Below are 177,426 nucleotides of genomic sequence, written 5' to 3' on the forward strand. Positions count from 1 at the left end.
CTGCATCCCAATCCACGCGCCGAAACTATATCCGGCAATCCAGGTGGTCTGGGCTTCGGGGTGGAAGCTTTGTACCCAGTCCAGCGCTGCGGCTGCATCGGACAATTCGCCGATACCATTGTCGAACGTGCCCTGCGATCGGCCGACACCGCGAAAATTGAATCGCAGGGTTGCAAATCCGCGTTTGACGAACGTCTTGTACATCTCCTGGGTGATCCGGTCGTTCATCGTACCGCCCGCCTGCGGGTGGGGATGCAGGATCATGGCGACCGGTGCGCGTTCGCGGGGTCCAGGGCTGAAGCGGCCTTCGAGGCGGCCTTCGGGTCCGGTAAAAATTACGTCTGGCATGGGTTTTCAATTCTTCGGTCTAGATTATCAATTTCCGTGCGCGAGAAGTCAGAATAGCTTTTGCGCTGGATGCAGCGTCTATATAGGGAGAGTGAACAAATCCGCAACTCAATCCCGCAAGCCAGAGAGTTTTTGCCAATATCGTGACTGAGACAAAACGCATCTATCTTGACTATGCCGCCACTGCGCCGATGCTCGAGGCCGCCAAGAAAGCATGTGCGGAAGGATTTGAGCATTGGGCCAACCCGTCATCTCCCCATGGAGACGGGCGTGCAGCCCAATTGATGCTGGAAAGCGCGCGGAGCCGTTTCAAGACGGCCCTGGACTGGGAGGGCGATGTTATCTTCACCAGCGGTGCCAGTGAAGCCATCCAGATTGCGTTGACCCAATCAAAGCCCGCGATTCAATATGTTTCGCCGGTGGAGCATGATGTGGTCCTGAGATTCGCCCGCGACGCCAGGCCGATTCCGGTCGACATGAACGGCATGGTGGTTCCCGCCAACCTGAATCATCTGCTGAAGGGCGCCGAGGGACCGGCTTTGGTAGCCATCCAGTCGGTCAACAATGAAACCGGTGTGATTCAAAATCTGGACGCGCTGTCGAAAGTCGTCCGTGACCGAGGCAGTTATCTGCTTGCCGACTGTTCCCAGTCAATCGGCAAAATGCCTTTGCCCGATGCCGACCTGATCATAGTCGCCGGGCATAAATTTGGCGGCCCGCCTGGTGTCGGAGCGCTTCTGGTCAAAGATCTCAGGCTGCTCGAAGCTACGGGCGGGCAGGAGCAGGGCTATCGGTCCGGCACGCAGAATCTGCCCTATATCATGGGCATGACCGCAGCGCTGGAAGCGCCCGCGAACTGGGCGGGACGGGCGATGGAACTGCGCCAGCATCTCGACGACGCGATCAAGAAGGAAGGCGGTGCAGTGATTGCGGAGAAGGCACCCCGCATTGCGACAATTGCCAGCTATCATATGCCGGGCGTGGCGGCGAACACGCAGCTGATCAAATTTGATATGGCAGGATTTTCGGTTTCCGCCGGAAGCGCCTGTTCGTCGGGTACGCTCAAGACCAGTCACGTGCTGGAGGCAATGGGCACAGACCCGCAGGTTGCAAGGGAAGTGATCCGTGTCAGTATCGGGCGCGACACCAGCCGGACGCATATCTATGCGTTCATCGACAAATGGAAGTCAATTTTCGCAGAATCCCGGCGGAGCTGAGTTCGGTTGATGAGCGCCATCTATCTTGACAATCAGGCAACCACGCCGCTTGCCCCGGAAGTTTTCGATGCGATGGTACCGTGGTTGCGAGATAAGTTCGGCAATCCGCACAGTGCTCATGTTCCGGGCCGTCAGGCTGCCGCTGCGGTGGAAGCTGCGCGCGAACAGGTTGCCGCTTTGCTGCCATCGGGAGGGCGCGTGATTTTCACCGGCAGCGCTACCGAGGCGATCAATCTGGCATTGGGTGCAGTTCGCAATCTGGTCGGGCAGGGGCGCGAACAGATCGCCGTGCTCGACACCGAACATGCTGCGGTTCGTGACACGGCGCTCTGGTATGGTTCGCAAGGATTTGAAACCCGGCTGCTGCCCGTCCACTCGGATGGACTGGCTGACCTGGAAGAATTGGAAGCATGTCTGGGCCAAAACACCGCGCTGGTCGGAGCGATGCTGGTCAACAACGAGATTGGCGTGATTCAGCCGGTCGAGCGGATCGCGGAAATGGTCCATCGGGCCGGTGCGCTGATGCTCTGCGACGCCGTGCAGGGGTTTGGCCGGATTGATATGCCCGAGCAGGCGGACCTGATCGCATTGTCCGGACACAAGATTTATGGCCCGAAGGGCATTGGTGCGCTTTGGGTCCGGAACGGCATCGATATGCCACCTCTGATCCATGGCGGCGGTCAGGAACAGGGGCTCCGCTCCGGCACGCTTTCTCCTGCCTTATGTGCAGGGCTGGGAACAGCCGCAAAAATTTGTGCTGAACGCCGGGATACGGATATGGCCCATATTACCGCGCTCGCCGAAAAAGCGCATGATTTACTTGGCGACTGGACGGTGAATGGCGCGCGCGATCAGCGCTATCCCGGCAATCTCAATATCCGCCGTGACGGACTGGATGTGGGTCGCCTGATGTCCGATGTCCGAGAAGTGGCTTTTTCGGCTGGATCAGCCTGTGCCAGCGGCTCCGGGCGTCCCAGCCACGTGCTGGCGGCACTCGGGCTGAGTTCGGCACAGATCAAATCCTCTATCCGTCTGGGTTTTGGGCGCTACAACAGCATGGAAGAGGTGGAACAGGCCGCGCACCTGATCAATCAAGCGGCGGAGAAGCAATAGTCATGACGAATATTACGGTCCATTTTGTCAGTCCCGATGGCGAAAAAACGGTCACCGCCGAGGCGTCAGACGGCGATAATCTGCTCACTGTCGCGCAAATTAATGACCAGCCACTTGAAGGAACGTGCGAAGGCCAGATGGCCTGTTCGACCTGTCATGTGATCGTCGAAGCTGCGGATTTTGCCAAATTGCCAGAAGCCACGGAGATGGAGGAAGACATGCTCGATCTTGCGGCAGGAGCGCGCCGAACCAGCCGCCTGGCCTGCCAGATCACGCTCACGCCGGAACTCGACGGACTCACGGTGCATATCCCGGCCGAAAGCCACAATATGCAAGGAATCTAGCAGCAAAACCGGCTTTATCTAACGGCTTGCATTTTTGCCAGACTCCCACCATATGCGCAGCGGGAGTCGGGTGGACGTAGTCGTCGCCAACCCGGTCAGGTCCGGAAGGAAGCAGCCGTAACGATTTTTCTGCGGGTCGCCCGGCTCCTACTCACGCTATATTTTTCATGTTCGGGTGATGATCCGTTGATAAGCCTTCGACAAGAACGCCTGTCTCGCCTAAACTGATTTTTCATGTCCGATTCATCTGATATTTTTGCCGCCAGCGGTGTCGACGCACCCGAGCAACCAGCGCCCGGTACCGCGCAGCCTTATCGTGTGCTGGCGCGCAAATACCGGCCTTCGAAATTTTCGGAGCTGATCGGGCAGGACGCGATGGTCCAGACGCTCGGCAACGCGATCAGGCGGGACCGGCTGGCCCATGCATTTCTGATGACCGGCGTGCGCGGTGTAGGGAAAACTTCCACTGCAAGGCTGATCGCCAAGGCGCTCAATTGTATCGGAGAAGACGGGCAGGGCGGGCCGACGATTGATCCGTGCGGTCAATGCGAACCGTGCCGCAGCATTGCCGAAGGCAGCTTCATCGACGTTATCGAAATGGATGCCGCCAGCCATACCGGTGTCGATGACGTCCGCGAGATTATCGAGGCCGTGCGCTATTCATCGGTTTCGGCCCGCTATAAAATCTACATCATCGACGAAGTGCACATGCTGTCGAAAAATGCCTTTAATGCGCTTTTGAAAACGCTTGAAGAACCGCCGGCGCACGTGAAGTTCATTTTCGCGACCACCGAAGTTCACAAGGTTCCGATCACCGTCCTGTCGCGATGCCAGCGCTTTGATCTGAAACGGATCAGCGCCGAACAATTGTCCCGGCATTTCGGAATGATCGTCGAGAAAGAGGGCGTTTCCGCAGAGCAGGAAGCGCTCGACCTGATCGCGCAAGCGGCAGAAGGTTCGGTCCGTGACGGGCTTTCGATCCTCGATCAGGCGATTGCCCATGCCGACATGGATGGCGATGGTGAAGTCAAGGCAGTCCAGATCCGGGATATGCTTGGTCTGTCAGATCGCAGCGCTGTCCGCCGTCTCTTCGCAAAATTGCTCGAAGGCGATTCTGCGGCGCTTCTGGATGCTATTGCCGACCAGTATAAAATCGGTGTGGAGCCATTGTCGCTGATGAACGGATTGCTTTCGCTTTCGCATCAGGTAACTTTGTTCAAGGTCGGCAGAGCCAGCGACCCGACCTTGTCGGACGATGCCCGGCAGCAATTTTCCGATTGGGCAGAACAGCTTTCCTATCCGGTTTTGCATCGGCTTTGGCAATTGTTGCTCAAGGGCTATCAGGAAGTCCAGCAAGCACATCTACCGCGCGAAGCCTGCGAGATGGCCTTGCTTCGGGTGCTTTGCGCTGCCGATATGCCCGATCCGGGCAAACTCGCCAAGATGCTGGAACAGGGCGTGTCGGCACCCGCCGCCGCTCCCGAAATCCAGCAATCTCCGGTTCCGGTTGCCGAGCCGGTTGCACAGACCACTCCTGCACCGGTTGCTGCGCAAGAGCCGGAAGCCGGCGCGTTGCCAAGCCGGTTTGCTGATGTGGTTACAACCGTCGGAAGGGTTTCACCTGTTTTGGAAAGCATATTGATCGCCGATATGCGGGTGGTGACCTGTGATCCACCCGATATCATCTATCAGCCGGCGCGTCCGATTGCCGATTCCGATATCCGTAAAATCTGCGATGCCCTACAGCAGGAAACCGGCGTGAGCTGGCAAATCAGCGAAGGCCCCGGCGAAGCGCAGCCGAGCCTCGCCGAGCAGGAACAGCAGGCAATAGATGCCGAACGGCAGGCGATACTGGATACTCCCCTGGTGAAGGCGGCTTTTGATGCCTTTCCCGATGCCCAGTTGCTCGACGAGGATGATCCTCTCCCACAAGAATCAAGGAGCGCATAGCGATGAAATCAATGGAAGAAATGATGAAAGCCGCGCAGGATGCTGCGCAGCAAGTGCAAGTCCAGATGGAGGAAGCACAGAAGAAACTGGATAGTCTGGAAGTCGAGGGTCAGGCCGGTGGCGGGCTGGTAAAGGTCAAGGCGACGGCAAAAGGCCGCATCCTTTCCGTAGCCATCGACGACAGCCTGATGAAGGTTGAAGAAAAACAGATGCTCGAAGATCTGGTGGCGGCCGCATTTAACGATGCACGCAATCGTGCCGACGCGGTGAGCAGCGAGGAAATGGGTAAAATGACCAGCGGTATGCAGTTACCCCCAGGTTTTAAACTGCCATTTTAGGTCTGTTTGCGGATCGGACGCATTGCGCTTGAAGTGTCTCGAACAGGCACCATATAGTGAACAGAAGCGCTGTTGCAGCGCAACATGTTGGAGTAAAAATGTCCGAGACCGAATCAAACCCTGCCCCAGGAACCAAAGCACTACCGCTATTGCCATTGCGCGATATTGTAGTGTTTCCGAACATGATCGTGCCGTTGTTTGTCGGTCGCGACAAATCGGTCGTCGCCTTGGAAAAAGCGATGGATTCGGACAAGGAAATTTTCCTTGTTGCGCAGCTTGATCCGACGGAAGATGATCCGTCGCGTGATCAGCTCTATGACCTTGGTGTCGTCGCGACGGTGTTGCAGCTTCTGAAATTGCCCGATGGCACGGTCCGTGTCCTCGTAGAAGGCAAGCAGCGCGCCAGACATCAGTCTCTCGACGAGAAGCCGGACGGCTATGTATTGGCAAATGTCGATCTGATCGACGAGCAGGTCGTCGAAAGCACGGAATCTGCTGCTTTGATGCGGTCGGTCGTCGACCAATTTGAAAATTATTCAAAGCTCAACAAGAAGATGCCGGCCGAAACGGTGGTACAATTGGGCGAAATTGACGACGCTGCCCGGCTTGCCGATGCTGTGGCCGCCAATATCAACGTGAAAGTTGCGGACAAACAGAGTCTGCTGATCGAAAGCGATCCCACCAAACGCCTGGAAATGGTCTTTGCCTTCATGGAAGGCGAACTGGGCGTATTGCAGGTGGAGAAGAAAATCCGCGGCCGCGTCAAGCGCCAGATGGAGAAGACCCAGCGCGAATATTATCTCAACGAACAGATGAAGGCGATCCAGAAAGAACTGGGTGATGGCGAAGAGGGTGAAGGCGACGAGCTGGCTGAACTCGCCAAGAAAATCAAGGAGTTGAAGCTTTCCAAGGAAGCGAAAGCGAAAGCGACCACCGAGCTGAAAAAACTCAAGGGCATGCAACCCATGTCCGCCGAAGCCACGGTAACGCGTAATTATCTGGATGTGCTGCTTGGCTTGCCCTGGGGCAAAAAATCGCGGCTGAAAAAAGACATCAAGCAAGCTGAAAAAGTGTTGGATGATGATCATTTCGCGCTCGAAAAGGTCAAGGAACGCATCCTCGAATATCTTGCGGTCCAGTCCCGTACGAACAAGCTGAAAGGCCCGATCCTGTGCCTCGTGGGCCCTCCCGGCGTCGGCAAGACATCGCTTGGACGCTCGATCGCCCGGGCCACCGGACGCGAGTTTGTCCGGCAATCGCTCGGCGGTGTTCGTGATGAAGCGGAAATCCGTGGTCATCGCCGGACCTATATTGGTTCCCTTCCTGGCAAGATTGTTTCCAATCTTAAAAAGGCCGGCACGTCCAATCCATTGTTCCTGCTCGACGAAATCGACAAATTGGGGCAGGATTTCCGCGGAGATCCGGCGTCGGCGCTGCTCGAGGTTCTGGATCCTGAACAGAATGACAAATTCCAGGATCATTATCTCGAAATCGATATTGACCTTTCGGACGTCATGTTCGTGACAACCGCCAATTCGCTCAACTTGCCCCAGCCTTTGCTCGACCGGATGGAAATCATCCGGCTCGAAGGTTATACCGAAGATGAAAAGGTCGAGATTGCGAAACGGCATCTGCTGGAAAAGCAGATTGAGGCGCATGGTCTGAAAAAGGGCGAGTTTTCGCTGCGTGATGATGCGCTGCGCGACCTGATCCGCTATTATACCCGCGAAGCTGGTGTGCGAACGTTGGAGCGCGAGATTGCCAAGTTGGCGCGCAAGGCACTGCGCCGAATTCTCGAAGGGGAATATAAGAGCGTTGAAATCACCCCCGAAAATCTTGCCGAATATGCCGGAGTTCAAAAATACCGTCACGGTGTAAGTGAGGAAGAGAATCAGGTGGGTGCCGTGACCGGTCTCGCGTGGACGGAGGTTGGCGGCGAATTGCTGACAATTGAATCTGTCACCGTGTCCGGAAAGGGTCAGATCAAGACGACCGGCAAGCTTGGCGAAGTGATGACGGAATCGGTGCAGGCGGCGCTTTCCTTTGTGAAGGCCCGGGCACCGTCATATGGTATCAAGCCGAGCATATTCAGCCGCAAGGATATCCATATTCACCTTCCTGAAGGCGCGGTACCCAAAGATGGTCCGTCAGCCGGTGTTGGAATCGTGACCGCTATCGTCTCGACCCTGACGGGAATTCCGGTGCGCCGCGATGTTGCGATGACCGGTGAGGTCACGCTGCGCGGACGCGTATTGCCGATTGGCGGACTGAAGGAAAAACTGCTTGCTGCGTTGCGTGGCGGGATCACAACGGTCTTGATCCCTGCTGACAATGAAAAGGATCTGGTAGAAATTCCGGAAAACATCACCTCGAAACTGAAAATCATTCCGATGAGCCATGTTGATGAAGTGCTCGCCGAGGCGCTCGCCGAAAAGGTCGAGCCGATCGAGTGGAGCGATGCAGACGAGCTTGCCAGTCATGCCACCGCACCGGTGGTCGATGAGGTGGGTCTAGCTGCGCGGCATTGAACGCTTGCCGCCAGCTATTGTCGGCCTCATATCGGCGGCGTGTCACTATCGAGTCGCACTTTTGCAACGAAGGTGAAATCCGTCTGTATCATAACCGAAATGGTCGGCGGGTTGATTGCTACCACGATATTAACTGTCATTTGACGTAAAAAAAGCGTGTTTGGCGCAGAAAACAGCGATTTCTCTTTGACTCATCGTGATAATTTCGCATTACTGCGGTTAGACAAAGTCGCGATTCAATCAGAATTGCCACCAGAGAAGGGGGGATACCCATAATGAATAAACAGGATCTTATCAGTAACGTTGCGGATCACAGCGGCCTCAGCAAGAGCGATGCCGGTAAAGCGGTAGATGCCGTATTCGATTCGATCACCAGCGCATTGTCCAGCGGCGGCGAAGTTCGTCTCGTTGGCTTTGGCACGTTCTCAACCTCAAAACGCAAAGCATCAACCGGCCGCAACCCGCGTACCGGTGAACCGATGCAGATTCCAGCATCGACCCAAGCAAAATTCAAAGCCGGCAAAGGCTTGAAAGACGCCGTCAACTAAGAATTAAACAGGGGAGCAGAGTATCGCTCCCCATTTTTTTCGCGCTTTGTTCTAGAAATATCGGGCGGGACTTCGAAAAGAAGCCCGCCTTTTTCTATATATATGGCACCTAAGCCCGCATTGACCGCAATGCAGCAGGGGCAGCCCGGCTTTCCGGGCAAATATTTGCCGCCAGGAAGGGTGGCATAGCGGGCTGGCAGGGCTGATTACGGGGCCGATACGGCTGCGTCGGCAACCTTTTTCTATTCTGGCCGTTAACTCCTATATTCAGTCTTTCATCAATAGGTAAAATTAGGAACTTTCTATGGCTGGCGGTTGGGCGCGCGATGGTGCAGTGCAGGATCAGATCGACGACACGATTGCCGACGCGGTGAAGCGCGCGCGGGCCGATATGCCGTCCGGAGAAGCGGCGAAATATTGTGCGGAATGCGGCGAAGAAATCCCTGAAGCGCGCCGCCGCGCTTTGCCCGGCACACGAACTTGTGTTGCGTGCCAGTCGGCGCGCGATGCGAACCGGGCGAGTGCGGGCATCAACCGGCGAGGAAGCAAGGATAGCCAGCTGCGCTAGCGTTGGGCGGCCCTTTTTTTGATGCTTTGGCTTGGAAATATCAGGCGGGATCTCGAAGAGAATCCTGCCTTTTTTAATGGGAGATGATCTAGCGTCGCCTCATCGGTGTTTCCGCGGTCGATGCTGGCTGAAAAACGTTTGTGCGCAAAGAGGAGGGTGCCGGAAACCATCCGCCGGATGGTTTCGTTATCGGTAAAAATGGTAGACGCTGAGGGGTTCGAACCCACGACCCGCTGATTAAGAGTCAGCTGCTCTACCAACTGAGCTAAGCGTCCACTAGAGGGGCTATATAGGGTCGGATTTTATGAAAGCAACATATTGCTTTGCATATTCATCCAAAGACGCTGCCCGGCCGACCGGGATGGCGGTCGATGGACATTAAAATCCCGACGCAAATCATGATGGTCATCATCGATGAGCCACCATGGCTGAGGAAGGGCAGGGGAATGCCGACAACCGGCGCCAGTCCCATGACCATCATCAGATTGATCGCCACGTAAAAGAAGATTGTTACCGTCAATCCCGCTGCGGTGAGCTGGGAGAAACGGGTTTTTGCTTTCATCGCCACGCCGAGCCCCCAGCGGAACAGCAGGAAAAATCCGGAAAGCACCAACAGCCCGCCGAACAGCCCCCATTCCTCGGCCATGGTAGCAAAGACGAAATCGGTGTGACCCTCGGGCAGATAGTCGAGATGGCTCTGGGTTCCGTTGAGAAAGCCTTTGCCGAACAGGCCGCCAGAGCCGATTGCGATCTTTGACTGGCTGATATGATAGCCGGAACCCAGCGGGTCATTTTCCGGGTTCAGAAAGGTGGTCACACGCCGTTGCTGATATTCTTCCAGCGCGAAGAAATAGGCTAATGGGGCAAGTATCGCAATTGCCGCACCGCCCCCGATAAACAGCCGTAGCGGCAATCCGGCCAGAAAGGCTACGGCGAGGGCACCGGTGACGACTGTAATCGTGGTGCCAAGGTCGGGTTGGAGCAATATGAGCGCGCAGGGAAGGGCCAGCAGGGCAAAAAGCGGCCAGATGGCTCCCCAGCTGCGGATACGGCTAGGGGGCAGCAGGTCGTAAAAACGGGCGACCGCCAAAATAATGGCAACCTTCATTAGCTCCGAGGGCTGGAGCCGGATGAATCCGAGGTTGAGCCATCTCTGGCTGCCGCCGCCGACCGCGCCGATCAGCTCCACACCGAGCAGCATGATGACAACGACAATATAGGCCGGGAACGCCATGGTCTTCCAGAAAGATTCCTTGAACCGGGACATCACTACCGCCATCGCCAGGAAGATTACAAAGCGGACCATGTGCAGTCCTGCCCATGGGGTGAGGCTCCCGCCAGCCGCAGAATAAAGAACGATGAAGCCGAAGCTGGCCATCATGAACAGCAGCAGAATTGTTTTCCACGGAAGCTGTGCAATCGGTGCCGGAATGAAATCACTCAATTTCTATTCTCCGGGGCCGGCATCTGCAGCTTCAGTCTGGACCGGAGCGGGATTTTCGGCCATCGCCTTTTCCAGCTCCTGCTTGGCGCGATAGGCGGTCAATTTCTTGTCCATGCGCTCCTTTATCGTTCCGCCCCAGGATGCCTCCAGACCCGTGAGAATATCCATCGCCTTTTGCCGGTCATAGAGGAAGGTCAGGACGTCCCGGGCAACGGGATAGGCCGCGCCAGATCCGCCGCCATGTTCGATGACGACCGCCGCCGCGTACCGGGGATTGTCATAGGGGGCAAAGCAGATGAACAGCCCGTGGTCGCGATATTTCCAGGCGACATCCTGGCCGCCACGTCCGAAATCCAGATTGACGACCTGAGCCGTGCCGGTCTTGCCAGCGAGCTTGACGTTTTCAAGTGGCAGCCGCGCCCGCCCGGCCGTGCCCGGTCCGTTGACCACGTCGCTCATCGCCTTCTGCACATAGATGAGATGCTCCGGATCAAGATTTAAAGTTTCGATTGGAGTCTTTTTCTTGTCCATTATCAGGCGTGGGATCACTTTTTTCCCGGTCGCAATCCGCGCCGCCATGACCGCGAGCTGGGTAGGGTTGACCAGCATATAACCCTGACCAATTGTGGTGTTGACCGTATCATAGGCCTGCCATTCCCGATCATATTTTTTGCGGAGCCAGGCCGGATCGGGGACTGTGCCATAAAATTGGCTTGCGACGGGTAAGGGATATTTTTGCCCGAGCCCCAGCCGGTTGGCCATTAAGGCGATCGGGTTTATTCCGATTTTCTGGGCAAAATAATAGAAATAGACATCGCAGCTCTGGTAGATTCCCTTGGCCATATCGACTCGCCCGTGGCCACCCCGTTTCCAGCAGCGAAAGCGGCGATTGCCGACTTGCAAGCCGCCATTGCAATTGACCGCTTCATCGGGATCCAGTCCGGCTTCGAGAAAGGAAAGGGCAACCATCGGCTTTACCGTCGAGCCTGGCGGGAAAAGGCTTTTCAGGGACTTGTCGAGCAATGGAACGTGATCGTCTTCGCGCAGCATGCCATATTCCGTGACACCGATGCCATCGGAGAAGCTGTTGGGATCAAAGGAGGGCATGGACGTCATGGTCAGAATGTCACCGGTCAGGCAATCAAGGACGACCACCGAACCGGATTCCGGACCCAGCCGGCGAGCGGCATATTCCTGCAGATCAATGTCGAGAGTCAGTTGTAATGGCTTGCCTGGAACATCGGGGCGTGTGTCGAGTTCCCGGACAATCTTGCCGCGCGCCGTAACTTCTACCCGCTTTGCTCCAGGTTCGCCCTGCAAGCGGTCCTCAAACATCTTCTCGACACCGTCTTTGCCGATTTTATATCCCGGGGTGATCAATATCGGATCAGGGTTTTCTTTATAATCTTCTGCTGAAGCTATGCCGACATAACCGACGAGATGCCCGATGGCGGGTCCGGTGGGATAGTTGCGGGAGAAGCCCTGACGCGGAGAAACACCGGGAAGGTCGGGTAGCCTGACGCTGACTGCGGCATAATCTTCCCAATCAAGACCGGTGGCGACCTGGACCGGTTGAAAACTGGTGGCCTGCTCCAGTTCCTTGTTGATCCGCGTCAACTCTTCAGGATCAAGCGCCAGCAATTCTGCCAGCGTCGCAACGGTTTTTTCCTTGTCCTGCAGCCGGTCAGGAATGATATCGATGCGAAAATCGGTCTTGTTGTCGGCAATCGGCTTACCATTACGATCAATCAGCCAGCCACGCCGGGGCGGAACGAGGGTGAGGTTGACACGATTACTTTCCGATAAAAGCTTGTAGCGCTCGTTTTCCGCCACTGAAATATAGGTCATCCGGCCCGCGAGCAGCAAGCCAACGCCGATTTGCAAGCCGCCGATCACCGTCGCCCTGCGCGTGAAGGTGAGCTCCTGCATGGCACTGCTGATTGTCTTGGCTGGTTTCATGAAGCCACCCGCCAGTGGTCTATGGCACCGACGAGGCGGGCAATGAACGGATAGAGCAGGATCGACAGAAGAATCTGGGGCACCAGCAAGTCCAGCCGAAGTATATTGGAATGGAAGTCGACGATCAGCATACCGCTTACTAGCACAGAAATAATAGCAACGGAGGCGATAAGCCAGTCCTGCCAATAGTCCCGCCTTACCGACTTTCGGTCGAACGTATCGAGCAGTATGAAAATTAACGACCACAGGAATGCAGCGCTACCCAAGGGTTGCCCGCTGAATATATCATCGACCAAACCCAGAGGAAAACCTGCCCAGGCCGACCAGAAACCAGGTCGAATCAATCGCCATGCCAGCATCACCAGCAAACCCATGGGCGGTAAAATGGGATAGTCGGTGATGATCGGCAGGGCGGTTATCATGGAACCGATGACAACCGTTAGCGGCGGCAGGACCATGATCCGCAGTTGAGAGGGTTGCCGGCCAATTCTGGAATGATAGGAGTTGGGCACTATTCGCCGGTTTCCTCGTCCAGATCAGCCGCGGAATTCTCTTCGATCTGGCGCACCGTCTCAGCCTGGAAAATCGGCTGAACAATGGCGTGGCTCACTTTTGCCGGGCTGGCCAATACCCGCGCTATGGCGCCGGTTTCGGTTTTCCGGATGACGATCGCGACCGGAATTCCCGGGCTGTACAGGCCCCCACTGCCAGACGTTATCATCAGATCCCCGCCCTTGAACGGGTTGGTGCCGATGTTAATCGGCTGCACGTCGACCGTGCCATCACCGCGACCGGTGGCGAAGGCGGCAAGGCTGTCGCTGGCCCGCTGTACGGGGGTAACATTTTTGCTATCCGATACGAGCAGTACCCGTGCGGTGGTCGGTCCGGTTTCCAATATGCGCCCGACAAGTCCCTCCGGCGAGCGAACAGGCTGCCCGGGCTCCAGACCACTGCTGCTGCCGACACCGAGCGTCGCGATACGGCGCGAACTCGACGCGGTAGAGCTGATCAGCCGGGCCATGGCGATTGAATCGGGCTCTTCCTCATTCAGTTTCAACAGCCGCTTGAGCCGTTCATTTTCCTGTTTGAGGGCGCGGGCTTCCAGGATTTCTATACGATTCTGCTCAAGCTCTCGCTTCATCGCGGCATTTTTGGACGCAGCATTGAAATAGGCAGAAATTTCATTCCCGGCATTGCCTGTGGCACCACCGACGTTTGAAAGTGTCTTGCTGACCGGTGCCATCATTTCTGCGCCAACCGTGCGAAGAGCCGAAAACCCCTGAGGATCGATGAAGGAGACGAGCAATAGAAGCAGACCCAAGATCGCTCCCAATATGCCCAGTAAATAGCTGGCGAAAATACTATATTGCGCCCGCTTGGAAAATCCTGGACGCCGATTGTTTGGCGGCGCCATAACGGTTTATCCTTTCGCTTCCAGTCGTTGTTCCATTAAATCCTCGCTATCAGGCGGTGGTCAAAACGCCTCTGAACATCGGGTCTTCCATTGCACGACCCGTTCCGATGGCGACGCAGGCCAGCGGATCTTCAGCTACCGTTACCGGCAATCCTGTTTCGTCGCTAAGAGCAGAGTCGAGACCGGCAATCAGCGCGCCGCCGCCGGTCAGGACGATGCCCTGATCGACAATATCCGCTGCCAGTTCCGGCGCGGTATTTTCCAGCGCGATGCGAACGCCCTCGATAATTGTCCCGATCGGCTCGCTCAGCGCTTCTGCAATCTGGCCCTGGTTGATCGAAATTTCTTTCGGTACTCCGTTTACAAGGTCGCGGCCTTTGATGTGGATAGTATGTCCCACGCCATCGGCCGGCGCCTGTGCAACGCCGAAATCTTTTTTGATTCGCTCGGCAGTCGTTTCGCCGATCAGCAGATTGTGGTGCCGGCGAACATAAGAGACGATCGCTTCATCCATCTTGTCACCGCCGGTACGTACGGAAGTGGTGTACGCAAGGCCGCGCAGCGAAAGCACCGCGACCTCCGTGGTGCCGCCGCCGACGTCGACAACCATCGATCCGATAGGCTCGGTGACTGGCATGTCGGCACCAATGGCGGCTGCCATCGGCTCTTCGATCAAAAATACCTGACGCGCACCAGCATTTGATGCGGCATCGCGAATGGCGCGCCGTTCAACCGAGGTCGAGCCGCTGGGAACGCAAATCACGATTTCCGGATAGCTGAACAGCTTGCTCTTGCCATTCACCTTCTGGATGAAATGTTTGATCATCTGCTCGGCTACGTCGATGTCGGCGATCACGCCGTCACGCAGCGGACGAATGGCCTCGATGCTGTCCGGCGTTTTGCCCATCATCATCTTGGCGTCATTGCCGACGGCTTTGACTTTCTTGACACCGTTGATTGTCTCGATTGCTACAACCGATGGTTCGTTGAGAACAATCCCCTGACCGCGTACATACACCACTGTATTCGCCGTGCCGAGGTCGATCGCCAAATCTTGCGAGCGGAACTTGAACAGATTTTCAAACATAATTTTGTCCGTAATTTCTTATATTTGCAGGCCTTGCTGCATCGATTGAACCAAGCGATAGTTAAGCTGAACAGGTCATGAAATTAACCATGGGCACCGCCCAGAAAATCAGGGGTCGCTTGGCATGGTCGCTTGGGCTAGGAACGGCGATATGTCAATAAGAAGACTCCCAAATAGCCTGATAAATCGGATAGCTGCCGGCGAGGTTGTCGAGCGACCTGCTAGTGCCCTCAAAGAGCTGGTCGAAAATGCGATCGACGCCGAGGCAAGCCAGATCAACATTCGCCTGGAAGAGGGTGGTCTCGATCTTGTCCAGGTATCCGACAATGGTTGCGGGATGAGCCGCGATGATATTGCGTTGGCCCTTGAGCGTCACGCGACGTCAAAATTGCCCGACGAGGCGATTGAACTGGTGACGACCATGGGGTTTCGCGGAGAGGCTTTGCCGTCGATAGCCAGCGTGGCGCGGATGACCATCGAAAGCCGGATGGCCGGCGAAGATGGCTGGTACCGGATAATCGACCATGGCGAACTGATCGAAGAGGGACCAGCTGCAATTCCGCCCGGAACGAAGGTGCGGGTGGAGCGGCTGTTTGGCCATGTCCCGGCCAGACGAAAATTTTTGCGCACCGCGCGCAGCGAATATGCGGCCTGTACCGATATCGTTCGAAGACTGGCCATGGCGCGTCCCGATATCGGGTTCACGCTCGAACATCAGGGGCGCAAGGCAATCGCGGTCCAGGGCGGAGAAACGGGGCCGGAGCGCGTCGCCGCGCTAACCAGCCGTGATCTGCGCGGGAATAGTGTTGGTGTCGATCTGCAGCGCGAAGAGATTCGCCTGACCGGCGTCGCTGGCCTGCCGACTTATAATCGCGGGGTTGCCGATCACCAGTTTCTGTTTGTCAACGGTCGCCCGGTCAAGGACCGGCTGCTGGTCGGTGCGGTACGGGGCGCTTATGCCGAAATGCTGGCGCGGGACCGTCATCCGGTGGTGGCCTTGTTCATTGATATGCCGCCAGAGCTGGTTGATGTAAATGTCCACCCCGCCAAGACCGAAGTGCGATTCCGGGAACCGGCCATGATCCGGGGGATGATTGTCAGTGGCCTGCGCAAGGCACTGGATGAAAGCGGATTCCGGGCGGTTCAGAGGCCAGCCGAATCGGCGCTGGCAAAATGGCAGAGCGAGCCGGCCGCACCCGACCCCCAGGCCAGCATTTTTACCTCGCAAGGACGAACGAGCGTGGCACAACAACCCTATCCGTCGGCGGTAATGCAAGAAGGGCGTGGCGCTTTTTCATCCTTCCAGTCGAGCGATTCGAGGGAAGAACTTGCGCCTCTGATGGGCAGGGCAGAAGAGGCGTCTGCGCCGGTACCGGACGCCGCGCGCCACCCACTCGGCATAGCCCGCGGACAGGTCGCAAAAACCTATATCGTTGCCGAGGCGGAGGACGGACTGGTGATCGTGGATCAGCACGCTGCTCATGAACGGCTTGTTCTCGAGCGGATGCGCAAGGCAGTCGAGGGCGGTACGGTGCCCTCGCAGGCGCTGCTCATGGCCGAAGTTGTCGAACTGGACGAAAATGCCTGTGACCGGCTTGAAGCGCGCGTCGCGGAACTATTGGAATTCGGGCTGGAACTGGAACGCTTCGGCGCCACGGCCATGCTGGTGCGCGCAACACCCGCGATGCTGGGTTCGGGCGATGTGAAGCAATTGGTCACCGATCTGGCCGATGAACTGGGTGCCTATGATGAAGCGCTCAGTCTCAAGGAACGCGTCGACCATGTTGCCTCCACCATGGCCTGCCACGGCTCGGTGCGGGCAGGGCGGGTGCTCAACGTCGCGGAAATGAATGCGCTGCTCCGGGAAATGGAAGTGACTCCGCATAGCGGTCAGTGCAATCACGGTCGCCCGACCTGGGTGAAACTGGCGCTGGACGATGTCGAAAAGCTGTTCGGGCGAAAATAGGGAATCTCGGTATATTTCGGAAGGGGATTTGACAGGATAGCCCCGAACAATAAATGCGCGGACGCCCTTTGGACATATTCTCGGTCTAAAGAAATCTGCGCCGTCAAAGATATGTCTGCGCCGTCAAAGATATGTCTGCGCCGTCAAAGATATGTCTGCGCCGTCACAGATATGAAAGAAACTAGTCCCCGCGAACCTTGATCAACCCGGTGCTCTCCATTGTCATCACCGGCTCGTTATTCTGGTTGAAAACGGTGAGGCGGCCAATGGTAATCCCCATTTCCGGGCGGCTTTCGGAACGCCTTTTGCTGAGTGTCTCGCTTTCGCAGCGCAGGATGTCGCCGGGAAAAACCGGTTTGATCCAGCGCAAATTGTCAATGCCGGGGGAGCCCAGTCCCGCCTTTTCGTGCTTCTTGAAGTTCTCCACCATCATCCGCATTGCCATGGAACCGGTGTGCCAGCCACTGGCAGATAATTTGCCAAAATGGGTTTTGGCGGCCGCCTCGTCGTCGAGGTGAAAAGGCTGCGGATCATATTTTGTCGCGAATTCTATGACTTCTTCGCGGGTGACTTCATAATGGCCGAATTTCTCGACCACACCGATTTCTATATCTTCATAATAAAGCATGATTGACGCCTATCTTGAGGGACGCAGTGAGGGTTCAAACGGGGTCAGATCACCGTCGCTGGGCTGCGGGACAATACCGGCCAGTCTCGCGACTAGAGAGTAAATGTCGACATTGTCAAAGGCCGGCAATTGACTGCCTTTGACAACAGCCGGGCCGCTTGCCAGGAAAAAGGCCATCATGTCGGGATCGCGGTGATCATAGCCATGGCCACCGCCAATGCCGGTCATCCATTCCGGGACATCCTGATAGACCACCCAGCCGATGTCCGGCAGGCAGAGGATAGACGGCACACGCGGATTTTTGCCATAAGCGAAATGCTCCGGAATATTGTCGCGGTCCCAGCATTGCATATGTTCATGCGGGCGGACAAAGGCCGCGCGTAATGCATCGATATTGCCATCTATCGGCTCGAATCCGGCATAATTGCCATCTTCGACCAGATGATATTGGTCGCGCGCCATGATCCGGTCGAGTTGTATGATCCGTTCGGGCGATGTTTCGGTCATGCCATGGTCCGACGCGATTACGAAATTGACCGGCTGTCCCAGGCTATCCAGTTGCTGTTTCAAACGACCAATTTCACTGTCCACCTCGGTGATCGCAGCGTGCAGTTTTTCGCTCGGCGCAGGACCATGATAGTGACCGGCCATGTCGACCGTATCGAAATAGAGCGTCACCAGCTTGGGCCGGATATTGGCAGGCCGCCGCATCCAGTCGACCACGGCATTGATCCGGCGGTCATTGGACAGATTCTGGTTGAATGGCCACCAGTCCGCCGGACGCAGGCTATTGAAATCCACTTCTGATCCGGGCCAGAACATGGTGGCGGTGCGGATTCCCTGTTTTTCGGCAGTGATCCAGATTGGTTCGGCCTGATTCCACCAGAAGGGATCCTTGGTCGCCATTTTGAAAACTTCACCCGGCCGCGCGGCATCCTCCATCGTGTTGCCGACAATTCCGTGATGATCGGGCGTTTTGCCGGTCACCAGCGTCCAGTGGTTGGGGAAGGTCTTGCTCGGGAAGGACGGGCGCATTGGACCATATATGCCTGCTGACGCCAACGCACTGAGATGGGGCGTGATCCCGCGTTCCAGATAATCAGGGCGGAAGCCATCGATCGAGATTAAAATCGTGACCGGTGCACGCAATTCGCTTTTTTCGCTGGCGACATCGTCCTGTTCGGGCGTCGTCGCGGTAGCAAAGGCAGGAGCACCAGCCAACAGAAAGCTGGCCAGAATCAGCGAGAAAATTGATCGAATCATGCGTTCTGCTCCTTGCGTATTCTGGCCTAGCCAGCCTTTATGACAATTCAGACATTGAACTTGAAATTGAAGATATCGCCATCTTTGGCAACATAATCCTTGCCTTCCTGGCGCAGTTTTCCGGCTTCCCGGGCGGCGCTTTCGCCGCCCAGGGCAACATAGTCATCAAAGGCGATGGTCTCGGCGCGAATGAATCCGCGTTCGAAGTCGCTGTGGATTTCTCCGGCAGCCTCGGGTGCTTTTGCGCCCTTGTGGACGGTCCAAGCCCGCGCTTCCTTGGGGCCGACGGTGAAGAAGGTCTGCAGGTTGAGCAGCTGATAGCCAGCGCGAATGACCCGGGCGAGGCCGGATTCTTCCAGTCCCAGCTCGGCGAGATATTCGTCGCGCTCCTCCGGTTCCATGCCGACCAGTTCGGATTCAATCGCAGCGGAGACGATTACCGCTTCCGCCCCTTCCGCCTTGGCCTTTTCAAACACGGTTGCGCTCATCGCATTGCCATTGGCAGCATCGCCTTCGTTGACATTGCAGACGTAAAGCACAGGCTTGGCGGTCAGCAGTTGGGACTGGTCAAAAATCCGCTGTTCTTCGTCCCCTTCGGGCACGGTAAGGCGGGCCGGCTTGCCTTCCCGCAGCAATTCGAGAGCCTGTCCCAAAACGCTGGCGGCAATCTTGGCTTCCTTGTCGCCGCTTGTCGCTTTTTTCTGGAAGGCGGGCACCCGCTTTTCGAGGCTTTCGAGATCAGAGAGCAAAAGCTCGGTTTCGACGACTTCGGCATCCGAAATCGGATCGACCTTGTTCGAAACATGCTGGATGTCATCATCCTCGAAGCAGCGTAGCACGTGCACGATGGCGTCAACCTCGCGGATATTGCCGAGAAACTGGTTGCCCAGTCCTTCGCCCTGCGAGGCGCCCTTGACCAGGCCGGCAATGTCGACAAAGGCCAGCTGGGTTTCAATGATCTTGGCGCTGTTCGCAATTTTCGCGATCTGCTGCAGCCGCGGATCGGGAACGGCGACCTGGCCGACATTCGGCTCGATCGTGCAAAACGGATAGTTCGCCGCCTGCGCCGCCTGCGTTTCGGTCAGTGCATTGAACAGCGTTGATTTTCCGACGTTGGGAAGGCCAACGATACCGCATTTGAAACCCATTATTTTTTCCTGTTATCAAGATTTTCGACCAGCGGCAAAATCCGGGAGTCCCGGATTGCTGCTGTTCGGTGACCAATACCGGCGAGATAGGCTGTGTTGGAATTCCAGGCCATGAAAGATTCAACACTGGCCTGTCTAATCAGCATTGCTGCGTCCCAACCTTCTCCGGCAGGCCCGATCAACCAGTGTCCGCCGTCCCCGTAAAACAACAATTCTCCACCGCTGTCTTCAAGAAACGGCAATGTATGCGCTATATAGAGATCAAATGCCTCTTTGCCCGTATATTCAGCATCGGGTTTCAACTCCGGTGTCTGTGAATAATCGGCAATCGGTTTAAACCGAAGCAAATTCAGCATGGTGATCGGCCCCGCAATGCCCCGCATTATAAAATCGCGACCATTTTCCTGGCTTACATCAAGATAGACAGCATCATCGGTCATCATCAATCCTGCATCCGCATGGCATATTCGCTTATGAACCGGGCATCGTCACCCTTTGCCAGCCACTCGGCCTCGTCGGCGACCACGCCCAGCATATGGGCCAGATCATCGATTTCCGCCTTGGCATAATTGCCGAGCACATGACCGGTGACCCGCGCCTTGTGGCCGGGATGGCCAATACCGATGCGCACACGGCGGAAGTCCGGGCCGATATGGGCGATCATTGAGCGGATGCCATTATGACCCGCTGCGCCGCCGCCGCGTTTGACCTTGATCTTGAACGGTTCAAGATCAAGCTCGTCATAGAAGACGGTGACGTCCTCGGGTTCCAGTTTGTAAAAATCCATGGCGGCGCGCACGCTGCGGCCACTCTCGTTCATGAAGGTTGCAGGCTTGAGCAGGATCAGTTTCTCGCCGCCCAGCCGGGCCTCCATGGTCCAGCCCTGAAATTTCTGCTTGGGCGCGGGAAAACCATGCACTTCTTCCAGAGCATCGATAACCATGAAACCGACATTGTGCCGGTGCATCGCATATTGCGCGCCCGGATTGCCAAGGCCGACCCATAGTTGCATTTCAAACGCTCTTTCCGCTCGCCTGGAGCTTCCTGCCGGACAAAAAAACCGCCCATGCCCTGATTGGTCGGCATGGACGGTTTTTCGTTACATTGTTTAGTGAGCGAAGGTCTAGTCGTCTGAACCGCCTTCTTCGCCTTCGGCTGATTCGCCTTCGGCACCTTCTTCACCTTCTTCGCCTTCACCTTCTTCGGCTTCGTCGTCAGAAGACTTCAGGGCCGATGGTGCGGCCACGCCGGCGATGGTGAAGTCACGATCGGTGATCGCGCTTTCCGCGCCGTCGGGCAGGGTAACGTGGGAAATATGGATCGAATCACCAATTTCCAGACCGGTTACATCGATTTCAATCTGGTCAGGGATATGGTCCGCATCACACATCAGGTCGAGTTCGTGACGCACAACATTCATCACGCCGCCACGTTTCAGGCCCGGGGATTCTTCTTCGTTGATAAAGACAACAGGAATATTGACCTGAACCTTCGCGCCTTTGGCAAGACGGAAGAAATCAACATGCAGTGGACGGTCGGAGACCGGATCAAAAGCAACATCCTTTGGCAGGGTCCGGGTTTTCTTGCCGTTGACTTCGACCTGAACCAGCGAGTTCATGAAATGGCCGGTGCCGAGAAGCTTGTTCAACTCGCGCGCTTCGACATGGATTGCCACGGCTTCTTTCTTGTCGCCATAGATAACGGCAGGGACACGGCCTTCGCGACGCAGTGCACGGGAGGCTCCCTTGCCAGCCCGTTCGCGTGGCTCGGCTGAAATAGTCAGCTGATCACTCATAATGTTGCTCCAAAATTAGGTTTTGTTAGATTTCCGCCACGCCTCCAGGGTGCTCATGGCCGGAAAGAGGGCGCTATAAGGTCGGATTGTTGCAAAAGCAAGAGATTTGCTCGGGCGAAAGAGGCTAGCGAAAAAAGCCGATCTGCGAACTGGTCGCAAGCAATATACCGTTCTGGGACCAGATCTCGACCCGCCCGTCTGTCGCGCTGTTCCTGACCGTTGCTCCCGTTACTCGCAACAACATGAAATCGCTGCCTGCGGCTGCCAGATCCTCATCGCTGGCATAAATATAAGTTGCCATGGCCACGGTGGATCCGGGACGGAATTGTTCGGTGACAAAAAAGGTCCGCGGCATGGGTGTGTCCAGAATCGAGAAAAGACTGACCCGGTCGACCGGCCGTCCGTCCGCTTCCTTGATCCAGACGATCCCTTCGGGGGACTCGTTGACTGCAAAAGGTATGCCCTTGGCGATGCGCTGATCATATTGGCTGACCCATTTTGGTGCCATGGGATTGACCGATGGCAGGGAAATGGAATCATCCGGTAATTTTGTCGCAGGCATTGCCACCTGATAATCGATGTCGGTCGGGCGGCGGGTGCTGGTGACGATATCGGCTGCGTTGGTCATCGCGCCATTTTGCGAAAGCTCGACCCGCCAGAACTGGGTCGAGGATCCCGCGCGCAGTAATTTGACGGAAATCCTGACCTCGCCGGGACCGATACCGGTCATATAAATAATTTGCTGTGACACCAGCGGGCCGCGACACTCGGGATGCATTTCGACCGCGCGGGCAGCAATGGCCGCAATCCATCCGCCAAAGGCCATGCCGGTCGGGTTCCGATAGACGTCGCTCGCCTCGATCGTAAACTGCCCGTCTTCCTGCGCGACGAGCGCGGTTTCCTGATCAAATATAAATGTCATGCGAAGCCCTGATTATTGAATTTTTTCGATTTTATAGCCGCGTTTTGCAAGCGTTGCCTGAACCGCGTCCGGTCCGGCAAGATGAGCTGCCCCGACGGCGACCAGAGAAGTGCCGGGTCTTTGCAAACGCCTGTCCAGTTGATCGACCCAGTCGAGATTTCGCGCGACCAGCAAATATTGGCGGGTTTGAGGGTCGGTCAATATGCCGCTATCGGTAAGCGTAACAATCTGTTCGATATTGCCGGTCATCCACGCGTTGAACAGATGTTCAAATGCCTCCCGGGCGTCATCCGATTCCTCGACAACGCTGGTCAGCATCTGACGCTGTTTCGCTTCGGGAAGCTTGTCGAAATAACCGAGTTGCAATTCGATGGTTTCGAGTGCCTCGACCGGCTTGCCCGCGCTTTCAAACTGGGCGGTGAGTTTTTTCTCTACGCCGCCGCTGGACTTGAGCCCGAGATTTCTGGTCTGCGCCGATGCCAGGGACAGGGCTGCGGCCCAGGTTTCCATACGGTTGAGTGACCCCTCGGAAATATTGGATGCGTCGACGATGCGGTCGAGCTCGTCCCGCAAAGATGGTTTGATACGCGCATCAAGCTTTTCCTGTCCGGGAGACACCGCCAGACGGGAAAATATTTTTGCCGCATTCCGGGTGTCTTCCAGTCCGAGCACCTCGATCACCAAACGGTCGGAATCCGCAATCGCGGCTTCCAGTACCGGGGTGCGCCATTGCACGTCATCGGGCAAAATATGGATTGTCCCGAACATATAGGCCACGCCCACTTGCCCAGGCTGTGTGCCACTGACTTTCCACAGGGCAGGCGTTCCGGTCTTGACCATATTCAGGGGGGGCGCTGCCGGCGCGTTGCTGCATCCGGAGAGTAGCACGGACGCTATCAGTGTCAGTATAGAGGTGATGATACGCATGATGCCTATTTGGTGTAAGGGCCGGGAAAAGAAAGTCCGGCTTTGTTAAAAATCAATATTTGACGCGTTCCGCAACATGTCCTTTTTTGGCGAGCAATGCCTGCAAACTGCTTTCTCCGGCGAGATGGCCCGCACCGACAGCAAGAAACACCGTACCCGGCTTTTCCATCCGTTGATCGACCCATTCCGCCCAATTGGCGTTGCGGTTGACCAGCAGCGTTTCGTATAAAATCCGGTCTTCCAAGCCAGCATTCATCAATTCACCGAGCGCGTCAACATTGGCATTGGCCCATTCGGCAACCATTATCTCCATGCCGTCCACGGCTTCATCAATTGTGTCGACGGTAAAATTGAGAAAGCGAATCTGGACCTCTTCGGGCAAATTGTCGAAGAAACCGAGTTGCTGCTCGGGCGTTTCGAGACCGGTAATCGGGATCGCCCGGGCAGCCGCCTGGGCAAGCAATTCATCCTCTACACCCTGATCGGCCTGATATCCGGTTCGCGTCAGTGGCAGGATCGACAGGTTGACGCTCGCAAACCATGGATCGAGCGGATCAAAGGCTGCGACGGGAAGGTTCAGCTTGATCAGAGCGGCTTCATAGTCCGCCCGGTCTTCCGGGGTTAATTTGTCGCGCAGCGAAACGCCGGTCTTGTCGATCCCCAGTTCGGTGACGATTTTCACCATGACCGCAGGGTCTGGCTTGATCATTTCGACGACCAGCTCGTCCGAAGCATCAAAACTTTCTTTCACCGCTTCGTCAAACCAGCTCATTCCGGGTTTCAGAATATGGATGGTGCCGAACAGATAAATCGTCGTGTCCCGGTCCCTTATCACCCAAAGAGCGGGATCAGGATCAGCCGGCATGACGGCCGGCTTGTGGGCAGTCTCGGTAACAGCTTTGTCGCTTGCGCTCGCCGCCTCCTGCTGCACCGCCGGGCAAGCGGTCAGGGTTAGATATAACGGGAGCAATAAGGCTTTGGGAAGCCAGTGACGCAGCATGAACAGTTACTCCCACAGAAGATCCGACCGGCTTCATTCAACAAATGACGGCAAATTCCCAGCAAAATATGAGCGACGGTCAGCAGGTACTGGCTACCGTCAGGCGAATCTGTTAATCGAATGGTTAAATCAAGGAGTTTCCCGATGAGTATGATCCACGCCCGGACCTGCCATATCTGCGAAGCCAATTGTGGCCTGTTGATCGAGGTCGAGGGCCGCGAGATTCGCTCGATCAAGGGCAACCCCGATCATGTGCTGAGCCGTGGCCATATCTGTCCCAAGGGTACTGCCATCGCCGATCTGCAGGATGATCCCGACCGCTTGCACAAACCGGTGAAAAAGGTCGATGGGGAGTGGCAGGAGATAGGCTGGGAACAGGCTTTTTCGGAAATTGCGGCAAAAGTGACGGCGCTCAAGGGGGAGGGTGCAAAGCCGGCCATGTATATGGGCAATCCCAGCGCGCATGATTATGGCATTACCACGCAGATTGCCCAGTTGCGCCGCGCCATCGGTCTGAAAAACCTCTATTCCGCCTCGACGCTTGACCAGATTCCCCATCATCTCGTGCAATATCATATGTACGGCCATGTCAGCCTCGCGGCAGTGCCTGATATCGACCGCTGCCAGTATCTGGTGATTATCGGCGGCAATCCGGCGGCTTCCAACGGCAGCATCTGGACCGTGCCCGACTTCAAGAAGCGGGTGAAGGAGATGCACGCGCGTGACGGCAAGCTGGTTGTCGTCGATCCGCGCCGGACCGAGACGGCCAAATTGGCGGACGCGCATCATTTTGTGAAGCCGGGGACGGATACGGCGCTGCTGATCGGAATATTGAAAAGCATTTTTGATGCCGGCCTGTCCGACACTTCCCGTCTCGAAGCGTTGCTGGATGACAGCTGGAGCACCATCGAACCCGCTCTCGCCGGATTTGATATGGCGCAGCTCGCCGCTCATTGCGGCATAGCAGTTGCCACCATGCAGGATATCGCAGCCGCGCTCGCCGCTGACCAGCCTGCTGCGATTTATGGCCGATTGGGGGTCTCGGTCTGCGAATATGGCACGCTCAACCAGTGGCTGGTGCAGGTGATCAATATCGCCGCAGGCAATCTTGACCGGGAAGGTGGCACGATGGTGCCCGAGCCGGCACTGGACACGATCAATCTCGTGAGCAGAGGTTCGGTGCGTACTGCCGATACGGTGCGCGGTCCGATGCCTTCGGTGATGAGCGAATTGCCCATGGTCACCTTTGCCGACGAAATACTGCGTGAAGACAGCGAGCGCATCCGCTCGCTGTTCGTGGTCAGTGGCAATCCGGTGCTGTCCGCACCCGATGGCGCGAAGCTCGACCGGGCGCTGGAACAGCTCGACCTGATGGTCTCCTTCGACATGTATATCACCGCGACCAGCCGCCACGCCGACTATATTCTGCCGCCTTGCGGGCCGTTGGAGAAAGACCATTATCCGTTTTTCTTCGGGCCGCTCGCGATCCGCAACTATGCCAGCTATTCGCCGGCGATCTTTGAGGTTCAGGAGGGTGAGAAGACCGACTGGGAAATTGTCGCGGAGCTGGCGCGCGCAATATTGGCGCAGGACGGGCAGGATGTCCCCAATATCCGCGAACCGCGCGATGTGCTCGACGAAATGCTGCGCAACTCGCCCGCCGGACTGACGCTGGCGGAGGTAGAGGCCGCGCCCAACGGGATCGATCTGGGGCCGATGCGGCCGTGCATGGCCGGTCGCCTGCGCACCGAGGACAAGAAGATACACTGCGCCCACCCCGATTTTCTCGCCGAACTGGAGCGTTTCGCCGCTTCGCTCGGCAAGGAACAGCCCGACACGCTCCGGCTCATCGGTCGCCGTCACGTGCGCCAGAACAACAGCTGGCTGCATAACAGCAAGCGGCTGCTCAAAGGGCCGGATCGCTGCACCCTGATGATCCACCCCGACGATGCAGCCGCGCGCGGCCTGTTCGATGGCGGCATGGCGCGGGTGACCAGCCGGGTGAACAGCGTCGAGATACTGGTCGAGGTGACCGATGAGGTCATGCCCGGTGTGGTATCCATTCCCCATGGCTTCGGACATGGCCGACCCGGTGTGCATCTGTCGGTAGCGCGTGAGAAACCTGGGGTTTCGCTCAATGACCTGACCGATCCGGATAGCTTTGATCCGCTGTCGGGCAATGCCATCCTCAATGCCACGCCGGTGACAGTAGAGAAAACGGAGGCGCTGGTCGCTGCGGAATGAAATTATAAAGGCCCTCGCTTGATAGGGAGGCGGCTTTTTTCCATGCTGGCCTAACCGACCCGATTCCTCCCTTGACCCGTGTGTCCGCCTTCGCCAAAGCAGCGCGTAATTATTGCAGCCGCGAAGAAAGTCTTCATCTTGTCCGAACCGAAGCCGCTCAGCTTCCAGCAGATCATCCTCAAACTCCATCAATATTGGGGCGATCGCGGCTGCGCGATCCTGCAGCCTTATGATATGGAAATGGGAGCCGGAACCTTTCATCCGGCGACCACCTTGCGGGCTCTGGGGCCGGATCCGTGGAATGCCGCCTTTGCGCAGCCCTGCCGCCGCCCGACCGATGGCCGCTACGGCGAAAACCCCAACCGGCTCCAGCATTATTATCAATATCAGGTGGTGCTCAAGCCATCGCCGCCCGACATCCAGCAGCTTTATCTCGACAGCCTGGTCGCGATCGGCATTGATCCGATGCTGCACGATATCCGCTTTGTCGAGGATGACTGGGAAAGCCCGACACTCGGTGCCTGGGGGCTGGGCTGGGAAGTCTGGTGCGACGGCATGGAAGTCACGCAATTTACCTATTTCCAGCAAATGGGCGGTTTTGACTGCAAGCCGGTGGCCGGTGAACTGACCTACGGGCTGGAACGGCTGGCCATGTATATCCAGGGCGTCGATAGCGTTTACGAACTGGATTATAATGGTACCGGAGTCACTTACGGCGATATCTTCCTGGAGAATGAGAAGCAGATGTCGGAGTGGAACTTCGAGATTGCCGATACGGACAGGCTGTTTGACCTGTTCAACAAGGCGGCTGCCGAGTGCGAAAACTGCCTCGAGAAGAATCTGCCCATTCCCGCCTATGAACAGGCGATCAAGGCCAGCCATGTGTTCAACCTGCTGCAGGCGCGCGGCGTGATCAGCGTGCAGGAGCGGGCCAGCTACATGGGCCGCGTCCGCGATCTCGCCAAGGGCAGTTGCGAAGCGCATATGGCGAAGAACGGGTGGGCGGCGTGATGATCCATCAATATCGTCATCCTGAACTTGTTTCAGGACCTCTCGAGATGGCTCGCTTGGCAGGTGGGATCCGGAAACACGTGAAGGATGCCGCGTTTCAGGGAGGAAAATCATGACCGATTTCCTTCTTGAACTGCTCTCCGAAGAAATCCCTGCACGGATGCAGGCCAAGGCGCGTGCCGATCTCGAACGGCTGTTCGCCGAACAACTCTCCGAAGCTGGCCTGAAGGCCGCCGCAATCTCCGTCTGGTCGACGCCAAGACGGCTGGCCCTTGTCGCCAGAGACCTGCCGGCGCAGACCGACGCGGTCAGCGAGGAAGCCAAGGGGCCACCGGAAGGCGCGCCGGATCAGGCCGTGGACGGGTTCTGCCGCAAGAATGGCGTCACCCGCGATCAGCTGGAAGTACGGGAGGTCAAGGGGCGCCCGACCTATTTTGCGGTGATCAACAAACCGGGCCGAGATACCAAAGATGTCCTCGCGGAAGCCATTCCCGCGATCATCAGGGCCTTTCCGTGGCCGAAATCCATGCGCTGGGGTGATGCCAGCCTCTCGACCGAAAGCCTGCGCTGGGTGCGCCCGCTGAGCGGCATCGTCGCGATACTGGGCGACGACCTGGTGTCCTGCGCAATTGACGGCGTGGAGTCAGGCTATGACACGGTCGGCCACCGCTTCCATCATCAGGGCATGATCACCATTGGCAACGCCGCGGATTATGCCGAAAAACTGCGTGCCTGCCACGTGATCGTCGATCATGAGGAGCGCCAGAATATCATCCGTGACGGTGCCGCCAAGGCTGCATCCGAAGCCGGACTGGCGCTGGTCGAGGACGAAGGCCTGGTGATCGAAAATGCCGGCCTCACCGAATGGCCGGTGCCGTTGCTCGGCCGATTTGACTCGGCGTTTCTGGATGTCCCCGAAGAGGTGATCCAGCTGACCGCCCGGGTGAACCAGAAATATTTTATCTGCCGCGACAAACAGGGCGCGCTCGCCCCGAATTTTGTCTGCACGGCAAACATAGTCGCCAAAGACGGTGGCAAGGCAATCGTTGCGGGGAATGAAAAAGTCCTCGCCGCACGGCTCTCCGATGCGAAATTCTTCTGGGAGCTTGACCAGAAGACACCGCTGGAGGATCATGCGAAGAAATTGAGCAACATCGTGTTCCATGAAAAACTGGGCACGGTTGCCGACAAGGTAGAGCGTGTGGCCAAGTTGGCCGAGTGGCTGGTTTCTTTAGAAGGGAATGGTTTTTACCAGCCCAGCCCCGGCGATACATTTCATGGTGAAGTGTCCGAGGCCGCACGTCTCTGCAAAGCCGATCTCGTCACCGAAATGGTCGGCGAGTTCCCCGAGCTGCAAGGCTTGATGGGCGGCTATTATGCAGAGAAAGAAGGAAAATCAGCGGCGGTCGCGGGCGCGATCCGCGATCATTACAAGCCGGTCGGGCAGGGCGACGATGTGCCCACCGATCCGGTTACGGTGGCGGTAAGCCTGGCGGACAAGCTGGATACGCTCGTGGGGTTTTTTGCGATTGATGAGAAGCCTACAGGGTCCAAAGACCCGTTTGCGCTGAGAAGAGCCGCGCTAGGCATCCTTTCACTGCTGGAAACAAACGATATTCGGGTTGAATTTGGTCGAGCGTTTAAAGTTGCTTCGTTGGCTTGGATTGAAGGAGCTGCAAAACGCTGCAAATTTAATTTCGATCACAGGTTTAAAGAGACGGATCTAAAATTTGGAGCCGAAGACCTGCTCAGAGGGGATATTTTAGGTCGTGAATTGGAGTTTGCGCCTGAAACACATCGGTCTGAATTTAATAGATTGTTTGCTAGCTGGGAGTTTGAATCCCGGCATGAATTGATGGCATTCCTCGCCGACCGCCTCAAAGTCCAGCAACGCGAAGCGGGTGTTCGTCATGATCTGATCGACGCGGTATTCGCGCTGGGTGGCGAAGATGATCTGGTGCGCTTGCTCGCCCGGGTGAAGGCATTGCAGGCCTTTGTGGAAACTACGGACGGGGTGAACCTGCTCGCCGGTTACAAGCGGGCTTCGAATATTTTGAAGAAAGAGGGCGGCAGTTCCGTTCGTGTCGAGCGAAGTCGAGACACGGATGATGATACGCAGGGTCTCTCGACTTCGCTCGAGACGAACGGGGAGGGTGATGCAAAACCGCTTTCCTACACGCCCGAAAAAGCCGAAAAGGCGCTGATTGACGCGCTTGATGCGGCGCAGCCGCAAGTGACCGCTGCGATTGAAGCGGAAGAGTTTGAAACGGCAATGACCGCACTCGCCGCACTGCGCGGGCCGATTGACGAGTTTTTCGAGGATGTAACCGTGAACGATGACGTCAAAGAAAGGCGTGAAGCCCGGCTTGCCCTGCTGGCACGCTTCCGCAACGCCGTCCATCAAGTCGCTGATTTCTCACAGATTGAAGGCTAGAAGAGTTTTGATTCATAACAGTGTAAAGTTTGTAAAGTTTGGCAGCGAGGATTTGCGGTAACGAGCCTGAACCAAAAGCCCTCCTCTTCAAAGGAGCGGTTGGGGTGGTGTCTATCCTCACTCGCAAAATTTGGAGACTGGCATCGAGCCAGCCTCCTCATAAACCACCCCTTCCCCTCCTGTAAAAGGGCGGGGTTAGACAGTGATGAGGCAGATAAATGACCCAATATGTATATCGTTTCGGTGGCGGCATGGACGCAGATGGTGCGCCCGGTGACTCCACAGAGGCCCGTAACCTGCTCGGTGGTAAAGGGGCTAATCTTGCCGAAATGGCCAATATCGGACTGCCAGTCCCCCCCGGTTTCACCATCTCGACGGAGATGTGCACAAAATATTACGCCGATGGCGGTATCTATCCCGACAGTCTGACCGCCGAGGTCGCGCAGGGCGTTGCGCATATCGAGACCGTGACGGGCAAGAAATTCGGCGATGCCGCCGATCCGTTGCTGGTGTCGGTGCGTTCCGGCGCCCGCGCCTCGATGCCCGGCATGATGGACACGGTGCTCAATCTGGGCCTCAATGACGAAACGGTGGAAGGCCTTGCCAAAACTTCCGGCGACGAACGCTTCGCCTGGGACAGCTATCGCCGGTTCATCCAGATGTATTCCGATGTCGTGCTCGAGCTGGACCATGATTCCTTTGAAGAGGCATTGGAAATAGCCAAGGAAGACAATGGCTTCTTTACAGATACGGAGATGGAATCAAAGCATTGGAAGGCGCTGGTCGCCGAATATAAGGCCCTGGTCCAGGACCAGTGGGGCAAGCCCTTTCCGCAGGATGTCAACGACCAGCTGTGGGGCGCTGTCAGCGCCGTCTTTGGCAGCTGGCAGGCCGAGCGGGCCAAGGTTTACCGTCGGCTCAACGATATTCCTGGTGAATGGGGCACTGCGGTCAATGTCCAGGCCATGGTTTTCGGCAATATGGGGGAAACCAGCGCGACCGGCGTCGCCTTCACCCGCAATCCGTCGAACGGCGACGGTGTTTATTATGGCGAATGGCTGATCAACGCCCAGGGCGAGGATGTCGTCGCCGGCATCCGCACGCCGCAATATCTCAGCAAGGCCGCGCGTGAAGAGGCCAATGCCAAACCCTTGTCGATGGAAGAGGCAATGCCCGACACCTACAAGGAGCTGACCGATGTCTTCGACCTGCTTGAGCGCCATTATCGCGATATGCAGGATATTGAATTTACCGTCGAGCGCGGCAAATTGTGGATGCTGCAGACCCGCTCGGGCAAACGCACTGCCAAGGCAGCGCTGAAAATTGCCGTCGATATGGCAAATGACGGGCTGATCACCGAAGAAGAAGCGGTCTTGCGCGTCGATCCGATGGCCCTCGACCAGCTGCTCCACCCGACGCTTGACCCCGATGCCAAGCGCGATGTGCTGACTTCCGGATTGCCAGCGTCTCCAGGGGCCGCCAGCGGTCTGATTGTCTTTGACAGCGATACGGCGGAACGGCGCACCGAAATGGGCGATGATGTCATATTGGTCCGGGTCGAAACCTCACCCGAGGATATTCACGGCATGCACGCGGCCAAGGGCATATTGACCGCCCGTGGCGGCATGACGTCACATGCGGCGGTGGTTGCCAGAGGCATGGGCAGGCCTTGTGTTTCCGGTGCAGGCACGATCTCGATCAACAATGAAACCAGAGTCATGAAGGTTGGTGATCGCGAGCTCAGGGAAGGCGATTTGCTGACCATCGACGGCAGCAACGGGCAGGTCATGGCCGGCCGTGTTGCCACCATCCAGCCGGAACTGGTGGGTGATTTCGGTGTGCTGATGACCTGGGCCGACAAGGTGCGCCGTCTGGGCGTCCGTACCAATGCGGAAACACCGCTTGACTGTCAGGTGGCCCGTGATTTCGGCGCCGAGGGCATCGGCCTGTGCCGGACCGAACATATGTTCTTCGATGCCAGCCGGATCACGGCGGTACGCCAGATGATTCTTGCATCCGACGAAGCGGGTCGGCGCTTGGCGCTGGCCAAGCTGCTACCCGAGCAACGCGATGATTTCCGGCAGATATTCGAAGTCATGGTTGGCTTGCCTGTTACCATCCGTCTGCTTGATCCGCCGCTGCACGAATTTCTGCCGCATCAGCAGTCGGAATTCGAGGAAGTCGCGAAAGCAGCCGATGTTGGCGTGGACACGCTGAAACAGCGGGCCAATGAATTGCACGAATTCAACCCGATGCTTGGCCATCGCGGTTGCCGTCTCGGGGTTACTTATCCCGAAATCTACGAAATGCAGGCACGGGCGATCTTCGAAGCGGCCTGTGAAGTGGCCGAAGCCAGCGGCGAAGCGCCGATTCCCGAAATCATGATCCCGCTGGTTGCGACTGCGCGCGAACTGGAATTGATGAAGGATGCGGTCGACCGCATGGCGAAAGAAGTCTTCGCCGAAAAGAGCCGCGAGATTGAATATCTGGTCGGCACGATGATCGAATTGCCGCGCGCCGCACTGATGGCCGACAAGATCGCCGAACATGGCGAGTTTTTCAGCTTCGGCACCAATGATCTGACCCAGACCACCTTGGGCGTCTCCCGTGACGATGCCGGGCGCTTTCTGACCCAATATGTCGACAAGGGCATTTTTCCGCGCGATCCGTTTGTCAGTCTCGATATCGAAGGCGTCGGCCAGCTCATCGAAATCGCGGCGCAGCGGGGCAGGGCAACCCGGCCCGGTATTAAACTGGGCATTTGCGGAGAACATGGCGGCGATCCTGCATCGATCGCTTTCTGCGAAAAAACCGGGCTCGATTATGTCAGTGCATCTCCATATCGCGTGCCAATTGCAAGGCTGGCGGCGGCGCAAGCGGCGCTGTCGGAAAAATAGCAATTATGGGTTGCCAGAGGGCCATTCACCCCCTATCTGCACCGTCTGGTTAGCGCCCATAGCTCAGCTGGATAGAGTGCTTGACTACGAATCAAGAGGTCGGGAGTTCGAATCTTCCTGGGCGCGCCATTTTCCTCTTTTGTCAGACCGTATACTCCGGTGCACTTGCGCAGGGCCGATGGCTCGCGTAGTCCGTCGGCATTGCACCCTATGAACCGAAGGACCTGACTTGGCTGATCAATCCCAATCCATCGAAGATGCGCTTGCCGAGCGCGAAGCCCAGAAGATTACTGTGCCCGACGAGGTGCAGGATGCGGTGAGAACGCTGTTACGCTGGGCCGGTGATGACCCCGAGCGTGAAGGGCTGGTCGATACCCCGAAGCGGGTGGCGCGGGCCTGGAAGGAATATTGCGAGGGCTATGCTGAAAACCCCGCCATGCATCTGGCGCGCACGTTTGAGGAAGTCGGCGGCTATGACGAGCTGGTGCTGCTGAAAGACATTCCGTTCCATTCGCATTGCGAGCACCATATGGCACCGATTATCGGCAAGGCAAGCATCGCCTATATGCCGACTGACAAGGTCGTCGGCATTTCCAAACTGGCCCGCGTCCTTCACGGCTACTCGCGGCGTCTGCAGGTGCAGGAACGGCTGACTGCCGAAGTGGCGGAATGTATCTGGGACAATCTGAAACCCGCCGGCGTGGCAGTGGTAATCGAGGCCAGCCACAGCTGCATGACCGCCCGTGGTGTGCGCACACCCGGGGTGAAGATGACCACCAGTCGCCTGCTCGGCTGTTTTCTGGAAGACGCCCGCAGCCGCGAGGAAGTCATGAGCCTGATGGGCTATTGAGCGGCCTGGATGCTCAGCGCATCCATTTGCGCATCAGATTATACTGGACGGCCTGGAGACGGGCATAATTTTCTTGTGCCATGTTTAGGCCTTCCAGAGCTGCCACTTCGTTGAGTTCATAAAGCAGATGGCGTTTCATCACATCCGGAATCTTGCTCTGGATGAAAGTGATCGCCACCATGCGCTCACCCTGAGTCACCGGCTCGACCTCGTGAAGCGTGTAGGACGGGTAGACAATGGCAGTTCCCGGCAGACCCTTGAACCGCATGCTGGCCTCTCCCTGGGTTACGTGAAGCGCGCCGCCCTTGCTGTCATTCACGTCGCTCAGGAATATGGTACAGCTCAGGTCTGAGCGAATCGGGCCATCGGGCAGGGGAATGATCGCGCTGTCTGCGTGTAGGCCATAGTTCATACCCGGCTTGTAACGTGTGATCAGCGGCGGAGCGACCTTCTCTGGAAAGGCGAAGTCGACAAATTCGCGATTGGCCATTAGCGCGTCGAGCAGAATTTGTGATGATTTCTTATATCCCTCGACATCGTGCAACTGCAGATTATTCTTCACTTTGCTATGTGGATTGCTGATCTTGCCGTCGACAAATTGTGCCGTATCCGCAATTTTTTTCAGTTCGCTGACCTGGCTCTGATCCAGTAAGCTGAGTTGCTTGAACATTATCGTCTCGTTTCCGCTGTTGCCATCGCGGCGGCCACTATTGGAAAGCGGGCCGCCAATTGATCGACCCATAGCAGTGTCTGCCTGATATCGGCAGCATGAATTTGTGCCGCTTCGGCCAGAAGTTCTTCCCGCAGCGATGCGCTATAATCATATTCCGGTGCCTTGGAATAGCTGCTCATGATCGGGCCGGAGATCAAGGCTTGTGACATTTCCGGTGAAAGCTCCCGTTCGAAGTGATTGGCCGCGATCCGCAATTGCTCGGCGGGCTGGCGGAGAAAATCGTCGAAGTCCATCCACACGATACGTGCATCGGGACAACCAGCTTCAGCGTCGTACAACGTCACCATCTCGCACAGCCAGCCAAGCGCGGCAGTCTGGGCAAGCGACAGATTGTCTTTCTGGTCGACAGCGTCGCCACAGTGCCGTTCAAGCCGAAGCAGCCTGAGATCGGCTAGGGCGGCGGCCTCCTGTTTTGAAGCATCACCCGCCAATATGGTTTGCAGATAACGTTCGAGGGAGGCAAACAGGAATAGTGCAGTGCCTTTGTTGGCCAGCAACGGCGTGGCGAGGGGGCTGACAAAACTGCTTGCCTTGATCATCACCTGTTGATGGGCGTGAAATACGCGCGACAACCAGCTTTCCACTTGGCCAAGCCGCTTGGCCTGCTCGTCGCTTGACCAATTGATAGTGTCGGGCTGATTGATCCGCAGTTCTGCGATCTGCCTCAAAATTGCTGGTTCACGGAGCGCGAAAACACCGTCTAGTTCGCCTAGCAATCGTGACATCAGAGTGGATCCGACATGCCCGACATGAAAAATATACTGCGGCTTCGGGCGCACTGGCAGAGATATGGAAGCTATTTCCGCCCATGACACGATCTGGCGCTGTAGATCGGGCGCAAACAGGCGCTGATCGAGAAAGCTCGCTTGCTGATAGGCTGTCTCGCTCATGGTCGACAGCAGTACCTGATCCTTTTGCAGATCCGCCAAATGCGGAAAGAGCGTCGGATCTTGGGCAAAGATGGATTGCCAATCGTTGCTCACCCACAGCTCCCATGAAAAAGCCCGGAACTGGTATGCTGTCTTCCGACAGGCCAGATCCGGGCTTTCGAAATATAGCGCAGAATAGGACTATTCCTTGGTTTCGGTATCGTCCTGCTCTGTTATTTCAGTAGCTTCCGCTTCACCAGCCGCTTCGTCCGTGGCTTCGCCTTCGTCTTCGCTCTCTGGCGATAGCGCTGCGGCAGCAAGCTCAGCCTGTTCTTCTTCGAACATCTGGGCGATCACGTCGATGCCATCTTTCTGCAGGTCGGCTTCATCGTCCGAACGGGCCACATTGGCCTGAATGGTGACATTGACTTCCGGATGCAGGCGAATGCGAACATCGAAAACACCGAGCGTTTTGATCGGTTTTTCCAGAATGACCATGCTTTTTTCGACCTGGGCCCCGTCGGCGTTCAGCGCTTCCACAATATCGCGGACAGAAACCGAACCATAAAGCTGACCGCTGGCAGACGATGCACGGATCAGAACGATCTGCTTGCCATCGACATTGCCGGAAGCGGCTTCCGCTTCCTTGCGCTTTGCTTCATTGTCGGCTTCGATCTGCTGACGATTGGCTTCGAAAACCTTCTTGTTCGCCTCGTTGGCGCGCAGGGCTTTCTTGTTCGGCAGCAGAAAATTGCGGGCATAGCCGTTTTTGACGGTGACAATATCACCAATGCTTCCGAGATTTTCGACTCGTTCGAGCAAAATAATATCCATTGTTTCGCTCCTATTTCACGAGGTAGGGCAGAAGGCCGAGATGGCGGGCGCGTTTGATGGCTCTGGAGAGCTCGCGTTGCTTCTTGGCGGACACTGCGGTGATACGACTTGGTACGATCTTGCCGCGTTCGGAAATAAATCCCTGCAGCGTCTTCACGTCTTTATAGTCGATGGGTTTTGCGTTTTTGCCGGAAAAGGGGCAGCTTTTGCGGCGACGGAAAAATGGACGTCCCATGTTTTAACTCCTTCTCTGGCTTAATTGTCGTCGCGGCGCGGTTTGCGCTCGCGTTCGGGTTTGCGCATCATCACGGACGGGCCTTCTTCATGCTCGTCGACGCGGATGGTCAGGAAACGGATGACATCTTCGTTGATCCTGGTCTGGCGTTCGAGTTCTGAAACCACATTGCCCGGTGCATCGAGACGCAGCATGACATAATGGGCTTTGCGGTTTTTCTGAATCTTGTAGGCGAGCGTCCGCAGGCCCCAGGTTTCGGTCAAAACGACCTTGCCTTCATTGGATTCAACAATTTTGGTGGCTTCCTGCGCGAGGGCATCAACCTGAGACTGGCTCAAATCCTGCCGCGCAAGGAAGACATGCTCATACATTGGCATGTATTCATTCCTTCATTTACCGCCGATCGCTGACGCCGCACCATGCAGACACGCCCCTCCGGCTTTCTTTGTTTTTCCGATGATTCGACGGGTCAAAACACGCGGAAGCGGCGCCTATGGCGGAAACTGGTGGCGATTGCAAGGGGAAGTGGCACCCAAGATTATATCGCGGAGCAAGCGCTACAAAGCAGAAATGTCTCTGATCCGTCCGGTCGGAAGATGCGGTCTGACAGCAAAAAGGGCGCTGGCCTGACAGACAGCGCCCTTCGAACCGATGGACGGCTTGCGATCGGGTCGCAATTACCGCAAGTCTTCCACCGAAACCCATCCCTTGGTGCCGTAATTGTCGCTGACTTCCACAAACAACCCTTCTTTGTTGCCAGTTGGGCTTAACTCTGTCTCTGCGCGCAATGCGCGTACCGTTTCACCTTTGCCATCGGCACTGGCATAAAGGTTCGTATCGACAGCGACCGTGTAAGTTGCGCTTGCCTCGGATGCAGGAGTTGCCGGCGGAACCGCAGACAAGGCCCCCGCTTGGGAAACCACGCTATTATAGGCGATGATGAATGCTTCGGTCAGCATCTTGCCATTCTTGGAGCGAGCGTAACCCGCAGCGTCCGCACCCGCCACCCATGGGGTGCCGCCAGCAAAGGACAGAGTCGATTTTTTCACCTGTCCGGTGCCCGACACCAGAGTCTGGCCGTTGGCGGGGCTGACGATGCGAATGCCGGCCGCAACGATTTTCTTCTTGCCGCCAAGCCCGCCAAACATGCCCATCAGTGCACCGGCACCGGGCACCCGGCCCAGAACCTGTCCGGCAGCACCCGAACGGAGGAAGGCTTCCTGTGCGACGCCTTTTGCCGTCTGGATTCCCTGGTCAACTTCTTCCTTGTCACCGGCAATCACGTTGACGAGGAAATTGGCCGGTTTCCCGCTTGCAGCGCTATGTATCTCAAAACATCCGGATTCCCGCGCGATTGCGGCGACCAGTTCGCGTGGGCTGCCGAGCCCGAACTTGCTCCAGCCCTGGGTGTCCCCGTCGACCACGGCGATCGTGCCGTAGCTGGCATCACATTGCGTTAGCTGCACCGGAGATTTTTTCGCGGCGTGGACAGGCGAGCCCGCTGTGATCAGCGTGGCAAGGATGATCGCAGACGTTGAAACAGTTGTTTTCCTGATCATGATATTCTTGCTCCCTCTGAGGATGAAACAGTTTTTCAAGTTAAGAAACATGGTTCCCCTTTAAGGAACCCTGGGACTGCTTATGCTCGGAGGGAAAAGGTGTTTCATCGTTCAAATGAATGAAAAACGGCAAATATTTTGATCATAGCGAGAGGGTGCTGGCAGCGCACTATACCTTGCTCGCTTCGGAACGGGGGTCAGTCCGCCCGCGTCTCGTCGCTTTGGCCGATTGCGATATTGGCGAGCAATCCGACCAGTTCTGCCTGACGGCTGCATCCTGTTTTTTCCAGAATACTGCTGAATTGTGATCGCACGGTTGTGATGGAAACCTCGCCTTCTTCGGCGAGTTCCTTCAGCGTCCGACCCTTCACTAGACCCTTGGCGATGCGGGTTTCTGCAACCGTCATATCAAACAGGCTTCTCATCAATTCTTTCGAGGGCGCGCGCGTCTGGTCGAGTGGGGTAAAGAATAGCAGCGCATAGCTGTTGGCGAAAACATCATGCGCCGCCAGTTTTATCGGCATGACATGGCCCACAAGTGCGGCATAGCCATCTTCGTTGCGGATCGGAAAGGAAAGGCTGTCAGCGGTGGAAACGCCATCCAGTTTTTCCAGCGCGTCGGTCAGAAAGGCTGCGGCGCGGCGATCCGAAAAGGCGACGGGCCGCCCGGATTCGTTGAATTTTACATGTTCGCTGACGGTCTGTGCGCGATCATTGGCTTCGACAAACTTGCCTTCTGCGTTGAGAACCAGAGCGGGCAGACCAAATCGGGAAAGCGTTTCGCCAGCACCCTGCGCGCGTTGCAGGCCCAGCCTTGCCGATACGAAGGCACTGCGCAACAGATGGGGGCGCAGTTCATTCAGCCGGTTGACGTGATTTCGTTCAATCGGCCCCTGGTCCAGCTGACGTTCGATGCTGAAGACGATATTGTCTCCGGTCGGCATCTGTAAAAGCGTTCCCGCGGACCAGCCCAGACCGCGCGGATGAAAAAAGTCCCGGTAAAAGGGATTGCTGGCGAGCTCCTCTGCGTTCCAGAAATCCTGCTCGACAAAAAATGTTGGCTGGGATTTTTCCATCATGCACATCCGGCGAGGACATTTACCCAGCCAGCCGTCCCGGACATAAGTCTCAAAGGCTTCGAACACATTTTCGGATGCTGTCCAATTCACTGCCTTGCGGGCGGAAAATAGCATGCCGCCAATGGAGTTGGTTATCAGCGCCAGTTCATCCAGCACGTCGGGCCAAAGTTCCGGAACGACGGAACATTCATAAATACGGTCAATTAATTCTGCCTGCATTGTCCGAACTGCCTGTCTGTTCAAAATGATCTGATCGGGAATTCAAGAATCAATCAAATAGTCGACTATCCGCAACCTACTTCCTGCGTCCCAAAAATCCAAACATATCCCCGCCAATTTTCCGCATCTGGATTTCCTCGGCGCCTTCGGTGATCCGGTAGCGCCGGTGATGGCGGTAGATATGCTCGAACGGCTTGTGGCGGGAATAGCCCATGCCGCCATGGACCTGCATCGCGCGGTCGGCGGCATCGCAGCATAGCCGGTTTGCGCGATAGTTGCACATGCTGACCTGGGCGGAGAGATATTTGGCAACATCGGGTTTCGGCATCGTGTCCATTTTTGCGGCCGTGGCGTAAATCAGCTGGCGCAGCATGGCCGCTTCAGTATGTAGTTCGACCAACGGGAACTGGATGCCCTGATTCACCGCCAGCGGCTTGCCGAACGGCTTGCGTTCTCCGGCATATTTCACTGACTCATCGATGCAATATTGGGCCGCGCCCAATGAGGAAGCGGCTTGGCGGATACGGTTTTCATGAACGAAATGCTGGGCGCAGGCGAGACCCATATCGAGATCGCCAAGCACGGCATCCGCCGGAATCCAGACGTTCTTGTAGGAACATTTGGGGTGATCCGTGGGCATGTTGAATGTCCACATATATTCGCCAATCTCGAAGCCTTCGGCATCGACTGGGACGATGAAGCAGCCAATGCCCCGCGCATCACCGTCCTTGCCGCTGTGTCGGGCAAAGGTCATGACGTGCGATGCCTTGTGCAGGCCGGTGGTCCACATCTTGTTGCCGTTGATCAGCCAGCCGTCGACGCCGTCGCGGGTTTCCCGGACCGCGGTCGTGTCCATCCAGGTCGCATCCGAGCCATGGTCTTCCTCGGTCAGGCCAAAGCACCAGCCCATCCGCCCGGCCAGCATCTCGGGAATATAGTCGCGTTTTTGCTGTTCGCTGCCAAAGTCCCGCAGCATGAGCGGTTGTACCAGATTGCCGACGATGGAATTTTCATTCTGCAGATCATTGTGCAGGCCCAGTCCCTTGTGTGCGAGATGTTCCCGGATTCGTGCCATGCCCAGATTGCTGCCATCCTGACCGCCAAATTCCTTGGGCAAAGCGTAGCGATAGTGACCAGCTGCATCCGCCACCTGCCGCATTTCCCCCAGCAAGGCTTCCCATTGCTCGGTCGGGAGGCCCTGATTGTCCCAGTTGGTACGGGCATCTTCCCGCCGGTGATCGAAAAAGCGGATATTGTCGTCGCGCTGTTCGAGGGGCTTGATCTCGGCCTCGATGAAAGCATCGAGCACATCAAGATAATCTTCAATTTCCTGCGGGATTTCGAAACTGGTCATGATGGGCTCCATTTGCTGAGTGCGACCTTCAGGCCGGCATATTTGGGTTGGTCGATTGACAGACGCTCCAGTGCGGAAAATCGCAGATGATCCCATACTCCGGGCATTGAGATCGTGATTTCCCCCTTTGCAAGACCATTGCAGAGCTGGCCATGATCACAACCGATGGCAGCCAGTCGATCCCGAGCGGCATCCCGGAAGCCGGGACCCCATTCTGCCTGTCGCTGCGCAATCCCGAGCGCATTGCCTGCAACGCGCGACTGGAACTTGTCGTGGCCCTTGAGGCCGGGCCTGACCTGCTCGTTATTCCATTCACCCAGAGCGGTCAGGAGTTCACCATAGCTGGTCTCGCCCGCAACCACTGTTTCTTCGGGCACCGACCAATCCAGCGGGGTGCGGAGCTCGTCGGGCAGAATATCCTCGAATAACAAGGCCAGATCAATCTCGACCTCGGAAACGCGCCGGCCTATCACCGTGCGTTCCAGCGAGCGATCGCCATGGCCGCGCCAGATTTGTCCCATTACCATGCAGGCGACGCCCCACCAGAGTGTGGAATAGATCAGCCAGAAAAGAAAACGCTCCCGATCAACATCGGTGCCGCTTGCCTTTGCATAGGCCTGGAGAAAGGATTCTTCATTGTCGAAGCCGCCTGCAACCTTGTCATAATGACCAAATCGCCAGCTTGGCGTGCACATATAGGCAAGATCCTGTACCGGGTCGCCAATCCGGGCCAGTTCCCAGTCGAGCACGGCGGTAAGGCCGGCGGGATCGATCATCAAATTACCCATCCGAAAGTCGCCGTGCACGAGATATTTGTCGCTGGCGTCCGGTGCATTCCGGTTCAACCAGTGGAAAGCATATTCATAAATCGGAATTCGGCCGCCGATCTCGTCATATTTGTTTTTTTGCAGGCGGATCAGTTCGCCGGGCGAAAAATATTCAAGGGAACCGGTCAGGGCGTCTACTGGTATCCGGTGGATGGAAGCCAGTTCGCGGGCACATTGTTTGGTCAGATTATTTTCCGCTTCGGTGAAATCCGGGTTGCCGAGGATTTTATGCGGCAGGGTTTCGCCATCCGCCTTGCTCATGATGAAGCCTTCACCCAGGCCATCCTCGGGGCTCAGCCGCCCCCGAATCTGTGGCGCAGTAACCCCGGACTTGCGCGCGAGTTCGATAATATCCGCCTGAGTCGCCAGCGGTACGCCGCGCAAGCCGTCATCGTCCGCGGAAAGACCGGCGGGCAGACGGCGCAGGACAAATTCTTCGTCCCCGTAAGCAAAGGCCCAGCTCTCCATGCTGGCGCCGCCCGACAGTCTTCGTACATCGGCAAGAGTAGCGTTTGCACCAAAAGTTGCGGCGCAATAGACGGCCAGCTTTTCCAGAAACGCCTCATCCCTCATATTGATGGTTTAATCAGACGATTAAAATTGCGCAAATGATTTTACCGAAAGTGCGCGGTGCTTGCATGACTGCTCAATCGTGCCTAATTCGCTTTCCAGATTAGAGATTTGGGGGTCATCATGCGTGCATTTATTTTTCCGGGACAGGGTAGCCAGGCCGTTGGCATGGGCAAGGCGCTTGCCGAAGCCAGCAGCACTGCACGGGAAGTCTTCGAAGAAGTTGATCACGCGCTGGAGCAGAATCTGTTCCAATTAATGTGCGAGGGCCCCTCGGATGAGTTGACCCTGACCGAAAATGCCCAACCGGCGATCATGGCCAATGCCATAGCAACATTGCGTGTGATGGAAAAAGACGGTGGAAAATCACTCGCCGATCTATGTTCCTATGCCGCAGGCCACAGTCTGGGCGAGTATAGCGCGCTCTGTGCTGCCGGGGCCCTGAACCTGACAACAACCGCAGAATTGCTGAAATTGCGCGGCCAGTCGATGCAGAAAGCAGTGCCGGTGGGCGAGGGCGCTATGGCGGCTTTGCTCGGCGCTGATATCAAAAAGGCGTCTGCGCTGGCAAATGCGTCGGCGCAGGGCGAAATCTGCACAGTCGCCAATGATAATGATCCTACCCAGGTGGTGATCTCCGGTCATACAGGCGCGATTGAGCGCGCCATTGCGTCCGCGAAAGAACATGGCATCAAACGCGGCATTTTGCTGCCGGTATCGGCGCCGTTCCACTGTTCGCTGATGGCACCAGCAGCCGAAGCGATGGAAGAAGCGCTGGCGGAAGCGACGATCCTGTCACCTGTTGTTCCTGTTTTTGCCAATGTCACTGCAGAAGCTGTTTCCGACGTGGATGAAATTCGTGACCTGCTGGTTCGGCAAGTGACCGGAACGGTGCGCTGGCGGGAATCGGTCGGGAATATGGCGGAAGCCGGGGTTGAACAATTTGTCGAGTTTGGCGGCAAGGTTCTGACCGGAATGGTCGGACGGATTGCGCCCGATGCCGAAACCGTCAGCCTTGTCTCGCTGGATGACATTGAGGCATTTTTGAAGAGCGTGTAGCGCCCGAATCATTCGAACGCGACTATCTGTAATTTTGAAGGAATTTGGAATGTTTGACTTAACCGGAATGACCGCTCTGGTAACCGGCGCGTCGGGAGGCATCGGTTCCGCGATTGCCAAGTCGCTTGCCGCACAGGGAGCGACAATCGCGCTTTCCGGAACGCGCAAGCTCAGCCTGACGGAATTGATACCCCAATTGGCCGGGTCTGGTCATATCATCATGCCGTGCGATCTTTCCAACCCCGAGGAAGTCGACGCCCTGGTCCCGGATACGGTAGCGAAACTCGGCAAACTGGACATATTGGTCAATAATGCCGGAATTACCCGCGACGGTTTGATTATGCGTATGTCCGATGACGACTGGTCCAATGTGATTCGTGTCAATCTGGAGTCAGCCTTCCGCCTTGCCCGGGCGGCGGCGCGCCCGATGATGAAGGCCCGTCATGGGCGGATTATCTCCATCACCTCCGTGGTCGGTGCAACCGGTAATCCGGGGCAAGCCAACTATGTTGCGTCCAAGGCCGGTCTCGTTGGCATGTCCAAAGCCTTGGCACAGGAGCTGGCATCACGCGGCATTACCGTTAATTGTGTCGCGCCGGGTTTTATTGAATCACCCATGACCGACGCGCTGACCGACGCTCAGAAGGACGATATTAACCGCAAAATTCCCGCAGGAAAAATGGGCAGCGGTAACGACATTGGTGCCGCTGTGGTCTATCTGGCCAGTCAGGAAGCCTCCTATGTCACCGGCCAGACCCTCCATGTGAATGGCGGAATGGCGATGATTTCCTAGGGCTTTCGCCAAAAACATGATTTACAGTGCGTTTTCGACTTCACGGACACTTGCAAGCCGCGCGACACCGCACTAGGACGAAATGGAAATTCAATCCTAACAAAAAGGGACCTCTCATGAGTGAGACTGCAGACCGCGTAAAAAAGATTGTTGTTGAGCATTTGGGTGTTGAAGCCGACAAAGTAACCGAAGAAGCTGCTTTCATCGATGATCTGGGCGCTGACAGCCTCGACATTGTGGAGCTGGTCATGGCGTTTGAAGAAGAATTCAGCGTCGAAATTCCAGATGATGCAGCCGAAAAAATCGGTACGGTTAAAGACGCGATCGACTTCATCGACAAAAACAAGGGTTAATTGATTTTGGGGTGCGGCCAGGAAAAAGGGCGCGCCTCGGGGCCAATGAACGCTGAAAAACAGCAAAGCGGCTCGCCGGCCCGGGGATTTTTTCCTGAACCGGTGGCCGCTTTTGATTTAGGGCAGGGGAAGTCCGCTAGGAGGAGCATGATATGCGCCGTGTAGTTGTAACGGGAATGGGCCTGGTGACGCCGCTGGGCGGAGATGTGGAAACGACCTGGAGCAATATATTGGCTTCCAAGTCGGGCGCGGGAAAAATCACGCGCTTTGATGCTTCCGATCAAAAATGCCATATCGCCTGCGAGGTCAAGCCAGCAGACCATGAATATGGTTTTGATCCCGATCTGCGCGTTGACCACAAGGTTCAGCGGCAGGTTGATCCGTTCATCATCTATGGCATTGATGCCGCCGGACAGGCATTTGAAGATGCCGGGCTGCTCGACATGTCGGACGAGGACAAGCTCCGTACCGGTTGCTCAATTGGTTCAGGCATTGGCGGACTTCCGGGGATTGAAAAAGAATCGCTGGTTCTCGCAGAACGCGGCCCGAGCCGGGTCAGTCCCCATTTTGTTCACGGTCGTCTGATCAACCTCATCTCCGGTCAGGTTTCAATCAAATATGGCCTGATGGGCCCGAATCACGCCGTGGTAACCGCTTGTTCGACCGGTGCACACAGCATTGGGGATGCCGCCCGGATGATCGCTCTGGACGATGCTGACGTGATGTTGGCGGGTGGCGCAGAGGCGACGATTTGTCCGATTGGCATTGCCGGATTCGCTCAGGCAAAGGCTTTGTCGACCAAGCGCAATGATGATCCCACAGCGGCTTCGCGACCCTATGACAAGGACCGGGATGGTTTTGTCATGGGGGAAGGCGCCGGGGTTGTTGTTCTGGAGGAATATGAAAGGGCCAACGCGCGCGGTGCCAAAATCTATTGTGAAGTGGTCGGCTATGGTCTGTCGGGCGATGCCTATCACGTCACCGCACCTCATCCCGAAGGTGTGGGCGCCTATAATTCGATGGCCATGGCGCTCAAGCGCTCGGGTCTGACGACTGCCGACATTGACTATGTCAACGCACATGGCACGTCGACCATGGCGGATGTGCTCGAACTGGGCGCTGTACGTCGGCTGTTCGGCGATGATATTGCCACTATGTCGATGAGTTCAACCAAATCCGCCATCGGCCATTTGCTTGGGGGAGCGGGAGCCGTCGAGGCCATATTCTGCATTCTCGCGATGCGTGATCAGGTTGTGCCACCCACATTGAATCTCGATGATCCGGAAGAGGCTTGCGCCGGGGTCGATCTGGTGCCGCATTTCGCCAAAAAGCGTAAGGTAAATGCGGTGCTCAGCAACAGCTTCGGTTTTGGTGGTACCAATGCCAGCGTCATTATGAAGGCGATCTAGTATCGTGCGCCGTCTCGGTTGCCTGATAGTGGCAGCAGCGGCCGTCATGATAACGCTGCTGGCCGGCAATTTTCTCTACGGCTGGGTCGCCAGCGGGCCGCTGGAAGAGCAGCAGGCTGTGATCATCAAGTCAGGGTCGACGCTGGCGACGGCAGCGCAGGTCATGGAGTCGGAAGGGGTCATCCGATCCGCTGATATGTTTTTGACGCGGGCCAGGATTCTGGGGGGATCCGAACCGATAAAGGCGGGCGAGTTTGAAATCCCTGCGGGCGCTAGCAACGCACAAATTTTGAATATTCTCCAGGGCGGGAAAACGGTGCAGCGGTTGATCACCGTCCCGGAAGGTACGCCATCAATCATCGTTTACGAAAAGCTGATGGCTGAAAAACTGCTCAAGGGTGAAATTCCGGTTCCTGCGGAAGGCTCGATTTTGCCCGACAGCTATAGTTTCGAACGCGGAGAGCCGCGCGCTGCTGTGGTTCAGCGGATGACCAGGGCGATGGAAGACACGCTCGCCGAGCTGTGGCCGAAACGGACCAAGGCCAGTGTCGTCAAAACCCCCGAGGAAGCTGTCATTTTGGCTTCGATCGTCGAGAAAGAAACGGCATTGGCGAGAGAACGCCGGACAGTCGCCGCTGTCTACAGCAACCGGGTCACCCGCAACATGATGTTGCAAGCCGATCCGACGATCATCTATCCGATCACCAAGGGAAAACCGCTGGGACGCCGGATCCGGCAATCCGAAATTGCGCAGGTCAATGACTATAATACCTATGCCATGGTGGGCTTGCCCAAGGGGCCGATTGCCAATCCGGGCCGGGCGTCGATTGAAGCTGTCCTGAACCCGGCAAAAAGCGACTCGCTCTATTTTGTCGCCGATGGCAAGGGCGGCCATGTTTTCGCCGAGACGTTGAAAGAGCATAATGCAAATGTCGAAAAGTGGTTTGCGATACGGCGCGAGCGAGGTGAGATGTAGGCCGTGAAGCCGCTGCGCCTTTCGATCGCATCGCAGGGGGAAGGGACAAAATATGTCGGCCAGGCTGGTTGAAATAATCGTACCGGACGCGCAGGTGGCCAGTGCGAAATTGATCATTGCCGGGCATTGCAGCCGTTTCTGGCAGGAACCCGTTCCCGACGGACTCGAAAAATTTTCCTGCGTCGTGCCAAGCCGGTCTATCGAGCAGCTGATTGCGGAACTGGACGACAATTTCCAGGGGGCAGAAGGATTTTCTGTCCTGGTGTTGCAGGTCGAGGCCGTCTTGCCGGAAATTCCCGAACTGGAGGAAATTACCCCTTCTCCGTCCGGAAAGCACAAGCCGCCAAGCAGGCTGGAAGTGTTTTTTACGCGCGACCGGATCAGCACCAACGAACTATATGATGATATCGAAGCCAGTCTCGAGCTTCGCCCAAATTATCTGCTGACCGTCATCCTGTCGGCGCTGATTGCTGCACTGGGCATGCGTAGCGGCCAGACCGCCGTGGTCATCGGAGCGATGATCATCGCGCCGTTGCTCGGTCCGACCATGGCGATGGCCATGGCCGCGACGCTGGGAGACAAGGCGCTTGGTCGCCGTTCGATGATCACATTGTCGACCGGCATATTGGCCGCGCTCCTGCTCACTTTCCTGCTTGGCATGGCTATCGATGTTGATCCACTGGTTCCCGAACTCCGGAACCGCACGATTGTCCACCCGGCGGATATCGCACTGGCCCTGGCTTGCGGCGCCGCTGGCGTATTGGCGTTCAGCCAGGGCGCGTCGCTCGCGCTGGTCGGGGTGATGATAGCGGTGGCGCTGGTGCCGCCAATTGCTGCTGCTGGCCTATTTTTTGGCAGCGGTGAAGCGGTTCTGGGCTATAAAGCCCTGTTCTTGCTCGCGACCAATCTGGTCTGCATCAATGTCGCCGGCATCGTCACGTTTCTGGTTCAGGGATTGCCGCCTAGAAACTGGCGGATCACCAGCGGCATTTTCCTGATCTGGCTGGTGATATTGCTGCTGTTTGTCGGCCTGATCGGCGGACGCATAGCGTTCGGCGGGAGCGAGCCAATTTTTGATAACAGCGGAACTTTTTCTATCCGGGCAACAAAGCTTCCGGAATAGTCACCGGTCAATAGTTGAACCGTTCCTTCAGGCTCTCGCGCGCTTCCCGATATTCCCTGGTGAACTGGTCGACCATGTCCTGGACGCTCATCACATCCCTGATCAGGCCGACGCCCTGGCCGCAGCCCCAGATGTCTTTCCAGGCCTTTTTCTCGGTATTACCGCCTGAACCGAAGTTCATCGTCTTATAGTCGCCTTCGGGGAGATTGTCGGGGTCCAGCCCGGCATTTTCGATCGACTGGCGCAGATAATTGCCTTTCACGCCGGTAAACAGGTCGGAATAGACGATGTCGCTGGCTTTGCCTTCGACGATACCTTCCTTATAGGCCTGGTCAGCATTGGCTTCCTTGGTCGCAATGAAAGCCGAACCGGCATAGCCAAGATCCGCACCCATGGCCTGAGCTGCCAATATCGACGCGCCATTGCCGATCGAGCCGGACAATGCAACGGGGCCGTCAAACCATTCGCGGATTTCCTGCATCAATGCGAAGGGCGATAACGTTCCCGCATGGCCGCCAGCGCCCGCCGCAACCGGGATCAGGCCGGTCGCACCCTTTTCGATCGCCTTGTGGGCAAAGCGGTTGTTGATAATATCGTGCAGGGTAATCCCGCCCCAGCCCTTGACCGCAGTATTCAGGTCTTCGATTGCGCCGAGCGAGGTAATCACGATCGGCACTTTCCATTTCGCGCAGGTCGCCATGTCCTGATCGAGCCGGTCGTTGGACTTGTGGACGATCTGGTTGACTGCGAACGGTGCTGCCGGCTTGTCCGGATTGTCGCGGTTCCAGGCGGCCAGTTCCTCGGTAATCTGGTGCAGCCACTCATCGAGCATGCTCTGCGGACGCGCATTGAGGGCAGGGAAGCTGCCGACAATGCCTGCCTTGCACTGGGCAATGACCAGTTCCGGCCCTGATACGATGAACAAGGGAGAACCGATAAGCGGCAGGCGAAGATTGTCGAAAATGGCTGGTAAAGTCATGGAAACCCCGATTTGAAAAACTATGCCGCTGCAATAACCGATGCAGCGGCATTTTCCACTGTTATTTTAATTGCCCGGTTAAATCCGGTTGACGGCGCTCAGCAGCGCTTCGACCGAAGCAGTAGCAACATCGCTGTTAATGCCGACACCGTAAAATTCTTTGCCATCATCGGTCTTGCATTCGATATAGGCGGCGGCCTGCGCATCCTTTCCCGAACCGATCGCATGTTCGCTATAATCGCTGATTTCCAGCGTGACGCCCAGCGCCGAGGAAACGGCGTCAACGACGCTGGAAATCAGGCCATTTCCACGTCCGCTAACCGAAATTTCGCCATCCGGTCCCTTGACCTTGCCGACAAAAATGCGTTCGCCGCCGGTAGACCGCTCATCATAGTCGACCAGGCTATATCGTCCGCTGCCATCAAGATGATAGCGCTTCTGGAAAGCGCTCCAGATATCGTCCGAGGACAGTTCGCGGCTTGTCTCGTCGGCCAGCTCCTGAACGGTGCGGCTGAAATTGGCTTGCAGGCGCTTGGGCAATTTGAGACCGTAATCCTGTTCCAGGATCCAGGCGATACCGCCTTTGCCCGACTGGCTGTTCACCCGGATGACCGCTTCATAATCCCGGCCGATATCGCGCGGATCAATCGGCAGATAGGGTACGTTCCACAGCTCGTCATTGCGTTGTTCCTGTGCGGCAAAGCCCTTTTTAATCGCATCCTGATGCGAGCCGGAAAAAGCGGTAAAAACCAGTTCTCCTGCATAGGGATGCCGCGCCGGAACAGGAAGTTGGTTGCAATGTTCGACGGTCTTGACGATCTCATCCATATTGGAAAAATCCAGTTCCGGGTCAACGCCTTGTGTATAAAGGTTCAGGCCCAGTGTAACCAGATCAACATTGCCGGTCCGTTCGCCGTTGCCGAACAGGCAGCCTTCGACCCGGTCTGCGCCTGCCATCATCCCCAGTTCGGAAGCGGCAACACCCGAGCCCCGATCATTATGCGTGTGCAGGCTGATCACGACATGCTCGCGCTTGCTAATATTGGTGCACATCCACTCGACCTGATCGGCATAGATATTGGGTGTCGCTGCCTCGACCGTGGCCGGCAGATTAAGGATCATCGGTTTTTCGGCGGTCGGCTCGAGTATTTCCATGACCGCTTCTGTCACTTCCAGACTGAAATCCAGTTCGGCGGTGGAGAAGGTTTCCGGTGAATATTCGAAATGCCAGTCGGTATCGGGATATTTTTCAGCCTGTTCGCGCAATATCGTGGCGCCTTCCCGGGCAATGTCCTTCACGCCCTGCTTGTCGAGCTTGAACACGACATCGCGCCAGGCTGGCGAAACGGCGTTGTAGAGATGGACAATGGCCGCTCGCGCGCCTTCCAGGCTGGCGAAACTGGTTTCGATCAGGTCGCGGCGCGACTGGGTCAGCACCTGCACCATGACGTCATCGGGAATCCTGCCCGATTTGACCAGACCGCTGATAAAGTCGAAATCGGTGGCGCCGGCGGATGGAAAACCGACTTCGATTTCCTTGACGCCGATTTTGACCAGTAGGTCGAAGAAACGCTGCTTTTTCTGTGCATCCATCGGATCAATCAGCGCTTGATTGCCATCGCGCAAGTCGGTGGAGAGCCAGCGGGGGGCCTTGTCGATGGTCCGCGAGGGCCATTGCCGATTGGGCAAGTCGATCTGCGGGAACGGGCGATATTTCTGGGACGGGTTCTGGTGCATGTCTTCACTCTTATGCTGCTGGAAGATGCGCGCAAGGCACAAATTCGCGGGTTTGCTTATATTTTCTGGAAAATCATCCCTTAGGCGGGGCGCTGCACATTTTTAGCAGCAGCATAGATACGCCTAAGGGCGTATAAGTCGTAGCAGCGAGAGGGCTTCGGACCGTGTCATGCGGTCGGTTTTATCCACACCGACAGATAAATCAACCATGACGATGCATTTTTTCACAATATGGTTGTGGAACGGTGCGTTTTACGCAGAGTTACATTCCGTTAATTTCATGGCATTATAGACAATTATCAAAGCCCCCGAAAGGAATCGCGATGTATCGTCTCGTCTACATCAGTACGCCAAAACGTGCCCTTGGCAGCGACGAGCTGCTAACGATCCTTGCCGCTGCGACGAAAAATAATCGTCGCAACGAAATTACCGGAATATTGATTCAGGACCACAAGCGTTTCTTGCAATATCTCGAAGGTAGCGAAGACAAGGTTGAAGAGACTTTTGCGCGAATATCAGCGGACCCCCGCCATTTTGCAATCAGCCGACTGAAAAGCGGCTCGATCGAACGGCGACAGTTTCCCGGATGGAGCATGGCGTCGAAAACCGTCGATCAATGCAACAGTCTGCGGGATGCGGTTAGCGAATTGGTAAAAGACTGCGACCGCGATGTGGCAGCGGAGTTGTTGAGCTTCGCCGAGGCTCGTGACCGGGCAGGCTGAATTTGCCTGCCCGGTTCACTTTTCGTGCTAGTTCTTTTCTTTGTCGACCAGCTTGTTAGCGCCGATCCAGGGCATCATCGCCCGCAACTGGGCGCCGGTTTCCTCAATCGGATGGGCTGCCGCCTGTTTGCGTGCTGCCTTAAGCTCCGGCTGTCCGGCGCGATTGTCGAGAACGAAGTCTTTCACGAAACGGCCTGACTGGATGTCGGCCAATACCCGCTTCATTTCCGCCTTGGTTTCGGCAGTGATGATCCGTGGGCCGGTTGTGATATCGCCATATTCTGCAGTATTGGAGATGGAATAGCGCATATTCGCGATCCCGCCTTCGTAGAGCAGGTCGACGATCAGCTTGGTTTCGTGCAGACATTCGAAATAGGCCATTTCGGGGGCATAGCCGGCTTCGGTCAGGGTTTCGAAACCCGCCTGGATCAAATGGGTGATACCACCGCAGAGCACGGCCTGCTCGCCGAACAGATCGGTTTCGCATTCCTCGCGGAAATTGGTTTCGATAATGCCCGAACGACCACCGCCGACGCCGGAAGCATAAGCCAGCGCGACATCATGCGCATTGCCGGAGACATCACGGTCAATCGCGATCAGGCACGGTACGCCGCCGCCGCGCTGATATTCGCTGCGCACCGTATGACCGGGGCCCTTGGGAGCGATCATGATGACATCGAGGTCTTCACGCGCCTCGATCAGGCCGAAATGGACGTTAAGGCCATGAGCAAAGGCGAGGGCGGCGCCCTGTTTCATATTGGTGTGCAGGTCATCGGCATAAATAGCAGCCTGATGTTCATCGGGTGCGAGGATCATGACAATATCGGCCCAGGCAGCAGCTTCCTGATTGGTCATCACCTTGAAACCGGCGTCTTCGGCCTTTTTCGCGGTGGCAGACCCGGCGCGCAAGGCAATGGCAACGTCCTTGACGCCGCTGTCACGGAGATTCTGGGCATGGGCATGGCCCTGGCTGCCATAACCAACAATAGCGATTTTTTTCCCGGTGATCAGGCCGAGGTCCGCATCGGCGTCATAATAGACTTTCATATTATCTGTTCTTTCCTTCGTTTTGTCATGCCGAACCTGTTCCAGCATCTTTCTCAGGGTCAGTATGAGCCCTGGAAGAGATTCTGAACCCAGTTCAGAATGACGGTTTAACTAAACTGAACTCAACCTGCCGTTGGACCTCGCCCAACCGCAACAACCCCTGTTCGCCCGACTTCAACCAGCCCGACTTCACGCATCAAAGCAACGAAAGTCTCGATCTTTTCGGGTGCCCCGGTAATTTCAAAAATGAAGCTCTCGGTCGATGCATCGACAATCCGTGCGCGATAGGCATCGGCGAGGCGCATGGCCTCGATCCGGTTCTCACCTTTGCCGGCAACCTTCACGAGCGCCAGTTCGCGCTGCACATGCGGACCGGATTCGGTCAGATCGCGGACGCTGTGCACCGGCACCAGCCGGTCGAGCTGGGCGATGATCTGTTCGATGACGTGCGGCGGGCCGTTGGTGGCAATGGTGATCCGGCTGACCGCGTGATCTTCGCTGATATCGGCCACGGTGAGGCTGTCGATATTATAACCGCGCGCGGTAAACATACCGGCGATACGCGCCAATATACCGGCTTCATTGTCGACCATGACGGCAAGAACGTGACGTTCGACGGCTTCTTCATGAATATGCATCAGACAAGGGCCTTTGCTTGATCATCCATCGTACCCTTCACATCAGCTTCGGTGAGAAGCATTTCCGTGTGGGCTGCGCCCGACGGGATCATCGGGAAACAATTGGCGAGTTTGGCGACCCGGCAATCGACGATGACCGGTCCATCAGTCTCGATCATCTTCTGGATACCAGCTTCTAGATCGGCGGGGTTTTCGATCCGGATGCCGGTCCAGTCATAGCTTTCTGCCAGCTTCACAAAGTCTGGTAGGCTATCACTGTAACTATTTGAATAACGGCTTTCATATGTCAGCTCCTGCCATTGGCGGACCATGCCCATATATTCATTGTTAAGGATGAATATCTTCACCGGCAGGCGATATTGGGTGGCCGTCCCCAGTTCCTGAATATTCATCTGGATCGATGCTTCGCCGGCGATATCAATTACCAGCGCATCGGGATTGCCCAGCTGTGCGCCAATGGCGGCAGGAAGACCATAGCCCATGGTCCCGAGACCACCGCTGGTCAGCCATTTATTGGGGCTTTCGAAATCGAAATGCTGCGCGGCCCACATCTGATGCTGTCCGACTTCGGTGGTGATGATCGGTTCGCGTTCATGCGTGGCTTCCCACAATTTGCGAATGGCCTCCTGCGGCATGATTTCTTTTTTATTTTCAGGATAATCGAGGCAGTTGGTTGCGCGCCAGCCCTTGATTCGCGACCACCATTCCTCATGGTCTGGCGTGGCAAAGCGGCGGCCTTTGAGTACCGCGATCAACTGTTCCATCACCCGGCCAACATCGCCGACCACGGGCAGGTCGACGCGGATGGTCTTGTTGATGGACGATCGGTCAATATCAACGTGGATTTTCTTGCTATTGGGCGAGAAGGCATCAATCCTGCCCGTGATCCGGTCGTCAAAGCGGGCACCGAGGCAGACCACGAGGTCGGCCTTGTTCATCGCCATATTGGCTTCGAACGTACCGTGCATGCCGAGCATGCCCAGCCATTTGTCGGAAGAGGCCGGGAAAGATCCGAGCCCCATCAGGGTCGAAGTGACCGGACATCCCATCAATTCGGCGAGTTCCCGTAAAGTTTCGCTCGCTTTTGGTCCACTATTGATGATCCCGCCACCGGTATAGAGGACCGGCGCCTTTGCGTTCATGATCATCTCGGCAGCAGCGTTGATAGCCTTGTAGTCGCCTTCGGTCTGGGGCTGATAGCGCGAATTGCCTCTGGCGGCATTGGGGCTAAATTCTGCCGCTGCAACCTGGACATTTTTGGGAATGTCGATGACAACCGGACCCGGGCGGCCCTGGGTTGCGATATGAAAGGCTTCCTGGACAATATGTGCCAGATCTGCAGGCTTTTTCACCAGATAATTATGCTTGGTACAATGGCGTGTGATGCCGATTGTATCGGCTTCCTGAAAGGCGTCGGTGCCGATCAGATTGGTTGCGACCTGGCCGGTGATGACGATCATCGGGATGCTGTCCATCAGCGCATCGGTAATACCGGTTACGGCATTGGTTGCGCCAGGGCCAGAGGTTACCAGGACGACGCCTGGTTTGCCGGTCGAACGGGCATAGCCTTCCGCTGCATGGGTCGCCGCCTGTTCGTGGCGAACGAGAATATGCTTGATCTTGGGATGCTCGTAAAGCGCATCATAAATAGGAAGCACAGCACCACCGGGATAGCCGAAAACGGTATCCACGCCGATATCCAGCAGGGTTTCGACCAATATATCAGCGCCGCTTTTTTCGGCCACATCATACTCCATTAGCTGTCTGTTTTGCACTGCGGCCCCGCCATGATGCACGGCACCGCAATAGGCAAGGCTTTGTTAATTCCGGGCTCGCTACATATATGATTATGTTATGTCAAGGCCTAATCGCGTAATATAGTTTCAATTATACCGGTCATATCGTTATTTAATGCCGATTCTATCCGGAGCCATTCGGGCGGGCACTGATTACGGAACCAAGTATACTGGCGTTTCGCATAGCGGCGGGTCGCCGTTTTGGCCTGCTCAATCGCCGTCTCGCGGAGGATCTCGCCAGTCAGCCATCGTACGAATTCGGGAACGCCAATCGCCCGCATAACCGGCAAATTTTTCGGTAAATTGCGGGCCAGAAGGCGCTCGACTTCCTCCCGCGCGCCCTGCTGGACCATCTGCTCCAGCCGCAAGTCACAGCGCTGGTATAGCCACTCTCTCGGCGGCAACAGGACCAGCGGGTGCAATCTGATGTCATCGGCAATGCCGCCCGTCTTGTGCTTTTGCCAGTGATCGAGTGGCTTGCCGGTCGACCGGACCACTTCCAGCGCACGTTGAATGCGGGTGGTATCGGTTGGGCTCAATCGTCCCGCCGACAGCGGATCAGCCTTTTGCAGCGCCTGATATGTTTCCAATCTTTCCAATGATCTGATTTCATGCCGAATTTCTGGATCGATTTCCGGTATCGGGGCGATGCCTTCGAGCAATATCCGAACATAAAGTCCGGTGCCGCCGACCAATATGGGCAACAGATCGCGTTCCTGGGCATGGGCAATTGCCGTCTTGGCGTCATCGGCCCAGCGCGCGGCCGAACAAGCCTCCGAGCCGTCAATATAGCCGAAAAGCCGGTGTTCGATACCGCCCATTTCGGCCTCCGTCGGGCGGGCGCTCAATATTTGAAGGTCGCTGTATACCTGCGCGCTATCAGCATTGATGATTACCGAGGGTTGCTTTTTGGCAATGTCCAGTGCCAAGGCGGATTTTCCACTGGCCGTCGGTCCGACGATCAGCGCAACATTCTTGTCCTGTTTCGGAGAAATCATGTTCATTGCCACGCTCATAGCAAAAGATTCCCTGAATGAGAGAGATATTAGATCGGGCATTGCCGGTCTGGATGCATCCGGCGCCAATATCATCCGACAATCCGACATAATCGATGGGCGGGTGCTGGATATTTTCTTCGAAGGAGATCCCGTTATATCGCGGGAATATCTCGAAAAGATTGAAAGCGAAGTCGATGTTGCGGTGCAGCCGGAAGCAAATCGGCGAAAGAAACTGCTGATTTCGGATATGGACAGCACGATGATCACTATCGAGTGTATCGATGAACTGGCGGATTATGCGGGGATCAAACCGCAAATCGCAGAAATTACCGAACGCGCGATGCTTGGTGAGCTGGATTTCGAACAAGCGTTGCGGGGCAGGGTGGCGTTGCTCAAGGGGCTGGAAACGACTGCCATCCAGCAATGTCTTGATGAACGGGTAAAAGTCATGGCGGGTGCAAATATTCTGGTCCGGACCATGGCAAAGCTGGGCGCCGAGACGATTCTCGTTTCCGGTGGATTCACTAAATTTGCCAAACCTGTTGCACAAGCAATTGGATTTCAGTCTTTTTATGCCAATGTCCTGGGTGAGGACAAAGGATTGCTAACGGGTGGTCTCGACGGTCCCATAGTCGATTCCGTCCGCAAAGATGAATTGCTGCAATCGGGTGCCAAGGCGATAAACCTGCATCTGGACCAGTGTCTGGCGGTCGGCGATGGCGCCAATGATATTCCGATGCTCGAGCGCGCTGGTCTTGGTGTCGCCTATCACGCCAAGCCCAAGGCTGCACAGGCCGCCGACGTGGCCATCCGTCACAATGATTTGACGGCACTACTCTATATTCAGGGGATTGCCGCCGATCAGTGGGTTACAGACTAGCGCCATTTTGGTATATCAGGGCCGCTTCGTGATGCAGTCATTGCCGGAGGCTTTTACCCTGCCACACATCGAATCCGCTTGCGCGCGGGTAGCAAATGGACCGACCTGCAGCCGTGTAATACCGCCCGTCCTGACCAGATAGGGCTGCAATGCAGCCAATTCTGACACACTGTTTTCCAGCTTGTTCCACAGGGCTTTCGCCTTGTTCTCGTCACTAAATGCCCCCAGCTGTACACGCCAGTCGCCACTGGCTGCTGGTGTGCGGACAGCCGGCGCGCTTGCGACGGTGGCTGCGGGTGCTGGCGCGGGTGCTGGCGCAGGGGTTGGAGCAGGGGCATAAGTTACGCCGGGCGTAATCGGACTCTGCTCCGGCACCGCTGCGGGCAGAGCCGGGCGGGAAGGCGGCAATTGCGCTGTCTGCACAGTGCCACCTGAAATTGCCGGGCTCAGGCCCCCAATTTGTGCCGTCCGGACGCGCTTTTCATTTTGTTCCATCTGGCCAGCGAGTTCAATCGCACGCCGTCGGTCATCAACGGGAATGAAACGGTCCATCTGAGCAAGGTTGGACGTTGCTTGCGGTAAACCCTGTGCCGACGAGCGGGTCATGAGGGCATAGGCCTTGATCCAGTCCTTTTCGACAAAATCACCATTAAAGTGCCCGGTACCCAAAACATATTGTGCCCGCGGTTCCCCGCGCGCGGAAGATGCCTGCAAATAGGGCAGGGCTTCGCTACGCCGGTTGTTCTGAAATAATACGAGACCGTAATTGTCGTTAGCTTGCATATGCCCCTGATCGGCGGCCTTTTTATACCATTTTTCTGCTTCGCCCAAATCCTGCGGAACGCCGCGTCCCAACTTATAGGCTTGGGCAAGATTAAACTGGGCATCGGCATCACCCTGGTCAGCAGGTCCACGCCATTCGTTAATCGCCGTTTGGAAATCGCCACGCCCCCACGCATCAACCCCGGCCTTCACATCCGCCAAGGCCGGTGTAGAAAACATCAGGAGCGCCAGGCCGAATAACGGGCTGAGAGGACGATTGGCCTTTTTCATGGAACATTCCTTGGTGATCAGTTGGTAAAAATAACGCGACATTAACCGACCTCATCATTGCTAAACTGCCGGGACTCTTCAAGTCTAGCAAAAAAAGGCGCATTTTTCACGAATGTCCCGAACCGGAATGGCCTTGTCCGGCGAGGTCAAACGCTTCGCAGCAGCCAAAAGTGCGTCCGGAACTTGTTAACTCTATTTTAGCCCTGTTGTGTCAGAGAAGCACCCGGATAGAAATTTCGGGGCAATTCCTGCCCGTGATGGAATAAGGGGAAGAGCGTGCGAGTTCTAGCAATGGCTTCGCAAAAGGGCGGCTCCGGCAAGACTACATTGTCGGGTCATCTGGCCGTACAGGCACAACTGGCCGGCGCCGGCCCGGTGGTATTGATCGATATCGATCCGCAAGGTTCCCTGGCCGACTGGTGGAACGAGAGAGAAGCAGAACTGCCAGCTTTCGCTCAAACCACCGTATCGCGTCTCGCTTCCGACCTAGCAATTTTACGGCAACAGGGATTCAAGCTGGCCGTAATTGATACGCCGCCTGCGATCACGATGGCGATCCAGAGCGTGATTTCGGTTGCGGAGCTTATCGTCATACCGACCCGACCCAGCCCGCATGATCTCAGGGCTGTGGGGGCAACTGTCGATCTATGCGACCGTGCCGGCAAGCCGTTGATTTTCGTTGTGAATGGCGCGACACCGAGAGCAAGGATTACCGCTGAAGCAGCCGTTGCACTTTCCCAACACGGTACGGTCGCCCCGATTACAGTCCATCACCGCACAGACTTCGCCGGATCGATGATCGACGGGCGTACGGTTATGGAAGTCGATTCAAAAGGACGATCGGCCCAGGAAATTACGCATTTATGGACCTATATTTCTGATCGGCTTGAGAAGAATTTCCGGCGCACGATTTTTAGCGCTCCCACCATGGCACAAAATGTGAGCCCCGGCACATACCGGCCTGGCGGCAATTTCGGTCGTCGGGTTGTGGGCTCGTGATGGGAGAAGCAGAAAAAATGAGCGATCCCAAACCACTTGCTTCTCTTTCGTCGAGTTTGCTGGCGCGTAAGGGCGGTGCAAAGCCCGCAATGCGCCGTCAAGGCTTCGGCTTGTCGGTCAATTCATCCGATCAGCATGGCGACACGCATGAGGATCTGGGCTGGAACGATATGGGCTATGACGTTGATCCCGATCATGAGGCAGATTCGGTCGAACAGTTCCTCCATAATCCGCTCGCTGGCGCGGTTCCGAATCCTGTTCCTGCCGTACGACAGCAGCAGGAAGAAATCGCTGCCAAGCTGGAGACGAAATATTCCGATGATGTGGAGGCTGAAAAAGCCGCCGAAAAACCGCCAGTGGCAACGCAACCGTTGCCTGCTTCCGGTGAAGTTGCGCCCCTGGCAAAGCAATCGGCGATATCAAATGCGGACAATAGTCAAAAGCGCGCAGTGAAAAAAGCGCTGACGGCGAATAAATCCCGGACTCGTAAAGCGAAAACCGCATTCACGCTTCGGCTCGATGCCGAAAGGCATCTGAAATTGCGATTGGCTACGGCAGTGAAAAATATGTCGGCGCAGCAATTGGTGACCCGGGCGATGGATGAATATTTGAGAACCATTCCAGAACTTGATGACTTGGCTAAACGCGTTCCATCGCGTGGTGCTGCATGAGCGGGATGTGAACTGAACCATATTCGGAAATGACTGACTTTTATTGCGAGGGCATAGAAATGAAACGCGATGTAATTATGAAATTAGCTGCTTCCTCCATGGTGTTTGCCGCCATGTTGACCGGTTGTGGTTCCTCTGGTGGAGGATCGGTCGCATCCGTATCGAGCAAAGCGACATCAGCCAAGGATAGCGCGAAATATGCCAGAAAGGCAGAAAAGGCGCTTGCGAAAGGCGGTGTCGAATCTGCGATCGCCTATGCCGAGCGTTCGGTGGCCGGGGTTGGCAGCGATTCCGAGACACGGGCCTTGCTGGGCCATGCCTATTTGGCGGCGGGACGTCTGGCATCCGCAGAACGCAGTTATCAGGATGCTATGGAGCTTGGCAAGATTGATGCGCGGACGATCCTGAGCCTAAGCTTGGCGCAACTGGGCCAGGGCAAGGTACACAAGGCTAACGCGCTTGTTGTCAACAACCGACAGTATATTCCGGCTTCTGACTATGGCCTCGCGCTGGCACTTACCGGCGACAGCAAGACTGCGATCGAAATTCTGGAGCAAGCAATTCGTGGCGCCGACGTGACTGCCCGTACACGACAGAATCTGGGCTTGGCCTACGCTTTGGATGGTCGTTGGAAAGAAGCCAAGTTGATAGCGATGCAAGACGTGACAGCGGAATCCATCAATGAACGTATTATGGAATGGGCGCAAATGGCCCGGCCGGATGCTTATGAAGTCCGTGTTGCGACGCTGTTGAACGTGACTCCTGTCGCCAATGATCCTGGTCAGCCGGTCCAGTTGGCTCTTACACCGCTCGCTGCACCCGTCAATGTCGCCGCATCCTCCCAGAATGATCACGACATTGCAGTGGCCAGCTATGACCGTAACAGTCCGTTGCCAGCCATTGGGCCGGCACCAAAGGCGGACAGTGATGTGGATTTCCTGGCCCAGGAAAATAACGTCAAAGTGACGACAGTCTCGCTGCCAGCCAGCAAAGCGATGGTAAAGTCACCGGAAGAAGTGCCTGTAATGAAGGAAGACGCCAAGCCGGCTCGCCTTGCAGCACAATCCAAATTTGTGGTGGGAAGCAGCATGGCCGCTCCGGTCAAGACTGCTGCAGTGCAGGGAGAGCCCGTCGCTAGGCCGGTAGTGCAGAGAGTGGCATATCGGCCCGCCGCTAAGTCCGTAGCTTCTTCTTCGGGTACCCATCTGGTGCAGTTGGGGGCATTTTCTTCCCCCCAGGCTGCCCAGCGCGCTTGGAAGATATTATCCTCCAAAAACAGCGATCTGAGTTCTTTTGAATATGCAAGTTCGCGGATCAATGTGAAGGGCAAGACCCTTTACCGTCTGGCGGCAATCGGGTTTGGCAACGCACAAACCGCTGACGCCATGTGTGATGGCATCAAGGCAAAGGGTGGCAATTGCATCGTGCGCCATGCGAAAGGCGTGAACAAAGTTGGGCCAACGCGCATGGCCAGCCAAGCGCCGAAAAAACTGGCCTCACGCTAAACCACGAAAAATTTGATAGGGGCGGCGAGCTAATAAGCTCTGCCGCCTTTATAAATTGCGGTAACCCTTCCCTGGACGGGCAGGCCGTCAAATGGCGTATTCCCTGCCGCTGCTGCCATTCTGCGGGTATCAACCCGCCACGGGCTGTCTTCGTCCACCAGAATAAAATCAGCCTCATATCCAGGTTGCAGCAAGCCTGCTTCGACGCCCAGAATTTTTGCCGGATTGGTCGACAAAAGCTCGAACAGCCGGCCAATGGAAATCGTGTCGTCACGCACCAGTGTGAGAGAAAGAGCCAGCAATGTTTCTGCTCCGGCCATTCCCGGCGCAGCCTCTGCGTAGGGCAACCGCTTGTCTTCCGCGCCGCGTGGATCATGGCCAGAAGCAATCACGTCGATCGTTCCATCTTGCACCGCAGCCACGCAGGCGAGGCGATGCTCTTCGCTGCGCAATGGCGGAGACAGCCGGGTAAAGGTCCGGAAATCGTGGATCGCGAAATCAGACAAAAGCAGGTGGCCCGGGGTGATACCGCAGGTAACCGGAAGATTGTCCGATTTTGCACCGCGAATAAGCTCCAGACCTTCTGCGGTGGTCACCTGCCGAAAATGGACATGAGCTCCGGTTTCGCGGACCAGAGCAATATCGCGGGCGATGGAAACGGCTTCTGCTGCAGCCGTGGCACTGGAAAGTCCCAGCCGCGTTGCAGTTTCTCCGTTGGTCGCAACCGCGCCATTGGTTAGTCCCGCATCCTCGCTATGGACGATCACCGGCAAATCCAGTGCATGGCAATATTGCAAGAGCTTCAGCATGAGGCCGCTGTCCGCAATCCAGTGCCGGCCGGTGGCAACTGCCTTTGCGCCCGAACGTTTCATCAGCCCGATTTCGGCCAGCTGTTTTCCTTCCAGCCCCTTCGTCGCTGCGGCGATCGGATGGGACCATAGGTCCGGCTTGCCCTCAACCGCATTATGCTTGATCATTGCGGGAAGATCGAGAACCGGCGACTGGTCGGGCATCAGCGCGGCCCGGGTGATCCCGCCAAAGTGAAAGGCCGGCTTGTCGATAGCAAATACGCCAAGATCGACGATGCCCGGTGCCAATATCCTGCCCCCGCAGTCTATTTCTTTGCCAGCCTCACTATGGGCGAAGTCTTTCGCCGAGACGATGCGGTCGTCATCGACCATTAGCGCCCCCGACACGGGTTGTTCTTCGTCCGGCAAGATCAATCGTGCGTTGGTAAAAATCTGCTTCATGACCAGCCCTCCACACCGCGAGAATTGCGGGTCAATATATCGAGACAGGCCATCCGTACGGCTACCCCCATCTCGACCTGCTCTGTAATTGCAGAATGATCGAGGTTATCGGCAACATCGCTATCGATCTCGACACCCCGGTTCATCGGCCCGGGGTGCATCACAAGGGCGTCCTTGCTGGCGAGCTTCAACCGCTCCCCGGTCAATCCATAGAGATAATGATATTCGCGCGGGCTGGGGATAAAGTCGCCGTTCATGCGCTCGTTCTGGAGCCGCAACATCATCACGACATCGCTTCCGTCGAGCGCCTTGTCGAGGTTGGTGAATACTTCGACGTTGAACCGGTCAAGCGCGGCGGGAATAAGTGAGGGTGGGCCGCATACCCTTACTTTTGCCCCGAGCGTTGCCAGGCAGTAGATATTGGATCGCGCCACCCGACTGTGCATCACATCGCCGCAAATCGTAACCGTCAGGCCACTGATCTCGCCCTTGCGCCGCTGGATCGTCAGCGCATCGAGCAGCGCTTGCGTGGGGTGCTCGTGGCTGCCATCGCCAGCGTTGAGAACGGGACAGTCAACCTTGTCGGCAATCAGCTGCACCGCACCGGAACTGCCGTGCCGGATAACGATCGCGTCCGCTTTCATCGCGTTGAGCGTGACCGCTGTGTCGATCAGCGTTTCGCCCTTTTTGATGCTTGATTGCGCCGCATGCATATTGACCACGTCTGCGCCCATGCGTTTTCCGGCAATTTCAAAGGAAAGCAGCGTTCTGGTGCTATTTTCGAAAAACGCATTGATGACGGTGAGGCCATCGAGCCGGTCCGCATGTTTGCTCGATTTTTTGTTGAGATCGACCCATTGCTTGGCCTCTTCCAGAAGAAATAATATCTCCCATGGCTGGAGCCCTGCAATACCCAATAGATGACGATGAGGAAAAGCATCCGATCCGGCGGGAAACGGTTGCGGCGATGCGGTTTGTTTCGATGTCATTAAAGTGGGCTCTATAAAGCGATCATCCCAGCGCGGCAAGCCTGTCAATAGCCCCTTGCAAAATATAACCAGCGGCCATCTTGTCGACCACCTTGGCTCGCTTTTTCCGACTGACGTCCGATGCAATCAGGTCGCGGGTGACTGCCTGTGTGCTCCACCGCTCGTCCCACAGCAATATTGGCAGCCCAAGCGGTTTCAGGTTTTGCGCAAAAGACCGCGCGGCCTGGGTTTGCTGGCTCTGGCTGCCATCCAGATTGAGCGGCAGGCCAGCCACGATTCCGACGATATTCTGCTCAGCAATTACCGATTTTATACGCTCGAGATCCTTCGAAAATTTGCGCCGCTCGATGGTCTCGGCTGCTGTCGCGAAAGTCCAGTGAGAATCGCACAGTGCCATGCCTACCGTTTTCGTCCCGATATCCAGGCCCAGCAAGCGCCCGCCATCGGGCAGCGCATCCCTGAAGGCGGTCACATCATCAGAGATCAACGTGCCAGAAATGCTGCCATCCTCCGCTGTGCATCGGCGCGAATATTCGACCAGAACAGGCTGTAATCATATACGTGATAATTATTGCCGGGCAACGCATAAGGACCAAGATCGGGTGGGTCGCCGATCAGGAGAAAGCCGCGTTTGTCGCATTTTGCCGGCACGGTGCCAGTGGTCAGCGTCGCATCGCTCAGATCATCATTGGGAACAAGTGTCCCCAGATTTTCGGCTGCCACGGCCGATGAATTAATATCGCCATTGATCGGATTGCTGCAAAGCAGCTTTGTATTTTTACGGGGTTGGCCGTTGAACCCGATTGTCATGTCATAGACTTTGACAATCCGGCTATAGTCCGCGGGTTCGGCGAAGCTCTGCCAGCTTAATATGCAGCGCGTTTGGTCGGGGGATTCGCAGATATCGAGGCCCATTTCCGGTATATCTGTTGCGACAGAAACCGGCCACCCGGCAACATAGGCCGCGACAATTCGATTGGCCAGGGGAGTGCCGGAAACCCGATCCTTGAGCAGGTTTGTCAGATGCAGACTGCCCTGACTATGTCCTGCCAGTATAATTGGTTGATCATCGGGAATTTCCGCAACAAAATAATCAAATGCAATCAGGACATCCTGATAGGCCGCATCGAGAGCCTGCTGGCCTTCCGGTTTTTCGGTCAGGAAAGCGCCCAGTGTCGCCTGGCGATAGCGCGGCGCCCATATATCGCCGATGGCGTTGAATGCGCTGGCCTGACCGCGCAGGAATATCCGCGCACGATCTTGCGATTCGTCGTCATCGAGCGGTGCATTCCAGTGGTTCTTCTTGAGAAAAGAGGTAGGGTGGACGAAAAAAACGGCGGCTTTTTTGCCTTCGAAGGACGCCGATGGGGTTTCTTCAATGTCCTCGGGGAGCCACAGGGCAGGGTTGTCTTTCGCAAGGTCGGGCCGTGCCAGCCACATGTTGCTGTCGGCGTAGACATTGTCTTCCAACACCTCTTGGGCGGTAAATTCGGTGTCGGGTACAAAAGCGACTTCCATCAACTCTTCGCCATAGACACGAAATACAAACGCACCGGCGAGCACGAGAACCACCATACTTGCGATAAAATAGAGAAACTTGCGGGCCAAATGATACTCCAACCTGATTTCTGCCGCCTCAATCCGCTTGAAGCCGCTTCGCGCCGGTGCTAGCGGCGCTCGGTACACAATATAAATCCGAAATACCCGAAAAAAGATGAACCTGAAAAGAATGAGTCATGTCAATCGATAAGGAAACCGTAAAAAAAATCGCCGGCCTCTCGAGGATCGCGATCACCGAAGCTGAAGCAGACGCCTTTGTGCCCGAACTTAACCAGATATTGGGCTGGGTCGAGCAACTGGGCGAAGTGGACTGTTCGAAGGTCGAGCCGATGACGGCGGTTATTCCCAACAAATTGCGATTGCGCGAAGATGTCGTCACCGACGGCGAGATTCGCGACAAGATATTGGCCAATGCGCCAATTGCCGAACATGGCTTTTTTGCCGTTCCCAAGGTGATTGAATAATGACCGCAATATTTGAACTGGGTATCGCCGATATCCGCAGCGGCATTGCCGATGGCGATTTCACCGCGAAGGAAGTTGCAGAGACGTTCATCGCGCGGGTCAGTGCGGCCAAGCCACTGAATGCCTTTCTGGTTGAAACGCCGGATCATGCTCTGGCGGCGGCGGAAGCGACCGACAAGGCCAAGGCGGCGGGCGAAACGCTCGGCAAGATGGCAGGCGTGCCAATCGGCATGAAGGACCTGTTCTGCACCGAGGGCGTTGCGACCACAGCTGCCAGCCTCATTCTCGAAGGCTTCACCCCGCAATATGAATCGACCGTGTCGTCCAACCTGTTCAAGGCTGGCGCAGGGATGCTCGGCAAGCTCAACATGGACCAGTTCGCCATGGGCTCCTCGAACGAGACCAGCGCATTCGGCAATGTGATTTCCCCCTGGCGGCGCAATGACGGTGGCAACGTCGATCTGGCCCCTGGCGGCTCTTCTGGCGGTAGCGCAGCGGTTGTCTCGGGACATATCGCCCCTGCAGCAACCGGCACCGACACCGGTGGATCGATTCGTCAGCCAGCCGCCTTCACCGGTATCACAGGGTTCAAACCGACCTATGGCCGTTGCTCGCGCTGGGGTACGATTGCTTTCGCCAGTTCGCTCGATCAGGCAGGGCCGATGGCCCATGACGTTCGCGATTGCGCGATCATGCTCGAATCCATGGCCGGTTTCGATGCCAAGGACTCGACCTCGCTCGATCTGCCCGTCCCCGACTGGGAAGCGGCGCTGAACAGCAATCTCGCAGGCAAGAAGATCGGTATTCCCAAGGAATATCGCGTCGAGAATATGCCCGCCGAAATCGACGCGCTGTGGCAGAAGGGCATTGAAATGCTCAAGGATGCCGGCGCGACCATCGTCGATGTCTCGCTGCCGCACACGAAATATGCGCTGCCGGCTTATTATATCATCGCGCCCGCCGAAGCTTCGTCCAACCTCTCGCGCTATGATGGCGTGCGCTATGGTCTACGCGATCTTCCGGACGGGGCAGGGCTGCAGGACATGTATGCCGCGACCCGCGAAGCCGGTTTCGGACCGGAAGTGAAACGCCGGATCATGATCGGTACCTATGTGCTGAGCGCCGGCTATTATGACGCTTATTATACGCAGGCGCAGAAAGTCCGCACGCTGATTGCGCAGGATTTCGACAAGGCCTGGAACAGCTGCGATCTGCTGCTGACCCCGACCGCGCCAAGCGCTGCTTTCGGATTGGGCGAAAAAAGCGACGATCCGCTGGCCATGTATCTGAACGACGTGTTCACCGTGCCCAGCTCACTGGCCGGTCTGCCTGCGATGTCAGTGCCTGCAGGACTGGATGGCAAGGGATTGCCTCTCGGCCTGCAGATCATCGGCAAGGCATTGGACGAGCAGAGCGTATTCAACGCAGGCTTGGCAATCGAAGAACGCGCCGGATTTGTCGCGAAACCGGAGCAGTGGTGGTAGAAATGACTGAATCAACATATCGTATCCAGGGCGGAACCGGCGAATGGGAGGTCGTGATAGGCCTTGAAGTGCACGCCCAGATTACATCGAAATCGAAGCTCTTTTCCGGAGCTTCCACGGAATTTGGCGCGGAACCTAATACGCAGGTCAGCCTCGTAGACGCCGCGATGCCGGGCATGCTGCCGACGCTGAATGCCGAGTGCGTCCGTCAGGCGGTGCGCACCGGGCTCGCGATCAACGCGCAGATCAACAAATATTCGCGCTTTGACCGCAAGAATTATTTCTACGCCGATCTGCCGCAGGGTTACCAGATATCCCAGCTTTACCATCCGATCGTGGGCGAGGGCGTGATCCAGATTTCGCTCGATGAAAAAGATCCGGATGCGCACGGCAAGGCGATTGGTGTCGAACGTATCCATATCGAACAGGATGCCGGCAAGCTGATGCACGACCAGCATCCGACCATGTCCTATGTCGATCTCAACCGCTGCGGCGTCGCCTTGATGGAAATCGTCTCCAAGCCGGATATGACCTCGCCCAAGGAAGCCGCTGCCTATGTTCGCAAGCTCCGCTCGATCCTGCGCTATGTCGGGTCATGCGACGGCAATATGGAACAGGGCTCGATGCGCGCCGACGTCAATGTCAGCGTGCGCAAGCCCGGCGGCGAGCTCGGCACACGGACCGAGACCAAGAATGTCAACTCGATGCGCTTCATCCAGGCGGTGATCGAATATGAAGCGCAGCGCCAGGTCGATCTGATCGAGGATGGCGGAGAAGTTGTGCAGGAAACCCGTCTGTTCGATCCGGACAGGGGCGAAACGCGGTCGATGCGCTCAAAGGAAGACGCGCATGATTACCGTTATTTCCCCGATCCCGATCTGCTCCCGCTGGAGCTGGAAGATGATTTCATCTTCGACTGCAAGGCGAGCCTGCCGGAACTGCCGGACGAAAAGCGCGCGCGCTACAAGAATGTACTCGGCCTCAGCGCCTATAATGCAGCGGTGCTGACCGCAGAGCATGAAACCGCCCTGTGGTTCGAGGAACTGCTGGAAACCACCGACCAGCCCGAAAAAATTGCCAGCAGCGCCGCCAACTGGGTGACTTCCGAACTATTCGGTGCGCTCAACCGTATGGGCCTGGATATCGAGAATAGCCCGGTTTCGCCCGCGCAGGCCGCCGAATTGCTCAGCCTTGTCGCTGATGGCACGATTTCCGGCAAGATCGCCAAGCAGGTGTTCGAGATCATGCTCGAAACCGGTGACGGCGCGAAAAAAATCGTCGAGGAACAGGGCCTCAAGCAGGAATCCGACACCGGCGCGATCGAAAAAGTCATCGCCGACGTCATGTCCGCCAACGAAGACAAGGTCGCCCAATATCGCAGCGGCAAGGACAAGCTGTTCGGATTTTTTGTTGGTCAGACAATGAAAGCGATGCAGGGCAAAGCCAATCCCCAGGTGGTGAATGAGTTGTTGAAGAAGGTGCTTGCAGAATAACGAATTTTCGTTCTTTTTTTAAGGGGAGCAAGGAAGAGACTATGAAAAAATTGGCTAAGTATATTTTGCCGCTCGCAATAGCCGCATTGAGTTCACCTTCTTCCGCTGAAAAATTGAATAATGCCGACATTATTGGTTTGTTGAACGCAGGGCTCGGCGAAGAAACCATCGTAGCAAAGATTGAGTCCAGCGATGCAGATTACAAAACCGAAGTTCAGGATCTGATCGCACTAAAAAATGGCGGTGTACCGGGTGGGGTTATCGCCGCCATGGTTACTGCTAACAGCCGTCAATCTGAAAAACCGATTGCGCTGTCGGCGACCAGTCTTGATCCGATGGAACCACATTTTGCCGGGGTCTATCTAATTGATTCTTCGAACGTCGACGGCGCCCTAGAAAAAATAGATTCGATGATGACCAGTCAAACGAAAACTGGTGGGCTGTTGGGTTACGCACTAACTGCTGGTATTGCATCAGCGAGCCTGAAAGCAGTTATCCCCGGGGAATCTGCTCAGGTCAACACGGGGGCATCCAAGCCACGGTTCTATTTCTTTTTCGACAACAGCAATGCATCTGATGGGTCGGAGCAATCCGGGACTTTTGCGGCGGGATCTGCAATTTCTGTGCAATCGCCAAATGAATTTAGTTTAATCGAGCTGAAAAAGAAAAAAGGGCGACGCGAGGCGCGCTTCGGTAGTTTTAATATCGGTGGTGCGAAAACAGGGATCATGGACAAAGACAGAATTCCGTTCAATTACGAGCAAATTCGCACCGGCGTTTACAAGGTAGAAATGATCGCCGATCTTGATCCGGGCGAATATGGTTTTGTGTACGCTATCTCTGCGGGATCGGGGCCGGGCATTATGTCCTCCGGAACGGCGACAGGCAGAATATTCGGTTTCACTGTAGAATAGCAACCTGCCGAAGTAAAAAGCCGGAGCATAATTAAACCCCACTTGCCCTCCACGCGCCTTTCGGCTAGGCGCGCGGGTCAATCGTACTTCGATAGAGTTTTGACGACTTAGCTGGGCGGGCGTGGCGGAATTGGTAGACGCGCCAGATTTAGGTTCTGGTATCTTCGGGTGTGGGGGTTCGAGTCCCTTCGCCCGCACCAAGTTAGTCGCAATATCTATCGAAAAACACCGAATATGAAGGCATCAAAGGATAGTCATGCAGATTGTTGAAACGCTGAACGAAGGTCTGAAACGGGCCTATGAAATCAAGATTACCGCGAAAGATATCGAATCGCGGGTCGAAGCCGAAGTGAAGAAGCTCGCGCCGCAGGTGAATATGCCCGGCTTCCGCAAAGGCAAGGTTCCAGCCAATCTTGTCCGCAAGATGCACAATGATGCCCTGATGCAGGACGCGCTGACCAGCTCGATCCAGGAAAGCATCGAAAAAACAATTTCCGACAACAAGCTGCGTCCGGCGATGCAGCCCAATGTTGATCTGGACGAAGGCTATGAGCCCGGCAAGGATGCGAACGTCAAGCTGGATCTCGAAATACTGCCCGACGTTCCAACGCCATCGGTCGACGATTTGAAACTGGAGCGTCTGCAGGTTGAAGCGGACAAGAAAACTGTTGATGAAGCGCTGCAGAAATTTGCCGAGAGCCAGAAGCAGTTTGAAACCGCTGCCAAATCGCACAAGGCCCAGACCGGCGATCAGTGCATCATCGACTTTGAAGGCAAGGTCGACGGCGTGCCCTTTGAAGGCGGCAAGGGCGAAGGCATGGCGATCGAGCTGGGCTCCGGCCGCTTGATCCCAGGCTTTGAAGACCAGTTGATTGGCAAGAAGGCCAATGACGAAGTGCTCGTCAAAGTGACCTTCCCGGATGACTATAATGTCGAAGACCTGAAGGGCAAGGACGCCACATTTGATGTTGTGGTTGCCGAAGTCCAGAAACCGAAAGCCGCCAAGGCTGACGATGAAATGGCCAAGTCCATGGGCTTGGAAGGTATTGACCAGCTGACCGAACTGCTCAAGGGACAGATCGAACAGGAACTCAATGGCCTGACCCGCACCCATATGAAGCGCAAGCTGCTTGACCAGCTGGCCGCCAATCATGATTTTGAAGTGCCTCCTGGCATGGTCGAAGCTGAATTCAGCCAGATTTGGCAGCAGCTCGAGCAGGAAGCTGCTCAGGACGAAGATCCGGATGCTGCGAAGAAGGAAATGGAAGACGAGAAAGACGAATATCGCGATATCGCGGTGCGTCGGGTTCGTCTCGGATTGCTTCTGTCAGAAATCGGACAGGCCAATGGCGTCGAGGTCAGCCAGCAGGAAATGTCGATGCTGATCCAGCAGGCAGCCCAGCAATATCGTCCGGAAGACCGCGACCGCTTTGTGCAATATATTCAGCAGGACCAGATGGCCGCAGCCCAGCTTCGCGCTCCTATGTATGAGGACAAGGTCGTCGACTTCCTGTTTGACAAGGCGGATATTACGGACCGCAAGGTGACACGCGAAGAACTGGAAGCCGCGATCGAGGCAGAAGACGAAGCGGAAGCCAAGCCAGCAGCCAAGAAAAAAGCGCCAGCTAAGAAAGCCGCTGCGAAAAAGCCAGCTGCCAAGAAGGCTCCGGCCAAGGCTGAAGCAGAAAAAGCTCCGGCTAAAAAGGCTCCGGCGAAGAAAGCTGCTGCAAAGGCTCCTGCGAAAAAGCCGGCAGCCAAGAAGCCTGCGGCCAAAAAGGCACCAGCCAAGAAATAAGCTCTCTGGTTTGAATATAGAAAAAGCCGGGCAGGGAGGACCTGTCCGGCTTTTTTATGCGCTGATATCTGATGATTTCAGTCGGCGACTAGCGGCTTCAGCCAATGTCAGAAGGTGACTTCGCTTGCCTTGTCGATGACCGTGCCAAGAATGCCATATTCCTTGGCTTCTTCTGTACCCATCCAGTAATCGCGATCAATATCCTTGCGGACGCGTTCGACATCCTGCCCGGTTTCTTCGGCGATAATCAGTGCGAGCCGCTCGCGCATCTTCACGATTTCCTGTGCCTGAATGGCGATATCCGACGCCTTGCCGCCGGCGCCGCCGGATGGCTGATGGATCAGAAATCTTGTATTGGGCAGACAGAAGCGCTGTTCCTTGGGCACTCCGAGGAAAATATGCGTTCCGGCGCTGGCAACCCACCCGGTCCCGATCATTGCGACGGGCGAACTGATGTAGCGCACAAGATCATGAATTGTGTCTCCCGATTCGACATGACCGCCGGGTGAGTTCAGAAATATGCGAATGGGGTCATGGCTGACGTGATCGAGATAAAGCAGCTGTGTGGATACGCGTTCGGCCAGCTTCTGGTCAATCGCGCCAAATATCATGATCGTGCGGGCTTCCAGAAATTTCGTCATCATGGCGCCGGGCAGGCCACCGGACTTGTTCTCTTCGTTATCTTCTTCTTCGTTATTATATGTGGGAGAGATTGGGCTGTTGTTGGTTGTCATTCTGGACTCCGCTAATGGAATTTTGAGACGCACTGATCACTGAACGATCAGCATTGCCTTGTAGAACATGTAGGGATAGCGTGCATGGTGCGCAATGATCGTCGTATCGGAGGGGTGTTTTTTCCGGGCAGCAATCATTATAGCCCGACATCGTTAAACCCCTTGAACAATTCCGCGATAATCCCGATGTAGTGCCGAAGCCACAAACAGGATAATTTACAAGATGCATGATCCGATTACAGACGCTCTAATCCCAATGGTTGTCGAACAGTCCAACCGGGGGGAGCGCAGTTTCGATATTTTCTCCCGACTGCTGCGTGAACGCATTGTTTTTGTTACCGGTCCGGTCGAAGATGGCATGGCGTCGATCATCACGGCGCAGTTGCTCTTTCTGGAATCGGAAAATCCGAAAAAGGATATTTATCTCTATATCAATTCGCCTGGCGGCGTTGTGACTGCCGGGATGGCGATCCACGATACGATGCAATATATCCGCCCGCGTGTCGGTACTGTATGCGTCGGCCAGGCAGCCTCCATGGGCAGTTTTCTGCTCGCTGCTGGTGAACCAGGCATGCGGATGGCGACGACGAATGCCCGGATCATGGTGCATCAGCCCTCAGGCGGTGCGCAGGGGATGGCTTCGGATATCGAGATCCAGGCCAAGGAAATATTGCGCATTCGCAGCAGCATGAATGAGCTTTATGCCAAATATACCGGCAAGCCCTTGAACGAGATCGAAGCGGCGATGGACCGGGATACATTCATGGAAGCCGATGAAGCCAAGGCCTTTGGTATTGTAGATGAAGTTTACAACAAGCGCCCCGTGCCGACCGAAGATGAAAAATAAGCGCTAATCGCTGCCCTAAATGAAATTTAAGCCATATTTGATAGGCTTGCTGATCCGTCGCGAAAGCGGCGAAAAAAGCTGTGGCAATTTGGAATTTGACGGTTAGATTACAATATTGGCCGGGTTAAAGGACTTTTTATGACGAAATTGACGGGATCTGATTCGAAGAGCACATTATATTGCTCTTTCTGTGGCAAATCCCAACATGAAGTCCGCAAGCTGATTGCCGGACCCACGGTTTTCATTTGTGATGAATGCGTCGAGCTTTGCAATGACATCATCCGCGAGGAAACCAAAGGGGCTGTTACTGGTCGAAAAGATGGCGAAGTGCCAACGCCGCAGGAAATCTGCGACGTTTTGAACGACTATGTGATCGGACAGGCGCGCGCGAAACGCGTCCTCTCGGTCGCTGTGCATAACCACTATAAACGTCTCAACCACGCCGCAAAATCCGGTGATATCGAGCTGGCCAAGTCCAATATCCTGCTGGTCGGTCCCACTGGCTGCGGCAAGACCTTGCTGGCACAGACGCTGGCGAAGACATTTGATGTGCCGTTCACCATGGCCGATGCCACTACATTGACCGAAGCCGGTTATGTCGGCGAAGATGTCGAGAATATCATTCTCAAGCTGCTCCAGGCTTCCGACTATAATGTCGAAAAGGCGCAGCGCGGGATCGTCTATATTGACGAAATCGACAAGATCAGCCGCAAGGCGGAAAATCCGTCGATTACCCGCGATGTTTCGGGCGAGGGTGTTCAACAGGCTTTGCTGAAGCTTATGGAAGGCACCACCGCCAGCGTACCGCCACAAGGCGGCCGCAAGCACCCGCAGCAGGAATTTCTGCAGGTCGACACCACCAATATCCTGTTCATCTGCGGCGGCGCTTTCGCTGGTCTCGAAAAGATCATTGGCGATCGCCTGGAAGGCAAGTCCATCGGCTTTGGCGCCCATGTCGCCGCTCCGGAAGAGCGCCGTGTCGGCGCGCTACTGGCGCAGGGCGAACCGGAAGATCTGCTCAAATTCGGTCTGATTCCGGAATTTGTCGGCCGTCTGCCGGTCATCGCTACGCTGGAAGACCTTGATATCGACGCGCTGGTGACGATCCTCCAGGAACCGAAAAACGCGCTGGTGAAACAATATCGCAAGCTGTTCGAGCTGGAAGATGTTGGTTTGACCTTCACCGACGACGCGCTGGTTGCGGTGGCGCAAAAAGCCATTGAACGGAAAACTGGTGCCCGCGGTCTGCGCTCCATCGTCGAGAATATCCTGCTCGATACCATGTTCGACCTGCCGGATTTCGAAGGCGTGGACGAGATCGTGATCGACAAGGATGTCGTTGCTGGCACGAAAGAGCCGGTGAAGGTGATTGCCAAGAGCAGCAAGGCGAAGAAAGAAGACGCGGCTTGATTGTGCCCCGGCACAGGCCGGAGCTATCTCTGTTTTTGCCTCCGGGCCTTTGAGAATAGCGCGCTAGTCGATTATGCTGTGGGTTCGTGCATAGCGCTTCATGCGGCTATTTATAAATACATCCATCCAGCTTCTCGTTGCGCACCACATTGATCCGCGCTGCTATCGTATTGCCATAGCGCCGGGTAAAGCCGCTGGCGCCGTTGACGGCCCGTTTCTTGGGCAGGGGCAGGGCGGCGGCAATGCGCGCGGCCTCTATCCGGGTTAAATCCTTCGCATCCTTGTGGAAATAGCGCTGGGCACCGGCCTGCACGCCATAGGTGCCGATCCCGGTCTCGGCGATGTTGAGATAGACTTCCATGATCCGCCGCTTGTTCCAGATCGTCTCGATCAGGAAGGTGAAATAGGCTTCCAGGCCTTTGCGGAAAAATCCGCCGCCCTGCCAGAGAAACGCATTTTTCGCGACTTGCTGGGATATGGTGGAACCGCCTCTGATCCGTCCACCCTGCGCGTTCCGCTGGATCGCCTTCTGGATCGCTTCGGTATCAAAGCCGTCATGACTGCAGAATTTGCTATCCTCGGCCGCGATAACCGCCCGCGCCATATTGGGCGATATATCATCAAAGCTGACCCAGTCCTTGGTGATGCTATTCTCATCCATGATCATGGTCAGCGTTATCGGTGGCGGTACAATGGCATAAAGTCCGACCCACGCAACGGTGATCAGAACGAAATAGATTGCAGATTTGAAGAGAAATTTGATCAACCGCATCGCGGCAATCTAAATGCAAAACGCCCCGAAAACAAATCCTGTTTCGGGGCGTTTGCGATATAGTTTCAAACCAATCTTGCGGCTTAACCAGCCGTAAGGAGCTGTTTTTCACCGGCAATTCTAAGCATTGCCTTTTGAAGTTTCTCGAAGGCCCGAACCTCAATCTGCCTGATGCGTTCGCGACTGACATCATAGACCTTGCTCAAATCCTCAAGCGTCTTGGGATTTTCCGACAGGCGGCGTTCAGCCAAAATATGCTGTTCGCGTTCGTTAAGCGATTCCATTGCCTCGGTGAGCATTTCGTGGCGGAATTCGGCTTCCTGTGCGGACGCGATTGATTCGTCGTGAAGCGGACCGTCGTCTTCCAATATGTCTTGCCACTGGCCGCCTTCGCCATCGTCGGATGACAATGTCACGTTCAGCGAGGCATCGCCACCCATTGACATGCGGCGGTTCATATTGACGACTTCATGTTCGGCAACACCAAGATCGGTCGAAATCTTGTTCACATCTTCGGGCGACAAGTCACCATCTTCAAACGCATCAAGATTATTTTTCATCCGGCGCAGGTTGAAGAACAGTTTCTTCTGCGCAGCGGTGGTCCCCATTTTCACGAGGCTCCAGCTGCGTAATACATATTCCTGTATCGACGCGCGGATCCACCACATGGCGTAGGTCGCCAGACGGAAACCCCGTTCGGGTTCAAATTTCTTCACGCCCTGCATCAGGCCGACATTGCCTTCGGAAATCAGATCCGAAACGGGCAGGCCGTAGCCGCGGAAGCCCATCGCGATTTTCGCGACGAGTCGCAAATGCGACGTTACCAGCTGGGCGGCGGCTTCCTGATCCTTGTGTTCAGAATAGCGTTTCGCCAGCATATATTCTTGTTCGGGGGTCAGAATCGGAAATTTCCGCACTTCCGAAAGATACCGGTTCAGGCTCGCATCCCCCCCTAAGGCAGGGATTTTTGCCGGAACATTGCTACCATTAGCCATTTTTGTTCCTTCTTTGTTGTGCCGCCGGGCCTCATCAAGCACCCTTTGGTCAAAAGCGTATATAAGGTGTATTACTTATACACGCAACTTCATGAATAGTTCCTGCATATCCTCTGGAAAATCAATGGAAAACAGCAATTTTTCGTCGGTTACAGGGTGAGTAAATCCAAGACTAGCAGCATGCAGGGCCTGGCGTCCAAACTGAATATCTTTTCGCCGGGAAAGCAAAGATTTTCGACGGGTGCCATAGAGCGGGTCGCCAATCAGGCTATGGCCGATGTGGGACATATGCACTCTGACCTGATGGGTGCGTCCTGTTTCGAGCGTGCATTCGACCAGGGCGGCACCATCAAGTGGCTCCTTGACGGTATAGTGGGTCACCGCCGATTTGCCCTTGTCGTCTCCTACAACCGCCATTTTCTTGCGATTGACGTTGCTGCGACCAATATTGCCTTCGATCGTGGCAGAGGGCGGATTGGGACGACCATTGACGATCGCCAGATAGCGCCGCTCAATATCATGCTTTGCAAATAGCGCGCTCAGTCCCTGATGGGCGATATCCGATTTGGCCGCGACCATCAGTCCCGACGTGTCTTTGTCGATTCGGTGAACGATGCCGGGTCTGGTTACGCCGCCAATACCCGACAACTGGCCCCTGCAGTGGTGTAGCAGGGCATTGACCAGCGTTCCGTCGGCATGACCGGCCGCTGGATGGACGACAAGTCCGGCCGGCTTGTTCACGATGATCAGGTGCGCGTCTTCAAACACAACATCCAGCGGGATATCCTGCGCCTGCGCAGGGCCGGTTACGGGTTCGGGAATGGTGAGTTCGAAGCTTTTTCCAGCCAGTTTTTTGGCCGATGGATCCTTGTGGACAATACCGTCAATTGTCAGATTGCCACCGGCTATGAGCGATTTTACCCGTTCCCGCGAAAGCCCTTCAACAGCGTCTGTCAAAGCGGCATCCAGGCGTTGCTTTTTGGGTGTCTCCGGTAAAATTCCGGATAAGGTGGATTGCCCCGCGTTCATCGCCTAGATGTGGGCTATGAAACTCCGTATATCAAGCGTGATGTTGGCAGAACTCCAGCAGCTGGTCCTTGCCGCGGCGCCGAAGGAAATTTGCGGGATTTTATTCGGTGAGGAGGGACAGGTGACTTGCTATAACTCGACCCGAAATGTCGCGGATGATCCCATCCGGCATTTTGAGATTGATCCGGTCGCCCTGATTGCTGCCGAGCGGCATCAGCGTCATGGGGGTCCCGCGATACTCGGCTATTATCACTCCCATCCCGGCAGCGAGGTGCGTCCTTCCGTTACTGATGCCGGAAGCGCGGCCGCGGATGGCCGGCTGTGGCTTATATTGAACGGACGTGATGCTGCGGCGTGGCACAGTCGGGAGGAAGGCGAAATTTATGGCCGTTTTGACGCGATCAGGCTTGATTGCTGGGGAGCAAAGGGCCAAACAACCGCGACATAGAAATCACAGTCTGAGGGCAGAATAATATGGCGATTAGTGACGTTGATCTGGCATCTCTGCTGTGTTCAAAAATATGCCATGATTTGCTGAGCCCGGTCGGTGCCATCAATAATGGGCTGGAATTGCTGGAAGGGGAAACCGATCCGGTGATGCGGGATCGTTGCATGGATCTGCTGGCAGACAGCGCGAGAGCTTCTGCCGACAAGTTGAAATATTTCCGGTTAGCCTTTGGTGCCGCCGGGGGATTCGGCGAGGAAGTTGATCCGGCGGAAGCACGGCAGCTGATCGAAACCCTGATCGACGATTCAGGGAAAATCACGCTGGGCTGGGCGCTTCAGAATGAAGCTTTGCCCAAAAAGGCGATCAAGATTCTTCTCAATCTCACTCTTATCGCAAAAGAAGCGCTGGTCCGCGGGGGCAGTCTTGATGTTGGGGCGGAAAAAGGCGATTTGGGCATTGAGGTCGTCGTTCGGGCCGAGGGTGCCAAGATCGCGCTCGATGATGCAATCCGGTCGGCGCTGGACGGAACAATCGCGTCAGCTGATCTCAGCGCACGGACCGCCGCCGCCTGGATGACCCGGGAACTGGCAGTGGAGAATGGGGGCGACCTGCGGATATCTTCGCCCTCCGCGACAGAATTGCTTCTCGGCGCTATTGTCACTGCCTGATTTCGGAAAGGGGCTGTCTTTCATGGATATGATATCGACGCCGTCTCCCAATTTTGACGAACGCCAGTTACCAATCACTATTCTCGTCATGCATTATACCGGCATGAAGGATGCTGCGTCCGCGATAAGCTGGCTGGCCAATCCCGAGGCCAAAGTCTCCGCGCATTATGTCGTGACCGAAGACGGGCAAATCGTGCAGATGGTCGATGAAGAAAAACGTGCCTGGCACGCAGGGCGTGGCTACTGGCGCGGTATTACCGACGTAAACAGCGCGAGCATTGGCATCGAGATCGTCAATACCGGCCATGAATGGGGCTATGTACCATTTCCGGAAGAGCAGATGGATGCGGTGACCCGGCTTGCCCATGCCATTGTGAAGCGCCACGATATTCTCCCGTCCAACGTGATCGGCCATAGCGACCTAGCTCCTGCTCGGAAGCAGGATCCGGGCGAGCTGTTTGACTGGGACAGATTGGCGCGCCACGGTATTGCGCTGAAAAAGCCGTCGTTGAAATTGGGTGATCCACCCTGGACAGACGGTGGCTTCATGCTCGCGCTGGAGCGGTTCGGTTATGATATTTCCGACCAGACGGCCGCAGTTGTCGCTTTTCAACGCCGCTTCCGGCCAAAAGTGATCGATGGCGTGATTGACGGCGAATGCCGTTCACTGCTTTTGTCTTTAATGTTGGACAGAGAGCGCGGAATTACTAAATAGAGGGTACCAGAGGGTCGGCCAGCCGCGGCATTTATGTCGAGGAAAGTCCGGGCTCCACGATTAAAAGGTGCCGGATAACGTCCGGCGGGGGTAACCCTAGGGAAAGTGCAACAGAAAGCAGGTCGCGACGATTTCGGTCACGTGACAGTGAAAGGGTGCGGTAAGAGCGCACCGCGGGGCTGGCAACAGACCCGGCACGGTAAACCCCACCTGGAGCAAAACCAAATAGGGGCGGCATATGGCGTTTTCGGCTTGCTGCCCGGGTTGGTTGCTTGAGCCACGCAGCAATGCATGGCCCAGATGAATGGCTGGCTATTCCGTTTCGGCGGATGGACAGAACCCGGCTTACAGACCCTCTGGTATTATCTTTGCGGTGGAACTCGCGCGGCTCCTCTGTTAGAATAGGGACTATGCCGAAAGCAAAACGATCAGATAACTGGGGTTTCCCAAGATGGGGAAGCTACGAAAGTTCCCGCGAAGCGGAGCAGGTGAGAATCTGTGACCGGCATGGCTGCAACGAGCCAGGCAATTGTCCTGCGCCCAAATCTCCCAACAGTCCCGATCGCTGGTATTTCTGCCAGAATCACGCGGCTGAATATAATCGTGGTTGGGACTATTTCGAAGGCCTGGACAAGGAAGAGCGCAAAAAGCGCGAGCATGATGAGCAGCGCGATGCCAATGCCTATCAGGAGGCCCAGCATTATAGCTGGATGGGTAGCGGTGATGGCAGCCGGTCACGCGATGAAATGACCGCACTGGAAATTTTTGACCTCACTCCTGATGTCGAATTTGAAACGGTGAAAAAGGCCTGGCGGGCGATGGCCAAGGAATATCATCCGGATGTTAATCCCGGTGACAAGGAGGCAGCGAAAAAATTTCAGGCCGCACAGGCCGCGTTTGATGTATTGCGTGTTGCCGAAGAAAGACGGGTCTGGAAACCGGTCTAGGCTTTTTGCAAACGCGACGCCGTGTCCTGAATGAGCGCAATCATATTGGGAATGCCCTGGGTGCGGTTTGAGCTTAGTTGATTTTTCAGATCAAAAGGCTCCAGCACTGCGGCAATATCTGTATTTCTGATTTTATCTGCGGCCTGATCCTGAACCGTTTCCAGCACAAGCGCGATTATGCCTTTGGTAATGGCCGCATTGCTGTCGGCCAGAAAATGCAGGCGACCATCATCCAGCTGTGTCGGATAGACCCATACAGAGGCGGAACAGCCACGGACCAGCGTTGCATCGGTTTTGAGGGCATCCGGCATATTATCAAGTTGTTTGCCCAGATCGATCAGCAGCCGATAACGATCATCGGGTTCGAGAAACTCATATTCTTCGATCAGGTCGTCAATTTTGCTCATGGATGGGCGGTTAGCAGGGCAGGGAATTCCCGTCACCATTGAATTTCGCGTTTGTGCGCCGGGAAGTATCTCGAATCGCTTCGCTCAGCGGGTCGGTGCTAGAGCTCGACGCCTGCCGCAATGGCTTCCAGCTTGCGGATACGCTCTTTGAGGTCTGCGACCTCGATCCGGGAAGTCGCAGTGGGAGGGCTGTCCTCGCGCCGCTGGTCCAGTTCGCGGGATTTAAGGGCGATCCAATCGCGCCATCCCCGCAAGGAAACGAGGGCAACGACCGTCAATCCAATCAGCGAAAAGGCTCCAGTAATCATGTAAAAAGCAGGTTCTTGCATCGTGCTTGTCCTTCTACTTTCTCGACCGAACTACCGGTCGCGTAATTTCTCGATCTCATTTTCCAGTTCCCTGGCACCGCGATCATCGGTGGCGATTTTCTCAAGAACCGCGACGCGCTCCTTGAGAAACTTCACTTCATCATGCAGTTGACGGGAGTCGGGATCCTGCGCGTTTCGCGTCACCGCGACAGAATTACCCTTGTGATCTTCCAATATACCATGCTGGGCGCGATATTTGGATCGCATCACGCGCCCGATTGTAACAATGATGATGATGGCAACTACGGCTTCGGGCCAACTCATATCCTGTCTCCTCCAGATCGACCGGCTCAGCGATCTCTCAATTGTTCGATTTCACTTTCCAGTTGTTTGGTGCTGTGGCCGTCGGTGGTAATTTGCTCCAGCACCGCCACGCGCTCCTTCAGATATTTCAGCTCCTCGCGCATCCGGTCGGTATCGGAGTCGATACCCTTGGGCAGATGTCCGTATTTTTCGGCCATTTTGCTCTGGTGACGCGTCCATATCCAAAACGCGCCGAGCGCAAATGGAGCGAGTGGAATGAGAAGTGCAAATTCAAAACCCATCAGTTGAGTTCCTTCTTTTCGGAGTTGTCGCGCAAATCCTCGATCTGCATCGACACATCGAATCCCTTGTCGGTGACGATCCGTTCCAGAACCCGCACACGCTGTTCGAGGTCCTGGTTGACGACAGCATATTGCGCCGCTTTTTCCGCCGATATCTTTGCCTGCTTGTCCATCATTTTCTGTTGATGGTTTGTCCAGATCGCAAAAACACCGATCGCCATTCCCGCAAAAGGTAGCATCAGGACCATATATTCAATCGGCATGATTCTTCCTTCAGTTGGTCCGCTTGTCGCGCAACTGCTCGATTTCCTGGGTCAGCCGGTGGCTGTCGTCGGTGACGATCCGCTCGACATTGGCGAGCCGATCTTTCATCGAACCGATTTCGGCGCGTAGCTCGGCATTTTCATTGGTCAGCAACTTGACGCGCTCTACGGCCTCCTGATCGGTTTTTGGATAGACAGCTTTGCCCCATTGGTTTTCCAGCGGATAGCCGTTCTTGATCCGCATCCAGGTCGTGGCGACCCAGCCAACCGTGATCGCGATACAGCCTACGGCCAGCATCGGAGCCAGTTCGGCGAACAGGGCTACTTTATCCGGTGCCATCAATTCTTCTCCCTGAGCGCTTCAATTTCGTCAGCGGTCCGTTTCGCCGGATCGGTGGCGATCCGTTCGAGCACCTGGAGCCGCTCCTGCAACCTGTCGATCTTGCCGACCAGTTCTTCGTTTTCATGCGAAAGCAATTCGATCTTGCGCTGGTCATCGGGATTTTTTCTGGACGATTTCCCGCCCCATTCATCTTCCAGTTCATAGCCATGTTTGGCTCTGATCCAGTTGTTGATGATCCATCCTCCGTAACTGACGGCGATGATGGCGATAACAAATTCGGGACTACCGAAATTCATATCTATTCTCCCTGTTCCGGCGCCTAGCGCAGATTTTCGATTTCGTTGGACAGCGTCGTGTTCTTGCTGGTGTAGTAGAGCTCCATGTCAGCCAGTTTGCGGTCGATTTCCCGGAACCGCGATTTGATATCGCGAGTAGTGCGGCGCGGTGACTGGCGCACGCCCTGCCAGAATTTCGTGTCTTCCGGGTCGCTCAGATACATACCGATCGGTTTCGGTTCAGATATTCTGGCCGCGATCCAATAGGCGATGAGCGTCCACGGGAAAGCGAAGGTCACCGTTGCGATGATCGCTGCCAGGCGGACCCAGGCGACATTGATCCCGGTGTAGTCGGCAATCCCGGCGCAGACACCGCTCCATTTCGCGCGCTGCTTGTCGAGATAGAATTTCGTGCGAGAGGAGCTCATGATGGGTGCCTTTCTTTTGTCAGCAATTCGTCAAAATTTTCGAGCGAAGGAGCTGCGTCTGCCTTTGAAGGGGGAAGCGCGGATTGCCGCCAATCGGGGTTGTCCGCTGCCATGATCCGCTCGATGGTTTCCATCCGGTCATCCAGACGGCGTGCCATATGGTGCAACTCTTCCAGGAGATTCTCATCTTCGTTCGTGATCGTTGCGGCGGTTTTCCATTTGGTCACATAGTGGAAAATCAACCATGGCAAGCCAATAAACAATGTCCCCATTACGATGGGAATAATGATGAGCTCTTCCTGCATTATGCATCTCCCTTTTTCATGGCTGCCTTCATGGCTTCCAATTCTGCATCGACCTTGTCGCTGGATTCCAGCGCGGCGATCTGATTTTCAAGGCTCTGCGGTTCTCCGCCCATGCTGAGCGCATCGGCGCGGCCTTCGGCGAAATCGACCTGGCGTTCGAGATATTCAAACCGCGAGAAAGCATCCTGCACCTTGTCGCCATTGTACATTTCGCGGAGCTTTACGCGATTTTCTGCGCTTTCCAGACGATTGACCAGACTGCTCTGGCGGGAGCGCGCTTCCTGCAACTTTTTCTGCAGCTTGGCGATATCACCCTCGGATGCCCGGAGCGCGTCATCGAGAATCTGGATTTCAGCCTTGAGCTGATCCGCCATATCGGCAGCCTTGCGTTTTTCGACCAATGCGGCTTTCGCAAGATCTTCGCGATCCTTGGACAGCGCCAACTGGGCTTTCTCGCTCCAGTCATCGGTGAGATGATCGAGCTTGTCGATATGCCGGCGCATTTCCTTCTGGTCGGCAATGGTGCGAGCGGCGGAAGCACGGACTTCGACAAGCGTTTCCTCCATCTCCAGAATGATCATGCGGATCATTTTTGACGGGTCTTCCGCCTTGTCCAGCATGTCGGTCACATTGGCGGCGATGATGTCGCGTGTTCTTGAAAAAATACCTGCCATGTACATACTCCGGTTACGTCTATGGTTGTGTGTGAACCTGTTCGAGCCTTCGCTCCGCGTCTGTTCTACATCAACCGGTTGAATTTCGAAAGGTGGCCGGGACCTGACTTCGGCAAGGGGAAAAGAAGGGGTCCCGACCGTTTCGTCTGTCATGCTCTATAACCCAGGTTAATGAAGCTGACAGCTGGGGAAGCGGTTTCGTTATTCGCCATCGCGCCTTCAGCCTGCGCAGGGCCGACAGCGCTGATCAGGATCGTTATGCCGAAAAGCAGAATCGAGATGATCGCGGAAATATCGGTGCGGCTCATTTTCAGTGCTGACATGTTTTCCTCCAAAATGCGGTTTGTTTCCTATCTGAAACTAACATTGCAGAAGCCGTGCCAACTTGATTAACTATCGAGAAAATAAGGAAATTATAATTTTCGACGATCTCGTGATATAGTATTAATTGCTATTTAATAGGAATTTGCGCTATATGTTGGCCATGGAGCGAGAAGGTCAATTTGTCGGTGAATCGGGGGCTTTCCTTGATGCGGTGGAAAAAGCCAGCCGGGCGGCGCCCTTGCACCGTCCGGTTCTTGTAGTCGGCGAACGAGGAACCGGCAAGGAGCTGATCGCGGAGCGGCTTCACCGCCTGAGTTTGCGGTGGGATGGTCCGTTCATAACGCTCAACTGCGCGGCCATGCCTGAAACCCTCATCGAAGCAGAATTATTCGGTCACGAAGCCGGAGCCTTTACCGGCGCCACCAAGGCGCGGGCAGGGCGGTTTGAGGAAGCGGACGGCGGGACCTTGTTTCTCGATGAACTGGGCACGCTGTCGAGCGGCGCGCAGGAAAGGCTGCTCCGGGCGGTTGAATATGGCGAAATCACTAGGATTGGGTCCTCCCGGCCCCAGCGGGTAGACGTTCGCATCGTCGCAGCGACCAATGCCGATCTGCCAAAAATGGCAGAAGAGAATAGATTTCGGGCGGATTTGCTCGATCGCCTGTCGTTCGAAGTTGTAACTTTGCCGCCGTTGCGCGTGCGGGAAGGGGACATCCCCGTTCTGGCCGACTATTTTGGCCGACGAATGGCCGCAGAACTGGAATGGCCTTCCTGGCCGGGTTTCGGGCATCTCGCGTCCGAGGCTCTCAACCGGCATGACTGGCCGGGCAATGTCCGCGAATTGCGCAATGTTATCGAACGGGCTGTCTATCAATGGAATGACCATACTATCCCGGTTGATCATGTCGTATTCGATCCCTTCAAATCTCCCTGGAAACCGAGAGAAAAGCCGGTCAAGGCTGAAAGCGAGCCGTCGGAACCGCAAGCCGGGAATATCCCGGCAGCGGCAACCGAACCGGTTCCCGTCACTCCGGCTCTGGATGAGGTTGATGATATGAAAGAGGCGGTCGAGGCCTTTGAAAAGCGGATATTGGAGACGGCGCTCGCCAAGTCACGTTATAATCAGCGCCAGACTGCCAAGGCGCTGAATCTGACCTATGACCAGTTGCGCCATTCGTTGAAGCGGCACGACCTCTTGGGCTCATAAAAAAAAAGGGCCATGCGGCCCCTTTTTCTTGCTTTGTTCAAGGACGTCAGCCGCCGTTGAAGCTGACCATTGTGTAGAACATTGGCAAGGACAGCAAGGTGTTGGTGCGCGATGCCATCATCGCCATTTTGCCGGCTGCAGCTTTCGCATCCGCATCGGCTTCCACAATGCCAAGCACTTTCTTCTGGTTCGGCCAGATGATGAACCAGACGTTCGCCGCCATGACGATCGCGATCCACATGCCGATGCCGATCATCCGATAAGGTCCCTGCAACACCATCGCCTGATGCACATAGCCGGAAAGATAGGCTACCAGCAGGCCTGTGATCACCGTGAACAGGGCTGCCCAGCGGAAGTAGAATAGCGCCGCCGGTGCAATGTGCTTGGATACCGCAGGCTTGGCCGCATCCGGAATATTCGGCATTTGCGGGACTTGCACAAAATTGAAATAATAAAGCAGACCGATCCACAACACGCCAAAGAACAGGTGCGCCCAGCGCATTACCGAATTGGCGGTCACTTCGCCGGGGTGCAGCCCCAGCATTACCGCGATTGTCAGCAACAGGCTGACAATCATCACCGCATTTAAGTTTCCAAAAAATTTTGCCATTTCGCATCCCCCAAAGAGCTATATTGTAACAAGGGCTTAACTCTATGCGCGTGCCTTGCAGATGTCACGATAAAATGGTTTCGACGGCCAAAGAGTGCCGGAAAGGATAATTTTTCTTGCATCTTTCTCGGCAATGATGCGTTGACGGGTTACGTCTCGACAAAATGGAGAAAATTTAGAATGGCTTTCGAACTTCCCCCGCTTCCCTATGCGAAAACCGCCTTTGGAGACCTGATCTCCGAAGAAACATTCAACTATCATCACGGCAAGCATCATAATGCTTATGTCAGCAAGACCAATGACGCGATTAAAGGCACGGATTATGAAGGCAAAAAGCTTTCGGAAATCATTGTCGCAGCGGACGGTGGTCTCTTCAACAATGCTGCTCAGGTCTGGAACCACAGTTTCTACTGGCTCTGCCTTTCGCCCGAAAAAAAGGAAATTACCGGCGAACTGAAAGACCGGCTGGAAACGACCTTTGGTTCGATTGAAGATTTTAAATCAAAGTTCAAGGACGAGGCGACGGGCCATTTTGCCAGTGGCTGGGCATGGCTGGTGCTGGACAAGGGCGAACTGAAAATCACATCTTATCATGATGCCGATACCCCGGTTGATCATGACGTCCAGCCTGTGCTGACTCTCGACGTCTGGGAACATGCTTATTATCTGGATTACCAGAATGCGCGTCCCGATTATGTTTCTGCGCTGCTCGACAATGCAATCGACTGGGACTTTGTTGCCCTGAACCTCGATGGCGACGGCGTCAGCCGTGCCGATCAGGGCTAGGCGCTAAGCAGCGCTAAGGAGATTAGGCCGCGTCCTGACCGTCAGGGCGCGGCTTTTCTTCGACCGAGAAGCCATGCTTCATCAGCATCGGAATATTCGACATCGCAAAAATGAAGGATGCGGTGGTTACGCCCCACACCTTGATTGTCAGCCACCAGTCGAAGCTCAATGTCGCGACCATCAGTTCGTTGATTACGGCCATCGCCACGAAAAACAACGCCCAGTTGCGCGACAATTTCAGCCAGCCTTCGTCGGACAATCCTTCAAAAGCTGCCTGCAGAAGACTCTTCAGCATTGCCTTGCCGCGCAGCAATCCACCGAATAATATGGCCGCAAAGCCGGCGTATATGATCGTCGGCTTATGCTGGATGAAGCGCGGGTCATTGAAATAGATGGTGAGGGCGCCGAACCCGAGAATCAGGATGGCGGACATCCACATCATCGGCGAAACCTTGCCCAGCTTCCATTTCGAAACGATCATCGCGATGACAATCGCGACCATGAAGGCGACGGTGCCGTAAACAGCTGCGGTAATCGGATTGCCTTCCGGCGCGCCGAATTTATAGACCAGAAAAAAGATCAGCAGCGGCCCGAAGTCGAGCGCAAAGCTCAGGCCTCGATGCTCTTTTGGAATTTCCTCAATGGCTGTCGCTTCTGTCATTTTTCTATCCCGGCTATGGCTGCTGCCAAATCATCCGCATTGAACGGCCGCAGGTCTTCTATGGTTTCCCCGACCCCGATGGCGTGGATCGGCATCCCGAACTGTTTTGCCGCCGCCACCAGAACGCCGCCCCGCGCGGTGCCGTCGAGCTTGGTCATGATCAGGCCGGTGACCTTGGCGACGTCCTTGAATACTTCAATCTGTGACAAGGCATTCTGCCCGGTCGTCGCATCCAGTACGAGCACAACATCATGCGGCGCCGCCGGGTTGAGCCGACCGAGCACGCGCCGGATTTTGTCCAGTTCATCCATCAACTCGGTTCGGTTCTGCAACCGTCCGGCTGTATCGACAATTAACACATCGATACCCGTTCCCGTGGCCTGTTTCACGCCTTCATAGACAATGCTGGCGCTGTCGCCGCCTTCCGGACCGCTGATGAAGGGAACACCCAGTCGTTCGGCCCAGACCCGGAGCTGGCCGATGGCGGCTGCCCGAAACGTATCGCCAGCGGCCAGCATGACGCCATAATCCTGCTCGAGAAACAGATGGGCCAGTTTGGCGATGGTCGTGGTCTTGCCCGAGCCATTGACCCCGATAACCAGGATCACTTGCGGACGGGGAAAGGCATCGATTTCGAGAGGGATAGCAACGGGTTCCAGTATCGCGGCGATCTCACGCTGGATAATTTCCTTTACCGCTTGCTCGCTGAGGCCTTTTTCAAACCGCTCAACCGCAAGCTTTTCCCGGATAGACGCTGCTGTGGCGGGACCGAGGTCCGACATGATCAGTGCATCCTCGATATCGTCGAGCGTGGCTTCGTCGAGCTTGGCCTTGGTTACCAGGCCGGTCAGATTTTCGGTCAGCCGGGACGATGTTTTGCTCAACCCGCCGAACAGGCGGTTTTTCCAACTATTATTATTCTCGGTCACGCCTGTACTCTGCCAATCAGTTGTTTATTCTCGATTCCGGTGACCTTCACGGGAATTACACGCCCTTTGCCGACTGGAACGTCCAGCTGGATGCGCGCAAAATTCTCTGCATATCCCGCGTCACCGCTATTTTCCACGAGCACATTCTGCTTTGTACCGATCAGCGACAGCCGCCATTTTTGAACACGTTTATTGACTGTTTCGCGCAATATTTTCGCTCTTTCCTTGATCACATGCCCTTCCACTTGCGGCATTTTCGCCGCTGGCGTGCCCTGTTTCGGCGAATAGGGGAAAATATGGCCATGAACAACATCGCATTGGTCGATGATGGCCTGGCTATGGGCAAACATCCTGTCATCTTCGGTCGGAAAGCCGGCAATGATATCGGCGCCGATCGCAATTTCAGGCCGTCTGGATTTCAGCCGTTCAACCAGAGCAATCGCCTGTTCGCGGCTGTGCCGCCGCTTCATCCGTTTCAGGATCATATCGTCACCCGACTGGAGCGACAGGTGGACATGCGGCATCAGCCGCTGTTCACCGGTGAGCAGGTCGAACAACCGTTCGTCTATCTCGATGCCATCGAGCGACGAGAGCCGGAGCCGTGGCAAGCCGGGGACGAGTTTCAGAATTCTTTCGACCAGCATGCCCAGAGTCGGCTCGCCCGGCAGATCCGGTCCATAGCTGGTCACATCCACTCCGGTCAGGACCACTTCCTGGAAGCCCTGATCGACAAGCGCCTGCACTTGGCTGACTATTTCGCCCGCAGGCACCGACCGGCTGTTTCCCCGGCCATAGGGGATGATGCAGAAGGTGCAGCGATGATCGCAGCCGTTCTGGATTTCGACAAAGGCCCGCGACCGGTCGGCAAAGGCGCTAACCATATGCGGCGCGGTCTCGGTGAGCTGCATGATATCCGACACCCGGATGTCCGGCCGATTGCTTTGCAGGCCGAGTTTGAAATTTGCCGCGTCATATTTGTCGATATTGCCAACCACGGCGCTGGTCTCCGGCATGTCCGCAAACATCGCCGGATCAACCTGCGCGGCGCATCCGGTGACAATGATATTCTTTTCCGGATTGTCTTTTTTTGCCCGCCGGATGGCCTGCCTGGTCTGGCGAACCGCTTCGTTGGTCACCGCGCAACTGTTGACGATCACCAGATTAGCGCCGTCGATATTGGCGGCTGCCAGATTCTGCCGTAAAGTCTCGCTTTCTGCGATATTGAGCCGACACCCCATGCTGATCATTTCCGGTGCGGTCATGCAAACTGCTTCCAGTCGGCCTCGCCGGAAAAAACATAGGTTGTCGGGCCCTGCATCCGGATCGATTTTCCTTTTTCCCAGCTGATGACAAGCGATCCGCCCGGTAAATTTACTTGAACAGGGCTTTTGGCAAGCCCGCGCCGGATCGCGGCTACCGCCGTTGCACAGGCGCCGGTACCACATGCCTGGGTCAGGCCTACACCGCGCTCCCAGACGCGGAGGTTGACGACGCCATCCTGGATATCGGCGACATTCACATTTACTTTTTGCGGGAATAGCGGATCCACTTCGATCGTCGGCCCCAGCCGATCGAGTTCCACGGCCGCGCTATTCTCGACGAAGAAAATGACATGCGGATTGCCGACATTGACCGCAGCCGGATTCTGCAAATCTTCCCAGCCTACCGGCATTTCCATCGTATCCATTGCATAGCCGAGCGGGATCGCCTGCCACTCAAACCGGGGCACACCCATATCGACAACAGCCCCGTCTTCGGTGGCATTGCCAATGATGATGCCGCCTGCGGTTTCGATCCGGGTTTCGTCACCGATCAATTTGGCGACGCAGCGGGAAGCATTGCCACAGGCTTCGACTTCACCGCCGTCAGCATTGAAAATCTGCATTTTGACGTCGGCTTGAGTCGAGGGATGCAGGACGATTAGCTGGTCGCAACCGATCCCGTTGTGCCGGTTGGCGATGGCCGCAACCATTGCCCCGGAGAGTTGCAGTGGGCGCTCGCGTGCGTCGATAATGACAAAATCATTGCCGAGACCGTGCATTTTATGAAAGCGTCCTGTCGTCATGACAGGCGATTTAGGGATGCCCTTCCCGGGAGTCCAGCAATTCGGGTTGCTGTGACCGTCAGAAACCAGCTCTACACCGCGTTTTTCTGAACAGTCTCTCCGCTTGCCGAGTCATTTGTCTCCGGTTGTGGTGCCGGTGTTTCTTCCGTTTTAGCAACGGAAAGCAGATTGCGTTCGGCTAGAACTTCCCGCGTCTGCCTGACCGTCAGGGGACGTCCATAATACCAACCCTGACCTTTGGCGCAGCCGATTTCGCGGAGTTCGTTTTCGGTTTCCTTGTCTTCTACACCTTCCGCCGTAATCTGCATGCCAAGGCTTTGCCCCAGCCCAGTGATTGCCTTGACGATTGCCTTGCTTTCCGGATTTTCCACTATCGAGGTCACGAAGCTGCGATCGATTTTGATCCGGTCAAAGGGCAGGGCGCGCAAATGAGCCAGCGATCCGTAACCGGTGCCGAAATCGTCCAGTGCAATTCTGATGCCCTGATTTTGCAGACTGCCAACAATCGATTGTGCCAGGCTGAGATTTTCAAACAGCGAGCTTTCCGTAATTTCTATTTCCAGACGGTTTGGTGGAAAACCGGTTTCGACGAGCAACTTGACAATTTTCTGGGCAAGCCATGGATCAAGCAACTGCACCGGCGAAATATTAACCGAGAGAGTCAGGCCTGTATTCCAGTCCTTGGCATCCTCAAACGCCTGTCTCATCACGCTGAGCGAGAGATCGCCAATCATGCCGGTTTCCTCGGCAATCGGGATGAATATTTGCGGAGAGATGAGGCCCTGGGTCGGAGATTCCCAGCGGGCAAGCATTTCGAAGCCGGCTAGTTTTCCGGTCGCGAGGTCGATCTGCTGTTCATAATAAGGTACAAATTCGCCTTGGGGAATGCCCGTCCGCATGCCCGATTCGAGCATGCTGCGCGTCTGCAGTTCCTGTTCCATATTGGCGTCGAACCAGGAATAACGGTTTCGACCCTGCTTTTTTGAGCAGTACATGGCGATATCGGCCCGTCGCATCAGGACATCAACGCCTTCCGATTCAAGGTCGTAGCGGGCCATCCCGATCGATGTGGTGACGACAAGCTGGACGCCATTTTCAATGATCGGCAAAGCGATGGCGTCAATCAGATCCGCCGCAATCTTGTCGACAATTTCTGGCCGGTCCGGATCAAAAATAAACGCGCAGGCAAATTCGTCACCACCGAGGCGCGCCAGCAGATTATTGGGCGGGACGATCCTCGAGATTCGCGTTGCCACTTGTTTGAGTACGGCGTCGCCAGCGCTATGACCGTGGACATCGTTGATATTTTTAAAATTGTCGAGATCGAGCATGAAAAATGCGATGCTCTTCTGCTTTCGTTGCGAGGTGCTGATCATCTCGGCTGTCTTTTCACCGATGGTGCGGCGATTCAGCAAACCGGTCAGTGGATCGGTCACCGCGAGCGAATGGGCAAGTTGTTCCGCAGTGGCGCGTTCTTCAACTTCGATGGAAAGATCTTTGTAACGGCGCCAGCCGAAAAGGATCAGCGCAATGTTCAGCAAAAAGGCCGAAACCAGGACATTATCAGTGTTCGTGGCTTTTCCAGAGAGCGATGCGATGGCATCTGATACCACGGTGCCACCGGTGCCCACGAACATGAGGATAGACAATATTACGACGATGCCGGTCAGCGCATCGCGCCCTGCGGACAGCTTGTACCCCGTCTTTTTATGTCTTTTGGTCTTCAACCCGACATTATTATCGGCCGTTGATTGAGCCATCGTCGTTTTTCCTACTGTTATCGTTCGCCCTTAGACGTGCGTTTCTCAATTTCTGGTTAAAATCAGTTTATATTTTGGCAAATCCGGACTTGCGATATTGCCCGCACTCGACTAACAGCCGACGGGAAAGCGGCGATATATATGTTGCCAGTTCAGTTTAGAGTTTGAAAAACTCACACGTCGGTCAGCGAGGTTTCGCCCACCGGCGTTTTTTGCGTTGGCTGGGAAACTGGCCTTTTGAGGTAGGAAAGGCGGAAACATGTTTGATAAGTTAAGCGACCGCCTTGGCGGAGTTTTCGACAAGCTGCGCGGCCGTGGTGCGTTGCGTGAAGAGGATGTTCGCGGCGCGATGCGGGAGGTGCGGATCGCCCTGCTTGAAGCTGATGTAGCGCTACCTGTGGTCAAGGATTTCGTCGAGAAGGTAACCGAGCAGGCTGTCGGCCAGTCGGTACTGAAATCGGTGACACCCGGCCAGCAAGTGGTCAAGATCGTCAATGATGGCCTGACCGAAATGCTGGGCGCAGAGGTTAGTGAGCTCAACCTTTCGGTTGCTCCGCCAGCCATTGTGATGATGGTCGGCCTGCAAGGTTCCGGTAAGACGACCACGACAGCAAAGCTCGCGAAGCGGCTGAAAGACAAAGAAAACAAGAAGGTCATGATGGCCTCGCTCGACGTCAATCGTCCAGCAGCGCAGGAGCAATTGGCGGTACTGGGCGAGCAAATAAACGCCGCCACCTTGCCGATTGTCACCGGCCAGCAACCGGTAGAAATTGCCAAGCGCGCTCTGCAGGCCGCCAAATTGCAGGGCTTTGATGTCCTGCTTTTGGATACCGCCGGACGGCTCCATGTCGATCAGCAATTGATGGACGAGATGAAGGCGGTTGCTGATATCTCCCAGCCTCAGGAAATCCTGCTGGTGGTCGATGCTTTGACCGGGCAGGATGCGGTCAATGTCGCGCAGAATTTCTCTGATCAGGTCGATCTGAGTGGTGTTGTTCTCACCCGGATGGACGGTGATGCGCGCGGCGGTGCGGCGCTGTCGATGCGCGCGGTTACCGGCAAGCCGATCAAATTTGTCGGTGTCGGTGAGAAGATTGATGCGCTCGAGGAATTCCACCCCGAACGCGTTGCCGGCCGTATTCTCGGCATGGGCGATGTGGTCAGCCTGGTCGAAAAAGCGGCGCAGGTTGTCGACAAGGAAGAATCCGAAGCGCTCGCCGAGAAAATGCTCAAGGGCCAGTTTGATCTCAACGATCTGCGCTCCCAATTGCGGCAAATGACCAAAATGGGCGGCCTCGGCGCGCTCGCCTCGATGATGCCCGGCATGAAAAAGGCAAAAGCGGCGATGGCGGGCGGCGCAATGGACGAGAAGGTTCTGGTCCGGATGGATGCCATCATCGGTTCGATGACCAAGGAAGAACGGACCCGGCCGGGTCTGCTCAATGCCAAGCGCAAGCGGCGGGTGGCAATTGGTTCCGGTACCACGGTGCAGGACGTCAACAAGCTGCTCAAAATGCATCAGGAAATGGCCAAGGCGATGAAGCGCATCAAGAAGATGGGTGGCATCAAGGGGTTGATGTCGATGTTTGGCAGCGGCGGTGGCGCCGCTGGTGCCGGCATGGGGGGGCAGGATGGCGGCATGGCCGGAATGCCAGGCCTTCCCGATATGTCTCCCGGCGGTCTTCCACCCGATCTGGCGAATTTATTGAACAAGAAGAAGTAACAACAGTTTGAATTTTTGAATTTTTAGAAAGGTTTATTACAATGGCAGTAGCAATTAGAATGTCCCGTGGCGGTTCCAAGAAGCGCCCTTATTACAAAATCGTCGTTGCAGATGCCCGTGCACCACGCGACGGCAAGTTCATCGAGCGTATCGGCAGCTACAACCCGCTGCTCGCGAAAGACGACGAAAAGCGTGTTGTTCTGGACACCGAGCGTGCGAAACATTGGCTCGAAACCGGCGCGCAGCCTTCCGATCGCGTTGCCCGTTTTCTTGATGCCGCCGGCCTGATGAAGCGCGAAGCGCGCAACAACCCGAACAAGGGCAAGCCTGGCGAAAAAGCCACCGAGCGTCTCGAAGAAAAAGCGGAAAAAGCCGCTGCTGCTGAAGAAGCCGCCAAGGAAGCTGCTGCAGCGCCAGCTGAAGAAGCTGCTCCAGAAGCTGCCGCTGAGGAAGCACCGGCTGCTGAAGCAGCTCCAGCTGAAGAAGCGCCTGCTGAAGAAAAGTCCGAGGGTTAATCCTTGGACAAGGTTGATCCGGACAACCCCGTCCCCCTTGCCGTCATCATTGGCGCGCATGGGGTGACCGGGGAAGTCCGGCTCAAGCTGTTTTGTGATAGTATCGACAGTCTCAAGGCGCACAAGACGTATAACGGCGGCGCATTGACGCTGAAATCCGTCAAACCCCATAAAATGGGCGCGATTGCGCGGATGTCTGAAATTACCGACCGCAACGGCGCCGAAGCCGCACGCGGCACCGAACTCACCGTCCCGCGCTCCGCTTTGCCGGAACTGGACGAGGATGAATTTTACCATATTGATATCATCGGTCTGCGCTGCGTCTCCGACGCGGGCGAAGAACTGGGCAAGATATTCGCCATCTACGAATTTGGCGCCGGCGATGTGATCGAGATCGAGCGGGCAAACGGCAAGAAATTCATGGTTCCGGTCAAGGCGATCGATATGCGGGGCGATCCCGCAATTGTAGAGACGGAGTTTGTCGAACCATGATCGTTCCGATATTCTTCATCCTGCTGATTGTTCTGTTGGTTGCATTGCCGGCCATTGCGGGCTGGAAGCTCAGCCGAAATCACGGTCAGTTTGCCCGTATGGCAGGGACTATATTGGCGGGGCAGATGATCCTGACGCCTGGAATAATTTTTATCTCCATATCCAAGGCTACAGTAGCTGGTGAAAATCCCGTGCGAACGATGATCATATACGCTGGCATGGCATTGGTGATCTCGATCATGACCTTTGCGGTTCTGGAGATTAAAAATACACCCAAACGGAAATGATGCGGTAGAGCGTGGTTCAATGACTTTCACCGCCCAAATCCTGACCCTCTACCCGGAAATGTTTCCCGGACCGCTCGGCACCTCGCTGGCGGGCCGGGCGCTTTCGGAGGGGAAGTGGTCTCTCGATACTATCAACCCGCGCGACTTTGCCACCGACAAGCATCGCAGTGTCGATGACACGCCGGCGGGTGGCGGTGCCGGGATGGTGCTCAGGGCTGATATCATGGCGGCTGCAGTGGACTATGCGGTGGAGCGGATGGCCGAGAAGGTCCGTTCGTCTCGAGCGCAGTCGAGAGACGGGGTTGGGGACAAAAGTGTCTCGACTTCGCTCGACACAAACGGGGAGGAGGCAGCCGCAAATGCCGTTCGTCCAGAGCCTGTCGAAGGACAGGATGCTGTGGAGAGCGGTGCTTCGACAAGCTTAGCACGAACGGCTCCCGCGTCCACAACGGCCCCAATTCTGGCCATGACCCCGCGCGGAAAACCACTGACGCAGGCCCGTGTCCGCGAAATTGCCGCCGGTCCCGGCCTCACCATAATCTGCGGTCGTTTCGAGGGATTTGACGAACGCCTGTTCGATGCCCGCGACATTGAAGAAGTCTCGATTGGCGACTATGTTCTATCCGGCGGAGAAATGGGCGCTTTGGTGCTTTTAGACGCTTGCATTCGGCTGCTTCCCGGGGTAATGGGCGCGTCTTCTAGCGGAGATGACGAGAGTTTCGAACACGGAATACTTGAATATCCGCAATATACCCGACCTCAGAAATGGGAAGGGCGCATTATCCCTGAAGTCTTGCGATCGGGGGATCATGCGAAAATAGCTGCTTGGCGGAAACAAAAGGCAGAGGAAGATACACGGCTAAGGCGGCCGGATTTATGGGAACGTCACAGGGACGCTCCGGATCAGTCGCCCTCTGGTGCGCAGGAAAAAGATAAAGATAAGGAATAGGTCATGAACCTGATTCAGACATTGGAAAAAGAAGCTGTAGAAGCATTTGCAGCATCAAAAGAAATCCCCGATTTCCGCGCTGGCGATACGCTGCGGATCGGTGTTCGCGTCGTCGAAGGCGAGCGCGTTCGTACCCAGAATTTTGAAGGTGTGTGCATCGCACGTACCAATCGCGGCATGGGCTCCAATTTCACCGTACGGAAAATTTCCTTCGGTGAAGGCGTTGAGCGTGTATTTCCGCTTTACTCCCCGAACATTGACAGCATTACCGTGGTTCGCCGCGGTATCGTGCGCCGTGCGAAACTTTACTATCTGCGCGGTCGGACTGGTAAGCGGGCCCGTATTGCGGAGCGCCGTTTGAACCAGCCAGCGAAAGGCACGGAAGCCAAATAATCAGAGCTTTCTCGAAATTTCGAACAGCCGGTTCTCCTCACCAGGAAAACCGGCTGTTTTCATATTAGGAACAGGAAAAGTTGCATGGGTTACAAAATAGTAGTTGTGGGTGCCACGGGCAATGTCGGACGTGAGATGCTCAACGTTCTGATCGAGCGTGAATTTCCTGCGGACGAGATTGCCGCGGTTGCTTCTTCACGGTCACAGGGAACCGAAATCGAGATTGGCGACACCGGCAAAATGCTCAAGGTCCAGAATATCGAGCATTTCGACTTTGCTGGCTGGGATATCGCCCTGTTCGCTGCCGGTTCCGGTCCGACCAAGGAATATGCACCCAAGGCCGCTGCTGCCGGCTGCGTAGTGATCGACAACAGCTCGCTCTATCGCATGGATCCGGATGTTCCGTTGATCGTGCCCGAAGTGAACCCCGAGGCGATCAGCGGCTATACCAAGCGCAATATCATCGCCAATCCCAATTGCTCGACCGCGCAGATGGTTGTGGCGCTGAAACCATTGCATGATGCGGCAACGATCAAGCGGGTGGTTGTCTCCACCTACCAGTCGGTTTCCGGTGCGGGCAAGGGAGGCATGGACGAACTGTTCGAACAGTCCCGCGCCATTTTCGTCGGCGACCCCAAGGAAAACCACGTCTTCACCAAGCAGATCGCCTTCAACGTGATCCCGCATATCGACGTGTTTCTCGACGATGGTTCGACCAAGGAAGAGTGGAAAATGGTCGTCGAGACCAAGAAGATCCTCGACCCCAAGATCAAGCTGACCGCGACCTGCGTCCGGGTGCCGGTCTTCGTCGGTCACAGCGAATCGATCAATATTGAATTCGAAAAAGAGCTGTCCGCCAAGGACGCCCAGAAAATCCTGCGCGACGCGCCCGGCATCATGCTGGTCGATAAGCGCGAGGACGAAGGCTATGTCACGCCGGTCGAATGTGTCGGCGACGGTGCGACCTTCATCAGCCGCGTCCGTGAAGACCCGACGGTGGAAAACGGCCTGAACATCTGGTGTGTCAGCGACAATCTGCGCAAGGGCGCGGCGCTCAATGCCGTGCAGATTGCAGAGCTATTGGGACGCAAGCATTTGCAGAAGGGCTGAGCAAAATTCAGTCCAGCAATGGCGGGGCATTTTCCTCAAGCTTTGCGGGCCGAAGCAACAACAGCAGCGGGAACGCAGCGATCGTCAGCCACATGATCAGCCAGAAATTGTTGATATAGGCGATCATTGCGGCTTGCTGATTGATCAGCATGTTGACCATCGCCATTGCCGGATCAGCGATGCCGGGAAAGCGGTCGATCGTGCTGGCGTCGATGCTGTTGATCGTCGAACTGGTGATGTGCGATCCGAGGTCCTGATGGCTGGTCTGGATATTGGAGCCCAGAAATGTCGAAACAACGGAAATGCCGATCGACGCGCCGAGGCTGCGACCAAGGTTCAGCAGGCTGGACCCGTCGGTCCGCAATTCCGGCGGCAGAGAGGAAAAGGCCAGCGTGTTTAGCGGGATGAACACCAGCCCCATGCCAAGCCCCTGAATCAGGCCGCTGATGACGAACGGACGCCAGTCCATTTGCAGCGACCAGTGGCTCATCTGCCAGAGCGAAAAAATGACAATCAGAAACCCTGCTCCCACTAGATGGCGCGCGTCCACCTTGCCCAGCAACTGGCCTGCCACCGCCATGCTGATCAACACCCCGACCCCGCGCGGGGCGAGCAACAGGCCAGTGTCAATCACCGGATAACCGAAGAGATTTTGCATCATGGGCGGGAGCAGCGCCATATTGGCGAACATCACCACACCGATTACCAGCATGAATATCAAGCTAGTTGCATAGTTGCGGTTGGTGAGCATTACGCGCGAGAATAGTCCGTTGCGGGCGGTTGCCATCTGGACGATGAAAATCCAGAATCCAGCCAGCGCGAGCAATGCTTCGATCCGGATTTCCCAACTGTCGAACCAATCCAGTTGCGCGCCCCGGTCGAGCATCATCTGGAGGCTGGCAAGTCCGATTGCGAGGGCCCAGAAGCCGAGATGATCGAACTTGCGGCGTGTGACTGGCTTGCGCGGCAACAGCGCCCATAGGACTGTGATGGTTACCGCTCCGAGCGGAACATTGACGTAGAAGCACCAGCGCCAGCTATAGCTTTCGGTCAGCCAGCCGCCGATGACTGGTCCCAAAATTGGACCGACCATGATTCCCATTCCCCAGATTGCCATTGCCTTCGCGTGGCGCTCCGGCGGGTTGATGTCGAGCATGGCGGTTTGTGACAGTGGCGCTATGAATGCGCCGCTAATGCCCTGGATCACACGAAACAGGATCATTTCCTCCAGGTTGGTCGCCAGGCCGCAAAGCATCGAGGAAATCACGAAGCCGATAACCGCAATCAGGAACAGCTCACGTCCACCAATTCGATCGGCCAGCCAGCCCGTGATCGGCATCGCGATAGCGGAGGCCACAATATAGCTGGTCAGCACCCAGGTAACCGAATCGAGGGTGGCACCGAGGCTGGTCTGCATATGAGGAAGCGCGACATTTGCGATGGTGGCATCGAGAATCTGGATCACCGACGCCCCCATGATAGCGACCGTCAAAAGCGCGCGGTTGAAAGGCGTAATGCTTATTTCTGGCGGAGAATTGGTGCTGGCGGCGGTCGCCATTTATTTGCCTTTGGAGCGGATATCGACGGTCACTTCGGTCGACAAGCCTGCGATCAGCGGGCGGGGCGATAATTCATCAATTGCAATCCGCACGGGTACGCGCTGGGTCACCTTCACCCAGTTGCCGGTCGCATTTTGCGCCGGGAGTACAGAAAATTCACTGCCCGTTCCGGCGCCAATGCTCGCGACATGGCCATTGAGCTTCAGGTCCGGATAAGCGTCAAACGTAATCTTCGCTTTTTGCCCGACCTTCATTTCAGCTAGATCGGTTTCCTTGAAATTGGCCTCCACCCAGCTTTTCTTGTCCACAACAATAGTAAGGGCTGGCAGCCCGCTGACCATCATCTGGCCGAGCTGCAGGCGATCTGCCTGGGCCACACGACCGGAGGAGGGCGCCCGGACAATGGTGCGGGATAAGTTCAGCTGCGCTTGCTCGCGCTGTACCTTCGCCGATGCAATAGCGGGGTTTTCACCCGGCATCGATATAGCGTTGGCGGCAAGACTCCGTGATTCCGCAGCATCGGCCTGCGCCTGACGCAATTTCTCTCGGGCCTGCTCGACGGCATGCTGGGCCGCTTCAAATTCGGCTTTGGTAGTGAAGCCACGTTGCATTAGCGCGCGTTGCCGCTCGAATGTGGCTTGCGCGAATTCTATGTCTTCACGGGCGGCGGATATATCGACGCTGCTGCCAGCCGCGGATGTCCGCAAAGCCTGAACCTGTACTTCCGCGCCTGCAATCGCGGCATTGGCCTGGGCCAGTGCGATTTCATAAGGAGCAGGATCGATGCGGAACAGGATGTCGCCTTGTTTGACCAGATCATTTTCGCTGACATTGGCCTCAACGATCCTGCCACCAACTTCGGTGGCGACCGAAACCCGGCTCTGCTGGACATAGGCATTGTCAGTGGTGACGCTTTGCCCGCTGGTCAGCCAGAAATAGCCCGCAACCGCGATCAGGATTACTGGCACAATCGCCATGACCGCCCAGCGCCCCCGGCGGCGCTTCGGCATGTCGGCGGCACTGGTATCCACACTGGTCCTTTCCTGATGCCTTTCGGGCAGCGCTTCCATTCCGTCATTCTGTTCGGATATTTTATCGGCGTGTAGCATGTCCATCAGGCTGCCTGGTTCTGGTTATTTGAATCGGAATTTTTGCGGGACAGATTTTGACGTAGCCGTTCGACATATCCCGCCAGCTGGGCGCGTTCATCCGCGCTCAGCCCGTCCTGCGCCTCTTCGGCAAGCAGGGTGGCGGCAGTGCGCAATTCGTCAATCAGGGGCAGGGCCTTGGCCTCCAGAAAAAGGCACCAGGCACGGCGGTCGTCAGGGTCGCGTCGCCGACTCAGCAGTCCAGCATCGGCGAGACGGTCGATCATCCGGGATAACGTGATCGGTTCAACCTCCAGAAATTCTGCCAGCTTGACCTGATTGGTCCCTTCGTTGCGGGCGAGATAGGCGAGCAACCGCCATTGCAAGCCGGTCACGCCGCTGTGGCGCATGCGCTCGTTGAGCTCGCGGCGAAACAGGCGCGCGGTGTCGTGAACCAGAAATCCAATCGCTTCAGTCATGAGTGAATATATAATAGCAATGCTTACTAATCTCAATCGATATATGCTTGCGAAGATTGCAATCGGGGTTACGATATCCTCATGACCCTAAAAGCAGACGTCTACTGGTCCTTCCGCTCTCCCTACAGCTATCTCGCGACGCGGCGATATGTAGAGCTGACGACGAAATATGATCTTCAGATCAACCAGCGGTTTGTTTATCCGCTGGCGATCCGGGAGCCGGATTTCTTCGAGAAGAACCATCCCAACTGGCTGGGCTATGTTTTCAAAGATATTTTTCGCGTCGCGCAATATATGAATATCCCATTGGCACCGCCCAATCCTGATCCAATCGTGCAGGATATTGCGACCCGCAAAATTGCCGATGAACAACCCTATATTTTCGAACTGACCCGAATGGGGCAGGCGGCGTCCCGGCGGGGCAGGGGCCTTGAATTTGCCAATGAGGTCTCGCAGCTGATCTGGGGTGGAACCGCTGGCTGGCATGAAGGCGATTATCTCGAACGCGCCGCCGGGCGCGCGGGACTTGATCTGGCTGAACTCAAGGCAGAAGCCGTATCACAGGCCGACGATCTGGATGCGGAGATAGCGGACAATCAAAAAGCTCTGGAAGCCGCAGGCCACTGGGGCGTGCCGACTTTGGTTTTCGACGGCGAGCCCTTTTTCGGACAGGACCGGATCGACCTGGCGGTCTGGCGGATGGAGCAGAAGGGGTTGAGCAGACATTAGTGATTTGTGCCTTTCCCAGACAAGGTGGAAGCACTAGGCTGGACTTATGGCCAGTATTCTATCTCAATGGGAGTCACCGAATTCGAGGTCGCAGTACCGGATGCGAATGAAATTCGTCAAAATCCGTTCCTTGGCCCAAACGTTAACAAACTTTGGACAATGAAAGCCAATTGATGCCCACAAAAAAATGGGACTTCCCGTCCTTCGATCGCGTAAATCTGAAAATTCATGAAATCGGGCAGGGGCGTCCGGTCATCCTCCTGCATGGCCTGTTCTCCAACGCTCAAACCAACTGGATCAAATTCGGCCATGCCCGGATGCTGGCGGATGCCGGTTTCCGGGTGATCATGCCCGACCTGCGCGCGCATGGTGAAAGCGCAGCGCCGCATGATCCCGCTGCTTATCCGGAAGATGTCTTGGTCAAGGACGTGCGGGCCTTGATCGCGCATCTGCAACTGGATGACTATGACCTGGGCGGTTTCTCGCTGGGTGCCCGGACGACCGCAAAACTGCTGGTGACCGGCGCAAAGCCTGCCAAGGCCATACTCGCCGGCATGGGCTTGGAGGGACTTTCCGGATGGGAACGCCGTCAGGAATTTTTTCAGGAAGCGATCCGGCTCAAGGATAGTGCCAAGCGCGGTGATCCGCACTGGATGGCGATTCAGTTCATGAAAAGCCAGAAAGTGGACCCGGTCGCGGCTTCCTGTCTGCTGAAGACATTCTCGGATTTGGAAGCCGAGCGATTGACCGCTATGGATATGCCGGTTCTGGTCCTCTGCGGATCGGAGGATCGGGACAATGGGGATCCGGAGAAACTGGTCGGACTATTGTCCGGGGGGCAGTATGTCGCCATCCCCGGAACCCATATGAGCAGCGTGACCAAAGTAGAAATGGGGCAGGAAATATTACGGTTTCTGACCGAATAGGAGGAGTTATGCCGAAGCTGTACAACTGGCGGGTTTTCTGGATTTTCTGGGGCGGCGGCATGGCGCTGTTTCTCTATCTCGTGATGTCGGGTGGAGTGCTGGAGACAGCGGTCGCTCCCAATGGCATACTCGATCATCAAAGCGCTGCTACCGGCGACAGAGTCAACGCGATCCAGCAAAGCTGGGCCGCCGCAGGGGTGCTGGACCACGCCCGATGGGGCATGATCGCCGACCTTATTTTCATCACCCTCTATATGTCCGGAGGCATCATCGGCGGCAGGCTTCTCTGGCAGCGGGCAAATTCGCCGACATTGAAAAAAGTCGGCCTGCTCTGCGTATTGGCCTCTTTCGTCTTCGGTCTGACCGATTACATCGAGACCGTCAGCCAGCTGATCCAGCTTCTCCGCGAACAGGGCAGTGACATTCTTGCGGCAACGGCAGCAATGGCGAAGCCGGTAAAAGTCATCGCCTGGATTGTCGGTACTTGTTCGATGATCGCTGGGCTGATCTGGCGCTGGAGCGAAACACGGGCTTGACCGGCCGACAATAAAGTTTCAATTCCAACCAAAATAACCCGTATTGAGGATGAATATATGAGAACCGCCGCTTCGATCGTCGCAATTGCCGCAATGGCCCTGACAACACCGGCATGGGCCAAACATCACGAGAATGATGAAATGGAAGAGGCAGCAGCACCAACCGCTGAGGATGCGAAGCAATTTGTCGAGGAAACCGAACAAAAACTGTTCGATTACTCGGTCGACGCAGCGCGGATTTACTGGATCAATTCCAATTTCATCACCGATGATACCGACGCCTTGGCGGCCAAGGCGGGGGCCGAAGGAACGACAATGTCGGTGGAGGCGGCAATTGAAGCTGCCAGGTTCAACGATGTGAAGGGTCTTGATGCCGTCACCCGCCGCAAACTGGACAAATTGCGCGGCGGTATCGTGCTGCCAGCACCCACCACAGAGGGCGCTGCCACTGAACTGAACGAGATCGCAACCAAGCTGAACTCGGCTTACGGCAAGGGCAAGGGCACCTTAAACGGCAAGGAAATCAACGGTTCCGATATCGAAGCCGAAATGGGCACCAATCGCAATCCCGAAGAACTCGCCGAAATGTGGGAAAGCTGGCACAGCAATGTCGGCGCGCCGATGAAGGACGATTATGCCCGCATGGTCGAGATTGCCAATGAAGGCGCCCGGGAACTCGGTTTCGCCGATGTCGGCGCGATGTGGCGCTCGGGCTATGACATGCCGGCCGATGATTTTGCCAAGCTGACCGACAAATTATGGGCGCAGGTCAAGCCGCTTTACGACCAGCTGCATTGCTATACTCGCGACAAGCTCAACGAAAAATATGGCGATGAGGTGCAACCGGCCACTGGTCCGATACGTGCCGATTTGCTCGGCAATATGTGGGCGCAGGAATGGGGTAATATCTATGATATCGTTGCACCGGCAGGGGCTGGCGACATCGGCTATGACACCACCGCACTGCTGACCGCGAAAGACTATGATGCGATCAAGATGGTCAAGGCCGGCGAAGGATTCTTCTCCTCGCTCGGCTTTGAGCCGCTGCCGGAAACTTTCTGGCAACGGTCCCTGTTCACCAAACCGGCCGACCGCGAAGTGGTCTGTCACGCCAGCGCCTGGGATATCGACAATAAGGACGATATCCGCATCAAGATGTGTATCAAGGTGAACGGGGACGATTTCACCACCATCCACCATGAGCTAGGCCATAATTATTACCAGCGGGCCTATAACAAGCAGAGCTATCTGCATCTCGACGGTGCCAATGACGGCTTCCACGAAGCCATTGGCGACATGATCGCGCTGTCGATTACCCCGGAATATCTCGTGCAGGTCGGCTTGCTGGACGAAAGCAAAGTGCCCAGTGCGGACAAGGATGTCGGCCTGCTCTTGCGTCAGGCGATGGACAAGGTGGCGTTCCTGCCCTTTGGTCTGCTGGTCGACAAATGGCGCTGGCAGGTGTTTTCCGGAGAGATCACGCCTGATAATTATACAACCGCCTGGCACGATCTGAAATTGCAATATCAGGGCATTACCCCGCCGGTCGAGCGGCCCGCCGATGCCTTTGACCCGGGTGCCAAATATCACATTCCGGGCAACACGCCTTATTCGCGCTATTTCCTCGCCCGGATCCTGCAGTTCCAGTTCTACAAGGCCGCCTGTGACGAAGCCGGATGGAAAGGACCGCTGCACCGCTGTTCCTTCTATGGCAACGAACAGGTCGGCGCGAAGCTGAACGCGATGCTGGAAATGGGCGCATCCAAGCCCTGGCCCGACGCGCTCGAAGCCTTCACCGGCACCCGCGAAATGGATGGCAAGGCAATGATCAGCTATTTCGCGCCGCTGATGGACTGGCTGAAGGAAGAGAATAAGGGCAAGTCCTGCGGATGGTAGGCACAAAAAAGCCGGCGGAAGACTGCTCTTCCGCCGGCTTTTGATTCTGCTAGTTCAGATCAAAGCTGATCGAGCATATATTCCGCAGCGCTCACTTTGAAATCGCCCGGTGCTTCGACATTCAGTTCTTCGACAACGCCATCGTTGACGATCATCGAGAAACGCTGCCCGCGCTGGCCCAGGCCAAAGCCGGAACCGTCCATGGTCAGGCCAACCGCTTGGGCAAATTCGCCATTGCCGTCAGCCAGCATGGTGACATCTTCCGAACCGGCTGCATCATTCCATGCGCCCATGACGAAGGCGTCATTGACGGCGGTGCAGGCAATTTCGTCAACGCCTTTGGCTTTGAGATCGGCCGCTTTCTCGACATAGCCGGGGAGATGCTTGGCGGAGCAGGTCGGCGTGAACGCGCCGGGTACGGAAAATAGCGCCACTTTCTTGCCGGCGAAATATTCGCTGGAGCTGATTTGCTGTGGGCCTTCTGCGGTCGCCTTGACCAGTTTCACTTCGGGAATCTTGTCGCCTTTGTTAATCATCACTTGCTCCTTATCTTGGATGGGCTTGTCTTGATTGGGCTCTGAACATCGCCTCGGTAGAAGATAGTGGTGACAGGCGCGTGAAATTGCAAGCAAGGCGGGCAAACAAATCGTCGTTCATTTTATTCTGATTTTGCCATGGGAAGTTCATCTCTGCATTGCTATGTTCGTTTGGATGCATGATCCCGTATTTTTCTCCGGTCAGTTTCTCCTCGCCACACCGGGAATGGCAGACCCCCGCTTTGCCCGCTCTGTAGTGGCCATCTGTTCGCATGACGAAAACGGAGTATTGGGTATTAATGTCGGCGACACGGTGGAAGGGATCAGCTTCCATGATATTCTTCGCCAGTTTGGCATTGATCCGGAGGAGGCACCGGATTGCGACGTATTTCTCGGTGGCCCGATGGAAACGCAGCGCGGCTTCATCCTCCACAGCCTTGATATCAATATGTCCGACACGCTCCAGGTAAGTGATCGATGGGGGCTTAGCAGTTCGATCGACATGCTCCGTGCGATCGCCAAAGGCCGGGGTCCGCAGCAATGGATTATTGCGCTCGGCTATTCGGGATGGGGGGAAGGGCAGCTCGAAGGCGAATTGACCCAGAATGGCTGGTCCGTCGCCAAAGGATCGCCGGACTGGTTATATGAGACCGATTCCCGGGACAAGTGGATGATGGCCTGGCAGGCGCAGGGCATTGATCCAACGAAGCTGTCTACCGGATTTGGCAGCGCCTGACCTGGTGGTTGTTGCGAACTGCTGGTTGGGAGGCTCACAAAATATCAAATATAAAGACATCTTTATATTTGCTTCCGAGGCCGCAAGCCGCTAAGGAAAACATATGTTGCCGCACCGGATTGCCCGTGCGGCATTTCGTTTTCCAAGGAGACACAAAGTGGCAACCGCACCCCAAGATTTTATAGTCAAAGATATCAGCCTCGCCGATTATGGTCGCAAAGAGATTGAAATTGCCGAAACCGAAATGCCTGGATTGATGGCGCTTCGTGAAGAATTTGGCAAGGAACAGCCGCTGAAAGGCGCACGCATCACCGGTTCCCTTCACATGACCATTCAGACGGCGGTATTGATCGAAACTTTGCTCCATCTCGGTGCGGAAGTGCGTTGGGCTTCCTGCAATATTTTCTCGACACAGGACCATGCCGCAGCGGCGATCGCAGCCGGCGGAACCCCGGTTTTCGCAATCAAAGGTGAAACTCTGGAAGAATATTGGGCCTATGTTGAGCGTATTTTTGACTGGGGTACGGACGAGACCTGCAACATGATTCTCGATGACGGCGGCGATGCCACGATGTTCGCACTTTGGGGCGCGCGGGTTGAAGCTGGTGAAGAATTGTTCAAACCGGAAAATGAAGAAGAAGAAGTCTTTGTTGCGACCCTGACCCGCTTTCTGGCAGAGCGCCCCGGTTATCTGACCAAGACGGTTGAAACCATCAAAGGCGTTTCGGAGGAAACCACCACCGGTGTCCATCGTCTTTATGAACTCGCAAAAATTGGCAAGCTTCCTTTTCCCGCGATCAACGTCAACGACAGCGTCACCAAATCCAAGTTTGACAATCTCTATGGCTGTAAAGAGTCATTGGTTGATGCGGTCCGCCGTGCGACAGACGTCATGTTGGCCGGTAAAGTCGCTGCGGTTGCAGGCTTCGGCGATGTGGGCAAGGGTTCGGCGCAATCGCTTCGCAACGGTGGCGCACGCGTCCTCGTGACGGAAATTGATCCGATTTGCGCGCTGCAGGCGGCCATGGAAGGCTTTGAAGTCGTGACGATGGATGAGGCCACGAAACGGGCTGACATTTTCGTCACCACCACCGGCAACAAAGACGTGATTACCGTTGATCATATGCGCGCCATGAAGGATCGCGCGATCGTGTGTAACATCGGTCATTTCGATAGCGAAATCCAGATCAACGGTCTCAAGAACATGAAATGGACCGAGATCAAGCCACAGGTCGATGAAGTGGAATTTCCCGATGGAAAGAAACTGATCGTGCTGGCGCAAGGTCGTCTGGTCAACCTTGGCTGTGCAACCGGTCACCCGAGCTTCGTGATGTCCGCAAGCTTCACCAATCAGGTGCTGGCACAGATCGAATTGTGGCTCCGTCCCGAGCAATATGAGAATGATGTCTATGTTCTGCCGAAGCATCTCGACGAGAAAGTCGCCGAATTGCATCTGGCGAAGCTCGGAGTAAAACTGGACAAACTCAGCCAGGAACAGGCCGACTATATCGGCGTACCGACCGAAGGTCCGTTCAAGCCGGATCATTATCGTTACTAGGCGATCGATATTCCGACAGCAAAAAGCCGGGCAGTGCAGAAGCATTGCCCGGCTTTTTTAACGGCCTGGTTTCATGGCCCTGAAATTTAACGCATTCAAAAGTTCAGCGAGACGTGAACTGGGTCTTGCGACCATCCGGGTTGCCCGGAAAAGCGGGCCACTGATTTTGCGATAGCGCGCGGGCGCTGGCAGACTGGATGCCGGCTTGCTTTTCGTACATCCAGTAGTTGCGCAATATGATCGAGACATAGCCGCGGGTTTCGACATAGGGGATGCTTTCCATGAACAGCAGCGGATCATCATTGTCCCGGACTTCGCTGTTCCAGCGCTGGACCGCGCCCGGCCCGGCATTATAGGCGGCTGCGATTTTCGGCAACTTGCCACCCGTGATCGAGGATTTTCCAAGATATTCCAGATAGGATTGACCATATTCAAGATTGGTCGACGGGCGATACAGGTCGGCTTCGTTAAAGCTCCGGCCATTGGCCTTGGCAATATCCCCGGCGGTGCCGGGACGCACTTGCATCAGTCCGATCGCGTTGGCCGGGCTAACCACCTGGCTGCGGAAAGCGGATTCCTGCAAAGTATGCGCATAGATGAGCGCCGGATCGACGCGCCAGCCCCCGTCCGGCTTCCATCTCGGGGCGGGAAAGCGGGCGTCTGTGTCGGGCTTCATGCCTCGGGGGGCATTATGCGCCAGCCACAGCTGGGTTCTTGGCAAATCAAGCTCTCGCGCCAATTTGATCAGGGCAGGGTGATCGCTGTCGTCGCCGATCGTTGCCTGATGCCGGAGCACCTCGTCGGCCAGTTGCTCCTCGCCAATCTCGACCAAGGCGATGGCCGCCCGGACATTTTCATGGCGTTCGAGCGCCCGCCAGTCCGATTTTGCGAACGTGTCTGCCGCTTTCGCATTATCCGGTTCCATTCCCAGCGTCTGCGCCGCCAGCAAACCATAGAAACTGTCGTCGAGACGTGCTGCTGCCTGCAATTTGCCTTGCACCTTTTGCGGTTGGCCACATTTCAGGTCAGAACGAGCGCTCCAGTAAAGTCCGGCGGCTCTCAGGTCGACATTGCTGGCCGACCGCCCGACCTTCTCGAACGCAGCGCTTGCTGAACGGCAGTCGTTCATCCGCCAGGTTGCCAGACCGGCGACCCAATCGGCATGGACCATCCATTCGCCCGCGCCATTCTGGGCCTGCCTGGCCATGCGCAGGGCAGAAGCGTCATCATTTTCGATATAATAGGACCAGGCAATTCTCTGCTCCAGTTCCGTGCGCCCTTCGGGCGTCATGTCGGTCGCGCTTGCGTTGAGCAGTTCCTCGGCGCCCTGTGGATTGTCATTCTTGATAAGATCATTGATCTTGCCGCGGATATTATTTGCCGTGCTGTCCGAATTCACGTCCTTTGGTTTGGACCGAATAGGTGGGCCGGGGACCCATGACAGGTTTCGACGCTGGGGCAGGCTGGGCAGCAATTGCGCGCCGCGCTTCTGTGCCAGGCGACCCAGCTGGGCGGCCTGCGGAATTTGGGGCGCTTCGTTGACCAGGGTCAGCAACGGCCCCAACTCTGCTCGCGGACTATTGGCCGCCAGAAAATATTCGGCTTGCGCGATGGATCTGAGCGGGCCCGACGGTGCCGTTTCGATCAGGTTTTTCGCGGTGTCCCATTGATTGGCACTCATGGCGGAAAACAGGGCGCGATAATGGTCCGATTGTTGGCGTTTCAGTTGCGAAGGCACATCCTTGGCAACCGCAGCGCTGTTGAAGAGAACCGCTCCGTCATCGGCGAGAGCAGGGGTGGCCGAGAGAGTGAGCAATGAAGCTGTCAATATAAGTTTCAATTTCACGGGGCAGAAATCCTTGTCAGCATTTGCAAATCCTTCCACGCTTCGGCCTTGAATAGCGGCCGTTCGATCAGGATCCGGGGATGGAACGTTACGATTGCTTCCGTTTTTGATGCACTATGGTTAATAAATTGCTTATTTTTGCGCGCCGACAGCAGGTCCTCGTCAAATATGATTTTCGCAGCCAGATCACCGAAGCAGATTATCCGCTTGGGCCGGACCAGCCCGATGTGATGCAACAGCCGTTTTTTGAAGCTTGACCAATATTGTTCGTCAATGCGACCATCTATCGAGGCTGCTATGGCAATGGTCGCCAGATAGGCCTGCTGCGAATCACATCCGATCGCGGCCAGCATCTTGTCCAGCAACTTTTGATTCTGCGGATTGAACAGCGCAATATCACCATTGCCAACTTTTTCGGGGAGTGCCGAAATGACCATGATTTCCGGTTCCAAAACGCCCGTTGGCAAGACAGTCTTCTGCGACCAGTTCGCTTCGATCAGCCTGTCCGAATTTGCCAGCCAGTCGACGAATTGCGCGTGAGATGCCGGTAGCGGTTCCTCCGCTACCGGTGTTATGTCATTTTCCGGCGCAGGTTCCGTAACGGCGACCTGCGGAATATGCGCCGGTTCCCGCGGTATCGCCACCGGTGCAGTGGGAACGGACTTCTCCGTCAGTAGCGGCGCAGGGAGGTCGGCGTAATCCAGTTCGACACCGGCAAGCGACCACCAGTTCTGTAAACTGTGGACCATCGCTTCGGTGGATGGATTTGCCGTTGATGAGGCGATTAAATTCATATTTCTATAGAGTCATGAGTTGACGAATTGGTCAATTGGCGGGAAAGCAGGTTTCTGTCCAGCGGGTTGCGGTTTGCGACAGACCGAATGTACAAGAGAATAAAAGCAAGAACTGTAGGAAAATCGACATGAGTGAACGAGAGTCAATGCCGTATGATCTGGTGATAGTCGGGGGTGGTCCCGCCGGTCTCAGCGCGGCCATCAGATTCAAGCAACTGGCCGACGAAGCGGGCAAGGACCTCTCGGTCTGTATTTTGGAAAAAGGGTCCGAAATCGGCGCGCATATTCTTTCCGGCGCAGTGATTGACCCCAAAGGTCTGGATGAGCTGTTCCCTAACTGGCGCGATGAGGACTGTCCGTTGGCCAAGACGCCGGTGACCGAGAATCATCACTGGATTCTGACAAAGAAAAAGAAATTTTCCATTCCGCATATCGCGACTCCGTCGTTCATGCATAACAAGGGCACGTACACTGGCTCGCTTGGCAATCTGTGCCGCTGGCTGGGCGAGCGGGCCGAGAATATGGGAATCGAGATTTTCCCCGGTTTTGCGGCTGCCGAGATATTGTATAATGAAGATGGATCGGTGAAAGGTGTCGCCACCGGTGATATGGGTGTCGCCCGCGATGGCAGCCACAAGCCGGATTATGAGCCTGGTCTCGAACTGCATGCCAAGTATACATTTTTCGCCGAGGGTGCCCGGGGCCATCTCACCAAGATACTGAAAAACCAGTTCGGTCTTGATAGCGAAAGCGAGCCACAGATTTATGGTCTTGGCATAAAAGAATTGTGGGACATTGACCCGGCGAAACACAAGCCGGGCCGCGTGATCCACTCGCAAGGCTGGCCGCTGAGCGAAGGCGCCAATGGTGGAGGCTTCCTCTACCATCAGGCGGACAATCAGGTCGCGCTCGGTTTTGTCACGTGGCTCAACTATGAAAACCCTTATCTCTCGCCGTTCGAAGAAATGCAGCGGTGGAAGCAGCATCCCGAAATCCGCAAAATTCTGGAAGGCGGCAAGCGCGTGTCCTACGGTGCCCGGGCGATTAACGATGGTGGCTTCCAGGCCGTTCCGAAATTATATTTCCCCGGCGGTGCGCTTATCGGCTGTTCTGCCGGTTTTGTAAATGTACCACGGATCAAGGGCACGCATACCGCGATGAAAACCGGCATGATGGCTGCGGAATCCGCCTATGAAGCGATTGTCGCAGAGCGTCAAAATGATGAACTTACGTCTTACGGAACCGCCTATGAAAACAGCTGGGTCAGAGAAGAATTGCGGGTAGTCCGGAACGCTCTGCCAGCGATCGAGAAATATGGTGATTTCCTTGGTACCATATTGTCCGGAATCCACATGTGGGCCGAGCATCTCAAAATAAAGATACCGTTCACGATGAAATTGCACCCAGACTGGTCGCGTCTGAAGCGGGCCGAACATTGCAATCCGATTGAATATCCGAAGCCCGATGGTAAAATCAGTTTTGATCGCCTGTCTTCGGTCTTTCTGTCCAACACGAATCACGAAGAAGACCAACCGGTTCATTTGCAACTGAAAGACCCCAATATTCCGGTCGATGTAAATCTGCCGGTTTTTGCCGGACCATCGGCACGATATTGTCCAGCGGGTGTTTACGAATTTGTCGAGGATGAAGCCGGCAAACCGAAGTTTCAGATCAACGCACAGAATTGCGTCCATTGCAAAACCTGTGATATCAAGGACCCGTCCCAGAATATTAACTGGGTTGTTCCCGAAGGTGGCGGAGGTCCGAATTATCCGAATATGTAGTCTCGGCTTAGGTGCACTGCTTGTCGCCGGGCAAGCAGTGTCTCCAGCGCTGGCCAGTCGTGGCGACAATAGCGCCTTGGCTTTAAACCGTTTTGTCGAGGCCCGTTTGGCTGAATCTTCCGATGAATTGCGGGCTGCGTCTGTAATCTATGCGGAGAGTCTGAAAGAGCAGCCATATAACGAATTGCTGGCGGGCAAAGCCTATGTCAACGCGGTGGAGATCGGAGACTTTGATCTGGCTTTGATCGCCGTTCAGGCTATGGAATTGCGCGGAAAAGCAGACCCGGAAATGCCGCTGTTCCCGTTTTCCGAGGCGTTTGCACGGCGCGATTGGACTAGCGCCAATCGGGCGATTGTTGAACTTGAAGCACTCAAAAATTTTGCCTTTATGGCACCGTTTCTCGAAGCCTGGCTGGCTACCGCGAGAGGCCGAAATTTCGCCGCTGTCCTGGCCCAGGCAAAAACCAATACTACCGGCAAATATTATCTTGATGAGCAGCTTATTCTGAATCTGCTGGCGAGCGGAAAGGAGAGCGAAGCCCTTGCTCTGCTGACCGGTGTGATCGACAGTAATGAATCCCGGATGGCGCCGGTCCGGATGCTCGCGGCGCAGCATTTTTGGGCGAAGAATGAGCCCGAAACTGCACGTCGAATTTTGATAAAATCCTCGTCGGGTCCCGAGCAAAGATTGTTGCAGCAGATTGACACGGGACAAAAAAAGGGTGTTGCGCAAAAGGTCAATGCGTCCATTGGCCTGGCGTTTTTCTTTCAGCGATTGTCGACTGATCTCGCGGTACAGAAAGCCCCGTTTCTGGCGCAGGTCCTGTCGCAGGTCAGCGTGCGCGTTGCAGATAAATCTGACTATGCGCACCTGATGCTTGGCCGGGCATATGTCGGTATGGATAATCATGATCTGGCGGTGCGCGAATTTTCCCGCATTGGGATGGAAAGCCCCTATTATCTGGTTGCGCTGAGCTCCCAGATTATCAGTCTTGTCACCATTGCCGATTCTGATCAGGCCATCGCCCGTATCGATTTCGCGATAGCTGGCAATCCGGATTCCCCCGAACTGTACATCTTGAAGGGCCAGGTCCTGCAAGCGCAGAAAAGCAACAGGGCAGCGGTCACCGCTTTCGAGGACGCCATTGCACTGGCCGAGAAATTGGAGCGACCCGACAGTTTGATGGCCAGTTACTGGCTTGCGCTCGGTGGTGCTCAGGAGCAGGCCGGGATCTGGCCTGCGGGGTTGCAGTCGCTGCAGAAAGCAAATCAGTTGCTCCCCAATTCGCCAACAATCCTGAACTATCTTGGCTATGCCCAGCTGGAGCGGCGCGAAAATCAGAAAGCAGCGATCGACGCCATAAAACAGGCCCATGAACTGCGATCCACCTCGCCGGCCATTACCGATTCGCTTGGTTGGGCTTATTATATCACTGGCGAGCACGAACGAGCGGTAACCTATCTGGAGAGCGCATTATCCGGTCAACCGCAAGACCCGACCATCAACGAACATCTCGGCGATGCCTACTGGACTGTTGGCCGTCTATATGAAGCCCGCTATGCTTGGAAATCGGCCCAGTTATTTGCGGAGGGTGACGATGTGGACCGCCTGGCGGCCAAAATAGACTTGGGCTTGCAGCCTGATCTCATAGCGCCCTGATGGCCGGTCCGGTTTTGGGCGCGGCTGACAGCGAGGCGGCCTATGCAAAAATCAATCTGGCGCTCCATGTCCGCAAACGGCTGCCCAATGGCTATCACGAGCTAGAGACGATTTTTGCCTTTCTCGATCGGGGAGACGTGGTTTCGGTACAGCCCGGCAAGGGCTTAAATCTCAAAATAGGCGGACCCTTTGCGAACGGGTTGAGCTGCACTGACAATCTTGTCATCGATGCGGCTAGACGGCTTGCGGAGGTTTCCGGCATAGCCGCTGGCGCCCGGCTCCATCTTGATAAGCGGCTGCCGGTTGCATCAGGCATCGGCGGAGGGTCTGCTGATGCTGCTGCGACACTGCGGTTGCTCAATCGCTTCTGGGGGCTGGATCATTCGCTCGACAGGCTGGCGGAAATCGCCAGGCCGCTCGGCGCTGATGTGCCGGCCTGCGTGCTCAGCGAAACGTGCAGCGGCGCTGGGATCGGCCAGGATCTGACCGCTATCCCTGACGCTGGCTTGGGGCGCTATAGTGTGCTGCTGGTCAATCCCATGGTTCCGGTGTCCACGGCCGATATATTCGCAGCATGGGACGGCCTGGACCGCGGCGGCCTTGTGGCAGGCGATATTCTGTCGATTGCCGAAAATGGCAGAAACGACCTGCAGGCTCCGGCGGTGGCGATGGTCCCGATGTTGACTGTCTTGCTCCGGTTGCTCGAGGATTGCGAACCGGTCATGGCGCGTATGTCCGGGTCCGGTGCGACATGTTTTGCCCTGTTCGAGACTCTGGCAGAAGCGCAGAAGGCGCAAGACCATTGTTTGCAGGCTATGGACGGAGCGTGGGCGATGATTGGGAGTTTTCGATGACCGAGGCTTTTGAAATATCCGGTCTCCCTTCGGAAGGCGGCATCCTGATCGTGGTGGATCACGCATCCAGCGCCATACCCGATGATATCGATCTCGGAATTCCACCGGAATATGAGCAGGATCATATCGCCTATGATCCCGGCATTGCGCCGATTGCCCGTCTGATGACCGAGAATATGGGATATCTTGCCATTCTGAGCACGGCGTCGCGGCTGATCGTCGACCTCAACCGCTATCCCGATGAAGCGGCGGTTATAGTCGAAAGCAGCGATTGCGTTGAAATTCCGGGCAATCATCTTTCGGCCGAGGAAAGGCAGGCGAGGCTGGATCGCTTTTTCACCCCCTATCATAATCGGCTCGGGGCCTTGATTGCCGACCTGAAGCCGGCGCTTGTCGCATCGCTGCACAGCTTCTCGCCAACGCTCCGTTCCGCCCCGCAAGTGGAGCGGCCGTGGGATATCGGCGTCATGTATAATCAATATAAAACCGCGCCCCGGCTCGCGATCCAGTTTCTCGAGGAAGAAGGGGGTTTGAAGGTCGGCGATCAGCTTCCCTATTCCGGTGAAGATTTGAACGCGACGATGAACCGACAATGCGAGGCGATTGGCCAGCCCTATATCGGCGTCGAAGTCCGGCAGGATCTGATCAGGGAGGAAGCTGGACAGCGCCGTTTTGCTGAAATTTTATTGCGTACTTGCGATAAAATCAGAACGGCTCTTGCGTAACCGGCATAGTTTTGGAAGGACGATCCGGAAATTGCAATATTGGAATCCTGAATGACCATCAAATTTGATAAATCCCGTTTGCCGAGCCGTCATGTCAGCGTGGGGCCGGAACGCGCACCCCAGCGCAGCTATTATTATGCGATGGGGATGACCGAAGAAGATATTGCAAAGCCATTTGTCGGCATTGCATCGGCGGGCAACGACAGCGCACCGTGCAATACTTTGCTCGATGCGCAGGCCGATATCGCCCGCGAAGGTGTTATCGAGGCTGGCGGCACACCGAGGCGCTTCAACACGATCACCGTCACCGATGGCATCGCAATGGGCCATCAGGGAATGAAAAGCTCGCTGGTGTCGCGCGAAGTCATTGCTGACAGCGTCGAACTGAGTGTCCGCGGCCACTGCTATGATGCGGTCATCGGCTATGCTGGCTGCGACAAGAGCCTCCCGGGCATGATGATGGCGATGCTGCGGCTCAACGTGCCGTCGATTTTTGTCTATGGCGGTTCGATCCTTCCGGGGCGCTTCCACGATCATGATGTGACGGTGGTCGACGTGTTCGAGGCGGTTGGCCAGCATAGCGCGGGCAATTGTCCGCTGCAGGAACTGATCGAGCTGGAAAAGGTTGCCTGTCCCGGCCACGGCGCCTGTGGTGGCCAGTTTACCGCCAACACCATGGCCTGCGTTGCCGAGGCGATCGGCCTGTCACTGCCGAACAGCAATATGGCCCCGGCACCCTATGAAACCCGCGATGATATGGCCAGGGCTGCTGGCCGGCAGATCATGAACCTGATCGGCAGCAATCTGCGGCCACGCGATATCTGCACCAGGGATGCGTTCATCAATGCCGCGCGCGTGGTTGCTGCCACAGGCGGATCGACCAATGCAGCGCTGCATCTGCCCGCCATGGCGAGCGAAGCCGGGATCGATTTCGATCTCTTCGACGTCGCGGAAATCTTCAAGACCACGCCCTATCTCGCCGATCTGAAGCCGGGCGGGAAATATGTCGCCAAGGACATGCACGCTGCTGGTGGTGTCTATATGCTGATGAAAACGATGATGGACAATGGCCTGATCAACGGTGATTGCATGACCGTCACCGAGAAAACATTGGGCGAGAATATCGAGGAAATTACCTGGAACCCGGACCAGAAAGTGATTTACGACGTCCAGCACGCAATAACCGCAACCGGCGGTGTTGTCGGCCTGCGCGGATCGCTGGCACCGGAAGGCGCGATTGTGAAAGTGGCCGGCATGGCGCGCTTGCAATTCCGCGGTCCGGCGCAGGTATTCGAGTGCGAGGAAGATGCCTTCGCCGCCGTCGAAGCCAGGAAGATTCTGGAAGGCGCGGTTGTCGTCATTCGCAACGAGGGGCCGAAAGGTGGCCCCGGCATGCGCGAGATGCTGGCCACTACCGCTGCGCTTTACGGGCAGGGCATGGGCGAGAAAGTTGCGCTGATCACCGATGGCCGCTTTTCCGGTGCAACCCGCGGCTTCTGTATCGGGCATGTCGGTCCGGAAGCAGCTGACGGGGGGCCTATCGGTCTGATCGAAGAAGGCGACATGATCAATATTGATGCGGAAAAGGGCATTATCGATCTGGAAGTTGACGAGGCAATTTTGGCAGAGCGTCGGACAAAATTCAAACAGCGGGAAACCGATTATGGCTCCGGGGCCTTGTGGCGATATGCCCAGAATGTTGGGCCGGCCTATCGGGGAGCGGTGACCCATCCCGGAGCCAAGGCAGAAAAACATGTCTATGCGGACATCTAGCATAGTCGCCTTGACCCTGGCGCTTGCCGCCTGTGAAAATCGACCGGACAATGCGGTGCTGGCGGAAGCGGAAAAGCGTGCTGCCGAACAAGCCCAAGACAATGGCAAGGTTGAATGCGCGGTCAATGGCGCTAGCAATTTCACCCGCGGCTGTTTCACCGAAAGGCTGAGCGGCGAAAATGGGGGGACTATGATCATCCGCCATCCCGACGGCGGGTTCCGCCGGTTCAAGATTCTGACCGATGGTCATGGACTGGAAGCTGCGGACGGTTTTGACAAGGCTCAGGTGTCAATCGCCGAGGATGGAAAAATTCTGGTCGTCGTCGGACCCGACAAATATTTGCTGCCGGCACAGATTAAATCCGGCGCGCGGACCAATGCGGCCGCCGAAATTCCCGCTGCAGCCCGCAAAGGTCCGGCACAAGCCGGCAACTAGAGGCACGATTGCTGAACCATGGCAATATATTGACCGCCGCAGAAATGCAGTTGGCAGAGCAGGCGCTGATCGCGAAGGGGATTTCGGTCGAGCAATTGATGCGGCAAGCCGGGCAGGGCGCCGCACAGATGATCTGGCGCGTTTCCGCCGACTTGCCAACCTTGGTGCTTTGTGGTCCGGGCAATAATGGCGGCGACGGCTATGTCATCGCGCAGTGGCTGCGTGAAAAAGGTGTCGATGTTCGGGTTGCCGCGCCGCTCGAACCCAAGACACCGGCGGCGCAACAGGCGAAATCTCGGTGGGCTGGTGACACCATATCATTGGCTGATGCAGTCCCCGCACCGCAATTTGTCGATTGTCTTTTCGGCACCGGATTGGCTCGTGCGGTCGGTGATGACTGGTTCGCGCATTTCTCCCGCTTGTTCGATGCAGCAAAACGGCGGGTAGCGATTGATCTGCCCAGCGGTATTGAGTCCGACACCGGAATATTGCTCAATCGCGTCAAAAAATTTGATATTACTATCGGTCTGGGTGCCTATAAACCGTCCCATTTTCTGGAACCTGCACGTTCGCTAATGGGCGATCTGGTAGGGATAGACATTGGTGTTGCAGCGGGTAGTGATCTTCGGATCCTTCCGGAACCCCGGCTTTCCGCACCCGGTTCACATGATCATAAATATAGTCGCGGCCTGGTTGCTGTTGTCGCCGGTGCAATGCCCGGAGCGGCGCAGCTCACCGCGATGGCGGCACAGAAATCGGGTGCTGGCTATGTCAAAATCTTTGGCTCCGCCGGTTTGGAAGCGCCGCATCCCAGCATCGTGGTCGAAACGGTCGATAATATCGGTGCGCTGCAGCAAAAATTGTCCGACAATCGTATCTCCGCTGTGGTCATCGGTCCTGGTCTGGGGCGTGACGATCATGCGCGGGAATTGTTGACCACCGCGCTTGCCGTGGAGGTCCCGTTACTACTGGATGCCGATGCGCTGGTCATAGCAGGGACGCAATTTGGTGACCTTTTGCAGAACCGCAATGCTGAAACCATCGCCACCCCGCATGCGGGAGAATTTGCCGGTTTGGTGTCCGGTGGATTGCAAAACAAGCTGGCGGACAGCCGGAATCTCGCGAACCAATCGGGGTGCACTATTTTGCTGAAAGGCTCCGATAGCGTGATCGTCCGTCCGGATGGCCAAGCCTGCATTTCCGCGCAATCCTGTCCCTGGCTGTCGACCGCCGGAACCGGTGATATACTTGCCGGGGTAATCGCAAGTCGGTTGGCAATTGGCGCGAGTGGGTATAAGGCCGCGTGCGAGGGTCAATGGCTGCACAGCCGCGCCGCACAACTGGCTGGTCCTGCTTTCACGCCCGAAATTCTCATCGACCATATCCCCGCTGCTCTTCAGGAATGTTTATGACCGCGACTGCCGATCCCGATCTGATCATTCGTGTTGCCGCAAAAGGCGACGGCGTGACTGCCGATGGCCGCCATATCGCCTTTTCGGCGCCGCTCGATCGTCTGAATAGCGAAGGCGGTCTGATCAAGGGACCGCATCATGTCGAGCCTCCATGCCGGCATTTTCAATCCTGCGGGGGCTGCAGCCTGCAACATCTGGATAACGAGAGCTATACGCAGTTCCTCTCCGACCGCGTTGTCTACGCGCTGGAAGGGCAGGGACTGGTTGCGGAAAAGATCCATCCGCCGCAGATATCACAACCGAAAAGCCGGATCCGCGCAAGTTTGCGGGCGGCCAAACTGGGCGATCAGTTGCGGCTCGGTTTTAGCGGCGCCGGCAGCCACCGGATTGTCGATCTCCAGCAATGCGAAATCATGGCACCGGAGCTTTTTAATCTTCTCGCGCCGCTGCGGAATTTCCTGAAAAAAGCAGCCCGCCGCAAACATGATATGAATATCGAGATGACCCTGATTGACCAGGGGGTTGATCTGCTGATCAGCAATTATGAACCCGAGGGGCTCGAACAGCGGGAAGCCCTGTCCGCCTTCGCTCAGGCGAACGGGCTGGCGCGGTTATCGGTTGATGGCGGTTATGGCCCGGAAACCCAGTGGGAGCCGGAGCCGGCGACGGTCACGCTCAATGGCACGGTGGTGAATTTCCCGCACAGCAGTTTTTTGCAGCCGACCCGCGAAGGCCAGCAGGCCCTGATCGCAGCGATGCGCAAAGCGATCGGTGATGCGCGCCTTGTTGCCGATCTGTTTGCCGGACTGGGAACATTCACGCTGTCCTTGGGTGCGGAACAGAAAGTCTATGCTGCAGAAGGTGCCCGCGATGCCATTGGCGCGTTGAAACTGGCTGCCAATCACTCGACGAGGCAAATTTTTTGCGAGCATCGGGATCTGTTCCGGCGGCCGCTGAGCGTTGACGAACTCAACCGCTTCAATGCCGTTATTCTCGATCCGCCCCGCGCCGGCGCGCGCGACCAGATATTGCAGCTGGCGCAATCCGACGTCCAGAAAATCTGCTATATCAGCTGTAATCCGGCGAGTTTCGCCAGAGATGCCAAGCAGCTTTGCGAGGCCGGATACAGGCTCGATCAGGTCTGGCCGGTTGGCCAATTCCTATGGTCGACCCATGTCGAGCTTGTATCCAGCTTCACCCGCTAAAGCGCTCCTGCGCAGAAGGTAATCCGCGCAGGATACTCCCGATCATCAGAATACGGCGATAGCCGCGTGAATGGCCAGGGCAATGATGCAAAGGCTCGACAGCGAAAAGGCAGCAAAGCGATATAATACACGGTTTACTGTTACCTGGATCAAGCTGTGAACCACGCGCAAGCCGACATAGAGCCAGGCAATTGTCAGATTCAGGCCATGGCCCTGACCCGCCAGTATAAGCACAACACACACCGCGTAAAACAGCGTTGGTTCGGTCAGCAGATGGTTGTAATTATGGGCCTTCCACTGGACTTCCGGCGGCAGCAGCTCATCAAGATCACCGCCCTTGCCGCCGACCAGATTCGCGGTATCAATCTTGGCCTTGTTCATTGCTGGTATGCGTGTGACATACATCCATAACCAGATCAGCATGGTCCACAGGATGAGCGCAACCATCGGCTGCAGCAATGGGCTATTCTCCAACATATTATCCTCCCCGTTGTCGTTATGATTCTAGAAAAGCGTGACCCACAGCGCGTTGATCGCCATAATCAGCAGGCAAATGGTCGACGCCAGAAAGAGCAGAAAACGGATATTCACCAGATTGACCGTCGCCTGCCAGATGCTGTGGATAATACGGATAATCGTATAGGCCCATGCCAGATACAGATTCAGGCCGTGGCCTGCATCGGCGAGCGCGAGAATCACAACCGTGGCATAGAATAGTGTCGGCTGTTCCATCAAATGCGTATAATTATGCGATTTCCAGGCGACGTTGGCGGGCAGTTGCGGATCAAGATCCTGCCCGCGTCCACCGGCGCTCTCCCCGATATCAATGCCCATTTTCTTGGCGGCGGGCAGCCTGGTGCCCGCCATCCAGAACAGCATGATGAGTGACCAGATGACCAGCACGGATGCTGGCGCCAAAATTGCCGTACTCATGAGTCTTGCCCTCCCAAAGAATAGGGAGAAACTGCGTCAACTGTAAACGATTGTCAATTGCAACCTAAATTGCGTCTCAAACCCGGGGGAAAGAAACCACATTGTCACGGTCGGAACGATCCAGATTTTCGCCTACATAGAGACTGGCCATCGGTTCGTCCGTCACGTCATATTCGTCGCTGCTGCCATAGCCGTTGAACTTTGTCCGCATGGCCGAGCCATAGGCACCGATCATGCCGATCTCGATATAGTCACCGGCCTTGATGCTGTCAGGCAGATTGAACGGACCGGCCATATAATCCATGTCGTCGCAGGTCGGGCCATAGAAGCTGAAACCGGTGGCTGCCACATTGTCTTCCTCCGCGCCGACGAGGCGGACCGGGAAGCGCCAACCAATATGCGCGGCATCGAACAACGTGCCATAAGCTCCGTCGTTGATATATAGTTCTGTACCGCGGCGGCGTTCGACCTTGACCACCAGCGAGCTATATTCGGCGGACAGGGCGCGACCCGGCTCGCACCAGAGTTCGGCGGAATAGCTGATCGGCAAATCCTCGAATGTCCGGTCAATAGCCGTGAAATAATGGTTGAGCGAAACCGGATCGAGATCCGGATAAATGGACGGGAATCCGCCACCGACATTGATGATGTCCACGGTGACCGATGCGGCAACAATAGCAGTCCGGACCCGTTCCAGAGCATGTACATAGGCGAGCGGCGTCATCGCCTGGCTACCGACGTGAAAACAAATTCCCAGCGTATCGGCGGTCTGGCGGGCACGTTGCAGCAATTCCGTCGACTCGTCGACTTCGATGCCGAATTTCGAAGCGAGGCTGATCTCGGCAAATTCCGAGGCCACGCGGATCCGCACGCAGAGCGTCAGCTCATCCGAATGGTCGGTTCCCGTTTCGATTTTTTCCAGCTCTTCGAGACTGTCGAGCGAGAATACCCGGACACCATGAACGTGATAGGCTTCGCGGATCGAAGCAAGTTGCTTGACCGGGTTCATGTAGCAAAGCGTCGCATCCGGCAGGGCGGCGCGGACGATACGCACTTCGTCGATCGAAGCGACATCGAAATGCGTCACACCTTCTTCCCACAGCAGTTGCAGCAGGGCAGGAGATGGATTCGCCTTCACGGCATAAAGGGCTTGTCCAGGAAACTGCTCGATAAAATAGCGCGCAGCGCGACGGGCCGCATGCGGCCGATTCAACAAAACTGGAATATCTGGGCTTAGAGCCTTCGTCAGCTCCTCAGCATCATGGTAATTGTGCAACTCAAGGGACCCCCTATCGGCTAAGATCGATTGAGCTGCCTTGCGGATTCGCAAGCGGCCATGGGGCAGCGATGCGCGGATATATGGTTGGTTTTCCAATCTGTAAAGACCCGCCTCCACAGAATTCGGCAATTTGCGTAATTTTTTTAGCTTAATCGGTCACGAAATGTCGTCCAATCGAAACTTTTGACGCATTTCAGGCTGTCATTGTCGCTATTCCACAGCCAGATCGAGGGCAAGGGGACGCCATTGAACGTATTGGTTTTTACCATCGAGTAATGGGCCTGATCGAGAAACGCGATGCGCTGACCGATATGCGGCGGCTCGGGCAGAATATAGTCGCCGATAATGTCTCCCGCCAGACAGCTGGGGCCACCGAGTCGGATCGGACTTCCCTCGCTGCCTTCGTCCAGCATGGCCGGGCGATAGGGGGCCTCGATCACATCCGGCATATGGCAGGTGGCCGAAATATCGGTGATACCCACAGCCATGCCATTGTCGAAGACGTCCAGTATCTCGCCGACCAATATGCCGGTGTCCAATGCCACCGCCTCGCCCGGCTCGAGATAGATTTCGCAGCCCGATCTTGCCTTCAGGTCCTTGAGAAAGTCGACCAGCGCATCACGGTCATAATCATCGCGGGTGATATGGTGCCCGCCGCCAAGGTTGATCCATTTGAGCGTACCGAAATGGGGGGCGATAACCGGCTCAACCTTCTCCCATGTCCGTTGCAGTGCATCGAACCCCTGTTCGCAAAGATTGTGGAAGTGGATACCGGACAGGTGCTCGAAATGTCCGGGCGCGAGTTGGCTGAGCGGAAAGCCCAACCGGCTATGGGGCTGGCTGGGATCATATTTCGCCGTCTCGCCCAGCGGGATTTCCGGATTAATTCTTAATCCTATTTCCGAACTATCTGGTATAAAAAGCTGATTAGATTCACATTTCCATCGATCAATCTGTGCCGGATTGTTGAACGTAATATGGTCCGAAATCGGAATCAGTTCGGCCAGATCATCCGCTTTATAGGCCGGAGAATAGGTGCTGATCGGACCGCGAAAATGCGCCTTCGCCAGGCGCGCTTCCCACAGCCCCGAGGCGCAATAGCCATCCAGATATTCGTCGATCAGGGGTGCCAGCGACCACATGGAAAAGGCTTTCAACGCCAGAAGAACTCTGGCGCCGGAACGCTCCCTGATATCCGCCAGAATCGTCAAATTCCGGCGCACGGCGGCCTCATCGACAACAAAGGCCGGCGAGGGTACCCGCTTCAGGTCAAAATGCGCAAAAGCGCCGGGATCGCCAGCCTTGGTCTCCATCTCAAAAGGCCAAAGGTGCTTCCAATTCTTCCAATGTCCACGGCAGGCCATGCTGGTTCAGCATCTCCATGAACGGGTCCGGATCAAATTCTTCCATGTTGAAAACACCCTTGCCCTGCCACTGGCCGGACAACATCATCGCCGCGCCGATCATCGCCGGAACGCCGGTGGTATAGCTGACACCCTGATTGCCGGTTTCCTCGAACGCCGCTTCATGGCTGCAGATATTCTTGACGTAGAGCGTCTTCTGCACACCGTCCTTCATGCCGGTCGCAATCACACCGATATTGGTATTGCCCTTGGTGGTCTCGCCAAGGCTCGCTGGTTCCGGCAGAACCGCTTTCAGAAATTGCAGCGGAATGATCTCGCGGCCTTCGTACATCACCGGATCGATCCGGGTCATGCCGACATTCTGCAGCACTTCGAGATGGGTCAGATAGGCATCGCCAAAGGTCATCCAGAAGCGGATGCGCTGGATTTCCGGCAAATGGGTTTTGAGCGATTCGATTTCCTCATGATACATCAGATACATATTCTTCGGACCCACGGCCTCGAAATCGAATTCCTGCTTTTGGGTCAATGGAGGCCCTTCCACCCATTGGCCTTTCTCCCAGTGGCGTGAATTGGCGGTGACTTCCCGGATATTGATCTCGGGATTGAAATTGGTCGCAAAATGCTGGCCATGATCGCCGCCGTTGCAATCGAGAATATCGAGCGTGTCGATCCGGTCGAAATGATGCTTTTTGAGCCAGCAGGTGAACACGCTGGTGACACCCGGATCGAAGCCCGAGCCGAGCAGCGCCATGATACCGGCATCCTTGAACCGGTCGTGATAGTCCCACTGCCATTTATATTCGAACTTCGCCTCGTCGCGCGGTTCGTAATTGGCGGTGTCGAGATAGTCGGTCCCGGTCGCCAGGCAGGCGTCCATGATCGGAAGGTCCTGATAGGGAAGAGCAAGATTGACCACCAGATCGGGCTTCTCATGCTCGATCAGCGCGGTCAGCGCCGGAACATCATCGGCGTCAATTTGCGCTGTTTGGATGTCCACACCGGTGCGCTGCTTGACCGAATCCGCAATTGCCTCGCATTTTGAAACCGTCCGGCTTGCGAGAATAACGGATGAAAACGGACCGTCACCCGCAGCAATGCCTTGCGCCATCTTGTGTACCGCTACCGAACTGACGCCGCCTGCGCCGATTACCAAAATTTTGCCCATGATTTTCACTCTAAATGCTGGAGAAACGAGAGTCCCGCATATAGGGAGAGACCATGACAGAGCAATACCTCTTGAGCGCGGACCGGCAACCGACCCTGGAGGGTGTCGAGCGAGCAGCGGCGAAAATCGCGTCGATTCTCCCCGCCACTCCCTTGTTGCCTCTGGAAATCGACGGCACGACGATCTGGTGCAAGGCGGAATGCCTGCAACCCATCGGTGCGTTCAAAATTCGCGGAGGCTGGCACCGCCTGACCGACTTGACCGATGACCAGCGAAGACACGGTGTTGTTGCCTTTTCCAGCGGCAATCACGCGCAAGGCGTAGCCTGGGCGGCCCGCGAACTTGATGTGCCTGCGACGATCATCATGCCGGAAGATGCACCGCAGGCGAAGCGCCGGAATACCGGGGCTTTGGGCGCAAAAGTCATCACCTATGACCGGATGAACGGGAATCGCGAGCAGTTGGCCGCTGAAATCGCGCAAGACACCGGAGCCGTCGTGGTTCCCAGTTTTGATGACCCCTGGATTGTCGAGGGCCAGGGCAGTTGCGGTCTGGAGATACGGGAGCAAATGCTGGCCTGGACGGGTTCGGAGCCTGATCAGATTATCGCCTGTTGTGGCGGGGGTGGTCTGGCCAGCGGGTCTGCGCTCGCCAACCCGGAGGCTCGTATCATCATAGTCGAGCCCGAGGGATGGGATGACATGAAACGCTCGCTGGAGGGTGGAAAAATCGTGCCGGTGGAACAAAATCCGCCGGCTACCGAATGCGACGCGCTGCAAACATTATTGGTGTCGCCGATTACGTTTAATATTCTGAAGGATCGCAACGCCATTGGCGTCGCCGTCTCGCCCGCCGAGGTTCATCATGCCATGCGCGTGGCTTTCGAGAAATTGCAACTGGTGGTCGAACCGGGCGGCGCTGTGGCTTTGGCAGCGATTTTGGCTGGTAAAGTACCGGCAACCGAGCGGACTGCGATCACGCTATCCGGCGGCAATGTCGACCATCAGCTGTTTGCGAAAATTATCGCGGGCAATTAGGCCGCGATCGCCAGTTCCAGGTCCATCCGGCTCCAGATTTCCACCAGCGCCTTGGTCAGATCGACCATCATTGCTTCGCTATGTGCTGGTCCCGGCGTAAACCGCAGGCGTTCCGTGCCGCGCGGTACGGTGGGATAGTTGATCGGCTGCACATAGACACCATATTCGGCGAGCAGGACGTCGCTGATCTTTTTGGCTTTGACTGGATCGCCGACCAAAAGCGGAACGATATGCGTCGAGGAGTCCATCACCGGCAGCCCCGCTTTCGCAAACAGGTTTTTGAGCGTCTGAGCCGCAACCTGCTGGCCATCGCGCTCTTCGCTCGACTGTTTCAGATGACGAATGCTGGCCAGCGCACCGGCAACAAGCACGGGCGACAGGCTGGTCGTAAAGATGAAGCCGGGTGCGTAGGAGCGGATCACGTCGACGATCTTCTGGTCAGCCGTAATATAGCCACCCATCACTCCGACTGCCTTGGCCAGCGTTCCTTCGATGATAGTTATTCTTTCCGCAGCACTGTCGCGTTCGGAAATACCGCCACCGCGTTCGCCATACATACCTACGGCATGAACTTCATCGCAATAGGTGAGGGCGTTATATTTGTCCGCCAGATCGCAAATCGGGTGGAGTGGCGCAATGTCGCCATCCATCGAATAGATGCTTTCAAAGGCAATCAATTTGGGCGCTTCAGGATCCGCAGCGGCGAGCAGCTCTTCAAGATGTTCGAGATCATTGTGCCTAAACACGCGCTTTTCACAGCCGCTATTCTTGATGCCCGCGATCATTGAAGCATGGTTCAATTCGTCGGAGAAAATAACACATCCTGGCAGAATCTTCGTCAGCGTAGAAAGTGTTGCTTCGTTCGAAACATAGCCAGATGTGAACAGCAGAGCGCCAGACTTGCCATGCCAGTCGGCCAGCTCCCGCTCGAGCTGAATATGATAATGGGTATTGCCACCAATATTGCGGGTTCCGCCAGAGCCGGCACCGACATCGTGCAGAGCCTCTTCCATCGCAGCAATTACATCAGGATGCTGGCCCATGGCCAGATAGTCGTTCGAGCACCAGACGGTGACTGGCTGCGGCCCGTTGTGATGGGCGAAACAGCGGGCGTTCGGAAACGCCCCCTTGTTACGCAAAATATCGATAAAAACCCGATAGCGTCCTTCGGCATGAAGCCGATCAATCGCTTGCGAAAAAATTTTGTCGTAGTCCACTATCTACCAAATCCTGCGTCAAATCTGTTCTTGCGGTCGCTCTGGAATGGCCCTTAGCCGCCTTTTTCTGGAAATTCCAGCGCAAACCACTCGCAATAAGAGTTGTTCGCCATAGACTTAGAGGGTTTCAAACCGGTTTATGCCATATTTTCTGAAGGCAGGTCGATAGGGCGCAATCTCTGCTAAATCACCGGTGGTAACAAATATACCGTCCCGGCTTTCGCTTGGCCATGACATGTCCTTCGTCAAACTGGATATCCTGCGGGCGATACCCTGTGCGCCGTCGATCAACTGGATGGGCTTCCGGGCCGCCTGCGCCAATTCGTCCCGTAATAGCGGGAAATGGGTGCAGGCGAGTATGACCGTGTCCATTTGTTCGCCTCCGGCCTGGTCCAGCAAGCCCGACATAGCTTCTTCAATGACCTGTGGATCTGACTTCTCCCCGCGCAGCTTGGCTTCTGCTGCGTAGACGAGCTGGGGAGCGGCATGGCGAAGCAATATCTTGTCGGCCGCAAAATCAGCCGCCAGCCGGTCAACATAGGGTTGCCTTATGGTGGCCCGTGTTCCGAGCAGGCCGATCACTCCGGTTCTGGTTGTCTCGCTCGCTGGCTTGATCGCCGGTACTGTACCCACGACAGGGATGTTCAGTGCCGAACGAACATGATCGAGCGCGATTGTTGATGCCGTGTTGCAGGCTATAGTGGCCAATAACGGCTTGTAGCGCTCGACGAGGCGACCAAGCAGCGCCGGGATGCGTGCCGACAGCTCTGCTTCGGATTTCATGCCATAAGGCAATCCCGCATAGTCTGCGGCATAGACGATGGGCGCTCGGGGGAGCAATTTTATCGCTTCGCTCAATACAGACAGCCCGCCGACGCCGGTGTCGAAAAATAACAAGGGAGGGCATTCGCCATTCTGCGCTTCGGTCATATTTTGCCCATAGCCAGAATTGTATGACGACGGCAACTGCTTCGGTTCGTCTGACAGGCGTTTGATCTTGGCCGTTTTTTGAGACGGAATGCTTGCTCATCATCAAAGGGGAATATAGCGCGAAATTAACAAGGGGTATTTTCAGTGCAGTCTATGTGGGTAGAACCAATATTGGCTTTAGTGTTCGGCTATTTGCTGGGCTCGATCCCTTTTGGCCTTTTGTTGACCCGCCTGACTGGTGGCGGAGATTTGCGCAAAATCGGCTCCGGTAATATTGGCGCGACCAACGTCTTGCGCACCGGGAACAAGGGAATCGCCGCTCTGACCCTGTTACTCGACATCGGAAAGGGAGCCGCGGCGGTCTATCTTGCTTTGCAAATGTCATCGGGGTTGGGCGTGCTTGCCGGGCTCGGCGCTTTTCTCGGTCATCTCTATCCCGTCTGGCTAAAGTTCAATGGCGGTAAGGGGGTCGCGACTTTGCTGGGCGTGGTTACCGCCCTGATCCCGATGGCGGGGTTGATATTTGCGGTCACCTGGATTGGTTCTATTGTGTTGTGGCGCTATTCGTCAGTAGGAGGGATGCTTGCCGCCATATCGGTACCGATTGCGGCCTTTGCTCTGGGAGAATATGCCATGATGCCAATGTTCATCGGTCTCGCGCTGCTGGTTTTGTGGAAACATCGTTCGAATATCGAACGATTGCTTGCAGGCGAAGAACCGAAGGTCGGGGCATCGAAACGAGTTTGAAGTGGACGGTACCAGCCGGGAGGCATTTGATCAGCTTCGGCTTATCCGGTCCGCCAATGTCGGTCCTGTTACCTATCTGCAATTAATCCGAAGATTTGGTTCTGCTGCGTGTGCGCTGGAGGCGATACCGGAATTGGCGACCCGGGGCGGCGGACGATTGCCGCGTATTGCCGATAGCAAAGACATCGACATTGAGATGGAGGCGCTTCGTCGACTGCGCGCGCGGTTGCTCTTTCTCGGTGACGCCGCCTATCCCGCCTTATTGGCGGAACTCCGCGATCCACCGCCCGTCTTGATCTGGCAGGGCCGGCTCGAGCTGCTCGATCGCCCGATGGTCGCGATGGTGGGCGCACGCAACGCATCGGCGGCGGCGTGCCGCTTCGCTCGTGATCTGGCCAATGATCTGACTGCACAGGGTGTTTCTATTGTCTCAGGACTAGCGAAAGGTATTGATACCGCAGCCCATCAGGGTTCGTTGAGCAAGGCGACAATCGGAGTAATTGCGGGCGGGGTAGATGTTTTCTATCCGGCCGATAACGAGGATCTCCAGCGGGCAATAGCGTCGCGTGGTCTGTTGCTGGCCGAGCAGCCGCCGGGAACCGAACCCCACGCCAGGCATTTTCCCTATCGCAACCGGATCATCGCCGGACTTGCGAGAGGCACGGTGGTGGTCGAAGCCGCACCGCGATCCGGTTCGCTGATCACCGCACGACTGGCTGCAGACGCCGGAAGACAGGTCATGGCGATCCCCGGTTCACCGTTCGATCCAAGGTCCCGAGGTTGCAATATGCTGATCCGTGACGGCGCAACTCTAGTGCAATCGGTTGATGATGTGCTGGAATTGATCCTTCCCTTCGACGAACGCGCAGAAGGTGCCCGTCGCGGCCACATGACGTCCGAAAATGTTGGTTCCCATTATGTTGATGACTCCGGTGCGCCCGATCTCGACAGTTCAGAACGCGTGGGGCTGTTGGCCTTGCTGAGCGTAACTCCGGTCGCCGTCGACGAACTCGTTCGGCAATCCGGACTGAAACCGGCTTCGGTGCATCTGGCCCTGCTCGAACTGGAACTTGGCGGACGACTGACCCGCCATGCCGGAGCCCGCGTGAGCCTGTCGAACTGAGTGTTAAACGGCAAACTAATTTTTATCGCCATTGACAAAAACTTCAATCAGGGCCTTGACCTACACCCAATCCCTGTCACAGCCTCGCGCGTATACGTGAGAACAATGAAAATCGGAACATATGCAGCTAGTCATCGTCGAATCACCCGCCAAAGCCAAAACCATTGAAAAATATCTGGGATCGGATTTCAAGGTATTGGCGTCCTACGGCCACATCCGCGATCTTCCGCCAAAGGATGGTTCGGTCGATCCGGACGATGGCTTTGCCATGACCTGGCAGAATTACACTGACAAGACCAAACAGCTAAAAGCGATCACCGACGAATCGAAAAAAGCCACACGCCTGATTCTCGCGACTGACCCTGACCGCGAAGGGGAGGCGATCAGCTGGCACGTTCAGGAAGTCCTGCGAAAGAAAAAAGCGCTTCCCGAAAAGGTCGACCGGGTGACGTTTAATGCGATCACCAAGGCTGCTATTACCGAAGCCATGGCTCATCCGAGAGCTTTGGATGACGATCTGATTGATGCTTATCGTGCCCGTCGGGCACTCGATTATCTGGTTGGTTTCACCTTATCGCCGGTTTTGTGGCGCAAGCTTCCGGGAGCGAAATCAGCAGGCCGGGTTCAATCCGTTTCGCTTAAGCTGATCGTCGAGCGGGAGCGTGAAATCGAGGCGTTTGTTCCACAGGAATATTGGTCGATCACCGCCCAGATGGAGCAGGATGGCCAGGCCTTCGACGCCCGGATGACGATCCATGAAGGCAAGAAGCTTGGTAAAATGGATCTGGCGAACGAAGGTCAGGCGATGATCGCCAAGACAGCGGTCGAAAACGGCCTGTTCACGATTGAATCCATCGAGACCAAGCCGCTAACCCGCAATCCGCCGCCGCCCTTCACCACGTCGACCCTGCAACAGGAAGCCGCGCGTAAACTGGGCTATTCCGCCAGCCATACGATGCGCATCGCACAGCAGCTCTATGAAGATGGCGCGATCACCTATATGCGAACCGACGGGGTCCAGATGGACGGTAGTGCCATTTCAGCGGCGCGCAAGGCAATCTCGGACCGATATGATGCAAGCTATGTTCCGGACAAGCCGCGCGTTTACAAATCCAAAGCAAAAAATGCGCAGGAAGCGCATGAAGCGATCCGGCCGACCAGTTTCACGACCCGGACCGTCGGGACCGGCGATCATGCGAAGCTCTACGACCTTATTCTGAAGCGGGCGATGGCCAGCCAGATGGCGTCGGCGCGGCTCGAACGAACGACGGTCGAAATGCTCGATGGCAGCGGCCAAACCGGTCTGAGGGCGAACGGGCAAGTGGTTAAATTTCCCGGCTTTCTGGCGCTATATGAAGAAGGCAGGGATGACGAGAACGACGAGGATAGCGGTTTGCTGCCAGCGATGGCCAAGGGCGACAGTCCGGCGAAGAAGTCCGTCGATGCGTCCCAGCATTTCACTCAGCCGCCACCGCGCTATAGCGAAGCCAGCCTGGTCAAGAAAATGGAAGAACTGGGCATTGGGCGCCCGTCCACCTATGCGTCGATCATCAAGACGCTGAAAGATCGCGCCTATGTCCGGATCGAGAAGAACCGGTTCTTTGCCGAGGAAAGCGGACGGCTGTTGACCGGCTTTCTCGAACGGTTCTTCGATCGTTATGTCGCTTATGACTATACCGCGGGTCTCGAAGATGAACTCGATGAAGTCAGCGGCGGCCGTGCGCAGTGGCAGGCGATTCTCGAAGCCTTCTGGCATGATTTCAAACCAAAGACCGTAGAAGTGATGGAAAAAATGCCATCCGAGGTCACCGCCGAACTGGACATTTTTCTAGAGCCCTATCTCTTTCCCGAAAAGGAAGATGGCAGCGATCCGCGGCTGTGTCCGCGTTGCGGCGAAGGCAGGCTGGCATTGCGTGGCGGTCGTTTTGGTGCCTTTGTCGCTTGCTCCAACTATCCGGAATGCAAGTTCACCCGTCGCTTCGCGCAGGGCGGTGGCAATGCGGCCGAAGATGAAGGTCCGCAGGAACTGGGTGTTGACCCCGACAGTGATGAGAAAATTACCAAGAAAGTCGGTCGTTTCGGACCTTATGTCGAAAAAGGGGAGGGCAAGGACGCAAAACGAGCCTCGATCCCCAAGGATATCCCAGCAGAAGATTTTGGACTTGAATGGGCTGTCAAACTTCTATCGTTACCCCGCGAAGTCGGAATTCATCCGGAATCCGGCGAGCCGGTAACCGCGCAAATTGGCCGCTATGGTCCCTATCTGAGCCATAATGGCAAATCGGCCCGGCTGGAAAACACGCTTGAGGTCTTCGAGATCGGCATGAATGCCGCCGTTGCCAAATTGGCCGACGCCGCCAAGAATGGCGGTGGTCGCGGCCGTGGCAAGATGGAACCGCTCAAGATCATGGGTAAGCATCCGCGGACGGAAGAAGAGATTAAGCTGATGGATGGCCGCTATGGTCCCTATGTCACCGATGGCACGACCAATGCATCCTTGCCGAAGACGGTCGACAAGGATGAATTGACGCTGGAAGAGGCAGCGCAGCTTATCGATGCGCGAGCGGCAAAAGGGCCTGCCAAGAAACGCAAGAAAAAGGCCGCTCCCAAAAAGAAGCCTGCTGCAAAAAAGAAGCCCGCCACAAAGAAGCCCGCCACAAAGAAGGCGCCGGCAAAGAAAACAACTGCAAAAAAGGCTCCGGCAAAAAAAGCTGCGACGTCAACCAAAGCGGAATAGGATCGAAACGGAATATATCACGCCGTTCAGGCGTCGGCGATCATCGCGGCGACTTCATCCAAAAGGAGCAAGCGTTGTTTTTTCAATGTTTCTGTCCGCTCGTCTGATGCCGGCTCGACTTCGCTTTCAATGCGATGAATTTCCTTGTTTATATCATGATAGCGGTCGGCAACGGTACGGAAATGCTGGTTGGAGATTTTCAGCTGATGCAGTTTCTCGACATCATCGGGGAATTCGGCATGAAGGTCGTGCAATACGTGGCTCATTCTGGGTCTTTCATCTCGTTGAATGTTGCACGCGGGTTATCCGCCGCCAGCAATCTCTCCTATCCGCAAATCTACCTAATGCCCCCCGCATCGGGGGCAGCCTTCGGGATCGGGCCATAATTTATATTTCGATAAATCCCGAAATATAAATTGACTCGAAAATCACCTTTCCATATTTCGAGATATATCGAATTAATGGAGTCGCAGATGCAATCGGATCAAGCCGTAGCTGCTTTGGGGTCGCTCGCCCAGGAACACAGGCTGGCTATTTTTCGGATGCTCGTTCGGGCAGGGAAAGAAGGTCTTGCTGCTGGCATGATAGCCGAAGCACTCGGCGTCCCGTCCAGCTCCCTGTCTTTCCATCTTGCCCATTTGACCCGTTCCGGGCTGATCAGCCAGGAACGGCAGTCGCGAACGCTCATTTATCGCGCGGATTACGCGGCGATGAACAGTCTCGTCGCTTATCTACTCGAAAACTGCTGCGCCGGTGACGCCTGTGCGGTGGATCTTCTCGTCTCGCAAGGAGCCTGCAAATGAAAAGAATGCATATCCATTTGTCCGTCGAAAGCATCGACCAGTCGGTGGGTTTTTATTCCAAATTGTTCGGATCCGAACCGACCGTATTGAAAGCGGATTACGCGAAATGGATGCTGGACGATCCGCTGGTCAATTTCGCCATATCGAGCCATGAAGGCGCCGAGCGCGGTATCGAACATATCGGCATCCAGGCTGAAACTGCCGACGAACTCGCCGAAGTTTACGGGCGGATCAAGGAAGCCGGCGGTGCCGTTTTTGATGAAGGTGAAACAACCTGTTGTTACGCCCAGTCCGAGAAAAACTGGACAGCGGATCCGGACGGCGTTGCCTGGGAGGCATTTCTGACCAATGGTGAAGTGACCGATTATGGCAATCGGGTAGATTTGGCGCAACTCGCCTCTGAAAATGCGGAACAGGGGAGTTGCTGCACGCCGCAAATTGCACCGGCAACTGCAGCCAAATCCTCTTGCTGTGGATAATCCGATGAACGACAAGATTTATAACGTGCTGTTTCTCTGTACCGGAAATTCCGCGCGATCGATATTGGGCGAGGCTTTGCTGAACCGGGATGGCGAAGGGCGCTTCCGCGCCTATAGCGCGGGCAGCTTTCCCAAAGGAGAAGTCCACCCTATGGCGCTTGATGTGCTGAACGGCCTGGGTTTTGATATCAAGGAATTGCGATCGAAAAGCTGGGATGAATTTGCCGCGCCCGATGCTCCGCAAATGGATTTTATCTTCACCGTCTGCGACAATGCGGCGGGAGAGACCTGTCCGGTCTGGCCGGGCCATCCGATGACCGCGCATTGGGGCATAGAAGACCCGGCGGCGATCGAAGGCGAGGGACAGCGGGAGGCATTTCTGATGGCACTGCGCTATATGCGCAACCGCATTGCCTTGTTTCTCAACCTTCCGTTCGATGCGATCGATCAACTCAGTCTGAAAACGCGCCTTAAAGCCATTGGGACAGAAGAAACCGCCAAGGAACGGAAATTATAATGGGCCTGTTTGAACGCTGGTTGTCGCTATGGGTTGGCCTTGCCATTTTGGCTGGACTGTTGCTTGGCAATATTGCGCCGGGCTTGTTTGGCCTGATCGCCAGTCTGGAATTTGCTTCGGTAAATCTCGTTGTCGCACTGCTGATATGGGCGATGATCTATCCAATGATGGTCGCGGTCGATTTCGGCAGTTTGCGGGATATCGGCAGTAAACCCAAAGGGTTGATCATCACCATCATCGTAAACTGGCTGGTCAAGCCTTTCACCATGGCGGCTCTCGCGGTTCTGTTTTTCGATTATCTCTATAGCGGCATCATGACTGGCGATGATGCGCAGCAATATATCGCGGGTCTGATCCTGCTCGGAGCTGCCCCGTGCACCGCGATGGTGTTTGTCTGGTCGCAAATGACCAAGGGCGATGCGGCCTATACGTTGGTGCAGGTGTCGGTAAATGACCTGATCATGATCGTGGCATTTGCCCCCATTGTCGCGTTTTTGCTGGGCGTGACCGATATTGCCATTCCCTGGCAGACATTGCTCTTGTCGGTCTTGCTCTATGTTGTGATCCCGCTTGTTGCCGGTGCCATCACCCGGAACATGGTGCTGTCCCGCCATGGCGGAGACATGGCAGCGATTGATCAATTTACCGCACGCCTCAAGCCGACATCGATAGTCGGTCTCTTGGCTACCGTCGTCCTGCTGTTTGCCTTTCAGGCGCAGACGATCATCTCACAGCCCGTACTGATTGTATTGATCGCCATTCCGATCATCCTGCAATCCTACGGTATATTCGTGATCGGCTATGCCGCGGCATGGGCCTGGAAAGTGCCGCACAAGATTGCTGCGCCCTGCGCCTTGATCGGTACGTCCAATTTCTTTGAGCTGGCGGTCGCGGTTGCTATAGGCCTGTTCGGCCTGTCGAGCGGTGCCGCATTGGCAACGGTGGTCGGGGTATTGGTCGAAGTGCCAGTCATGCTCTCGCTGGTGGCCATAGCGAACAGGACGAAGGGGCGCTTTGCCGAATAGTCCGGTTGCGTCGCAGTTATTTGACCCAGTCGAGCCCCATGTCCTGATACAGGCTTTTGTCTTCGTCCCAGTTGGCGCTGACCTTGACGTGAAGATAAAGATGCACGGGCTTGCCCAATATTGAGGACAGTTCGGCGCGGGCTTTGGCACCGATATCCTTGATCTGGTGGCCACCCTTGCCCAGAATGATTGCTTTCTGGCTTGGCTTCTCGACCAGTATCTGTTGGTGGATTTCGAGCGAACCATCTGGCCGTTCCTGATATTTTTCCATCGCAATCGCGGTCGCATAAGGCAGTTCCGCGTGAAGTTGCCGGAAAACTTGCTCGCGGGTAATTTCCGCAGCGAGGATTCGCTCGCTGGCATCCGATACCTGATCGGCGGGAAAATGCCATGGACCTTCCGGCATTTCCTTCACCAGATAGGATTTCAGGTCTTCCAGTCCGTCGCCGGTTTTCGCGCTGACGAAAAACGTCTCGTCGAAATCCGCCAGTTCATGCAGTTTGACGACATGGCCGAGCATCTTGTCTTTGGCAGCGATGTCCACCTTGTTCATAACCAGAATGGTCTTTTCGGACCGGTGTTTGATCCGCTCGACGATCGAGGTAACCTTGGGACCCAGACCCGCGCGCGCGTCGACAAGCAGGACGATGATATCAGCATCCTCAGCGCCTTCCCAGGCAGCGGAAACCATTGCCCGGTCGAGCCGCCGGTGGGGATCGAATATACCGGGTGTATCGACCAGCAAAAGCTGCGTATCGTCTTCAATCGCAATGCCCAACAGCCGGGTTCGCGTTGTTTGCGGTTTGGAACTGGTGATCGCCACCTTCTGTCCCACCAATGCGTTGATCAGGGTTGATTTGCCTGCATTGGGTGCGCCAATCAGAGCGACTACGCCGCATTTTTGAGTCATGTGAATTTTTCCAGAAATTTCTTTGCTGCTTCGGTTTCGGCTGCCTGAATGGCGGAAGCCGTAGCCTCGACCTCGCCAATATTCCGGACGCTCAGCCGGACGGTGAATTTCAAATCGTGATGCGGACCGCTTTTGTCGATCAACTCATATTCCGGAACTTTGCGGTTATTGGCTGCGGCCCATTCCTGCAAAGCAGATTTGGGATGCCTGATATCGGCAACGGTTGCGGAAACGCGGTTCGCCCAGTGCCGGAGTATGAAGTTTCGTGCGGCGTCCATGCCATGATCGATATAGACCGCCCCGATCAGGGACTCCATCACGTCGCCCAGAACCTTTATGCTTTGCCGCGCGCCGTCATCGCGCGCCTGCTTCCCCAGCAAGATATGATCGCCAACACCGATTTGCCTTGCGATCGCGCCGCAAACCGGACCGGACACCAGGGCATTCAGGCGCTGGGATAATTGTCCTTCGGGTTCCTTTGGAAAATGATGATAAAGATGATCCGCAATTACCAGACCCAGAACCCGGTCGCCGAGAAACTCCAGGCGCTGATAGTCCTTGTCCCCGTGGCTACCATGGGTTGCGGCTCTGATGTAGAGGCTTGAATCCGAAGGGCGCTCGGCGGTGATTTCGGCAATCCAGTCAAGAAAGTCGGCGGTACTCAAAAGCCTTCTCCAATGCGCTCCCAGCGAGCGGCTGTAAACCAGGTCCATGGCTTGATCCATTCTACCGAGCCATCGGTCGAAAATACTGAAACCAGAGCTCGGCCGACGAGGTTTTCTTCGGGCACCATGCCAATGGCCTTACCTTCTTCTGCAGGGAAGCGGCTGTCTGCGCTGCGATCGCGATTGTCGCCCATCAAGAACATATGATCCTCTGGTACCAAAAAAGCCTTGGTATCGTCTCCTTCGGAATTCTCATAAATATCAAGCACCCGATAAGTTACGCCATTGGGCAGAGTTTCCTGAAACTGCGGATATCGGCAAATGAGTTTCCCGGCTTCTCGCGTCGTTTCAAATTCGGTACGGTAACAGGGGCTGTTGGGTGTCACCGGATGTTCAAAATCCGGGAGCCTTTTCCGCTTCACTGCGGTTCCATTGATAGATATCACGCCGTTGGTTACCTGTACGATATCACCGGATAACGCTATTACCCGCTTGATATAATCGTCGCGTGCATTGGGCGGAGCCTTGAACACCACAACATCACCTGGTTTCGGCGAATGGGGCAAGAGTCGTCCCGGAATCAACGGGACACTGAACGGCAGGCTATATTTGGAATAGCCATAAGGCCATTTTGCCACCAGCAGATAGTCGCCGACGACGAGACGCGGCTGCATCGACTCTGAGGGAATATTGAATGGCGAGATAATGAAACTGCGCAATATCAATATGAAAAGGGCAAGTTTTATGAGAAACGCGACAAAATCCCGCGTTTCAGATCGTTGTGCTTTATGACGCGCCATGGCGCCCCTTCGCCGACATTGCGATTGGCGTCAAGATTTCTTCCGCTCTCTTTTCCGGACGATTTTCAACTTGAGACAGGCCCGCCCGCCCGATAGGGCTGAACCTGGTCAACGGACGCGCTAATTGAAATCAACGGATCGGACGATAAAATGACTTCAAACCTTTGGCAGACGATCAAAACCCTTCCGCAAAAGCCACTGGTCGAGATTTTTGACTCAGACAAAAATCGCATGGACCGGTTCGGGCTGGAACATGCAGACATCTACTTTGATTTATCGAAAACCCATCTGGATGATGCTGCGATTCGGGCTTTTAGCGAACTCGCGGATGAGGTCGGTCTGGCGAAAAAGAGGGAAGCGTTGCTAGCCGGGGAGCCGGTGAACATCAGTGAAGGGCGGGCGGCGGAACATTGTGCTGAACGCGGTACCGGCGACGCGGCGAGCGTAGAGAATGCGCGAGCCCTGCATCAGCGGATGAAAAGCCTGATCGAGGTCATTGAGGCCGGCGCGCTGGGTGACTTTACGCAGATCATTCACCTCGGCATTGGCGGCTCCGCGCTCGGGCCGAAATTGCTACATCAGGCACTCAGGGTCGGTGATGAAAAATATGAACTGGCGGTCGTGTCCAATATCGATGGTGCCGCCCTTGAACCCGTGCTCGAGCGCTTTGATGCAGACAAGACCTTGCTCGTTGTGGCTTCCAAGACCTTCACCACGGCGGAGACCTTGCTCAACGCCCAGTCGGTGCTTGACTGGATGCAGGAGGAGGGGGTCACCGATCCGCAGGGCCGGGTCGTTGCCCTGACCGCCAATCCGGAACAGGCGGTGCAATGGGGCGTGGATGAAACGCGGATATTGCCATTTTCTGAAACCGTCGGGGGGCGCTATTCGCTGTGGTCCTCCATTGGATTTGCCGTCGCCCTCGCGCTGGGATATGAGGTTTTCGATGATCTGCTGGCTGGCGCGCAAGCGATGGATCAGCATTTTCAAGCGGCACCATGGGATCAGAACATCCCGGTGCTGGCGGCCTTTGCCGATCAATATTACGCGCAAGTCCGCAAATGCGAAACCCGGGCGGTGTTCGCCTATGACGAGCGCCTCGGTTTGTTGCCCGACTATCTCCAGCAACTGGAGATGGAGAGCAATGGCAAATCGGTGACACTGGACGGTACGCTGTTGTCCATGCCTTCCAGCCCGATTGTCTGGGGCGGTGTCGGGACCGATGCCCAGCACGCGGTGTTCCAGCTTCTCCATCAGGGCACCCATCTCGTACCGGTCGAGTTTCTCGCGGTAGTAGAACCGGGTGATTCGCTGCACCCGGCCCATCATAATGGTCTGCTGCTAAACTGCTTTGCCCAGAGCGCAGCATTGATGGCTGGCAAAAAATCCGATGACAGTGATCGAAACTATCCGGGTGACAGACCGTCGATGACGATATTATTGGACGATCTGGATGCCCGATCACTTGGCGCGCTGCTCGCTTTTTACGAGCACCGGACATTTGTGAACGCGGTATTGTTGAATATCAATCCGTTCGATCAATTTGGCGTGGAGCTGGGCAAGCAGATGGCAAACAAACTGGCCGCCGACGATGGTAGCCGATTGGACGTTTCGACCGAATTACTGAAAAAGCGGGCCTTCGGAGCCTGATATAAGGAAATAGACATGGCAGAATATGATTATGACCTGTTCGTTATCGGAGCAGGTTCCGGCGGAACACGGGCTGCACGCGTATCCGCCTCTTATGGGGCAAAAGTCGCTGTGGCCGAGGAATATCGGGTCGGCGGAACATGCGTCATCCGCGGCTGCGTACCCAAGAAACTGCTGGTCTATGGCTCACATTTTTCCGAAGAGTTGGAAGACGGCAAGAATTTCGGCTGGACTTGGGAAAATGCCAAATTTGACTGGCCAACCCTGCGCGATCATGTCCTCAAGGACGTCGACCGGCTCAACAATGCCTATACCGACACGCTGAAAAATCACGGCGTTGAGATCATTCTCGAGCATGCCGAGCTGATCGGTCCACACGAAATCAAGCTGTCTGGTGGCAAGACTGTGACCGCCAAATATATCCTGATTGCCGTCGGTGCTTGGCCTGCGACGGCGGAATTTCCCGGTAGCGATCTGATGTCAACATCGAATGATATGTTCCACCTTGAAACATTGCCGGAGACAGTGATCATTTCAGGTGGCGGCTATATTGCCAATGAATTTGCCGGAATATTTAATGGGTTGGGTAGTGACGTTACCGTCGTGAACCGCTCGGACATCATTTTGCGCGGCTATGACGAAAGCGTCCGCGATCGTCTTATCCAGATTTCGCTCGCCAAGGGTATCAACTATAAATTCAACTGCACATTCGACAAGATCGAAAAACGTGAAGATGGCGCTCTGGACGTTTATATGGATGGAAAGAGCGCACCGGTCCGCGCCGACGTTGTTCTAGCGGCGACGGGTCGGCGACCCAAGATCGATGGTCTTGGCCTCGAAAGTGCAGGCGTTGAAATTGACGACCGGAGCGCCATCAAGGTCAACGAATATAACCAGACCAATGTCGAAAATATCTATGCTGTCGGCGACGTGACCGATCGCGTGCAATTGACCCCGATAGCGATCCGCGAGGGGCAGGCCTTTGCCGACAATGTCTTTGGCGATAACCCGCGCACGATTGATTATGACAATATCCCGTCGGCGGTTTTTTCCCAGCCCCCAATCGCCTCTGTCGGCCTGACCGAAAGCGAGGCGCGGAACCAATATGGCAATATCAAGGTCTATTCCTCCGATTTCCGGGCGATGCGCAATGTCTTCGCGGACCGGCCCGAACGCAGCTTATACAAGATGATCGTCGAGCATCCCACCGAGAAAATCCTCGGGCTTCATATGATAGGCCCTGAAGCGCCGGAAATTTTGCAGGCAGCCGCGATTGCGGTGAAAGCAGGTCTTACCAAGCAGGCCTTTGACGATACTGTTGCGTTGCACCCGAGCATGGCTGAGGAACTGGTACTGTTCAAATAGGGTGACGCTACGGCCTCGGCGACCCAAGCTCAGCTTTAACCGCACGCTTAATTACTATTGACGATTGCCTAACCGGCTGCTCTTTGACTAGGGCATATCGCATCTAGTGATTCACAGCCGGGGGTTGAATGTCAGACATTATCGCACAATTGGAAGCCAAGCGCGCCGAAGCCATGCTCGGCGGCGGGCAAAAGCGGATCGATAGCCAGCATGCCAAGGGCAAGCTTACCGCACGCGAACGCATTGATATATTGCTCGACGAGGATTCGTTCGAAGAAATCGACATGTATGTCGAGCATAATTGCGTCGATTTCGGGATGGATGAACAGCATATTCCCGGCGACGGCGTTGTCACCGGCTCCGGCACGATCAACGGCCGTCTTGTGTTTGTCTTCTCGCAGGATTTTACTGTCTTCGGCGGTTCGCTTTCCGAACGCCATGCCGAAAAAATCTGCAAGGTTCTCGACAATGCGATGAAGGTCGGCGCTCCGGTCATCGGCATCAACGACAGCGGCGGCGCGCGGATCCAGGAAGGCGTGGCCTCGCTCGGCGGCTATGCCGACGTGTTCCAGAAGAACGTGCTGGCCAGCGGTGTCATCCCGCAGCTCAGCCTGATCATGGGCCCCTGCGCAGGCGGCGCGGTCTATTCACCGGCAATGACCGACTTCATCTTCATGGTGAAGGACAGCAGCTATATGTTCGTCACCGGTCCCGATGTGGTCAAGACCGTGACCAACGAGATTGTAACGCAGGAAGAACTGGGCGGAGCGGTCACGCACACGACCAAGACCAGCGTTGCCGATGTCGCTTATGAAAATGATATCGAAGCCTTGCTGGCGGCGCGTGATTTTATCGACTTCATGCCGCTTTCCAACCGCGAAGAAGTGCCGGAACGGCCGACTGCCGATCCTTGGGACCGGCTCGAGGAAAGCCTGGATACGCTGATCCCCGACAATGCCAACCAGCCTTATGACATGCACGAAGTCATCCGCAAGATGGTCGACGAAGGCGATTTCTTTGAAGTCCAGCCGGCCCATGCGGGCAATATTATCTGCGGCTTTGGCCGGATGGAAGGTGCGACCGTCGGAGTCGTGGCCAACCAGCCGATGATCCTCGCCGGTTGTCTCGACATTAATGCATCGAAGAAGGCAGCGCGCTTTGTCCGCTATTGCGATGCCTTCAATATTCCGATTGTCACTCTGGTAGACGTTCCCGGCTTTCTGCCCGGCACCAGCCAGGAGCATAACGGCATCATCAAGCACGGCGCCAAGCTGCTCTTTGCCTATGCCGAGGCGACGGTGCCGAAAATCACGATCATCACGCGCAAGGCCTATGGCGGTGCCTATGACGTGATGGCATCCAAGCATCTGCGCGGCGATCTCAACTATGCATGGCCGACCGCCGAAATTGCCGTGATGGGCGCCAAGGGCGCGGTCGAGATCATCTTCCGCGGCAAGACCGAAGAGGAAATTGCCGAGAAAACGCAAGAATATGAAGCCCGTTTCGCCAACCCGTTTATCGCGGCGCAAAAGGGCTTTATCGACGAGGTGATCATGCCGCACTCAACCCGCCGCCGGGTTGCTCTGGGGTTACGGAAACTGCGGAACAAGCAGCTGGAAAATCCGTGGAAGAAACATGATAATATTCCGTTGTAGAAGATAGCGAATGCCAACAGGTTTAGTAGCGCTCCTCGACGACGTCGCAGCCATTGCGAAGGTCGCCGCCGCATCGGTTGACGATATTGGTGCTGCAGCCGCCAAGGCTGGCACCAAATCCGCCGGCGTGGTGATCGACGATGCGGCGGTTACGCCGACCTATGTGACCGGCTTCGATCCGTCGCGCGAATTGCCGATGATCTGGAAGATCACCAAGGGTTCGTTCAAGAACAAACTGGTCTTTTTGTTACCGGCAGCGGTCCTTTTGGGACAATTTGCACCCTTTTTGATACCGATCATACTGATTTTCGGGGGTTTGTTCCTGTGTTACGAAGCCGCCGAAAAGGTGCTGGAAATTTTCCATGTCGACGAGTCCACCAAACATGATCAGCCAGCGATTGTCGAAGGCCATGGTCGGGAACAGGAAATGGTGTCCGGCGCGATCCGCACCGACCTGATCCTGTCCGGCGAGATCATGGCCATCGCCCTGTCCGAACTGACCGATCAGGTCTGGTGGGAACAGGCGATCATCCTCGCGATCATCGGCATAGCGATTACCGTGGCGGTTTATGGCGCGGTCGCGCTGATCGTGAAGATGGATGATATCGGCCTGCATATCGCGCAGAATAATGATGGCGCATTGCGGTCCTTTGGCTGCAGTCTGGTCCGATTGATGCCGAAGCTGCTCGCAGCCCTGTCGATCATCGGAACCTTGGCCATGGCCTGGGTCGGCGGCGGGTTGCTGGTCCATAATATAGCCGCTCTGGGCTGGCACGGGCCGGAGCATCTGATCGAATGGCTGTCGCATCCGCTGGTCGGTCTGTTTCCGGCCTCGGCGAAGCTCCTCGTCGGGGGCATCGCCTTTGCACTCATGTCCGGCATAGCCGGCGTGATTGTCGGGGCAGGGATTGCGCCGCTGGTACACAGATTCATTCCGCACGGAGAGGAACATTAAATGCAATTGGGAAGAATGAACCATATTGGCGTTGCGACGCCGGATCTCGACGCCTCGATCGCCTTTTATCGCGATGTCATGGGCGCCACGGATATTACCGAGCCGTTCGTTCTGCAATCGCAGAAGGTGCGGGTCTGTTTCGTCAACACGCCGGGCGAGGGGGGCACATCCGGCACGCAGGTGGAATTGTTGCAGCCCACGGAGAGCGACAGCGCGGTAGGCAAATGGCTGGAGAAAAACCCGCTCGGCGGCCAGCATCACATCTGTTTCGAAGTGCCGGACATTCACGCCGCCAAGGCCGAGTTCGAAGCGATGGGCAAGCGGGTGCTCGGAGAGCCGCGCATCGGCGCGCACGGCACGCTAATCTTTTTTGTGCATCCCAAGGATATGGGCGGGATGCTGACCGAAATCATGGAAACGCCAAAAGGGCATTAAACTTGCGCTCCTCATCCTGAACTTGTTTCAGCATCTCTTGGGGTCCTGAAACAAGTTCAGGATGAGGAGCCATTCAAAGGGACCAAATATGGATTTCGAAAATATCAAGCTTGCCATTACGGATCAGGTGGCCACGATCACCCTCAATGTACCAGAGCGGCTGAACGCCTGTTCGCTTGCCATGGCGGATGATATTTATACCGCGCTCGATCTGCTCGAGGATGCTCGCGCGGTGGTGATTACCGGCGAAGGCCGCGCTTTTTGCGCCGGTGCTGATCTGCAGTCGAAAAACGACAGCCCGGTCAGGGGCGGTGAAGCCTCTTATGCGGCGCTCAACCAGCATTATAATCCCCTGATGCTCAAGCTGGCCCGGCTCGATATTCCAACCATCACCGCCGTCAACGGGGCGGCGGCAGGTATCGGTTGCTCGATCGCGCTCGCCAGTGACTTCGCCATCGCTGGGAAATCCGCTTATTTTCTTCAGGCATTCGTCAATATCGGGCTCGTTCCCGATGGCGGTGCTTCATGGATGCTGACCCGACTGGTCGGCAAAGCCCGGGCTACGGAAATGATGATGCTCGGGGAAAAAATTCCTGGCGAAAAAGCGGCCGACTGGGGCCTTATCTTTAAATGCGTCGAGGATGACGCACTGATGCAGGAAGCCGACGCGCTTGCCAAACGCCTCGCCGCCGGACCGACTGTGGCACTGGGTGTGATGCGCCAGAATCTGGCGAAGGCGCTGGAAAGCGACTATGCGGCAGCGCTGTTCAGCGAAGCCGAGGGGCAGCGGATTGCGGGTAACAGCCAGGACGCAAGAGAAGGGGCGCTGTCCTTCCTGCAAAAACGCAAGGCGGAATTTAAGGGGGAGTAGTCAACCGTATATGCCGCTCCTATCGAAGGGTTCTTGTCCTTCGATAGGGCCAGATCGCTAGGTTGCCGATTAGAGAACAAGAAACCCTACCAATGGATTTAATGCTGATATGACCGAAAAACCGACACTGAAGGACTGGCAGGAACTGGCCGAAAAAGAGGTGAAGGGCCGTGACCTGACATGGGAAACGCCCGAGGGTATCGCCGTCAAGCCGCTCTATACAGCGGAAGATGCCGGTGATCCGGGGCTTCCTGGATTTGGTCCGTTCACCCGTGGCGTCAAGGCAAGCATGTATGCCGGACGGCCCTGGACGATCCGCCAATATGCCGGTTTCTCGACCGCTGAGGAATCCAATGCTTTCTATCGCCGCAATCTGGCGGCAGGACAAAAGGGGCTTTCGGTGGCCTTCGATCTCGCCACCCACCGCGGCTATGACAGCGACCATCCGCGCGTCGTCGGGGATGTCGGCAAGGCGGGCGTGGCGATCGATAGCGTCGAGGATATGAAAATCCTCTTCGACCAGATCCCGCTCGATGAAATGTCGGTATCGATGACGATGAACGGCGCGGTGATCCCGTGTCTCGCTTTCTATATCATCGCGGCAGAAGAGCAGGGGGTTTCGCAGGAGAAACTGTCCGGCACGATCCAGAATGATATTCTGAAAGAGTTCATGGTCCGCAACACCTATATCTATCCGCCGGCGCCAAGCATGCGGATCATCTCGGACATCATCGCCTATACTTCCGAACATATGCCGAAATTCAACAGCATTTCGATCAGTGGCTATCATATGCACGAAGCGGGGGCGACGGCGGTTCAGGAACTCGCGTTCACCATTGCCGATGGCCGGGAATATGCCAAACAGGCGATGGAAACCGGACTGAATATCGACGCTTTTGCCGGCCGTCTGAGCTTCTTTTTTGGCATTGGCATGAACTTCTTCATGGAAGTGGCCAAGCTTCGCGCGGCGCGGACCTTGTGGCACCGGGTCATGGAAGGTCTCGGTGCACAATCCGAACGATCGAAGATGCTGCGCACCCACTGCCAGACGTCGGGCGTGTCGCTGACCGAACAGGATCCCTATAATAACGTGATCCGCACAACAATCGAGGCGATGGCCGCGACCCTGGGCGGCACCCAGTCGCTCCACACCAATGCGCTCGATGAGGCGATTGCGCTGCCGACCGATTTCTCCGCTCGCATTGCCCGCAACACCCAGATCGTGTTGCAGGAAGAGGCGGGCATAACCAAGGTCGTCGATCCGCTTGGCGGCAGCTATTATGTCGAGGCGCTGACCAAGGAACTGGTCGACAAGGCCTGGGAAATTATCGAGCGTGTCGATGCGGAAGGCGGCATGGCCAAGGCGGTAGCCGACGGCTGGCCCAAGGCGATGATCGAGGAAGCCGCTGCCGGACGGCAGGCCGCTGTGGACAAGGGTGATGCGGTTATCGTCGGCGTCAACAAATATCGCCTGGCCGAAGAAGAGGCAATGGATACTCTGGATATCGACAATGCCAAGGTGCGTCAGGGGCAGATCGCGCGGCTCGAAAAAATGCGGGCCGGACGGGATGAAGCGGCCTGTCAGGCGGCCCTCAAGGCATTAACCGAAGGGTCGAAATCCGGCGGCAACGTGCTTGCGCTCGCGGTGGATGCCGCGCGGCAAAGGGCTTCGCTCGGAGAAATATCGGACGCGATGGAAGCGGTATTCGGCCGCTACGAAACCCGCCCGACACCGGTCAAAGGCATTTACGGCAAGGCCTATGAAGGCGATGCCCGCTATGCCATGGTCATCGAAGGCGTCGATGCGGTCTCGCAACGGCTTGGCCGCAAGCCGAAAATTCTGGTCGCGAAAATGGGGCAGGACGGCCATGACCGCGGCGCCAATGTCGTCTCCAGCGCCTTTACCGACATGGGTTTTGACGTGATTTCCGGGCCCTTGTTCCAGACACCCTGCGAAACCCGTGATCTGGCCCTGGCGGAAAATGTTGATGCGGTTGGCGCGTCCAGCCTTGCCGCGGGCCACAAGACGCTGATCCCAGAACTGATCAATCTGCTGAAGGAATCGGGTCGCAGTGATGTAAAGGTTTTTGCTGGGGGCGTGATCCCGCCGCAGGATTATGAATTTCTACGGAAATCAGGTGTTGTCGGAATCTATGGACCGGGCAGCAATATTGTGGAATGTGCCGCGGATATCCTGCGCCTGCTGGGCCACAACATGCCACCCGAAGAGGAAGCCGCCGAATGAGTTTAGACGAAAATATCAGTGCACCTGCGCAGGCAGGTGCCCATCTCCCGCCATCGCGTCCGGACGAGCAGGTCCGAGATGGACCCCTGCCGGCGCAGGGACACGATGTCCGCAACGACTGGACCCGTGAAGAAATCGCGGCCCTGTTCGACCTGCCGTTCGATGAACTGGTTTTCCAGGCAGCAACCGTCCACCGCGCCAACCACAAGCCCGGCGAGGTTCAGCTTTCGACCCTGCTGTCCATCAAGACCGGCGGTTGCCCGGAAGATTGCGGATATTGCAACCAGTCAGCAGGCGCAAAATCGGGACTCAAGGCAGAGAAGCTGCTCGACGTTCGTGCCGTGCTGCAGACTGCGGCGCAGGCGAAGGATCGCGGTTCGTCCCGCTTTTGTATGGGGGCCGCCTGGCGCAATCCCAAGGACCGCGACATGCCGGCGATTATCGAGATGATCAAGGGCGTCCGGCAAATGGGCATGGAAACCTGCATGACGCTTGGTATGTTGACCAAGGAACAGTCCGAAATGCTGTCCGAAGCAGGCCTTGATTATTACAACCACAACATCGATACCTCGCCCGAACATTACGAGAAGGTGATCACCACGCGTACCTTCGGTGACCGGCTCGAAACGCTCGAGAATGTTCGCAATAGCGGCATCAACGTCTGTTCCGGCGGCATCGTCGGCATGGGCGAGACCCGCGAAGACCGGGTCGGCTTCGTCCATGCGCTGGCGACCCTGCCGCGGCATCCGGAGAGCGTACCGGTCAATGCGCTGGTTCCGGTCAAGGGCACGGTGCTTGGCGATATGCTGGCCGATACGCCGCTGGCGAAGATTGACGATATCGAATTTGTCCGCACGATCGCGGTGGCACGGATCACCATGCCCGCATCGATGGTGCGCCTGTCCGCTGGTCGCGAAAGCATGAGCGAAAGCACACAGGCTCTGTGCTTCCTTGCCGGTGCCAACAGCATTTTTACCGGCGACAAATTGCTGACCACCGGCAATGCCGGAGATGATGCGGATGAGACATTATTTGCGAAGCTCGGGCTGATTCCGATGGAAGCCGAGCAGCGGGAATGCAAGCTGGAGGCGGCTGAGTGAAATCCTGCTCGCTTCCTCTTTTTGCTCTGCTGGCAAGCTGTTCGCAGGCGGCAGTCCACAACACCGAAGCTCAAATTTCCTGCCCTAGCGCAGGGGTTGACCAAAAAGAAGCGGCGAAGCTTTCTGCCGATATTGTTGTTGCAGGAAAATGGGTTCCGGCAGAGCCGGACTTAACTCCTAATGTGCCGATCAAGGTGGGAAGAATTGAGATTATTGACCTGAAAAAAGGTGATCTGAATTCTAACCAATTGATCAGCATTCTAACTGGAGCGGTAAGGTCATCCGACCAGGAAAAAATTATATGCCCGGTTTCCGTACCTCGCCAAGACGAAGAACGAATTTTCTTTGTCCGGCGCGGGCAAACCGAATCTTTTCGCGTAATTGACCATGAACCAATGGATACAGGTAAATAGATGTTCAAAAAAATTCTAATCGCAAACCGCGGCGAAATCGCCTGCCGGGTTATCCGTACTGCCCAGAAAATGGGGATCAAGACGGTCGCCGTCTACTCTGACGCGGATGCGCGCAGCCCCCATGTCAAAATGGCGGACGAGGCCGTGCATATTGGGCCTTCGCCGGCAGCGGAATCCTATCTGATCGCCGACAAGATCATCGCGGCTTGCAAGGAAACCGGCGCGGAAGCGGTGCATCCGGGCTATGGTTTTCTTTCCGAGCGCGCCTCGTTCGTCGAGGAACTGGAAAAGAATAATATCGCCTTCATCGGCCCCCCGCCCAATGCCATCGCGGCCATGGGCGACAAGATCGAGTCGAAGAAGCTGGCCGAGAAAGCCGGTGTCAGCGTTGTTCCGGGCCATATTGGCGAGATTGACGATACCGAGCATGCGGTGAAAATCGCCACAGATATCGGCTATCCGGTGATGATGAAAGCCAGCGCCGGCGGCGGCGGCAAGGGCATGCGGCTTGCGTGGAACGAGAAAGACGTCCGCGAAGGCTTTGAAGCGACCAAGCGCGAAGGGCTGGCCAGCTTCGGCGATGACCGCGTGTTTATCGAGAAATTCATCGAACAGCCGCGCCATATCGAAATCCAGGTGCTCGGCGACAAGCATGGCAATGTGATTTATCTGGGCGAACGCGAATGTTCGATCCAGCGGCGGCACCAGAAGGTTGTCGAAGAAGCGCCGTCACCATTTGTCGACCCTGAGATGCGGAAGAAAATGGGTGAACAGGCCGTCGCGTTGTCGCAGGCTGTTGGCTATTATAGCGCCGGTACGGTCGAGCTGATCGTCGGGGCGGACAAGAGCTTCTATTTTCTCGAAATGAATACCCGTCTGCAGGTGGAACATCCGGTCACCGAATATATCACTGGCCTCGATCTGGTCGAACAGATGATCCGTGTTGCTTATGGCGAGAAATTGCCACTGACCCAGGACGAGGTCAAGCTGACCGGCTGGGCGGTTGAAAACCGCGTCTATGCCGAAGATCCTTATCGCGGCTTCCTGCCTTCCACCGGTCGTCTGGTCAAATATCGGCCCCCGGAAGCCGAAGAAGGCATTCGCGTCGACGATGGCGTGGCCGAAGGCGGCGAGGTTTCGATCTTCTACGATCCGATGATCGCCAAGCTGATCACCTATGGCGAAACCCGCATCGAAGCGATTGACCGTCAGATTGACGCGCTCAACCGGTTCGAGCTGCAGGGCCCCGGTCACAATATCGACTTCCTCTCGGCGCTCATGCAGCACGAACGGTTCCGCGAAGGCAATATCACGACCAATTTCATCGCCGAGGAATATCCCGACGGCTTTCACGGTGCCCCTGCATCCGACGAGTTGCTCAGCAATCTTGCAGCCATCGGGGCTTTTGCTGCGACCGCCCATGCCGACCGTGCACGCCGGGTCGACAATCAGCTTGGCAAGCGTCTCGATGCCCCCTCGGAATGGGAAGTCAAAATTGGCGACAAGATCATGACCGTATCGGTTTCCGAAGAGGAAATCGCGGTGGATGGTGCCGCTATCGATCTGTCGACCGAATATACGCCCGGCGACAGTCTGATCCTGGCTGAAATCGCCGGCAAGCCGCTGTCGGTAAAGATTACCAAGACCGCGGACGGTTTCGCGCTCAACAGCCACGGCGCAACCCACAGGGCGCGGATTTTGCCGGCCCATGTCTCGCAACATGCGGTGCACATGATTGAGAAAATCCCGCCCGATCTGTCGAAATATCTGCTTTGCCCGATGCCCGGACTGCTGGTCGCGCTGCATGTCGGAGAAGGAGACAGCGTCGTCGAGGGGCAGCCGCTGGCGGTCGTCGAAGCGATGAAGATGGAGAATATTCTCCGGGCAGAGAAAAACGGAGTGGTGAAATCGGTCGAGGCAGCGCAAGGGGATAGCCTTGCCGTCGATGCCGTGATACTCGAACTGGAATAAAATATAAAAAATAAGACATAAAAACGCCTTGGGGAGGGCAATGCATGACTAGTGAAGCCGCGATCGCGGGGCAGCGTGAGCCTACGCAAAAGGAAATTCGACTGGTCATCGCCGCGTCCTCCGCTGGCACGGTTTTCGAATGGTATGATTTTTTCATCTATGGCACGCTGGCCGCTTTGATCGGTGCCGCCTTTTTCCCATCGGGCAATGAAACGCTGCAACTGCTGCTGGTCTGGGCCGGTTTTGCCATTGGTTTCGGGTTTCGTCCACTCGGTGCGATTTTGTTTGGTTTCCTGGGCGACAGGCTCGGCCGCAAATATACATTTTTGGTAACCGTGACCCTGATGGGCATTGCCACCGCCGGTGTCGGGCTTATCCCCAACGCGGAAACCATCGGCTATGCTGCCCCTGCCATCGTGATCCTGTTGCGGATTATCCAGGGGCTGGCACTGGGCGGCGAATATGGTGGCGCGGCCATTTATGTCGCCGAGCATGCACCGACTGAAAAGCGCGGTTTTTATACCAGCTTCATCCAGGCCAGCGTCGCCGGGGGCTTCGTGCTGAGCATCGCCGTGGTTCTGGCCTGTCGCTTCCTGATCCCGGCCGAGGAATTTGCCGACTGGGGATGGCGGGTACCGTTTCTTCTGTCGCTCATTCTGCTCGGTATTTCACTCTGGATGCGCTTGAAACTCTCTGAGAGCCCGGTGTTCCAGGCGATGAAGGAAGCCGGCGAAACCGCAGGCAACCCGTTCAAGGAAAGCTTCACCTATCCCGGCAACAAGAAACGGATATTTGTCGCCTTGTTCGGTATCACTGCCGGCTTGACCACAATCTGGTACACTGCCTTTTTCTCCGGCATGTCGTTCCTGCGTGGCCCGATGCGAGTCGACGACCTGACTGTGGAAATCACCGTATTTATCGCTGGTCTCATCGCCACGTCCTTTTACCTTGTGGTCGGAAAATGGTCGGATCGCGTCGGTCGGAAGAAACCGATCCTGATCGGCAATGTGCTGATCCTGCTGTTGCTTTTTCCCTGTTTCTGGGCGCTGGGCAATCTGGCCAATCCCGGGCTTTGGGAAACGGCAAAATCGGTGCCTGTCCAGGTTGCTGGCCGGGATTGCACCACCGATCCGTTCGCCGATCTCTACGGCGGCAAACCCAGCGAGTGTGGGAAACTGGTCGAGGCACTGACCGCCAGCGGCGTCCCCTATAATGTCGTGGATTCAGAGCAGCTTCGCCTGACCGCAGGAGGAGCGAAAATTGATATATCCACTTTTGCAGATGCCACGACGGCCGAACGAAAAACGGCGATCGAGACTGCATTGGCCAGCTTTGGATATGACTTCTCCGAACGCCAGCCGTCGAACGCCGCTCTTGCCGGGATCATCGGAATCCTCCTTTTGCTCGGCGCATTGAGCGCGCTGAACTACGGATCGGTCGCGGCGCTGCTCGCCGAGATGTTCCCGGCCAAAATCCGGTATAGCTCGATGTCGATACCCTATCATATCGGTGCAGGCTATTTCGGCGGTTTCCTGCCGCTGATCGCTGGCTATATCGTTGCCAGGTCGGGCGATGTCTATGCCGGTCTCTGGTACACATGGATTTTCGTGGCCATCGCCTTGGTCGTCGGCTGGTGGGGCATTCCTAACGATCCCGAAGCGGCCCTCGACGAAGGGCGATAAAGCTCCTATCGAGCGGACAATGAACGACGCAAAATCGCATATCCCGCCGACCGCGAAGATAAGACTGGATTCCGACGCACTGGTTTCCAACTGGCGAAATCTCGATCAACTTTCGGGCAAGGCGAAAGCCGGCGCGGCGGTAAAGGCCAATGCCTATGGTCTGGGAGTGCGTGATGTCGTGCAAAAGCTGATCGCGGCGGGTTGCGCGGATTTCTTCGTGGCCAATTGGCAGGAAGCGGAGGAAATAGAAGATCTGACAGCGGGCAGGGCTTGCGTCTCGGTACTCAATGGCGTTCGTGAACTTGATATGCCCTTTGCCGTGCAATCACCCGCCAAGCCGGTGTTGAACAGCATGGAACAGGTTGCCCGTTGGCAACCGACGGGTGAAGCCTGCGATATTATGATCAACAGCGGCATGAACCGACTGGGTATAAATCTGAACGACCTGGATCAGAATATTCTTGCCTCAATGTCGATCGATATTGCCATGAGCCATCTCGCTTCTGCGGACGAGGATGTGGACCAGAATCGCGATCAACTCGCATGCTATTTAACCTCGCTCAAGCAGGTCCCGGCGAAACGAAGGAGCCTGGCCAACAGCGCCGCTATTGCTCTGGGCGGCGATTATCATTTCGATCTTACTCGCCCCGGATTGTCGCTTTATGGTGGTATCCAGCGTCAGGCGCTGGAGGGATTCATCAAACAAGTGGCAATTCCGCAAACGGAAATTATCCAGGTTCGATCCTTACGTTCAGGCGACAAGGTTGGGTATAACGCCCAATATGTTGCCAACCGGTCCCATAACATTGGCATATTGGCAATGGGTTATGCTGACGGGTATTTGCGAGGCTTTTCCGACCGCGGTGCTTTTTTGCACAAGCAAGCAAGATTGCCTGTGCTGGGCCGCGTCTCGATGGACCTGATCGCCATCGATCTTTCATTGGCATCCGACTTGAAAGAGGGAGACTGGGTTGATTGCGAATATGACCTTGGTACCGCTTCTTCGCAATCAGGACTGTCGCAATATGAGCTGATTACAGGCCTTGGTAATCGCCTGCCACGGCAATGGGTATGATGCACAAAGAAGAGCGTCGGCAACGCGCTTGCACAAACTAAAAATGTTGCGCAAAAATGCTGCACAACATGAAAAGTTGCGGCAATGCACAAATAGGTTTAGTGCGACTGCAATATAAAAATATATTGCGGTTAGAAGCTCCTGTCGTCGTTCAGATTTTCTAACCCAGCGGGAGCTTATATGGCCAAGTCAAAAAGCAAGACCCATGACGGTCCAATCATCATTAAGAAATACGCAAATCGCCGTCTCTACAACACCCAGACATCGAATTATATCACGCTCGATTTTCTGGCCGAAATGACCCGGAATGAAGAGGATTTCGTTGTTGTCGATGCGAAGACCGGCGAGGATATTACGCATAATGTCCTGACGCAGATCATTGTCGATGAAGAAAGTAGCGGCAAGCAAATGCTGCCGGTAAATTTCCTCCGCCAGCTGATTTCCATGTACGGCAACAGCATGCAATCGTTGATGCCGTCTTATCTGGAAGCGTCTATGGAAAATTTTCGGAGGAACCAGAAGCAATTTCAGCAAGCGGTCGAGGGGGCGCTCAATAAAAATCCGCTGGGTCAGATGGCCGTGAAAAACCAGAAGCAGTTTCAGGAAGCGGTTGAAAATGCGCTAAAGGCCAGTCCGCTGGCCGGCGTGTTTGAAAAGGCATTGAGCCTCGGTCACAATGACGAGGATGATACCGACAACGAGCCCCAGGAAGAGCTGTCAGAGAAAGATATTGAAATCCTGGAGCTGAAGCAGCAATTGGCTGACATCCAGTCCAAGATTGACAAGCTCGACGACTGAATACCGGAAAATACAGAACCATAATCCGCAGGAAAAACCCGTGAAGAAAAATGCCCTTTCGACCACTCGTGAAAATGATTTTGCGGGATGGTACCAGCAAGTCATCGCCGAAGCGGATCTTGCTGAGGAATCCGGTGTCCGCGGCTGTATGATCATGCGACCGTGGGGCTATGGCATCTGGGAACGCGTGCAGTATCTGATGGATCAGCGGATCAAGGCAACCGGCCATGAAAATTGCTACTTCCCCCTTTTCATTCCACTCAGCTATTTTGCGAAAGAAGCGGAACATGTTGATGGCTTTGCCAAGGAAATGGCGGTTGTTACCCATCATCGCCTGATGAAGGACGGCGATGATCTGGTTGTTGATCCCGATGCAAAACTAGAGGAACCTTTGGTTGTCCGGCCTACGTCGGAAACGGTCATCGGCACCGCCTTTGCCCGCTGGGTGCAAAGTTGGCGCGATCTTCCTGTGATGATTAACCAGTGGGCGAATGTCGTGCGCTGGGAAATGCGGACGAGAATGTTTCTGCGGACCAGCGAGTTTCTTTGGCAAGAAGGCCATACCGCCCACGCTAGCCGAGACGAGGCGATGGCAGAAACGCTCAATATACTCGAAATGTATCGTAGTTTTTCTGAAGATGTGCTGGCGATGCCTGTGGTTGCGGGCGAGAAACCGGAGAATGAACGGTTTCCGGGAGCGGATGCGACCTATTCGATCGAAGCGATGATGCAGGATGGGAAGGCGCTGCAGGCCGGTACCAGTCACTTCCTCGGGCAGACCTTCAGCAACGCGCAGAACATCCGCTTTCAGGACAAGGAGGGCGAATTCCAGTTTGCCTATACCACGAGTTGGGGAACATCGACCCGGCTGATCGGCGGTGTCATCATGACCCATGGTGATGATGACGGTATGCGCGTTCCACCGCTGATCGCTCCCTATCAGGTTGTGATCGTACCGATGTTGCGCGACAAGCCGGAAGATGAAGAGGTTCTCGCCTATTGCAAGGCGCTGGCGAAGGATATTGCCGGGCTGAGGGCCTTTGACGAACCGGTCCGGGTGAAGCTGGACGTCAGCGGCGCAAAAACTCAGACCAAACGATGGTCATGGGTCAAGAAAGGCGCCCCGGTCATATTGGAAATTGGCCCGCGGGATATGGTCGACAATAAGGTCGCCATGATCCGCCGGGATGCGCTCTATCAAGACAGCGGAAAGCTGGACACCAAGTTTCTGGCAAAGGATGAGTTCATCCCCGAAATCCCTGCCTTGCTGACCGAAATTCAGACTTCAATGCACAGCGAGGCCAACGAACGCCTGCGTAATAATATTACTCGTGGTTTTGACGATTGGGCAGAAGTTGAGCGTTTCTACGAGGAGAACAAGAAATATCCGGGGTGGCTGGAAGTGCAATGGTGCAAGGCAACCGGCGACGAGCTGGAAGCCATTGAAGAACGGCTGAAAAAACTGAAACTGACCTTCCGGAACGTGCCGATCGATGGAGCTCCAGTGGATGGTTCTTGCATCTTCACCGGTCAACCCGCTGTCGAGCGGATCATCGTCGGCAAAGCCTATTAATGGCCGGTCCCAAACGACCTCATAAACCGAAGCAGGTTCCCTCACGCAAACAGATATTGGAATTTATCGAACGCTCCGATCAACCCGCTGGCAAAAGGGAGATTGCAAAAGCATTTGGTTTGCGTGGATCCGACAAGATTGCGCTCAAAGCTTTGCTTAAGGACATGGCCGACGAAGGCCTGATCGACAGCGCGCCGGGACGGGCGTTTCATAAAATGGGCGGCATACCCAAAGTAACCGTTCTCAAGATTGTCGAGATTGACGGGAATGAGGCGATCGGCGTGCCGGAACGCTGGGAGGCTGACAATGCTCCCGTTCCAAGGCTCCGGATCAGGGAAAAAGGCCGTCGCGCCGCTCTCGCCATCGGGGATCGTATCCTCGCCCGGACAGAAGAGCGCGGACAGGGACATATCGCCTATCTGATGAAGAAACTCGCCCAGAGCAGTGACATGCTGATGGGTATCGTTGAGAAAGACGAACGCGACCGATACTGGCTGAAACCCGTCGATCGCAAGATCCGGCGCAGCACCGCAATCCTCGACCTGGGCGATGCAGAACCAGGCAATCTTGTTCTTGCTGAACCGCTCAAGCGCGGGTCACAGGTAAAAGCCCGGGTGAAGGAAATATTGGGGGACCCATTTGCTCCCAAATCCTTTAGCTTGATAGCAATTCACAAATTTGAAATCCCGCAGCACTTTCCTGACGCGGTTCTCAAAGAGGCAGCACAGGCGACGAAATTGCCGCTATCCAACGAGAAGCGTGAAGACCTCAGAGATATTCCGATTGTCGCGATTGATCCGTCCGATGCGCGCGATCATGATGATGCAATCTGGGCGGTGCCGGATGATAGTCCGGACAATGCAGGCGGCTTCAAGGCAATTGTCGCGATTGCCGATGTCTCCTTCTATGTTCGTCCTGGAAGCCGAATAGACAAGGAAGCCTATAAGCGTGGCAATAGCGTCTATTTCCCCGACCGTGTTGTTCCCATGCTGCCGGAAGCACTTTCTACCGATGTTTGTTCACTGAAGCAGAATGTCGATCGGGCCGCTCTGGCGTGTCATTTGACAATTGATGCAAAGGGGCAGGTGATTGCTACTCGCTTCACACGGGCGATTGTGAAACTGGCGGGCAATATCGCCTATGAAGATGCACAGGCGGCAATGGATGGCGATCTTGAACACCCCCTGAAAACGTCCGTACTAGAGCCGCTTTGGGCTTGTTGGAAACTGCTCGCCAAGGCGCGCGATAGTCGCGAACCGCTTAACCTCGACCTTCCTGAAAAACGGGTCGTTCTCGATGATCAGGGCCGAATTGAAGAAATTGCCATTCGCGAGCGCCTGGATGCGCACCGGGTCGTGGAAGATTTCATGATTGCCGCGAACGTCGCTGCGGCGAAAATGCTGGAATCGAAGAAGTCCCCGGTAATTTACCGAGTCCACGAAACTCCGTCGCGGGAAAAGCTGATCGCACTGAAGGACTATCTCAAAAGCTTCGATATCAGCTTTGCAATGGGGCAGGTGGTCAAGCCGTCCGTGTTCAACCGCCTGATTGAAAAGGTAGACGACGCATTGCTGTTGCCCTTGATCATGGAACAGATTTTACGTAGTCAGACACAGGCTTATTATGGTCATACCAACATGGGGCATTTCGGCCTGTCTCTTGGCAGTTATGCCCATTTCACCAGCCCGATCCGGCGCTATGCAGACCTCATCGTCCATCGCGCCCTGGTGAGCGCCTGCAAGCTCGAGCAGCCCTCACCGGAAGACCGGGATATCCCTAAAAAATCAGGCCTAACCAGCGATGAAGCAGGCCGCCTCGACAGGATTTCGGAAAAAATCAGCCAATTGGAACGCCGCGCGATGATGGCCGAACGGGAAACCGTTGATCGCTATATTTCCGCGCATTTGTCGGACAAGATTGGGCAGATTCTGAAATGCCGGATCACCGGTGTCCAGAATTTCGGTTTCTTCGCCACAGTAGAGGAACTGGGCGGCGATGGCCTGGTGCCTGTACGCACCTTGGGGGCTGAGCGCTTTGATTACGACGAGGTGAAGCACCAGCTCACGGGTATCGACAGTGGTGTCACATATACAATCGGCCAAAAAATAGAGTTGCGTCTCGTCGAGGCTAATCCGGCGACTGGCAGCCTGTTGTTCGAGCTGGCTGAAGGCGCGAACCACATGCTGTCCCGCCCCGCGCCCTATCGTAAGCACAAAGGGAAAGCCCGCCACAAGAATAAAACAGGGCGCCCGGCCAACATCCGCGGAAACCGCGGAAAGGGCCGCAAGAAGTAATAATTATTTGTAACAAGATGGCGGTTCGGCTTGAATGGGTTCAAATCTAATTGGAAAGGAATTCCTCCAATGTCCAAGCTTCTTCCAACCAATATAATTACTGATTTTACAGTGCCTATGACGGACGGCGGCAAGTTCCAGCTGAGCCAGAGGCTGGGTGATAATTTCACTCTGATGTTATTTTACCGCGGCCTCCACTGTCCGATTTGCAGGATGCAATTGAGTGACTTGCAGGGCAAATTGGGAGATTTCGCCAAGCGGAAAACAACGGTTGTTGCAATTAGCATGGATAACCGTGACCGCGCACAACAGACTGTGGAACAATGGGGTATCGAGGAACTGATGCTCGGCTATGGCATGGGCGAAGATTTGGCGAGGAACCTGGGGTTGTATATCTCCTCGGGGCGGCCCGGGAGCAAGGAGCCGCGAATTTTTTCTGAGCCGGCATTGCTGCTCGCAAAGCCGGATCGAACCCTCTATTTCGCCAGCATTCAGAGCATGCCCTTCACCCGGCCATCGCTTGACCAGTTACTCCAGGGGCTCGATTACGCGCTCGATCACGACTATCCGGCGCGTGGCGATTTGGCAGAAAGCGCGCTAGCTTAACCGGTCGATCTGTTCTTTGGTCAAAGACCCGGGCACGACCATAACCGGGCAGGGCAGAGAGCCCGCTTCTGTGGCCGCAAAATGACTGACCAAAGGACCCGGAGATCCCGTCGCCGCTGCACCTAACACAAGGGCGCCGAGACCATCTACCTCGTCCATCATTGCGCGCACGACTTTCGGCCCTTTGCCCTGTTTGACCGTGATCGATGGCCGGATTCCGGTTTCGTCGAACAGGGTGCCGGCGGCGCTTGAAACGAGCGCTTCAGCACGGCTCTTCGCCTCTTCCTCCAGCGTCGCCTGAACCCCGCCCCAAGCCACAAAATCCTCGCTCTCGACGAGGGCGAGGATATGAAGCGCGCTGTTTGTTTTCATCGCCCGGCGCGACGCAAAGCGCAGTGCAACGCTGGCCTCTTCGGTCTCGTCAATCACCACCAGATATGTCCGCATCGTCCCACTCCTCGCCTTGTCAGAAACACCTGTTGCGATAAAAACGCCGGCAAGGCAAGATACCGCCCTTGACGATATTGTTGCAATGTCCGACAGCTTTAAACGATATCAGGACCCATTCAGGAAAGTTAACCGGCTATGCCCATCAATCTCCAAATGCCTGCGCTCTCCCCGACGATGGAAGAAGGAACACTGGCCAAATGGCTGGTGAAAGAAGGTGATAGCGTGTCTTCCGGTGATTTGCTGGCGGAGATTGAAACCGACAAGGCGACGATGGAATTCGAGGCGATTGACGAAGGCGTGGTTGCCCGGATTGTCGTCGCTGCCGGAACGGAAAATGTGAAGGTCGGAGACGTGATCGCGATTATTGCCGAAGAAGGGGAAGAGATATCGGAAGTTGGCGAAAGTGCCGCGAAGCGGGACGTGGCGGAGCCGGCTCCGGCCGAAAAACTGGCCGAACCGGAGGCGAAGGTCGCAGAACCGGTGCAGAAGGTGAGTGCGCCAAAGGTTGCGGATCGTGGCGCCGAAGGGAGCGAATCCCCTGCAGACGGTCGCCTCAAGGTCAGCCCGCTGGCCCGGCGTCTGGCGGCAGAAAAAGGTGTCGATCTGTCCGCACTGGAAGGCACGGGCCCCGGTGGACGGATTATCAAGGCCGATATTGAAGGTGCCAAGGGTGGCAGTGCCCCGGCCAAGAGCGAGGCGGCGAAGCCGGCGCCCGGCGCGGCACCCGCACCGGCTGCAGCAGCAGCGCCGGCATCCGGCGATTTCGATATCCCGCATACCGCCGAGAAGCTCTCCGGCATGCGCAAGACCATCGCCCGCCGCCTTACCGAAGCGAAGCAGACCATCCCGCATTACCGGGTCAGCATCGATATCAATATCGACCGGCTGCTGAGCCTGCGCAGCGAACTCAACGCCTCGCTGGAGGCACGCGGCATCAAGCTTTCGGTCAACGACCTGATGATCAAGGCGCAGGCGGTGGCGCTGATGAAGGCACCGGAAAGCAATGTCAGCTACACCGATGACGCCATGATCCGCTACCAGCGCGCAGATATCGCCGTGGCGGTGAGCATCCCCGGCGGCCTGATCACGCCGATCGTCACCAGCGCCGACACCAAGTCATTGAGCACCATCGCCACCGAGATGAAGGACCTCGCCGAGCGGGCCAAGGCCGGCAAGCTGAAGATGCACGAATATCAGGGCGGCACCGCCAGCCTGTCCAATATGGGCATGTTCGGCGTCACCACATTCGACGCGGTGATCAACCCGCCGCACGGCATGATTCTGGCGATCAGCGCCGGCATCCGGAAACCGGTGGTGATCGGCGACAATATCGAAATCGCCACGATCATGACCGCGACCGGCAGCTTCGACCACCGTGCCATCGATGGCGCCACCGGCGCGGCCTTCATGAAGGCGTTCAAGGAAACGGTTGAAAACCCGCTGGGGATGCTGGCTTGATCAACCTCGACGGCAAAGTTCCTGCCATCCGCACCATTGTCATGCCAACCGAGAGCAATCCTTATGGCGTTGCTTTTGGCGGATGGCTGATGGGGCAGATGGCGCAGGCGGGCGCGGCGCTGGCGGCGCGGCACAGCAAGCATAAGTCGATGGTGGTTGGCGCAAATGACCTGCGCTTCGGGCATTCGGTCGAGATTGGCGATGAATTGTCGGTCTATGCTGAATTTGCCAAGATCGGCCGCAGTTCGATGACCGTTCAGGTCGAAGCCTATCGCCGCGACCGGCACGAGGATGAGATGACGAAGGCGGCTTCGGGGACCTATATTTATGTGGCCGTGGATGGCGACGGGACTCCGGTAGAAGTGCCGGGGCTGGAGTAGGGGGCCGTAATTACCCCTCACCAACTTCGCTAGGCAGCACGCTGCCAAGCTCTCGTATCCTCTCGCGCAAGGGGAGAGGAGGGGGCTCTTTTATCAGTAGCGGACTTTTATAGATATCAGCCTGAGAAATTGCAGCTTGAGGTCCTAGACCTATAGCGATGCACCTCAAACAAGCCCAATCCCGCCACAAGCTCATGCTCAGACGCGCCCGACACATGCGCAAAACCCTACCGATGCCGAAGCATGCCTCTGGAAAATGCTGCGGGCGAAAAGATTTGCGGATTTGAAATGGCGGCATCAGCAAATTGTAGATGATCTATATATTGTCGATTTTATCTGTTTTGAGCATCGCCTGATTGTCGAAGCCGATGGTAGTCAGCATGCAGAAAATACGGAGGATGAAAGGCGCGACCAATATTTGACGGATCAGGGCTTTCGCATCTTGCGTTTCTGGAATAATGATATTTTGAATAATCTTGAGGGCATCGCGGAGATGATTTTGCATGAAATATCTTCTTCCCCCTCTCCAACTTCGTCTAGGTAGCAAGCTACCAAGACTTCGTTTCCTCTCCCGCAAGGGGAGAGGAAAAATGGCTCTCTCATCCTCTCCCCTTGCGGGAGAGGACAGATTTGCTTGCCAACTTGTTGGTTAGAAAATCTTGGAGAGGGGCAAGAGACAAAAAAGGAAAAGCATGGCAGATATATATGATCTCATCGTTCTCGGTTCCGGCCCCGGCGGCTATGTCGCAGCGATCCGCGCCTCGCAGCTTGGACTGAAAACCGCCATCGTCGAACGGGAAAATCTGGGCGGTATCTGTCTTAACTGGGGCTGCATCCCGACCAAGGCGATGCTGCGTTCGGCAGAGGTGTTTCACAATATGAAGCACGCAGCAGATTACGGACTGGTAGCGGAGAAGATCAGCGCTGATCTTGACGCCATCGTGAAACGATCCCGGGGTGTCGCCAAGCAGCTTAACCAGGGCGTTACCGGCCTGATGAAAAAGAACAAGATCGACGTCCATTTCGGCGACGGCACGATCGCCGCTCCGGGCAAGATCACCGTTAAAACGGACAAGGGTGAAACGGCGCTGGAAGGGAAGAATATCATCATCGCCACCGGCGCGCGGGCCCGCGACCTGCCGTTTGCCAAGGCCGACGGCAAGCGCATCTGGACCTATCGTCATGCCATGACACCACCGGAAATGCCCAGCAAGTTGCTGGTCATCGGATCAGGCGCGATCGGGATCGAGTTTGCCAGCTTTTATAATGACATCGGTGTCGATGTAACGGTGGTCGAAATGCTCGACCGGATCGTGCCGGTGGAAGACGAGGAAATCTCCAAATTCCTCGAAAAGTCGCTGAAAAAGCAGGGCATGACGATCATGACCAAGGCCGGGGTGAAGAGCATCGACGCCGGGGACAAGGGCGTCAAGGCGGAGATCGAGGACAGCAAGGGCAAGAAGGAAAGCCATGACTTCAGCCATGTCATCGTCGCCGTCGGGATCCAGCCCAATATCGAGACGATCGGTCTCGACCAGCTCGGCGTGGAACCGGACGAGCGTTATCATATCAAGACCGATGCCTATTGCCGGACCAATATCGACGGTATCTACGCGATTGGCGACTGTACCGGCGGTCCCTGGCTGGCGCACAAGGCGAGCCACGAGGGCGTGATCGCGGCCGAGACTATTGCCCAGTCGATGGGCAAGGACGGTCATCCCCATGCCATGGATGTCAACAATATCCCCGGCTGTACCTATTGCCATCCGCAGATCGCCAGCGTCGGCCTGACCGAAGCGAAGGCAAAGGAAGCGGGCCATGACGTCAAGGTCGGAAAATTCCCCTTCATCGGCAATGGCAAGGCGATTGCGCTGGGCGAGACCGAGGGCTTTATCAAGACCGTGTTTGACGCCAAGACGGGCGAATTGCTCGGTGCGCACATGATCGGCGCGGAAGTGACCGAGCTGATCCAGGGCTATGCTGTCGGCAAGACGCTGGAGACGACCGAAGCGGAACTGATGAACACGGTCTTCCCGCATCCCACGCTGAGCGAGATGATGCATGAGAGCGTGCTGGATGCCTATGGACGGGTTTTGCATATGTGAGGTATCATTCTCTCCTTCCTGAGGGAGAAAATGGAATTTGCCTGGCAGCTTGCTGCCTTGGCAAGTCTTGGAGAGGGGGGCAATGCCAGAGGCTGTATGCAGACGCTTCCCCCTCACCGACTGCGACTAGGCAGCACGCTGCCAAGTCTTCGTTGTCCTCTCCCGCGAGGGGAGAGGAAAAAGGAGCGGTGAAATGGCCAAGGGTACGCATGACTATGTCGAGGATCCGCGCAACCAGGATATATTGATCAACGTCAACGGCGTGCTGACGCCCCGCGCCGAGGCGGTGGTGTCGGTGTTCGACAGCGGTTTCATGCTCGGCGACGGGGTCTGGGAAGGGCTGCGCGTGCACAAGGGCCGGATCGCCTTTCTCGAACCCCATCTCGACCGGCTGTTCGAGGGAGCCAAGGCGATTGGGATGGATCTCGGGATCACGCGGGCGGCACTGGTCGAACGGCTTTACGAGACGATCGAGAGCAATGGCATGACCGCCTGTCATATCCGGCTGATGGTCACGCGGGGCATCCGCTCGACGCCCTATCAGGATCCGCGTGTGGTGATCTCTCCGGCAACCATCGTCATCATCCCGGAATATAAGGAAGCGCTGCCCAGCACGGTCGAGAACGGCATCCGGCTGTTCACCGTCCATGTCCGGCGCGGCGATCCGGCGGTGCAGGACCAGAAGCTCAATTCGCACAGCAAGCTCAACTGCATCACCGCCTGCATCCAGGCGACCCAGGCGGGGGCGGACGAGGCGCTGATGCTCGATCCGCACGGCTTTGTCGCGACCTGCAACTCGACCCATTTCTTCATCGTCCGCAAGGGCGAGGTGTGGACATCGAGCGGGGATTATTGCCTCGGCGGGATCACCCGGACCAATGTCATCCGCATATGCCGGGAGAATGATATTCCGGTCCGCGAGAAGAATTTCTCGCTGACCGATGTCTACGGCGCGGAAGAGGCTTTCGTGACCGGGACATTTGCCGGGGTTGTGCCCGCAACCGAAGTCGACGGCCGGGTGCTGACCAAGGGCAGGGGACCGATGGTCGAACGGCTGGAGGGCCTGTACAAGGCGCTGATCGAGCGGGATGTTGCGGCTTGACGCCATGGCTATCTGGGAAGACCGGTTTCTGCCCGAGCGCTGGAGCGAATTCTTCGTGGCTGTGGATCTGTTCGCTTCGGGGCAGCTGAAACAACCCGCGTGAGACAGATATGAGCATCCGTATTGCCATGTGGTCAGGGCCACGGAACATCTCGACGGCGATGATGCGCAGCTTTGGCGGGCGCAGCGATTGCGCCGTCAGCGACGAGCCGTTCTACGGGGCGTTTCTGAAGACCACCGGCCAGCGCCAGCCCATGGCCGACGACGTAATCGCCTCGATGGACTGCGAATGGCAATCAGTTGCCGAGGCGATGCGCGGGCCGGTGCCGGACGGCAAGCGGCTCTGGTACCAGAAGCATATGCCGCACCATATGGTCGCGGATATTTCCATTGCCGACTTTGCCGAGCATCGACACGCGTTTCTGATCCGCGATCCGGACCGGGTGGTGGCGAGCTATGCCGTCAAAAGGGTGGAGGTGACGGCCGATGATCTGGGCTACGAGCGGCTTGTGGAATATGCGGACCGGGCCGCGCAGATGACCGGGAAGCCGCCGATCATCCTCGACAGCGCGGATATTTTGCGCGATCCCGAGGCGCATTTGCGGGCTTTGTGCACCGCGCTGGATATCCCATGGGACGCGGGAATGCTGTCCTGGCAGGCCGGTCCGCGCGCTACCGATGGCCTATGGGCGGCCCATTGGTACGGGCGGGTTGTCGAAACAACAGGTTTTGGCGGACCGGAAGGCGCTGCACCGGTGCTGGCTGCCAAAGAAAAAGGCATCGCGGACCAGTGCCGCGATGCCTTTTTGAAGCTTTCTGCCTTGCGGATCAGATTATAGCCTAGCCCTGCAGTGTTGCTTTGTTGCCAAAGCGAGCGAACAGGGTGCCGTCGAGCGCGAGATAGAGCGTGCCGAGGCCGACAAACCACATTAGGTCATTCTGCGCGACCTGCCAGACGATTGCCGGAACAAAATTCTGGACACCGCCGAGGAACAGGGCCGCGACCAGCAGCAGCGCCTGATAGGCGACAAAGGCTGCGGCAAAGGCCAGACCGACCGACAGCAGTGAGCGATCACCGCGCAGATCGAGAACCTTCTTTGCGACCAGCAGCGCGGCCATCGCGGTGACGCCGATAGCGAGTCCATGTCCGAAGCTGTTCACCGTCTGCGGATAGCCGAGCAGCAGATAGCCGACCGCCTGATTGGCAAACCAGGCGATGCCCATCCACAGCATTGCCTTGCGGAACGGCACGGTTGCCGCCAGCAGGGCTGCCAGTGCCGCAAAAGGGAATATGCAGGCCAGCGCGAGGCTGCCCAGGACCGAACCCATGGCCAATATGGCTGCCCAGATATTTTCAACGGGAGAGAAAGTTTGACGGAGTTGCATGTGGTATATTCCCTTTTGCTTGTTGAGTTCAGAAGCGCGCGCGGGCGCCGATATAGGCGGAACGACCCGGCACACCAAAATCCGTGGCCGTTTCATAGGTGACATCAAACAGATTGTCGATACGCCCGAACAGTTCGATATTGCCAGTGACCGGCATATTTGCCCGGAGCGCCGCCAGCACATAGCCGTCGATTCTGCGGGTGTTGGCGAGATCGTCATAGCTGTCGCCAACCATTTGCAGATCGGCGCCCAGATCAAGCCCGAAGCCTGTGTGATAGCGGGCGTTGAGATAGAGGCTGCTCGCCGGACGACGCGCCAGTTCGTTGCCGAAATTCGATCCTGCCGACCGGTTTTCCGTGTCGAGCCAGGTATAGTTGGCATCGATCGAAAAGCGCTCGACCGGCGTGATCGTCAGGATGGTCTCTATGCCCCTGGTGCGGTTGCGCTCGATATTCAAAGTCGTGCCGAACGGACGGTTACCGCTGGTGCAGACCGCCGGTGCCGGATCCGGCGCGACCGGGCAGGCGGCAAAGGCGATCTGGTTATCGGTATCACGCTGGAACAGGGTGACGGACAGTTGCACGGCATTGGCGATGAACGCGTGGTCAACACCGATCTCGTAGGATTTTGCGGTTTCCGGCTGCAGGCCCGGTGTCCCGTAACCATTGGGCCGGCCGTCGAGGTCGACCAGGGAAGGCGCCCGGAAGCCCTCAGCATAGCTGGCGCGGATGGTCGGACCATTCTCGCCCGTCCGATAGGCCAGATTGCCGGCGAGGCTGGTGTTGCCGCCGAAATCCTCATGATCATCATGCCGGATGCCGCCGGTCAGGGTGAGCCCTTCGACGGGCTGGAAGACCGCCTGCAGAAAGACGGAATCGATTCCGGTGGAATCGGTGACACCGCTGTCTTCGTAACGGCTCTCCTCCATCTCGCCGCCGAAGATCAGGCGCAAGGGCTCGACGACAGCAAAATCGCCGCGATATTCGTACCGCTCCGACCGGCCACGGGGGAGCGAGGTGAAGAAGGGGCTGATGATATCGCGGTTGATATCGGCCAGGCTATAGGTGAAGCGGTTGCGCAAGCGTCCGTCGAGCAGGTCGGCATGGATGCTGGCATTGCCGTAAAATTCCTCGGCCAGCGAATATTGGCTGTTGTCGGAGCTGAACGGCGGAAAGACGCTGTCATTGTCGACCCGGCTGTCGGCATAATAGCCGCTGGCCTCGGCGCGGATATTATCGGTGATATCGACCAGCAGACGTCCGGAGGCGGAATATTGCCGGTAGCCGTCGACTTCGGTGCCGCGCGAAAAGGTGCTGATACCGTCGGTGCTGACATAGCCGCCGCCGATGCTGAGCCCGACCGGGCCGAACTTGCCGGAGGCGTTGCTGACCAGACGGACGGTGTCGCGTGCGCCATATTCGCCCTGCGCATAGAATGTCGGGTCCTCGGTCGGACTTTTGGTGGTCACGTTGACCACGCCGCCGACAGCCTGGCTGCCCCAGGTCACACCATTGGCACCGCGCAGCACCTCGACCCGCTCGATATTGCCGGCGGTGAGGTTGCCGAAGTCAAAAGCGCCATCAGGGGAGGAAGGGTCGTTGACCCGGATCCCGTTGATCAGCACCAGCGTCTGGTCGCTTTCCGCGCCCCGGATGCGGACCGACGTCTGCGCACCGAGACCGCCGCTTTGCGTGACATTGACGCCGGGCAGCTCCTGCAGCACATCGGCAATCGAAACCGCCTGCTGATCGCGGATGTGCGCTTCGGTGATCACCGAGACCGCGATGCCGGTTTCGTCGATATTCTGGGCAATGCCGGTAGCGGTCACGATGATCTCGCGGTCATCGTCTGCCGCCCATGCAGGCGCAGCGATACCATAAGCGGAAGAAGCCATAAGCAAGGCAGTGAAACGAAATTTATACATGATAATCCCTTCTGTTAACGACATGACTTGCCGTTACGCAGGGACATCCCCGTTCACCCGACACACCCCGTCCGGCTGAAGAACGACGATAGCAGGCAGGTCTCCTGACTCGCGGATCGCTGCTGATATGCCGCCTTCCCAGATCCGCAGATCCAGTGGCAAATGGCATATCGGCTAGCCGCTTACAGTTGCGGGGGCAGTACCGGATTTGAACGAGGCATGAGCCGCATTCGCACCGGTTTCCCTTTGAATTCTCGATTAAGAGAAACCCGATATCTGCTGCCCCATTCGTCCAAAAGCGATCGCGTTGCAACCCCCAATATAATTTGGCGCGAGTCGAGCCCGATTACCGTCGATACAGGCTGGAAATGCTGTGTTACATTTGGCGTCTATAGCTATCCTATTGTTTTATTGGGATATAATATGATGAAGCGATGTTGAATCTGCTTCGCTCCCGAAATCCGGATATGCTATAGCGAGCCCTCACTTGAGGAATGATAGTCATGATTAAATTTTTGAGTATTGCCTTGTTTGCCTCCCTGTCTACCGCCGCAATCGCCGACGCCGAAACCGCTCGGATTGGTTATTCCAATTGTCTTGCCGATTTCACGACAGCACAGCTGGACGAGAAAGTCGGAGCCGGCAGCTTTAAAAAAGCAGCCCCAACCGCGTGTGCTGACGAGCGGAACGCGATGATAAGCGCGATCAAAAAAGACGAAATGGAATTCGGCAGTTCAGAAAGTGAAGCAACAAGCTTCGCCACCGAAGAAGCCGACGGTGTGCTCTTTTCCTTTACCGACGGCTATGCCGGTTTTCTCAGTTCCAACACCCGGCCCGTCAAAGAGTAATAATAGCCCCTCGGGCGGGCTGATCTGCAAAAGCCGGGGCTTTTGCTACAGCCGCATTCCCAGCTGAACATCGAATTTTTGGGAGCGGCTGCCGCTTTCAAAGCGATAGCTGCGCACCATGTCGGCGGCTTCGGTACCGGAATCGAAGCCGCCGTTAGAGGATGCGCACGGCTGCCAGGGGCGAGCCGGCCATCATCAACGCGGGCAAGGAATTACGACAGATAACGTCCGATATGCACAGCCATCGGATCGAAACCAGTCAGTCCGGCCTAGAAAATCGTTAAATTCCTTACGATATACGGCCAGTCTATATCCCGAAACGCCTATATCTCCCTCTATTGTGGCCGTTAACTTATAATAGACTGGTTTTGTCTAGAGTGTCTGGCCGATGACCAGCGGAGATATTCTTGAAGACCCTTTTGCCTTCTATTAGAGCAAATATATTCCGTAACTCGTTAGCAGCCTGGTTTCTGGCCTTACTTGCTGGCTATGGACTAATATTGTCTGACATTGGGTATGATGTTGAGCAGAGATTCGGAAATGTGCGCGCCGATATTCTGGAAAAACCAGCCTCCGGTCAGATCGTCATTGTGGAAATTGATGCCCAATCCCTCCATGCGCTGAATCACTGGCCATGGCCCCGGGAATATTATGCCCGAGCTCTGCAAAAGCTAAACGCCGCGGGGGCCGCGCAAATCGCATTTGATATCGATTTTTCCGGCTATTCGACCGACGATCAGGACCAAATTCTGGTGCAGGCCATAGCGGAATCAGATGCCAGAGTCATTCTCCCGACATTGCGCCAGCGCGCGTCAGTATTTGATGAGCAGTTCGTAGAGAGTCTGCCCATCGAGGCGTTGCGCAAAAATGTTTGGCTGGCATCGGTCAATATTGATCCGGACCAGCGCGGACAACTGAACCAATATAGTTATGGTACGACATCAGCAGGTATAACGCGCCCGTCGTTTGCCAGCATGATCACCGGCATAGCGGGCAATATGGATGAAAGCTTTGCGATTGACCAAAGCATTGATCCGACAAGCATCCCACGGATCAGTTTTCTGGAGCTGATGAGCGAGAAACCTCTGCCTGCTGGTCTGCAGGGCAAGAATATACTCATCGGTACCACAGCGCTGGAACTGGGAGACCGTTACCCGATTAGCCGGTTTGGCATGGTGCCGGGCGTGGTTATACAGGCGATGGCGAGTGAAACCCTGATCCAAAAGACGAATTTCAAAGATTTCGGAAGGTTGCCGGGGTTGATTCTTGCGGCCTCAATATTGCTGGCCGCGATTCTGACAAGAAAATGCTCCTATCAGGCTTTGACCACGATAGCGCTTGTGACAATCTTCGCTCTCATGGGACTTTTGATAGCGATAGAATATCTCGGCCTGTTCACATATTCAAACATTGTGGGATTGTTTTTTCTCCTCGTCTATATTGTGCTGCAAAAATTCCTGATGACAAACAAGGCGTTGAAGACCAGCCAATATGTGAATGAAGTTAGCCGATTGCCGAACGAAGCGGCGTTGCTGAAGAGGATGTCGACCAGAAAATTTGGCTATATCGCTACGGCAAGAATTACCGACTTTACCGAAGTGCTTGTCGTGTCCGATCCGGATTCCCGTATCGATCTGTTCCGAAATCTGGCAAGCCGCCTTCGCTTTCTGGCTTCGGACGAGAAAATATATCATGTCGATTCCGACATGATCGCCTGGATCGTAAAAAGTGAATATGCCAAAGATATTCCCAGCTATTTCGATATTGCGACGGCGATGTTGCATGCCCCGGTCATGGCGAAAGACACCCGGATCAAGATTAACATCACATTTGGTATCAGCGACAAAACGGTGGATAAAGCCAAGCTCGCCTCCGGACAGGCCTTTGCTGGCGGTAAAAAATGGGCCTGGTATGATGAGCAGGTTGATCATGCGATCGGGCAGAGGCTCAACCTGCTGATCGAGCTGGAACAGGCGATTCAGGATGGCAATCTTGACGTTGTCTATCAACCCAAATGGAACCTGTCGGCAAATAAACTGGACGGGGCCGAGGCCCTTGTCCGCTGGAGTCATCCTCAGCGCGGCGAGGTCAGCCCGGAAATTTTCATCCCGATATTGGAAAGGGCCGGCAGGATTGATCTGCTGACATTTTATGTGTTGCAGCAGGCGCTGGATGACTTGTCTGATTGGGAAAAGCAGCGGCCGGGATTAACGTGCTCTGTCAATATTGCGGCCAATTTGCTGGGGGATAGCAAATTCGTCGACAAGGCCATAGCAATGGTTGAGGACTCGCCGGCGAATAATGCACAAATTGTATTCGAAGTTACGGAAACGGCCGCGCTGGCCTGTCCCGAACAATCGGTATACACGCTGAACCTGATCCGCAACGCGGGGATCAGAGTGTCCATTGACGACTATGGGACGGGGCAGTCAACAATGAGCTATTTGCAGCGACTGCCGGTCAATGAAATTAAACTGGACAAAAGTTTCGTAAAAACCATGACCACCAACAACCCCAATCGGGTGATGGTGCAATCGACGATCAAAATGGCACATGCTCTGGGATTGAAGATTGTCGCCGAAGGTATTGAGGATCAGGCGTGCATGGATATGCTGACCCGATACGGGTGTGACATCGGTCAGGGCTGGTATATTTCCAAACCTGTCAAATCGGATGCATTTGGCGCCACCTGGATTGATTGCGGACGGGAACAGGCGCGATTATCAGCATGATCTAGCCGATGAGCAGAATTCTCAGATCGTTGACATTGGTACCGGACGGCCCAGTCATCAACAAGCCATCGGCTTTTTCGAAGGCGAGATAGCTATTATCGCTGTCCAGCAGACCGCGCGCATTTTCTGGGCCTCCCATTGCATCCAATATTCCCGGCCACAGAAATGCTCCGGCATTATCTTCGGACCCGTCAATGCCATCGCTGTCGGCTGCCAGTCCGAAAATATCCGGTTCACCGTTCAGGGCCAGAGCACAGGCGAGCAGATAGGCAGTGCAACGACCGCCCCTACCGTCCCGGTTATGCACCATCACGGTCGCCTCGCCGCCGGAAATCAACGCTACCTTTCGTCCCTCTGCCTTGAGCGCCAGCGCCTGTCTCGCGTGATCAAGTCCGAGTTCCAGGGCATCACCTTCCAGGGCATCGCCGAGCATGATGATGTCATAGCCTCGCGCTTTGGCGGCATCTGCGGCGGCGGCGCACATATCTCCGGGACGGGCACAAATTTCCGCAGTCGCGCGCTGCATTTTCGGATCATCAGATTTCGGCGTTTCCAGCGCGCCGCCCTGCAGCCCGGCCCTGATCGCCGGGGGCAGGGCGATGGCATATTTTTCGGCTATGGCCAGCGTATCGGCACAGGTCGAACTGTCGGCGACCGATGGTCCCGATCCGATCATCGCGATATCATCGCCCGGAATGTCGGATATCGCGATCATGTGCGTTGCCGCCGGCCAAGCCCTGGCGGCGAGCCGACCACCCTTGATTGCCGAGAGATGTTTGCGGACAATGTTCATCTCGGCAATCGGCGCGCCGCTGTGGAGCAGGGCGCGGGTCACCGCCTGTTTTTCGATCAGGGTAATGCCGTCCGCCGGTGCCGGAAGCAGGGCGCTTGCCCCACCCGACATGAGGACCAGAAGCAGGTCATTCTCGCCGAGGCCATCGGCCATTGCCAGCGCGCTTTCCGCCGCTTGTGCACCTGCGAAATCGGGCACCGGATGGGAAGCCTCGACAATCTGCATATTGTCGGGTGCGAAGCCCGGTTGCACATAGCCACGGCGTGTCACCACCAGACCTTCGGCATTGGCCGACAACCGATCGAGTATGGCTGAGGCCATTTGCGTAGCCGCTTTTCCGACCGAAAGGAGGCATGTCCGGCCAGATGCGGCAGGCCATTGCAGATTGCGCATCGCGTTCTCGGGCAGGGCCGGTGCCAGCGCATGTTCGTAAAGCGCTTTCAAAAAAGCTTTTGTTGAATCGGTTTTTGCTGTTTTATGCACTGCACAATAAAGGCCCGATTGTCCCATCGGGGTCAAGCAGCTTTTCGGAGTGACAGACCAAATATGAATGATCGCGCCACTATCGAGCATCTGCTGCAACGGCTCTCCGTCCATCTGGGTGTCCTGTACCCTAATCATGATTGCAACGCGCTGGCTGAACGTATCGTCAACCTGTTCTGGCCCGACACCACAAGGATGATCAAGCGCCGGAAAATCGCCGACAAGCATTTGTGGGACGAAAGCGATATCGCGATGATCACCTATGGTGGCACGATCCGTTCGGCGGGGGAACGGCCGCTGCGAACCCTGCATCGCTTTCTGAAGGAACATATCGGTCAGACCATCGGCGCGGTGCATATCCTGCCCTTTTTTCCCTATAGCTGTGACGACGGTTTCGGGGTGATCGACTATCTGCAGGTCGATGAAAATCTGGGCGACTGGTCGGATATTGAAGCGATTGCGGCGGATTACCGGCTAATGGGTGACCTGGTGATCAATCACGGATCGAGCAAATCGGTTTGGTTCCAGCAGTTCCTGTCGGATGAAGCGCCAGGCAAGGATTATTATTTTACCGCCGATCCTGCGGCTGATCTGGGGCAGGTGGTGCGGCCCCGGTCGCATCCGCTGCTGACACCGTTTCGCACAGTCTCCGGCGACCGCCATGTATGGAGCACGTTCAGCTCCGATCAGCTGGATTTCGATTTTACCAATCCCGATCTGCTGATGGAATTTATCAAGATTATCGCCGCCTATATCGACCATGGTGTACGGATTTTCCGGCTCGATGCGGTGGCCTTTCTGTGGAAGGAAATCGGCACACCCTCGATCAATCTGCACGAAACCCACGAGATTATCCGGCTGCTCCGGACCTTGATGGACCATCATGCCGAAACGCTGATCATCATCACCGAAACCAATATTCCCAATCACGAAAATCTGACCTATTTCGGCAATCAGAACGAAGCCCATGTCATCTATAATTTCTCGCTGCCGCCGCTGCTCGTACACGCGTTGCTCACCGGCGATGCGCTCTATCTGAAGCGCCTGACGCGGAGCAACCCGCCGGCGCTGACCGGCTGCACCTATCTCAACTTTACCGCCAGCCATGACGGCATCGGCCTGCGTCCGACCGAAGGGGTGCTGCCGCAAGGGGAAGTGGACCAGATGCTGACCGCGATCCAGAGTTTCGGTGGCCGGGTGTCGATGCGGCGGGGACCGGGCGGCACGGAAAAGCCCTATGAAATGAACATTTCCTTTTTCGAGGCGATGCAGGGGACGCTGGAAGGGCCGGACGTACACCAGATGGACCGGTTCATGGCCGCCATGGCGATCATGCTTGCGCTGGAGGGCATACCCGCCATCTATATTCACAGCCTGCTGGCCACGCCCAACGGTTATGAGGAAGTCAATCTTACCGGCCACAACCGGTCGATTAACCGGCGTCAGCTGGACTATGACGAAATCAGCGCCAAGCTGGCCAATCCGGCGACCGTCGAAGCGCGGGTGTTCGCCCGTTTTCTATCGCTGGTCGAAACCCGCAAGAAACAGCAGGCCTTTCACCCCAATGCCGTCCAGTTCACCCTGGCGCTGCCCGAAGGCCTGTTCGGTATCTGGCGCCAAAGCCGGGAGCGGAAGCAGAGTATTTTTGCGATCACCAATGTGACGATCGAGGACAAGATTCTTTCCCTTGCGGATATAAATCTGATCGCCGGCGACCGCTGGTGGGACCTGATTTCGGGCCACGCGATTACCGATATCGAAGGGGATTTTCCCTTATCACCCTATCAGACCGTGTGGTTCAGCAACGTGGCGCCCGATATTGCCTAATCCTCATTATCGAGCCGCACCGCTTCCTTGAACCGGTCGGTAAAGTCGGGAATGGCGCTGTTGATCCGGTTCCAGTTGGCCATGAACGGGGTCTCATTGGGTGATTCCAGAAACACCTCGCCGGCGGTCATGATATTCTGGGCGAACAGCTCGACCGTGGTCTCTTCCTCGTGCCGGTCGAGGGTCAGGCCGTTCATCACTGCATCATTGTAGAAAGTCTCGATCCGGTCCAGCGCGATGCGGAAATAGGTCGCCTTGAGGGTACGGAAAGTCCCCTGCGAGAAGATCTGGCCGTCGGTGGCAAGCTTGCGGAAGATCGACTTGGTGATGTCGATGCTCATCTTCGACAGGCCGCCTTCGGGATTGTCATAGGAAACCGACTGATGCTTGTGATCATAATTGTCGGCAATTTCGACCTGGCAGATCGCCTGGGTCGACTGGTTGCGCCACACTTCGGAGAGCACACCGATTTCCAGGCCCCAGTCTGACGGGATGCGGATATTCTTGACCACTTGCCGGCCCATCGCAAATTCGCCCGCGAGGGCGTAGCGGAAGCTGTTCAGGTAGATGATATAGTCGTTCGGCTCGCAGACTTTCTTGAGCGCAGCCAACAAGGGGCCGATCAGCAGGCGCACGACGCGGCCGTTGAATTTCTCTTCGGTCGTCCGCGCATAATAGCCCTTGGAAAAAACATAGGGGAAGGTCGGATTGGCCACCGGGTACATCAAACGGGCCAGCAAATCTCGATCATAGGTCAATATGTCGCAATCGTGCAGGCCGACCACCTGGGCGTCGGTTGCGGACAGGAAATAGCCAAAGCAAAACCAGACATTGCGGCCTTTTCCGGGCTCTGCCGGTGACAGGCCACGCTGTTGCAGCTCTTCATCTAGAGCGCTCAGCCGCGGACCGCTGTTCCACAGGATATGGTGCCGCTGGGGCAGGCGCGAGAAATAGTTTTTCGCATATTCAAACTGGTCCTTGTCGGCGCGGTCCAGTCCGATGATGATATCGTCCAGATAGGGCACCTGGCACAGCTCATCGACGATATTTTCGAGCGCTGGCCCTTCCAGTTCGGAAAACAGGCTGGGCAGCACCAGAGCCATCGGATTGGCCTTGCGATAGCCCATCAAATCCGCCTCCAGCGATGCCGTTGTACGGTCAGTCAGATTGTGAAGCGTGGAAATAATTCCATTTTGATGAAAATCGGCCATCTATACCCCTGTAATTTAGGTGCTGCCAGCCTAGTCAGCTTTCCGGCAGGATTAAACCCAGTTCCGAAAAAATTTCCCGGACCGCGATGACCCAGCCCCCTGGTCCGGCAGCAGGAGCCGTCCGAACATGGGCCTTGCCGGAGCGGATGGTCACCCCGTCGGGATTGGGCATGATGACGCCGAAATCGGCGGCCTCGATCATCGCCAGATCATTGGGTCCATCGCCGAGCGCTATCGTGACCAGTCGCGCTTCCGGCTTTTGTCCGGCAAAGGCCGCCCTTGTCCGGGCCATGGCCTGTTCCTTGGTCGCATGGCCGGTGAAATGGTAGAAGCGCCCGCCGCGCTGTATCTCGATACCGGATTTGGCCATGATCGCGCGCAGCTGGTCCATATCGGCGTCTGAACCGGACCAGAGAAACGGTTCCGTTGCTTCCCGCTCGCTGGCCAGGCGGGCCGCGGCGACCGTCAGCCCCGTAGCCGCCGCCACCTCTTCGGCTGACATGTCGGCAAAACCCGCAATATGCTGACGAAGCGCTGGTGGAAGCGCTCCAATCCGTTGCAGGATATCCGTATAGGCAATTCCCAGCATGATATTGTGCGGCGCCGGCCCATTCACAAAGGGCAGGCCCCGGGGCGCGTGGATGACGGAGCCATTTTCGGTCACGCTCAAAACTTCATCAATCGCAAGAGACTGTTGCAATGAACGCCATTCCGCGCGGGTTTTGCTGGTGATCGGAATGACGCAGGCGATGGTCCGGTCGGCCAGTTGCCTGATCAATGCATCGGCCGGCGCGGCCGAATAGCTATGATGGTCGAGCAAAGTGCCGTCGAGATCGGTAAATATCAGGGGGTAAACAGGGCGGTCTGGCATGATGAGACTATCGGATAGCAGACTGGTCGCCGCGCGAATATGGTAATTTGATCACGCCCGGTCAGGATCCGCCTGTCCCGGTGATACGGCCGTCGTGGATATGCCGCTTCTCCCCTTGCGACAGCAATTCCTGTGAACGATGGCCCTGCGGTCGCCACAGGGCCGACCGGACCCAATATTCAGAAAGAATATTTGGCCGACAGCTGGATTTTCTGCAAATTGCCTGACGCGCCATTTTCCAGTTCCCGATTGGCGTACATATATTCAATGCCCAAATCGAGCGGCGGGACGGGCGAATAGATGATATTGCCAAAGGCATTCCAGCTTTCATCGGTAACGCCGCCGGTGGTCAGCGCAACCGGGTTGTCCGCCTTGAAATAGCTGCCGGAAATTGTCGACCGGACATTGTCGGTCCACATATGGCGATAGGCGAGGAATCCGGAATAGGTCGCAATGGGATCCAGGCTGCCATCCAAACGCAGCGCGGCATCATTGACAATATTCAGGCCGATATAACGGCCCAATCCCTGTCCCGCCGTCGCCATGAAACGAAGATCATCGCGGGAGCCGAGCCCGACTTTGCCCGACAGGCTGAGGCCATAGCCGATCGCACTATCAGATATCAGCCCGAAATCATCCGGTTTCACCCGAAGCACCCGGCCAATGGCCGCAGCTGTCAGATGACCAAAATCGCCAGTGTGATTATAACGCAATACCACATCGGGAAGACTGTCATCACCCGCAAGAACACGGCCACCGGTGGGACTGGTCACCGTTGTTTCGGGTTGCTCAACGGCAATCTGAAGCCCGCCGTTGGAATAGCGTACCATCGGTTGACGCTCAAAGACGGTTCCTGGAGTCGAGCCGATGAAATCCAGTGTTTCGGGGAGTGCGCCGACGTCCTGAAACGTGGACCAGGCTTGACCGAATAGCCAGTTATCGAATGTGATATAGGCCTGCCGCAGGCGCGGAGTATAGCTGTTGGACACCCGCTCGTCACCGCCGCTGGTGACCATGAAATCCATTTCAATTTTCGAACCGAGCGTATGGCCACCGCCAACATCTGTGCTGGTCTGCAAGATGAAGCGGCTTTGACGCGCACTGAAGTCCGTATCAAAACCCGATGATGTTCCGCCAACGGGAATGGCACCGGGGATGAGGAAGTCGCGGACAATGCTGCCGGTGCCGACCTGGCCGCCACTGGTTCGCTGTGAAATGGCATCAGCCTTTATATATCCGCCATAGGTCACGCGGGTTTTGCCAACGTTGAAGCCATTGCCACCCGCAGATTGTTCGGCGACTTTGGTTTCCATCGCAGCCGTTCTTTGGGCTAGTGCCCGTGTTTCTGTAATGGCTTGCTGGGCCTGTTGCGCGACGGCGACATCCCCTTCGGTTGCGGCAGTTTGTTTGGCATCCATCCGTTCAATCAAGCCTGAGACCAACGCTTCCAACCGATCGAGTCGGGCATCGACATCGCTATCTTGCGCCCATACCGGTGACGCGCTCAAAATTGTTGCGGATAATAGAAGTCCCTTGACCAGACCTGTTCCAACCTTCGCCATGTGCCATCCTCCCTGTTTATGTCATTGGGAAAAGAATGACAGGCGCGTTGGGAAAAAGAAATTAGCCAATGGTCTATACGACCAATGTCGCATTCAAGATTCATCGGTAATCCGATTATAATGGTGTGAAAGTCTAACAAAATGGGAACGAGCCAAAGATGGGAACAATATAATGTCTGACCGCTTGGACAGAAAAGTCAGAACAAGTCGAGATGCTCCCATTCCATCACCACAAGAAGGCGCGCCAACGCATTGTACGCGATCCGACTATGATCGTTTATACGCAGAAAGCCTTACCGATCCGGATGGTTTCTGGTCCGGCCAGGCCGAGCGTCTGGACTGGCAGAAGGCGCCCACCAAAATCTCCAACTGGTCCTATGATCCGGTCTCCATCAAATGGTATGAAGACGGTATCTTGAACATCTGCCACAATGCAGTGGACCGTCA

173 protein-coding genes, 3 tRNA genes, 2 other RNA genes and 1 riboswitch (1 of these 179 only partly in view) are annotated in these 177,426 nt (G+C 56.0%); of the genes, 97 read left to right on the forward strand and 81 right to left on the reverse strand.

The window, feature by feature from the left end; translation table 11 throughout:
• Nucleotides 1-348, reverse strand: the 5' portion of a protein-coding gene (locus tag ACN0WX_RS07605) for an alpha/beta hydrolase (RefSeq protein WP_417621688.1). It extends 309 nt beyond the left edge of the window; the window shows 348 of its 657 coding nt (coding positions 1-348); its start codon is at nucleotides 346-348; its stop codon lies beyond the left edge, outside the window.
• A gap of 143 nt (nucleotides 349-491) precedes the next feature.
• Here ACN0WX_RS07605 and ACN0WX_RS07610 point away from each other — a divergent pair, with 143 nt between their 5' ends.
• From ACN0WX_RS07610 to ACN0WX_RS07650, 9 genes are all read left to right on the forward strand, one after another.
• A complete protein-coding gene (locus tag ACN0WX_RS07610; protein ID WP_417621689.1) occupies nucleotides 492-1,565 on the forward strand; it encodes a cysteine desulfurase family protein in 1,074 nt (357 codons plus the stop codon).
• Between the two features lie 9 nt (nucleotides 1,566-1,574).
• Nucleotides 1,575-2,678: a cysteine desulfurase family protein gene (locus tag ACN0WX_RS07615; RefSeq protein ID WP_417621690.1), complete on the forward strand. Its 1,104-nt coding sequence runs from the start codon at nucleotides 1,575-1,577 to the stop codon at nucleotides 2,676-2,678.
• A 2-nt stretch (nucleotides 2,679-2,680) separates the two neighbouring features.
• Nucleotides 2,681-3,022 (forward strand): 2Fe-2S iron-sulfur cluster-binding protein, encoded by a 342-nt coding sequence (locus ACN0WX_RS07620; protein ID WP_417621691.1) that lies wholly within the window; start codon nucleotides 2,681-2,683, stop codon nucleotides 3,020-3,022.
• Between the two features lie 59 nt (nucleotides 3,023-3,081).
• Nucleotides 3,082-3,176, forward strand: an RNA gene (gene ffs / locus ACN0WX_RS07625) — signal recognition particle sRNA small type.
• Nucleotides 3,177-3,256: 80 nt separating this feature from the next.
• Nucleotides 3,257-4,972: a DNA polymerase III subunit gamma/tau gene (locus tag ACN0WX_RS07630; protein WP_417621692.1), complete on the forward strand. Its 1,716-nt coding sequence runs from the start codon at nucleotides 3,257-3,259 to the stop codon at nucleotides 4,970-4,972.
• Nucleotides 4,973-4,974: 2 nt separating this feature from the next.
• Complete coding sequence (locus tag ACN0WX_RS07635; protein ID WP_417621693.1) at nucleotides 4,975-5,310, forward strand: YbaB/EbfC family nucleoid-associated protein; 336 nt, start codon at nucleotides 4,975-4,977, stop codon at nucleotides 5,308-5,310.
• 98 nt (nucleotides 5,311-5,408) lie between these two features.
• Nucleotides 5,409-7,838, forward strand: coding sequence for an endopeptidase La (lon, locus tag ACN0WX_RS07640; protein ID WP_417621694.1), 2,430 nt, complete (start codon nucleotides 5,409-5,411; stop codon nucleotides 7,836-7,838).
• Between the two features lie 275 nt (nucleotides 7,839-8,113).
• Nucleotides 8,114-8,386, forward strand: coding sequence for an HU family DNA-binding protein (locus tag ACN0WX_RS07645; protein ID WP_323800759.1), 273 nt, complete (start codon nucleotides 8,114-8,116; stop codon nucleotides 8,384-8,386).
• Nucleotides 8,387-8,690: 304 nt separating this feature from the next.
• The gene (locus tag ACN0WX_RS07650; protein ID WP_417621695.1) at nucleotides 8,691-8,954 is read left to right on the forward strand and encodes a DksA/TraR family C4-type zinc finger protein; all 264 of its coding nucleotides are present in this window, start codon (nucleotides 8,691-8,693) and stop codon (nucleotides 8,952-8,954) included.
• 199 nt (nucleotides 8,955-9,153) lie between these two features.
• Here ACN0WX_RS07650 and ACN0WX_RS07655 read toward each other — a convergent pair.
• The 6 genes from ACN0WX_RS07655 to ACN0WX_RS07680 form a co-directional block, all read right to left on the reverse strand.
• Nucleotides 9,154-9,229 (reverse strand) — tRNA-Lys (locus ACN0WX_RS07655).
• Between the two features lie 56 nt (nucleotides 9,230-9,285).
• A complete protein-coding gene (gene rodA, locus ACN0WX_RS07660) occupies nucleotides 9,286-10,398 on the reverse strand; it encodes a rod shape-determining protein RodA (RefSeq protein WP_417621696.1) in 1,113 nt (370 codons plus the stop codon).
• A gap of 3 nt (nucleotides 10,399-10,401) precedes the next feature.
• The gene (mrdA, locus tag ACN0WX_RS07665) at nucleotides 10,402-12,357 is read right to left on the reverse strand and encodes a penicillin-binding protein 2 (protein WP_417621697.1); all 1,956 of its coding nucleotides are present in this window, start codon (nucleotides 12,355-12,357) and stop codon (nucleotides 10,402-10,404) included.
• Entirely contained in the window at nucleotides 12,354-12,869 is a 516-nt protein-coding gene (locus ACN0WX_RS07670; protein WP_417621698.1) for a rod shape-determining protein MreD, read from the reverse strand. The genes mrdA and ACN0WX_RS07670 overlap by 4 nt, the downstream gene beginning before the upstream one ends.
• A complete protein-coding gene (gene mreC, locus ACN0WX_RS07675) occupies nucleotides 12,869-13,771 on the reverse strand; it encodes a rod shape-determining protein MreC (RefSeq protein WP_417621699.1) in 903 nt (300 codons plus the stop codon). The genes ACN0WX_RS07670 and mreC overlap by 1 nt, the downstream gene beginning before the upstream one ends.
• A gap of 49 nt (nucleotides 13,772-13,820) precedes the next feature.
• Entirely contained in the window at nucleotides 13,821-14,858 is a 1,038-nt protein-coding gene (locus tag ACN0WX_RS07680; protein ID WP_417621700.1) for a rod shape-determining protein, read from the reverse strand.
• A 151-nt stretch (nucleotides 14,859-15,009) separates the two neighbouring features.
• Here ACN0WX_RS07680 and mutL point away from each other — a divergent pair, with 151 nt between their 5' ends.
• The gene (gene mutL / locus ACN0WX_RS07685) at nucleotides 15,010-16,824 is read left to right on the forward strand and encodes a DNA mismatch repair endonuclease MutL (RefSeq protein ID WP_417621701.1); all 1,815 of its coding nucleotides are present in this window, start codon (nucleotides 15,010-15,012) and stop codon (nucleotides 16,822-16,824) included.
• A 181-nt stretch (nucleotides 16,825-17,005) separates the two neighbouring features.
• Here the strand turns inward: mutL and ACN0WX_RS07690 are convergent, their stop codons facing one another.
• The 9 genes from ACN0WX_RS07690 to ACN0WX_RS07730 form a co-directional block, all read right to left on the reverse strand.
• Nucleotides 17,006-17,452, reverse strand: a complete 447-nt coding sequence (locus ACN0WX_RS07690) for a MaoC family dehydratase (protein ID WP_417621702.1) — start codon at nucleotides 17,450-17,452, stop codon at nucleotides 17,006-17,008.
• 9 nt (nucleotides 17,453-17,461) lie between these two features.
• Nucleotides 17,462-18,715, reverse strand: a complete 1,254-nt coding sequence (locus tag ACN0WX_RS07695) for an ectonucleotide pyrophosphatase/phosphodiesterase (RefSeq protein ID WP_417621703.1) — start codon at nucleotides 18,713-18,715, stop codon at nucleotides 17,462-17,464.
• Between the two features lie 47 nt (nucleotides 18,716-18,762).
• On the reverse strand, nucleotides 18,763-19,863 hold the full coding sequence (gene ychF, locus ACN0WX_RS07700) for a redox-regulated ATPase YchF (RefSeq protein ID WP_417621704.1): 1,101 nt from the start codon (nucleotides 19,861-19,863) through the stop codon (nucleotides 18,763-18,765).
• A complete protein-coding gene (locus tag ACN0WX_RS07705; RefSeq protein ID WP_417621705.1) occupies nucleotides 19,863-20,303 on the reverse strand; it encodes a DUF1330 domain-containing protein in 441 nt (146 codons plus the stop codon). Before ACN0WX_RS07705 ends, ychF begins: the two co-directional genes overlap by 1 nt.
• Before the next feature lie 2 nt (nucleotides 20,304-20,305).
• Nucleotides 20,306-20,875: an aminoacyl-tRNA hydrolase gene (pth, locus tag ACN0WX_RS07710; protein ID WP_417621706.1), complete on the reverse strand. Its 570-nt coding sequence runs from the start codon at nucleotides 20,873-20,875 to the stop codon at nucleotides 20,306-20,308.
• 111 nt (nucleotides 20,876-20,986) lie between these two features.
• Nucleotides 20,987-21,658 carry a 50S ribosomal protein L25/general stress protein Ctc gene (locus tag ACN0WX_RS07715; protein ID WP_417621707.1) on the reverse strand — a complete coding sequence of 224 codons (672 nt, stop codon included), beginning with the start codon at nucleotides 21,656-21,658 and terminating at the stop codon, nucleotides 20,987-20,989.
• Nucleotides 21,659-21,782: 124 nt separating this feature from the next.
• Nucleotides 21,783-22,580: an acyl-CoA thioesterase gene (locus tag ACN0WX_RS07720; RefSeq protein ID WP_417621708.1), complete on the reverse strand. Its 798-nt coding sequence runs from the start codon at nucleotides 22,578-22,580 to the stop codon at nucleotides 21,783-21,785.
• A 12-nt stretch (nucleotides 22,581-22,592) separates the two neighbouring features.
• The gene (locus tag ACN0WX_RS07725) at nucleotides 22,593-23,507 is read right to left on the reverse strand and encodes a TraB/GumN family protein (protein ID WP_417621709.1); all 915 of its coding nucleotides are present in this window, start codon (nucleotides 23,505-23,507) and stop codon (nucleotides 22,593-22,595) included.
• A gap of 52 nt (nucleotides 23,508-23,559) precedes the next feature.
• Complete coding sequence (locus ACN0WX_RS07730; protein ID WP_417621710.1) at nucleotides 23,560-24,507, reverse strand: TraB/GumN family protein; 948 nt, start codon at nucleotides 24,505-24,507, stop codon at nucleotides 23,560-23,562.
• A 144-nt stretch (nucleotides 24,508-24,651) separates the two neighbouring features.
• Here ACN0WX_RS07730 and ACN0WX_RS07735 point away from each other — a divergent pair, with 144 nt between their 5' ends.
• From ACN0WX_RS07735 to folE, 6 genes are all read left to right on the forward strand, one after another.
• Entirely contained in the window at nucleotides 24,652-26,751 is a 2,100-nt protein-coding gene (locus ACN0WX_RS07735) for a molybdopterin oxidoreductase family protein (protein WP_417621711.1), read from the forward strand.
• Nucleotides 26,752-26,889: 138 nt separating this feature from the next.
• Nucleotides 26,890-27,762, forward strand: a complete 873-nt coding sequence (locus tag ACN0WX_RS07740; RefSeq protein ID WP_417621712.1) for a glycine--tRNA ligase subunit alpha — start codon at nucleotides 26,890-26,892, stop codon at nucleotides 27,760-27,762.
• Between the two features lie 112 nt (nucleotides 27,763-27,874).
• On the forward strand, nucleotides 27,875-30,196 hold the full coding sequence (gene glyS, locus ACN0WX_RS07745) for a glycine--tRNA ligase subunit beta (RefSeq protein WP_417621713.1): 2,322 nt from the start codon (nucleotides 27,875-27,877) through the stop codon (nucleotides 30,194-30,196).
• A 218-nt stretch (nucleotides 30,197-30,414) separates the two neighbouring features.
• On the forward strand, nucleotides 30,415-33,093 hold the full coding sequence (ppdK, locus tag ACN0WX_RS07750; protein WP_417621714.1) for a pyruvate, phosphate dikinase: 2,679 nt from the start codon (nucleotides 30,415-30,417) through the stop codon (nucleotides 33,091-33,093).
• 52 nt (nucleotides 33,094-33,145) lie between these two features.
• A tRNA-Arg gene (locus ACN0WX_RS07755) sits at nucleotides 33,146-33,222 on the forward strand.
• Nucleotides 33,223-33,322: 100 nt separating this feature from the next.
• Nucleotides 33,323-33,943, forward strand: coding sequence for a GTP cyclohydrolase I FolE (gene folE, locus ACN0WX_RS07760; RefSeq protein WP_417621715.1), 621 nt, complete (start codon nucleotides 33,323-33,325; stop codon nucleotides 33,941-33,943).
• A gap of 13 nt (nucleotides 33,944-33,956) precedes the next feature.
• On the opposite strand, the gene ACN0WX_RS07765 is transcribed toward folE, so the two are convergent.
• From ACN0WX_RS07765 to ACN0WX_RS07805, 9 genes are all read right to left on the reverse strand, one after another.
• Nucleotides 33,957-34,613, reverse strand: a complete 657-nt coding sequence (locus ACN0WX_RS07765) for a Fe2+-dependent dioxygenase (RefSeq protein WP_417621716.1) — start codon at nucleotides 34,611-34,613, stop codon at nucleotides 33,957-33,959.
• Nucleotides 34,613-35,659: a hypothetical protein gene (locus ACN0WX_RS07770; RefSeq protein ID WP_417621717.1), complete on the reverse strand. Its 1,047-nt coding sequence runs from the start codon at nucleotides 35,657-35,659 to the stop codon at nucleotides 34,613-34,615. The genes ACN0WX_RS07765 and ACN0WX_RS07770 overlap by 1 nt, the downstream gene beginning before the upstream one ends.
• 87 nt (nucleotides 35,660-35,746) lie before the next feature.
• Nucleotides 35,747-36,379, reverse strand: coding sequence for a 50S ribosomal protein L9 (rplI, locus tag ACN0WX_RS07775; RefSeq protein ID WP_417621718.1), 633 nt, complete (start codon nucleotides 36,377-36,379; stop codon nucleotides 35,747-35,749).
• Nucleotides 36,380-36,389: 10 nt separating this feature from the next.
• Nucleotides 36,390-36,614, reverse strand: a complete 225-nt coding sequence (gene rpsR / locus ACN0WX_RS07780) for a 30S ribosomal protein S18 (RefSeq protein WP_067199291.1) — start codon at nucleotides 36,612-36,614, stop codon at nucleotides 36,390-36,392.
• Nucleotides 36,615-36,634: 20 nt separating this feature from the next.
• Nucleotides 36,635-36,991: a 30S ribosomal protein S6 gene (gene rpsF, locus ACN0WX_RS07785; protein ID WP_417621719.1), complete on the reverse strand. Its 357-nt coding sequence runs from the start codon at nucleotides 36,989-36,991 to the stop codon at nucleotides 36,635-36,637.
• A gap of 300 nt (nucleotides 36,992-37,291) precedes the next feature.
• The gene (locus ACN0WX_RS07790) at nucleotides 37,292-38,173 is read right to left on the reverse strand and encodes an SH3 domain-containing protein (protein WP_417621720.1); all 882 of its coding nucleotides are present in this window, start codon (nucleotides 38,171-38,173) and stop codon (nucleotides 37,292-37,294) included.
• Between the two features lie 197 nt (nucleotides 38,174-38,370).
• Complete coding sequence (locus tag ACN0WX_RS07795; RefSeq protein WP_417621721.1) at nucleotides 38,371-39,471, reverse strand: helix-turn-helix transcriptional regulator; 1,101 nt, start codon at nucleotides 39,469-39,471, stop codon at nucleotides 38,371-38,373.
• 76 nt (nucleotides 39,472-39,547) lie between these two features.
• Complete coding sequence (locus ACN0WX_RS07800; RefSeq protein WP_417621722.1) at nucleotides 39,548-40,825, reverse strand: acyl-CoA dehydrogenase family protein; 1,278 nt, start codon at nucleotides 40,823-40,825, stop codon at nucleotides 39,548-39,550.
• Nucleotides 40,822-42,225, reverse strand: a complete 1,404-nt coding sequence (locus ACN0WX_RS07805; RefSeq protein WP_417621723.1) for a phosphotransferase family protein — start codon at nucleotides 42,223-42,225, stop codon at nucleotides 40,822-40,824. Before ACN0WX_RS07805 ends, ACN0WX_RS07800 begins: the two co-directional genes overlap by 4 nt.
• Before the next feature lie 120 nt (nucleotides 42,226-42,345).
• Between ACN0WX_RS07805 and fabD the strand changes: the two genes are divergently transcribed.
• The 6 genes from fabD (at nucleotide 42,346) to ACN0WX_RS07835 (ending at nucleotide 47,935) form a co-directional block, all read left to right on the forward strand.
• Nucleotides 42,346-43,281: an ACP S-malonyltransferase gene (gene fabD, locus ACN0WX_RS07810; protein WP_417621724.1), complete on the forward strand. Its 936-nt coding sequence runs from the start codon at nucleotides 42,346-42,348 to the stop codon at nucleotides 43,279-43,281.
• A 49-nt stretch (nucleotides 43,282-43,330) separates the two neighbouring features.
• The gene (gene fabG / locus ACN0WX_RS07815; protein ID WP_417621725.1) at nucleotides 43,331-44,074 is read left to right on the forward strand and encodes a 3-oxoacyl-[acyl-carrier-protein] reductase; all 744 of its coding nucleotides are present in this window, start codon (nucleotides 43,331-43,333) and stop codon (nucleotides 44,072-44,074) included.
• 116 nt (nucleotides 44,075-44,190) lie between these two features.
• Nucleotides 44,191-44,427 (forward strand): acyl carrier protein, encoded by a 237-nt coding sequence (locus tag ACN0WX_RS07820; RefSeq protein ID WP_089132491.1) that lies wholly within the window; start codon nucleotides 44,191-44,193, stop codon nucleotides 44,425-44,427.
• A gap of 152 nt (nucleotides 44,428-44,579) precedes the next feature.
• Nucleotides 44,580-45,836 (forward strand): beta-ketoacyl-ACP synthase II, encoded by a 1,257-nt coding sequence (gene fabF / locus ACN0WX_RS07825; protein WP_417621726.1) that lies wholly within the window; start codon nucleotides 44,580-44,582, stop codon nucleotides 45,834-45,836.
• A 4-nt stretch (nucleotides 45,837-45,840) separates the two neighbouring features.
• Nucleotides 45,841-46,812 carry an endolytic transglycosylase MltG gene (gene mltG / locus ACN0WX_RS07830; protein WP_417621727.1) on the forward strand — a complete coding sequence of 324 codons (972 nt, stop codon included), beginning with the start codon at nucleotides 45,841-45,843 and terminating at the stop codon, nucleotides 46,810-46,812.
• Nucleotides 46,813-46,864: 52 nt separating this feature from the next.
• The gene (locus tag ACN0WX_RS07835; protein WP_417621728.1) at nucleotides 46,865-47,935 is read left to right on the forward strand and encodes a TIGR00341 family protein; all 1,071 of its coding nucleotides are present in this window, start codon (nucleotides 46,865-46,867) and stop codon (nucleotides 47,933-47,935) included.
• A gap of 7 nt (nucleotides 47,936-47,942) precedes the next feature.
• On the opposite strand, the gene ACN0WX_RS07840 is transcribed toward ACN0WX_RS07835, so the two are convergent.
• A complete protein-coding gene (locus ACN0WX_RS07840) occupies nucleotides 47,943-48,914 on the reverse strand; it encodes an NAD(P)H-dependent flavin oxidoreductase (protein WP_417621729.1) in 972 nt (323 codons plus the stop codon).
• A 78-nt stretch (nucleotides 48,915-48,992) separates the two neighbouring features.
• Entirely contained in the window at nucleotides 48,993-50,651 is a 1,659-nt protein-coding gene (gene leuA / locus ACN0WX_RS07845; RefSeq protein ID WP_417621730.1) for a 2-isopropylmalate synthase, read from the reverse strand.
• Nucleotides 50,652-50,974: 323 nt separating this feature from the next.
• Between leuA and ACN0WX_RS07850 the strand changes: the two genes are divergently transcribed.
• On the forward strand, nucleotides 50,975-51,373 hold the full coding sequence (locus tag ACN0WX_RS07850) for a BLUF domain-containing protein (protein ID WP_417621731.1): 399 nt from the start codon (nucleotides 50,975-50,977) through the stop codon (nucleotides 51,371-51,373).
• 27 nt (nucleotides 51,374-51,400) lie between these two features.
• Here ACN0WX_RS07850 and ilvC read toward each other — a convergent pair whose 3' ends face one another.
• From ilvC to miaA, 4 genes are all read right to left on the reverse strand, one after another.
• Nucleotides 51,401-52,420: a ketol-acid reductoisomerase gene (ilvC, locus tag ACN0WX_RS07855; RefSeq protein ID WP_417621732.1), complete on the reverse strand. Its 1,020-nt coding sequence runs from the start codon at nucleotides 52,418-52,420 to the stop codon at nucleotides 51,401-51,403.
• Between the two features lie 122 nt (nucleotides 52,421-52,542).
• Entirely contained in the window at nucleotides 52,543-53,058 is a 516-nt protein-coding gene (gene ilvN / locus ACN0WX_RS07860; protein ID WP_417621733.1) for an acetolactate synthase small subunit, read from the reverse strand.
• Nucleotides 53,058-54,803: an acetolactate synthase 3 large subunit gene (locus tag ACN0WX_RS07865; RefSeq protein ID WP_417621734.1), complete on the reverse strand. Its 1,746-nt coding sequence runs from the start codon at nucleotides 54,801-54,803 to the stop codon at nucleotides 53,058-53,060. Before ACN0WX_RS07865 ends, ilvN begins: the two co-directional genes overlap by 1 nt.
• Nucleotides 54,804-54,922: 119 nt before the next feature.
• Nucleotides 54,923-55,858, reverse strand: a complete 936-nt coding sequence (gene miaA, locus ACN0WX_RS07870) for a tRNA (adenosine(37)-N6)-dimethylallyltransferase MiaA (protein ID WP_417621735.1) — start codon at nucleotides 55,856-55,858, stop codon at nucleotides 54,923-54,925.
• Between miaA and serB the strand changes: the two genes are divergently transcribed.
• The gene (serB, locus tag ACN0WX_RS07875; RefSeq protein WP_417621736.1) at nucleotides 55,851-56,732 is read left to right on the forward strand and encodes a phosphoserine phosphatase SerB; all 882 of its coding nucleotides are present in this window, start codon (nucleotides 55,851-55,853) and stop codon (nucleotides 56,730-56,732) included. The genes miaA and serB overlap by 8 nt on opposite strands.
• Nucleotides 56,733-56,747: 15 nt before the next feature.
• On the opposite strand, the gene ACN0WX_RS07880 is transcribed toward serB, so the two are convergent.
• Nucleotides 56,748-57,785, reverse strand: coding sequence for an SPOR domain-containing protein (locus ACN0WX_RS07880; RefSeq protein ID WP_417621737.1), 1,038 nt, complete (start codon nucleotides 57,783-57,785; stop codon nucleotides 56,748-56,750).
• Between the two features lie 276 nt (nucleotides 57,786-58,061).
• Here ACN0WX_RS07880 and ACN0WX_RS07885 point away from each other — a divergent pair, with 276 nt between their 5' ends.
• From ACN0WX_RS07885 to ACN0WX_RS07895, 3 genes are all read left to right on the forward strand, one after another.
• A complete protein-coding gene (locus ACN0WX_RS07885; RefSeq protein ID WP_417621738.1) occupies nucleotides 58,062-58,784 on the forward strand; it encodes an AAA family ATPase in 723 nt (240 codons plus the stop codon).
• Nucleotides 58,785-58,801: 17 nt separating this feature from the next.
• Nucleotides 58,802-59,455, forward strand: a complete 654-nt coding sequence (locus ACN0WX_RS07890) for a hypothetical protein (protein ID WP_417621739.1) — start codon at nucleotides 58,802-58,804, stop codon at nucleotides 59,453-59,455.
• A 77-nt stretch (nucleotides 59,456-59,532) separates the two neighbouring features.
• Nucleotides 59,533-60,960 (forward strand): SPOR domain-containing protein, encoded by a 1,428-nt coding sequence (locus tag ACN0WX_RS07895; RefSeq protein ID WP_417621740.1) that lies wholly within the window; start codon nucleotides 59,533-59,535, stop codon nucleotides 60,958-60,960.
• A 29-nt stretch (nucleotides 60,961-60,989) separates the two neighbouring features.
• Here ACN0WX_RS07895 and ACN0WX_RS07900 read toward each other — a convergent pair whose 3' ends face one another.
• The 4 genes from ACN0WX_RS07900 to ACN0WX_RS07915 are packed head-to-tail and all read right to left on the reverse strand — an operon-like array spanning nucleotide 60,990 to nucleotide 64,807.
• Nucleotides 60,990-62,210 (reverse strand): dihydroorotase, encoded by a 1,221-nt coding sequence (locus tag ACN0WX_RS07900; protein WP_417621741.1) that lies wholly within the window; start codon nucleotides 62,208-62,210, stop codon nucleotides 60,990-60,992.
• A complete protein-coding gene (locus tag ACN0WX_RS07905; RefSeq protein WP_417621743.1) occupies nucleotides 62,207-63,199 on the reverse strand; it encodes an aspartate carbamoyltransferase catalytic subunit in 993 nt (330 codons plus the stop codon). Before ACN0WX_RS07905 ends, ACN0WX_RS07900 begins: the two co-directional genes overlap by 4 nt.
• A 22-nt stretch (nucleotides 63,200-63,221) precedes the next feature.
• Nucleotides 63,222-63,686, reverse strand: a complete 465-nt coding sequence (gene ruvX, locus ACN0WX_RS07910; RefSeq protein ID WP_417621744.1) for a Holliday junction resolvase RuvX — start codon at nucleotides 63,684-63,686, stop codon at nucleotides 63,222-63,224.
• Nucleotides 63,683-64,807, reverse strand: a complete 1,125-nt coding sequence (locus ACN0WX_RS07915) for a DUF3089 domain-containing protein (RefSeq protein ID WP_417621745.1) — start codon at nucleotides 64,805-64,807, stop codon at nucleotides 63,683-63,685. Before ACN0WX_RS07915 ends, ruvX begins: the two co-directional genes overlap by 4 nt.
• Before the next feature lie 128 nt (nucleotides 64,808-64,935).
• Here ACN0WX_RS07915 and gatC point away from each other — a divergent pair, with 128 nt between their 5' ends.
• The 6 genes from gatC to tig all read left to right on the forward strand — a co-directional run bounded on the left by gatC (nucleotide 64,936) and on the right by tig (nucleotide 70,909).
• The gene (gene gatC, locus ACN0WX_RS07920) at nucleotides 64,936-65,223 is read left to right on the forward strand and encodes an Asp-tRNA(Asn)/Glu-tRNA(Gln) amidotransferase subunit GatC (RefSeq protein ID WP_417621746.1); all 288 of its coding nucleotides are present in this window, start codon (nucleotides 64,936-64,938) and stop codon (nucleotides 65,221-65,223) included.
• Nucleotides 65,223-66,707 (forward strand): Asp-tRNA(Asn)/Glu-tRNA(Gln) amidotransferase subunit GatA, encoded by a 1,485-nt coding sequence (gatA, locus tag ACN0WX_RS07925; protein ID WP_417621747.1) that lies wholly within the window; start codon nucleotides 65,223-65,225, stop codon nucleotides 66,705-66,707. Before gatC ends, gatA begins: the two co-directional genes overlap by 1 nt.
• A 2-nt stretch (nucleotides 66,708-66,709) precedes the next feature.
• Nucleotides 66,710-68,200 (forward strand): Asp-tRNA(Asn)/Glu-tRNA(Gln) amidotransferase subunit GatB, encoded by a 1,491-nt coding sequence (gatB, locus tag ACN0WX_RS07930; RefSeq protein ID WP_417621748.1) that lies wholly within the window; start codon nucleotides 66,710-66,712, stop codon nucleotides 68,198-68,200.
• 41 nt (nucleotides 68,201-68,241) lie between these two features.
• Nucleotides 68,242-69,114 carry a hypothetical protein gene (locus ACN0WX_RS07935; RefSeq protein WP_417621749.1) on the forward strand — a complete coding sequence of 291 codons (873 nt, stop codon included), beginning with the start codon at nucleotides 68,242-68,244 and terminating at the stop codon, nucleotides 69,112-69,114.
• Nucleotides 69,115-69,229: 115 nt separating this feature from the next.
• Nucleotides 69,230-69,314: transfer RNA gene (locus ACN0WX_RS07940), tRNA-Leu, on the forward strand.
• Between the two features lie 56 nt (nucleotides 69,315-69,370).
• Nucleotides 69,371-70,909, forward strand: coding sequence for a trigger factor (tig, locus tag ACN0WX_RS07945; protein WP_417621750.1), 1,539 nt, complete (start codon nucleotides 69,371-69,373; stop codon nucleotides 70,907-70,909).
• Between the two features lie 107 nt (nucleotides 70,910-71,016).
• Here the strand turns inward: tig and ACN0WX_RS07950 are convergent, their stop codons facing one another.
• The gene (locus tag ACN0WX_RS07950; RefSeq protein WP_417621751.1) at nucleotides 71,017-71,643 is read right to left on the reverse strand and encodes an ATP-dependent Clp protease proteolytic subunit; all 627 of its coding nucleotides are present in this window, start codon (nucleotides 71,641-71,643) and stop codon (nucleotides 71,017-71,019) included.
• A 223-nt stretch (nucleotides 71,644-71,866) separates the two neighbouring features.
• Between ACN0WX_RS07950 and ACN0WX_RS07955 the strand changes: the two genes are divergently transcribed.
• Together ACN0WX_RS07955 and clpX are read left to right on the forward strand one after the other, a co-directional pair.
• Nucleotides 71,867-72,490, forward strand: coding sequence for an ATP-dependent Clp protease proteolytic subunit (locus ACN0WX_RS07955; protein ID WP_417621752.1), 624 nt, complete (start codon nucleotides 71,867-71,869; stop codon nucleotides 72,488-72,490).
• A 138-nt stretch (nucleotides 72,491-72,628) separates the two neighbouring features.
• Complete coding sequence (clpX, locus tag ACN0WX_RS07960; protein ID WP_417621753.1) at nucleotides 72,629-73,900, forward strand: ATP-dependent Clp protease ATP-binding subunit ClpX; 1,272 nt, start codon at nucleotides 72,629-72,631, stop codon at nucleotides 73,898-73,900.
• 106 nt (nucleotides 73,901-74,006) lie between these two features.
• Here clpX and mtgA read toward each other — a convergent pair whose 3' ends face one another.
• From mtgA to ACN0WX_RS07975, 3 genes are all read right to left on the reverse strand, one after another.
• Entirely contained in the window at nucleotides 74,007-74,672 is a 666-nt protein-coding gene (gene mtgA, locus ACN0WX_RS07965; RefSeq protein ID WP_417621754.1) for a monofunctional biosynthetic peptidoglycan transglycosylase, read from the reverse strand.
• 83 nt (nucleotides 74,673-74,755) lie between these two features.
• Nucleotides 74,756-75,667: an RNA polymerase sigma factor RpoH gene (gene rpoH / locus ACN0WX_RS07970; RefSeq protein ID WP_417621755.1), complete on the reverse strand. Its 912-nt coding sequence runs from the start codon at nucleotides 75,665-75,667 to the stop codon at nucleotides 74,756-74,758.
• Nucleotides 75,668-75,742: 75 nt separating this feature from the next.
• On the reverse strand, nucleotides 75,743-76,696 hold the full coding sequence (locus ACN0WX_RS07975) for an RluA family pseudouridine synthase (RefSeq protein WP_417621756.1): 954 nt from the start codon (nucleotides 76,694-76,696) through the stop codon (nucleotides 75,743-75,745).
• Nucleotides 76,697-76,712: 16 nt separating this feature from the next.
• Between ACN0WX_RS07975 and ACN0WX_RS07980 the strand changes: the two genes are divergently transcribed.
• The 5 genes from ACN0WX_RS07980 (at nucleotide 76,713) to ACN0WX_RS08000 (ending at nucleotide 79,474) form a co-directional block, all read left to right on the forward strand.
• Nucleotides 76,713-77,144, forward strand: coding sequence for a Mov34/MPN/PAD-1 family protein (locus ACN0WX_RS07980; protein WP_417621757.1), 432 nt, complete (start codon nucleotides 76,713-76,715; stop codon nucleotides 77,142-77,144).
• 26 nt (nucleotides 77,145-77,170) lie between these two features.
• Nucleotides 77,171-77,812: a histidine phosphotransferase family protein gene (locus ACN0WX_RS07985; RefSeq protein ID WP_417621758.1), complete on the forward strand. Its 642-nt coding sequence runs from the start codon at nucleotides 77,171-77,173 to the stop codon at nucleotides 77,810-77,812.
• Nucleotides 77,813-77,840: 28 nt separating this feature from the next.
• Nucleotides 77,841-78,527, forward strand: a complete 687-nt coding sequence (locus ACN0WX_RS07990) for an N-acetylmuramoyl-L-alanine amidase (RefSeq protein ID WP_417621879.1) — start codon at nucleotides 77,841-77,843, stop codon at nucleotides 78,525-78,527.
• Nucleotides 78,528-78,533: 6 nt separating this feature from the next.
• Nucleotides 78,534-78,891, forward strand: an RNA gene (gene rnpB, locus ACN0WX_RS07995) — RNase P RNA component class A.
• 46 nt (nucleotides 78,892-78,937) lie between these two features.
• Nucleotides 78,938-79,474 carry a DnaJ domain-containing protein gene (locus ACN0WX_RS08000; protein ID WP_417621759.1) on the forward strand — a complete coding sequence of 179 codons (537 nt, stop codon included), beginning with the start codon at nucleotides 78,938-78,940 and terminating at the stop codon, nucleotides 79,472-79,474.
• Here ACN0WX_RS08000 and ACN0WX_RS08005 read toward each other — a convergent pair.
• The 11 genes from ACN0WX_RS08005 to ACN0WX_RS08055 form a co-directional block, all read right to left on the reverse strand.
• Nucleotides 79,471-79,881: a SufE family protein gene (locus ACN0WX_RS08005; RefSeq protein WP_417621760.1), complete on the reverse strand. Its 411-nt coding sequence runs from the start codon at nucleotides 79,879-79,881 to the stop codon at nucleotides 79,471-79,473. The two genes, ACN0WX_RS08000 and ACN0WX_RS08005, sit on opposite strands and share 4 nt — an antisense overlap.
• A 98-nt stretch (nucleotides 79,882-79,979) precedes the next feature.
• Entirely contained in the window at nucleotides 79,980-80,210 is a 231-nt protein-coding gene (locus ACN0WX_RS08010) for a hypothetical protein (RefSeq protein WP_417621761.1), read from the reverse strand.
• A 30-nt stretch (nucleotides 80,211-80,240) separates the two neighbouring features.
• Nucleotides 80,241-80,513, reverse strand: a complete 273-nt coding sequence (locus ACN0WX_RS08015; RefSeq protein WP_417621762.1) for a hypothetical protein — start codon at nucleotides 80,511-80,513, stop codon at nucleotides 80,241-80,243.
• A gap of 26 nt (nucleotides 80,514-80,539) precedes the next feature.
• The gene (locus ACN0WX_RS08020; RefSeq protein ID WP_417621763.1) at nucleotides 80,540-80,794 is read right to left on the reverse strand and encodes a hypothetical protein; all 255 of its coding nucleotides are present in this window, start codon (nucleotides 80,792-80,794) and stop codon (nucleotides 80,540-80,542) included.
• On the reverse strand, nucleotides 80,794-81,057 hold the full coding sequence (locus ACN0WX_RS08025) for a hypothetical protein (protein ID WP_417621764.1): 264 nt from the start codon (nucleotides 81,055-81,057) through the stop codon (nucleotides 80,794-80,796). Before ACN0WX_RS08025 ends, ACN0WX_RS08020 begins: the two co-directional genes overlap by 1 nt.
• Nucleotides 81,058-81,067: 10 nt before the next feature.
• Complete coding sequence (locus tag ACN0WX_RS08030) at nucleotides 81,068-81,397, reverse strand: hypothetical protein (RefSeq protein ID WP_417621765.1); 330 nt, start codon at nucleotides 81,395-81,397, stop codon at nucleotides 81,068-81,070.
• Entirely contained in the window at nucleotides 81,397-81,696 is a 300-nt protein-coding gene (locus tag ACN0WX_RS08035) for a hypothetical protein (RefSeq protein ID WP_417621766.1), read from the reverse strand. The genes ACN0WX_RS08030 and ACN0WX_RS08035 overlap by 1 nt, the downstream gene beginning before the upstream one ends.
• Before the next feature lie 23 nt (nucleotides 81,697-81,719).
• Nucleotides 81,720-82,103 carry an envelope stress response membrane protein PspC gene (gene pspC, locus ACN0WX_RS08040; protein ID WP_417621767.1) on the reverse strand — a complete coding sequence of 128 codons (384 nt, stop codon included), beginning with the start codon at nucleotides 82,101-82,103 and terminating at the stop codon, nucleotides 81,720-81,722.
• Nucleotides 82,100-82,408, reverse strand: a complete 309-nt coding sequence (pspB, locus tag ACN0WX_RS08045; RefSeq protein ID WP_417621768.1) for an envelope stress response membrane protein PspB — start codon at nucleotides 82,406-82,408, stop codon at nucleotides 82,100-82,102. The genes pspC and pspB overlap by 4 nt, the downstream gene beginning before the upstream one ends.
• Nucleotides 82,408-83,082: a phage shock protein PspA gene (pspA, locus tag ACN0WX_RS08050; protein ID WP_417621769.1), complete on the reverse strand. Its 675-nt coding sequence runs from the start codon at nucleotides 83,080-83,082 to the stop codon at nucleotides 82,408-82,410. Before pspA ends, pspB begins: the two co-directional genes overlap by 1 nt.
• Before the next feature lie 149 nt (nucleotides 83,083-83,231).
• A complete protein-coding gene (locus ACN0WX_RS08055) occupies nucleotides 83,232-83,405 on the reverse strand; it encodes a hypothetical protein (protein WP_417621770.1) in 174 nt (57 codons plus the stop codon).
• A 161-nt stretch (nucleotides 83,406-83,566) separates the two neighbouring features.
• Between ACN0WX_RS08055 and pspF the strand changes: the two genes are divergently transcribed.
• Nucleotides 83,567-84,613 (forward strand): phage shock protein operon transcriptional activator, encoded by a 1,047-nt coding sequence (gene pspF, locus ACN0WX_RS08060; RefSeq protein ID WP_417621880.1) that lies wholly within the window; start codon nucleotides 83,567-83,569, stop codon nucleotides 84,611-84,613.
• Between the two features lie 46 nt (nucleotides 84,614-84,659).
• Here pspF and ACN0WX_RS08065 read toward each other — a convergent pair whose 3' ends face one another.
• Nucleotides 84,660-85,223: a urate hydroxylase PuuD gene (locus tag ACN0WX_RS08065; protein ID WP_417621771.1), complete on the reverse strand. Its 564-nt coding sequence runs from the start codon at nucleotides 85,221-85,223 to the stop codon at nucleotides 84,660-84,662.
• Between the two features lie 180 nt (nucleotides 85,224-85,403).
• Here ACN0WX_RS08065 and ACN0WX_RS08070 point away from each other — a divergent pair, with 180 nt between their 5' ends.
• On the forward strand, nucleotides 85,404-86,009 hold the full coding sequence (locus ACN0WX_RS08070) for a superoxide dismutase (protein WP_417621772.1): 606 nt from the start codon (nucleotides 85,404-85,406) through the stop codon (nucleotides 86,007-86,009).
• 22 nt (nucleotides 86,010-86,031) lie between these two features.
• Here ACN0WX_RS08070 and ACN0WX_RS08075 read toward each other — a convergent pair whose 3' ends face one another.
• The 5 genes from ACN0WX_RS08075 to ACN0WX_RS08095 all read right to left on the reverse strand — a co-directional run bounded on the left by ACN0WX_RS08075 (nucleotide 86,032) and on the right by ACN0WX_RS08095 (nucleotide 91,424).
• Nucleotides 86,032-86,670 carry an inner membrane-spanning protein YciB gene (locus ACN0WX_RS08075; protein ID WP_417621773.1) on the reverse strand — a complete coding sequence of 213 codons (639 nt, stop codon included), beginning with the start codon at nucleotides 86,668-86,670 and terminating at the stop codon, nucleotides 86,032-86,034.
• Nucleotides 86,667-87,599, reverse strand: coding sequence for a signal recognition particle-docking protein FtsY (gene ftsY / locus ACN0WX_RS08080; protein ID WP_417621774.1), 933 nt, complete (start codon nucleotides 87,597-87,599; stop codon nucleotides 86,667-86,669). Before ftsY ends, ACN0WX_RS08075 begins: the two co-directional genes overlap by 4 nt.
• A complete protein-coding gene (mtaB, locus tag ACN0WX_RS08085) occupies nucleotides 87,596-88,861 on the reverse strand; it encodes a tRNA (N(6)-L-threonylcarbamoyladenosine(37)-C(2))-methylthiotransferase MtaB (RefSeq protein ID WP_417621775.1) in 1,266 nt (421 codons plus the stop codon). The genes ftsY and mtaB overlap by 4 nt, the downstream gene beginning before the upstream one ends.
• Entirely contained in the window at nucleotides 88,858-89,664 is an 807-nt protein-coding gene (dapF, locus tag ACN0WX_RS08090) for a diaminopimelate epimerase (protein ID WP_417621776.1), read from the reverse strand. Before dapF ends, mtaB begins: the two co-directional genes overlap by 4 nt.
• 71 nt (nucleotides 89,665-89,735) lie before the next feature.
• Complete coding sequence (locus ACN0WX_RS08095; RefSeq protein WP_417621777.1) at nucleotides 89,736-91,424, reverse strand: putative bifunctional diguanylate cyclase/phosphodiesterase; 1,689 nt, start codon at nucleotides 91,422-91,424, stop codon at nucleotides 89,736-89,738.
• Nucleotides 91,425-91,683: 259 nt separating this feature from the next.
• Here ACN0WX_RS08095 and ffh point away from each other — a divergent pair, with 259 nt between their 5' ends.
• The 7 genes from ffh (at nucleotide 91,684) to ACN0WX_RS08130 (ending at nucleotide 96,893) form a co-directional block, all read left to right on the forward strand.
• Nucleotides 91,684-93,147 (forward strand): signal recognition particle protein, encoded by a 1,464-nt coding sequence (gene ffh / locus ACN0WX_RS08100; protein WP_417621778.1) that lies wholly within the window; start codon nucleotides 91,684-91,686, stop codon nucleotides 93,145-93,147.
• 41 nt (nucleotides 93,148-93,188) lie between these two features.
• A complete protein-coding gene (rpsP, locus tag ACN0WX_RS08105) occupies nucleotides 93,189-93,662 on the forward strand; it encodes a 30S ribosomal protein S16 (RefSeq protein ID WP_417621779.1) in 474 nt (157 codons plus the stop codon).
• 3 nt (nucleotides 93,663-93,665) lie between these two features.
• On the forward strand, nucleotides 93,666-94,154 hold the full coding sequence (gene rimM / locus ACN0WX_RS08110; protein WP_417621780.1) for a ribosome maturation factor RimM: 489 nt from the start codon (nucleotides 93,666-93,668) through the stop codon (nucleotides 94,152-94,154).
• Nucleotides 94,151-94,441 (forward strand): hypothetical protein, encoded by a 291-nt coding sequence (locus ACN0WX_RS08115; RefSeq protein WP_417621781.1) that lies wholly within the window; start codon nucleotides 94,151-94,153, stop codon nucleotides 94,439-94,441. The genes rimM and ACN0WX_RS08115 overlap by 4 nt, the downstream gene beginning before the upstream one ends.
• A gap of 19 nt (nucleotides 94,442-94,460) precedes the next feature.
• The gene (gene trmD / locus ACN0WX_RS08120; RefSeq protein ID WP_417621782.1) at nucleotides 94,461-95,390 is read left to right on the forward strand and encodes a tRNA (guanosine(37)-N1)-methyltransferase TrmD; all 930 of its coding nucleotides are present in this window, start codon (nucleotides 94,461-94,463) and stop codon (nucleotides 95,388-95,390) included.
• Nucleotides 95,391-95,393: 3 nt separating this feature from the next.
• Nucleotides 95,394-95,783, forward strand: coding sequence for a 50S ribosomal protein L19 (rplS, locus tag ACN0WX_RS08125; RefSeq protein ID WP_417621783.1), 390 nt, complete (start codon nucleotides 95,394-95,396; stop codon nucleotides 95,781-95,783).
• A gap of 84 nt (nucleotides 95,784-95,867) precedes the next feature.
• Nucleotides 95,868-96,893, forward strand: a complete 1,026-nt coding sequence (locus ACN0WX_RS08130) for an aspartate-semialdehyde dehydrogenase (protein WP_417621784.1) — start codon at nucleotides 95,868-95,870, stop codon at nucleotides 96,891-96,893.
• 7 nt (nucleotides 96,894-96,900) lie between these two features.
• Here the strand turns inward: ACN0WX_RS08130 and ACN0WX_RS08135 are convergent, their stop codons facing one another.
• From ACN0WX_RS08135 to ACN0WX_RS08145, 3 genes are read right to left on the reverse strand one after another with little or no spacing between them, the layout of a single operon-like run.
• A complete protein-coding gene (locus ACN0WX_RS08135; RefSeq protein ID WP_417621785.1) occupies nucleotides 96,901-98,451 on the reverse strand; it encodes a DHA2 family efflux MFS transporter permease subunit in 1,551 nt (516 codons plus the stop codon).
• Nucleotides 98,452-99,567, reverse strand: a complete 1,116-nt coding sequence (locus ACN0WX_RS08140; RefSeq protein ID WP_417621786.1) for an HlyD family secretion protein — start codon at nucleotides 99,565-99,567, stop codon at nucleotides 98,452-98,454.
• Entirely contained in the window at nucleotides 99,567-100,019 is a 453-nt protein-coding gene (locus ACN0WX_RS08145; protein ID WP_417621787.1) for a MarR family winged helix-turn-helix transcriptional regulator, read from the reverse strand. The genes ACN0WX_RS08140 and ACN0WX_RS08145 overlap by 1 nt, the downstream gene beginning before the upstream one ends.
• Before the next feature lie 81 nt (nucleotides 100,020-100,100).
• On the opposite strand from ACN0WX_RS08145, the gene ACN0WX_RS08150 reads away from it, so the two are divergent.
• From ACN0WX_RS08150 to ACN0WX_RS08165, 4 genes are all read left to right on the forward strand, one after another.
• Nucleotides 100,101-100,748, forward strand: coding sequence for a 2-hydroxychromene-2-carboxylate isomerase (locus ACN0WX_RS08150; protein WP_417621788.1), 648 nt, complete (start codon nucleotides 100,101-100,103; stop codon nucleotides 100,746-100,748).
• Between the two features lie 173 nt (nucleotides 100,749-100,921).
• Nucleotides 100,922-101,674 carry an alpha/beta fold hydrolase gene (locus ACN0WX_RS08155; RefSeq protein WP_417621789.1) on the forward strand — a complete coding sequence of 251 codons (753 nt, stop codon included), beginning with the start codon at nucleotides 100,922-100,924 and terminating at the stop codon, nucleotides 101,672-101,674.
• A gap of 8 nt (nucleotides 101,675-101,682) precedes the next feature.
• Nucleotides 101,683-102,210, forward strand: a complete 528-nt coding sequence (locus ACN0WX_RS08160; protein WP_417621790.1) for a hypothetical protein — start codon at nucleotides 101,683-101,685, stop codon at nucleotides 102,208-102,210.
• 57 nt (nucleotides 102,211-102,267) lie between these two features.
• Nucleotides 102,268-104,106: a M2 family metallopeptidase gene (locus ACN0WX_RS08165; RefSeq protein WP_417621791.1), complete on the forward strand. Its 1,839-nt coding sequence runs from the start codon at nucleotides 102,268-102,270 to the stop codon at nucleotides 104,104-104,106.
• Between the two features lie 59 nt (nucleotides 104,107-104,165).
• On the opposite strand, the gene ACN0WX_RS08170 is transcribed toward ACN0WX_RS08165, so the two are convergent.
• Nucleotides 104,166-104,645, reverse strand: coding sequence for a peroxiredoxin (locus tag ACN0WX_RS08170; protein ID WP_417621792.1), 480 nt, complete (start codon nucleotides 104,643-104,645; stop codon nucleotides 104,166-104,168).
• Nucleotides 104,646-104,817: 172 nt separating this feature from the next.
• On the opposite strand from ACN0WX_RS08170, the gene ACN0WX_RS08175 reads away from it, so the two are divergent.
• The gene (locus ACN0WX_RS08175; RefSeq protein WP_417621793.1) at nucleotides 104,818-105,378 is read left to right on the forward strand and encodes a YqgE/AlgH family protein; all 561 of its coding nucleotides are present in this window, start codon (nucleotides 104,818-104,820) and stop codon (nucleotides 105,376-105,378) included.
• Between the two features lie 157 nt (nucleotides 105,379-105,535).
• Nucleotides 105,536-106,936 carry an adenosylhomocysteinase gene (gene ahcY / locus ACN0WX_RS08180; protein WP_417621794.1) on the forward strand — a complete coding sequence of 467 codons (1,401 nt, stop codon included), beginning with the start codon at nucleotides 105,536-105,538 and terminating at the stop codon, nucleotides 106,934-106,936.
• 103 nt (nucleotides 106,937-107,039) lie between these two features.
• On the opposite strand, the gene ACN0WX_RS08185 is transcribed toward ahcY, so the two are convergent.
• Together ACN0WX_RS08185 and ACN0WX_RS08190 are read right to left on the reverse strand one after the other, a co-directional pair.
• Nucleotides 107,040-108,782: a lytic transglycosylase domain-containing protein gene (locus ACN0WX_RS08185; RefSeq protein WP_417621795.1), complete on the reverse strand. Its 1,743-nt coding sequence runs from the start codon at nucleotides 108,780-108,782 to the stop codon at nucleotides 107,040-107,042.
• Nucleotides 108,779-109,576, reverse strand: a complete 798-nt coding sequence (locus ACN0WX_RS08190; protein WP_417621796.1) for a uracil-DNA glycosylase family protein — start codon at nucleotides 109,574-109,576, stop codon at nucleotides 108,779-108,781. Before ACN0WX_RS08190 ends, ACN0WX_RS08185 begins: the two co-directional genes overlap by 4 nt.
• 128 nt (nucleotides 109,577-109,704) lie before the next feature.
• Here ACN0WX_RS08190 and ACN0WX_RS08195 point away from each other — a divergent pair, with 128 nt between their 5' ends.
• The 8 genes from ACN0WX_RS08195 to ACN0WX_RS08230 are packed head-to-tail and all read left to right on the forward strand — an operon-like array spanning nucleotide 109,705 to nucleotide 119,425.
• Entirely contained in the window at nucleotides 109,705-111,360 is a 1,656-nt protein-coding gene (locus ACN0WX_RS08195; RefSeq protein ID WP_417621797.1) for an electron transfer flavoprotein-ubiquinone oxidoreductase, read from the forward strand.
• A 37-nt stretch (nucleotides 111,361-111,397) separates the two neighbouring features.
• Complete coding sequence (locus tag ACN0WX_RS08200; protein ID WP_417621798.1) at nucleotides 111,398-113,020, forward strand: tetratricopeptide repeat protein; 1,623 nt, start codon at nucleotides 111,398-111,400, stop codon at nucleotides 113,018-113,020.
• Nucleotides 113,020-113,874, forward strand: coding sequence for a 4-(cytidine 5'-diphospho)-2-C-methyl-D-erythritol kinase (locus tag ACN0WX_RS08205; RefSeq protein ID WP_417621799.1), 855 nt, complete (start codon nucleotides 113,020-113,022; stop codon nucleotides 113,872-113,874). The genes ACN0WX_RS08200 and ACN0WX_RS08205 overlap by 1 nt, the downstream gene beginning before the upstream one ends.
• On the forward strand, nucleotides 113,871-114,599 hold the full coding sequence (locus tag ACN0WX_RS08210; protein ID WP_417621800.1) for an N-formylglutamate amidohydrolase: 729 nt from the start codon (nucleotides 113,871-113,873) through the stop codon (nucleotides 114,597-114,599). The genes ACN0WX_RS08205 and ACN0WX_RS08210 overlap by 4 nt, the downstream gene beginning before the upstream one ends.
• A gap of 51 nt (nucleotides 114,600-114,650) precedes the next feature.
• Nucleotides 114,651-116,372: a dihydroxy-acid dehydratase gene (gene ilvD / locus ACN0WX_RS08215; RefSeq protein WP_417621801.1), complete on the forward strand. Its 1,722-nt coding sequence runs from the start codon at nucleotides 114,651-114,653 to the stop codon at nucleotides 116,370-116,372.
• Nucleotides 116,353-116,808: a hypothetical protein gene (locus ACN0WX_RS08220; RefSeq protein WP_417621802.1), complete on the forward strand. Its 456-nt coding sequence runs from the start codon at nucleotides 116,353-116,355 to the stop codon at nucleotides 116,806-116,808. The genes ilvD and ACN0WX_RS08220 overlap by 20 nt, the downstream gene beginning before the upstream one ends.
• Before the next feature lie 29 nt (nucleotides 116,809-116,837).
• Entirely contained in the window at nucleotides 116,838-118,220 is a 1,383-nt protein-coding gene (locus ACN0WX_RS08225) for an NAD(P)H-hydrate dehydratase (RefSeq protein WP_417621803.1), read from the forward strand.
• Complete coding sequence (locus tag ACN0WX_RS08230; RefSeq protein ID WP_417621804.1) at nucleotides 118,217-119,425, forward strand: class I SAM-dependent RNA methyltransferase; 1,209 nt, start codon at nucleotides 118,217-118,219, stop codon at nucleotides 119,423-119,425. The genes ACN0WX_RS08225 and ACN0WX_RS08230 overlap by 4 nt, the downstream gene beginning before the upstream one ends.
• Nucleotides 119,426-119,470: 45 nt before the next feature.
• On the opposite strand, the gene ACN0WX_RS08235 is transcribed toward ACN0WX_RS08230, so the two are convergent.
• The 5 genes from ACN0WX_RS08235 to ACN0WX_RS08255 all read right to left on the reverse strand — a co-directional run bounded on the left by ACN0WX_RS08235 (nucleotide 119,471) and on the right by ACN0WX_RS08255 (nucleotide 124,169).
• Nucleotides 119,471-119,902 carry an MAPEG family protein gene (locus ACN0WX_RS08235; protein WP_417621805.1) on the reverse strand — a complete coding sequence of 144 codons (432 nt, stop codon included), beginning with the start codon at nucleotides 119,900-119,902 and terminating at the stop codon, nucleotides 119,471-119,473.
• A gap of 27 nt (nucleotides 119,903-119,929) precedes the next feature.
• The gene (locus tag ACN0WX_RS08240) at nucleotides 119,930-120,358 is read right to left on the reverse strand and encodes an MAPEG family protein (protein WP_417621806.1); all 429 of its coding nucleotides are present in this window, start codon (nucleotides 120,356-120,358) and stop codon (nucleotides 119,930-119,932) included.
• Nucleotides 120,359-120,434: 76 nt separating this feature from the next.
• Nucleotides 120,435-121,634: a type III PLP-dependent enzyme gene (locus ACN0WX_RS08245; RefSeq protein ID WP_417621807.1), complete on the reverse strand. Its 1,200-nt coding sequence runs from the start codon at nucleotides 121,632-121,634 to the stop codon at nucleotides 120,435-120,437.
• A 146-nt stretch (nucleotides 121,635-121,780) separates the two neighbouring features.
• Nucleotides 121,781-122,950 (reverse strand): carboxynorspermidine decarboxylase, encoded by a 1,170-nt coding sequence (locus tag ACN0WX_RS08250; RefSeq protein ID WP_417621808.1) that lies wholly within the window; start codon nucleotides 122,948-122,950, stop codon nucleotides 121,781-121,783.
• Nucleotide 122,951: 1 nt separating this feature from the next.
• Nucleotides 122,952-124,169 (reverse strand): saccharopine dehydrogenase family protein, encoded by a 1,218-nt coding sequence (locus ACN0WX_RS08255; RefSeq protein WP_417621809.1) that lies wholly within the window; start codon nucleotides 124,167-124,169, stop codon nucleotides 122,952-122,954.
• Between the two features lie 53 nt (nucleotides 124,170-124,222).
• On the opposite strand from ACN0WX_RS08255, the gene ACN0WX_RS08260 reads away from it, so the two are divergent.
• A complete protein-coding gene (locus ACN0WX_RS08260) occupies nucleotides 124,223-125,206 on the forward strand; it encodes a threonine ammonia-lyase (RefSeq protein ID WP_417621810.1) in 984 nt (327 codons plus the stop codon).
• Here the strand turns inward: ACN0WX_RS08260 and hemA are convergent.
• Both hemA and murI read right to left on the reverse strand, forming a co-directional pair.
• Complete coding sequence (gene hemA, locus ACN0WX_RS08265; protein WP_417621811.1) at nucleotides 125,203-126,423, reverse strand: 5-aminolevulinate synthase; 1,221 nt, start codon at nucleotides 126,421-126,423, stop codon at nucleotides 125,203-125,205. The genes ACN0WX_RS08260 and hemA overlap by 4 nt on opposite strands.
• A 117-nt stretch (nucleotides 126,424-126,540) precedes the next feature.
• The gene (gene murI, locus ACN0WX_RS08270; RefSeq protein ID WP_417621812.1) at nucleotides 126,541-127,353 is read right to left on the reverse strand and encodes a glutamate racemase; all 813 of its coding nucleotides are present in this window, start codon (nucleotides 127,351-127,353) and stop codon (nucleotides 126,541-126,543) included.
• 153 nt (nucleotides 127,354-127,506) lie between these two features.
• On the opposite strand from murI, the gene plsY reads away from it, so the two are divergent.
• From plsY to topA, 3 genes are all read left to right on the forward strand, one after another.
• Complete coding sequence (gene plsY / locus ACN0WX_RS08275) at nucleotides 127,507-128,100, forward strand: glycerol-3-phosphate 1-O-acyltransferase PlsY (protein WP_417621881.1); 594 nt, start codon at nucleotides 127,507-127,509, stop codon at nucleotides 128,098-128,100.
• A 1-nt stretch (nucleotide 128,101) separates the two neighbouring features.
• Nucleotides 128,102-129,223 carry a DNA-processing protein DprA gene (dprA, locus tag ACN0WX_RS08280; protein ID WP_417621813.1) on the forward strand — a complete coding sequence of 374 codons (1,122 nt, stop codon included), beginning with the start codon at nucleotides 128,102-128,104 and terminating at the stop codon, nucleotides 129,221-129,223.
• A gap of 121 nt (nucleotides 129,224-129,344) precedes the next feature.
• Nucleotides 129,345-131,960: a type I DNA topoisomerase gene (topA, locus tag ACN0WX_RS08285; RefSeq protein WP_417621814.1), complete on the forward strand. Its 2,616-nt coding sequence runs from the start codon at nucleotides 129,345-129,347 to the stop codon at nucleotides 131,958-131,960.
• A 26-nt stretch (nucleotides 131,961-131,986) separates the two neighbouring features.
• Here topA and ACN0WX_RS08290 read toward each other — a convergent pair whose 3' ends face one another.
• Nucleotides 131,987-132,226, reverse strand: a complete 240-nt coding sequence (locus tag ACN0WX_RS08290; RefSeq protein WP_417621815.1) for a YdcH family protein — start codon at nucleotides 132,224-132,226, stop codon at nucleotides 131,987-131,989.
• 207 nt (nucleotides 132,227-132,433) lie between these two features.
• Here ACN0WX_RS08290 and ACN0WX_RS08295 point away from each other — a divergent pair, with 207 nt between their 5' ends.
• The 4 genes from ACN0WX_RS08295 to arsB are packed head-to-tail and all read left to right on the forward strand — an operon-like array spanning nucleotide 132,434 to nucleotide 134,784.
• A complete protein-coding gene (locus ACN0WX_RS08295) occupies nucleotides 132,434-132,763 on the forward strand; it encodes an ArsR/SmtB family transcription factor (protein WP_417621816.1) in 330 nt (109 codons plus the stop codon).
• On the forward strand, nucleotides 132,760-133,242 hold the full coding sequence (locus ACN0WX_RS08300; protein ID WP_417621817.1) for an ArsI/CadI family heavy metal resistance metalloenzyme: 483 nt from the start codon (nucleotides 132,760-132,762) through the stop codon (nucleotides 133,240-133,242). Before ACN0WX_RS08295 ends, ACN0WX_RS08300 begins: the two co-directional genes overlap by 4 nt.
• Nucleotides 133,243-133,246: 4 nt before the next feature.
• On the forward strand, nucleotides 133,247-133,759 hold the full coding sequence (locus ACN0WX_RS08305; RefSeq protein WP_417621818.1) for an arsenate reductase ArsC: 513 nt from the start codon (nucleotides 133,247-133,249) through the stop codon (nucleotides 133,757-133,759).
• A complete protein-coding gene (arsB, locus tag ACN0WX_RS08310; protein ID WP_417621819.1) occupies nucleotides 133,759-134,784 on the forward strand; it encodes an ACR3 family arsenite efflux transporter in 1,026 nt (341 codons plus the stop codon). Before ACN0WX_RS08305 ends, arsB begins: the two co-directional genes overlap by 1 nt.
• 16 nt (nucleotides 134,785-134,800) lie before the next feature.
• Here arsB and era read toward each other — a convergent pair whose 3' ends face one another.
• From era to lepB, 3 genes are read right to left on the reverse strand one after another with little or no spacing between them, the layout of a single operon-like run.
• The gene (gene era / locus ACN0WX_RS08315; RefSeq protein ID WP_417621820.1) at nucleotides 134,801-135,694 is read right to left on the reverse strand and encodes a GTPase Era; all 894 of its coding nucleotides are present in this window, start codon (nucleotides 135,692-135,694) and stop codon (nucleotides 134,801-134,803) included.
• Complete coding sequence (rnc, locus tag ACN0WX_RS08320) at nucleotides 135,691-136,359, reverse strand: ribonuclease III (RefSeq protein WP_417621821.1); 669 nt, start codon at nucleotides 136,357-136,359, stop codon at nucleotides 135,691-135,693. Before rnc ends, era begins: the two co-directional genes overlap by 4 nt.
• Nucleotides 136,356-137,159, reverse strand: coding sequence for a signal peptidase I (lepB, locus tag ACN0WX_RS08325; RefSeq protein ID WP_417621822.1), 804 nt, complete (start codon nucleotides 137,157-137,159; stop codon nucleotides 136,356-136,358). The genes rnc and lepB overlap by 4 nt, the downstream gene beginning before the upstream one ends.
• 150 nt (nucleotides 137,160-137,309) lie before the next feature.
• On the opposite strand from lepB, the gene pgi reads away from it, so the two are divergent.
• The 16 genes from pgi (at nucleotide 137,310) to ACN0WX_RS08405 (ending at nucleotide 157,847) form a co-directional block, all read left to right on the forward strand.
• A complete protein-coding gene (gene pgi / locus ACN0WX_RS08330) occupies nucleotides 137,310-138,809 on the forward strand; it encodes a glucose-6-phosphate isomerase (protein ID WP_417621823.1) in 1,500 nt (499 codons plus the stop codon).
• A 15-nt stretch (nucleotides 138,810-138,824) separates the two neighbouring features.
• Nucleotides 138,825-140,174, forward strand: coding sequence for a glutathione-disulfide reductase (gene gorA / locus ACN0WX_RS08335; RefSeq protein WP_417621824.1), 1,350 nt, complete (start codon nucleotides 138,825-138,827; stop codon nucleotides 140,172-140,174).
• A gap of 128 nt (nucleotides 140,175-140,302) precedes the next feature.
• Nucleotides 140,303-141,829: an acyl-CoA carboxylase subunit beta gene (locus ACN0WX_RS08340; RefSeq protein ID WP_417621825.1), complete on the forward strand. Its 1,527-nt coding sequence runs from the start codon at nucleotides 140,303-140,305 to the stop codon at nucleotides 141,827-141,829.
• A 10-nt stretch (nucleotides 141,830-141,839) separates the two neighbouring features.
• On the forward strand, nucleotides 141,840-142,784 hold the full coding sequence (locus ACN0WX_RS08345; protein ID WP_417621826.1) for a DUF808 domain-containing protein: 945 nt from the start codon (nucleotides 141,840-141,842) through the stop codon (nucleotides 142,782-142,784).
• Complete coding sequence (mce, locus tag ACN0WX_RS08350) at nucleotides 142,785-143,219, forward strand: methylmalonyl-CoA epimerase (protein WP_417621827.1); 435 nt, start codon at nucleotides 142,785-142,787, stop codon at nucleotides 143,217-143,219.
• Nucleotides 143,220-143,307: 88 nt separating this feature from the next.
• Nucleotides 143,308-144,090, forward strand: a complete 783-nt coding sequence (locus tag ACN0WX_RS08355) for an enoyl-CoA hydratase-related protein (RefSeq protein WP_417621828.1) — start codon at nucleotides 143,308-143,310, stop codon at nucleotides 144,088-144,090.
• A gap of 109 nt (nucleotides 144,091-144,199) precedes the next feature.
• Entirely contained in the window at nucleotides 144,200-146,335 is a 2,136-nt protein-coding gene (gene scpA / locus ACN0WX_RS08360; RefSeq protein ID WP_417621829.1) for a methylmalonyl-CoA mutase, read from the forward strand.
• The gene (gene bioB / locus ACN0WX_RS08365) at nucleotides 146,332-147,435 is read left to right on the forward strand and encodes a biotin synthase BioB (protein ID WP_417621830.1); all 1,104 of its coding nucleotides are present in this window, start codon (nucleotides 146,332-146,334) and stop codon (nucleotides 147,433-147,435) included. Before scpA ends, bioB begins: the two co-directional genes overlap by 4 nt.
• A complete protein-coding gene (locus ACN0WX_RS08370) occupies nucleotides 147,432-147,848 on the forward strand; it encodes a hypothetical protein (RefSeq protein WP_417621831.1) in 417 nt (138 codons plus the stop codon). Before bioB ends, ACN0WX_RS08370 begins: the two co-directional genes overlap by 4 nt.
• Complete coding sequence (locus tag ACN0WX_RS08375) at nucleotides 147,849-149,819, forward strand: acetyl-CoA carboxylase biotin carboxylase subunit (RefSeq protein WP_417621832.1); 1,971 nt, start codon at nucleotides 147,849-147,851, stop codon at nucleotides 149,817-149,819.
• A 44-nt stretch (nucleotides 149,820-149,863) separates the two neighbouring features.
• Nucleotides 149,864-151,501, forward strand: coding sequence for an MFS transporter (locus tag ACN0WX_RS08380; protein ID WP_417621833.1), 1,638 nt, complete (start codon nucleotides 149,864-149,866; stop codon nucleotides 151,499-151,501).
• Nucleotides 151,502-151,520: 19 nt separating this feature from the next.
• Nucleotides 151,521-152,576, forward strand: coding sequence for an alanine racemase (gene alr / locus ACN0WX_RS08385; RefSeq protein WP_417621834.1), 1,056 nt, complete (start codon nucleotides 151,521-151,523; stop codon nucleotides 152,574-152,576).
• 180 nt (nucleotides 152,577-152,756) lie between these two features.
• The gene (gene phaR / locus ACN0WX_RS08390) at nucleotides 152,757-153,374 is read left to right on the forward strand and encodes a polyhydroxyalkanoate synthesis repressor PhaR (protein ID WP_417621835.1); all 618 of its coding nucleotides are present in this window, start codon (nucleotides 152,757-152,759) and stop codon (nucleotides 153,372-153,374) included.
• A gap of 40 nt (nucleotides 153,375-153,414) precedes the next feature.
• Nucleotides 153,415-154,947 carry a proline--tRNA ligase gene (gene proS / locus ACN0WX_RS08395; protein WP_417621836.1) on the forward strand — a complete coding sequence of 511 codons (1,533 nt, stop codon included), beginning with the start codon at nucleotides 153,415-153,417 and terminating at the stop codon, nucleotides 154,945-154,947.
• A complete protein-coding gene (gene rnr / locus ACN0WX_RS08400; RefSeq protein WP_417621837.1) occupies nucleotides 154,947-157,241 on the forward strand; it encodes a ribonuclease R in 2,295 nt (764 codons plus the stop codon). Before proS ends, rnr begins: the two co-directional genes overlap by 1 nt.
• Nucleotides 157,242-157,310: 69 nt before the next feature.
• Nucleotides 157,311-157,847 carry a peroxiredoxin-like family protein gene (locus ACN0WX_RS08405; RefSeq protein ID WP_417621838.1) on the forward strand — a complete coding sequence of 179 codons (537 nt, stop codon included), beginning with the start codon at nucleotides 157,311-157,313 and terminating at the stop codon, nucleotides 157,845-157,847.
• Here the strand turns inward: ACN0WX_RS08405 and ACN0WX_RS08410 are convergent.
• Complete coding sequence (locus tag ACN0WX_RS08410; RefSeq protein ID WP_417621839.1) at nucleotides 157,839-158,294, reverse strand: universal stress protein; 456 nt, start codon at nucleotides 158,292-158,294, stop codon at nucleotides 157,839-157,841. The two genes, ACN0WX_RS08405 and ACN0WX_RS08410, sit on opposite strands and share 9 nt — an antisense overlap.
• A gap of 138 nt (nucleotides 158,295-158,432) precedes the next feature.
• Between ACN0WX_RS08410 and ACN0WX_RS08415 the strand changes: the two genes are divergently transcribed.
• From ACN0WX_RS08415 to ACN0WX_RS08440, 6 genes are all read left to right on the forward strand, one after another.
• Complete coding sequence (locus ACN0WX_RS08415) at nucleotides 158,433-159,755, forward strand: pyruvate dehydrogenase complex dihydrolipoamide acetyltransferase (RefSeq protein ID WP_417621840.1); 1,323 nt, start codon at nucleotides 158,433-158,435, stop codon at nucleotides 159,753-159,755.
• Nucleotides 159,752-160,135, forward strand: a complete 384-nt coding sequence (locus ACN0WX_RS08420; protein WP_417621841.1) for an acyl-CoA thioesterase — start codon at nucleotides 159,752-159,754, stop codon at nucleotides 160,133-160,135. The genes ACN0WX_RS08415 and ACN0WX_RS08420 overlap by 4 nt, the downstream gene beginning before the upstream one ends.
• A gap of 256 nt (nucleotides 160,136-160,391) precedes the next feature.
• Nucleotides 160,392-160,679 carry a DUF559 domain-containing protein gene (locus ACN0WX_RS08425; RefSeq protein WP_417621842.1) on the forward strand — a complete coding sequence of 96 codons (288 nt, stop codon included), beginning with the start codon at nucleotides 160,392-160,394 and terminating at the stop codon, nucleotides 160,677-160,679.
• A 148-nt stretch (nucleotides 160,680-160,827) separates the two neighbouring features.
• Nucleotides 160,828-162,240, forward strand: a complete 1,413-nt coding sequence (lpdA, locus tag ACN0WX_RS08430; RefSeq protein ID WP_417621843.1) for a dihydrolipoyl dehydrogenase — start codon at nucleotides 160,828-160,830, stop codon at nucleotides 162,238-162,240.
• 193 nt (nucleotides 162,241-162,433) lie between these two features.
• Nucleotides 162,434-163,342, forward strand: a complete 909-nt coding sequence (locus ACN0WX_RS08435; protein ID WP_417621844.1) for an aminotransferase class IV — start codon at nucleotides 162,434-162,436, stop codon at nucleotides 163,340-163,342.
• A 110-nt stretch (nucleotides 163,343-163,452) separates the two neighbouring features.
• Nucleotides 163,453-164,181, forward strand: coding sequence for an HAD family hydrolase (locus ACN0WX_RS08440; protein ID WP_417621845.1), 729 nt, complete (start codon nucleotides 163,453-163,455; stop codon nucleotides 164,179-164,181).
• Between the two features lies 1 nt (nucleotide 164,182).
• Here ACN0WX_RS08440 and ACN0WX_RS08445 read toward each other — a convergent pair whose 3' ends face one another.
• Both ACN0WX_RS08445 and ACN0WX_RS08450 read right to left on the reverse strand, forming a co-directional pair.
• Nucleotides 164,183-164,728 (reverse strand): hypothetical protein, encoded by a 546-nt coding sequence (locus ACN0WX_RS08445; protein ID WP_417621846.1) that lies wholly within the window; start codon nucleotides 164,726-164,728, stop codon nucleotides 164,183-164,185.
• A 28-nt stretch (nucleotides 164,729-164,756) separates the two neighbouring features.
• Nucleotides 164,757-166,652 carry a TonB-dependent receptor plug domain-containing protein gene (locus tag ACN0WX_RS08450; protein WP_417621847.1) on the reverse strand — a complete coding sequence of 632 codons (1,896 nt, stop codon included), beginning with the start codon at nucleotides 166,650-166,652 and terminating at the stop codon, nucleotides 164,757-164,759.
• Nucleotides 166,653-166,728: 76 nt separating this feature from the next.
• A riboswitch (cobalamin riboswitch) is annotated at nucleotides 166,729-166,940 on the reverse strand.
• 215 nt (nucleotides 166,941-167,155) lie between these two features.
• Here ACN0WX_RS08450 and ACN0WX_RS08455 point away from each other — a divergent pair.
• Both ACN0WX_RS08455 and ACN0WX_RS08460 read left to right on the forward strand, forming a co-directional pair.
• Complete coding sequence (locus tag ACN0WX_RS08455) at nucleotides 167,156-167,500, forward strand: hypothetical protein (RefSeq protein WP_417621848.1); 345 nt, start codon at nucleotides 167,156-167,158, stop codon at nucleotides 167,498-167,500.
• Nucleotides 167,501-168,000: 500 nt separating this feature from the next.
• Nucleotides 168,001-170,232 (forward strand): EAL domain-containing protein, encoded by a 2,232-nt coding sequence (locus tag ACN0WX_RS08460; RefSeq protein WP_417621849.1) that lies wholly within the window; start codon nucleotides 168,001-168,003, stop codon nucleotides 170,230-170,232.
• Between the two features lies 1 nt (nucleotide 170,233).
• Here the strand turns inward: ACN0WX_RS08460 and ACN0WX_RS08465 are convergent, their stop codons facing one another.
• Nucleotides 170,234-171,622, reverse strand: coding sequence for a glycerate kinase type-2 family protein (locus tag ACN0WX_RS08465; protein ID WP_417621850.1), 1,389 nt, complete (start codon nucleotides 171,620-171,622; stop codon nucleotides 170,234-170,236).
• On the opposite strand from ACN0WX_RS08465, the gene ACN0WX_RS08470 reads away from it, so the two are divergent.
• Complete coding sequence (locus ACN0WX_RS08470) at nucleotides 171,572-173,335, forward strand: sugar phosphorylase (RefSeq protein ID WP_417621851.1); 1,764 nt, start codon at nucleotides 171,572-171,574, stop codon at nucleotides 173,333-173,335. The two genes, ACN0WX_RS08465 and ACN0WX_RS08470, sit on opposite strands and share 51 nt — an antisense overlap.
• Here ACN0WX_RS08470 and ACN0WX_RS08475 read toward each other — a convergent pair.
• The 3 genes from ACN0WX_RS08475 to ACN0WX_RS08485 form a co-directional block, all read right to left on the reverse strand.
• Nucleotides 173,332-174,546, reverse strand: a complete 1,215-nt coding sequence (locus tag ACN0WX_RS08475) for a glucosyl-3-phosphoglycerate synthase (RefSeq protein ID WP_417621852.1) — start codon at nucleotides 174,544-174,546, stop codon at nucleotides 173,332-173,334. The two genes, ACN0WX_RS08470 and ACN0WX_RS08475, sit on opposite strands and share 4 nt — an antisense overlap.
• 34 nt (nucleotides 174,547-174,580) lie before the next feature.
• On the reverse strand, nucleotides 174,581-175,417 hold the full coding sequence (locus tag ACN0WX_RS08480; RefSeq protein WP_417621853.1) for an HAD-IIB family hydrolase: 837 nt from the start codon (nucleotides 175,415-175,417) through the stop codon (nucleotides 174,581-174,583).
• Nucleotides 175,418-175,596: 179 nt separating this feature from the next.
• The gene (locus ACN0WX_RS08485) at nucleotides 175,597-176,979 is read right to left on the reverse strand and encodes a DcaP family trimeric outer membrane transporter (protein WP_417621854.1); all 1,383 of its coding nucleotides are present in this window, start codon (nucleotides 176,977-176,979) and stop codon (nucleotides 175,597-175,599) included.
• A 172-nt stretch (nucleotides 176,980-177,151) separates the two neighbouring features.
• Between ACN0WX_RS08485 and ACN0WX_RS08490 the strand changes: the two genes are divergently transcribed.
• Nucleotides 177,152-177,426, forward strand: a 275-nt coding sequence (locus ACN0WX_RS08490) for an acetyl-coenzyme A synthetase N-terminal domain-containing protein (RefSeq protein WP_417621855.1), incomplete at its 3' end; no start/stop codon positions are given.

It is taken from the genome of Parasphingorhabdus sp., assembly GCF_048269915.1.
Lineage (GTDB): Bacteria > Pseudomonadota > Alphaproteobacteria > Sphingomonadales > Sphingomonadaceae > Parasphingorhabdus.

What these genes read in the sequence shown, in the direction of transcription:
- ACN0WX_RS07615 (WP_417621690.1), top strand. Translation starts at nt 1,575, where the DNA reads ATGAGCGCCATCTATCTTGACAATCAGGCAACCACGCCGCTTGCCCCG.
- ACN0WX_RS07620 (WP_417621691.1), top strand. Translation starts at nt 2,681, where the DNA reads ATGACGAATATTACGGTCCATTTTGTCAGTCCCGATGGCGAAAAAACG.
- ACN0WX_RS07630 (WP_417621692.1), top strand. Translation starts at nt 3,257, where the DNA reads ATGTCCGATTCATCTGATATTTTTGCCGCCAGCGGTGTCGACGCACCC.
- ACN0WX_RS07635 (WP_417621693.1), top strand. Translation starts at nt 4,975, where the DNA reads ATGAAATCAATGGAAGAAATGATGAAAGCCGCGCAGGATGCTGCGCAG.
- lon (WP_417621694.1), top strand. Translation starts at nt 5,409, where the DNA reads ATGTCCGAGACCGAATCAAACCCTGCCCCAGGAACCAAAGCACTACCG.
- ACN0WX_RS07645 (WP_323800759.1), top strand. Translation starts at nt 8,114, where the DNA reads ATGAATAAACAGGATCTTATCAGTAACGTTGCGGATCACAGCGGCCTC.
- ACN0WX_RS07650 (WP_417621695.1), top strand. Translation starts at nt 8,691, where the DNA reads ATGGCTGGCGGTTGGGCGCGCGATGGTGCAGTGCAGGATCAGATCGAC.
- mrdA (WP_417621697.1), bottom strand. Translation starts at nt 12,357, where the DNA reads ATGAAACCAGCCAAGACAATCAGCAGTGCCATGCAGGAGCTCACCTTC.
- mreC (WP_417621699.1), bottom strand. Translation starts at nt 13,771, where the DNA reads ATGGCGCCGCCAAACAATCGGCGTCCAGGATTTTCCAAGCGGGCGCAA.
- ACN0WX_RS07680 (WP_417621700.1), bottom strand. Translation starts at nt 14,858, where the DNA reads ATGTTTGAAAATCTGTTCAAGTTCCGCTCGCAAGATTTGGCGATCGAC.
- mutL (WP_417621701.1), top strand. Translation starts at nt 15,010, where the DNA reads ATGTCAATAAGAAGACTCCCAAATAGCCTGATAAATCGGATAGCTGCC.
- ACN0WX_RS07690 (WP_417621702.1), bottom strand. Translation starts at nt 17,452, where the DNA reads ATGCTTTATTATGAAGATATAGAAATCGGTGTGGTCGAGAAATTCGGC.
- ACN0WX_RS07695 (WP_417621703.1), bottom strand. Translation starts at nt 18,715, where the DNA reads ATGATTCGATCAATTTTCTCGCTGATTCTGGCCAGCTTTCTGTTGGCT.
- ychF (WP_417621704.1), bottom strand. Translation starts at nt 19,863, where the DNA reads ATGGGTTTCAAATGCGGTATCGTTGGCCTTCCCAACGTCGGAAAATCA.
- ACN0WX_RS07705 (WP_417621705.1), bottom strand. Translation starts at nt 20,303, where the DNA reads ATGACCGATGATGCTGTCTATCTTGATGTAAGCCAGGAAAATGGTCGC.
- pth (WP_417621706.1), bottom strand. Translation starts at nt 20,875, where the DNA reads ATGCAACTATGGGTCGGCCTTGGCAATCCGGGCGCGCAATATGCGATG.
- ACN0WX_RS07715 (WP_417621707.1), bottom strand. Translation starts at nt 21,658, where the DNA reads ATGAGTGATCAGCTGACTATTTCAGCCGAGCCACGCGAACGGGCTGGC.
- ACN0WX_RS07720 (WP_417621708.1), bottom strand. Translation starts at nt 22,580, where the DNA reads ATGACATTTATATTTGATCAGGAAACCGCGCTCGTCGCGCAGGAAGAC.
- ACN0WX_RS07725 (WP_417621709.1), bottom strand. Translation starts at nt 23,507, where the DNA reads ATGCGTATCATCACCTCTATACTGACACTGATAGCGTCCGTGCTACTC.
- ACN0WX_RS07730 (WP_417621710.1), bottom strand. Translation starts at nt 24,507, where the DNA reads ATGCTGCGTCACTGGCTTCCCAAAGCCTTATTGCTCCCGTTATATCTA.
- ACN0WX_RS07735 (WP_417621711.1), top strand. Translation starts at nt 24,652, where the DNA reads ATGAGTATGATCCACGCCCGGACCTGCCATATCTGCGAAGCCAATTGT.
- glyS (WP_417621713.1), top strand. Translation starts at nt 27,875, where the DNA reads ATGACCGATTTCCTTCTTGAACTGCTCTCCGAAGAAATCCCTGCACGG.
- ppdK (WP_417621714.1), top strand. Translation starts at nt 30,415, where the DNA reads ATGACCCAATATGTATATCGTTTCGGTGGCGGCATGGACGCAGATGGT.
- ACN0WX_RS07765 (WP_417621716.1), bottom strand. Translation starts at nt 34,613, where the DNA reads ATGTTCAAGCAACTCAGCTTACTGGATCAGAGCCAGGTCAGCGAACTG.
- rplI (WP_417621718.1), bottom strand. Translation starts at nt 36,379, where the DNA reads ATGGATATTATTTTGCTCGAACGAGTCGAAAATCTCGGAAGCATTGGT.
- rpsR (WP_067199291.1), bottom strand. Translation starts at nt 36,614, where the DNA reads ATGGGACGTCCATTTTTCCGTCGCCGCAAAAGCTGCCCCTTTTCCGGC.
- rpsF (WP_417621719.1), bottom strand. Translation starts at nt 36,991, where the DNA reads ATGCCAATGTATGAGCATGTCTTCCTTGCGCGGCAGGATTTGAGCCAG.
- ACN0WX_RS07790 (WP_417621720.1), bottom strand. Translation starts at nt 38,173, where the DNA reads ATGATCAGGAAAACAACTGTTTCAACGTCTGCGATCATCCTTGCCACG.
- ACN0WX_RS07795 (WP_417621721.1), bottom strand. Translation starts at nt 39,471, where the DNA reads ATGCAGGCAGAATTAATTGACCGTATTTATGAATGTTCCGTCGTTCCG.
- ACN0WX_RS07800 (WP_417621722.1), bottom strand. Translation starts at nt 40,825, where the DNA reads ATGACCAGTTTCGAAATCCCGCAGGAAATTGAAGATTATCTTGATGTG.
- ACN0WX_RS07805 (WP_417621723.1), bottom strand. Translation starts at nt 42,225, where the DNA reads ATGAGGGATGAGGCGTTTCTGGAAAAGCTGGCCGTCTATTGCGCCGCA.
- fabD (WP_417621724.1), top strand. Translation starts at nt 42,346, where the DNA reads ATGCGTGCATTTATTTTTCCGGGACAGGGTAGCCAGGCCGTTGGCATG.
- fabG (WP_417621725.1), top strand. Translation starts at nt 43,331, where the DNA reads ATGTTTGACTTAACCGGAATGACCGCTCTGGTAACCGGCGCGTCGGGA.
- ACN0WX_RS07820 (WP_089132491.1), top strand. Translation starts at nt 44,191, where the DNA reads ATGAGTGAGACTGCAGACCGCGTAAAAAAGATTGTTGTTGAGCATTTG.
- fabF (WP_417621726.1), top strand. Translation starts at nt 44,580, where the DNA reads ATGCGCCGTGTAGTTGTAACGGGAATGGGCCTGGTGACGCCGCTGGGC.
- ACN0WX_RS07835 (WP_417621728.1), top strand. Translation starts at nt 46,865, where the DNA reads ATGTCGGCCAGGCTGGTTGAAATAATCGTACCGGACGCGCAGGTGGCC.
- ACN0WX_RS07840 (WP_417621729.1), bottom strand. Translation starts at nt 48,914, where the DNA reads ATGACTTTACCAGCCATTTTCGACAATCTTCGCCTGCCGCTTATCGGT.
- leuA (WP_417621730.1), bottom strand. Translation starts at nt 50,651, where the DNA reads ATGCACCAGAACCCGTCCCAGAAATATCGCCCGTTCCCGCAGATCGAC.
- ACN0WX_RS07850 (WP_417621731.1), top strand. Translation starts at nt 50,975, where the DNA reads ATGTATCGTCTCGTCTACATCAGTACGCCAAAACGTGCCCTTGGCAGC.
- ilvC (WP_417621732.1), bottom strand. Translation starts at nt 52,420, where the DNA reads ATGAAAGTCTATTATGACGCCGATGCGGACCTCGGCCTGATCACCGGG.
- ilvN (WP_417621733.1), bottom strand. Translation starts at nt 53,058, where the DNA reads ATGCATATTCATGAAGAAGCCGTCGAACGTCACGTTCTTGCCGTCATG.
- serB (WP_417621736.1), top strand. Translation starts at nt 55,851, where the DNA reads ATGTTCATTGCCACGCTCATAGCAAAAGATTCCCTGAATGAGAGAGAT.
- miaA (WP_417621735.1), bottom strand. Translation starts at nt 55,858, where the DNA reads ATGAACATGATTTCTCCGAAACAGGACAAGAATGTTGCGCTGATCGTC.
- ACN0WX_RS07880 (WP_417621737.1), bottom strand. Translation starts at nt 57,785, where the DNA reads ATGAAAAAGGCCAATCGTCCTCTCAGCCCGTTATTCGGCCTGGCGCTC.
- ACN0WX_RS07890 (WP_417621739.1), top strand. Translation starts at nt 58,802, where the DNA reads ATGAGCGATCCCAAACCACTTGCTTCTCTTTCGTCGAGTTTGCTGGCG.
- ACN0WX_RS07895 (WP_417621740.1), top strand. Translation starts at nt 59,533, where the DNA reads ATGAAATTAGCTGCTTCCTCCATGGTGTTTGCCGCCATGTTGACCGGT.
- ACN0WX_RS07900 (WP_417621741.1), bottom strand. Translation starts at nt 62,210, where the DNA reads ATGAAGCAGATTTTTACCAACGCACGATTGATCTTGCCGGACGAAGAA.
- ACN0WX_RS07905 (WP_417621743.1), bottom strand. Translation starts at nt 63,199, where the DNA reads ATGACATCGAAACAAACCGCATCGCCGCAACCGTTTCCCGCCGGATCG.
- gatC (WP_417621746.1), top strand. Translation starts at nt 64,936, where the DNA reads ATGTCAATCGATAAGGAAACCGTAAAAAAAATCGCCGGCCTCTCGAGG.
- gatA (WP_417621747.1), top strand. Translation starts at nt 65,223, where the DNA reads ATGACCGCAATATTTGAACTGGGTATCGCCGATATCCGCAGCGGCATT.
- gatB (WP_417621748.1), top strand. Translation starts at nt 66,710, where the DNA reads ATGACTGAATCAACATATCGTATCCAGGGCGGAACCGGCGAATGGGAG.
- ACN0WX_RS07935 (WP_417621749.1), top strand. Translation starts at nt 68,242, where the DNA reads ATGAAAAAATTGGCTAAGTATATTTTGCCGCTCGCAATAGCCGCATTG.
- tig (WP_417621750.1), top strand. Translation starts at nt 69,371, where the DNA reads ATGCAGATTGTTGAAACGCTGAACGAAGGTCTGAAACGGGCCTATGAA.
- ACN0WX_RS07950 (WP_417621751.1), bottom strand. Translation starts at nt 71,643, where the DNA reads ATGACAACCAACAACAGCCCAATCTCTCCCACATATAATAACGAAGAA.
- ACN0WX_RS07955 (WP_417621752.1), top strand. Translation starts at nt 71,867, where the DNA reads ATGCATGATCCGATTACAGACGCTCTAATCCCAATGGTTGTCGAACAG.
- clpX (WP_417621753.1), top strand. Translation starts at nt 72,629, where the DNA reads ATGACGAAATTGACGGGATCTGATTCGAAGAGCACATTATATTGCTCT.
- mtgA (WP_417621754.1), bottom strand. Translation starts at nt 74,672, where the DNA reads ATGCGGTTGATCAAATTTCTCTTCAAATCTGCAATCTATTTCGTTCTG.
- rpoH (WP_417621755.1), bottom strand. Translation starts at nt 75,667, where the DNA reads ATGGCTAATGGTAGCAATGTTCCGGCAAAAATCCCTGCCTTAGGGGGG.
- ACN0WX_RS07975 (WP_417621756.1), bottom strand. Translation starts at nt 76,696, where the DNA reads ATGAACGCGGGGCAATCCACCTTATCCGGAATTTTACCGGAGACACCC.
- ACN0WX_RS07980 (WP_417621757.1), top strand. Translation starts at nt 76,713, where the DNA reads ATGAAACTCCGTATATCAAGCGTGATGTTGGCAGAACTCCAGCAGCTG.
- ACN0WX_RS07985 (WP_417621758.1), top strand. Translation starts at nt 77,171, where the DNA reads ATGGCGATTAGTGACGTTGATCTGGCATCTCTGCTGTGTTCAAAAATA.
- ACN0WX_RS07990 (WP_417621879.1), top strand. Translation starts at nt 77,841, where the DNA reads ATGATATCGACGCCGTCTCCCAATTTTGACGAACGCCAGTTACCAATC.
- ACN0WX_RS08000 (WP_417621759.1), top strand. Translation starts at nt 78,938, where the DNA reads ATGCCGAAAGCAAAACGATCAGATAACTGGGGTTTCCCAAGATGGGGA.
- ACN0WX_RS08005 (WP_417621760.1), bottom strand. Translation starts at nt 79,881, where the DNA reads ATGAGCAAAATTGACGACCTGATCGAAGAATATGAGTTTCTCGAACCC.
- ACN0WX_RS08010 (WP_417621761.1), bottom strand. Translation starts at nt 80,210, where the DNA reads ATGCAAGAACCTGCTTTTTACATGATTACTGGAGCCTTTTCGCTGATT.
- ACN0WX_RS08015 (WP_417621762.1), bottom strand. Translation starts at nt 80,513, where the DNA reads ATGAGTTGGCCCGAAGCCGTAGTTGCCATCATCATCATTGTTACAATC.
- ACN0WX_RS08020 (WP_417621763.1), bottom strand. Translation starts at nt 80,794, where the DNA reads ATGGGTTTTGAATTTGCACTTCTCATTCCACTCGCTCCATTTGCGCTC.
- ACN0WX_RS08025 (WP_417621764.1), bottom strand. Translation starts at nt 81,057, where the DNA reads ATGCCGATTGAATATATGGTCCTGATGCTACCTTTTGCGGGAATGGCG.
- ACN0WX_RS08030 (WP_417621765.1), bottom strand. Translation starts at nt 81,397, where the DNA reads ATGGCACCGGATAAAGTAGCCCTGTTCGCCGAACTGGCTCCGATGCTG.
- ACN0WX_RS08035 (WP_417621766.1), bottom strand. Translation starts at nt 81,696, where the DNA reads ATGAATTTCGGTAGTCCCGAATTTGTTATCGCCATCATCGCCGTCAGT.
- pspC (WP_417621767.1), bottom strand. Translation starts at nt 82,103, where the DNA reads ATGAGCTCCTCTCGCACGAAATTCTATCTCGACAAGCAGCGCGCGAAA.
- pspB (WP_417621768.1), bottom strand. Translation starts at nt 82,408, where the DNA reads ATGCAGGAAGAGCTCATCATTATTCCCATCGTAATGGGGACATTGTTT.
- pspA (WP_417621769.1), bottom strand. Translation starts at nt 83,082, where the DNA reads ATGGCAGGTATTTTTTCAAGAACACGCGACATCATCGCCGCCAATGTG.
- ACN0WX_RS08055 (WP_417621770.1), bottom strand. Translation starts at nt 83,405, where the DNA reads ATGTCAGCACTGAAAATGAGCCGCACCGATATTTCCGCGATCATCTCG.
- pspF (WP_417621880.1), top strand. Translation starts at nt 83,567, where the DNA reads ATGGAGCGAGAAGGTCAATTTGTCGGTGAATCGGGGGCTTTCCTTGAT.
- ACN0WX_RS08065 (WP_417621771.1), bottom strand. Translation starts at nt 85,223, where the DNA reads ATGGCAAAATTTTTTGGAAACTTAAATGCGGTGATGATTGTCAGCCTG.
- ACN0WX_RS08070 (WP_417621772.1), top strand. Translation starts at nt 85,404, where the DNA reads ATGGCTTTCGAACTTCCCCCGCTTCCCTATGCGAAAACCGCCTTTGGA.
- ACN0WX_RS08075 (WP_417621773.1), bottom strand. Translation starts at nt 86,670, where the DNA reads ATGACAGAAGCGACAGCCATTGAGGAAATTCCAAAAGAGCATCGAGGC.
- mtaB (WP_417621775.1), bottom strand. Translation starts at nt 88,861, where the DNA reads ATGACCGCACCGGAAATGATCAGCATGGGGTGTCGGCTCAATATCGCA.
- dapF (WP_417621776.1), bottom strand. Translation starts at nt 89,664, where the DNA reads ATGACGACAGGACGCTTTCATAAAATGCACGGTCTCGGCAATGATTTT.
- ACN0WX_RS08095 (WP_417621777.1), bottom strand. Translation starts at nt 91,424, where the DNA reads ATGGCTCAATCAACGGCCGATAATAATGTCGGGTTGAAGACCAAAAGA.
- ffh (WP_417621778.1), top strand. Translation starts at nt 91,684, where the DNA reads ATGTTTGATAAGTTAAGCGACCGCCTTGGCGGAGTTTTCGACAAGCTG.
- rpsP (WP_417621779.1), top strand. Translation starts at nt 93,189, where the DNA reads ATGGCAGTAGCAATTAGAATGTCCCGTGGCGGTTCCAAGAAGCGCCCT.
- ACN0WX_RS08115 (WP_417621781.1), top strand. Translation starts at nt 94,151, where the DNA reads ATGATCGTTCCGATATTCTTCATCCTGCTGATTGTTCTGTTGGTTGCA.
- trmD (WP_417621782.1), top strand. Translation starts at nt 94,461, where the DNA reads ATGACTTTCACCGCCCAAATCCTGACCCTCTACCCGGAAATGTTTCCC.
- rplS (WP_417621783.1), top strand. Translation starts at nt 95,394, where the DNA reads ATGAACCTGATTCAGACATTGGAAAAAGAAGCTGTAGAAGCATTTGCA.
- ACN0WX_RS08130 (WP_417621784.1), top strand. Translation starts at nt 95,868, where the DNA reads ATGGGTTACAAAATAGTAGTTGTGGGTGCCACGGGCAATGTCGGACGT.
- ACN0WX_RS08135 (WP_417621785.1), bottom strand. Translation starts at nt 98,451, where the DNA reads ATGGCGACCGCCGCCAGCACCAATTCTCCGCCAGAAATAAGCATTACG.
- ACN0WX_RS08140 (WP_417621786.1), bottom strand. Translation starts at nt 99,567, where the DNA reads ATGGACATGCTACACGCCGATAAAATATCCGAACAGAATGACGGAATG.
- ACN0WX_RS08145 (WP_417621787.1), bottom strand. Translation starts at nt 100,019, where the DNA reads ATGACTGAAGCGATTGGATTTCTGGTTCACGACACCGCGCGCCTGTTT.
- ACN0WX_RS08150 (WP_417621788.1), top strand. Translation starts at nt 100,101, where the DNA reads ATGACCCTAAAAGCAGACGTCTACTGGTCCTTCCGCTCTCCCTACAGC.
- ACN0WX_RS08155 (WP_417621789.1), top strand. Translation starts at nt 100,922, where the DNA reads ATGCCCACAAAAAAATGGGACTTCCCGTCCTTCGATCGCGTAAATCTG.
- ACN0WX_RS08160 (WP_417621790.1), top strand. Translation starts at nt 101,683, where the DNA reads ATGCCGAAGCTGTACAACTGGCGGGTTTTCTGGATTTTCTGGGGCGGC.
- ACN0WX_RS08165 (WP_417621791.1), top strand. Translation starts at nt 102,268, where the DNA reads ATGAGAACCGCCGCTTCGATCGTCGCAATTGCCGCAATGGCCCTGACA.
- ACN0WX_RS08175 (WP_417621793.1), top strand. Translation starts at nt 104,818, where the DNA reads ATGCATGATCCCGTATTTTTCTCCGGTCAGTTTCTCCTCGCCACACCG.
- ACN0WX_RS08190 (WP_417621796.1), bottom strand. Translation starts at nt 109,576, where the DNA reads ATGAATTTAATCGCCTCATCAACGGCAAATCCATCCACCGAAGCGATG.
- ACN0WX_RS08195 (WP_417621797.1), top strand. Translation starts at nt 109,705, where the DNA reads ATGAGTGAACGAGAGTCAATGCCGTATGATCTGGTGATAGTCGGGGGT.
- ACN0WX_RS08205 (WP_417621799.1), top strand. Translation starts at nt 113,020, where the DNA reads ATGGCCGGTCCGGTTTTGGGCGCGGCTGACAGCGAGGCGGCCTATGCA.
- ACN0WX_RS08210 (WP_417621800.1), top strand. Translation starts at nt 113,871, where the DNA reads ATGACCGAGGCTTTTGAAATATCCGGTCTCCCTTCGGAAGGCGGCATC.
- ilvD (WP_417621801.1), top strand. Translation starts at nt 114,651, where the DNA reads ATGACCATCAAATTTGATAAATCCCGTTTGCCGAGCCGTCATGTCAGC.
- ACN0WX_RS08220 (WP_417621802.1), top strand. Translation starts at nt 116,353, where the DNA reads ATGTCTATGCGGACATCTAGCATAGTCGCCTTGACCCTGGCGCTTGCC.
- ACN0WX_RS08230 (WP_417621804.1), top strand. Translation starts at nt 118,217, where the DNA reads ATGACCGCGACTGCCGATCCCGATCTGATCATTCGTGTTGCCGCAAAA.
- ACN0WX_RS08235 (WP_417621805.1), bottom strand. Translation starts at nt 119,902, where the DNA reads ATGTTGGAGAATAGCCCATTGCTGCAGCCGATGGTTGCGCTCATCCTG.
- ACN0WX_RS08240 (WP_417621806.1), bottom strand. Translation starts at nt 120,358, where the DNA reads ATGAGTACGGCAATTTTGGCGCCAGCATCCGTGCTGGTCATCTGGTCA.
- ACN0WX_RS08250 (WP_417621808.1), bottom strand. Translation starts at nt 122,950, where the DNA reads ATGGAGACCAAGGCTGGCGATCCCGGCGCTTTTGCGCATTTTGACCTG.
- ACN0WX_RS08255 (WP_417621809.1), bottom strand. Translation starts at nt 124,169, where the DNA reads ATGGGCAAAATTTTGGTAATCGGCGCAGGCGGCGTCAGTTCGGTAGCG.
- ACN0WX_RS08260 (WP_417621810.1), top strand. Translation starts at nt 124,223, where the DNA reads ATGACAGAGCAATACCTCTTGAGCGCGGACCGGCAACCGACCCTGGAG.
- murI (WP_417621812.1), bottom strand. Translation starts at nt 127,353, where the DNA reads ATGACCGAAGCGCAGAATGGCGAATGCCCTCCCTTGTTATTTTTCGAC.
- plsY (WP_417621881.1), top strand. Translation starts at nt 127,507, where the DNA reads ATGTGGGTAGAACCAATATTGGCTTTAGTGTTCGGCTATTTGCTGGGC.
- topA (WP_417621814.1), top strand. Translation starts at nt 129,345, where the DNA reads ATGCAGCTAGTCATCGTCGAATCACCCGCCAAAGCCAAAACCATTGAA.
- ACN0WX_RS08290 (WP_417621815.1), bottom strand. Translation starts at nt 132,226, where the DNA reads ATGAGCCACGTATTGCACGACCTTCATGCCGAATTCCCCGATGATGTC.
- ACN0WX_RS08295 (WP_417621816.1), top strand. Translation starts at nt 132,434, where the DNA reads ATGCAATCGGATCAAGCCGTAGCTGCTTTGGGGTCGCTCGCCCAGGAA.
- ACN0WX_RS08300 (WP_417621817.1), top strand. Translation starts at nt 132,760, where the DNA reads ATGAAAAGAATGCATATCCATTTGTCCGTCGAAAGCATCGACCAGTCG.
- ACN0WX_RS08305 (WP_417621818.1), top strand. Translation starts at nt 133,247, where the DNA reads ATGAACGACAAGATTTATAACGTGCTGTTTCTCTGTACCGGAAATTCC.
- arsB (WP_417621819.1), top strand. Translation starts at nt 133,759, where the DNA reads ATGGGCCTGTTTGAACGCTGGTTGTCGCTATGGGTTGGCCTTGCCATT.
- era (WP_417621820.1), bottom strand. Translation starts at nt 135,694, where the DNA reads ATGACTCAAAAATGCGGCGTAGTCGCTCTGATTGGCGCACCCAATGCA.
- lepB (WP_417621822.1), bottom strand. Translation starts at nt 137,159, where the DNA reads ATGGCGCGTCATAAAGCACAACGATCTGAAACGCGGGATTTTGTCGCG.
- pgi (WP_417621823.1), top strand. Translation starts at nt 137,310, where the DNA reads ATGACTTCAAACCTTTGGCAGACGATCAAAACCCTTCCGCAAAAGCCA.
- gorA (WP_417621824.1), top strand. Translation starts at nt 138,825, where the DNA reads ATGGCAGAATATGATTATGACCTGTTCGTTATCGGAGCAGGTTCCGGC.
- ACN0WX_RS08340 (WP_417621825.1), top strand. Translation starts at nt 140,303, where the DNA reads ATGTCAGACATTATCGCACAATTGGAAGCCAAGCGCGCCGAAGCCATG.
- ACN0WX_RS08345 (WP_417621826.1), top strand. Translation starts at nt 141,840, where the DNA reads ATGCCAACAGGTTTAGTAGCGCTCCTCGACGACGTCGCAGCCATTGCG.
- mce (WP_417621827.1), top strand. Translation starts at nt 142,785, where the DNA reads ATGCAATTGGGAAGAATGAACCATATTGGCGTTGCGACGCCGGATCTC.
- ACN0WX_RS08355 (WP_417621828.1), top strand. Translation starts at nt 143,308, where the DNA reads ATGGATTTCGAAAATATCAAGCTTGCCATTACGGATCAGGTGGCCACG.
- scpA (WP_417621829.1), top strand. Translation starts at nt 144,200, where the DNA reads ATGACCGAAAAACCGACACTGAAGGACTGGCAGGAACTGGCCGAAAAA.
- bioB (WP_417621830.1), top strand. Translation starts at nt 146,332, where the DNA reads ATGAGTTTAGACGAAAATATCAGTGCACCTGCGCAGGCAGGTGCCCAT.
- ACN0WX_RS08375 (WP_417621832.1), top strand. Translation starts at nt 147,849, where the DNA reads ATGTTCAAAAAAATTCTAATCGCAAACCGCGGCGAAATCGCCTGCCGG.
- ACN0WX_RS08380 (WP_417621833.1), top strand. Translation starts at nt 149,864, where the DNA reads ATGACTAGTGAAGCCGCGATCGCGGGGCAGCGTGAGCCTACGCAAAAG.
- alr (WP_417621834.1), top strand. Translation starts at nt 151,521, where the DNA reads ATGAACGACGCAAAATCGCATATCCCGCCGACCGCGAAGATAAGACTG.
- phaR (WP_417621835.1), top strand. Translation starts at nt 152,757, where the DNA reads ATGGCCAAGTCAAAAAGCAAGACCCATGACGGTCCAATCATCATTAAG.
- rnr (WP_417621837.1), top strand. Translation starts at nt 154,947, where the DNA reads ATGGCCGGTCCCAAACGACCTCATAAACCGAAGCAGGTTCCCTCACGC.
- ACN0WX_RS08405 (WP_417621838.1), top strand. Translation starts at nt 157,311, where the DNA reads ATGTCCAAGCTTCTTCCAACCAATATAATTACTGATTTTACAGTGCCT.
- ACN0WX_RS08410 (WP_417621839.1), bottom strand. Translation starts at nt 158,294, where the DNA reads ATGCGGACATATCTGGTGGTGATTGACGAGACCGAAGAGGCCAGCGTT.
- ACN0WX_RS08415 (WP_417621840.1), top strand. Translation starts at nt 158,433, where the DNA reads ATGCCCATCAATCTCCAAATGCCTGCGCTCTCCCCGACGATGGAAGAA.
- ACN0WX_RS08425 (WP_417621842.1), top strand. Translation starts at nt 160,392, where the DNA reads ATGCTGCGGGCGAAAAGATTTGCGGATTTGAAATGGCGGCATCAGCAA.
- lpdA (WP_417621843.1), top strand. Translation starts at nt 160,828, where the DNA reads ATGGCAGATATATATGATCTCATCGTTCTCGGTTCCGGCCCCGGCGGC.
- ACN0WX_RS08435 (WP_417621844.1), top strand. Translation starts at nt 162,434, where the DNA reads ATGGCCAAGGGTACGCATGACTATGTCGAGGATCCGCGCAACCAGGAT.
- ACN0WX_RS08440 (WP_417621845.1), top strand. Translation starts at nt 163,453, where the DNA reads ATGAGCATCCGTATTGCCATGTGGTCAGGGCCACGGAACATCTCGACG.
- ACN0WX_RS08445 (WP_417621846.1), bottom strand. Translation starts at nt 164,728, where the DNA reads ATGCAACTCCGTCAAACTTTCTCTCCCGTTGAAAATATCTGGGCAGCC.
- ACN0WX_RS08450 (WP_417621847.1), bottom strand. Translation starts at nt 166,652, where the DNA reads ATGTATAAATTTCGTTTCACTGCCTTGCTTATGGCTTCTTCCGCTTAT.
- ACN0WX_RS08455 (WP_417621848.1), top strand. Translation starts at nt 167,156, where the DNA reads ATGATTAAATTTTTGAGTATTGCCTTGTTTGCCTCCCTGTCTACCGCC.
- ACN0WX_RS08470 (WP_417621851.1), top strand. Translation starts at nt 171,572, where the DNA reads ATGAATGATCGCGCCACTATCGAGCATCTGCTGCAACGGCTCTCCGTC.
- ACN0WX_RS08465 (WP_417621850.1), bottom strand. Translation starts at nt 171,622, where the DNA reads ATGGACGGAGAGCCGTTGCAGCAGATGCTCGATAGTGGCGCGATCATT.
- ACN0WX_RS08475 (WP_417621852.1), bottom strand. Translation starts at nt 174,546, where the DNA reads ATGGCCGATTTTCATCAAAATGGAATTATTTCCACGCTTCACAATCTG.
- ACN0WX_RS08480 (WP_417621853.1), bottom strand. Translation starts at nt 175,417, where the DNA reads ATGCCAGACCGCCCTGTTTACCCCCTGATATTTACCGATCTCGACGGC.
- ACN0WX_RS08485 (WP_417621854.1), bottom strand. Translation starts at nt 176,979, where the DNA reads ATGGCGAAGGTTGGAACAGGTCTGGTCAAGGGACTTCTATTATCCGCA.